Origin of the sequence: Neorhizobium galegae bv. orientalis str. HAMBI 540 (assembly GCF_000731315.1) — a bacterium.
GTDB lineage: Bacteria > Pseudomonadota > Alphaproteobacteria > Rhizobiales > Rhizobiaceae > Neorhizobium > Neorhizobium galegae.
The window spans coordinates 1540846-1771531 of record NZ_HG938354.1; the positions used below are offsets into that span (position 1 = coordinate 1540846).

Sequence of the window (230686 nt, forward strand, 5' to 3'; positions counted from 1 at the left end):
AGACCTGAAGATGACCGTACCATTTGTTGACGCCCGTCATGGCTATGGCTTTTTCCGACATGCTGGTCCCGTTCATGGCCAGTTCCCCTTTATTTGATGTCAGGCTTTCGGTGCGACTTCGAAAATGGCGTCGACTTCTACGGAAGATCCGCGCGGCAATGAGCCCGCACCAATCGCGGTGCGAACGTGGCGCCCCTTGTCTCCAAAGATCTCCACGAGAAGGTCGGAAGCGCCGTCGATGACGGCTGGATGGCCTCCGAAATCCGCCGGCGCATTGACGAAACCACGCAATTGAGCGCAGGCAACGACCCGGCCAAGATCACCATCCAGCGCGGCATTCACTCTGGCAACGATGTTGAGCGCGCAAAGGCGAGCAGCCTTGTATCCGTCCTCGGGCGAAATGTCGTGACCAACCACGCCGACATAATGCTCGACACCGTCGATCCGCGGGATCTGGCCCGATACGAAGAGAAGGCTCCCGACGAGCCTATAAGGAATGTAATTTCCTGAAGCCGGGGCAATCGCAGGCAAAACGATACCGAGCTCCGAGAGACGTGCGACGACGACACCCATAGCAGTTTTCCGTTATTGTAAGACGCGCCGATGCGCGAACCACGTTCCCGGGACCGTTCATCAGAAGCCTAAGCGCCGATGTCGATCCACTTTTCTGGTGATGAAGATTGATGAAATAGTATCTCATGTCAAGAGAGAATCTAGAGGTACTATCTCTTAGGCTGGCGGCTTCCTGCACGCTACTTTTCGAAGCCTTTACAAGATATTAGCCAACTTAAGACGACCATTTCTCTGGTAGTGTCATTAAAATTTCGGCCCATTTTCCGCAAATTTTTTTGAGGCCAGACGCTGACTGGCGGCCAGGGGAACTCCTCTATGTGAAGTGTGCGCACACTAAGACAATAAATCAGCGATGGGTAGTAGCATCACCTCGGGATGAAGTGATAACTTGCGTCAACCCCCTGCAGTCATTCAGCAGGGCGCGACTTAGGCAAGGGGAAACAGGTTTTGGACACTTTAACGGGCCGAACAATAAGGGCACTTAAAGCTCACATCGGCAGCAACCAGTTCGGAAGCGGTACCAAGCTCGGATCGCTCGCGGAATTGTCCGAGCAGTTCGGCGTCAGCAGAACCGTCATTCGAGAAGCAGTGTCCGCCTTGCGGTCCGACGGCATTGTCGAGTCGCGACATGGTGTCGGGGTGTTCGTTCGCAACAGACCAAACCCCGATATCGAAGATGCCAGCTCGTTGGATGCAAACCTCGCGCTTGCTCCCCTGGCTCGTCTGCAAACGACATTCATGGATCTGCTGGAGCTCAGAATGGCTTTCGAGGTGCATGCTGCCGGGTTGGCGGCGGTTCGGCGATCCTGGGCTCAGGAATCCAATATCTGGAACGCCGCCCGCGGGTTCGAAGCCTCACTTGAAGACGAAGCTGCACTTGATCATCTCGACTTCGTCTTTCATCGTTCAATCGCAGAAGCGACGAACAATGGCGCTTTCATCGAGTTCTTCAGCCTTATGAGCCTGCAGATTCTCCCGCAACCGGCTTTCTCCAAGCAGCTCAATCCTGCGCTCATAACTCTAGACTATATCCAGAATACAGTGGCCGAACATCGTGCAATCTGCGAGGCAATTAGCTCAGGCAGTGCGGAACGGGCGCGCGAGGCGATGAGAATTCATCTTAGTCGTAGCCATCTACGGTATCGCGGTTTTTCGGACGACGCTGCCTCGCCCCTGAGCAATGTGGCGCCCAAAGACTAGCCCACCTCGCCGTACCATTGCTCTTGAAAGGATAGGAACCGGCGACCTACCGTTTACTCTCTCAAGCTGCAGAAAAAGCGATCCTTTGCTGCGAAACGTGCTTTTGTAGAGCCATATCTTCCTCGTGTCAGGGCAGCGTCGGGTAGGCGCAGCATATGCCGATCGACCCGACATCTGGTTGGATTCGACGGGCCATTGGCCTGTTTATTTGTCAGAAAAGATAACACGTTCAGCGCTCGAACCGCTCCAGCATCCTCTTCAGTTGTGCATTTTGCAGCTGAAGCTTGCGCCCCAGCTGGTCCCGCAGCAGCCTGATCTCCTCATCAAGGCGGATTGCATCGTCAGAAACGGCGGGAATGCCTGGAGAGGGTGGCGCAACGGCTTCACCCCTTGCCGCTGTCTTGCCCCGCCTGCTGCGCTTTCGCGTTGCAGCTTCGCCGGTCTGGGAGGGTTTCGGTGCATCGTGTGCGGCCGTACCGGCGTCATCGGACAAGACCGGATCAGCCGCGTCCGCGGGCCTGGCGCCTTCGATATCTGCCGTGCCGTGAACACCGCTTGCCGTTTCTTCGGAATGATCCGGGTCCGCTGACACCGCCTCCGATTGTTCGTAAGCGACCGGCTTTTCGTCGACCTTGGGATCGGCGGTGTTCAATCCGTTGTCGGCGACCGTTTCAGTCGGTTTGGCGATGGCCAATACGTCCGGCTTCACGTCATCGGTCGAGCCGAGTTCTTGGCCCTGCTGACGTCGCGGTGACACCAGCCGGGCAAGAAGTTTCCATGGAGACGCCATTTTATTCGACCTCGTATTCTACCCCGCATGCAGGCGGCGAGCAAAAGCGTTGGCGGCAGGACTAGCCGCCGCCAAGATGTTCGTCTCGATATAGCCTTGAGAATGCGGCCAGCGCTTGACCGACGGCTGCGATCAACCGAGGTTGAGCCGCTTTCGCAGATCGGCATTTTCAGCACGCAGCTTCTCGGCCAGCTGCTTGCGCAGTCTTTGGTTTTCCTCTTCCAGCTGCAGGAGATCCGCAAACTCGTCAACCGCCGCCACCGACGGTGCAGTCGCTGCCTGCACGGCCTTCGGAGCCCGTTTGACAGGCGCACGTTTGGCGATCGTCGCACCTTCGTCAGCCTTTGCCTTGCGTCCTCTCTTCGGCTTGACCGCTGCGGTATTCGAAGCCGCTGCCGGTTGCGCCGAAACTGCGGCTGAGGCCGTCTCAGGCACCGCCTTCCTGGCGCGAGGTTTGCGCTCCTTCTTCGGTACGTCAGGCGCCGCTACGGCCGCCGTGTCAGCATCAGTCATCGTATTGTTGTCGTCGGCCATTATGGTCTCCTGTAAAGCCGGTGCATTTGTCTGCTGCTCGATCGGCGGTGTCAACAACGCCACGGCCTGTTGTTCGCCGGGTAAAGACATTCCGGCGCTGCCAACCTTGGAAGTTTCCGGAAGGAATGGCATTGCCTCGTCCTGCAGATCCTGCGCAACGGACTTGAGATCCATGTCTCCCCAGATGGAATTCGGATTGGAATTGAGTTTTCGCCGACCCGATCTGTACTCGACGGCAAAGCTGCGCTGGACTTTTTTCACTTTGAGAGGCCTTGGGTGTCTGCGGTGATGTTTCGGCGACGTTTTCAGCATCGCAACAAACCCTGCAAATAACCCCTATCGCCCCGGCGGTCCAGACCCCTGGTGATACTCGGCCCGGGACGCAGTTTTAGAACAGGCTAGGTCAGCAGCAATCGATGCCCTCTCCATCGCAAACTTGACGACAGGCCGCGCCAGCGCCGAGGCGATCGACGGAGCCAAAGGTGACGATCATGGCGTGCCTCGTTATTTGGCCTGACCTTATGCGACCTGTACGAAGTGGCCTTCGCCAGCTTCTTTGTACGTGCGCTTCGGCGGCACGTAGTCGGCGGGCCGGAACGGGCTCTTGATCTCATCGTTGGAAATCCGGCGCGTCAGGCGGCGGGAGGGATCGGCGATCGGCACCGCCGCCATCAGGCGCTTCGTGTATTCGTGCTGCGGATTTTCGAAGACGGCCTGCCGCGAGCCGATCTCGACGATCTCGCCCAGATACATGACCGCAACCCGGTGGCTGATCCGCTCCACCACCGCCATGTCGTGGCTGATGAAGAGATAACCGAGCCCGTATTTTTCCTGCAGGTCGAGCATCAGGTTGATGACCTGCGCCTTGACCGACACATCCAGCGCGGACACGCTCTCGTCGGCGATAATCAGCTTCGGCTCGAGAGCAAGGGCGCGCGCGATGCAGACGCGCTGCCGCTGCCCGCCGGAGAATTCGTGCGGGAAGCGGCCGGCCATCGATGCTGAAAGGCCGACGCGTTCGAGCAGTTCGGCCACCCGTTCCTTCGCTTCAGCGGCATCGGCCAGTCCATGGGTGACGATCGGCTCGGCGATCGCATTGCCAATGCGGATACGTGGATTGAGGCTTTCGAACGGATCCTGGAAGATCATCTGCGCTTCCCGGCGGATGTCCGCCAGTTGGGATTTGCCGGCTCCCAGGACGTTTTTGCCGTCGATCTCGATCGCGCCGGACTTCGCATCCGTCAGCCGGATGATCGAACGACCCGTCGTGGACTTGCCGCAGCCGGATTCTCCGACGAGCGAAAGCGTTTCGCCCTGCCGCAACTGCAGTGAAACGCCTTCGACAGCGTGAATGCGGCCGACTGTCTTGCGCAGGAAGCCTTTCTTGATGTCGAACCGGGTCACCAGGTCGTTGACCTTCAGGATCGGCGAGGCATCGCGCCTCACCGTGTCCGCCGTGGGCCCGGGGGGCTGGATATCGCCTGTCGCCATATCGACCTGCGGGAAGCGCAGCGGCCGATCAAGCCCGGTCATGGAACCGAGCTGCGGCACGGCGGAGAGAAGCGCACGCGTATAAGGGTGCTTGGCGCCGGCGAAAATCTCGCGCGTCGTGCCGGTCTCGACAGCATCGCCGCGATACATGACCACGGTACGGTCGGAGATTTCCGCCACCACGCCCATGTCATGGGTAATGAAGAGGACGGACATGCCCTCCTCTTCCTGCAGGGCCTTGATGAGTTCGAGGATCTGCGCCTGGATGGTGACGTCCAGCGCCGTCGTCGGCTCGTCAGCGATCAGGAGTTTAGGATCGCAGGCGAGCGCGATGGCGATGACGACGCGCTGCCGCATGCCACCGGAGAAGTTCATGGGATACTCGTTGAGGCGCGACTTCGCCGACGGGATACGCACCTTCTCCAGGAGCCGGACGGCTTCTGCCTCGGCCTGCGCATTCGACATGCCGCGATGATGGACGAGGACTTCGGTGATCTGCTGACCGATTTTCAGCACCGGATTGAGGCTGGTCATCGGCTCCTGAAAGATCATGCCGATGCGGTTGCCGCGGATGGACTGCATTTCGTCGAGTGGCAGGTCGAGCAGGTTCCTGCCCTCGAAGTCGATGCGACCGGTGACGCGCGAGTTGCCGGGCGACAGAAGCCGCATGATCGACATGGCCGTGACACTCTTGCCGGAGCCGGATTCGCCGACCACGGCGACGGTCTCCTTCGCGCCGATGTCGAAGCTGACGTCGTGCACGACATTGCGCCATTCGCCGCCGATGCGGAACGATGTGTTGAGATTGGAAATCGAAAGGATCGGATGGGTCATGTCTCAGCCTTCCCGCCGGGGATTGAGAATGTCGCGCAGGCTGTCGCCGATCAGGTTGATGCCGACGATGAGCAGCAGAAGGACCAGGCCGGGGAAGAAGCTGATCCAGTAGTCGCCGGAGAACAGGTATTCGAACCCGTTCGAGATCAGCAGGCCGAGCGACGGCTCGGTCACCGGCAGGCCGATGCCGAGGAAGGAAAGCGTCGCCTCCAGCATGATCGCATAGGCGACGCGCATGGTCGCGACGACGATCAGCGGCGGCAGGCAGTTCGGCAGGATGTGCCTGAAGAGGATGCGCCGGTCGGGAAGTGCCATGGACCGGGCCGCGTCCACGTAGGCGCGCTTGCGCTCCACCAGCGCCGAGCCGCGGATCGTGCGGGCGTAATAGGCCCATTGGGTTACGATCAGCGCCAGGATGATCTTGTCGACCCCTTGCCCCAGGACGGCGAGGAAGATCAGCGCGATCAGGATCGCCGGGAAGCTGAGCTGGATGTCGACGACACGCATCAGGAACGAATCCAGCCGGCCACCGGTATAGGCGCTGACGAGACCTATGGAGGCGCCGATCACCAATGCGATCGCTGCACTCGATATGCCGACGAGGATACTGGTCCGCAGCCCGTAAAAGATGGCGCTCAGCAGATCGCGACCCTGGTCGTCGGTGCCGATCAGGTAGACCATCCCGTTCGTGCTCTGGGAACCCGGAGGCAGGCGCCCGTCGAGGATATCGAGCTGTGACAGATCATACGGGTTCTGCGGCGCGATCAGGGGCGCAAGCACCGCAGCCAGAATGAAGACCAGCACCAGAAAGATGCCGACAAGCGCCAGCTTGTCGTGCAGGAGGGCGACAACCATTTGACGGAACGGCGAGCGCGAGCGGCCTGTCTGATTGTTGGCGTTGCCGACATGAAGCGAATTTGCGGCGTTTGTATCCTGGCTCATCACGAATTCCCTTCAAGACGAACGCGCGGGTCGACGATCGAGTAGAGGATATCGACGAGGAGGTTGATGACGCTGAACATCACGACGGTGATCATTAGGTAGGCGAGGATCAGCGGGCGATCGAGAACGGCGATCGCGTCGATGATGAGCTTGCCCATGCCCGGCCAAGCGAAGATCGTTTCGGTGACGACCGCGAACGCGATCAGCGAACCGAGTTCGAGCCCGATGACCGTGATCAGCGGAATGAGTGTGTTCTTCAGCACATGCACGGTGACGATCCGGCTTTCCGGCAGGCCCTTGGCACGCGCGAAACGAACGAAATCGAGCTGCATTGTTTCGAGCACACCCGCCCGCGTGAGACGGATGATGAGGGAAATCTTGAACAGCGCCAGGTTCAGCGCCGGCAAAAGAAGATGAGACAGGCCATCCAGCGTGAAGAGGCTGATGGGAACGCCGAAAACCGGCACCGTCTCCCCTCGCCCGGATGCCGGCAGCCATCCCAGCTGGACGCTGAACAGCATGACCATCACCAGGCCGATCCAGAAGGTCGGCAGGCTGAAACCGAGGATCGAGAAGGTCATTACCGATTTGGAGATCAGGCTCTTCGGCTTCAGGCCTGCATAGACGCCGAGCGGAATTCCGAAAACGAGACCGAGGACGAGCGCCACCAGGGCAAGTTCGAGCGTTGCCGGCATGCGTTTGAGGATCAGCGTCAGCGCCGGCTGGTTGAAGACGAAGGAATTGCCGAGGTCGCCAGACAAGGCGCGGGTGAGGAACAACCAATATTGCTCCCACATAGGCTTATCGAGCCCGAAGGACTGGATGACCTGCAGGCGTTCGGTCGGCGTCGCCGTGGAGCTCAAGAGCACATCGACCGGATTGCCGACGAGATAAAGGCCCACGAAAACCAGAACCGACATCACCAATAGCGTCAGAACCGTCTGGATCGACCGGCTTAAGAGATAACCGCTCATAGATTTCAGCCTCCCGGCGTTTTGGGACCGGGCGCAGCGCTTCCGAAAAGCGAGATGCGCTCGATCAACAGATTGATGAACCCCGCCTCGTCCACGTCGGTCACCACGGTGGCGTTTGGGGTGCGGTCCATCTTTTGGTAGAAGTCGGCATAGGTATAACCCATCGTAAGCCCGGTGACCTGCGTGCCGACGGTTGCTTTGCGGCTGGTGAAAAAGTCCGGCCTGATCAGCCACGCGATCGTCGTCGCGTCGTGGATCGGCCCGCCCGGCCGTCCGAAGCGCGCTATGTCACTGCGGTCGAAGGTCGAGAAGAGATTGTAGAGCGCGCGCCCCGCGGCCCCGCCGCGAGCGCTAAAGCTCCTGACGTGTTCTGCAGTGAACAGCGCCTGGAAGGTCATGTCGAGCGGCATCACCACGATCGGGACGCCGGAACGATAGACGATCTCTGCCGCATGCGGGTCAGCAAGCACGTTGAATTCGGCCCAGGGCGTGCGATGGCCGAGCGCGGTGAAGGCACCACCCATGGACACGATCTGCCGGATGCCGCGCGCCACATCGGGGTGCTGGATGAGGGCAAGCGCAAGATTGGTCATCGGCCCCATGGCGCAGATGGTGATCGGCTCACCGGCCCTGGCCGCTTCGCGCGCCGACCTCACGATGAACCGCACCGCATGTTCTTCCGACGGCTCAATGCCGCTGCGTGCGACGAGGTCATCGCTGAACGCGCCGATCCTCGCATATTTGCCGAACACCTGCTCCCGGACCAGCGGACCGGCCGCGCCTGCATAGACGGGCACCTCGGTGCGGCCGGAGACGCCGACGATCTTGCAGGCGTTCACCACCGTATCCTGCAAGGGAACATTTCCCGCGACGATCGACAGGCCGAGCACGTCGAGTTCCGGCGATGCCAGCGCCATGAGGATTGCCGCCGCGTCATCCAGGCCAGGGTCCGCGTCGATGATGACCGGTTGGCGGCTCATGCGACGGCCTTTTCGGCGTAACGCGAAAGGCGATCGAGGAACAAGGCGATGATCCCCTCCGCATCCACCTTGGTCACGATATCCGCATTGGGTTCGAGGCCGCTCTTGCCGTACCAGTCGGCAATGGTCTGGCCCATGCAAAGCTCACTCTCGTGCTCGACGAACACCCGTGCGCGCTCGGTCGTAAAGAGATGCGGCGCCAGAAGGTAAGCGATCACCAGCGGATCATGGAGGGGCCCGCCGCGCGAGCCGTAGCGGCGCACGTCGTTACGGTCCCAGAAGGCCATGAGTTCGGCAAGCGTCTGTGAAATGCGGCCGCTGACATTCGAAAACTCTGCGACATGCTCCGGCTTCAGCATGACCTGATGCGTCGCATCGAGTGCCAGCGCGACGATCGGGATGCCGCTCGAAAACACGACATGCGCGGCATGCGGATCGGCCAGCACGTTGAATTCCGCAGTCATCGTCCGGTTGCCGGGCTCGCGATAGGCGCCGCCCATCATCACGATACGCTCGATGCCCTCGGCGACCTGCGGATTCATCCGCAGCGCCACAGCGAGATTGGTCATCGGACCGAGGCAACAGACGGTAGTCCGTTTTTTTTCCAGAGCTGCGGCGGTCAGGGTGTCGATCAGGAAATCGACTGCGGACTTGGGCTCGACCGTCTTCACCGGTTCCGGCAGCACCGTATTGCCCAGCCCGGTCTTGCCATGGAACTGGCCATAGATCGGCTCGCGCAACATCGGCCGGAAGCAGCCGGCATAGACCGGAATATCCGTCCTTCGGCCCAGTTCGCAGATCTGCAGGGCATTGCGCACCGTGCGTTCGAGCGGCTGGTTGCCGCAGACGGGCGTGATGCCGAGGATGTCGAGTTCCGGCGAAACGAAAGCCGTCAGAAGCGCGATCGTGTCGTCTATCCCCGGATCGCAATCCACGATGATCGGAATTGGAGTCATTTCGAATTTGCCCTTGAATTGTCGGTTGAATGCCGGCGCTCAGAGCGCGCCGACATCACGTAGAACCGCACCGATCTCGGCACGGGCCGCGTCTGCGAGCGGCGCCTGCGGCGCCATCGGCGCGCCGACCGGAAAGCCCTGAAGCTCGAGCGCCGTCTTGATGCAGGCGGCGATCGAATATTTCGCGAAGATCTCGTTGACGCGCCAAAGCAGACGCTGCAGTTCCATCGCCTTTGCCCAGTCCTCCGCCTTCGCCGCTTCGTAAAGGGCAATGCTCTGGCGCGGCACGATGCAGGCCGGGCCTGCCATCCAGCCGACCCCGCCGATCATCATCACGCAGACCGGGATATGCGCGGAGGCGGCGAACACCTCCATCCGGCCGCGGGTCCGCTCGATGATGGACAGCAGGCGCCCGGTATTGGTCGAGGCATCCTTGATGTAGCGGATGTTCTCGACATGGCTCAGACGCTCGATCACTGGCAGAGTGAGATCGGAACGCTGGAACTGCGGATTGGTGTAGAGGACGACCGGCCGGCCCTTCGCTGCCTTGGCGATAGCCGCGAAATAGGCTTCGACGCCCTCGTCGCTGACCGGGAAATAGGCCTCAAGAATAGCCAATATGCCGTCAGCTCCCGCCTCGACCATGTATTCCGTCTGAGCGACGGCATCGCTGGTCGACGTAGACGCCACGCCGGCGACAACGGGCACCCGGCCGCGATTGGCCGAGATTACCGTGTCGACGACGTGGCGCCGCTGCTCTTGGGAGAGATAGGCAAATTCACCGGTGCTGCCGAGCGGCGTCAATCCATGGACGCCGGCGTCGATCAGGTGATCCACGAGATCCGTCAGCACGCCTTCCATGACCGCGCCCGACTGGTCGATCGGCGAAACAAGGTAGGGGAAAACGCCGCTGAAAGACATGACGGATCACCGCTTTCCGGATCAGTTCGGCTTCACATAGTAGGGAAGCGTGTAGGCATCCGACCGGCCTTCATAGGAAAGGCCGTTCTTGAGTGCCCAGGTGTTGGCGAGGTAAAAGACCGGGATGACACCGAGATCGGTCATGGCGATCTCGGTCGCCTTCTTCAGGAGCGCCTCACGCTTGGCATCGTCGAGCGTACCACGGGCTTCGCTCAGCGCCTTGTCGAACTCCGGATTGGAGTAGCGACCGCGATTGCCCTGCCCTGCCTTCTCACCATAGGTCTCGAGGATGGGGCCGAGCACGCCGGAGGCTTCGCCGGTTTCGACAGCGGCACCGCCCATGATGAAGCTGAACTCCAGATTGGAAGCGCGGGTGAAGTAGACGCTGCCCGGCAGCGTCACGACCTCCGTCTTGATGCCGATGCGGCTGAAGAACTGGCCAATCGCCTGCGCCACCTTGGAGTCGTTCGGATAACGGTCGTTCGATGCGTGGAAGGTCAACGAGAAACCGTCCGGATAACCGGCCTTGGCCAGCAGTTCCTTGGCCTTGTTCGGGTCGTAGGCATCGACCTTGATCGCCGGGTCATAGCCGAAATAACCTTCCGGAACGACCTGCCCGGCCGGAACGCCCTGGCCGTCCATGATGCGGTCGACGAGCGCCTCACGGTTGATCGAGAGAGAAAGCGCACGACGTACTTCCGGCTTCAGCAGCGGGTTCTTGCCGTCCGGACCCTTGGCGAAGGGCGATTCCTCGCGGCCCTGGTCCATGTGAAGATACATGATGCGGTTGCCCGCAACGTTGACGACCTTCAGCTTGTCGGACGCCTGGAGCTTGCGCGTGTCGGCAGTCGGAATGCTCTCGATCATATCGACATCGCCGGAAAGCATGGCGGCGACACGGGCGCTGCTGTTCTTGAACACCCGGAACGTCACCTTGTCCCACGCCGCCTTCTCGCCCCAGTAGCCGTCGTTGCGGGCGACGACAACATTGTCGTCCGGCGTCCAGGAGACGAATTTGAACGGACCGGTGCCGATGACGCCCTTGCCCGAGTTCATGTCTTCGGTGGTCGTCTTTTCCATTTCGGCCGGCAGGATGGCGATGCGGCTGAGGTTGTTCAGAAGGAGCGGCGTCGGGCCGTCCGTCTTGATACGGACCGTCAGCGGATCGACGGCAGTGATCTCGGTAATCGCCTTCACATAGGCGGCAAACGAACTCGGGCTGTTCTTCGAAGCGAGCGGCACGCGCTTGATGCTGGCGACGACATCGTCCGCCGTGAAGTCGCTGCCGTCGTGGAACTTGACGTTCGGCCGTAGCTTGAATTCCCAGGTCGTATCGTCGATCGTCGTCCAGGACGCGGCGAGTGCCGGCTGGATCTGCTGCTTGGCGTCCTGATTGACGAGGCCGTCGAAGAGGTTGCGCGCCATGGCGCTGTTCGGGCCGACGACATAGAACTGCGGATCCATGGACGTGGTCGAGGCGGCCAGACCAACGGTCAGGTCCTTCGCATGGGCTGCGAACGGTACGGCAAAGACTGACGCTGCCAATGCGGCTGCGATCGTAAGGAATTTCATGATGGAGCTCCTCCGGTGTTTCCGAAATCCGCGCTCTCCCAGCGGAATAGAGATGGCATTAAAGCCTCGGGCCAGAAAAGAAAAATTGCATTTGGTGTTCCGTTCATGTCCTAATGTTATGGGAGAGCCAAGCGCATGCGATTGAAGCCACGACAGGTCGAAGCCTTCAGAAGCGTGATGATGACGGGCGGCATTACCGCCGCCGCCGAGGCGATGAGCGTCACGCAGCCTGCCGTCAGCCGCCTCATCCGCGACCTGGAGGAAATCGTCGAGATCAGGCTGTTCGAACGGGTCGGGACCCGGTTGATGCCGACAGCCGAGGCGACGCAGCTCTTCCGGGAGGTCGAGCGGCTTTATCTCGGGCTCGACCAGATCGCTCAGGCCGCCGACGATATCCGCCGGCACAAGAACATCGTGCTGAGGATAGCCAGCGTCACCTCGCTGGTCCGGCCCTACCTGCATCAGGCGATCATCGATGTTGTCGGCAACCGTCTGGACATCCCACTGGTGATCGATGTCGAAAACAGCCGCCATATCTGGGATATGGTCGAGAAAAACCGTTACGATCTCGGCTTCGTCTTCGGCTCGCCGCGTATGGCCGACAAGAATGCCGTCCTGCTGCACGGTTCGCATGCTGTCGCCGCCATGGCGCCCGGCCACCGGCTGGCGTCTCGCAAGGTCATCACGCCCGCCGACCTTCTGGACGAGCGCGTCCTGATCCCGGGCCGCAATTCGCCGCTCAGGCTGGCGCTGGACCGCGCCTTTTCGAATGAAGACCATCAACCGATCAGCACGATGGAAACCTCGATGCTGAACTGCTGCTATTTCGCTGCATCGGGAATGGGTGTCGGCATCGTCGATCACACCAGCCTTCGGTCCGCCGGCGCCGACATCATCGCTATTCCCTTCGAGCCGAAGATCGAAGTCTCCTACTTCGCCATTCGTCCGTCAGGCGGGCAGCGCATTGCAGTGCTGGACGACATCGTAGGGCGGATGCAGGATATGATGTACGCTGTCAACAATACCAGATGAAGTATGCTTGGGCGGTCGATCGGTGGAAATCGGTGTTTTTGACAGGATATGAACCCGCTAGCGCTTTGCTGGGCAAACCAAGGGCTGTCCCCACTTGATCTAGCGGACGAACCATCTAGCGGACAAGCCGATCCGGGCAAACAAGGGCCTGCGCTGGTCCGCCAAGGCGCAGCCCCTCAACCCGACGCGCAGCGGGTGGCATTCGCAAGAAGAGCCCGCAAGCTGAGGGGCTGCGGCGACATTGCTCGAACTCTTCCACAGCGAGATTCGCGATGAACATAAACTTGAAGCAGCGGTCGCGCAGATCGAGCTTATTTGATGTGATGGAATGATCGTCAGGATCGGGGCACCTGCGTCGAAGCTGCCGCGTGATCGCCGGCCGGGACCGCGCCGCAGCGACTAGGCCGAACCGCTAGCGCGCTGTTAAGCATAAGCCCTCGGGAGCTCTCAGAGCTGGATCGGGCCTCGTCTACCAGCGATTGGCCTCGGCATATGGACGTGTGGTGTTTTGGGGCTGTACTGCTGCTGTCTCTTGCTCCTGATGTTTACAGGGCGAGAACCCCTGAGGCGCCCGGTAGTTTCTGGCTTGGACACCAGCGTCATCGAAATGGTTGATATCGCGGCGAAGACTGCTACGTTCCCCTTCTGTTTCGAGGTAGAAGGCTGGCGGATAACATCACGATCGCTGAAGCCGCCATGAACGACACGAGCTCGCCCACCATCCGCAAAATCGTGCATGTGGACATGGATGCCTTCTACGCATCGGTCGAGCAGCGCGATAACCCTGACCTGCGCGGCAAACCGATTGCCGTCGGTGGATCGGCAGCCCGCGGTGTGGTGGCGGCGGCGAGCTATGAGGCCCGCAAATTCGGTGTTCACTCGGCCATGCCGTCTGTCACCGCGAAGCGCAAATGTCCGGAGCTGATTTTCGTGCCGCCCCGCTTCGATGTCTACAAGGCCGTGTCGCAGCAAATCCGTGAGATCTTCGCAGAGTACACGCCTCTCATCGAGCCGCTTTCGCTCGACGAGGCCTATCTCGATGTCACCGAAAACCTGAAGGGCATGGAGCTCGCCACCGAGATCGCATCGGAAATCCGTGTCAGGATCAAGCAGGTGACCGGCCTCAACGCGTCGGCAGGAATTTCCTACAACAAATTCCTCGCCAAGATGGCGAGCGATCTGAACAAGCCCAACGGCCAGGCCGTCATCACCCCGAAGAATGGACCGGCATTCGTGGAAGCGCTCTCCGTCAAGAAATTTCATGGCGTCGGGCCGGCGACGGCCGAGAAGATGCACCGGCTCGGGATCGAGACGGGCGCAGACCTCAAGCAGAAGACGCTCGAATTCCTCGTCGACCACTTCGGCAAGTCGGGACCCTATTTCTACGGCATCGCCCGCGGATTCGACGAGCGCCAGGTCAGGCCCGACCGGGTGCGCAAATCCGTTGGCGCCGAAGATACGTTCTCGCAGGACCTCCACGCCTACGAGCCTGCCCGCGAAGGGCTTCAGCCGCTGATCGAAAAAGTGTGGGGTTACTGCGAGGCCAATGAAATCGGCGCAAAGACCGTGACACTGAAGGTCAAATATGCCGATTTCACTCAGATCACCCGCAGCAGAACGGTTGCGGCTCCTCTACCAACGATCGCCGAGCTGGAGAACGTAGTCGGCCGGCTGCTCGCGCCAATCTTCCCACCGCGAAAAGGGATCCGCCTGCTCGGCGTGTCGCTGTCTTCGCTGGAACGGCGAGCACCGATCGCGGAATCGCAGCTGTGGCTGGCGCTTTAGAATGCCAGCATTGTCTGAGCAGGAAGGGTTGAACGGCGGAGCGCCCGGCGGAAGCCTATGCGAGATGTCTGGTTCAGGAAGGAGCCCCTCGAGCCAGTTATGCGTTGATCGCGCGTCAGCATAGCGATCTGGCGGTCGTGAAATGGCGCAAGGGGAGCGCGTTGACCCATGGCAGCTCAACAACGTTACAGGATAGACTGCGCCGGCGCTTGGAAATAGTAAACAGTTGGATTTAGCGCGAATTCGCACAATTGACGACTGACAATCTGGCCCTAGCTCCATGCTTTCATCGCGGCAAGGATCCTATGTCAGCACTTATTTCCGTACTCCGCCAAGCCATCCAGCGCTCCAACGACACCACGGTCGAAGGGCGGCAACGTATCTATGCTTCCGCCCGCCGTGGAATAGAAAGGCTTCTTACACGCGCAGACATGCCTGCTGGGCATGGTTCTCTGCCAACCCAACTGCACAGGCTCGAAGACGCGATCAAGGAAATCGAAAGAGAATTCTCGGCGGATGACCGCGACCACACCAGCCTGGAGCTGGAGGGCAATCTGCCCGATCTTTCGACAGAGCGCCGGCAGCGGCGTAGCCGTGCTAAGAACAGCACGTAAGGATGGTGCGTTCGGATTTAGTTTGGTGCGCTCCAGCGGCTCTCCGCTATCGTTGCGCCAGCAACGTTCGCTTCCCGGCCGCCATGCTGGCAATGGCATTCCTGGCGTGGACCGTGCGCGACGAGATTCGATCGCGCGCAAGGCCGCGCTCGTCAGCGACCATTGCGCTGCCCGAGCGCAGCCAAAATAGCGCTCTCGGCAAGTGCTAATTCCTGATCCCTACAATACCGCCATTCGGAAAGCATGAATTTGTGAGCCAAGCCCCAAATATTATCTCACTTGAAGCTCGTACCGGCTTGTCCATCTTAGCGTCAACGTAAGCAGTCCTCCCCGGCAAGATGAGACTCATGCCGATGATTGCAATGGCAACCGGGCTCCACCTGCCAAGCCCTTCCTCAATCAAAAGCGAGCGTGGGAGCTGGTTGAGGAAGGCATAGATATCTTTCTATCGGATCGCGCCAGTCACGATGGGATCGAGTTTGTCGAGCTGGTCCCAAGCGAGCGACGCGCCAAACAGCAGCACCGCAATAATCGGGATAACCAAAAGCACAGCACCACCGGGAACACGCATGACAAAACCTCTCAGCGATTGAGCCCCAGACTCATGCTCCGGCTTCGTTACCGAGAGGTTAATTGCGTCTCGCTTTCGCACAGGAAAGCACACCAGCTGGACTTCTTCTTCGACCCGCACTCCCTTCCATGATTGCTTAGGAGAGTTAGCAAATCGCGGAAGCCATAACTTGCGAGTTACCGACACCATACCGATCCCCATTGAACGGACGGGACGGCCAGCGGCTCGGGAAAGGGCGAGTTAACGCAGGGATGAAGCCGCATCAGGAATGCCTACTAGAGCACCCATCCGAAACTGGCTTTATCTATAGAGCGATGAACAGGTCGCTCGCACGCCTGCGCGCGGAGAATCCGTGTTGCCGTCAGCGCGATAGGACTGATAGCGGTTTGTACACCACTGTGCATGGCTGCCCCCACCCGCGCGAGGCCGGCTCGCGATGGCACCGCCGATGATAGCGACAGCACCGAATGCTGCTAAGGGTACCAGAAACCATCGCTGCGGTGGTGGTAGCCCGTACGTCTGTCTCTGTATCCACGTTGGCCATTGGCAATATTCGCGACGATCATTGTATCCACGGCGGTCATCCCGCTATAGAGTGCACCCACAACTCTGCGAACACGGGAATAGGTATTTATGGCGACTGGTACAGTGAAGTTTTTCAACGACGACAAGGGTTTTGGTTTCATCACCCCCGAGAATGGCGGACAAGACGTTTTCGTCCATGTCTCCGCACTCGAGCGCGGCGGATCGCTCCGTGAAGGCGACAAGGTGAGCTTCGAACTGGGGCAAGATCGCAAAACCGGGAAATCAAAAGCAGAGAACGTCTCGGTTCTTTGACTAAGAAATCGGCTTCGCGAAATACAGGGCTCTGCCAGGAAGCGCTGTTCAGCTTGAGCTGGCAGTTTCGTCAACGAGCCAAGCTGATCCATGTGGTACATCGACGAGATCAGCGCGCCGGAATAGCAAGCCTGCTGAGATTGGATGTAGGGTGGACAAGCGAGCCGTTAGATTGACAGCGAGGTCCCGACGGGTAGGTCCCGGACAGGGCTACGCTGCCCCGCGAGATGTGATAAGGTTTCGGGAGCGACTGACTGGCTGCGGGGAGCGGAGCTCGCGGACGGTATAGCGGCCGGACGCGACGCCGATCGCAATCCGCCGTCCGCACTTCGCAACCAGGTCGATGAGATCGAAGCCATTCAACGTCCCTCCTGATAAACATGAGCGGGTGCAAGTTGACTTGGTGATTCCGGGACAAAGAATGTTGTTGTGTGCCGGCGAGCGCGAGCTGCGGCTGTAGAGATACTAAGAGGGAAGCTGATAATGGGATGGAAAACGCCGAAGGTCGAGTACGTCAACGGTTATAGGATTGTTGAGCTCGAGGGACCGACCTTCAAAGTTTATGACGGCGACCGCCAGCTCGGTGAGGATTTCCCCTACTCCGGCGAAGCGGCCGCTCACGCGAAGTCTCTTCCAACGCTGGATCCTCCGCGGCGATGAGTAGGACTTCCGAACGGTTTTCGGGCATTTCCTCTTCGGCGGTCTCGTGGAAATCGGACTCAAGGACACTTAGCTGAATATCACCTTTATTGGGACCATGGATTGATCACTTTCAATCCGTACATGACCCAGATGCAACTTTGCTTATTCATTCAATCGACGAGGCCTAAACAGGATCGCCGGCCCAGTCTTCGTGTCCATGGCGTATTCGGATCACGAAAATAGCTCCATTCTCTTCGATCCGGTACACAACGAGATGCGCTTTGAACGGATGGATCCTAACGGGCGGCGAAATCTCTTCTCGCTCACGCGCCATTCGCGGATTCGCAGCAATCAGGTCAAGCACCGCAAAAAGCTCGTCATAATACCGCCTAGCCTGTGCGGATCCGAACATGCGGACACTTTGCTCGGCGATTGCAATGATGTCCTCTTCCGCTTCGACAGAAAAGCTAAAACGCATTATTTGCTGCCGCGGGTGGTTTCCGCGCGCACGACAGCCGCGGCAAAGAGTTCGTCCTTTGAGCGGCCGCCAACACCACTTTTGAGACCGTCGTCGACAAAGCGCTGCATGGCAGCAATCTTATCACTGCGCGCTTGGTCTCTCCGAATCAGGTCGCGCACATAGTCACTGGCATTGGAATATCGCCCGGTCCTCGCTTGCGCCTCAACCCAATCTTTCATTGGGTCTGGTAAAGATACGTTCATAGTAGCCATTCGAGCCTCCATACTGCGCACAAGTTAGTTGAATTTGGCAAAGTTTGTCAAACTTGATAACTTGGGCACGGGGGCGTTGTTTGTATGTTTGTGGCCACCGGATCAGCTAGGGGAAGCCCCCTCGCGACGGATGGTTTTTGATTTCCGACGAGGTTTCGATCGGGCCTAATTTGGCCATCTGATCGAGCCGGCGAAGAGTAACGAAGAAAGGCTTCGAACCGGCATCATCCAAGCCCCTTGTCGCTTGAGCAATAACAATTATTTAACCTGCCGATCGGCACCGGGGCTCCAGTTCGGATTCACACGCGGGAAATAGTTCTAACGCCTCTTACTCAACAAAAACATCAAGCAAGGAGCACCTATGAGGGCTGACACGAGCCCGGCCGGGATCTGGTAGGGCGCTACGATGGTGCGGCCGACGAAATCTGCCGCCACCATTAGTCCGCCGCCGATCAGCGCAGCGCCGATCATCTGTGGAAGGGCGCGCGTCAAGCCGGCCTCCCGCGCAAGATGTGGCCCCATGAGTCCCACGAAGGATAGCGGCCCGACAGTCAGCGTTGCGGCCGCGGTCATAAGTCCGGCAAGCCCAAACAGCGCCAGCCTCGATCTGGCCAACGGTATACCGACCGCAGCCGAAGGGGCTGGTCCGAGCGGCAGGATATCGAGCCAACGGCGCGCTGCCAGAGCAACGGCAAGCAGTGCGGCTGCTATTGCTGCTTCCGCCGTGGCTACCGTGCCGTCGACCAGATAGGTCGAGCCGCTCATCCATCGCATGAGCAGGACTGCCCTTGGATCTCCCGTCGAACTCAAGACGCCGACAATTGCATCGATCATCGCACTGAGCGCGATGCCGGCCAACAAGACCCGTTCCGGGGCGAAGGTGGAGCGCCGCGAACTCAGAAGAATGACGGTGAGAACCGAGATGGCACCGCCGACCGCAAAGGCAAGCTGGCCGGAGAACCCCGGTGCGATAGCAAAAAGCGCGATAGCAACGCCGAAGGTAGCGCCGGCGCTGATCCCGAGAACTTCGGGGCTTGCCATCTCGTTGCCGGTCAATCTCTGGAGGATCGAACCCGCGACGGCAAGCATCGCGCCGGATGCGAGCGCCGCAAAGACCTTCGGGGCGCGGATCGCAAGGAGCTCATCGAGGAATTCGCCGGAAAGGACAGTCCAGCCGCCGCCAGGCCCACGTCCGACAAAAAGGCCGACAATCACGAGAACCAGAACACTTATGGCAGCAATGGCAACGGGGACTTTTGTGTTCCATGTGGGCGGGTGCCGCCGCGCCGCCGGCTGCTGCATCCTGTGCCGGATCTTCAATCGCGGCAGTAGCGCCAGGAGCAGCGGCGAACCGAAGATGGCAGTGACTGCACCAGTCGGCAGAAAATCGCCAAAGCCGCCCGCCGCGAGTTGGAGCACGGAGTCGGCAAGAAAGAGCAGTCCCGCGCCGATCAACGGAGACCAGAAGATCAACTGGACCGGCCGACGCGCTCCGGAAAGCCGCGCGAGCGTCGGTGCGACCAGTCCGACGAAGCCGATGACGCCGACGGCACTGGTGACGAAGGCGGCAAGCATCACCGCGCAGGCGACGACCACGATGCGAAGGCGAGCGAGCCTCACTCCGAGCGCGGCCGAACTGCTCTCTCCCAGATCGAGCAGCGACAGCGGCCTGATTACCAGGGCGCAGACGATGGCGACGGTGCTCACCTTCCAGATGAGCGACTGGGGAATGACCCAACTCTGCTGCGCCAACGAACCCGCGCCCCAAATGAACAGGCTCGCCAGGTAGCGCTGGTTCAGGTAGGTCAGGATCGCCGATAGGCCCCCGCACCAGAGGCTCAGAACCAAGCCCGAAAGGACAAGCGAATAGGGGGAGAAGCCGCGCCGCGCGCCAAAGCCGACGACGATCGCAGCGGCGGCACCGCTCCCGAGAAGAGCGACAATGTCGCGGCCGGCCCCAATAAGGCCGGGCATAAAAAGCGAGACCACAACCAGTGCGAGATTGGCTCCGGCTGACACGCCGAGCGTCGTCGGGTCGGCCAGCGGGTTTCGTAGGACCTGCTGGAACAAGGCACCGGACAATGCGAGCGCGGCACCGGCAAGTAACGCCGTGGCTAGCCGTGGCAAGGTCGAATAATAAAGCACCATGCGCTGGATGTCGTAGCCCTGCCCGGCCGATCCTGAGAGCACCGGTCCTACGAGAAGCCAGAATGCCATGCAACCGGCGCAGAGCAGGACGAGAAACACGAGCGCCGGCCCGAGATTTTCGCGGCGAATTGCCTTCATGCGTCTTGTTCCAGAACGTCGGTCACCAGGCCGGCGAAACGCATAGCCTCGTTGACCATGCCGAACATCAGCGCTGGCGGAACGACTGACAGGTGGCCCGGCCGGGAAAACGGGAGCACCTGCCACAATGGGCTGTCGACGAGCTTCGGCAACACGTCGGGCGGGACGGGGTCGAAGGCGATCAGCCGGGCGTCCGGATCGGTGATGACGGACAATTCTTCGATGCCAATCGTCTCGAAGCCCCAATAGTTCGATTGCCGCGTCCAGGCATTACGCACGCCAATACGCTCGAGCGCATTGTGAAACAGGCCAGGGGCCGAATAGACGCGAGCGTGCCGCGCATCCATAAAGCTCACCAGCGTGACGGAGGGAACGGTCCGGCCGGCAAGCCGTCGGCGGCACCTCTCGAAGAATGCGTCGGATCGCGCCAGGAATTGTTCCGCCTCGGCTTCATGACCGAGTTCGGCAGCCAGTCTGTGCGTCGCCGCGATCGCCGCCGGCAGGATCGGGCCAGTGTCGGGCGTGAAGATCTCAAGCCGCAAAATCTTCGCAATCGGCTGGAGCCTGGGCAAAAGCTCGTCGAGATAAGGCGTCGTCAGAATAATGTCCGGCTTCAGCTGAATCAGGACCTCGAAATCGACTTCATGAGAACTGCCGATATCGACGACCGATTGCGGCATCACGGGCTCGACCACCCATTTGTCCCAGTCGGCAAGGTCGGATATTCCGACTGGAGGCAATCCAAGCGACAGGAGCGTGGACGACAGCCCGTAGTCGAGGCTGACCACTCTTTGTCTGGCGACTTCGGCCCACAATGGCTTCGGCACCACGACGGCTGCGGCCGCGGCATAGTGCAGAAGTGAACGCCTTGAAATCTTCATCCCGGAACAGGCCTCAGCAGGCATAGGCAAGCGGATGCGAAAGGTGCGGAACGGAAATCACATCCATATCGATCCCGTAAATGGCGTGGAGCGTCTCAGGCACTACGATTTCGTTCGGCGTGCCGCTTGCAACGACCCGTCCGCCTTTCAGCGCATGGATCCGATCGCAGAAGCGGGCGGCCATGTTGATATCATGAAGAACGATCACGATGCTCCGGCCGCCTTCGCGGGCCAGCCGCTGCACGAGAGACAGCACTTCGATCTGGTGCGCGATATCCAGCGCCGCGGTCGGCTCGTCGAGCAGCAGGCACCGGGCGTCCTGAGCGATCAGCATGGCGATCCACGCACGCTGCCGCTCTCCACCGGACAATGTGCCTACAACACGATCGGCAAAGGTCTCGATATGCGTGGCGGCTATGGCGGCCTCGACTTTTGCCTTGTCGACATCGGAGAAACGGCCAAGCGCGCCGTGCCAGGGATAGCGCCCGCAACCGACGAGTTCGCGGATCGTCATGTCTGACCCTGTACCCAGATCCTGCGGCAAATAGGCAACCGACCGTGCAAAGTCACGGCCGTGATAATGCGCGAGGTTGCGGCCACCGTAAGCGACCGATCCGGCGGTCGGTGTGAGTTGCCGCGCCAGAATTTTCAAGAGACTGGATTTGCCGGAACCATTGTGGCCGACCAGGGCCACCACCTCACCTGCTGGAAAATCGAGACTGACGTCTGACAGGATCGTGTTCCCGTCGATGGAAAGACCGACCTTGTCAACAGCAAAAGCATCCGTCGTTTCGGGAGCGTCCTGAGCTAGCTGAGCCGAGACCACGTTACCTCCTAAGCCAATAATGAAATGTCGCGCCTGCGGCGCACGTGTCTGTCATGCATTTTTGTCCACCACTTCGAAAGCGATGCCCACTGCGCGATTGACGGCTGGTCCGAGGACGGACATGTGGGTCTGCCCTGCAAAAAGCTCGAACTGCGTCCGAATGCCGTCCTCGGGACGGTTCAGTCGCTCTGCCATCTCCTGCGCCAACGCGATGGTCTGCTCGGTTTTCCTCTTCTCCAGACGGGACGCCGCATCTTCGTTTCGGTACTGGAAAGGAGCAAGTTTATCTCCCTCGTACTCACCGGCCGACAGATGCAGGAAGGCCGCGTGACCCGCGACGCTCTGGCGGCGCACCTCATTGTTCAGGATTTCACTGCCTTCCCAATAGATGGTCGGACTGGCAGCAATCCAGTTGGCAAAAAGGGCTGGACGTTCGAAAAGGGCGTAGAGAGTGAAAAGACCTCCAAAGGAGTGCCCGAAGAGCGATCGTCGCGTCGCGTCGAGCCGTACCATTTCGGAAAGCCGCGGAAGCAGTTGTGTCTCGATCACGTCGATCAGTTCCCCCGTCCCGCCGATGCGGACGGCAGGGCCACCTTCAAAATAGGGCGGATAGGATTTGATCGGCGGAGGCCCCAGGTCCCACGCCCTGCGGAGTGCGTTATAGGGTTCGTCAGAGGGGTAGCCAATCGCCGCGATAACGCCCCAACCGACGTTGGTTCCGGTCGGGTAGGGCGCTTGCGTTACCAGGCTGGCGACGGCAAAGGGAAAGGTTGCATTCCCGTCGGTCAGGACCAGAAGCGGCCATCCCTCAGCCGGAGGTTCGCCGGTGGGAATATAGAGGAAGATGCGATAGGGCTCGCCGCCCGCCTTTGGCGCCAGGTCAAAACAAACAGTTCCGGGCAACGTGTAGGTTTTTTCAGTCATGCTCAACTCGCTGAGATTTTTTGCCATGACGCCAATAGACCCACCTGCTACCACTTATATTTCAGCGAGCCCAGAACCGTGCGCCCCTGGCCGAAGTAGCAATAACCATCGTTGCAAACCTGCTCCTCCAGATTGGCGAGGTTGGTCGCGCTGACAGACAGCGAAAGCCCCTTCAGGTCAGGCGACTTGACGCCGAAGTCGTAAGCAATCGAAGCATCGAAATAGACGACGCCGGCATTCCTGGCTGTGTTGTAATTGTCGGTGAAGGACTTGCTCGTGGCGCGGACGCCGCCACCGATGCTGAGACCGCCGATCGCCACATCCTCAGGCGCATCGTAATTGACCCAGAGCGAAGCGACATGCCGGGGTGTCGTCGTCGGTGTGTTGCCGACGATGCTGCGGTCGAGATGGCCGGTGATTTCGCCATGCGCGTAGGTATAGGCGGCAATCAGGCTGATGCCGTTGTCGAAAGCCTTGCGGCCTTCAATTTCAAAACCGGTGAACGTGTTCTCGCCGGAGTTCTGATAATAGAGCCCTCCCGGAAGGGCCGGATCGTATTGCGGCTTGCCGGTCTCAACAAGACGATAGACGGCAGAGCTGAGCGAGAAGTTTTCGCCATCCGGCTGATACTTGATGCCGGCTTCGATCTGACGGCCTACCGTTGGCTCCAGCACGGCCCCTGAGGCAGAGAGCTCGGTCGAGGGTACAAAGGAGGTTCCGTAGCTCACATAGGGAGCGATCCCATTGTCAAAGAGATAGAGAAGGCCGACCTGACCGGACAGAGCTCCGTCTTCCCTCTCGTCGCTTGTGCCACCGACCTTATCTGTGGTGGTCTGATCCAGCCAATCATAGCGCAAGCCGCCGACGAAGCGCCAGTTTCCGATCTCTGCCTGTTCCTGCGCATACAGTCCCGTCTGACGCAGGTTGTTGCCAGTGAAGCCGGTAAGCGCAGGCGTTGGTGCGCCACCGACGTTGCCAGGCGATGTGGACCCATAGCCGACGGCAAAATCCGAGTTTACGGCAGTGTAATCCAGCCCCGCGAGAATGGTATGTGATATGCTGCCGGTTTCGAACTTGGCTTGAAGCTGGTTGTCGATCTGGTAGGCACGCATCTTGTCCGTAACCGCTGCGGTCGACCAGGGATCGGCCGGAGCGCTGAACATTGTCATCCGGTTGAGATAACGTGCCTTGAGGTCGAGATCGCTCACGCGTGCGTTCTGCCGGAAGGTCAGGCCGTTGCCAAAGTCATGTTCGAGTTTGTAGCCCAGCTGATACTGCCGAATTTTCTGATAATCGTAATCCGGGTCGCTGACGAGATAGATCTGGCCGTCGTTTTTGAAGGTCCAGGCGCTCGCCGCGGTTTCGGTATCCTGAGCCAGGCCGTAGATGGTGATTTTGGTGCTGTCGGTCGGCTCCCAGGTAAAGGACGGCTGCAGCAGGTAACGGTCGTCCTGAATATCGTAGTTGGTCTCCCCTTCTCGTACGAGCCCTACGACACGGTAGAACATGTCGCTGCCTTCGCCGATCGGTCCGCCAACATCGAAGGCAGCCTGCTTGCGGCCAACCGTCCCGTATTGGAGTTCGACCTCGTGGTGCGCTTCCTGCAGCGGCAGTTTGGAAATCTTGTTGACGATACCGGCTGCGCTCGCCGCGCCGTACATAACAGACACTGGGCCCTTCAACACCTCCACACGGTCGAGCGTGTATATTTCGGTTGTGAATGTTCCGTAGGTCATCACCGGTTGGCGCAGGCCGTCGCGAAAATCACCGCTTGTCGTTGTCTCGACGCCACGGATGTAAATCTGATCGAAGCGCGGGTCATAACCGAAGCCACCGGTGCTCACGCCGGAACTGTACCGGGTTGCCTGGATTATATCGGTGACGGCACGCTGCTCCATCTCCTTGCGTGTGATCACGGAAACTGAGCGCGGCGTCTCGACGAGCGGTGTGTCGGTCTTCAGGGCGGAAACCGAACGCTCGGGAACGATAGTGTCGTTGTCCTCACTGATCGTCTGGGTGCCGGAGCCTCTTAAGATTATGGGTTCGAGCGTAGTCGCGTCACTAGCCGCATCCTGCGCAACTGCCCCAATAGGCATGATGGCTGCAGCCATGGCGCCAACGAGTACGGTGGAGCCGAGAAGATGGCGGCGGGCATAAAACCGATTGCAAAATAACGTCATTGCCCGATCCTTCTTGGCGGCAAACTGCGGTGGGTGATCCTGACAGATCACGGAGTGAGGGAGCAGCGAGAGAAGGTCGCTGGGCGAGATGGTTCGCCGAGCGCAGCTATAAAAGCCGAATCTTTGCTGATCAATAAAATATGAGTGCTATACTCATCTTATTGACAGGGGTCGCAGAATTGCAACGGACAATGGCCGACGCGAACCGGAAAGTGCTGGCCGTAACCTCTACATCCAAGAGCTCTACCAAAATCTCCCCTTGCACACCCGCCTTCGCCGGCGAATCTCCGCCGCTGGCGGAGAAATGCGCGAGGAGGGATCTAGCCGCTGTTGAAGGGATTGGAACCGTCGGTACTTGTACAAGAGGTCTGGACCGGCCTAACGTCAGCTTCAATCGCATGCAGACGAAGGGTGTCCTGTGAGTCCGTCCCGCAAATCGACAGCCCAGCAACAGCCGCGCTCCCTCGAGGCGCGCATCTACGCGATATATTCCACGCTGTCGCCCGCCGAAAAGCGGCTCGCCGACATCCTGCTGCAATACCAGATGGACCTGCCGAGCTATACGGCGGGCGAACTTGCGGAAAAGGCGCAGGTGTCGAAAGCAACTGCGGCACGGCTGATCCGCTCACTCGGTTATGCGACCTATCCCGATGCCAAGCGGCAGATCCGGGCCGACCAGCACTGGGGATCGCCCCGGGCAGGCCTGGAAGACCCGGATCGCGCGCCGTCCGGCAAGGTCACGCTTTCCAGCACGGTCCAGATGGACCTCGACAATATTCGAACCACCGCCGAAAGCCTGTCCGAAACTACGCTGAGCGAGGTAAGCCAGGCGATCGTCGGCGCCCGCCGCCTGTGGATCATGGGCCTTCGCAGCGGTTACGGCCTGGCGCTCCAGGCCGCCCATTATTTCACGCTGATGAAGAGCGACGTGCAGGTGATCCCCGCCGGCGGGGGGAGCTATTCGCATGAGATCGCCTCCATCGCCAAGGGCGACGTGCTGCTCGTCATCGCATTTCGCCGGCGCCCCAGGCTGCTGCCGACGATCATCAAGGAGGCGCGCGCCGCAGGAGCGATAACGGTGCTGATCACCGATCTCAGCGCTGCAGCAAGCGCCAAGGCCGCCAACCATGTGCTGCGATGCCGCTGCCAATCGCCGTCACCCTTCAATTCCTTCGTCGCCGCCGTCACCATCATCAATTATCTCGCCTGGAGCGTATCGACGACGATGGGCGAGGCAAGCCTTGCCCGGTTCGAAAAGATCGACAGATTGGTGAAACTGCTCGACGACGTATCGACCCCCCAGACCAGTATCGGCCGGTAGGCCGGTAAGGCGCGACTTTGGTCAGGAAAATTTTTCGAGCACGTGCAGACGCGTCGGCGACGCCCAGACACCGGATTTGGATGTAGTCAGGCCGCACCTGACGAGCGTCTCGGCAAGACCGACGGCCGCCGAGACGCCATCGACCACCGGAATGCCGTGCGAGCGCTGCAGGTCGAGCGCAAATTCCGCCATGCCGGCACAGCCGAGCGAAACGCCCTCGGCACCCATCGCAACTCCCTGGCGAATGAAGTCGGATATCCGCTCGAACGCGCCGCTTTGCGGATTTTCCAACTCGAGTACCGGAATGTCGGTCGCAAAAACCCGGCGGCAGCGGTGGCCGAAACCGTAGCGGTGGATATTGTCCTCGATGACCGGCGCCGAGCGGGAAAGCGTCGTCACCACGCAGAAACTGTGCGCCACAAGGCTGACGGCATGGAACGAAGCCTCGCCGATGCCGATCACCGGTTTTGTCGCAATCGCCCTTGCCGCATCCAGCCCGGTATCGTCGAAACATGCGATGATATGGGCGTCGGCGCCATCGCGTTCGGCAGCAACGATTTCCTTCAGCAGGCCGGGCACCGAAAGCGCCCCGTCAAAGGGACCTTCGATCGCTTCCGGGCCGTTTCCTGGCTGCCGGCCGACGATTTCCGTGTCGCGGCCGGCAACGGCGCGCGCCGCAGCCGTGATGCGCTGCGTCATCGACGCAGTCGTGTTGGGATTGATGACGGCAATACGCATCGTCTCGGATACTCCAGGGATCAACTTGGGGTCAGGCGGCCGTGAAGGCTGCCGTCGGGCGCGTGTCGATAAGATCGCGGTAGGCGATCGGCCCCTCTGTGAGATGACCGTCGGCAATACCCTGCTGCCAGCGGGCATAGGCGTTCGGATCGATCCGCGGCGTCGTCCACATGCCATTGGCCCGATAGATATCGGTTAGCCTCACGAGCAGGTCCGGCGAGAATTTCGGGAATGTCCTTGCCAGGAAATCGCGGTATTCCTCGGCGTCGTTTGCCAGTATCCACTCCATGCCGCGTCCGAGCGCCGTTGAGAACCGGGTCTGGGTGTCCAGCCGTGCATCATCGCTCTCGCCTTCGGCGTAGTAGACGCTCCACGGCACGTTACCGCCGGTGATGGGGAGTTCGGCAACGACATGGACGGCGGTCTTCGATGCAAGCGTGACGGCGGAGGGGTAGTCGATGACCAGATAATCGCCCATGCCACCGACGAAGAGATCGGACAGCATCTTGCCGTCGAGATCCTGGACGAAATTGACCGTCAGCGGATCGACACCGTTTTCGCGCAGCAAAAGCTTGGTGAACAGGCCGACGCTGGCGCCATTGCTGCCCTTCATGGAAATCGTCTTGCCGGGCACGGCCTGCCAATCGAAATCCCCGGGCTGTTCGCGGCCGAGGATGGCCAGGGGGGCGCGGGCCGCGATCTGCGCGAACGGCGTATAACGTTTGCCGCGGCCATGGAACATCGACGGGACCCAGATGCCACCAAGGGAGGCGTCGGCCTTGGCCGAGCCGATGTCGCTGAGCACCCGATCCCAGGGAGAGGGAACGCTTGCCGTGACGTCGAGCCCCTCGTCCTGAAAGAAGCCCTGCCAGACCGCGACATATTCGGGAAGGTAGTTGAGGCTGTGCCCGGTCGCCGAGACGTGGAAATTCTGCATGATGTTCACTCCTGGTCCGGGAAAATGCGATCGCCGTTGTCGATGTCGAACCACAGGACATCGTCCGCCTGATAATCCAGCGAACACAGTTCACCGATCTTGACCTTCGGGTTGCCCGAGACCCGGACGAAGACGAGGTCGTGTTCCAGCAATCGCTGGTCCTTGTTCTCCTCGCCGGTCATCAGGCGGCAACCGATCACCGTCTCCGCGCCGAGGCGCTCGACGACCGCAACCTGTGCAGGCAGGCGCCCTTCCGCGGCCGGGTGAAGGGTGAGCTTTTCGGGCCTGACCCCGAATGTCAGCTCCCGTCTCGGTGGGAGCGGCGCTGCGTGTTCGACCGCGAGCTTGCCCGAAAGCTGGAGCGCGTTGTTTCTGACCGAAGCCGGAATGAGGTTCATCGGGGGCGACCCCACGAAACGCGCGACAAAGGTGTTAGCGGGACGATCGTAAATCTCGTCCGGCGTATCGACCTGCTGGACGATGCCCTTGTTCATCACGATGATGCGCGTCGCCATGGTCATGGCCTCGACCTGGTCGTGCGTCACGTAGACGAATGTCTTGCCGACCTTGTGATGCAGAGCCGAGATTTCCGAGCGCATCTGCGTGCGCAGCTTGGCATCCAGGTTGGAAAGCGGCTCGTCGAGCAGGTAGAGAGCCGGGTTGCGCACGAGAGCGCGGGCAAGCGCAACGCGCTGCCTCTGCCCGCCCGAGAGGCTCGCCGGGCGTCTGTCGAGCAGAGGCTCGAGCTCGAGCTGACGGGCGATACTGAGGGTCCGCTCGGCGATATCCGCCCGCTTCATCAGCCTGTGGCGGGCGACGATGTTGACGATCGGCAGATGATACCACTTGCGAAACGCATCCATGATCAGCGGAAACGCGATATTCTCGCGAACCGTCATATGCGGATAGAGCGCATAGGTCTGGAAAACGAAGGCGACGCCGCGCTGTTTGGGCTCCCAATCGTTGGCGACGGACCCGTCGAACAGCAGGTCCCCGGAGGTAATGTCGCTGAGGCCCGCGATCATGCGCAGCAGCGTCGATTTTCCGCAGCCGGAGGGGCCGAGCAGGACCAGGAACTCACCATCGTGGATCTCTGCGCTGAAAGCATCGATGACGGTGTTGTCGCCGAATTTCTTGGAGATGTTCTCAAATGTCAAAGCGGGCATGGATTATCCCTTTACGGCGCCAGCCGTCAGACCGGCCACGATTTTGCGCTGGATAAGAAGAAAAAAGACGATGGCAGGAAGGCTGAACACGAGGGCTGCGCCAAGCACGGCCGACATCGGCGTTTCATACTGCCCAACGAAGGAGGCGAGCCCGACGCTTGCCGGCCACAAGGAATTGTCCATCAGGAAGGTCGAGGCGAACAGGAACTCGTTCCAGCCGGCAAAGAAGGCCACGACGGCCGCGGCCGCGATGCTCGGCATGATCAGCGGCAGAATGATCATGGTGAGCACGCTGAACCGCGGGCAATTGTCGATGATCGCGGACTCCTCGATCTCGTAGGGCACCGCGTCCATCGCGCCCTTCAGGACGAAACATGCGACAGGCAGCGAGAAACCGACATTGGCGAGGATCAGACCCGTCAGGCTGTTCAAGAGGCCGAAGGTGATGAACATCGCATAGAGCGGCACCAGGATCAGCGCTTCGGGAACGACCTGGGTCATGAACAGCAGAAAGCCGACCAGGCCGCGCCCATGGAACTTGAAACGGCTGAGCGCATAACCGGCAAGCGCGCCGAGGGTCAGGCTCAAAATGGTGCCGCCGGAGGCGATCAGCAGCGTGTTGAACAGCCAGCGGCCGATCGGAACCTTGCCGAGCTCCGTTGCCAGATCCGGCAGATGCTGCAGCTGCGGCCAGGCGACCTGGCCGGTTCCGTAGAGCTGGGAATTGACGTTGAGCGCGGTGGCCGCCATCCAGTAGACCGGGAAGCCGGCGAGAACGACCAGAACTCCGATCAGCGTATATCGCAGCGCCTTCATGGCGAGTTTTCGGGGTGTCATCATCGAGACATCCTCTTCATGCGGCGTTGTTCGACGGTGTAATGGACGGCTGCCACCATCAGCGCCAGTGCGAGGCCGACCGCGCCGTAAGCGCTGGCCATTCCCAGTTCATGGCCTTCGAACGCCGTCTGGCGGAGCTTGACGACGAGGGTGCTGGTCGAACCGAGCGGACCGCCCCCGGTCAGCAGGTAGATGATGTCGAAGCGGCGAATGGACCAGACGGCGACCAGAAGGGCTGCGAGCTGGATCGATGGACGGATATGCGGCAGCGTCACTGCTCGGAAGGTGCTGATCCCATCGGCGCCATCGATCCTGGCGGCTTCGCGCACCTCTTGCGGCACCGATTGGAGGGCTGCCAGCACAACCAGCATCACAAATGGAGCGACCTGCCAGACAGTAACGGCAAGAACCGAGCCGAGCGCATAGTCCGTGCTGGTCAGCCACGAGAAGCGGCCGATGCCGAGGAGCTCAGTGATGCGATTGAAGACGCCCGACCGTTCGTTATACATCCACAACCAGATCAGCGAGGCCGCCACACCGGGCACGGCCCAGCCGAACAGCAGGATTGCCCGGACGACTGCGCGCCCCTTGAAGGGACGATCGATGGCAAGTGCGGCCACAACGCCGAGAGCGACGCCGATAAGGACGGTCAGGACCGTATAAACCAAGGTTGCTTTCAGGGAGACATAGAAGGCTGGATCTTCGATCAGCCGTTCATAATTGCCGAGGCCGATGAACCGGCCTCGGTTGGGATTGACGATCCGGGTGTTGGTCAGGCTCATGTACATCTGCCGCGACAGCGGCCAGAACATGAAGACCACCAAATAGATCATGGGCGGAAGGATGAAGGCATAGGGCAACAATTTGACCAGGCCGTTCCTGTTTTTCAGGCCATTCGCACTCACATCAGTCTCCCTTCTTGATGCGAGGTTGTCAGAACTGCTTGTCGATGGCGGACTGAGCTTCGGCGAGCGCCGTCTTCGGATCGGCATTCGCAAGGATGACCTTTTCGACCGCCTGCATCACGAACCGCATGATTTGTGCCGTTTCGACTTCATATCCCTTGATCAGCGTGCTGCGGGAGGTTTCGGCGAGCTTGACGAAGGTCGGCGCCCAAGGGTTGGCCTTGGAGTAGGCGTCGCTGACAGGCACGTCGGTTGCAAGCGCATCCGGACCTGATGCGTCACGCAGAGCCTGCTGACCGACGGGACCGACCAGCCACTTGACGAAGGCGATCGCTTCTTTCTGGTGTTTGCCATGCGCGCTCACGCCAACGAAGATCTGCTGATGCGCGCCGGGGTTCTTGAACGGCATCGGAGCGGCATAAAGGTCGCCGGACTGAAGGGCACCACCGGAGGCGATATTGAGCGTGCCGCCGGAATTGTCGATCGAAAAGGCCGCATGCTTTTCCTTGAAGCGCGTGCGCTGCGTCGGAAAACTGTCGCCGGTGGGCATGATGCCGGCGTCGTAAGTCTTCTTGAAAGCCGTGATGGCGGCGACGGCTTCCGGCGTATTGATCGTCAGCTTGCCGTCTGCATCGACCCAGTTGACGCCGTAGCCATAGGCCCAGCTCTGGAAATCCATGAACCAGCCCGAAAAGTCGTTGATCTGGTGGCGGGCGGTAAAGCCGATGACGCCCGGAGTTGCCGCAGACGCTGCCTTGGCGGAGGCAATCAGCTCATCCACGGTCGTCGGCACCTTCGCATTGGCGGCATCGATCAGCGGCTTGTTGTAGATCAGGGCGTAGACGGCGCGCTGCCAGGCGACGCCCAGGCGCTTGCCGTCGATCACGCCGTTTTCATTGCTCTTGTTCAGCTTCGCGCCGTCGGCCGCAGCCGAGAGATCGACGAGAAAGCCCGCATCCGCAATCGCGTAGAACAGGCCTTCCTGCATCATCGCCACATCCGGCCCCTGGCCTGCGCCCATTTCGGTCGTCAGCTTGTCGGCGAATTCCGCAGACGGAATGGCTTCCTGCTCGAGCGTGACGTTCGGATTGGCTTCCTGGTATTTGCTGACCGCTGCCCAGAGGTTCTTGCCGCGCAACGCATCAAGCCATTGGGAATTGGCCAGTTTCAGCGTGACCTTCTCGCTCGATTGAGCATGAGTTTCGCCTGCACCGAGCCCGACGGTCAATGCAAGCGCCGCAAGGGCTACCGTAGCCAACAGCTTTCGGCGACGAATCCTATCAAACATGTCTGTTCTCCATCTGGGTTTCTTATTTGGCGGTTTCTTATTGGTAGTTTGGCATTCACAGATCAGGCAGTGCGTCAGGCGACCGCTTTCACACGATGCACTGCAAGCGGCGTATGGTGGCTGAGTTTTTCGCCCCCCGTATCGGTGACGAGATAGCAGTCGCCAACATTGCAGCCGGCGACCTCGGGCTCGAGCCATTGCGAGTGCAGGACGAAGGTCATGCCTTCTTCGAGCTTGTCGTGGTTGTTCGATTGGATGTTGTAGTTGTTGAACTTCACCATCGAGACCGAATGTCCGACATTGGGATTGTGGGGACCGAGCGTCGCCGGATAGACGTGCATCAGCTTGCGGCCCTGGCGCTCCCAATCTTCATCCACGACATGCTTTCGCGGGATCAGGCGCGGCTTGCCGTCGTCTTCGGACACCCAGTTGTATGGCATTGTCCGGCTGTCATGGGACGAAAGATAGCCGCGGGCGATGTAGGGTTCGAAGGAAGCGTTGGCGAGGTCGGAGATGATCGCGCCGGGCTTGATCAGCGCTGCCGCTTTCTGAACACCTTCGGTGCACATCTGCAGCACGTCTTCCTGCTTGTCGGTAATGTCGCCGACCGCGATCATGCGGGCGATCTGGGCCGTGTAGCCCTGATAGATCACCGCCGAAATGTAGAGATTGATGATGTCGCCGTTGCGCACCACGTGCCCGTAGGGCTTGCCGCAATGGGTGCCGTATTGGTTGATGCCGATCTGGTAGCCGTCTCCGCTTTCGCCGCCTCGCGCCATCTGGGCATAGGTGAAGGCGGCGTAGATTTCATAATCGGTCACGCCGGGTTTGGTGACATGGTATGCGGCCTCTATGCCGATACTGGCCAGTTGGGCGGCGGCCCGCACCACCGCCTGCTCACGCTTCGAACGCACCTTCTGCATGCGATCGATGATCGAGCTTGCCTGCACGAACGAACTTTTCGGGAGACGTTTGCCGAGGCTGTTCCAGTAACCGGCGGAGGTCGCATCGCCGATCAGGCCGATCTGCGACGACGCAAAACCCTCGCGTTCCAGGAAGGAACCGACGGCCTCGACGACCTTGTCGACGGTCCTGCCCGGGCGATTATAGGTTTCGCGGCCCCAGGTACCGACCTGCCAGATGTCTTCGACCAGGACCGCCTCGCCGGCCGGCGGCAGCAGGACGGAACTGCTGAAGATGGAAAACAGCGTCAGCGGCTTGTCTTCGTCGGTCGGGACCACCAGCACGCCCTCGCGTGCCCAGTCGCACATGTAGCGAAGGTACGAGTTGGAAACCCGGTAGGAGCCGATGGAATCGGCATGGACAAGCATGACGTCATGCCCCGCGACGGTCGCCTCGCGCCTGATGCGGCGCAGCCTGTCGACGAATTCGCTTTCCGGGAGCGGACCGACCGGCTCGAACTTGAAGCTGGGGCTGAAACCGTCCAACAGGCGCTCGAAACGCACATCACCGTGCTGAAAGGGGTGGTTAGGACGAGTTTGGGCGGTCATTGGGCGTCTCATTTAGCAGATACTGATGGGACTAGATTATATCTGAAAAATAATTTGCATAGTCCGGCGAATGTTCATTTGTCGAGCGATCCGCCGCCAAAATAGGCATTTGGAAGAATGTAGCAGAAAAGCGATCGAAATGACTCAAGTACGAAACTGGGGCGCGGATCATTTTCCGTTAGTGATTAACGAGATCAACGATTTTTCATCGCAGCGCCGGGGCAAAAAAAGCGACTCAGCTTATAAAAAATCGGCACCCGCAAATCACACGGATGCCTTCCGATTAATCACGGACGAGAGCACCTTCTGTTCAACGAGTATAGGAATCGTGAAAAAAAAGTTCCAACGATGGCGTGTGGCCGAATTAGGAGTAGCTCTCCGGCACTCGCGTCTGTTTCCCAGCACGGCAGGCCGGATTCGGATACACATCACCGGGGACGCCTGCTGCTGGATCGCGTGTGAGTGCGAGCCTTAAACCGGCTTGGCGTAGAGTCTCATGAGGCGGATTCTGCCGAATCTCGGTGAGACTGCAGAAAGACAATCCCGTTATTCAGATGGCGACCCCGTGGACGGATAGGAGCGGAGCTGGCAATCCGCTCAGATCGGAACTCGCAGGCATGCTGATCTGTTGCAATTGAAATCCACACCAATCTGCCGCAGCATATTCTATGGATTTAGCATATTGCAGGATAACAGTTTCGCTCTCACCTGGAAGAGAGGATGCGATTGCTCGTGGCAACTGAGAGGCTCCACTAGGTTCTTGGTCGAACAATGGAGCACGGAATGTCATCCACCAAACTCACCAAGTTATTTTTCGGACTTGCTCTTTCAATCTCTGCACTGACGTCGACGCAGGCGTCCGCGGATGCAACGCTGGACCGAATCAAAGGACGCGGCAAGCTGACCGTCGGCGTGATCCTGTCGGGCGCGCCCTTCGGCTATATCGACCCGAAGACGCAGGCGCAGAAGGGCTACAATCTCGACACTCGCTTCTTGCTTCTGGTTGCACATGAGACTTATGGACGAGGCACCCAAATCAGCCAGTTTGGCTGAACAGACGATTTCACATAATGCTTCGCCTTGATGAGGATCGAACCTTCGATGCGAGTTGCTTTTATCTCGTAGTATCAGCGCCTTAGGCTTTTCAGCATGCCGTAAGGCTCTGTTTTTGAAGCTCTTTCCGGGCACGACTAGACCACTGCAGAAGTGGAGAAACCTGCATGCTCGAGGCGCGGACTTTGACAACGAGGACTTAGCGTGCTTTTCTGTCCTTAGTCCTAGGACGGAGGACACCATTCGGAACACATGATGAAAAGCCAGGACATCGTCATACTGCTCAAGCTCATCAGCCTTCAGGAGCAGGAGCAGGAACAAGAGCAGGGGGCCGCACGCTTGCGCCTGGAGGCGCAGGGCGATGACCCCTACTCTGTCCGGAATTTGGAGGCATCTCTCGGCATAAGCAAGACCGAGGTCAATGAGTCTATCAAGAGAAGCGTATCCTCCGGCATTGCCAGCAAAGATCGCGAACTTGGCCGACCCAAACCGAGCCGCCGGAATCTGTTCAATTTCATCGTCCACGGCCTGAAATTCACATTTCCGGCAAAGCCCGGATCAATGCAGCGAGGCATTCCAACCGCCTTTGCGGCACCCATGCTCGAGGGCCTTTTGGTCAGCGCTGGCAACTACATTTACGTGTGGCCGCATGCGAGCGGCCGTGAAATGGGCCAGTCAGTCGATCCGTTGTTCAAAAGCGTGCCGGAAGCAGTCCAAAAAGACGAGCGCCTCTACGAATATCTGGCACTCTGCGACGCAATCCGTCTCGGAAACCAGCGCGAAGTGGGTTTGGCAAGTGAGCGCCTCTCAACACGGATACTCGGCAAATGACCACTGTCCGCGGCCAACTGCTCGAAATGTTAAAAGTCGTCGCAACAGCGCTTGAACAAGATTTGCGCGATCGCCTTGTCTTCGTCGGGGGCTGCACAACGGCGCTCTTCATCACAGACCCGGTGACCCTCGAAGATGTCAGGGCCACCGACGATATCGACCTTATTGTCGATCTTGCGGGGCTTGCTGAGTGGGGCCAGCTTTTGGAACAGCTGCGAGAAAGGGGGTTCAAAGAGTCCTCGGATGATGACGTCATCTGCCGAATGCGGCTCGGCCCGCTCAAAGTCGATTTCATGCCGGATGATGAAGCGATCCTCGGCTTTAGCAATCGCTGGTACGCAAAAGGGATCGAAACCGCTGAGGTTCACCAACTCACTGAAGGTCTGACCATCCGGCTCCTCACGCCGGCCCTCTTTATAGCGACGAAACTGGAAGCGTTCGCCGGCAGGGGTGGCGATGACCTCTATTCCAGCCGAGATGCCGAAGACATACTTCTCGTGGTCGATGGAAGAGAGGAGCTTGGCAAGGAGTTGGCGAATGCAGATCTCGACGTTAGAACATACATCGCTGAACAATTCCAAGGGCTACTCGAGCATCGCGACTTTGACGACTTCCTCGAGGGAAATTTGCGTGGGCAACCCGGCCGCGCAGCTATCGTGCGCGAGCGCTATGTTGCCATAAGCCTATGCGCAGACGGTGGCGCGGATGCGCATTAAAGCAACCTGGTATAGTCAGAAAGGCACAAAGACCTCTGACAATCGTGATCATGCAGGGCTTGGCATCAGTACAAGCGGCGTTATGAGCATCGTCGTCGACGGCTCTACCGCAGGCCCCGACAATGGCGAATATGCGGGCGCGATCGTACGGGAAATGGTCGACTGGTTCAGCTGCCTGAAGGAAGCGTTGGATCCCGATGCACTCATGAGACAGCTGCGCAGGATCCATACGGATTTGCAGGCCCGTTTCCCTCGGGGTTCGGCCAGTTTTATTATCGTGCATATAGCAGCTGAAGGCCGAACGGCCGTTGTCCATGCTGGCGACTGTCTTCTGGGCGAGATCACCCAAGGCGACAGAATTCAGTGGCAAACTCACCCTCACACGCTCGCCAATGTTTTCACCGAAGTTGCACTTGATGAATTATCGAAGATACCAGCTCGACATCTCCTCACCAAAAGCTTCCGGTCCCGCGAATATATAGCGCCTGAAATCATCGAAACGGACACCGTGCCCGGCGTCTATCTAATTTCCACGGACGGCTATTGGGCCGAACTCTCAGCAAGTGACCAACTTGCGGTGATCGACGGCCGCGAAGTAACCCTAGATGGAGAGCACGACGACTGGAGCCTGCTAAAGCTCGCCGTTACGGATATTGCCGACCAGCAATTTATCGTCGATGTTGGCGGCCTCTCCCCGAATTTTTACACGGCCCAAGCATTGCGCCTTTGAGCTGCTTAACTTCCCGTCGTTTGTCGGCCGGACGATACGCCTCTGCAAGCTCCTGATAACAAGCGAAACGCTGGCGCATCACTCCATTCATTCATACACGCAGCGCATCGATGACGGCGCGCAGGCCGGCCGACAGGTATTTGCGCGTCGGGTAATAGAGATAAAGCCAGTCCTCGGGCGCACTCCAGGATGCCAGGCATTCGACCAGGCTGCCGTTCTGGATATAGGGACGCGCCCGTTCCTCCCAGACGTAAGCCAGCCCCACGCCCGAAAGTGCTGCCTCGACCATCAGTTCATGGTCATCGAGCGACAGAGACCCGGTCGTCTCGAATTCGATGATCTTTCCGGCGCGACTGAACTCCCAGGCATAGGGCTTGCCGCTTGGATAGATATTGCGGATGCAGACATGTTGACGCAGATCATCCGGGGTTTTGGGGAGCGGATGACGCTCGAAATAGTTTGAAGAACCGACGACAGCAAACCGAAGCCGCGGCTTGATCTTCACAGCCGTCATGCCATCGCGCAGGCTTTCACCGAGACGAATACCAGCATCGAACCCCTCCTCAACAATGTCGACAAGCCGGTCGGTGGCGACGATTTCCAGCTGGAGACCGGGATTTTTTGCAATCAGCGGGCCAATGACCGACCGGAACACAAACGGCGCCACCGAATTGGGCGCGTTGATGCGCACCTTACCGAACGGCGTGTCACGAAACTGGTTGAGAGCATCGAGCGCCGATCCGATCTCGCCGAAAGCCGGCGATAGTTGCGACAAGAGCATCGCGCCGGCATCGGTCAGGGCCACGCTGCGGGTCGTCCGGTTGAGCAGGCGAATACCGACGCGCGCCTCGAGATTGCCAACGGCATGGCTTATCGCCGAGGCCGTCACCCCGCGCTCTTCGCCGGCCCGGCGAAAGTTGCGGTGACGGGCAACCGCATCGAAGGCGGCCAGTTCCGAGAGATCCGTGCTGCGCATTGTCAAATCTCACTCATCATTGAGAGGAAGATTATCTCTCTAATTCTTATCATCGAAAAGGTCCAGATTTCTCCTCGCAAACCGGCATTGGTGCCGGACCACACAGGAGACAAGACAATGGCCGACTTCATTCCTCCCGCCCACAACACTGCATCGCCCTTCGCTGACATGCGCGGTCATCACGTTGCCGTCCGCACGCCGGACCTCGAAACCGCCAAGCGCTGGTATGTCGAGAAGCTCGACTTTCGTGTCGTTGCCGAGTGGGACTATGCCGACGAACAACTCGCCTATCTGGCACCCGCTACTGACGACCATTTCTATGTGGAAATCCTTGGCGGCGGAGATCCGTCGCCAACAGACGTCCGTCCCTATACCGATCTTGGCGACAGTCTCAAATATGCCGGATGCCACCATTTCTGCCTGAATGTCGCAAGCGTCGATGCCACTGTCGAGGAACTGCGCGCACGCGGCGTCACCATCGTCACCGAGCCGTTCGAGCTTCTGGCAATCAGCCGCCGCCTCGCCTTCTTCTGCGACCCCTTCGGCAACCTGATCGAACTCGCCGAAGTCCTGCCGTGAGGCTTTCCCACCCGGTTGGCCATCCCGACATCGCGGTGGCCAGACGCCCCCTCCCTTATCTCATCGAAAATCAAGGAATATCCTCATGAAAATCTGGTTCATCACCGGCGCCTCGCGCGGCTTTGGCGCCCTCATCACTACGCGTGCTCTTGCACAGGGCGACGCCGTCGTCGCCACCGCCCGCAATCCAAAGGCGATCACCGAGCGGTTCGGCGAACACCCCAACCTGCTTCCGGTCGCCCTCGACGTGACCGACGACAGCCAGGCGACCACAGCGGTGAAAGCCGCGATCGATCGCTTCGGCCAGATCGATATCCTGCTCAACAATGCCGGCTTTGGACTGATGGGGGCTGTCGAGGAGGCGACGGCATCCGAAATAGAGGCTGTCTATCGCACCAATGTCTTCGGCCTCCTCAACGTAACCCGCGCGGTCCTGCCCTCGATGCGCCGAGCGCGTTCCGGCCGCATCCTGAATATCTCATCGATCGGCGGCTATCGCGGCGCCGCTGGCTTCGGTGTCTACTCCTCGACGAAATTCGCGGTCGAAGGGCTGAGCGAAGCTCTGCATGACGAACTGGCACCGCTTGGCATTCACGTCACGGTCATCGAGCCGGGCTATTTCCGCACAGATTTCCTCGATAACTCCTCCTTGTCGGTTAGCGGCGATATCATCGGCGATTACGCAGAGACTGTCGGCAAGGTGCGCACCGTAGCTACAAGTCTCAGCCATAACCAACCCGGCGATCCTCAAAAGCTGGCAGAGGTTCTGATCGCCTTCACTGACGCCCCCAATCCGCCAGTGCGCCTGCCGCTCGGTAGCGACACAGTCGCCGCGATCGAGAAAAAGCACGCACAAGACGCTGCCATCCTCTCCGAATGGCGCACCGTCTCGATGTCGACCGACTTCGCCGTTGGCTAATGACGACGCTCGTCTGGTTAAACTTCGTCCGATGGGAGGTCGCCTTCGGGGCCTCCCATCGCCTTGAAGGGATTGGACCCGATGGCCCCGCGAAGCAAATCGCTCCGGTTCGTTGAAAGATTAAGCATTGCAGCGAGTTAACCGCCCTATTGAATGGCCGGTTGGCCGAACCATCAGGCCCTCAATGCTTCGACGATGACTCTAAAGGCGGGCGAATTCTGCCGGCGGCTCGGATAATACAAATAGTAGCCTGGGAACAACGGCGTCCAATCATCGAGCACCTGGACAAGCTGCCCCGAAGCAATTTTATCCAACACGAGACTTTCCGGCACATAGGCGATGCCATACCCGCTGACGGCTGCGTCGATCATCGCATAGGACGTGTTGAAGGTGAGCTGACCATCGACCCGGACCCGAACTTCCGCACCATCTTTCTCGAATTCCCACACATAGAGGCCGCCGGCCCGGGCTTGCCGGTGGTTGATGCAGTCGTGACCAACAAGGTCACGGGGCGTTTCTGGAGCGGTTCGCTCCGCCAGATACTCTGGAGAGGCGATCGCGACCAAGCGCCAGTCAGGACCGATGCGAACGGCAATCATATCCTTGTCCAGGCTCTCGCCGAGGCGCACGCCGGCGTCGAACTTTTCTTCGACGATGTTTCGGAAGCCGTTATCGCTGTTCAGTTCCACCTTGATGTCTGGATACTGCTTGAGCACAGGGCGCAGTTTCGGCCACACGACGCTCTCCAGGGCATGATCCGACAAGGTGATGCGAACCGAGCCGGTCGGCTTGTCCCTGATTTCCATCAACTCGTCGATCTCGGTTTCGAGCTCTTCGATACGCGGCGCCAGCGAGCGGATCAGTCGCTCTCCGGCCTCTGTCGGGACAACACTCCGAGTGGTACGAGTTAAAAGCCGAATTCCCATCCGGGCTTCAAGCTTCTTGATCGTGTGGCTGATTGTCGATTGCGATGTCCCGAGCTTCGCTGCTGCCTTCGTAAAGCTTCGCTCTTCCGCAACCGCCAGAAACCAGAGCATGTCGTTGAGATCTTCGCGTTTCATCGCCGCCTCCTGCATCGTCCATTCATGTCACAGGCCGATAAGTCCAAGCGAATTGCAATGACTAATCATCGAACTGCACCCGGCATATATTGCCGCCATGACACAACAAGCTCTCACACGACCTGAATTTCTCGATGGCGAAGCCGAACCGAACGCGGTGGCGCCTGCCACTTCGGCGGTGCCCGTTGCTGCCTGGGGCGCGGTCATCTCGATGGCCTTGTGCGTTGCCGTGCTGATCGCATCGGAATTCATGCCGGTCAGCCTCTTGTCGCCAATAGCAATTGAACTGGGTGTCACCGAAGGTCGTGCCGGCCAAGCGATCTCGATCTCGGGGATCTTCGCCGTCCTGACCAGTCTGTTGGTAGCCGGTCTGACACGGCGGCTGGACCAGCGATTGGTTCTCGCGTCCTTTTCGCTGATCCTGGTGATCTCAGGAACGATCGTCACTTTTGCCCCGAACTATCTCGTGCTGATGATCGGCCGAGCCATGCTCGGGGTCGCCATCGGCGGCTTTTGGTCGATGTCGACGTCCATCGTCATGCGACTGGTTCCAGAACAGTCGGTCCCAAAGGGGCTGGCGATGCTGAACGCGGGCAACGCCATTGCCGCGACGATCTCCGCGCCGCTTGGAAGCCTGCTAGGCAACTATATCGGCTGGCGAGGCGCCTTCTTCGCGATCGTACCGCTCGCTCTTGTCGCGCTCGTCTGGCAGTGGATCAGCCTGCCCTCGTTGCCACCGCAGGGCAACGAGGGATCATCCAACGTCTTTCGTTTACTTCGGCGCCCGCAGGTCGCGACCGGCATGGCCTCGATCATGCTGCTGTTCATGGGCCAGTTCGCGCTGTTCACCTATCTGCGGCCATTTCTGGAGACGGTAACGGAAGTGTCGATATCGACCCTATCCCTTCTGCTGCTGTTGATGGGGCTTGCGGGTGTCGTAGGGACGTATCTCGTCAGCCATCTGGTGCAAAAGCGCCTGTTCAGCATTCTTGTCGCTATCCCACTGATCATGGGCGTGATTGCGCTGGGGCTGATCACGCTCGGTTCATCTGCCGCCTTCACCGCCATCCTTCTAATCGGCTGGGGTCTGTTCGGCACGGCCGCACCGGTTGGCTGGGGCACGTGGTTGAGCCGCACCATGCCTGACGACGCAGAAGCTGGTGGAGGGCTTCAGGTCGCAACCATCCAGCTCGCCATTACGCTTGGAGCTTCAACGGGCGGCGTCCTGTTCGACGCCGCCGGCTGGTGGACCACCTTCCTGTTCGCCGCATCCCTGTTGGCCGGCTCTTCCCTTCTCGCCGCGGCAGCATGGCGTTCGGCACACCGCTGAACATCGACAGCGTACCACCGGGATCATTTTCCATCGCATTACCGCTCAAGGAGACTTGCAGATGACCATCGCGACAAACCAAGACGACGCACAGACCTCGAACACCGGGATCGACCGCCGCCACTTGCTCAAGATGGCAGGCGCTGGCGTAGCGGCTCTCGGCGCCATGTCGATCTTCGACACCACTTTCGCAAAGGCCCAAGACCTCTCCAAGGGCGCATCCAACTTTTATACCAGTGATCGCGTGACTCTGCAGAAGGTCAGGTTCACGACACAATATCAGACCAATGTTGCGGGTAACCTATTTCTGCCCAAGGACATTGACCGGGCGGTGAAGAACCCGGCAATCATCGTCGGCCACCCCATGGGAGCGGTGAAGGAGCAAAGCGCAAACCTCTATGCCACCAAAATGGCCGAGCAGGGTTTTGTCGCGATGTCGATCGACCTTCCGTTCTGGGGCGAGAGCGAAGGACAGTCGCGCAACCTCGTATCTCCCGAAGCCTATGTCGAAGCGTTCAGCGCGGGCGTCGACTTCCTCGGTTCGCACTCGTTCGTCGACCGACGGAATATCGGCGCGATCGGGGTCTGCGGTAGCGGCAGCTTTGTTATCAGCGCCGCCAAGATCGATCCGCGCATCAAGGCGATTGCCACGGTCAGCATGTACAACATGGGCGCTGCTTTCCGCGATGCGCTCAACAAGTCGCAGACGGTCGAACAGCGCAAGCAGTTCATCGCCACCGCTGCCGAACAGCGTTGGGCGGAGGCCGGCGGCGCTGACATCCAGTACATCGGCGGCACCACGCTCGAACTGACAGCCGATACGGATCCGATACAGCGCGAGTTCTACGATTTCTACCGGACGTCTCGTGGGGAGTTCACGCCTGCCGGAGTGACCAGACAGACGACAACGAAGCCGACGCTGAGCAGCAGCGTCAAGTTCATGAACTTCTATCCGTTCAACGACATCGAGACGATCTCGCCCCGCCCGATGCTGTTCATCTCCGGCGACCAGGCCCATTCGAAGGAATTCAGCCAGGATGCCTACAACCGGGCTTCGGAGCCGAAGGAACTTGTCTGGATCAAGGGTGCTGGCCATGTCGATCTTTATGACCGCGTCGATCTCATCCCCTTCGGCAAGCTGAAGGGCTTCTTCGACCAGCACCTCGCCTGAAACCAGGAGCCAGGAGCCAGGAGCCAGGAAGTCAACTGAGGCTTCTTGGCTCCATCCCCACCTCGTCTCGGCTGATTTTTGTTCGACATTCCGTCGAGACGCGCGGGAAGACTCCAATCCCAAGTTTAGCAGTCTGTGTAGCGGCAAATTCAGATCAGCCGCTCTTATAGGCGGCGGACGGAGCAGACGGGCGTGATGCCCTTTCACGATCTACTTAAAGGGTAAAGCCCATGAAATTCTTTCGCTGGTCCGGCTTGGTGGTTGCGCCCCTCGCGGTTGTCCTGACAGGCTATTTCGTCGTTGAGACTGAGCTGTCGCCGACCTCAGCGCTTGCGGCATCCAACTCGGTGACGTTTCCGCCTCTCGAACAGCTCGAGCATTATACGACGGTCCGACGGGGGATCACCCGCGAGCATATGCTGACGAACCCTGCCGCTCTCTCGGCGCTCCGAGCCGGGCAACCTGTTCCGACCGGCACCCATATGGTTCTCGTCGATTATCAAAGCGACGTTCTGACGCGCTATCTCGTGGCACAGAAGATCGGAGCCGGCGCGGATCAATGGGAATACCAGTGGTTCTGGCCGGATCGGACCGTCAAGGCAGACGAAAATGTCGCCCGTTGCTACTCCTGCCATCGTTCGCGTCAGTCCGAGCAGTTCATGTTCACGCTGAGCGGCGCCATTTCCGATGATGATCCGCTTTGACCTCCAGGAGGTACTGGAATGCTTCGATTGGTGACCGATCGCCTCGTTCTTCCCGCAAGCATGGCGGCGCTGCTTATGCTGGCTCTCGCCTATTGGTGGCTCGACAATGGTCCGCATGAGATCTTTGGAACGGCCATGTTCGGGCTTTTTGGATGGCACCTGACCATGAACAGACGCTGGTTCTTGAAGCTCCGTAGCGGTCGTTACGATGTTCGTCGCTGGATGGTCGTGTTGATACATGCCTGGCTTGGGATCACCATGGCGGTACTGGTGGTGACCAGCGTGCTGATCTCACGCTCGGTACTGAGCTTCGCGAAGTTCACCAATAATGTGAGCGTCATAGAGCTTCACTGGTTCTCGGCCTATTGGGTCGCGATAATCGTTGCAATTCATGCCGGCACCCATTGGGCGCGCGTGATGACAGTGGCCGGAACCGTTTTCAGAGTCTCTCCGTCTCGGATCGGAACCGCTAGTTTACGGCTGATCGCTGTGCTGCTGCTGTGCTTTGGCGCCTGGAGCTTTGCGGCTCTCGGCGTCTCGACCAAGCTGATGTTCGGCTACAGTCTGGAATTCTGGGATTTCACCGGCTCGGTGGTGCCTTTTTTCGCGCATTGGACGGGTGTGATGGCAGGCGTGGTTGTGATTTCACACTACGCGATGCTCTGTCTGAGAGCAGTTAACAAGACTCGTATTCCGGCAACGAAGGGTGAGACATGAAACAGATCATGGGTGCGACTTTTCTCGCAGCTGTTCTAACGCTTAACCTTGGAGGATCCGCCTTGGCGCAGGACCGCATTGTGATTTCATCTGATTGGGGCAAGGTCACCGCCGAACTGGCTGACAACGCGGCCGCTCGAGCGCTTTCCGCGATGCTGCCGCTGACGATCGAGATGGACGATCATCTTCGTCAGGAAAAGACAGGCGACCTGCCCGCCGCCCTGCCAGCCGCTCCCCGTCAGCGAGACTTCTCCGCCGGTACACTCGGTCTTTGGAGTGCCGGTGATTTCGTCATCTACTACCGTGAGGGGCGTGTACCGCAGCCTGGCATCGTGATTTTGGGCCAGATCCAAGGCGACGTCTCGATCTTTGACCGACCCGGCAAACTCACCATCAAAGTCGAGAAAACTCGCTGAGCTGTTCGCAAAACATTCTGTTGTGGCACCGGGGAAACAGGCGTTCGATCGTCAGCCAAACGAAGGACCTGATCGTCGAGCAGAACCTTGCCGCTACGACGCTTTCTCTTTGCTTCAGCGCCAGCCCTTGCTGACAATAAGAAAATACCCGCGCGCGACCCCCGTCCGTCACGGGGAAAACTGCTTGCCGTATTGTTCGTCCGTCACCTGCTCGAGCCAATTCTCTGGCGGCGGCTCGATAAAGCCGCCGCCTCTCCTGCTCAGGCGATTTCAGGAAGACCGCCGATCAGCTTATCGAGGGTGATCGGATAGTGACGCACACGGACACCCGATGCGTTGTAGATAGCATTGGCAATGGCTGCGGCCACGCCGCAGAGACCGAGTTCGCCGACACCTTTTGCCTTCATAGGCGACGACATCGGGTCAGTTTCATCCATGAAGATCACTTTCTGATGCGGGATGTCCGCATGCACCGGCACCTCATAGCCTGCCAGGTCGTGATTGACGAAGAAGCCACGACGCGTATCGACCGCCAGTTCCTCGGACAGCGCCCCGCCCGCTCCCATTGTCATGGCACCGATCACCTGGCTGCGTGCGGTAATCGGATTGAGGATCCGACCTGCGGCGCAGACGGCAAGCATGCGGCGGATACGGCTTTCGCCAGTCGCGACATCGACACCGACCTCGACGAAGTGGGCGCCGAATGTCGATTGCTGATGCGTCTCGGTCAGATCGCCCCACGTCATCGTGTCTTCACCGACAAGCCCCTCCTCGCCTGCTGCCTGCGAAAGCGGAACGGAGCGGTTTCCGGAGCGCACTTCGCCGTTTTCGAACACGACATCAGCGGAGTTGAAGCCAAGCTTCGTCGCAATGGCGTCCCTCAACTTGACGCAGGCGGCATAGACGCCTGATGTCGAAGAGTTCGCCCCAAACTGCCCACCGGAACCAGCAGACACTGGGAAACGCGAATCCCCGAGATGCACCGCTACCTTATCGAGGGGTAGGCCCAACATTTCGGCCGCCGTCTGGGCGATGATCGTATAACTGCCGGTACCGATATCCGTCATATCCGTTTCGACCGTGACGACCCCCTCGCGATTCAGTCGCACACGCGCTCCAGACGGCAGGACGAGGTTGTTGCGGAATGCGGCAGCGACCCCGTGGCCAATCAACCAGTTTCCGTCGCGGCGAGCACCTGGCCGGCCTCGGCTGTTCCAACCGAAACGTTCGGCGCCGAGCTTCAGGCAGCCGACAAGGTCGCGGTGGGAGAAAGGACGCTCCGGCTTTTCGGGATCCACTTGCGTATCGTTGAGGATCCTGAACTGCACCGGATCCATGCCAAGCTTCTCGGCCATCTCGTCGATCGCGATCTCCAGCGCCATCAACCCTGGCGCTTCCCCGGGCGCACGCATCGCGTTGCCTTCGGGAAGATGCAGTGTCGCAAGCCGCATCGCCGTCATCCGGTTCGCCCCGGCATAAAGCAGACGGGTCTGCGCGACCGCGGTTTCGAGCTGGCCCCCGGGTTGATCACCCGACCAGCTTTCGTGCGCAATCGCCGTGATCTTTCCGTCACGCTCTGCCCCGATCCTGATCCGCTGGATCGTCGCCGGCCGGTGCGTGGTGTTGTTCATCATGAACGGACGCGGCAAAGCAACCTTGACCGGCCTTTTCGCCGCGCGGGCTCCCAAAACCGCCAAAACGGCGTCCGCTCGCAAGAAAAGCTTGCCGCCAAACCCGCCGCCGATAAACGGCGACATCAGGTGGATCTTTTCCTTGTCGATATCAAGCGTTGTGGCAAGGTCGCTTCGCCACCAGTCGATCATCTGGCTGGAGGTCCATACCGTCACCTCGTCACCATTCCATGCCGCGATCGATGCATGCGGCTCCATCATCGCGTGGGACTGGTCCGGCGTTGTATAAGTCTCGTCCAATCTGACCGCGGCGCTCGCAAAGGCGCCGTCGAAATTGCCGGCTGCGGTGTCAGGCTGCTGTGATTCAGCCGGCTTTTCGGCGGTTTTCATCGCCTCCTTCAGGTCAAAGGCACCAGCCTCCACGGCGTAGTCGACCTTGACCAATGCCGCTGCGGCACGGGCCTGTTCGAAAGTCTCGGCGACCACGACGGCGATCGCCTGATGGTAATGCTGCACCTCGTCACCGCCGAACAGCTTCGCGGTGTTGAATTTCCCCTTCTTGCGGTCGCCGACGCTGAGCGTGGTGACAACCGCGAGGACACCTGGCGCTTTTTGCGCGGCGGCGACGTCCATCGATCTGATGCGGCCCTTGGCAATCGATGCCCCTACCGGATAGCCGTAGGCGTAAGGAATGTTGGTGTCATGCCACTCGTAAGCGTATTTCGCTCGGCCCGTGGTCTTCAATTGACCATCTATACGGTGGATGGGCTGCCCGACCACTTTGAGCTGGTCGATCGGGTTAGTCGTTGCTGGTCTGTCGAACTTCATGGCTCAACTCCTCGCTTCTGCGATCACGGCCCCGAGCGTGCGCTCGACCAGATCTATCTTGAACCGGTTCTGCTCCGTCGGCCGCGCATCTGCCAGAAGCGCCGCGGAGGTCGCCTTGGCTCCCTTCGCAAGCTCGGCATCTGCCGCTTCAAGCCGCCATGGCTTGTGGGCCACCCCGCCCACCGCGACACGCCCGCTACCGTCGGGTTGAATAACCGCACCGATGGAAACAAGAGCAAAGGCATATGACGCACGGTCGCGAACTTTGCGGTAGATGTGACGCCCGCCGACCGGCGCCGGCAGAACGACGGCGATTATGAACTCACCTTGCTCCAGGACGGTTTCGAGATGCGGCGTGTCGCCCGGCAGGCGATGAAACTCCGCGATCGGAATCGCATGGCGGCGCCCGTCCGGTTTCACGGTTTCCACGACGGCATCGAGCGCGCGCATGGCGACCGTCATATCACTCGGATGTGTCGCGATACACGCATCGCTGACCCCGACGATTCCCAGCTGGCGGCTGAACCCACCGATAGCCGAACAGCCGCTGCCAGGCTGCCGCTTGTTGCATGGCTGGTTGGTGTCGTAGAAATACGGACAGCGGGTGCGTTGCAGGAGATTGCCCGCGGTCGTCGCCTTGTTTCGGAGCTGACCCGAGGCACCGGCTAGCAGAGCCCGAGAGAGCAGCCCGTAATCACGGCGAACGATATCATTTGCGGCAAGATCGGTGTTGCGCACCGAGGCCCCTATCCGCAGTCCGCCTTCGGGGGTTTTCTCGATTTTGTCGAGGCCAAGGCCATTGACGTCTATCAGATGCGTCGGCGCCTCGATCTCGAGCTTCATCAGGTCGAGCAGGTTGGTACCACCGGCAATGAACTTGGCGGTTGGGCTGGAAGCGGCCGCCCTGGCCGCCGCCTCGATCGATGAGGCGCGCTCATAGGTGAAGGCTCTCATGCTTTTGTCCCCGCGACTTCGGTGATGGCATCCACGATGTTGGAATAAGCGCCGCATCGACAGATGTTGCCGCTCATGCGCTCGCGAATCTCCGTTGCCGTAACCGAAGCCGGCGCGGTAAGGTCGGCAGTCACATGGCTCGGAATATTCGCCTTGATCTCCTCAAGGACTGCCACCGAGGAACAGATCTGCCCAGGCGTACAGTAACCGCACTGGAAACCATCGTGCTTCACGAAGGCCGCCTGCATCGGGTGGAGGCTGCCTGGTGCACCCAGTCCTTCGATGGTGATGATCTCATCTCCCTCGTGCATGACGGCAAGCGTCAGACAGGAATTGACGCGACGACCATCCACCATGACGGTGCAGGCGCCACATTGCCCGTGGTCGCAGCCCTTCTTCGTGCCGGTCAAGTGTAGATGTTCGCGCAAGGCGTCGAGCAAGGTCGTCCTGTTGTCGACGACTAATTCGCGCCTTTCGCCGTTGACAGCAAATGCCACAGAGGTGCTGAGGTTCATCGTACTCCCCGAAGATTGCGCTGCCGCTGCGAGCGGGACGGCGCTGGTCGCCGCGACAGTTGCGGCAGACGAGATAAGTAAGTTTCGGCGGGAAATTTCAAGTTGGGTTAGGTTTTGCATAGCCAGCTCCAGTTCCACAAATGGACGTGAGGCGCTACGACCGGCAGCGCAATCTGAAGCTAGTGCGGCGAAAACAAGTGATTAGTACCTAATTCTCGCATGGACTTATCGATCCTGAACATAAATCATTATCGGACTTCGTCGATATCGGGCAGTCAGTTCTCCAGGAAAGTCGAAGAACTCGAGAAGCATGGCTGCTCAGGGCGATGGAACAGATGCTCAATGCGATTGAACAGGAGCAACTGTTTGCGGCAAGCGAGCTACTGGAACGTCTGGCTGTGCATCAAGACCTACGATCGCTCCGCCATGGGCCCGCTCAGTTCGGATAGCCTTCGTTATGAAGCTCCGTTCCGCTTCGGAAGCAGTGGTAAATCAACCAGTGCCGCCCTGAGGCGGTCCTGTCGGATTTGCAACAGCTCAACTGCTCCCACCGATGCCGGCCCTCCTAAACCGAGAAAGCCGGCATCGGGCGTCACTGTGCGGGATTCTTGACCGCTTCGTAGGTCTTGAACTCGTTGTTATAGAGTTCTCCGCTCACGCGTTCGACCGTGCGCATATAGATGTTCTGGATGATATCTCCGGAGTGTTTGTCGATCTGGATCGGTCCACGAGGGCTCTGTATCTTTGTTCCCTTAGCCGCCGCCATGAACACATCGCCAGTTGCGTCACCCTTCGTCTTGTCGAGAGTCTTATAGATCAGATCGAGGGCGTCCCAAGCGCTAACGGCTACGATATTGGGACGCATTCCAGTGTTGAGCTTCTTGAATTGCTCAACAAAGGCCTTGTTCTCAGGCGAGTCATGATTGGCGGAATATGGCCCCCCGGTAATCATGCCAAGGGCCGGATCACCCATGTTGTTCAGCAGATCGTCGTCCGCAACATCGGACATCGCGATGATCCGGATCCCACTTTTGTCAAGGCCCCGTTCCACGAACTGTTTCATGAAAGTAGCACCGACGCCGGAAGGGACGAACACGAACAGAGCTTCCGGTTTCTTGTCGGCGACGCGCTGCAGGAAAGGTGCGAAGTCGGGATTGGCAAGAGGTACTCGCACTTTCTCCATGACCTCGCCACCCTTCTGCTGAAGCGTCTTGGCAAACCACTCTTCTGCATCGATCCCTGGTCCGTAGTCCGATACGACACTGATGAATTTCTTAGCGCCATTTTCGGGTGCCCATTCGCCGATTACGCTCGCGATCTGGGGGATCGTTTGGGAAGTCCGCAGGATGTAAGGCGACGCTTTCATGATGGACGAGGTAGCGGCCACCATGATGACCTGCGGAATCTTGGCGCGCCTTGAGAGGGTTGCGACGGACATTGCGTTCGGCGTTGTTCCAAAGCCCGCCAATATAGAGACCTGATCAGTCGTCACCATCTCCTGCGCAATTCTTAGCGAGGTGTCGGCGACACCACCGTCGTCTCGAAGAACAATCTCGACTTTCTTTCCACCCGCCGTATTGCCGCGGGCGGCAACGAAGGCCTTGAGGGCAGCGTTGATCTGCTTGCCCGTCGTCTGAAACGGACCTGTCATCGGGGCGATCACCCCGACCTTCACCGTCTCCTGTGCATGGCCTGTCGCCAGACCTATGATGAGGGCAGCGGCTGTTGCCGCACCCCGTAGTACCTGTTTTCCGAACATCGACTTCCTCCCTTGTCGTGGACTGCAACCAAATGCAGACGAGCCGCTTTGCACGGCCCGTCAATTCTTATTTTTGTGCACGGTATTCCTTCCGCGCTGCCGCATGGATCGGCCAGGGATGTACCTCAGCGCCCACCTCCATCTGGACGTGCCGCTCGACATGCGGCTTCTGGGTTCCACCATTGGCTTCACCCCAGAGGATCGACAGCTTCATACCCTGCGTCGCAAGATCCGGGCGAACCATTGCCAGCGAAATCCATGCACGTTCGTTTGCGGAGTAGACCGGATAGGTGGAAAGGCCGACCATTTGGCCATCCAGCAGAACCTGGTCATAGGGATGGGCGGCATAATGGCCAGCTGGCAATTCCATCAGTTTCGGGCCTGGGAAATCGGCCATCATACCTGCAAAGATCTTGAGCACGTCATCGTGATCCCAGACCAGCGTTACCTTCTTGCGGTGCCTGGCGCCGGCCATCCTTTCGAGCGCCTCGCGCCCGATGAACTCGTGATCGAACTTCACAATGCGGTCGTAGTCGAGGTCCCAGGGCGTAAGATAGAAATCGTCGACATTCTCCGGCTGGAAGCTGCCACCGACGGAGCAGGTTGCCTCAAAGCTGTTGCCCGAAAGCCATTCGCGATAAGCGCGCGTTGTTTCCCCGGAATAGATCGCGGGCAGCGGCGATGGGATCCAGCCTGATTCCATTGCCGCGCAGGAATAGGCGCGCGCGCCGGCACGCAGCATCCCGTATTTCGCGCCGACATCCAAAAGCCTGTCATAGACCTTTTTACCGTCTTCGTAAGGACCCCAAAGTTCCAGACCCTTTGCTCCGCCCATGCCGTGGCTGAGCGTGCGCGCCCTGCATCCGGCGACGGTGATCTCCCCCATGTTGAAGAATTTGGTGACGAGCGGTCCGCCTTCATTGACTTCGTTGAGAATGTCGAGAGCAAGCGGACCCTGAACCTCGTAGCGATAGAGCTTGCGAGGCTTGGCCGAGTTCTCCAGAGAGCGAATGTCCATCTCGGTGGTGATGTCGAAATCACCGATCTCGGCCTGGTAGGCCATCCAGTTCGTCAACGGCGGGCGCCCCACGTAAAGCGCTTCGTCGTCCTCAAGACCGAAAATGATGCCGTCACCGATGACGTAACCGTCCGGGCTGCAGCAGACAAGCTGCTTGGCTTTGTCGCGACCAAAGCCCTCGAAGCTGTTGACACCCACATAGGACAGGAACTTCACAGTATCCTTGCCCCGAATGTAGAGGTCGGTCATGTGGTAGGACTGGTTCAGAAGAACAGCGCTATTACGCCAGGACCGAACCTCTTCCATCCAGTTGGTATATTGTGGCGAGATGGGAAACACGTAAGCGCCCACCTGCGAATTTTGCAGCATATGTGATGCGTTGCCAATGCGATCAATCTTGTCTTGAAGCGTTTTGTCCGACACGGCCGGCAGTCCTCCTATATCCTCCTGCCGACCAATAGCAGCTTGAATTGCTCCCAGCTTATGCGGATCATGGATATCTCAAGCCATTTCAGTTATATCCCGTGCATGGAGAACCTGATCCGCATCAGTTTGAAGCAAGCCCGAACGGTTGATGCTGTCGCCAAAGCGCGGGGCCTTGATGCGGCGGCGCCTGTCCTCAATATGACTCAGCCCGTGATTTCCCGAACTCTGGCAGCCGCTGAAGCGCTGCTCGGTGTCACCCTGTTCCAGCGGGGTTGGGGTGGGACGGAGCCAACGGCGTGGGGGGATGCAATCCTGCCCCGATGCAGCGCAGCCGTACATCTTATCGCAAAGGCAGAGGACGATCTTGAGGCGCTCGGCGGGGTGCGTCCGAACCTACTCGCCTTTTTGCGTTGGCATCACCTTGATGCACTCGCTGCTGTCAGCCTCCGCGGAAGCGCTTCGGCGGCGTCCGGCCAGCTGGGTATGACGCAGCCTGCAGTCAGTCGCGCGATTTCGGCCGTCGCACATTACACGAACCAGCCGTTGTTTCGGCGGCGCCGGAACGGTTTGGAAGCAACGCCGGTTGCCGGCAGGCTATCTTTATTACGTGATGAATTGCTGAGAGAGTTAGCGTCCACGGACGGCTTTGGGCTACATGCCGAGAGGGGTCTGTTCGGGAGGCTTGCCGTCGGGCTGCTTCCGTTTTCGGGGCAGGATCTGGTCGCGAAAACCCTTGGAATTCTGACAGGATCCAATCCTGAGCTGCGTCTCATGGCCGTCCCAGGAAGCTACGCCATGCTGGCGCAAGCGCTGCTGCGGGGCGAGATCGACTGCATGATGGGGATACTTCGAGCCCCTCCCCCCTTTCCGGGACTGCGTGAAATCTTCCTCTATGAAGAGAGTTTTACGCTGGTTGCGCACAAGAACCATCCATGCCACCGCTATGCGACCTCCATGATCGATTTGACCAACGAAAACTGGATCGTTGCCCCACACGGCACGCCTGTCCGAACCTATTTCGAGAACTTATTCCGTACGCTGGGCGCAACGCCACCGGCTCAAACCTGCGAGGTTCTTTCATTTTCTGACGCCGAGAAGGTCATTCTTCATAGCAATTCCATCGGCATGCTGAGCTATAGCAATCGCCATCTTGCTGATCTGCCAAATGATCTGAAGAAAGTCGACGTCGATCTTCCGCATGGCAGGGTGCCGATTGGCCTGACTGTCCGGGAGATCGGCGATGTCGGGGCAATTTTAAGCCGATTTGAGCAGATATTGAGGTCAATGCTCGACGGATGAGGCTACGCCAAGATATAATCAATCTGGATTCGAAATTCCGAAATTCGCATAAGTCGGCTGGACTCGCATGTGCTACTCCGTCCGAGGAGAGCATCGAATCTCCAGGCGGAGCGGTCTTGGCACTTTTAAATTTGTTCAGGAGCAAGCAGGAAGAGAAGTCCGTGGAGCCGGCCCGCTTCAGGGACCTTATCAACGGCTATTCCATCGAAGTCATGCCGCGCACGGCGGCGAAGATCGAAGATTTCAAGACACTGCTGCCGAAGGGCACGCGGGTCTATATTGCCCATATCGACGGGACGCCGATCGAGGACATGGTGCAGACCGCAAGGCGCCTGCACGAAGACGGCTTCCCCGTCATGCCGCATTTTCCCTCCCGCATCATTGCAAGCCATGCGATCCTGGAGGACTGGATCAAGCGCTATAGAAACGAGGCGGGTGTGGAACAGGCGCTGCTGCTCGGCGGCGGCGTATCGACCCCCGCTGGCGATTTCGACAGTTCCATCCAGCTGATCGAGACCGGCCTGTTCGACCGCTACGGCTTTAGGCGGCTGCACGTCGCCGGCCACCCGGAAGGCAATAAGGACATCGACAAGGATGGCGGTCACAGGATCGTCGACGAGGCGTTGAAGTTCAAACAGGCCTATTCCGAGCGCACCGATGCGGAGATGGCGATCGCCACCCAGTTCGCCTTCGATGCCAAGCCGGTGATCGCCTGGGCCGAGCGGATTGCCGCCGCCGGCGTCAAGCTGCCGATCCACCTTGGCATTGCCGGCCCCACCAAACTGCAGACGCTTATCAAGTTTGCGATCGCATGCGGCGTCGGCCCCTCGCTCGGCGTGCTGCAGAAGCGCGCAATGGATCTCAGCAAGCTCCTGGTTCCCTACGAGCCGACCGAAGTGCTGGCTGACATCGCCAACTACAAGACCGCCCATCCGGAAAGTCTGCTTCAGCAGATCCATGTCTTCCCGCTCGGCGGCATCCGCGCCAGCGCGGAATGGATGAACGAACAGCTGACCGGCGAGCGCAGCATCGCCCCCTGATTATGCCGCCTGGCCTCGCCGCCTACCCCCCACCGGAAGAGATCGCGCGGCCCGACCCAATCCGAGATCCATCACCTAATGAGCAGACAAATGAACAACTACGTCCTGACCGTTTCCTGCAAGACGACGCGCGGCATTGTCGCGGCGATTTCCGGCTTTCTGGCGGAAAAGGGTTGCAACATCATCGACAGTTCGCAGTTCGATGACCTCGACACGGGCAAGTTCTTCATGCGCGTCAGCTTCCTCTCCGAAGAAGGCGCCGAGCGTCCGGCGCTGCTCGAAGGCTTCAAGCCGATCGCCGGCCGGTTCGAGATGGAATGGGAGATCTTCGATACTGATGAGCGGATGAAGGTTCTCCTGATGGTCTCCCGTTTCGGCCACTGCCTGAACGACCTCCTCTACCGCTGGAAGATCGGCGCGCTGCCGATCGATATTGTCGGTGTCGTCTCCAACCATTTCGACTACCAGAAACAGGTCGTCAACAACGACATCCCCTTCCACCACATCAAGGTGACGAAGGAAAACAAGCCGCAGGCCGAAGCCCAGCTTCTCGATCTGGTCGAACAGAGCGGCACGGAACTCATCGTGCTGGCCCGCTACATGCAGGTCCTGTCCGACAGTCTGTGCCGGAAGATGTCCGGCAAGATCATCAATATCCACCACTCCTTCCTGCCGAGCTTCAAGGGCGCCAACCCTTACAAGCAGGCCTATACCCGCGGCGTAAAACTGATCGGCGCGACGGCCCATTACGTCACCGCCGATCTCGACGAAGGCCCGATCCTCGAGCAGGACACGGTGCGCATCACCCATGCGCAGTCGGCCGACGACTATGTTTCGCTCGGCCGTGACGTTGAAAGCCAGGTCCTGGCGCGCGCCATCCACGCCCATATCCATCACCGTACTTTCATCAACGGCAATCGTACCGTCGTCTTCCCGCCGAGCCCCGGTTCCTACGCTTCGGAGCGTATGGGCTGATAGTGGCAGCCGTGATCGAGGGGAAAGAAGCGCAAACGTACCTATGTCAATTCAAAGGGCAATGTGGCGAAACAGTGCAGCTTCAACGCGATCCAGCACGCCCTTCCCGAGTCAACAAGCCACAAGGTGCTTAAAAAACTGGTGGCCCGGAAAAGGATGTCGATGGCCTGCATGTCGTCAACGCCGGCAAGATCGCGACGGCTGGCTCGTCCACCGGCCTCGTTTTCCTGCTCTCCAGGAGGTCCATGCTGCGGGTCAAGTGAATAAATGGCGAGGATCTCTCGGCCTCAATGCGGGCGTCATCGGCCGCTTCAACCTTTTCGGCAAGCCGAGGAGCCGGCAGCAGCATTGCCGGCAATGCGACCGTCACCATGGCGCATTCGAAGACCAAGGACCTCGCCGCGGTCACCGCAACGCTGAGTCGGTGAGATCGAGGAGCCCCCCACGCCTTGAGCCAATCTGAACCCTCGACCCCTAAAGCTCACTTCTCAAGCGGCTGAAAAAGTAGCCCTGCTGCATAGGTGCCATCATTGATGGATTCACGATCAGCCGGCCGGTGACTTTTTCGGCCGGCCTGCAACCGTCTCGACAGAATAGGCAGAGGTAGCCGCTGGTACCTGCCTCTCATTCGAATGTGCGGACCAAGCTTGTCGCGCATGCGCCGTAGGCTCGACAGGAACAATCTTGCCGACGTAGCGCTCCGGTATGGCACCGGTCTCCAGCAGCTGTCGGTCTGCGAAACGGGTTGCCAACAGCTGGACGCCCGTAAATTTTCCCGGGACCGTCCCCACGGGTACGGTCAAACCCGGTAGCCCGATCGTCGGGCTACCCATGTAGGGTGCGTCAACTCTGTAGAACCATTCCATGTCCGGATTGTCGGAGACATCCAGATCACCGACCATAGGCTTCACACAAATGACCGCGGTCAGAAGGAGCGGCCGGCGTTCGAAGAACAGCTGCCATTTTCTCAGCAGACGGGAACGTGGTCAGGAAGGTCGTCTGCGACGATGATTTGTTGCGGGAATTGGTGATGCCTGTAGCCGATGGGCGAATTCTCATCCCACCATATCCATGTCCCACTGCCATTGAGCCAATATGATTCGCGACCTCTTGTGGGCCGGTTGACTTACCAACCAGAAGGACTACTTTTTTAGTAATCGCAACATATCCGCGCGCGAGGATGGCGGTGGATGATGGAGCGATTGGGCAACCTTGAGGAGGATGAGGTTTGCCATGACCCATCGTGTTATTCTGTTGATCGGCGCGTCCATCGTCGCCGTTTCGTCGTTTGATGCCGCAGCTCAGGAAGGTGATGCGACGGCCGGCGCCACCGTTTTCAAGAAATGCGCGACCTGTCATATCGTCGATTCCGATACGAACAAGGTCGGCCCGTCACTGAACAAGCTGTTTGGCCGAAAGGCCGGAACGCATCCCAATTTCGCCTATTCGACCGGGATGAAAGAGGCCGGAGACGGCGGCCTCGTCTGGGACGAGGCGACGCTGCGTGACTATCTGCACAATCCAAAAGCGAAGGTGAAGGGCACCAAGATGGCCTTCGTCGGCCTGAAGGACGAGCAGGAGATCACCAATCTCATCGCCTATCTCAAGCAATATTCCCAGTAACAGGCCGAGAGACCACCGGCTGGACATGCCTAAATTGCAGTAATTGCCCATCTTTTCCATTCGTGCGATAATAACCCGGTATTTTTGCGGAATGCGGTTTCACGGTCGACCTGCTCAGGGAGGGGCGGAAATGGCTGTTGTGCTGATTCTCGTTTTGATTGTTGTCGGCTCCGTGCTGTTCCATGTGCTGAGCCCGTGGTGGTGGACGCCGATCGCCTCCAACTGGACCTATATCGACAGCACGCTCGTCATCACCTTCTGGATCACCGGCATCGTCTTCGTGGCTGTGGTTTTGTTCATGGCCTATTGCGTCTTTCGCTTCCGGCACAAGCCAGGCAATCAGGCTGCCTACGAGCCTGAAAACCGCAGGCTGGAATGGCTGCTGGCATCGGGAACGGCAGTCGGCGTCGCGGCGATGCTGGCGCCCGGCCTGGTGGTGTGGAACCAGTTCATCACGGTGCCCGACGATGCCGTGCCGGTCGAGGTCGTCAGCCAGCAGTGGCTGTGGAACTTCCGCCTGCCGGGCGCGGACGGAAAGCTCGGCCGCGCCGAGACGCGCGACGTCAGCGCCGACAATCCGCTCGGCCTGAACAAGAACGACGCAAGCGGCCTCGACGACGTGATCATCGAGGGCGGCGAGCTGCATCTGCCGGTCGGCAAGCCGGTGCGCATATTGCTGCGCTCGGTCGATGTTCTCCACGATTTCTACGTGCCGGAATTCCGCGCCAAGATGGACATGATCCCCGGCATGATCACCTATTTCTGGTTCACGCCGACGCGCACGGGAAGCTTCGAGATCCTCTGCGCCGAACTCTGCGGCGTCGGCCACCCGCAAATGCGCGGCACCGTCGTCGTCGACGAGGATGCGGACTACCAGACCTGGCTCGGGCAGCAGCAGACATTCACCCAGCTTACGGCGTCATCGGGAGAGCCGCCGCGGCCGGCAAACTGACCCGGCGGAGCGGTCGGAAGCCGCTTCGGAAGGAAAGGGAAGAGAGATCATGGTCGAGATTCCATCCGGAAGTGCAGGCGCCATCCCCTCCGCCGAAGTCGAGGATGTCGAGCTTTATCATCCGAGCAGCTGGTGGACGAAATATGTGTTCAGCCAGGATGCCAAGATCATCGCCGTGCAATATTCGATGACTGCCATCTCGATCGGCCTTGTCGCGCTGGTGCTCTCCTGGCTGATGCGGCTGCAGCTTGCCTTTCCCGGCTATTTCGCCTTCATCGATGCCGATCACTATTATCAGTTCATCACCATGCACGGCATGATCATGGTGATCTATCTCCTGACAGCGCTCTTCCTCGGCGGCTTCGGCAATTACCTCATTCCGCTGATGGTCGGCGCCCGCGACATGGTGTTTCCCTACGCCAACATGCTGAGCTACTGGATCTACCTGCTCGCGGTGCTGATCCTCGTCGCAGGCTTTTTCGCCCCCGGCGGCCCGACAGGAGCCGGCTGGACGCTTTATCCGCCGCAATCGGTTCTTTCCGGCACCCCCGGCGGCAAGGACTGGGGCATCCTCCTCATGCTCTCGTCGCTGATCGTCTTCATCATCGGCTTCACCATGGGCGGGCTGAACTATGTGGTGACGGTGCTGCAGGGGCGCGCGCGCGGCATGACACTGATGCGCATGCCGCTCACCGTCTGGGGCATCTTCACCGCCACCGTGATGGCGCTGCTTGCCTTTCCTGCACTCTTTGTCGCCTGCGTCATGATGCTGTTCGACCGCGTGCTCGGCACCAGCTTCTTCATGCCCGCCATCGTCGAGATGGGCACGCAACTGCAGCACGGCGGCGGCAGCCCGATCCTGTTCCAGCACCTGTTCTGGTTCTTCGGCCATCCGGAGGTGTATATCGTTGCGCTACCGGCCTTCGGCATCGTTTCGGACCTGATCAGCACGCATGCGCGCAAGAACATCTTCGGCTATCGCATGATGGTCTGGGCGATCGTCATCATCGGCGCTCTCAGCTTCGTCGTCTGGGCGCACCACATGTATGTCAGCGGCATGAACCCGGCCTTCGGCTTCTTCTTCGCCACCACGACGCTGATCATCGCCGTGCCGACGGCGATCAAGGTCTATAACTGGGTGCTGACGCTCTGGCGCGGCGACATCCACCTGACGCTGCCGATGCTCTTTGCGCTGGCCTTCATCGTCACCTTCGTCAATGGCGGGCTGACCGGCCTCTTCCTCGGCAATGTCGTCGTCGACGTGCCGCTGTCGGACACGATGTTCGTTGTCGCGCATTTCCACATGGTCATGGGGGTGGCGCCGATCCTCGTCATCTTCGGGGCGATCTATCACTGGTATCCGAAGGTGACGGGACGCATGCTGAACGATGTGCTCGGCCATATCCACTTCTGGATCACCTTCCTCGGCGCCTATGCGATCTTCTTTCCGATGCATTACCTCGGCCTGCTCGGTGTGCCGCGCCGCTACTTCGAGATGGGAGAGACAGCCTTCGTTCCGCCTTCGGCCCATACGCTGAACATCTTCATCACCGTCATGGCGCTGATCGTCGGGGCCGGACAGATGGTCTTTCTGTTCAATCTCGTCTGGAGCCTTTTCCGGGGGAGAGAGGCCGGCGGCAATCCATGGCGGGCGACGACGCTCGAATGGCAGACGCCGCAGACCCCGCCCGCCCATGGCAACTGGGGCAAGGACCTGCCCGTCGTCTACCGCTGGGCCTATGACTACAGCGTGCCGGGAGCGGCCGAGGATTTCATTCCGCAGAATGTTCCGGCAAGCGATGGCGTCACTCGGGAGGTTCCCGCATGAACGTCATCCTGATCTTCCTTGCCGCGATTGCCGCCATCATCATCTGGTGGCTTTCCGGGCAGCGGCTGACCTCGAAGCCCTGGCTGGAAACCGGTTCGGTGCAACTGCCGGATCATATCGGCGCAGAGCGGCTACAGCCGCCAGCGGTGAAGATCGGCCTCTTCGTGTTTCTCGGCGTCGTCGGCGCCGTCTTCAGCCTTGCCGTCAGCGCCTATTTCATGCGCATGGCGTCGGCCGACTGGTGGGGCATGCCGGTTCCGCGCCTCCTCTGGGTGAACACCGCAGCACTCGCATTGAGCAGCGCGGCGCTGCAATGGGCGAGACGAGAAGCGGGACACGGCCGCATGGAAAGCCTGCGGCCGGCGCTTACCGCCGCATTTGCCCTTGCCCTCTTCTTTCTCGTTGGACAGGTCCAGGCATGGCGGGAACTGGTGTCAGCCGGCTACGTACTGGCCGACAATCCCGCCAACAGCTTCTTCTACATGCTGACCGGCCTGCACGGGCTGCATATCCTCGGTGGGCTCGCCGTGCTCGCGCACACGACGGTCAGGGCATTTTCAACCGACGTTGCGCCGGAGAGACTGCGCCTCAGCGTCGATCTCTCCGCCATCTATTCGCATTTCATGCTCGCCGTCTGGCTGTTGCTCTTCGCGCTGTTTGCCGGGTGGGCAAATGATTTCGTCGATCTCTGCCGCACATTGCTGACCTAGGGGCCGAACCAGGAGATTCGCAGATGGCACAGACTATCGGGACACATGGCGAGCCGGACCTCAGGCCGGCGGGCCTGCGCGGTGTCGCCGCCGATTTCGCGTCGGATCAGCGCGCCTTCAAGACCGCCTCCTGGGGCAAGGCGATGATGTGGATCTTTCTCTTGAGCGACACCTTCGTCTTCGGCTGTTTCCTGATCGCCTATATGACCGCCCGCATGTCGACGCCCGTCGCATGGCCCAATCCGAGCGAGGTCTTCGCGCTGCATATCGGGGGCCAGGACGTGCCGCTGATCCTGATTGCGATCATGACCTTCGTGCTGATCTCGAGCAGCGGCACCATGGCAATGGCAGTCAATTTCGGCTATCGCCGCGACCGCCGCACGACCGCGATCCTGATGCTGCTGACGGCGCTTCTCGGCGCATGCTTCGTCGGCATGCAGGCCTTCGAGTGGACGAAGCTGATCACCGAAGGCGTGCGCCCCTGGGAAAACCCCTGGGGGGCGGCACAGTTCGGATCGACCTTCTTCATGATCACCGGCTTTCACGGCACCCATGTCACGATCGGCGTCATCTTTCTCCTCATCGTCGCCCGCAAGGTCTGGCGGGGCGATTTCGACCAGGAACGGCGCGGCTTCTTCACCAGCCGGAGAGGTCGCTACGAGGCTGTCGAGATCATGGGCCTCTACTGGCACTTCGTCGATCTGGTCTGGGTTTTCATCTTCGCATTCTTCTATCTGTGGTGAGGTCGTCATGAACGAGACAGCGGCGCATGCACACATCCAATCGGGAGAACGGCTCCAAACCGGGCAGCAGCATCCGATCCGGCTCTACCTCCTCGTCTGGGGCATGCTCTTCGTGCTCAGCGCCTTTTCCTACATGGTCGATTATCTCGGCATTCAGAGCTATCTCAGATGGACGCTGATCCTGCTGTTCATGATGCTGAAGGCCGGGCTGATCGTTGCCGTCTTCATGCACATGGCCTGGGAACGGCTGGCGCTCGTTTACGCCATCCTGCTGCCGCCGCTGCTGGTGCTGGTTTTCGTCGCGCTGATGGTATCGGAAGCGGACTATACGATCTTCACCCGCCTCGCCTTCTTCGGCACTGGTCCCTGACGGGCAGTGCCGAAGCCGGTTTTCCGACTTACCGACCGCTGCTGCTCCCCAAGCCGGATTCCGGTTCAACGACCTTGCGATACAGATGCCAGGTCGCGTGGCCAAGCACGGGGATCACGATTGCCAGACCGGCAAAGAACATCGCAAAACCGACGACCAGAAGCACCGCCACGATGAGACCCCAGAGGATGAATTCCATGGGATTGACCGCGAAGGCTTTCATCGAGGTATAGACCGCTGTCGCCGCACCGGTGTCACGATCAAGAAGCAGCGGAAATGCAACGACTGTGGTGCAAAGCACGGCCAGAGCGAAGAGGAAGCCGACGGCATTGCCGTAGAGGATCAGTTGCCAACCCCTGCTCGTCGCGAACACCTCGTTGACGAAAATCATCAGCGATTCCGGCCGTCCCGGCCCGAACAGGCTGACATAGAGCGACTGCGCCGTCAGAAGCCACAGGATAAAAATCACCGCCAGCATAAGACCGATGGCAAGGATTGCCGGGACCGCCGGGGAATGCCTGATTTCGAGCGCATGCTGCCAGGAGGTGTCAAGGCCAAGCTCCCGCCGGCGACTGATTTCATAAAGCCCCAGCGCCGCTATCGGACCGATCAGGGCAAAGCCTGACATGAGCGGAAACAGCAGCGGCAGCGCATTGGCACCGGATGTCCAATACGCGAGGACCACGCCGGCCATAGGGTAGATCAGGCAGAGAAAGACGTAGTGCGACGGCTTGGTCCAGAAATCATCCAACCCCTGACGCAGCGAGGTGAAGACATCTGCTACATTGATGCGCCGCACGGTGGGATAGGCCACCTTCCTGGCGCCTCCCCCGATCACGTGAAAATGTGCCATAACAATTCCTCTCCATTCTTGTCACAGACAACAACGACCACAACGGATACCCGCGTGAGGAACGGCGCCTTAGGACTGAACCTGCACGCGTGAAGATTATACGCCCCCGGTTGACACTTGACCAGCGGCGCACCCTACGGCGCAGAATTGCTGCGCATCTACGCGTCGTCACATAAACCATATGTCAGTGAGTGGGGCATGGAATTGTCACGTTATCGAGCAGCGATCGAACTATGCCGCTGCTGTCTGAGATCGGGCAACGCGCCCGTCACGACTTTCCAATGCGCCATGGCGCGGATGCGATGAATGTCAGTGGCGAGAGACGAGCGTCTGTGCAGTGGCATGACGAAGAGATTACGAGGCGCCAAGAAAATCAAGATGGAACGCCGCAGACCTCCGGCACCGGAGGAGATCGAATTCGCTGCGCGCGACTGGAACGGTGCCTGCGATGCCTTTCATCGGCATGCAGCCAATCGCTCGAAGGAAATCCAGCGGGTCATGCGCGTCCATCGCGATCCGTTTGAACCGATCATGTGCATTCTCGAATGCAGACAGCCCCCTCGCCGAATATCGCAAGATCACCGACGAAATCCTGAAGCGCATACCAGATGAGGACCGCTATCCCGGCCGGCGGCCGAAGTCGTTCGCTCATTCCTATTGCTACGCCTTGGTCTGCATCTCGGGCTCCGACAAAAGAATCTTCGCCAATTGCGCGTCTGCCCACGCGGGCATTTTCCAACGTCAGAATGCCGGCTGGAGGACATGAAATGCGGTGAGCTGCGCTGGAGCGATTGCGAGCGCGGATGGGAGGTGCTCATCCCGTCAGTCGTGTTCAAGAATTCCGGCTCATCGTTTTTCGGCCAGAAGCCATTCAGGTTGATCCTTCCAGACCTGTTCAATCTCTATAAATATCTCGAGGCCGATATCGACAAACACCGCGGCGTGTTGCTCGGCGGTGCCAAGGATCCCAGTGCGCTGTTCGTCAAGACGGTGAAATCGACCAGCATCGATGCGGCTTACGACTCGACGAAATTCTACGAGGCTTGGCGGACTGTGATCCAACGATACGGGATCTACAATCTCTATACCGGCCGTGGCGTCATCAAAGGCTTGCTGCCGCATGGGCCACATAACCTGAGGGATATTCTCGCAACCCACATTCTTAAGCAGACCGGCTCCTATGAACAGGGCGAGCTACGCCATCCAGCATACGCCGGATGTCGTGCAACAGCACTACGGTCGCTTCCTACCGCAGGATAAAGCGGCATTGGCGGCTAAAATGCTCAACCAAGTCTGGGAGGCTGCATAACCAGTCGCATCGACTGTTGATCTCTGGCTTAGATGAGGATGTTGGAAATGGGAGCGTCGGCAATGCGACGATGCCGATCAAACGGTATCAACTCCCTTTCCCTTTCACCTGACATCAGTTGTTACCATATTACATAATATGGTAACAACCCTGAGGTTACTCATGAAGTCGATTGATCTCGTGTACCAGACCATGCTTGCAGAATTGGGGCAGCGTGCAATGGATGCAGCATGGACCGCCGATTTTCCATCCGAGGGGCGTTTCGTCAAGGCAGCCGTAAAGGGCAATCGGTACTGGTATTTTGATATATCGGACGAAGCCGGCGGCAAGAAACGTCGCTACGTCGGTCCGGTCGATGATCCTGAGATCTCTCAGCGAGTTGAAACATTCAAACGCGAAAAGGATGATTATCGCGCTCGCAGGCGCATGGTCTTATCTCTTACCCGCGAAGGCGGCATGATTGCATCAGATCCAATGTCAGGCGCCATTGTCGAAGCGTTGGCAGCGGGGGGACTATTCCGGCTTCGCGGCGTCTTGATCGGCACCGTGGCGTTCCAAACATATGCCGGCATCCTCGGTGTTCGACTTCCTGCTGCGGCGCTTTTGACAGGGGATGCGGACATTGCCCAGGACTATGCGATCTCCCGCGAGGTGGAAGACACCTTACCCCCCATATTGGAGTTACTGCAGGCCGTGGATGAAACCTTCCGGCCAGTGCCCCATCGATCAGGCGCAGCAGCTTCTTCGGCATTTCAAAACGCCAAAGGATATAGGGTCGAATTCCTGAGATCTAATAGAGGAAGCGACGACTATATCGATCAACCCGCTCGCATGCCTGCCCTCGGCGGTGCAAGCGCCGATCCACTCCGCTTCCTGGACTTCCTCATCCGCGATCCAACAAGAACGATGCTTCTGCACAAGGGCGGCATCGTCGTGACTGTTCCCGATCCGTCACGGTATGCTGTCCATAAGCTCATCGTCGCATCTCGACGTCGCAACGACGGCCAAAGCGCCGTAAAGCGCGACAAAGATATTCGACAGTCCTCGCTCCTGTTTGAAGCGCTCGATCAGACACGACGGCATGCAGATCTCGCCCTTGCCTACACCGAGGCATGGGAGCGGGGTCCAGCTTGGCAGGATGGCATTCGCTTCGGGGCGGCCATGCTCAATGAAGCCGAAAAGGAGAGGCTCCGAGATTCGCTTCGACTGGGAGCACAGCAAATCGGTGAGACTGTCACCATGCCATTCTCATGAAACAATAGAAAGAGTTGGGTGGGCAAACTGACCAAGCCGCACTCGAACGTACCTCGCGTCATCTGGATCGAGAATGTCCTTATAGGTTGCAGCCCGCGGCGATATGGTTCCGCATAGGTCTGCATGTTGGAGGGGCAGTTCTCAGTGGCAATCGACACCTGGCGTGGTCGAAAGACTTCTTCATGTTTCGCAGGCTTGTCAAAAGCCCGAGGGAGAACCTCCGGGGGCAATGGGGGCGAAGCAAGGTTTCCTGCGGATTGGAGGGTCCTTACCGACGCTCCGGTCCTTCCCCGTCAGTACCATCCTTCAAAACATCACCTTGTCGCGCATGGCCGGATGGCGCGCTTATCCGGTGATGCCCATCTCGCGAAGCCTGCCCTGCGGCATGAATTTGCACAGGGTCGGTGGAGGGAAACCACCTCCTGGACCGGCACTGGCCTGCCGGTCTGACCTCCTGGAGGTACCCCTCAGGCCCCCCGAGAGCTGCACCGTCCTTATCCCCTGTCACGGAACGCACTCTCGGGGTCGAAACGACGACAGCCAGCATCGATGAACGGCATCGGCCGATCGGGATATGGCTTGTTCAAATTTGACGGTGCCGACCTGTTGCCGCCATCGGAACCGTCAAAGCCAGCCCTTGCCTTGTGTGGACAGGGGCCGACAACGAGTTTGCTCCAAGAAAAACGCCGTCTACCGCAACAATGCCGGCGTCGTGGCAACATACCGCCCTCGTCAGGGATCGCGTTGCGCGTCGGTAATCCGCTCGCGGGCACGCACCAGATGGTAGCGCATATAGAGCGCCGCGTGCTCCCCGTTTCTCGCCCGGATCGCTTCGACGATCTGCTGGTGCTCGCGCAGCACGGCGATCCGTCGCTCGTCCGAGCCCAGTTTCGTCAGGTTGAGCGCCACGCCCATAGAGCCGCTGATCTCTCCGCGCAGGTGCTCGAAGAGCGATACGAACAGGTCGTTGCCGCTCGCGACGGCGACCTCGCGATGAAAATTGAAATCCGCCTCGCTGGGAGACTGGCCGTTCATGATTTTTTCGCGCAACAGCTCGTTGGCTTCGTCGAGATTGTGAAGGTTCTGGCTGGAGCGGCGCTCCGCCGCCAGCGACGCTGCCGCAGCCTCCAGCGCGAAACGAACCTCGAAGGACTTCAGATAACCCGCGACATTGGACGGCAGTACGAAGCGGGTGATGGCCGAGGGCGGCACGGCGCGCACGAATGTGCCGGAACCGCGCCGCGAATAGACAAGGCCATCAGCCTGCAACCGGATCAAGGCCTGGCGAACCACCGGGCGCGATACGGAAAAAGCAGAGCAGATATCGTTCTCCGCCGGCAGCCGATCGCCTTCCTTGAAGGCGCCATTCAGAATCTGCTCGAGGATCTGGCCGTATAGTTTGTCCGCCAGCCTCTCCTTGCGCGGCGGCGTCAATTGCAGTTCCGCCATTCAACGTCTCCCCTTAGCTCCCAAAACTCTCGTCCCGGCGGCCCTCCCGGCGCGCGATATGACAGTACCGACCATAGCTCGAGCCCGCATATCCATCGATAGGCACAATTTCAAAGATGTCATCAAAAATTACTTCTTTTGCGGCTTTTTTTACAAAATTTGAAATGAGAGTTGACAACTTAGGTGACCGTGTTAGCGTATTCGAAATTGTCGAAGTGCATTCGGCGTCTCAGGGAGGAGATATTCAGATGCAGCACGCGGCGCGAATCGACCATCATTGCTGGCGCGGGAAACGCAGCTGAGGTCGCAAAGCCAAACTTCAACGTCATTTCTGTCGCACCCCGGGCCGTAAGCCACGAAGCTTCGGCAATGGGGAGTTTTTGCCCGCTTCAGGCATCGGTGACAGTACATTTCTTCAAGCCCGGCACGCCAGCGCGTCGGCTGGCTCATTCATGCCTTTTTCGACAGAGGAATATTGCGACCATGCGCATTACCGGCCTTCGAAGCTTTATGAGCCACGACGACAAGCGCCCCCGTGTGATCGTGGCAATCGACACGGACGAGGGCATCACCGGCTGGGGCGAGTGCTACAATCACGGTCCCGACAAGGCATTGCCGCATATCCTCGAATATTTCTACGAACAGATCAAAGGCGAGGACCCGCGACGGATCGAATTCCTGATGCTGAAGATGCAGCAGCAGGCGCGCTTTCCGGGCGGCGCGATGCATCTGGCGGCGTTCTCGGCGATAGACCATTGCCTCTGGGATATTTCCGCCAAGGCGGTGGATCTGCCGGTCTATCAACTGATCGGTGGCGCGGTCCGCGACAAGGTGCGTGTCTATCTCGGCGTGCATAATTACAAGGATGCCGAGGGCTTCCTCGACGTGATCGCCGGTCATAACGAGAAATACGGCCTCGCGGCATTCAAGATGCATCCCTATCGTGTGGATTTTCACAAGGAGCGCTGGGGCGAGGTGATCCGAACGGGTGCGGAATTCTTCCGCACCATCCGTGAGCGGGCGCCATCCCATTACGACTTCGCTTTCGATGCACATGCCAAGATCTTCGATCCCTGGCAGGCAATCCAGCTCGGCAATGCTCTGGCCCCTTACGATCCGATGTTCTTCGAGGAGCCTATCCGACCGGAGCACATCCCTGCCTGGGCAGAGATGAAGGCGAAGCTTAACTGCCCGCTGGCGACCGGCGAAAGCCTCTATAACCGCTACGAATTCCTGAACCTTCTCTCGGCCCGCGGCTGCGATATCGTCCAGCCCGATATCTGCGTCGTCGGCGGGCTTCTCGAGATGCGCAAGATCGCGGTGATTGCGGAAGCGCATTATGTGCCGATCGCACCGCATAACCCGATGGGACCGCTGGCGACCGCCGTCAACCTGCATTTCTCCGCAGCGACCCCTAACTTCAAGATCCTCGAATACCGGCTGCCGCTCGACGCGCCCTACGTCAAGGACCCCTACCTTCCGGAGGACGGATACCTGCAACTGCGTCCGGACCGTCCCGGCTGGGGTGTCGAGATCGACGAACAGGTGCTGGCAAAGGATGGCTACGTGCATTGGGAACGCAAGCTGCCGGTCAAGCCGGACGGCGCGTTCGGTTATCCGTGAGACGGAAGACGGCAAGCAGAACGAACTGAAGAGCTCGAAGATTTCAATTGGGAGGTTGAACATGATGAAACATCTTATGGCGGCGACATTTTTGGTCGCTGCAGCGCTGACGGTCCCGCAGGGCGCAGCGCTCGCCGCATCGCCGCCGAACATGCTGGTGATCGGCACGAACCTGACCGGCATCCGTACTCTGGACCCGGCAGACAACAACGCCCGCACGGTTTCGGAGCTGATTTCCAATATCTACGACAACCTCGTCCAGCTGCCGCAGAACGACCTGCAGAAGCTGCAGCCGATGCTCGCGACCAAGTGGAGCGCCTCGGCCGACGGCAAGCTGATCACCATCACGCTGCGCAGCGACGCCACGTTCCAGAGTGGCAATCCGGTGACCGCCGAAGATGCCGCCTGGTCGATCCAGCGCGTCATCAAGCGTGGCCAGGTCGGCTCGACCGATATCGCGCTCTGGGGCTTTACAGCCGACAATGTCGAAAAGCTGGTGCGCGCCAAGGATGCGCAGACGCTGGAAATCGAGCTGCCGATCCAGGTCAGCATCGATCTCGTGCTTTATTCGCTCGCCAGCTCCTCGCTTGGCATCGTCGATAAGAAGACCGCCATGTCGCATGAGGCGAACGGCGATTTCGGCGCCGCCTGGCTTGCCGCCAACTCGGCCGGCAGCGGTCCTTTCACGCTTTCGCAATGGCGTCCGAACGACATCGCCGTCTTCGAAGCCAACAAGAAATACTGGGGCGGTGTCCCGGCCATGGCCCGCGTCATCACCCGGCATATCCCCGAATCCGGCAACCTGCGCCTTCAGCTGCAGGCCGGCGACGTGGATGTCGGCCAGTATCTCGCAAGCGGCGACCTGGATGCGCTGGCGAACGACAAGAAGATGGTGATCGACAATGTTCCGGGTCTCGGCTTCTATTATATCGCGCTGAACCAGAAAGACCCCGATCTGCAGAAGCCTCTGGTCCGCGAAGCATTCCAGCATGCTTTCGACTGGAAGGCGATCTCCGGCAATATCATGCGCTATACCGGCTTCCCGTGGCAGTCCGTCGTGCCGAAGGGCATGATCGGCGCACCGGCCGATAATACATCCCGTTACGACTACGACCCGGCCAAGGCCAAGGCCTTGCTGGCGCAGGCCGGTTATCCGAATGGCCTCAAGAAGGTGCTGAACCCGTCGGGTGCCGCAACATTGCCGTTCACCGAAGCCCTGCAGGCAAGCGCCCGTGCGGCCGGCTTCGACCTTAACCTCGTGCCCGGCGAATACACACCAGCCTTCCGCGAGCGCAAATACGAAATCCTGCTCGGCAATTCCGGTGCCCGCCTGCCCGATCCGTTCGCGGTCGCCACCCAATATGCCTACAACCCGGATAATCGCGACGAGGCTCGTCTCGGCAGCTATTACCTGTGGCGCACCGCCATGCAGGTTCCGGAGCTGAACACCCTTGTCGATCAGTCGATGAAGGAACGCGATACGACCAAGCGCACGGAAATATTCAAGAAGATTGATGAGATCTACAAGGGCATGAACCCGCCGCTGATCGTCTTCTTCCAGCGCACCGACCCCTATGTTATTCGCGCCAATGTCAAGGGTTATCAGGGACATACGACCTGGTCGACCCGTTGGCACGACGTGACGAAAACCAAGGAGTAGGATTGACGTGGCCAGCGTGGACATGACGACACGAGACAACTCGCCCGTACCGACCACGACTGGTCCCGCCACCAATGGCCCGGTCGATGACATGCCGGATGATGGCATCAAGCTTGCCGTCCGTCACTTCATCGGTCGCGTCGTCGCTGTGGTGACGACGCTGCTGGGGCTGCTCTTCCTGACCTTCTCGATGGGACGCCTGCTGCCGGCCGATCCGGTTCTGGCGATCACCGGACCCGAGGTCAGCAAGGAAGTCTACGACCGAGTTTTCAAGCAACTCGGGCTCGACCAGCCCGTCTACATCCAGTTCCTCAGCTATGTGAAAAGAGTGCTGACCGGCGATCTCGGCGTCTCCGCGATCACCGGCCAGCCCATCGTCACCGACCTGCTGTCGATCTTTCCGGCGACGATCGAACTGACCCTGGTGGCGATGATCGTCGGCACTATCGTTGGCGTGCCACTCGGCATCACGGCTGCGGTTCATCGCGGCAAGCCGATCGACCATGTCGCCCGTATCGTCGGTCTTGCAGGCCATTCGATCCCGACCTTCTGGATGGGTCTGATGGCGCTCTTCATCTTCTATGCCAAGCTGCAATGGGTCGGCGCATCGGGGCGCGTCGATGTCTATTACGAAGGTATCGTCACGCCGGTGACCGGCTTTCTGCTGCTCGATTCCGCCATGGAAGGCAATTGGGACGTCTTCCAGAATGCGCTCGGCCACATCATCCTGCCCGGCTCGATCCTCGGTTATTATTCCGTCGCCTATATCAGCCGCATGTCGCGCAGCTTCATGCTGGAGCAGCTCGGCCAGGAATACATCATCACGGCGCGCGCCAAGGGGCTGGCCTCCCGCCAGGTGATCTGGCGCCATGCCTTCCGCAACATCCGCGTCCAGCTCCTGACCATCATAGCGCTGACGCTCGGCGGCCTGCTTGAAGGCGCGGTGCTGATCGAGACCGTCTTTGCCTGGCCGGGGCTCGGCCAGTATCTCACCCGCGGCCTGCAGATGAACGACATGAATGTTGTCATGGGTGCGGTTCTCACCATCGGGATCGTCTTCCTGATCATCAACATCACGTCGGATGTGCTCTACCGCATCCTCGACCCGAGAACACGGTGATAGATATGGCGATACCCATTTCCCCATCTCGCCCCACGCCTCCCGGCATTCGCGGCTGGCTTCTCGCCCCTGAACCCAAGGGTACGCTGCATGCGTCTCTGCAGCAATTCTACCAGGGCTGGCTGAAATTCCGTGAACATCCGCTCGGCGTCGTTGGCCTAGTGGTTATCCTGATCCTCATCATAACCGCCGCCGCTGCCCCGCTTCTGACGCAATACGATCCGATCGCCCAGAACATGGCGATCCGCCTGTCGCCCCCCTCCTGGGACCACATTCTCGGAACCGACAATTTCGGTCGCGACGTCTTCGCCCGCATCATTTACGGCGCACGCACGACGCTCGACATCATCATCCTCGTGACGATCATCGTCGCACCGATCGGGCTCTTGATCGGCACCTGCTCCGGTTATTTCGGCGGCATTGTCGATGAGGTGCTGATGCGCATCACGGATATCTTCCTCTCCTTCCCCGGTCTCGTATTGGCGCTCGGCTTTGCGGCAGCTCTCGGTCCCGGCATCACCAATGCGATCATCGCGATCTCGCTGACTGCCTGGCCGCCGATCGCCCGCCTCGCCCGCGCCGAAACGCTGAGCCTCAGGCAAATGGACTATATCGCCGCGGTGCGGCTGCAAGGCGCATCCTCGGCCGCCGTCATCATGCGCCATATTCTGCCGATGTGCGTACCCTCGGTCATCGTCCGCGTGACGCTCAACATGGCCGGCATCATCCTGACCGCCGCCGGCCTCGGCTTCCTCGGCCTTGGCGCCCAGCCGCCATGGCCGGAATGGGGCGCGATGGCCGCCACCGGCCGCGAGTTCATGCTCGACAGCCCCTGGGTTATCGCCGCACCCGGCATTGCAATCGCAGTCGTCAGCCTTGCTTTCAACCTCGTCGGCGATGCCCTGCGCGACGTACTCGACCCCAGAGGTGGCGAATGACCGAACCGCTCATCGATGTCAGAAATATGGAAATCTCCTTCGCCCACGGCTTCGTGAAAGCTGTGCGCGGCGTGAGCTTCCAACTCGGCCGCGAAAAGCTCGGCATCGTCGGCGAATCCGGCTCCGGCAAATCGACCGTCGGCCGGGCCATCATGCGGCTCCTGCCGCCGACCGCAAAGGTCACCGCCGACCGGATGACGTTCAAAGGCACCGATATTCTGGCCGCCAGTGAAAAGCAGATGATGGATATCCGCGGCAAGCAGATCGGCCTCATCCTGCAGGACCCGAAATATTCGCTAAACCCGGTCATGCGCGTCGGCGAGCAGATCGCCGAGACCTATCGGCTGCATTATCCGAAAGCCGGCAAGAAGGCCGCTGAGAAGAAGGTGCTGGAAATGCTGGAAGCGGTAAAGATCCGCGATCCGCAGCGCGTCTTCCGGCTCTATCCGCACGAAGTCTCAGGCGGCATGGGTCAGCGCATCATGATCGCCATGATGCTGATCGCCGAGCCGGAAGTACTGATCGCCGACGAACCCACGTCGGCGCTCGACGTGACCGTGCGCCTCGACGTTCTGGCGCTGCTCGACGAACTGATCGCCCGGCGCAACCTCGGCCTGATCTTCATCAGCCACGATTTGAACCTGATCCGTAAATTCTGCGACCGGGTGCTGATCATGTATGCGGGACGCGTCGTCGAAGTGCTGAAGGCGTCCGAACTCGATAATGCCCAGCACCCCTATACCCAAGGGCTGCTCGCCTCGCTGCCGTCCATCGAAAACCCGCCGGCACGCCTGCCGACGCTGACGCGCGATCCGTCCTGGCTGACGCAACCCACGATCGGAGTGCCGTCATGATCGACGTCGAAAACCTCACCGTGCGGTTTGGCCCGCGCACGCCGCTCGTTGTGAAGGGCATCAGCTTCACCGTCGAACGCGGGAAATCCTTCGGCCTCGTCGGCGAATCCGGCTGCGGCAAATCCACCGTGCTCCGCGCGATTTCCGGCCTCAACCGCAATTACGGCGGACGGATTTCGCTGGATGGCAAGCCGCTGGAGCCGGAACGGAGCAAAGCCTTCTTCCGCGACGTCCAGATGGTCTTCCAGGACCCCTACGGCTCGCTGCATCCGCGCAAGACAGTTCGCTCGCAGTTGATCGAACCACTGCGCAATCAGAACCTGCCGATCAAGGAAAACGCTGTTTCCGACGTGCTGAAAGCAGTCGGTCTCGATCCCGGCCTGGGCTATCGGTTCCCGCATCAGCTTTCCGGCGGCCAGCGGCAGCGCGTCGCGATCGCCCGCGCATTGATCCTCGACCCGCCTGTTCTGTTGCTCGACGAGCCGACCTCGGCGCTCGACGTTTCCGTGCAGGCGGAAATCCTCAATCTGCTCGCCGACCTGCAGAAGGAACGCGGGTTGACCTACCTGCTGGTGAGCCACGACATGGCCGTCATTGCGCATCTCTGCAGCCGCGTCGCGATCATGAACGGCGGCGAGGTCGTCGAGGAAACCGGCATCGAGCAGATCCGCTCGGGCCATGTCCAGCACCCATATTCCCAACGGCTTCTTTCCGCCAGCCGCGCTTACGGCAAGCAGGAAATGCGCCCGGTCGAGGTCATGAACTCGGCCTGATTCCAACGGGCGTCCAGCGCCGGGGCGCTGGGCAAGACCGTTCCTCGACGATTTTTCCACTCACCCCTGAACCGGGAGCCTGAAGCCATGCCCAATTTTTCCGTGACACCCGAAATGCTTGCGAAATCGGTGCTCTCCGTGCCGCCCCTGGCACGCAAGGCCGACTACACGCTCGACCGCGAAGGCAACCGCCAGATTCTGGCGCATCTGGCGCAAGGCGGCGTGACGACAGCGCTTTATGGCGGCAACGCCAACCTCTACAACATCTCCGTCCGCGAATTCGCGGAGATGGTCGACATGCTGAAGGAGATCGCCCCCTCCGGCACCTGGCTTATCCCTTCGGTCGGTCCGGACTACGGCAAGTCGCTGGACCAGATCGCAATTCTCAAGGACCACGACCTGCCGACTGCGATGGTCCTGCCCCTGAATTTTCCGGTGACTTCGGCCGGCGTCGCAACCGGCCTTCGCCGCATCGCCGACGCCTACGGGCGGCCGATCATCGCCTATGTGAAATCGCTCGACTACATTTCGGCGGCCGATCTCGCGGCCGTCGTTACGGATGGAGCGATCTGCACGATCAAATACGCGGTCGTCCGGCAGAACCCGAAGGAAGATATCTACCTCTCCGAGCTCGTCCAGAAGGTCGATCGCAAGATCATCATCTCCGGCATCGGCGAGCGGCCGGCGATCAGCCACCTGATGGATTTCGGTCTGCAGGGCTTCACTTCCGGCTCCGTCTGCGTCGCACCCGCCATGTCCACCGGTATCCTGAAAGCACTGAAGGCCGGCAATGTCGCCGAGGCGGAACGGCTGCGGGCCTTCTTCATGGGGCTGGAAGACCTGCGCGACGGCGTATCGCCGCTCCGCGTCCTGCATGAAGCGGTCGCGACCGCCGGCATTGCGGATACCGGCCCGATACTGCCGTTCCTGGAGAATATCACCGATGCCAAGGTGCTCTCCGCCATAACGGCAGCCTCGCAGAAACTGCTGGCGGCGGATCGGGCATATCAATCCGGTCAGGTCGAGAAGCAGGTTGAGCGGGCCTAGGAAGTGCATCCCTGCCGAATGGGCATCAGCGTCGTTGCGGAAGGCGTCGAGACGCGTCAACAAGCAGACCTTCTTAAGAAGCGGGGATGTCGGCTAGGCTAGGGATTTCTATATTCAAAAGCCGTGCCGGCGCACATTATGTCTCCGGCGGCGGGTGTTTTCCCGGACCCGGATCGATGAAGGCCGAACATTCGTGATCCGACTCCAGCATTGCCATGAACGATGTCGCGACGATTGTTTCTCCGCAGGCAGCGCACCCCAGAATATAGGAGCCGCCGTGAACGACCGCTTCTGTTGCCTCCAATCCGCAAGACGTGCAGGACAACATATTACTCATGGTCAAATTCAACCCGCGCTCGCTGCTTCTGATGACGAGCTCACGATGCAGCGGCCAGGATAGTGGCGATGGCGAGCAGTAAGGGACACAGCCACCTGAAGTGACGAACCACAAGCAACTTGCGCGCCGAGTCCCGTGACCAGGACAGATAGCCAAAGCCCAGGGACGTCATCCACAGCCCGGCGCAAAACATGATGAATTCGTCGATATAGGTTGCGATCATCGCGGTTGCTCTGGCTTTGAAAGGCAGCGTTGGAGCCTGTAGTATATTCATTTGCTGTCATCAGATAAAGCAGCGTGGCGGAGACGGAAGAAAAAAGTGCCGAACATTCAACGCTTCCACGCGATGCGGTCACCATATTCGCCGTCGACCTCCAAGTCGGTGGCCGATCAGGTCCCGGGACAGCTGAAGGCTTGGGACCGTGCAGGAGAACCATCCTGCAACACCTGGGACGTTCCATTTACGAGCAGGTCACCCAACTCGGTTTGCTTCAAAGAGGCCGGAGGTGGCTGCGATCAACGCGGCGGCGAAGCCCAAAGCCGCGGCTTGCTAGCTGACTTCTGGCGGGTGATCGTGGAAGATCCAGAGTACTATCCGCGTTATAGGACCAGCGCTCGCTTAAGATCGTCATGCTCAAAGGCGCTGCCCATGCGATTGATTTCGCTGCCTCGCGCTCCGACTGCCTTGGCAGTATCACGCCAGGTTGCGGTCACCCCCGCGACCTCTTTGATGATAACGCGCGCCTGGCTCAGCGTGAGCGCAAAATATTCGGATGCAGCTTCCAGAAGATCAAGCGAGCAGGTGCCTTCATCAAGGTCGATGTTGGTGGTCAACACCCGCGCCTTGAGGTCGGTCGGAACGGGATTGAGATCGTAGGCCGGCGACAATGTCCACCCGGCCTTGCCCAGCCAAAAGGAATCCGTGATTGCGCAAATGATCATCGACATTGGAGATCAGCACGTTGAAGACCACGCGCCGATAGAGAGCATGGGCGTCCTTCTTCCGTTGTGCGCCGTGCTCCGCGAGAGCATCGACAATTTCGGGATAGCTGCCGCGATCGCCATCCCTGGCGCCCATTATCGCTGGGTTTCGGAAAAGCCGAGGTTTCCACAGAAGCGAATGAAGGCCGAAGGCTGCACGCCGCCCCTTCCGCCCTCTCGGCAACCGTGACACCGCAATCCTGTGCTTGTTGTTCCGCGACGTCGTCGGCGCATTGCCGCAACCGCTTCGGCAGGCTTTCAGAAACGTCGACCAGCAGCTCTTGGAATTTCCAAGCCACCTATAGAAGACCGGAGCTTGGGGGTGGAGACGGAGCGCTTCCACAACACCCCCGACGCGGCTTTTCGGCGGAAGGCCGCGTCAAGATCGTCTTGCGTTGGAGCCACGTGAGCATGCATGATGGACGAAGTTCACCGCATCGGGGGATGAAGCATCGCTTCGGCGACGGATCATGCGCGTAGATATCCAAATGACCTGCACGAACAGTGTGGGATATTGTTTGCTCGCGTCGGCGCTTCAAAAACCCGGCTTAAATCGAAAGAAATTCTATTGAAAGCCAAGATAGGCTTGAAAGATGTGGCTCTGGATGCCGGTGTTTCGCTCAGTACCGCGTCCCATGTTCTCAACGGAACCGCGCCGATATCCATGGAAGTTCGGGAGCGGGTCCTTAATTCCGCGCAAAGGCTGGGATATCTGGAAAAGCGTCGAAGCCGGGCGACGATCGCCACGCTTCGCACGATCCTCCTGGCGATCACCAGCGATGCGGCGCCTCACAGCGATGTCAATCTCGTCAGCTGGACGATGCTCAACAGCCTGCGCCAGGAATGCGAGCGCCTCAGCATCCGTATCGTCCCTTTCGTCAGCGCCGGCAGCCGGATCGACGGCAGCGAGGTGCGCCGGCTGGCGCAGGCCGAAAATGTCGACGGCATCGTTATCCTCAACGACGACCGGCCGGAACTGATTCGCGCCATTGCCGCCGGGCGGACGCCGCTCGTCATCCTGAACGGCGAGGATCCTTCGATGCTGGTCGATACGGTCACCGGTGAAAACCGCTTCGGCGCCCGCCAGGGAACAGAGCACCTGCTTTCGCTCGGCCATCGCCGCATCCTGCACCTGACCTGGAAGGGCAGGACCACGATCCGCCGCCGGTATGACGGCTACGCCGATGCGCATCTTGCGGCCGGCCTTGCCGTATCGCCGGAGATGATCGTCGAGGCGGAGGGATATGAGCCTCACCAGGGCGAGCAGGCGATCCGCCAATTGCTGTCCGAAGATAGCAGCCTGCGCGGCGCAACCGCGATCTTCTGCGCCGCCGACAACCTGGCGCTCGGCTGCCTGAGGGCGCTGGCGGCATTCGACATGCGCGTGCCGGAAGAAATGTCCGTGCTCGGCTTCGACGATATCGTCCCCGGGGAGTTCAGCACGCCGCCGCTCTCGACCGTCCAGTTGCCGACCGACCGGCTGGGGGCGGCCGCAATCAGCCTTCTGGAACAGCGGCTGGTCGCCAACGACCCGCTGCGGCCGGCCTACCGGCTGGAGCTCGGCTGCAAGCTGGTGCTGCGGGGCAGCGTCGCGCCGCCCCGCAGGTGAACCTCACTTCATTCCGGTGCCGGCAATGCCGGTCGTGATGTATTTCTGCAGGAACAAGAAAACGACCGTGACCGGCGCCAGGCTCAGGAAGGTCATGGCGAGGATGTAGTTCCACTGCACGGAAAACTCGCCTTGGAAGGCGTTGAGCCCGACCTGCAGGGTGAAGTTTTCGCGGCTGCTCAAGACGATCAGCGGCCAGAGGAAGTCGTTCCACCGCCACAGGACGGAAAAGATCGCCAGCACCGCAAGCGCCGGCGCCGTCAGTGGCAGGACGATGCGCCAGAAGATCCGGAACTCGCTTGCCGCGTCGACGCGGGCCGCCTCGATGAGTTCGTCGGGAATGGTAAGCATGTACTGGCGCAGCAAGAAAACGCCGGTCGGCGAGGCAACGGTCGGAATGATGATGCCCCAGAGACTGTCCACCAGGCCGACGCCGACGACGACCAGATAGGCCGGCACCATGACCACCGTCAGGGGGATCATCAGCGTCGAGATGATCAGCACGAAGATCGCCTTCTCGCCCCGGAACCGGTATTTCGACAGCGCGAAAGCCGCAAGCGCGTTGACGACGAGCGTCAACAGTGTTGCGACGAAGGTGACGAAGACCGAATTCTTCAGAAAGGTGAGGAAGTCGAACCTGGTGAGCGGATCGGTATAGTTCTCGGTCGCGATCGTAAGCCGCTGGACCGGTGAAATGTTTTTGACGTCGACGCTCACCGGCGGTCCGGGATTGCTCGGATCGACCATCTGGGCTTTCAGCCCGATGCGCCGGACCATCGCCATCTCGCGCCGCTGACCGTCGACATCAACGGTCCAGAGGCTGAGCGGGGCGTCGAAGCCCGGTACGGTCTGCTGAACCGCCGCACGCGGCAGCAGCGTCGGCGGAAAGCGGGTGATCTCGGCGGCCGGCTTGAACGAGGATAGGCCCGCCCAGACCACCGGAATGAGCACGGCAAGCGTGCCCAGGATCAGCCAGGCCCAGGAAAGAATATCGGTGACGCCGATCCGCCCCGGCCGGCGAGTGCGGGTCAGGAAGGCGATGGGTGAGAGGCCTTGCGTCATGGTCAGGACTCCATCTTGCGGCCAAGCCGCAATTGTATGAGCGTCAGGGCCAGCAACACGAGGCCCATCAGCACCGAGGCCGCCGAGGCGAGGCCGAAAAGGCGCAGGTCGCTGCCGAAGGCCATCTGGTAGATGTACTGCACGATGAAGCTGTTTGCGGTGCCGGGCCCGCCGCCATTGGTCAGCACCCAGGCTTCGTCGAAGATCTGGACCGAGCGGATCATCAGGAGGATCAGCACGACGAGCAGGTTCGGCCCGAGAAGCGGAAGCGTGATCCGCAAAAGCGTGCGCCGGGGCGAGGCTGCGTCGATCGAGGCGGCTTCATAGAGATCCTTCGGAATGGCCTGCAGGCCGGCGAGAAGGATCAGCGTATAAAAGCCCATGTGAAACCAGACGGAAACCACCACCACGAAGAAGCGCGACCAGCCGACGTCCAGCAGGAAGATTTCCGGCGGGACGCCGAGCATTTGCAGGAAGGCGTTGAGCAGGCCGTTGCGGTCCAGGAACCACTTCCAGATCAGGCCGATGACGACCGGCGACAGCAGGACGGGATAAAAGAACATGGCCCGGAAGAAACCGCGCGCGGCGATCGCCCGGTTGAGGATGAGAGCCGTCACCAATGCCACGAGCAGGGTTGCGGCAACGTTGAAGCCGACGAACCAGAGCGTGTTCCAGACCGCCGTCCAGAACAGGGATTCGCGGCAGCTCCCCGGACGAAGGTAGTCCTCGCACTGCAGGAGCTGACGGAAATTGTCGAAGCCGACGAAAGGCCGCTCCGACACGAAAAGGCCGGTGCCGCCGGTAAAGGCGTAACCAACCGCAATGGCGATGGGCAGGAAGGTGAAGATGCCGAAAAGGATGAGGTTCGGCGCGAGGAACAGATAGGGCATCCGCTTCCTGCCCATCAGCCGCTCAAACCCGTTGATCGGCGCCTCGACGATGCCCATGACGAGGTCGAGGGCACGGCCGCCGAGATCGGTCGCCTTAGGCGTGCTCATGGACATCACTCCGTTGGCGAACGGATTGCGGCAGAGCCAGGCCGCTATCGGGATCGAAGACGTGCACCCGGCCGGATAGCGGCATGATCCGCAGAAGGTCGCCGGACCGCGGCGCGAAATGGCCGGTCTGGTGGACGATGATTGGCTCTTCCCGCCCCTCGAGCGTTCCGTAGACATAGGTCTCCGTCCCAAGGCTTTCGTGATACTGGACGACGAACGGCAGTCCTTCGCCGCCGACCGAAAAATGCGCGGGTCGTATGCCGACAAGCACGGCCTGGCCTATCTTCGCCGCGGTGGGGTCGATCGACGCGGTGAGCGGAGCGCCGTAGCCGGCGTCGATCGTCACCCCGGCTTCGCCGGCCGCCGTCACCTGGCCCTTCAGCATGTTCATCCGCGGCGAGCCCAGGAAGCCCGCCACGAAGAGGTTCCTCGGATTGTCGAAGAGTTCGAGCGGCGTTCCAACCTGCTCGATTCGGCCGCCGTTGAGTACGACGATCTCGTCGGCCATGGTCATCGCCTCGACCTGGTCGTGGGTAACGTAGATCATCGTTGTTCTCAGCTGGCGATGCAGCCGGGTGATTTCCGCCCTTGTCTGCACGCGCAGCGCCGCGTCGAGGTTCGAAAGCGGCTCGTCGAAGAGGAAGATGTCCGGGTTGCGCACGATGGCGCGGCCGATCGCGACCCGCTGGCGCTGGCCGCCGGAAAGTTGCCGTGGCTTGCGATCCAGATAGGGCTCGATCGCCAGCATGCGCGCCGCCTCCCCGATCCGTGTCTCGATTTCACTGCGCTTGAATTTCAGGTTTTCGAGCCCGAAGGCGAGATTCTTGCGCACGCTCATATGGGGATAGAGCGCATAGGACTGGAAGACCATGGCGATCTTCCGCTCCGCCGGCGAAAGCTGGACGACGTCGCGCCCGCCGATCTCGATGCCGCCGGCGCTGATGTCCTCCAGCCCCGCGATGATCCTCAGAAGAGTCGACTTGCCGCATCCTGACGGCCCGACGAACACGACGAACTTGCCGTTGTCGATCGTCAGGTCGATGCCGTGCAGAACGGTCAGCGCGCCGAACGCCTTGGTGACATTCGTAAGTTTCAGATTTCCCATTCCCTGCTCCCGTCAGGTTCAGTCACTTTATGGACGACGCTTTCGACGTTCCAGCCTTCCGGTATCGGTTGCGGTCTCTCGAAATGCGCCTCCTCGATCGAAATTCCCTCCGTGCCGGCGGTAAAAAGCGCCGGCATGCCACCCGGATAGTCGACAAGGCCGACCACCCGTCCGTCCGCGCCCTTCGTCCATGCGTTGGCACGGCCGGCAGCGTCCGCGCTCAGAGCGATATCCGCGTTGGTCGGCCTCAGATCATAACGAAGTCCGGTGCCGAGCGGGCCTTTCCGCTGCCGCAGTCGTAGCCGCGAAAGCCTGACGCCCTCGATTCCTGCGGCGGACGTCGAGACGAGCGCGATCGCCCCGTCCATTTGGCCGCGCAGGTCCTCGACAACGAGATTTCGAACGGCACCGGCCCGGCGGGTGGGGATGCGATCCACCACCGTCACCGTCAGCGCTTCGCCCGATCCCCAGAAGCCATCGAGCGTCTCGTGGCAATCGACCTCAATCCGGGAGAAGCGGATGTCGGTCATATGCCCGCCGTCGCGCGAAAACAGGCCCAGTCCCCGGTTTGAATCGTGAACCCGGCAGTCCTCGAAGACGACATTGGTGAAATCGCCGTAGGATTCCGTGCCAATCTTGAGCGCGCAGCTGTTGCTTTCGACCAGGCAGCGGCGCACGAGCACGTTTTCGCATTCCCCGATCGCTTGGCCGTCCGGTCCGGCGCTGGTCTTCAGGCAGATGCCGTCATCCGCCGTCGATATGTCGCAGTCCTCCACAACCACATGCCGGCAGGCGTCGAGCACGAGGCCGTCGGTATTCGGCATGCGCCGGTTGTTCGATACCTTTACGCAACTGACATAGACATCGTCGCAATTGACCAGGTGCAGCGTCCACATCGGCGAATCGACGATTTCCAATCGCTCGATCCGGACGCCGCGGCAGGATTCGAAGACCACCACGCGCGGGCGGTATTCCGCCGGAACAAGGGTGCCCATCGCCTCATCGTTGCCGGCGATGAAATATTCGCCACCCGCCTCGATCCGTCCTGGGCCGGTCAAGGCAATGTCTGTCGCGTTTCTTGCGACGATCATGGCGCGGTTCGACTTCTCGGCGATAACCGAAACCGATGTCTCTTCGTAAGCTCCATAGACGGCGGCCGGGCGCAGGATCGCGCCTTTTGCCAGATGAAGCTCGACGCCGGATTGCAGCCTCAGGCCGCGCGTATTGTGGATGCCTTCGGCAAGTTCCACGCAGCCGCCACCTCGGGCTGCCACCTGGTCGATTGCCGCCTGAATACGCGCCGTCTCGTCCTCCTGCGCGGGTTCGACAAGAAGGGACGGGAGCCTGTTCATGCGCCCTCCTCGCCCTCGAGCAGGACTTCCGTCAAAAGCAGCATCGTCAGCGCCTGCCCATAAGGGGTCGGTAGGTTGGGGATCCGACGATAGAAATCCAGATCGTGCCCCATCGGCGTGCCATCCGAAACGCCCTGGACGACGCCCTCGTCATCGACCTGTGAGAGCACGGCCGCGAGCGCGCGTTCCGCATGCACCCGGTTGGAGGCATCCAGGATGCCCGCATCGATGCCGCGCAGGATGCCATAGGCGATCCCGGCCGTCGCCGATGTTTCAAGCGGAGATGTCGGATCGTCGAGTAGCGTATGGAACATGCCGTCCGGGCGCTGCAGTCGCTTCAGCGAGCGCACCTGGCTTGCAAGCACGTTCGACAGGAAACGCTTGTCCTTTTCCTGGAGATCGGGAACGAGTTCGAACAGTTCGGGAATGGCAACCGTGATCCAGGCGTTGCCGCGCGCCCAGAAGGCCCTGGCGAAATTGTGCCGGCCGTTGAAGGTCCAGCCGTGATACCAGAGCCCGGTGACCGGATCGGACAGATAGCGGGCATGCACCATGAACTGGTAGACGGCCTCGTCGATCCAGTCGCGACGCCCGCAGGCGACGCCCGCGCGTGCCAGAAACAGTGCGGCCATGAACAGCGTATCATCCCAGAGCTCGCCGTCGTTCAGCCGTTCCTTGACGACGTGCTGAAAGCCACCGTCCTCGGTCTTCGGAAGCTGGTGGACGAGCCAGTCCGCCCAGTCCTCGACAAGCGTGCGGAAATCCGGCCGGTCGACATGATCGATGAGGATGGCGAGTGGCAGCATGGGTGCCGTGCTGTTGATCTGCCGTGGCGGCAGGCCCCGGTCGATTTGCCGGCCGTACCAGGCGACGAGATCGTCGACGGCGTTCCGGTCGCCGGCGGCGAGCGCACGACGCAGGAAGCCGTAGAGGCCGACGCCGACTTCCCAGTCCCATTCGTCGAACTGGATACCGCCGTCCGCATCCGCCCCGGCAAGGCCTTCCTTGATGCCCTTGAGGCGGCTGAACGCAACCGCGACCTGATCGATCGTTTCCTGCAGGGCCGGTTTGTTGAGGGTCATCGAATCCATCGGTCGGAATGTCCTTTATGTATAGAATGGATGGGCGTCGTCGCCCGCGGTCGTGCTGTCATAGGTCAGGATCGGCACGGGCTGATCGTGGATGAAGGGTTGCGGCTGTCCGCCGACGGTGAATTCGCCGGCATAGGAGAGCGCCAGCGTCTCGCGGTCCGGCGGTGAAAGGCTCAGCACCTTGCTGTCGATGTCGAACGAGACGGAGGTGGCGCGGATACGTTCGACGAAACGACGGAAAGCGGCTTCGTCGCCGGCGCCCACGACGGCCGCCCAGCCGGTGAGCGCACCCTCGGAGCGCCCCTCGCGCCCGGCGGTCGCTCCGTCGGTCACGAGTTCAAGTCCGTTCGTGGCGTAGAGTGCCGCAAAGCCCCGGCCCGAGCGGGCCAGGAGCCAGTTCCCGTCCAGAACGACCTCGTCGAGGCCGTCGCGACCAAGATAGGCATGGGTCCAGGCATGGCGCGTGCCTTCGGTATCGGCGATCAGCAGGGCCACGTCGCGATATTGGATGACGCGCGGCAGAACGCCGTTGCCGGCCCAATAGGACGGGCGTTGCGTGCCCCAGGGGTCGTCTTCGCCGGGATGGTTGACCCAGAGCCTCGCCATCGGGTGGCCGGCAAGCCGAATATCGAGCACATGCTGCTGGTGGCCCCGCCTGCCCGTCTTGTGATCGATCACGGTCGAGAGCTGCGAGGCTTCCGTCTTGAAGAGCACGAGCTTGCCGCTTTCAAGCCCCTGCGCATAACGCGCTTCTATCGAACGTGCGGGCGCCAACTGGGCAAGCTCCGGCAGGTCGGCCGGCGGCGTGTAGGAGCCGGCGCAGAACATCGGCAGGGACGCGACGCCGCCGTTCAGCCAGCCGCTGCCGAATGCCACGCGGGCGAATGGCGCCAGTTCCGTGAGAGGCCCGGCCCTCAGTTCCTTGTCGTAGGCGCGCCCCTGCGACCCGGCGGGAACGCCCGCCAGCGTGTGCAGCGCGATCATCCGGAAGATGAGATCCAGCTGATGGCGGGCGCGCGGGGCGATATCGTCCCCGCCCCAGCGTTCGAGGGCCAGCAGACCGATGAAATCCACCGGATAATAGGCTGCGGAATTCCATTCGGCGAGGCCATGCGCCTCGACGCTGTCGAACCAGCGGCGAAGCCGGCCTTCCGCCAGCTGCGCCTGCTCGCGACCCGTCCTGCCGGAGGCGGAGAATACGGTATCCGGCATCAACCTGCCGGCGATCAGCTGGCTGGTGTGGAAGCACAGGACATGGTTCTCGCTCCAGAACCACATGACGTCGTTGCCGGGCTCGTCCACCCAGTAGCGGTAGCCGGCGACGGAGGCGCGGATGTTTGCCGCCGTCTCCGGTGCCAGGACATGCTCGTATTCGCCGAGGAGCCAGAGGAGCGGCACCATCACGAAATCCGAGCAATCCTCCCGTCGGTCGATGACCTCGAGCGTCGCAGAGATGATCCTGTCCATCGCCTCCCGGTCGATCTCGCCGGTTGCAGCCATGGCAAGCACGCGGCCGATCCGCTCGGCGCCGAAGCGGGCGCTGAAGGCCAGCGCCTCTTGCTTGCGCTCGGCAAGCGTGGTCGCGGCTTGCGGCAGGACGAGGCCGCTCATGAAGGCCGCGTCGATATGGCGGACAACAGCTGCGGCACCGGAACCCATCTTCAGCCTGATGCCGTGATATCCGTCCGGCAGACCTTTGATTGCGGGAGCGACAAGCCGTGTCTCGCCGGCACCCAGTATCAGGTCCACCTTCGCCAATACGGCCCGGTCATGACCATGGCTGTAGACCTCGATGCCGACGGGCAGATCGGCCCCTGGCGGGGTGTCGAAGAGAATTTCCAGCGGGCGGTCGACGAAAACGTCGGCGGCGGGCCGGATGGCACGCGCGAGGAGCTCGAGCCGCCGGACCTCTTGCCGGTCCAGTGCGGTGGGCAGGGTGATGTCCAGCGGCTGGGTATCGGCCAGTTCCAGCTCGAAGAACCAGATCGTGTCCCGCTCCGCCAGGTCTTCGGTCAGCACAAGGACGTCATTGTCACCAGCGTTCAGCCTCAGGACGATCCCGGTCTCGCTCTCGACGTTGCGCCGAAAAGGCTCGAACCGCACCTGTTCCTCGCCATTCACCCAGATCCGCACACCGCCGCAGGTTCTGAGCCGCATCGGGACCTGGCGGGCAGCCTCGGCGCGGAAACTGCCGCGCAGCCAGCGGCCGACATGGGTGGGCACGTGCCAGAAGCCGGTGAACTCGACGCGGCGGTTCGGCCCGGGCAGGTTAAGGGAGGCCGGCTCCCAGTCGTGCTCGGCACGGATTTCCCGTCCGATCATCTGCACCTGGAAGGCCTTCCTGCAAGGCAGGTCGCCGACATCGACGAAGCCGTTGATGAAGCGGTAATTGACGCGATCTTCCGCGGGCGCCGGCTCACCTGGAAAATACACCTGGCGCAAATCCGAGACGACCCATGCGGTGAAGGTTTCGCCGGGGGCGACATGATAGCTGGCACCGCCCGAACGACCTGCGGCTGCAGGTGAGTGCTCCATGACTGCCTCCCTCAGGTCATGAAAATAATTTCATAAATTGAAACTTGCCGCTTCAGCTTTGTGAGCAGTTTCGAATTTAGGGCGACAAGACAGCTTGACGTTTGGATTGTCAAGCTTCAAAAAGGATAAATTCGAAGGAAAATCCGAAAGGAAACCTTCCGAATTGTGAAAATATTTTCATTGGGAGGATGAAAAAATGCTGAGACTTCTATCAGGGATAAGTGCGTTCGTATTCTCGGCCTTCGCTCTTTCGGGCGCGGCCATGGCGGATGCCAAGACCATTACTTTCCTGTTCACCGACGACGACCAGGGGTATGTCGAGCGCATGGCCGCCTTGAGCAAGGAGTTCGAGGCGTCACATCCCGACGTCAAAGTCAATTTCGTGTCTTCCGGCTATGATGCGGTGGTGAAGCAACTGCCGGTCCAGCTGGCGGCGGGCAAGGGGCCGGACCTCGCCAAGATCACCGATTGGCAGCTCGCGCCCTATTATCTCGACATGCGCTCCTACATGAAGGACCCGGACGCCTTCGCCAAGCTCCACGGGGACAGCCTCAACCAACTCCGCCTGCCCAATATCAACGATCCGAAGTCGATCAACGGCTACGTCGCGTCCCAGACGCTGAACCTGCCGTTCGTCAACAAGACCCTGTTCGAGCAGGCCGGCGAACCACTGCCCGGCCCGAAGGCGACGCTCAAGGAGATCGTGGAAGCCTCCGCCCGCGTCGCAAAGGCGACGGGCGCACAGATCCCCTTCACCATGGATCGGTCGGGCCACCGTTTTTCCGGTGGTGCCTATTCCTACGGTTCGGTCTATGTGAAGGACGGCAAGTTCAATTTCCCGGATGCAGGCGCCCGCAAATATATCGCCGACCTTTATTCCTGGACCCAGAACGGCAGTTTCCCGAAGGAAATGTGGGGGGCGGCCGGCGGCTCGCAGTACAAGAACATGGGCGACGAATTCGTCAACGGCAATGTCGTCACCTATCTCGCCGGCAACTGGATGGTGAACCCCTTCCAGAAGAAGATCGGCAACGCCTTCCAGTGGACGGCCATCAATGCACCCTGCGGCGACGCGGGTTGCTATGCGATGCCGGGCGCGACCGCGATCGTCGGCTTCAAGCGCACCGAACATCCCGAAGCGGTAGCACAGTTCATCGAGTTTCTCGGCTCCGAGAAGGTGCAGCGCGAAATCGCCGAGAGCTATGTCATCCTGACGGGAGCGGACATCAAGAACCCGCAATACAAGATCTCCAGCGACGACGCCAAGACATCGATGGCGGTGTTTCTGGACAACAAAAAGAACGTTCCGCAGGCCGCGCGCGATTTCGAACGCATGAAGGGCGGGACGGCGATCTACCAGCAGATCGTCCAGCGCATGAGCCAGCTCATCGTTGGCGAATTGAGCCTGGAGGAAACCTACAAGAACCTCGAGGCCGACGCAGGCAAGATCAACGAGGCGCTGGCGGTAAAGTGACGATCCGGCATGCCGGGTGGCCACGCAACCCGGCATGCCTTCCCAAAGACCTTAGGTAAGAAGTACTTCGATCCGGTGCTCGGCTGCCTGTCTCTCAGACTGACGGTTAAAGGCCCGCTTGCGTATCAATATCCAAGCGCCACGCAAGCGCTCAGCCGCGCCAGCCGCCCTCAGGCTGGGCTCACCCAGCGGCGGCGCCGACGGTGGTCATTCCGACCACCAGCAAAGCCATGATGATCAGCAGCCAACGCGCCTGATAGACGCTCTCTTCCATCTGAACCTCCTTTTGAAACCGCCGTGAACGCCGCGATTGCGGCCCAAGTTCCGCGTTCGCGACCTTTTCCTCGTCGCACCGGACCTTGGTCGATGGCGCCAATGGTCCAAGGTCCAAGCCCGAATGGGACTGAAGCCCCAAGGCGGGAACATGCGCCGTCGGAAGCCAGTTTTCTCCACAGCTTCGGAAACGCGGTCGCGGTCGGAAGCATGTGGAAACTCAAGGAGATAAAAACATGAACATGATCACACGCGCGGCCTTTGCCGCGGCCCTTCTCGCGGGCACAACCCTGTCCGCATTCGCCCAGACCAGCAGCACCGTCGGAACCGGAGGAACGAGCGCCGGCGGCGGAACGTCCAGCAGCACGGTTGGCACCGGCGGCAGTTCTGCCGGAGGAACGAATTGTGCGCCGGGCACCACCAACTGCAACTCTGGTTCCGCCTCGACCCTGGGCACCGGCGGGTCTTCCGCAGGCGGCGGCCAGTCCAGCAGTTCGGTTGGCACCGGCGGTTCGGCGGCCGGCTCCGGCGCCGGCTCGGCGTCGACACTCGGCACCGGTGGTACGTCCGCAGGCGATGGCCAGTCCAGCAGCTCGGTCGGCACCGGCGGATCTGCGGCCGGGTCGGGTAGCGGTTCGGGTTCCGCTTCGACGCTCGGCACCGGCGGTACGTCGGCCAAGGATGGCACGTCGACCGGCTCCGTCGGAACCGGCGGCAGTTCGGCAGGCGCAGCCGGCCTGGAACACGGACAGGGCAAGAAGGCATGTCCTCCGGGCCAGGCCAAAAAAGACGGCGCTTCCTGCTAGTCCCATCCATCGGGCGAAGGCGGATTCCGCCTTCGCCCTATCAATAGGAGAGCCGAAATGACCTCGGCATCAATCGTATATAAGGGAACATTCGCGCTGCCGCTGATCCTGACGACCTTTATCGCGATCTCGGCCTTTGCCACCGAAACCATCAAGCTTGACGACGGCACCACCTGCACCGTCATCGAAAGCACGGGCTCAACCGGCAATGGGACATCGACATCGGTCACCGCCGGCGGCGGCAGCGTTTCGTCCTCGACGACAATCGACGGCAAGACAACGACGATGAATTCGGGCGGTGGCTCGGCTTCGTCCAGCGCCGGTTCGTCCGTCACAACCGGTACGGCCGGCAATCAGGCTTTTTCGACGGCAAGCGTCACCAGACCCGATGGAACCGTTATCACCCGTCGGTCGGACGGCACCTGCGACGTCACCAAACCTCAGAAATGAAGGAGATAGACATGTCGAAGAAACTCTCACTGGCGTGCCTGGCACTGATCGCCTCGGTCGCCACCACACCGGTGCTTGCACAGGACTGCAACTCTGCCGGCACGGTCGGCTCCGGCGGCAGCGCCGCTGCAGGCGGCACTTCGGCAAGTACGCTCGGCACTGCGGGAGCCTGTCGGACCGACAGCGGCACGACATCCTCAATCGGCTCCGGTGGCAGCGCGGCGACGGCAGACGGCAAAGCCCGAAGCCAGACCAAGATCAACGAGAACCCGAACCAGTTGAAGGCGCAGTCGAAGGCGCAGGCCATGGACCAGGGCACCTTCAGCAAATCACAGACGAAGACTCGGGTTAAGGGTGATGAGCTACAAAGCAAGACGCACAGCATGTCCCACGTCCCGGGGCAGAAGCCGGTCAAAAGCACCACTGACAGCAATGTTGTTTTGCCGCAGCAGTGACTTGGAAATCGACGGAGCGGCTCCCACGAAACAGCGGGAGCCGGCGCCACAGGCGGCAAGCGGATGATCCCCGCATGTTTGGTCCGCCGCTCACCGATTGGAACCGAATGGCGGCTTGAAGCTTTGAACCGCGCAGACTTCGGAGGATGAAGATGGACGAAGATACTTTTGCGCAGCTCAGTGCAATGAGCCAGAACCTGCAGAAACGCGCCCTCGCGCTGTCCCACCAGGGGAAGGAGGCGGATCTTGCGATGCTGATGTCGGCGCAGGCCTTGACGATGGAAGCGGTCAAATCCCTGGGAGAGGCCTTGAACAGGATCAACGGCCCGCTCGGGCTTGGCGCAGCCGGAGACTAGCGGCGCGTTTTCTCTCATTCGTGCGCGCCGCCTTTTCCAGCCGCGTGGCCAAGCCAGATCGGAACTTTCAGTGCAGGGGCTGGTTCGGGCGTGCAGGAGGAGATTGAGATGCACCGCAAACCCGACCACCAGCACGAACTGGTCTTCTACATTGGGCTCAACGCGGCCCTCGCCTGTTTGATCGCAGCCAGCATCTTGCTTGCGGCAGCGATCTGAACTTCGGTTTGCTCCAAGAAGCCGTCGACCGAGGTCGAACGGGGTGGTGCTGTAGCGTTATCCCTTCTCGTTGTGCGGCAGCAGGCGAAGGAACTATATACCGACGCCCCTGTTGGAGCCTCCATGAACGACACGTCCAGAAAAGCCGGCAACAACATGATGAAATTCGTCGCCACGATCCTTGTTGCGGCGCTTGTCATAGGTGCTGTCTATTTCTTTCTCCTGACCCCCGGCCAGCCGACAGGTCCGCAAACACAGCCGTCTCCACACACCATCGATCAGACGAAGTGACGAACCATGAAACAAGGCGAGGTCGCCGCCTGATTGGGCCTTGCGCCTTCATTTTAGATATTCATCAGGAGCCGACCGTTCAAATTGCTCCGTTCCGGCTTTGAGATCGATAACCACCCAACCAGCAAAGCCATCGCATATTCTTGTCATATGATAATTGTGACCAAAATTCGCATCAGAACGAGACGCCGAGGAAACCCGAAAATGCCCGACCGAATTCCGGGAAATGCGCGTGTGCCCGCCACGGTCCATTGCTGGTCAGAAGACGTCCCAAGCCAGACCTTCGTCTCGTTGGAAAAGGCCCTGGCATATTGCAAGAAGAATATCGGCGAGCTCCCGGCCATCGAGGTCTTCGTGCATTGCGGGCAGATCCCCGAACCGATCATCAGCGGTGACGAACTGGCGGCACTGATAAAGGCAAAACGGCGCAACCTGATCTGACGACGCCTGTTCAGCTGCGGCCAATATCTGCAACGCTGGCCGACGATGCGCCTTTGGCCGGATATAGCTTGCGACATCAAAGGTGACTGCGCTTATCTTGTTATAGCAGGCAAGAACGGCTATTCGCCATGGCAGACTTGAACCAGGACCTGCCATGCTCATGCTAAAATCCACCTTGACCGCGCTGCTGATCGCTGCAGCATCCAGTTTGACCGTTTCTTCGGCATTCGCATCGACGAAATACCCGCTGACCCTCGAAAACTGCGGCGTGCAGGTCAGTTTTCAGAAGGCTCCCGAGCGGGCGGTCGGGCTTGGTCAGAACAGCGCAGAGATCCTGCTGCTGCTCGGTCTTCAGGACAAGATGGCCGGTACTGCCTTCTGGCCGAGCAAGGTGTTGCCGCAGCTTGCCGAGGCCAATGCGAAGGTCAAGCTTCTCAGCGTCGAATTCCCGACTTTCGAATCGATCCTGGCGGAGAACCCGGATTTCGTAGCGGCTGCTTTGCCAAGCCTGCTCGGCCCAACCAGCAAGGTCGCCAAGCGTGAGGACTTCGACAAGGTCGGTGTCCCGACCTATCTCTCGCCCAGCACCTGCCTCAGCACCAAGGAGGTCAAGGACCAGTACGGCAGCCGCGCGCAACTGTGGAACATGGATCTGCTCTACAAGGAGATCGACGAGCTTTCGCAGATTTTCGATGTCTCTGAGCGCGGCCAAGCGCTGATCGCGGACTTCAAGAAGCGTGAAGCGGCATTGCGTGCGAGCGTGGCAAAGGATGGCAAGCAGCTTTCCTATGTCTTCTGGTTCTCAAGCCAGTCCCCCTCATCCGACGCCTATCTGGGAGGCAAGAACGGCGCATCGGGCTTCATCGCCGACCTTCTCGGGGGTAAGAACGCCGTCACCGCCGAAGCCGAATGGCCGACGCTCGGCTGGGAAAGCATCATCGCCGCCAATCCGGACGTGATCGTCGTCGCCAACCTGGACCGTAACCGCTGGGAACTCGACAAGCCGGAAGCCAAGATCAAGTTCCTGACCACCGACCCCGCCGTCAGCCAGATCACCGCCGTCAAGAACAAGGCAATGGTGGTGATGGACGGTCAGGCCATGAACCCGACCGTGCGGACGATCTATGGCGCCGAACAGGTGGCCGAACAGCTGAAGGCCCTCGGTCTTCTGAAGTGATTGTGAGGCGCAACCCCCTTCGACAATTTTCCGTCTTCGCGGCCGTGCTGGTGGCGTCGCTTGCGGCCATCGGTCTTGCCGTCGGCATAAGCGTCGGGATCGGCGATCTGCCGATCCCGCTCGCAACGACCTTTTCTGCCGTCACCAATCGGCTGGGATGGACGGCGGTGGGGCTCAACCGTATCCACGAGACCGTCATCTGGGATTACCGCCTCAGCCGGGCGCTGGTCGCGGCCTTCTGCGGCGCGGGCCTTGCGCTGTCGGGAGCGATCATGCAATCGCTGCTGCGCAACCCGCTGGCCGAACCCTATGTGCTCGGTATCTCCGCTGGCGCGTCTACCGGCGCGGTCGCGATCGTCATCCTCGGTGTCGGCGCAGGCACGGTTTCACTGTCGGCCGGGGCCTTTGCAGGTGCCTTCGCCGCCTTCTTCTTCGTCGCACTGCTTTCGAATGGAACCCGCGGCGGCGCGGATCGCACCATTCTTGCCGGCGTGGCCGCGTCGCAGCTCTTCAATGCCTCGACCTCCTACATCGTCACGACATCGGGTAACGCCCAGCAGGCGCGCGACGTGATGTTCTGGTTGCTTGGCAGTTTCGGCGGCGTGCGCTGGCCGGAATTGACGCTAGTCTCGATCGTGGTCGGCATCGCGCTTGTGGCCTGCCTGCTTTACGCCCGCGTGCTGGATGCGTTCGCCTTCGGCGACGAAGCGGCGGCGTCGCTCGGCGTCAATGTCGGACGGGCACGCATCGTGCTTTTCGCGCTGACGGCGATGATGACCGCGACGATCGTCAGCATGGTCGGCTCGATCGGCTTCGTCGGCCTTGTCGTACCGCATGTGGCGCGCTTCCTAGTCGGGCCGCTGCATGTCCGATTGCTGCCGGCCTGCGCCGTTGTCGGTGCCGTTTTCATGGTGGTGGCCGACATTGCGTCACGCACGCTCATCCCGCAGCAGGTCCTGCCGATCGGCGTCGTCACCGCGCTGGTCGGCGTTCCCTTCTTCTCGATCATCCTCTACCGGTTCCAACGCGCATCATGAGCTTCAAGACCGAGAACCTCACCTGGAAAATTGGCAGGAAGACCGTGCTCGACGGCGTTTCCTTCGCGGCACAGCCGGGTAAGACGCTCGGCTTGCTCGGACCGAACGGCTCGGGAAAGACCTCGCTGCTGCGTCTGCTCGCGGGGTTGAAACCGCCGCATTCAGGTTCCATCCTGCTCGAGGGCAAGGATCTCAAAACGATCGGGCGGCGTTCGATTGCAAAGCGGGTCGCCTTCGTCGAACAGCATGCCACCACCAATGCCAATCTGAAGGTCGTCGATGTGGTCAAGCTCGGGCGGTTTCCGCACCGGTCGATATTTTCGGGCTGGACGCTCGCCGACGACGAAGCGGTCGAGACCGCGCTTGCGCGCGCCGGGATGGCGCACAAGCGCAACGATCGCTGGCAATCGCTTTCGGGCGGCGAGAAGCAACGGACCCATATCGCCAGGGCGCTGGCGCAATCGCCGAAGGAACTCATCCTCGACGAACCGACCAACCATCTGGATATCCAGCATCAGATCGGCCTGATGCGGCTGGTTTCCGGCCTGCCGATGACGAGCATCATCGCGCTTCACGATCTCAATCATGCAGCGATGTTCTGCGACCAACTGATCATCATGCAGAGTGGCAGGATCGTCGCGTGCGGGGCGCCGGAAGAGGTGATGACCGAAACTTTGCTCAGGGAGGTATTTTCCGTCGAGGCGCGGGTCGAGGCTTCACCGCATCATTCACGGCCGCATATTCATTACCTCGTCTGATCATTTCCCTTGCGGCGAAAGCGTAACGATCGCGAAAGCGCATGCGCCGCCCCCGTCCGTCATGATCCGGGTGCTTGGCAGATTTTCAAGAATTCCAGAGACGGATTTGCCAGGTCGACGCGTTTAAGCGGTATGGAAGCCAAGGATTGCCTCGACAGGGTTGTCATGAACGTTGTTCATCCTTCGATCGGATAGTGGGATAAATTCTCGCGTGCTGATCGACCGTAAAGAATCGGACTCATGATAGACGACCCTGATGCAGACCTGGTCGAAGGCATAGCTTCGGGCGACCCCAAGGCGATGCGCAAGATGGTGGCGGCAAAACTGCCGAGAATATTGCTGGTCGCGACGCGCATGCTGGGCGACAAGGGCGAGGCGGAAGATGTCGCTCAGGAAACTTTTCTACGCATATGGAAACATGCAGGCGGCTGGCGACAGGGAAGAGCGAAGTTTGACACCTGGGCTCATCGGGTAGTGCTCAACTTATGCTACGACCGACTTCGCCGCCGAAGGGATATCCTCGTCGCGGAGGCTCCGGAGACGGTTGACCAGGGCCCGTTGCCCGACGCCGGATTGTTGTCCGACGACAGGGATGGCGAAGCGGTGCAGCGCGCACTGCAAAGCCTGGCGCCACGCCAGCGGGAAGCGATCATTCTGGTGTATTACCAGGACATGTCCAATCGCGATGCGGCGGACGTGATGCAAATCAAGGTCGATGCGCTCGAGAGCTTGCTGGCAAGGGGACGCCGAACATTACGGGCGATCTTGAACGGAGAAATAACATGATCGAGAAAAAAGCACCTTCGATCGATCGGGAGGCCTTTCGGGCCCTGATCGATGCCTATGGATCGAGCCCCCACCGTTGGCCCGACGCCGTGAGGGATGCGGCGGTCTCTTTCATGGAAACAGAGGAAGGCCGCGTGCTGATGACGAGTGCCGATCAACTCGACGCCGTCTTGTCCCGTCTGCCGCCGCCCTCGCCTTCAACCGGCCTGGCGGCCAGCATTCTCACCGACGGCGAAACACGGCTCGCCAGAAGAACGAGATTGCGTCGCTGGGCGATCAGCGCCGGATTGATCGGGGTCGGGCTTGCCGGCGGCCTGACAGGCGCCGTCGCGGTTGTCGCCGTCACACCCCCGCCGGCTCTTTCCTTAAACGGCACGATGACCGCGTTCGGCGAATTGCAGTCCGACAGTGAGTGGATGCAGGAGGCACCATGACCGACATCCATTTCAGAAGGCTGGTGATTTCGCTGCTTGCGCTCAACACGTTCCTCATCTGTGCCCTTGCAGGGGCCGGGCTTGTCTATCTCAGGACAGACCCGCCAGCCGCCGTTACCCGAATGCCGCTCGCCGGCGAGCAACTCTCCAAGGATGATCGGGAGGCCTTTCAACGCGCCATGAACGATGCCCGCCGCACGGTACGCCAGACGTCACTGGAAGCGCGCCAGGCCCGCATAGAGGCTGCCGCGCTGATGGGTGAACCGGAACTCGACGCAAAGGCTCTGGCAAGTGCGCTGGACCGCGCGCGCCGGGCGGAGATTGCCGTGCGCGCCGCCACCGAAGACCGGGCCGTGGAATTTGCGCAGGGACTGCCTCTCGAAGCCCGCCGGCGGCTGGCCGAGGGGCTGTTGGCGCGCGAGGCTCCGCGTCCAGCCACGAAATGACCACATTTGGAAAGCGACGGATTTGCCGCCTGCCGCCGTTAAAGAGCCGATGACGAAACGGAGTTCGTATCGGTTATGGCCAATTCCAAAGACATTGACGCCGCCCTGACACTCTGGCGCTTTGGCCTCGGCGCGCGCGAAGGCGATCTGCAGGCGATCAGGGACGACCCTCGCGATCTTCTGCGGCAGGAGGTGGTCGAATGTTACACGCCGACGCCGGTCGGGCCGGCACTGCGTTCCAGCGCCGATCTGCTGATGTCCCTGATCGAGTACAACAAGGAAGTTCAGGCCGAACGCGACCGTCCTGCGCCGGCGCCAATGCCCGGCCCGCAGCCGGTCGCGACGGCCGCCGGCAACGCCATGGAGGCAACCCGCCCCACCGGCGGCATGATGGATCCGGGGGCGATGGCTGCTCCATCCCCGTCGTCGCAACCGGATAAGAAGGCAACATCGGCTTCGAAACGCCCGTATCTTCCCCAGCAGATCCTCATTGCCGAGGCTGACGCCAGGTTCAACGGTACGATACACCAGCCTTTGATCGGCTTCGGCGAACGGCTCGCGATGTTTTGGGCAAACCATTTCGCAATCGCCACCGGCAAGGGCGGCGACGTGCATATCATGGCCGGAGCCTTCGAACGCGAAGCGATACGCCCGCATGTTTTCGGCCGCTTCGAAGACATGCTGCTTGCAGTCGAGAGCCATCCGGCCATGCTGTATTTCCTCGACAATCATCAATCGATCGGCCCGAATTCGCAGGCCAACAAGAACGGAAAACGCGGGCTCAACGAAAACCTCGCCCGCGAGATCATGGAGTTGCACACGCTGGGGGTAAATGGCGGCTACGATCAGACCGACGTGACATCGCTTGCGCGGATCATCACCGGCTGGACGATCTACCGCGACGAAAAACGTCCCGGCCCGATGGGCAGTTTCGTCTTCAATACCTCAGCGCACGAACCGGGCGACCATTCGGTGATGGGAATGACCTATGCCGAGGACGGGGTCGAACAGGGGCGTTCTGTACTTCGCGACCTCGCCCGCCATCCAGCCACTGCCAAACACATCGCCTTCAAGCTCGTTCGACATTTCGTGGCGGACGAGCCACCGGCCGGTATCGTCCGCAAAGTTGCTGCGGCTTACACGAAGACACATGGCGACCTTTCTGCCGTCTACAAGGCGCTGATCGACAGCGAGGAAGCCTGGAACCCTCAATTGTCCAAGATGCGACCGCCGCTCGACTATGTGGTGGCGATGATCCGGGCAACAGGTCTCAGGCCAAAACCCGAGCAGATCATGTCCACCCTCAACGCGCTCGGCCAGCCCTTCTGGAACCCCTCCGGCCCGAACGGTTTCTCCGATGTCACCGATGGCTGGGCTTCGTCTGAGGGTCTTGCCACCCGGATCGACGCCGCCAGCATTTTCGCCCATCAGGCGAGCGGGACCACGGATCCGAGAGAGTTCGTCAAGGATCGGCTGGGACCGCTCCTTTCTGCTGAAACGCTGCAGGCGGTAGCCCGGGCCGAAACCAAGGCGCAGGGCCTGTCGATCGCATTCCTTTCCCCCGAATTTCAGAGGCGTTGATCATGTTGTGCGAACATATTTCCCCGACCCGCCGTGCCGTTCTGGGCGCTTCCGGCGCGCTCTTCGCCTGGGCCTTCATGCCCCGCTTCGCCCACGCCGCCGGAGGGCGGGACCCACGGTTCGTGACGATCATCCTGCGCGGTGCGCTGGATGGCCTGACGGCGGTTCCACCAATCGGCGATCCGGACTATGAAGCGTTGAGGCAACAGAGCGCCATGCGGATCGATGGCGCCAATCCGGCACTGCCGCTTGACGGCTTCTTCGCCCTGCATCCCTCGATGCGCAACTTTCAGCGTCTCTTCCGTGCCGGGCAGGCCGCCGTCGTGCATGCCAGTGCAACCGCTTATAGGGACCGCTCGCATTTCGACGGGCAGGACGTCCTGGAGTCCGGCTTTCCGTCGCCGGGCCATGTCGAAACCGGCTGGCTCAATAGATTGCTCGAAGGATTGCCGGCGGGCGAAAGGGTGGCGCCAGGCGCCGCCGAACGCGTGCGGGGGCTCTCGGTCGGAACGACTGCGGCACTCCTCATTCGCGGCAAGGCGCCGGTGCTCGGTTGGGCGCCTTCCATCCTGAAACCGGCCGATGGCGATCTCGCTCCCCGCCTGGCCGATCTCTACGGGCAGAAGGATCCGGTTCTCGCGCGCCTTCTACAGGAAGGGATCGACACCGGGAAAATCGCTTCCGGCATCGACATCAAGGCGCGTGGAGGTCCGGGAGACCCGAACGGCATGGAACAGATGGCGAGAGGCGCCGCGCGGCTGATCGCCCATCCTGAAGGCCCCCGCGTCGCGGCTCTGGCTTTCGAGGGATGGGATACCCACGCTCAGGAAACCGACCGGTTGGCAAAGTTGCTGACTGGCCTGGACAACGCCCTTGCCGCGTTCGAGCAGGAGCTCGGCCCGGTCTGGAAGGATACCGCGATCCTGGTCGCGACGGAATTCGGCCGGACGGCCCGCGTCAACGGAACCGAGGGCACCGACCACGGCACGGGCACGACAGCCTTTCTTGCCGGCGGAGCGATCCGCGGCGGCCGGGTCATCACCGACTGGCCCGGATTGAAGGAAGCGCAGTTGCGCGACGGCCGCGACCTTGCGCCAACCACCGACATCAGGGCGATTATCAAGGGTGTCGCAACCGATCTGCTCGGCGCGAACGCCAACCATCTCCGCGACGTGGTTTTCCCCGGCTCGGAAAGTGTTCAGGCAGTAAAGGGCCTGATCGTGTGAAGGCATCTGCATAACTTGGTCCCCCAAATGACACTATGCCGACATCCTGGTGAGTTCGGAGCTTTGGGCCGTCTCTGTACCAAGGGCGCCTGGAACAAACCAAGCCGGTGATTGTTGTTGGCCATCCGCAATGGGAGGTCACGACATGAAACTTCTGGTCCTAACGGCCGCAGCCGTTCTTTCGCTGTCGGCTAACCTCACGTTAGCGCAGGAGACGCCCAACGCGTCTCCTGGCGCACCACCGCCGGCCGAGGCGGACCGCTCCCCGAAGGCGCCGCCGGCTGTTACTCGAGAACTTGACGCAGACAGGGATGGAAACGAATGGCGGATGGCTCCCACGGCAGACCGTTCGCCGCCACGGGACCGCGGAGCACGGTTCCGCATCGAGAACGGCCGAACCACGATCGACCTGCGTTGTGCCGACGGCGAACCGACGAAGGATTGCGCGGATCTTCTCCTGCAGGTGCTGGACCGGCTGCAGCGAGGAAACTCCGCGTACGATTCCGACTCTCGCGACTACGGCCGGGACCGCTCACGTGATCGCTGAAGCCGGCTAAGATAGCGGATCTCCTCCAGGGCGTTCAGCTTAAGGCGGCGCGGAAGCGACCACAGAGAAGCTGAAGCGCAGATGAATACCGACTTCAGCAACGGTTCAACGAACTTGCCGCAATCTGTCATCGTGTGCACTCTGGAGGAAACCGATGCGCAGGATTATCTTGGCGGCCAGTCTGGCTGCAGCTTGTCTGTTCGGAGGCGCGGCAAACGCCATGCCGATTGGGGACATTGTCGTCCCGGCGAAGCCAATTGCCGAAAAGGTCGATTGGGCTTGCGGTCGTGGTTACCACATGAACCCATGGGGAGATTGCCGTCCCAACCGCTGGCGCCCACCGCCGCGCTATAGCCATCGGTGGGACCGTCGGGATCGATGGGACGACCGAGGACCGCCGCGCTGGGAAGGGCGAGGTCACTGGCGCGATCGCCGGGATTGGCGTTGAAATGAGAAAGGCCCTTCTGTTCTGCAGAGGGGCTTTTTTCTTGGTCACGCTGGCTGCGAAGACCGGGTTACCTCTCCAGGACCCTACGGCGCGCGCAACGTTCCTCCTCCCCCGCGACAAGTCGAGATTGGCCGCCTTGATTGAATTTTAGCTACTCCTAACGAACATTTTCGAGTTCGGAACGTTGGGTAGCTAGGAGGAAACGGCCATGAAAAAGGACAGCAATCGACAGGTCAGGATCCCTGGGCCGCGCGATCACGACGTCGCTGAACACTGCCGGAAGAATGGGATGAGGCCGGAAGACGAGAGGAAGATGCTAAGGCTGCTGGGAAAGCACGCGCCTGTGCATGAGATCCATTCGAACTCTCCGCCGCGACCGCCGCGGTTCCGTTAACGAGCGGCAATAGCGTTTCCGACGGCTACAGCCCCAGTCCCGCCGGGCGCGTCCGATGCACCCCCTTTGGAACGAAAGCGAGTTTTTCGGCGATGCCCAATAGATCTGCAGCAACGTGCAGAGTTGAAAGCCACATCTCGGTACCCTGCAGGCTTCCTGCCTGGCCGTCGGCGAAGGCAAAACCTCGTTTTGGCTGCCACCGGTCCGGCGAATGCAGGATGATGTCTTCGGCTATGGTTTCCGCATGGCGGCGCATGAAATCCGTCTGCTTGAGGCACAGCCAAAGCGGATGGACCGTGTCGAGCAGATTGCAGGCCGTATAGGTTGGGCCGGAAAAACCACCATTGTTTCGATAATGCAAAATGACGGAACTGATCGCAGCTTCGGGAAAAGGAACAGGGATGCCGAACTGGGCATGGGCTCCACGGGTGAGGCGATAAAAGCCGTTTACCGGTTGCAGCAGTCCCTGTTCTGCGGTCGGGTTCCCCCATAGCCCGGTCGAACGATCGGCATGGGTCGTCAGCCAGCCAAAGAGGAGTTCTCTCCCCCTGCCGCTCCTGAAATACCGCGCGTTGAAATAGAGCGCAGTGGCGATCGCATCCACCCGGTCGCCGCACCACCATGCCCGGGTGCTCCAGGGCAAGGCCTCCAGCCAGTCGCAAAGCGCGACGGCGTCCATTTCGACGCCGGAGATCGGGTGAGACGGATGGGCACCGAGTATCTCCAGCGCATAACCGACCGCCAGCACGTTATAGAGAGCCGGGGAATCGTCGCGGATGTTCTTCGCAGGATCAGGGGACCGAAACGGATCGGGGAAAAAGCCGGTCGCGGGGTCCTGCAGCGCCTGCAGACGATCGATGATCGCCTTCGCCTCATTCCCGCAAGGCTGTTCTCCAAAACCGGCGGCGATCTCGATTGCATCGCATTCATGCCTGACGCTCATGCGCGCCATGCCGTCGGCATCCGCCGACAGATAACCGTCGGGCGTCAGATGCCGTTCCCGCACATCCCGCCACTCGGCTTCCGCCACCTTGCTGATCCGCAGCAGCGCTTGCTCCACCTCCGACCGGCGCGACTTTCCAGCGGCTGCCGTTTCCCCGCGACGGCGCACGACTTTGGCCGGCACTCCCGCTGCGATCGCCAGATCTGGAATGTCCTTGGTTACAACGGCCCCTGCCGCGATAACGGCACCCATCCCGATCGTCACGCCGTCCAGAATGACCGCATTGGCACCGATCCACACATCATCGCCGATCGTGATGCCGAGTGTCTCGTGAGGCTGATCGTTGATCGGTATGTTCGGATCGTCGAAGCCGTGATTGAAGCCGACGATCGACACCAGCGACGCAATACGCACGCCGTTTCCGCACCGGACCTTTCCGGAGATGCATGCGTAGGGGTTGACCGAACAATTGGAGCCGATTTCCACGTCTCCACGCACGAGCGCGTGCCCGGCAATCCAGGAACGATCGCCGAGGATCAGAGACGATGTGAAAATGCGGGCGTCGCTTGCGATGTAAGCGCTGTCTGCGATCTGCGCCCCGGCGGACCGCGTCAGTTTTTCCTTCAGCCGCTTTTGGAGATCGCCTTGGATATCCGCGGGCCTGCGCTCCCAGGTGAGGAATTGCAGCCTGGCTTGCCGATCCATCTCGGATTCGGAAACGTCTTGATGTGTCCGCATTTCGTCACTCGTTTGCACGCCGGCGTCCATGCTCGAAAAAATGCCGACAGGTCGGAATTCAATGGGCCGATGTCATCATACCAATTTTCGACATTCGCCGAATTGACGAAATACAGCAGACGAATTTAAGCGTCCAGCTTTTGTTTCGACCTCCGCCGGCGCTTCTCAATGCCTCTCAAGCCAGATGGAATTCAATCTCGCATTGATATGAGGCTGAATTTGTCATACACGTGTGATGAATACGGCGCAAACGCGTCGCGTCGTTGCAGCGGGGATTGAGCGTGACAACCCAGATCAAGGATCGGAACAAGGGACCGGGGTCGCTGGTGTCACGGGTCGGGGAAAGTCTTCGGACCGCAATTGCCAGCGGTCAATATTCGCCCGGCGACAAACTCCCGAGCGAAGTCGAACTGACGGAAACCCACGGCGTAAGCCGTACGGTGGTCCGGGAAGCGGTCGCGGCTCTGCGATCGGACGGGCTTGTCGAAGTGCGCCAAGGCGCGGGAATTTACGTGCTCAGCCAGGAGATCCCCGCCCCTTTCGGCCGAAAAATCGACCGGGCGCGCGTATCGTCCGATCTGGAGGTGCTCGAGGTGCGGGCTCCGCTGGAGATAGAAGCGGCCGGCCTGGCGGCGATGCGCCGGTCGCCGGCGCAGGAAGAGGCAATTTTCGATTGTCATCGGTATATTCTGCAATGCATCGAGCAGAACGAATCCATCCGTGAGGCGGATCTTGCGCTGCATTTCGCCATCGCCGACGCCACGAACAACCCGCTGTTCCGGCAGCATCTGGAATTTCACGGCACCGCGGCTATTCCGCAATCGCGGGCGACGCCCGGCGAACGATCCGGCGAACAGACCGCCTACCGCCGCATGATCCATACGGAACATGAAGCGATCGTCGTGGCGATCTCGGATCGCAACGAGGAGGCGGCGCGCAACGCCATGCGCGACCACCTGAGAGGAAGCCAGATCCGCTACCGGGATGTGCTGAGGGATTTCAAAGCGTTTTCAAGCTGATGCTGCAGCAGGTCGGCCGCATGGCCGGCCCGGCTTTCGGCCCTAATCCGCCTCGCGTCCCCAGACTTCGATCTGGGTCAGCGCCGGAAAGGGCGAGGGGTCGTCGGCCTTGATCAGGCTGTGCAATCTGATCCATTCCACGGTCTGCTCCCTCACCGGGAAACACTGAGCCACACCCGATTTGATCAGCGAGAAACATGCGGTCTCGGCGTTGGAAAAGGTGACGCTGGCTTTTTCCCACCAGGCGTCATGCGGAAAGTCCGCTCGCAGATAGAGGACGATTTCGTCGATTTTCACCGGCCGGCCGAAATCGAGCGTCAGCGTGGCGTCGGGATCGCGATTGATCCCCCAGCTCGTGTAGGGCCAGAAGCCATGATCGTCGTTCGCCTTTTCGCCGTCGATGGCGTTGCGCGCGGCGAAGACCGCCTCCCCGCGCGTCTCCACATTCGCCCTGGCATGCGGAAAGATGGAGGCGTTGGCGTGATCATCCCATGGATTGAACGCCAGGTTGCGGCGTGCCCCGATTTCGTCCGGCCGCGCCTTGCGCACGCATAATCTATGGATCTTGCCGTCGAAGGCCCGCGGAGAATAGGGAACGCGCTTGGAACCAAAGGGGACCCCGAGCGCATAGGTCGGCCCCTTCATATAGACGATCGCGGGCGTCATCGCGTCGTCGAGCGCGAGCACGAGATACCCCGGCGCGGACGCTTCGACGACGACCTGATCGCCTTCGTTGTAGCTGTCGCGATAAACGAGATATGCTTCTTCCGTGCCCGTTGCCCTGGCGCGAACCTCGCCCGCCACATCTACGACTTTCAGTGTCAGTTCCATGCTCGTCCTCCTCAGACGATCCGCAGTTTCAGGCAGGTCCCGGCAAAGGGGATGCGCAGTCGATAAATTCTTGGGGGCCAGGAGATGCGCAGGCGGGCATCGTCGATATCGATCGCGTCGACCTCGATCTCGCCGGCTCCCTCGAGGTCGATGTGGCCGAGACCGTCGAAACGAACGGTGCCGTCGATGCTCGGCTCGACGCAGGTCATCAGCGAAAGCACCGCCGGCAGGCCGCCCTCGTGGATATCCACGACCTCGATCTCCTGCCCGCGCCGAAGCGTGACGGTTCGCCGATAGGATCGCACGTGTGCCTCGACCGGATAGGCGGGCGCCATGTCCAGCGATATCTGCCCCCATTTTTCGGTGAATTCCGTGTGAACATCGCGGGCCGCGAAATCCGCGCCATGTGCTTGGCCGACACCACCGAAAGTCGGCAGGTTGTGAAAGCCGGACTGCATGGTCCAGATATCGTACCGCTCGGACGAGAAGGTTTTGGCGGTGTAGGTTTCGACCCCGACGTCGATCAGGAACGGCTTGCCGTCCTTATAGACCGTCAGGCTGCCGACGTCGTTGTGGTTGTGGCTTTCCCCGTTATTGCCGCCTTTGACGGCGAGCGCAAAATGGTCGTCGCGGGCAACGAACAGGCCAATGCCCGGATAGAACACATCGCCTGCCGGCTCCGGCTCTCCGCCGGTTGCCGGCGTTACCAGCAGCTCCTGAACGCGGTACCAGAGGTTCCACTCCTCCGGCAGATGTTTGTGATCCGACGACAGCCGATCGCGGGCGGCGAATGCCGCCAAGACATCAGACCCGACGGCCCTGCCGAACAAATATTCGCGCGCCGTGCAGGGTTCTATGACCGCGGCGGAATCGGAAAAATTGAAATAATTGCGGCCGGCGACATGCATGTTGACGATATATTCCGCCATGTTGCGGATTTTTGGAGCCTTCCAGAGCGACGTCATCGAAGCCGGCGCCACCGTGTCGAGGATGGCCATCGCTCCGGCCATGCAGAGCGCCGCATGGCGATAATAGACCACGCCCTCCTCGCAGGCCCCGTCCTCCGCGTAATCCTTGATGAAGGCATCCAGGCTGGAAAGGGCCTTCCCGACGATCTGCCGCCGCAGGTCCTGTTCCGTATTCAGGGCAAAGGCCGAAAGCAGGACGTTCTGCGTTATCCAGGCCGTCCAGTTGTTCATTCGTTCGGCGCCGTTGCCCATCCACCAGAAAGGCCGGTCGAGATAGGGCGACAATATGCGCACCCGGACCTCCCGCTCGATCCGGGCGACGATCTGCGGGCTGACCTCGTCGAGCCGATCTTTCATAAGAGCCGCCACGGTTGCCAGCAGGGCACCCGTCTCCGCAGCAAACAGATCGATAACCGGCTGCTCTGCATCCGGCAGTGAAAACCGCTGCCCACCTCGTTCGTAGGCGTTGTGAGCCGGAAGCTGCCAGCCGCTTTCCTCACAGATCAGGAAGACACCGTCGATGATCGCATCGATGAAACGCCCCCTGGCCTCGAGCAGCTCGGCGAGAACCAGGTCGTTCAACATCCGCCGCCGCGAAAAATACAGCGCTTCAAAGCGCGAGCGGTTGCCGTTCAGCGAATATTCGCGATAGTCAGAAGCCTTGATGACCGACCACGGCCGGCCGAGCGCCGTCTCCGCATCCCGGATGACTGCGGAACGCATATCATCTGATACGGCATCCCAAGCGGCCCGTTCGCCGATCGGCGCGCCGGGCATGAAGTCCGCCAAAACCGGCGGCAACGACCCGGCGATCTCGCTGAACATCAACTTTCCTCCATGCGACCGATAAACGACCTCTTTCGCCACCTATCATACGTATTTTAAGATGACTACAGAATTCATATGATTTATCCATAAATTTGTTTGACCAATGGGAGAGATGTGCTATCCCCTCGGTAGGGAGGCGGCACGCTCGTGACACGATGGCGAGCCGTGGATAGCCCTTGGGCGTCGATCGGAGCATCCTGGTTCGAGGAGGGATAAAAGTGTCCATATCGAATTCGACCATCGCCGCAGGTGATGCGCCGGCAGCGTCCCGGCGGTCGAGCAAGGTGTTGTCGCGCCGCCGGCGCAAGATCCAGAGCGCGCTGGTCGCCTACTCCTTCATCGCCCCGAATTTCCTCGGTTTTGCCGTCTTCACGCTCGGGCCGATCCTGTTCGCCTTCGTGCTGGCATTCATGCATTGGGACGGCTCGAATGCGATCACCTTCGCCGGCCTCGACAATTTCTGGCGGCTGTTCGAAGACAAGGTCTTCATTGCCGCATTCTGGAACACGATCATCTATACGGTCGTGTCGGTTCCCGCGACGCTCGCCTGCGCGCTCGGCCTGGCGATCCTGCTGAACCAGAAGATCTTCGGGCGCGACTTCTTCCGCACGGCGATGTTCTTTCCCTACGTCGCTTCGCTCGTGGCCGTCGCCGTGGTCTGGAACATGATCTTCAACCCAGAAATGGGGCCGGTGAACATGATCCTCTATACGCTTGGCCTGGACCCCAAGGACATGCCGGGATGGGCAGCCGACCGGCATTGGGCGATGGTGACGGTCATCCTCTTCGGCGTCTGGAAGAGCATGGGTTATTACATGGTCATCTATCTCGCCGGGCTGCAGGGCATCAATTCCGAGCTTTACGAGGCGGCCGATCTCGATGGCGCCAGTTCGTGGCAGAAATTTCTCTATGTCACCGTGCCGCAGCTCGGGCCGACGACCTTCTTCGTCACGGTCATGCTGACCATCCAGTCGTTCAAGGTCTTCGATCAGATCTACATGATCACCCAGGGCGGGCCTGGCACCTCGACGCTGGTCCTCGTTTATCACATCTACAACGAAGCCTTCATTTCCTGGGACCTCGGTTACTCCAGCATGATTGCGCTCGTTCTTTTCTTTCTCGTACTGGCGGTCACGGTCGTCCAGTTCCGCCGACAGAGGGAGGATTGATCCGTGAAGATTGCCGGTCGCAAGGTCACCGCCAAGAGCATTGCAGTCTATGCGACGGTCATCGTCATCACCGCCGTGATGCTGATGCCTTTCGCCTGGATGCTATCGGCCTCGCTGAAGCTCAGCCGCGACGTCTTCGTATTCCCGATCGAGTGGATTCCGTCGCAACCGCAGTGGCAGAACTACGTGGACATCTGGACGAAGATCCCGCTCGGGCTGTTCATCTACAACACATCGAAGCTGACGATCATCGTCACCCTGCTTCAGTTGCTGACGTCGAGTTTTGCGGCCTATGCCTTTGCAAAGCTCGATTTCCCCTACAAGAATACCCTGTTCCTCGGCTATATCGCGACGATCGCCATGCCCTGGCAGGTCTACATGGTGCCGCAGTTCCTGCTGATGCGCGAATTCGGCTTGAACAACACCCATCTGGCGCTGATCTGCCTGCAGGCTTTCACCGCCTTCGGTGTATTCCTCATGCGGCAGTTCTATATGTCGATCCCGACGGAGCTTTGCGAAGCGGCGCGCATCGACGGCATGAACGAATATCAGATCTGGGCGCGCATCATGCTGCCGCTGTCGAAGCCCGCACTTTCGACGCTGACCATCTTCACTTTCGTCACCACCTGGAACGACTTCCTCGGTCCAATGATCTACCTGACCAAGACGGAGCTGAAGACGATCCAGATCGGCCTGCGCATGTTCATTTCGCAATATTCCGCCGAATACGGGCTGATCATGGCGGCATCGGTCGTCGCCCTCATTCCCGTTTTGATCGTCTTCCTGTCGCTGCAGCGCTTCTTCGTCGAAGGCGTCGCCTCGTCGGGCCTCAAGGGTTAATGTCATGAATGCCGTTACGCCGACCGCTCCCCAACCGATCACCGATGCCGAGGTCAAGGCGGCGCTCGATCTCGCCGTCGCCCAGATCCGGCGCAATCTGCCGGCCTTCACCTACGCGTGCCAGAACCATTCCAGCGTCGGCAATTTTTATCCCGCCGTCGAGAATACCCAATGGACTGCTGGTTTCTGGCCGGGAGAAATCTGGCTGGCGTTCGAGCATACCGGTGACAAGGTTTTTCAGCATGCGGCGCAGATCCAGGTGCAGAGCTTTCTGCATAGGATCGAGAACCGCATCGAGACCGACCACCACGACATGGGCTTTCTCTATTCGCCCTCCTGCATCGCGGCATGGAAGCTGGTAGGCGATGAGGACGGGCGCAAGGCGGCCATCCTGGCCGCAGACCAGCTCATCGAGCGCTTCCAGCCGATCGGCCAGTTCATCCAGGCCTGGGGCCGCAAGGGTGTTGCGGAGGAATATCGCTACATCATCGACTGCCTGCTGAACCTGCCTTTGCTCTATTGGGCAAGCCGCGAGACGGGCGATGCGAAATACCACGACATCGCGCTCCTCCATGCCCGCACGACGTTGGCAAATTCGGTCAGGCCGGACAATTCCACCTACCATACGTTCTACATGGATCCGGTTACCGGTGCGCCCGTGCGCGGTGCGACCAAGCAGGGCTACAAGGACGACAGCTTCTGGGCACGTGGGCAGGCCTGGGGCATTGCCGGCATGGCGCTTTCCTATCGCTACGAGCCGATCGACGAATATCGCAAAACATTCGACCGGCTTCTCGATTTCTATCTGAAGAAGCTGCCGGCCGACTTGGTGCCTTACTGGGACCTGGTATTTTCCGAGAAAGATGGCGAGCCGCGCGATAGTTCGTCGGCCTCGATCGTCGCCTGCGGACTGCTCGAAATGGCCGACCTTGTCGAGGCCGATGTCGCCGCGCGTTATCGCGAGCTGGCGCGGCGCATGATGAAAAGCCTTTCCGAGCACCACGCGGTCAAGGATCCGGCCATGTCCAACGGCCTTGTCCTCAACGGGACCTATTCGAAAAAATCGCCCTACAATACCTGCCGCGGCGAAGGCGTCGACGAGTGCGTCTCCTGGGGCGACTATTATTACATGGAAGCCCTGACGCGCCTCTCGCGCGCCTGGTCTTCCTATTGGTGAGAGAATCCGATGGCCAGCATTTCACTGAAAAAACTGAACAAGTCCTATGGCGCCCTCACCGTTGTCCATGACATCGATCTGGAGATCGCCGACAAGGAATTCATCATTCTCGTCGGGCCTTCGGGCTGCGGCAAATCGACGACGCTCCGGATGATCGCCGGGTTGGAGGAGATCTCCGGTGGCGAGCTTCAGATCGGCGGCGACCTGATGAACGATGTGCCGTCGAAGGACCGCGACATCGCCATGGTCTTCCAGAACTATGCGCTTTATCCGCATATGACCGTCTACAAGAATATGGCTTTCGGCCTGCAGCTTCGGAAAGTGTCCCGGGATTTCATCGACAGCCAGGTTCAGGACGCCGCAAAAATCCTCGACATCACGCACCTTCTCAACCGCAAGCCGAAGGCGCTGTCCGGCGGCCAGCGCCAGCGCGTCGCGCTCGGGCGTGCCATGGTGCGCAATCCGGCAGTCTTCCTGCTGGACGAACCGCTGTCCAATCTCGACGCCAAGCTTCGCGGCACCATGCGCGCCGAGATCACCAAGCTGCACAAGCGTCTGCATGCCACCTTCATCTACGTCACCCACGACCAGATCGAGGCGATGACCATGGCGGATCGCATCGTGGTGATGAAGGACGGGCATATCCAGCAGGTCGACACGCCACAGAACCTCTATGATCGGCCGGTCAACATGTTCGTCGCCGGCTTCATCGGCGCGCCGCAGATGAACATGATGCCATCCGTGATCGAGCGGCGTGGCGAGAGATATTTTGCCTTGTTCGACGGGCGGGAACTGCCATTGCCGGCCCATTTCGACAAAAGCCGCATCGCCCCTTACGAGGGCCGCGAGCTGGTCATCGGCATCCGGCCTGAGAATTTCCACGAATTGCCGCCGGCCGATATCGCGCCGGAAAACCTGGCGCCCTTCAGCGCCGTCATGGAACTCGCCGAACCGATGGGCTCGGAAATCCATCTCAATATCGTCGCCGGCGGGCGCAGCTTGATCGCGCGCGTGTCGCCACGATTCAAGGGCGCGATCGGCGACGAGGTCAAGCTGGTCGTCGACACGACCAATATGCAGTTGTTCGACAGGCAAACGGAGCGCTCGATCCTTTATTAGGCGAGCGGGAGGAAACGGCCATGCAGTGGCTGCGCAACATGTGGACGAAGGAAGGACCGGGCATTCCAAAGAATGCGCCGAAGAAGACCGGTCTCGCCCTTTTCGCCGATACGTTCGCGCGCGAGTGGTGGGAGATGGTCAAATTGAACATCCTGTTCATTCTGGCCGCACTCTTCGTCGTCACCATCCCCGCTGCAATCGTTGCGACCGCCCGCATTTCGGTCGCCTTCATCGAAGATCGCAACACCTATCTCCTGCGGGATTTCGCCGAAGCGTTTTTCCGATATTTCTGGCGTGCGACCGCGTGGGGCCTGGCCTTCACCCTTGCGATCGGCCTCGGCATCTATGCGATCGTCACCTATGCCGCGACCGCGAGAGACAATCTCGTCCTGGCCCTGCCGCTGACAATCGCGCTGATCGCAACGGTTTTTATCGTCGCGGTGGCCTGCCACCTCGTCGTGCTGATGGTGATGCGTGATCTTTCGGCGCCAGTGCTGCTGCGGCTGGCAGCCGTCGCGTCGGTCGTCCGTCCGCTGCCGGCGCTCGGCGCGCTTGCATTCGTGGCTGCGCTCTGGCTCGCCCATATCGTCTTTTATCCGGTGTCTGTCTTCATGCCGGCCACCCTCAACTTTTCACTCGGAATGTTCGCCGTCACATTCGGCGTCCATCGGGCAGCGGTCATGGTTCTAGCCCTGCCAATGGCAATACAGGCGCATCGCGAACCGCATGCTGGTGACGCTAAACATATCTAATCCAGAGACACTTCAGGGAAGGAGAACGGAAATGTATTTGGGGAAATTCGGGAGATCGGTGAGGTTCGCGATGGCGGGTCTCGCCATGGCAACGTCGGTCGCAGGATCGGCATACGCCCAGTCGGGCAATTCCGTGACGCTCAAATGGGCGCTGTGGGATTGGGACAAGGTGGCTTATTACAAGCCGCTCATAGAGGCATACCAGGCCAAACATCCGAACGTTAAGTTCGAGTCCGTGGACCTCGGTTCGCAGGACTACCAGCAGATGATCGCCACGCAGCTCGCGGGCGGCTCCAAGGATATCGACATCGTCACCGTCAAGGACGTTCCGAACTACACGAACCTCGTTCGTGCCGGCTCGATCTCGGACCTCTCGGGCTTCATGACGGAACAGAAGATCGACCCCGCGTCGTTCGGCGGCCTCGTCGACGAACTCAAGATCGACGGCAAGATCTACGCCCTGCCGTTCCGCTCGGATTTCTGGGTCGTCTATTACAACAAGGACATTTTCGACAAAGCCGGGGTTACCTACCCGACCAACGACATGACCTGGGCGCAGTTCGACCAGATCGCCACAAAGCTCGCTGGCGGCATGGGCGCGAACAAGACCTACGGCGCCCTCTTCCACACATGGCGCTCAACGGTTCAGCTTCCGGGTATCCTTGACGGCAAAAAGACGCTCGCGGGGCCGGATTACGCTTTCCTGAAGCCATGGTATGAGCGTGCGCTTGCCCTGCAGAAGGCCGGCGTCGTTCCGTCCTATGCGTCGCTGAAGACCTCCAACACCCACTACTCGGCGCTGTTCTTCAACAGCACGATCGGCATGCTGCCGATGGGTACCTGGTTCGTCGGCACCCAGATCGCCAAGGTCGCCTCCGGCGAGTCGAAGAGCAAGAACTGGGGGATCGTGAAGTTCCCGCATCCGGATGGCGTTGCAGCAGGCACGACCGCGGCGCAGATTTCCGGTCTCGCGGTCAACACCAACTCCGCTCACAAGGCTGAGGTACTCGACTTCATCAAGTTCGTCACTGGCCCGGAAGGTGCGGCCATCATCGCCGGCACCGGCACGATCCCGACCGTCCGTACGCCGGAAGTCACCGCCAAGATCGCATCCCTGCCCGGCTTCCCCCAGGATCAGGCGAGCAAGGACGCACTGCAGTCCGGCAAGTCCTTCTTGGAGATGGCCGTCAATCCGAATGCCGCGAAGATCGAGGTTGTTCTCAACCGCGCGCATGACTCGATCATGACCGACAACATCTCCATCGACGACGGCCTGAAGGAAATGACCGACGGCGTGAAGGCGATCAAGTAACAGCCCGACCCGCGGAGGCCAGTCCTCCGCGGGTCTCTCTTTCGATAAAAAATGGTTTGCCCGTGATCTACGACCCAGTCCGAGCCAATCCCCTTTGCGGGAACCCTCTTCTTTCCCGAGACGATCTCGGCAGAGCGGTGCTGGATCTGTTCAGACCGCTTCTCCCCTATTTTTCGCAAGGCGGCGCGCGGGTCCGCCTGAGCGCGACCGGGGTGCATTTCGACCGTGCCGCGGCCGACCTTGAAGGTTTTGCCCGACCGCTGTGGGGGATCGTACCGCTCGCAGCCGGAGGCCATGATTTCCCGCATTGGGACCTCTACCGCCGCGGGCTTACAAACGGCACCGATCCCTCTCATCCGGAATATTGGGGCGACATTTCCGATCGCGACCAGCGTCAGGTGGAACTGGCGGCAGTGGGTTTTGCGCTTGCCATGGTTCCCGAACACATCTGGGATCCGCTTGGCGAAGCAGAGAAGAAAACCGTCGCAGCCTATCTCCTGTCGGCCCGCGACAAGGAATTTATCGACAACAACTGGAAATTCTTCCGGGTTCTTATCGATCTCGGCCTGACACGCGTCGGCATAGGCTTCGACCGATCCATGACGAAGAAGTATCTCGACGAGACGGAAGCCTTTCGGCTGGGCGAAGGCTGGTATCGCGACGGGCCGGTCAAGCGCGTCGACCACTATATCCCCTTCGCCCTGCATTTTTATGCACTAATCTATTCGGTGCTCGCGAAGGCCGACACCCCGCGCGGCGATGCCTATCGCGAGCGTGCCCGTATATTTGCGCAGGATATCCGCCACTGGTTCGGCCCGGATGGTGCCGCGCTCGCCTTCGGGCGCAGCCAGACATACCGGTTTGCCGCCGGCGGCTTCTGGGGCGCATTGGCGTTTGCAGGCGTCGAGGCCCTGCCATGGGCCGAGATCAAAGGCTACTACATGCGCCATATCCGCTGGTGGTCGAAGCTTCCGATCGCCGACCGGGACGGGGTGCTGTCGATCGGCTACGGTTATCCCAATCTCCTGATGAGCGAGAGCTACAATTCGGCCGGCTCGCCCTATTGGGCGCTGAAATTCTTTCTGCCCCTGGCTCTGCCCGCCGACCATCCGTTCTGGCTGGCAGAGGAAGCGCCCGCACCCTCCTTTGCGGACCCGGTTCCGCTCAAGGAACCCGGCATGGTTGCCATGCATACGCCCGGCAACGTCGTCGTCCTCGCCTCCGGGCAGCAGCACGACAGGATGCGCGGCGCCCACGAGAAATACTCGAAGTTCGCCTATTCCACTCGCTACGCCTTCAACATCGAGGCCAACGACCGGCATTTCGCGGCGGCAAGTTTTGACGGCATGCTGGGCCTCTCCGACGACGGCGTGCATTTCCGCATGCGCGAGACGCTCGAGCAGGCGCTGATCGCCGGTGACAGGCTCTACTCCCGCTGGAAACCCTGGAGCGATGTCACAGTGGAGACATGGCTGGTGCCAGCCAACCCCTGGCATATCCGTATCCACCGCATTGTCACGCCCCGTGCTCTGCAAACGACGGAGGGGGGCTTTGCCATCGAACAGGCGGATTTCCAGGCGGATATCGCCAGCCGAGGCGAAGGTTTCGCCGTTTGGCACGGCCGAACCGACACCAGCGCAATCGTCGACATCTCGCCTGCCTTCAGGCGGGACGGCCATGCCATGAGCCCGATCGCCAATACCAATCTCATTCACGCCAAGACGCTTCTTCCCCAGCTCCGTGGACAGGTCGAGCCAGGGACGACGCTGCTTGCCGCAGCGGTCATCGCGCTCCCCAATGCCGAGATGGACCCGACCTTTCTGCAGTCTGTCCCAGTTTGCCCGGATGTGGCGGAACTGGAACGACTGTTCCGTGCGGAAGGAGACGTGGTCCCCGCCTTCAACCTCGCCGGCGCCAAGTGACCGGGTAAGCCACGGTGCTGTGATCCCTGCTTCTGAGCTAAACAGCCGTATGCCTTTTCTCAGGTGTCTAAAAATCTGTCGGCCACGCCAAGCCATCTTGCGCCAATCGACCGCGAGGCTAGTGTTGGGTACAAACGACAGTGGAATTCGATGGCAGCCAAGACCACACTCAACGCGAAGAACCTGGAAGCACTCGGCGCGCCGCGCCTGGCCGAATTGCTCATCGAGATCAGCACCGGCAGCGCGGCAAACAAACGACGGCTTCGCATGGAGCTTGCCGGCAACCACAGCAGCGCCGAGGTCGCCCGCGAAGTGCGCAAGCGGCTCGCAAGCATCGGCCGTTCCCGAACCTTCATAAACTGGCGCAAGGTGAAGGGGCTCAAGACGGACCTAGAAACGCAGCGGAAGACGATCGTCGATGTCGTTGCCCGCGACGATCCGAAGGAGGCCTTGGAGCTTATCTGGCAATTCCTGGCGCTTGCCGATCCGGTGTTTGAGAGATCCGACGACGGCAGCGGCTCGATCATCGAGAGCTTTCACGACGCGTGCGCGGATGCCGGCGCGATCGCGAAGTCTTCAGGCGTCGAGAAGGACGCCCTTGCCGACAAGATCTTCGCAGCAGTGCTCAACAACGGCTATGGCCAGTATGACCCGCTGATTGCCGTTACGGCGCCTGCGCTCGGCAGAGACGGTCTTGAACGACTCAAGGTCCTGTTGGGGCAGTGGTCGAAGGAGCCTGAGGACAAGATCGCCGAGAGTGATCGCCGCGTCATCGGCTGGAGCAGCAATGGGCCGATCTACGAAGACCAGGTCTACGGAAATCATCAGGAACTGCTGGTACGTATCGCCTTGCAGGAAATCGCCGATGCCCAGGGCGACGTCGATGCGTATATCGCCCAGCAGCCGGAAAAGACCCGCAGGTCGCCCTTGGTGGCAACGGACATCGCCCGCCGGCTGCTTTCCGCGGGACGAGCCGCCGAAGCGCTCGAAACGCTGGACGCCATCGATGAACGAGGCCATGCCGACACTCCGGTCGAATGGCAGCTTGCCCGCACCGAGGTGCTCGAAGCCCTGGGACGCGCGGACGAAGCCCAGACGGATCGATGGAAGTGGTTCGAGCAGTCTCTGAACGACGCACACCTGCGCGCGTTTATCCGCCGGCTGCCGGACTTCGACGACATGGAGGCCGAGGAAAAGGCGTTCGCTTATGCGCAGGCTTTTCCGGAGTTCCATCGAGCCCTTACTTTTTTCCTGCGCTGGCCAGCGGTTGGCGAGGCAGCCAGGCTCGTGTTGAAGCGCAAGACGGAACTCGATGGCGATCTCTATGAGCTGATGACGGCGGCAGCGGACGCCCTGGCGCAGAAACACCCGCTTGCAGCAACGATCGTCCTGCGCTCGATGATCGACTTCACGCTCGATAAAGCGCGGTCGAGCCGCAATCGCTATGCGGCGCAGCATCTTGCGACATGTGCATCGCTTGCCCCGCATGTCGACGATTTCGGCAGCGTCGAAACCCACGGCGCATATGTCGCGGGACTGAAGGGCCGGCACGGTAAAAAGCACGGTTTCTGGAGTTTGATAACCTAAGTCACCGGGAGGCGGCCGCCATCAGCGGCGTTGACCGTCGTCCAATCGGTATGCGCCGCGCTGGTTCCCTTTGAGGGGGTCCCTGATTTTCCTCCTTTCAACCTGTTGAAAAAGGAATAACCCTCGGGCCAGCGGCCGAAACCGCTTGCTATGTTGATATGTCCCGCAAACCCGATCGTTGCCAGATCGCTGCCCCAGCCACGGACATGGCGTTCGAGATCCGGCATGCTCATATAGGGATCGTTCAGACTGCCTATGACGAGGCTTGGAAAGGGAAGCCGGGCGAGTGGTTCATGCCCGAACTCGATCATGCAGGGATGAAGCCGCAAAGTCACCTCCAGGGAGCACGGCGCGACGAGCAAGGCACCGCGTATCTTGTCCGCATTGCCGCGCCCGGCATAGCTCGCCGCCAGCAGGCATCCGAGGCTATGCGCAACGAGGAAGGCGCCTTCCACCACCGAAAGCGCCCTATCCAGCTCCGCCTGCCAATCCTCGATGACGGGACAGTTCCAATCCTCCTGCTCGACAGTCGACGCACTGGAGTGCTCCGTTGCCCAATGGCGCTGCCAGTGTCCTTCGGGCGAGCCGTTGAGACCGGGCAAGATCAGGGTCGGGAACATGCGAACCTCCAGGACTTATTGCAACCGCGCCGAAGTCAATTTCAGAACACCCTTCCTTCCTTGAGATGCGTCGTCGTACCGTTGAGCAGATAGTCTCCGACCACCCTCGACTTATGCAGCAGCGGATTGTGGTTGAGGACGGTGCGGATATTGCGCCAGTGGCGGTCGAAATTGTTGTTGCGGGATGTCGCCGAGCCGCCACCGAGTTCGAACATGCGCTCGGCGCTGCGGGGGCCGAGCTGGCCGAGCACGAGCTGCGTGCGTGCCGTTGCCAGCGCGCTTGCGACCAGAGCGTCCTCGATCCCTGCTTCGTCGCCTTTGCCGAAGGCAGCCACGGTCCGATCGAGAGCCACGGCGGCGGCCGCGACGGCCGTATCGATCGCGAAGGAGTTGGCGGCTATCTCGCCGATCACCTGCTGTACGAACGGATCCTGGTTTGCTGTTTCCGCCACGCTGTGTGCCGCCGAACGCGCCTGCCGGCGCACATAGGCAAGCCCGTCCGTCAGCACGTTGCGAACCGCTCCAGCCGCACTTGCTGCCAGATGCAATTGACGCAGCGTCGAACAATGCCGGCCGACAAGATTGTCGAGGCCCCGCATCGCGAACTCGTGCGGGAATACCTCGACATTTTCCAGAAGAACGCCGCCACTCGCCGTCAGGCGCTGGCCCATGCCGTCCCAGTCGTCGAGGATCTTGATACCCCCGCGATCGACCGGCAAGAGAACACCGACCGTCTGCCCTTCTTCATCCAAAGCGCTGAAGGAGGCGAAATCTGCAAAGGCTGTCCCCGTCGCATACCATTTGCGGCCATTGAGGCGATAAGTGTCGCCTTGGCGCACGATCGTCGTCGTCACCTGCCCCGGTCGTGCGGTTCCCTGCTCCGTATGGGCACCGCCGAACAGTTTTCCAGCGAGGATCAGCTCGACCGCACCGGCATCCCGCTCCCGTGGTTCGCTGAGAATGACGTTCTCGACATAGTTGAAATGCGAGCGCAGAGCATGCGCCACGTTGGAATCCGCAGCACCGATCGCCGCGATCATTTCGATATAGTCGGCGATAGACCCACCCGGCCCCCCGAGTGCGGCCGGGATGCGCAACGTGCCGAGGCCCAGTTCGCGAAACAGCCTGAAGGCTTCGAAGGGCAATTCGCGGTCGAGATCACGCTGCGCGGCGCCCCTGGCGATTTCGGCGGCGAAAGCGGGGATGCGTGCGAGAAGCTCCTCGCGCGTCGGGCTTCTGGTGGTCTGCAATTTGGCGATGTTCAAGCGATTGTCTCCGAAAACGCAGAAAAAAGGCAGGGGCCGGGACGAAGCCCGGCCGCCTCGATGATCGATTATCCCTCGAAATAGATGTCGGCGCCGTTGCTCCAGAGATCCTCGACACCGATCTTGAGGTTCTTCACCCGCTTGTCGTAGACGGTGATCACCGAAGGCGTGACGATGTCGAGTGTCGGCAGATCCTGCACGACGAGCTTCTGGAAATCGCTGAAGAGTTGCAGCCGCTTCTTCGGATCGACCTCGACGGCGGCCGTCTCGAGCAGGCGGTCGACCTCGGGGTTGAAATATTTCGAGCCGTTGGTGAAGGGCACGCCGGGCTTGAAATTCTTCGACCAGTAGAGCCGCTGGACACCGACCGTCGGATCGTAAAGGTTGCTCATACCTTCGATGGCGATGTCGAAATCGCGATCGGTGAAGACCCGCTTCACGAAGGTCGCGAAGTCCTGGCTGCGAAGCTCGACCTTGATGCCGACCTTGCCGAGCGCCTGGGCGAAATATTCAGCCGTCTGCTTGGGAGGACCAGATGGCTGGGTTGGATCGATGAAGAGCTTGAAGCGGAACCCGTCGGCGCCGCGCTTATAACCGGCTTCATCCAGGAGCTGGTTCGCCTTTGCCGGATTGAACTCGTATTTCGGCAGATCGGGATTGTAGAATTTCGCGAGGTCCGGGCTCACCGGCCCGTCGAGCCGCGTCGCGTAACCGAGATAGACCGTGTTGACGATGAAATCCTTGTCCACCGCATGGGCGATGGCGTGACGCACTTTGATGTCGGCGAGATATTTGTTTTCCAGGTTGAACTCGGCGCGGGCAATGCTCGGCGAATAGGCAGCCGGCGTGGTGTCGACGACCAGGTTTGGATTGGCCTTCAGGCGGTCGATATCCGTCAGCGGCAGATTGGCGGTCGAGACTTGCACTTCACCGGTTTCGATCGCCGCCACAGCAGCGGCCGGATCGATGATGAAGCGGAAGATGATCTGGTCGAGATAAGGCTTCGGCGAGCCCCAATAATCTTCGTTGCGAACGAAGAGCGCGTGGCTGCCGCGCACCCACTCGACGAATTTGTAGGGTCCCGTGCCAACCGGCGCAACATTGTGCGGGTTTTCGGCTACCTTCGTGCCTTCGTAGAGATGCTTGGGCACGATCGGCGCTTCGAAGCTGGCGAAGGCGCTCAGGAGATAGGGCGCCGGCTTCGAAAGAAGGAGCTCGACTTCATGGGAGTTGAGCACGTTGGCTTTCTGGACAGAGGCGAAGGTCGCCCGACCGCGCGGATGGTTTTCCTTCAGCGCCAGAATGGAGAAGGCCACGTCCTCGGCGGTGAAATCCTTGCCGTCGTGCCACCGCACACCCTGCCTAAGCTTGAACCAGTAGCGCAGGCCATCCTCGCTGACTTTCCATTCGGTTGCCAGAAGCGGCTGCGGATTGAAACTGCGGTCATAGGTCAAGAGGCTCTCGGTCGCCTTGCCGCTGATGTAATAGGCGGCACCGGCGCTATGGGCGATGAGCACCAGAACCGGAGGCTCGGTGCCGATATTGATCGAAACGCTGCCGCCGCGTGGCGTCTCGTCCTGTGCCTGGGACATATGCGGAACGGCGGCCGCGGCCGCGAGCGCCACAGTGGAAAGCAGGAAGGCGCGGCGTGTCGGCGTCAGCGCACGAGCATTTTTGATTGTCATGAAATATCCCCCAAAGCAGCCATTCATCGAGACAAACGACCTGGATTTCGTCCAACACCCGATCGAGCGTGGTTGCTTTGAGAATATAAAATCTACTAACTTTATCGAGATACTCGATTTCTAAAGCGACAAGTATGAATGAAAAAAGGCGGAGGTTTTCCTCGCCTTTTGGAGAATTTTTCGCGCGAGCCCGACAAAACACCAGCCCTCGCCGCAAATTTATCCTCAGCACGAATGCCGCCCCTCCAAACAGGGACGGACGTTCCGGCATGAACGAGCCTGATGCCCGACACACGAAGGAAATCCCACGGAACGCCCGTCGATTGGAAATCCTTCCCAAGATAGCTTCGCAAAACGCAATCGACAAAGTCTATCAACGAAATAGACTAAAGCGAGCCGACCAAGCCGCTCGAACTCTGGTTCAGCCGCTGCTTGGTCACCAAACTGGATCGCGTTCAGGAGCTTATTGATGCAACCCGAATTCATCGGCCATACGTCCAACCGGGAAGGGTCCGACATCGTCCCCGCCTCCGGCCCGGTCATCGACAAGGCCTATATCCGCAACCACGTTCAGGCTGCGGAAGCCGCCGGCATCGACCGGCTGCTGATTGGCCAGTTCGCGCAATGGCCGGACAACAACCAGATCGCGTCCTACGTCTTCAGTCAGACGGAACGCATCGGCGCGCTCCTTGCCCACCGACCCGGCCTGATGGCGCCGACGCTCGGCGCCCGCCAACTCGCCACCCTCGACCAGTTTTCCGAAGGCCGTGTCTGGGTCCATATCATCACCGGCGGATCGGATGCCGACCAGGCCCGCGACGGCGATTTCGAGGACCACGATACCCGTTACGCCCGCACCGACGAATATCTGACTGTGCTGAAGAAGGTCTGGGAAAGCGACCAGCCCTTCGACCACGAAGGCCGCTTCTATAAGTTCAAGGGCGCCTTCAGCCAGGTGAAGCCATACCAGAAGCCGCGCATCCCGATCTCCTTCGGCGGTTCCTCCGATGCCGCGATTGCGGTCGCCGGCAAGCATGCCGATATCTACGCTCTCTGGGGCGAACCGCTGGACGGCGCGCGCGAGACGATCGCCAAGGTGCGTGCCGCAGCCGTTGCCAACGGCCGCATGGCGAGCGACATCCGCTTCACGCTCGCCTTGCGGACCGTTGTTGCCGAGACGGAGGACGCGGCCTGGGAAAAAGCCGCCGATATCCTGCAAAAGGTGAAATCGCAAGTCGCCCGCGTGGCCGGCGGCAATGGTGAAAAGCTGCCCTCGAATGTCGGTTCGGTGCGTCTGCGCGAAGCCGCCAAACGCGGCAAGGTGCTCGACAAGCGGCTTTGGACCGAGGTTGCAGAAGCAAGCGGCGCCGGCGGCAATTCCACCGCACTGGTCGGGACGCCCGAACAGGTGGCCGATGCGATCCTCGATTATTACGACGCCGGCGTCTCGAACTTTCTCGTGCGCGGCTTCTATCCGACAGAAGACACCGTCACTTACGGGCGCGATGTGGTGCCGCTCGTGAAAGCCGCGATTGCCGAACGCGAAGCCAGGAAGGTAGCTGCAGAATGACCACGCCGCTCGATATCGTCGATATTCATACGCATCTCTGGCCGCCGGCCTGGGGACCTGGCGGCCAATATGCCAAACCTACCAGCGGCTTTACTCCCGATCTCTATCGCAAGATCACCACGCCGCAGGCGCTGGTGGATGAGTTTCAAGTGGCTGGAGTATCGCTCGCGATTGTCACTGCAACGATCGAGAGCCTGTTCGGTGCCGAGGGCCCCGTCGATCCTGCCGCAGTTCGCGAGGCAAATAACTGGCTCGCCACCGTATCCCACTACGACCGGACGCTCGCCGGCTTTGCCGTCACCGATGCGTTCAGCGGCGAAGAGGGTGCGCGCGAGGCCGAACGCGCAATCGGCGAACTCGGCCTGTCGGGCCTGGTGATCGATTCCTCGCGCGACGGCAAATTCCTGGCCGATCCGTCCGTCAGGCCCACCCTCGAAGTTGCCGCACGCTACAAGGTGCCCGTCTTCGTACACCCGGTCGCCCATCCAAATTCGCAGGTGCTGATTGCAGGCGCCGGTACGCTCGGCAATTCCCTTGGCCGCGGCCTGATGAATGGCGTCGCCTTCCTGTCGGTCATTCAATCGTCGCTGCTCGATGACCTGCCGGACCTTCACCTGATCTTCGCCACCCTCGGCCTTGGCGCGATCGTTCAGGCGGCGCGCGGCGGCATTTATGGTCGTGCGGAAAGAGCGGCAGGCAAGCGCCCGAACATCTATTTCGACACGATGGGGCACGACCCGGCCATCATCCGCACGCTGACCGGTTTCTTTGGCGCAGAAAGAGTGCTGGCGGGCACGGACTGGCCGATCCTGGCGGCACTCGACAGAAAGAGCCTGGTCGCCAGCCTCGCCGAGGCAGGTCTGAGCGAGGCGGAAGCACGTCTCGTGGCCGGCGGCAATGCCAGGCGCCTGCTCGGGTTTCGAGAGGCGCAAGCCCAAGCGGCCGAATAGACCTTGGCCGACGACAAAGCCCCGGACCGAAATCCGGGGCTTTTTTAAAGAATTCCATCTGCCAGCTGGGCTCAGTTCCCGATCATGCAACGCGCTGGGGACGGGCGAGCGGAACGACTTCGCCGGATGCGGCGGCCAAGCGGGGTACGCGACCTTCGACCGGATGACCCGGATCCGTGAAGCCCGGGGTGGACGGATGGCCGGTCGCGACCAGCCGGTCGACAAGCGCTTCATCCTCCGCATCGAGCTTCACGTCGAGCGCGCGGATATAGGCGTCCCACTGCTCCTCGGTGCGTGGGCCGGCGATCGCCGAGGTGATCAGCTTGTTGTTGAGCACCCAGGCCAATGCGAAATCGGCAGGAGAAATGCCCTTGGCCTGCGCATGCGCCGCGATCTGCTTGGCGATGCCGATCGATTCCTCCCGGAACTCGACGTCATGCATGCGTTTGTCGCCGCGGCCTGCACGGGTATCGGCGGCCGGGGCTTCTCCGACATTATATTTGCCGGTGAGAACACCGCGCGCCAGCGGGCTGTAGGAAACGACCCCAAGACCATATGCGGCAGCCGCCGGCAATTGCTCGGCTTCAGCGGTCCGGTTGACGATGTTGTAGAGCGGCTGGCTGGCGATCGGCCGGTCGATGCCGAGCTGGTCGGCAAGATGCGCGACCTCCGCGATACGCCAGCCGCGGAAGTTCGACACGCCGAAATAGCGCAGCTTGCCGGCTTTGATCAGATCGGCGATCGCCCGAACCGGCTCGTCCAGGGGTGCGTCGAAGACGGCACGGTGAAAGTAGAGGATGTCGATATAGTCGGTATCGAGATTGCGCAGCGAATTCTCGACCGTCTGGTAGACCCACTTGCGGGAATAACCGCCGAGGTTCGGACCCTTGTTGTGGGAGTTGACGAACTTGGTCGCCACCACCCAGCTGTCGCGGTTCTTCTTGATGCCGCGCCCGACCACCTGCTCCGACTTGCCGTCATGATAGACGTCGGCGGTATCGATGAAGTTGATACCCTGTTCATGCGCCTTGTCGATGATGCGGAAAGCGACGTCGTCCGGCGTCTGATTGCCGAACATCATGGCTCCCAGCGTCAGCGGCGATACCTTCAGGGCACTGCGCCCCAGATAGCGATAGTCAACCATTCAAAAACTCCCTTATTGTCAGTTGATGCGGTCCGCGAAATGACACGCGACCTGATGGCCGGGCGCGATGGCGCGGAATTCGGGTTCGTCGGCGCGACAGAGATCTGTCGCGAGCGGGCAACGGGTGTGGAACCGACAGCCCAAAGGAATGTCGCTGGGGCTTGGCAGGTCGCCGCCGAGAGGGGCCGCCTGGCGTGGCCGCGATGGATCCGGCACTGCCTCCATCAGCGCCCGCGTATAGGGATGCCGGGGATCAGACCAGAGTGTCGCGTTATCGGCGCTCTCCACGATCCGCCCGAGATACATGACCATAACCCGATCCGCGAAATAGCGCACCACCGAAAGGTCATGGCTGATGAAGAGATAGGAAAGGCCGAATTCTTTCTTCATCTCGACGAGCAGGTTGAGGATCTGCGCCTGGATGGAGAGATCGAGCGCCGAGACCGGTTCGTCGCAGACGATCAGTTCGGGATTGAGCAACAGCGCCCGGGCGATGCCGATGCGCTGACGCTGGCCGCCGGAAAATTCATGAGGATAACGATTGATGGATTCCGCGGGCAACCCGACCTTGGCAACGATATTGGCGATGATCTGCCGCCGTTCGGCGCGATCCCCGACCCTGTGGACGACAAGCGGCGCTTCGAGGATTTCACCGATGGTCTGGCGCGGATTGAGAGAGGCATACGGATCCTGGAAAATCATCTGGATCGATCTGCGAACCCGCTGCAGGCTTCGCTGGTCGAGCACGGTGATATCCTCGCCCTTGAACTCGATGCGGCCTGCCGTCGGGTCGACCAGTCTGAGCACCGTCTTGCCGAGCGTGGACTTGCCGCAACCGCTCTCGCCGACGAGCCCGACAGTTTCGCCGCGCTCGACGACAAGATCGATACCGTCGACGGCGCGCAACAGGCCGTCCCGGCTCTTGTAATGGGTCTTGAGGTCAGAGACTGAAAGCAGCGGCATGGGGCACGGCCTTGATGGATGTCGTAAAAGGGCAGGCAACCAGCCGATCTGCGGCCGGAACGATCAGCTGGGGCACGTGATGGCCGCAGCTGGCGCGCGCCTGATTGCATCGTGGCCGGAACGGACAGCCCGCTTCGCCGACCGCTGAGACGATCGAGCCGGGAATTTCGGTGAGCGCACCGTCGCGATAATGAAAATCGTGCTTCAATCGAGGCGAGGCGGCGAGCAGGCCGCGCGTATAGGGATGCAGCGGATCGTTGAAAAGATCGCCCGGCAGCGCCTGCTCCACCTTGCGACCGGCATACATGACGACCACCTTGTCGGCCCATTGCGCTACCACGCCGAGGTCGTGGGTGATCAGCACGACGGCCATCCGCAGCTCTCGCCTCAACGTGTCGAGCAGGTCGAGAACCTGGGCCTGGATGGTCACGTCGAGCGCCGTGGTCGGTTCGTCGGCGATCAGGAGTTTCGGTTTGCAGGCAACCGCGATCGCGATCATCACACGCTGGCGCATGCCGCCGGAGAGTTGGTGCGGATAATCGTCGACACGCTTTTCGGGCGCCGGAATGCGCACCAGCCTCAAGAGCTCGATCGCCCGTGCGCGCGCCGCCTTGCCCGACAGTTTTTCGTGCACCTTCAGCACCTCGCCGATCTGCCGGCCGATGGTCATGACCGGATTGAGGCTGGTCATAGGCTCCTGGAAGATCATGGCGATCTCACGGCCACGCAGATGCCGCATCTGGCGTGCATCGAGCTTGGTGAGGTCGCGCCCGCCGAACGTAATGCGGCCATTGGCGATCTTTGCGGCGCGTGGAAGAAGCTGCATCAGCGCCAATGCCGTCAGCGATTTGCCAGAGCCGGATTCGCCGACGATCGCCAGCGTCTCCCCCTGTTCGATTTCGAATGACAGATTGCGGACCGGTTCTGCACGGGGAAAGCGGATGGTCAGATTGTCGACTTGAAGCAGTGGGGCCATGGTCTCAACGATCCTGCGAGAAACGGGGATTGAGTGCGTCGTTCAAGCCGTCGCCGATGAGATTGAGGGCGAGGACGGTGAACACGATTGCCAGCCCCGGCAGCGCGGTCAGATACCATGCGGTGCGGACGAGCTCGCGACCGGTACCGATCATGGAACCCCAGCTCACCACGTTCGGATCGCCAAGTCCCATGAAGGAAAGCGCCGATTCCATGAGAATTGCCGTCGCCACCATGACCGACGAGGTGACGATGATCGGCGGCAGCGCGTTTGGCAGGATCTCCCGGAAGATGATGCGGGCATGGCCGTAGCCGAGGCTGCGGGCCGCCATGACGAAATCCTTCTCGCGGATGGCGCGGAACTCGGCGCGGGTCAACCGGGCGACCGTCGGCCACGAGATGACGGCAATCGCAAGTGTCACCGTCGTCGCCGAGGGCTGCGCGATCGCCACCAGCACGACCAGCAGCACGAAGCTCGGCAGCGTCTGGAAGATTTCGACAAGCCTAACCAGCAGATCGTCAATCCAGCCGCCGAAATAACCCGCCGTCGAGCCAACCAGGACGCCGAACGTCAGCCCCAGCGCCGTTGCCATGAGCCCGACGAACAGTGAAATGCGCGAGCCATGCAGGATACCGGCAAGCACGTCGCGGCCGAGCGAATCCGTGCCGAGGGGATAGGCGGAGTTCTGCCCCGGCCACAGGAACGGGCGACCCACCATGGACAAGGGATCGTCCGGATAGAGGATCGGCGCTGCGAGAGCGACGAGGATGACGAAAACAAGGAAACCCGTGCCGAACAGCGCGTTCGGGTTCGACAGAAAGACCTTCAGCGCCCGCCGTCCGTTGGTCACCGCGACCGCCGCGCTCTGCTGCGAGCGGGCATCGGGTGCTTTCATGTTGGACCACGCCGGCCCGTTCACCGCAGCACCCGCGGCAGCCGCTTCCGGCTCGGCAGTCGCCTCGCGTCCGGCCGCAAGGCTGCGGAAGTTTCCGACATCGGTCGTGGACATCAGCGGGCTCCAATACGGGGGTCGAGCCAGGCGTGGATAATATCCACGGCGGCATTGGCGATGATGACGAGAAGCGAAGACAAAAGCAGGATACCGAGCAGCACCGTGAAGTCGCGGCCCATAACCGCCTCGAAGGCGAGCCGGCCGAGTCCCGGCCAGCTATAAACCGTCTCGACGACCACCGCGCCGCCAAGCATGCCGCCGATATGCATCCCGGCCATGGTGGTGATCGGGATCAGCGCATTGCGCAAGATATGCCGAGCGGTGACGCCGAAAGGCGTCAGCCCCTTGGCATAGGCGGTGCGCACGAAATCCTGGTTCTTGACCTCCAGCATCGAGGCGCGCGTCAGGCGGGCATAGATCGCCACGTAGAACAGCGCGAGCGACGTCGCCGGCAGCACCATGTAGCGCGCCTTGTCGAGAATTGCCGGCAGACCGGTCAGCCGCGATCCGATCGTCCCGGCGCCGCCGCTCGGCAACCAGCCGAGCTTCACGGAGAAGAAAACGATCAGCATCAGGCCGATCCAGAAGCTCGGGATCGAATAGAAAAGCAGCGAAAAGATCGACAGCAAGCGGTCCGGAATACGGCCGGCGAAGGTTGCCATCAGCGAACCGAGGACGACGCCGAGCAAGATGGCGATGGTCAGCGCGAGCGCCATCAAGGTCAGCGTGCCCGGCAGGCGCTGGGCGATCAGGTCGGCGACCGGCATGCCGTAGCGCGGCGAAAACCCAAGGCTGAAATGCGCGAGATTGTTGAGATAATGCCCGAGCTGCACGAGGACGGGATTGTCGAGGCCGAAGCGCGAGCGCAGTGCCGCCATGCTTTCCGCGGTCGCCGAGCCCGCCTCGCCGGCCATCACGTCGGCCGCGTCACCGGGCGCCAGCTGCAGCAGAAAGAAATTCAGGATGACGATCCCAAGCACGGTCGGGATCGCCTGCAGCAGCGTGCGTCGCAGTGTTCGTCCAATTCTCAGCAGCGCCGGCATCGTGCTCCGCCTCTCAGGTTCAAGGTAGCTGCACAGAGCAGCTCAAAGCTTCCAGAAACACCGATTTTGGTATCCGGTAATTTTGATAGTTGACTAATTCTATAGGCTTTGTCAAATCTGTTTGCGCAAAATAAAACCTGAGATCAATCATTTTTAGAAACTAAGTTTTAGATGATACTCATTTTTGGCTGATAAACGCAATTATCTCCCACTTTTCGCGAGCGAGAGGCAAGAACGCACTCGTTTGCGGCGATTGGAAGAAAAAGGCTTCCGCAGGCCTGAAGACGCGGACGAGGCATAGGAGGATACGATGACCATTCGCAACGCCATTTCTCAAATCTGGTACACGCGCTGCCCGGTGCCCACTCCGGTGGGTCTCGCGACCCAGCTCGGTCTGCTGGACGAAACTTTCGCCAGGGAGGGAATCACCCTCAACTCGATCATCGACAGCAAGGACCGGAACATCCGGTCCAGCCATTTCAATCATCACCTCGACTATTCCTTCCGTCACGGCGGCAATGTCCCGCCGATCCGAGCTCGCTCGGAGGGCAATCCGACGCGCCTCGTCGGCATTACCTGGACAGACGAGTTCCAGGCGATCATTACCCTGCCCGGCACCGGAATCAGAGCGACGAGGGATCTCGTCGGCCGCCGTTTCGGCATCGCCCGTCGCCCGCCCGGCATCGTCGATTTCATGGCCGCCACTGCGCTGAAAGGCCTGGTCTCCGCACTCTCGCTGGAGGGCCTGACCCACAAGGACGTGGAGATCGTCGATATTGCGCTTCCCGACTCGGTGCTCGACAATCGCGACGGGCCGCAGCTTTACGGCCTGCGCAACCGGCAGGCCTACGGGCCGGAAATCGCCGCCCTGCTTCGCGGCGAGGTGGATGCGATCTACGTGAAAGGCACGCCCGGCATCAGTGTCGCCAATCTCTTCGCAACCCACACGGTCGCCGAATTCGGCTTCCACCCCGACCCGAAAATCCGCATCAATTCCGGCTCGCCGCGCATCCTCACCGTTGATGAGCGGTTTGCCGAGGATCGGCCGGATCTCGTGGCGAAGCTCATCGAAACCTTAAAGCGCGCCAGCGCCTGGGCGGAAAGCCATCCAGACGACGTCCGCCGCTTCGTTGCCCGCGAGGTGGGCGCGTCGGAAGAGGTCGTCGCCTCCGCCAACGGACCGGACCTCCACAAGCATCTCGGTATCGGGCTCGAGCCTGACCTGGTGGAAGCGATCGGCCACTACAAGGATTTTCTGCACGAATGGGGCTTCCTCGCCTCCAATTTCGATATCGACGCCTGGGTCGATCATCGTCCCTGGGCACTGCTCGACACCCGTGCTGTCGCCTGATCGGAGAACTTCATGACCGCTTCGATCGATTTCGCACCGCTGATTGCCAAAGCCGAGGAACTGGGGAAACGCTTCGCGCTTACCGCGCGGCATTATGACGAGACGGGCGAATTTCCTTTCGCCAATTTCGATGCCCTTCACGAAGCCGGCCTTCTTGGCCTCGTGACAGCGGTCGAACATGGCGGCCTCGGCGGAGGGCTGACCGAAGCGCTTGCGGTCGTTTCCGCCATCGCCCGCGGCGAGCCTTCCACCGCGCTGGTGCTGTCCATGCATTATAACCAGCACTATTCGATCCGCGCGTCGGGCAAGTGGCCGAAGCATCTGGTCGAGCGGGTCACGAAGGCCAATCGTGAAGGCGTCGCGTTGATCAACGCCGCGCAGGTGGAGCCGCGCGTCGGCTCGCCTTCGCATGGCACGCCGCCGGAAACCGTGGCCCGCAGGATCGGCAATGAATGGCGGATCACTGGCCACAAGACCTATGCGACCGGCATTCCACTTCTGCGCTGGATCTCCGTGCTCGCCATTACCGACGAGCCGGAGCCGCGCCTCGGTTCATTCCTGGTGCCCACCAGCGCCGATGGCATCCGCGTGGAAAAGACCTGGAACGCCACCGGCATGCGCGCCACCAACAGCGACGACCTGATCCTCGACGATGTCGCGATCCCGCTGGAGGACGTACTCGACATCGCGCCGGCCAGTGAGGGCATCAAACGCGACGAACGCCTGGGCGCCTGGTATTTCAGCCTCGTCCCGGCGATCTATGACGGCGCCGCCCGAGGCGCCCGCGACTGGCTGATCGAATTCACCACATCAAGGGCGCCGGCAAGCCTTGGCGCTCCCCTCTCGACAGTACCCCGAATTCAGGACGGCCTCGGCCAGATCGAGGTCTGGCTGACGGTGAACCGCCGCCTGCTCCGCTCGATCGCCGAGGATTTCGATGCAGGGCGGCCGTTCGGTGCGGATGCGGCTGCGGTCAAGCATACCGTCATGGAAAACGCCGTCGCCGTCACCACGCTGGCACTGGAACTCGGCGGCAATCCCGGCATCAGCCGCGACAACCCACTCGAACGACATCACCGGGATGCACTGTCCGGCAAGGCACATGCGCCCCAGAACAACCTTATCCGCACCATGCTCGCCAGGGCCGCGCTCGGCCGGCATGCCTCTTCACCCGCGGCCGTGCTCGAACCGGTGCCCGTGCGCCCTCACCCGCAACCCCGCCTCGCCGTCGTCGGCCGCGGTTAGGAGCCATCATGCCTTCTCTCTCCTCCGTCTGGTACACGCGCTGCCCGGCGCCGACGCCCCTCTCCATCGCCCACCAGCTCGGCTGGATCGACCGACAGTTCGAATCCTCCGCGGTCGTGGTCCGCTCGATCCGCGACAGCAAGGACCCCGTCGTTCGCCAGAGCCATTTCACCCATGCGCTCGACTACTCTTTCCGGCAGGGAGGCAACATCCCGCCAATCTGGGCGCGCTCCGGCGGACGCGAGACCCGCGTCATCGGCATCACCAGCACCGACGAGTTCCAGGCGATCATCGCGCTCCCCTCATCCGGCATAAAGACCGGCGCCGAGTTGAAGGGCCGTCGCCTCGGCGTGCCGCGCAAGCCGGGCGAGAAAATCGTCGATTTCCAGCGCGCCACGGCGCTGAAAGGGATCGTTTCCGCACTTTCACTCGATAACCTGACGCACGATGACGTCGAACTCGTCTATCTCGACAGCACCGAGGCCAACCTGATCGAGCGGGGCAACGCCGCCTTTCTCGGCCTGAAGCGCCGTTACCCTTATGGCGACGAGCTCCTGGCCCTTGCCCGCGGCGATATCGACGCCTTTTTCGTCAAGGGTGCGGAAGGCGTCGTGCTCGCCAACCAGATCGGCGCGGTCGTCGTCTCGGAATTCGGCTTCCATCCGGACGCAAAGATCCGCATCAACAATGGCACGCCGCGGCCCCTGACGGTCGATGCGCGCTTCCTCGACGAGCATTTCGACCTCGTTACCGACCTGGTCCAAACCATCGGCAGGGTGGCGGCGTGGGCTGAAGCCAATCCCGACAATGCCGTACGCCTGATCGCCAATGAGATCGGCGTTGGCGAAGATGCGATCTGGGCGGCAAATGGCTCCCATGTGCACAAGCATTTGACGCTCTCGCTGGACGCAGACCAGATCGCCGCCTTCGACCATTTCAAGAGTTTCCTGCTCGAATGGGGCTTCATTCCCGCCGATTTCAATGTTTCGGCCTGGATCGACAGCAGGCCATTGGAAGCTGCAAGCCGGAGGGCCGCCGCATGAGCCGGATCCTCGTCACCGGCGCGACCGGCAGGCTGGGCCAGCTTATCGTCGAACGGCTCGTTGCGCAGAACCGGCCGGTCCGGATCCTCACCCGCCGGCCGGAAACGGCACGCAACCTGTTCGGCACCACCGTCCAGATCGCCGCCGGCGAATTTGCCGACCGCTACTCGCTCGATGCCGCCATCCGGGGCGTCGGGCGGCTTCTCCTCCTGTCACCGATCAGTGAAAGGCTGGCAGCGGACCAGATTGCCGTCGCCAACGCCGCCGAGGCCGCGGGCGTGCAGCGCATCGTCAAGATTTCCGGTTCGGACTGGACGATCGATCCGCCCGGCGTCTCGATTTCCGGTGACGCCCACGCAGCCGTCGAGCAACACCTCCGCCGCCTGCCGATCGACTCGATATTCCTTCGTCCGAATGCCTGGATGCAGGTGTCGCTTGCCAACACAATCAAGCACGTCCTGGTCGGCAATCCCGTCACCGCTGCGAACCTTGATGCCGGCGTCGGGTACATCGATGCCCGTGACATAGCCGATGTCGCCGTCCATCTTCTTCTCGCCGACCGTATCGCCGACGCCGCCACGCTCAACCTGACCGGTCCTGACGTGAAGACGCCGCGGCAGATCGCAAGCCTCATCGCGACAGCGCTTGGGCGACGGGTCGCGGCGATCGAGAAGCGGCCTGCCATCGGCCCTTCGGATACCGATTTTGAACATCGGGCCGTTGCACAATTCGCCACCCTCATCGCCGCCGGCCGCGCGGCCGTTACGACGGATATCGTCGCCTCGATCCTGGGGCGGCCACCGCGGAGCGTCGAAGCCTTCGTGTCAGATTATCTCGCCGCCGAAGCGGCCCTGGTTGGATAGAACCCATGAGTATTCCCTTCGTCGACATCGCCATTATCGGCGGCGGCCCTGGAGGCCTCGCGCTGGCCCAGGGCCTCAAGAAAAACGGCATCGACACCGCCGTCTTCGAGCGCGATCCGGTCCGCGCCGACTATGTGCAGGGTTTTCGCATGCGCATCCGCCAGCGTGGCATCGATGCGCTTCAGGCCAACCTGCCGCCGCATCTCTACGAAACCTTTCTCGATACGCTCGGCCTTGCGCCAACGGAAAATCTCGTACTCGACGAGCAGTTTAACCGGCTGGACGACACGGGCCGTGGCAGCGCAGAGCCGGAAGACACGCATATCGAAAAATCCGTAAGCCGCATCACGCTGCGACAGATCCTGCTTTCCGGCCTCGACGACATCTTTCAGACCGGCAAACGTTTTGAACGATACGCGCTTCAGCCGGATGGCACGGTGATCGCTCATTTTGCCGACGGCTCGGCAGTGCGCGCCAACCTGCTTGTCGGTGCTGACGGGACAGGATCGCCGGTGCGACGCCAGCTCCTGCCTGATCTCACCAGCATCGACACCGGCGTGCGCCGGTTGGCCGGCAAGATCACGCTCAAGGACGCCGAGCGCCATGGCATCTCGCCGTTGCTCACCGACTTCAACACCCATATCCGCCCGCGCGGCGGCCACACGCTGATGATCACCAGCCACCGGGTCGATCCGGCTGCCTACGCGCGTCATGGCCTGATTGGCACCGAGGACCCAAGCCATCGGGGTATTCCCGGGTTTCACTTCAATAACACCACCAGCTATGCCTGGTGGAACACGGCCTACGACACCGGCGAGCTCGGACCGGACGAAGCCTTGGAAAAGCTGGATGGCGCTGCATTGCTCGAGGCGCTTCTCGCGCGTGTCGCGCATTGGGACGAGCGCATCCTGAAGCTTATCCGGCATACCGATCCCTCGACGGTCGCATTCCTCAAGGTGAAAAGTTCGACGCCCGGCGCGATTTGGCAGACGGGACCGGTCACCCTGCTTGGCGACGCCATCCACGCCATGACCTATTTTCGCGCCCTGGGCGGCAATACCGCGCTCTACGATACCGGCCTTCTCGTGCCTCAGATCGTCGCCGCCCGCCGCCACGGCAAACCCCAGGCGGCTGCCGTCCACGATTATGAAAATGCCATGCGCGAACACGGCTACGAGGCCGTGCGCTCCTCTCTTTCGGCAATGTTGCGCAATGTCGGTGCCGGCCGGCCGCTTTCGGCCGTGGCCGCTCCCCAATAGCTTCAAGGAAATAATCTCATGTCCATCGTCGTCTTCGGCGCCTCCGGAAACATCGGCAGCAATATCCGCAAGGAGGCGTTATCCCGCGGACATCGCGTCACAGCCGTTACCCGTTCGGCGGATCTCGATCCCGCCGAACGCCTGACAGTCCTTAAAGCCGACATCGCCGATGCCGGCGATGTCGCAAAGATCGCCGCCGGCCACGATGCAGTGATCAGCGCCTATAGTCCCGGCCTGCGCCACCACTCCGCCGATGACGCGGCCGAACTCATCAGCAACGCGCATGAGGCGTTGTTTGCGGGGGTCAAACAAGCAGGCGTCCGCCGCCTTATCATCGTCGGCGGCGTCGGCAGTCTGGAGGCGAGTCCGGGTGTCGATGTGGTCGACAGCGATTTCTACCCGGCCGAACACAAGGCTCATACGCTGCGCAATCGCGAGATTCTGAGGAGCCTCAGGCGCGGTGACCACGATCTCGACTGGACCTATGTCTCGCCGCCGCTTTCGATCAAGGCTGGCGAACGCGCCGGCAAATTCCGACTGGGCGAAGACCGTCTGCTGCGCGATGAAGCCGGCGAAAGCCGCATCTCGGAGGCCGACTTCGCTATCGCCATCCTCGACGAACTCGACAGGGGCCAGTTCGTCCGCCGGCGCTTCACTGCCGCCTACTGACGGCCCGCCCAACCAGGATACCCAGACCCATGGCCAACACCCAGCGCAAGCTCAACCTCAATGTCGGCATCAACACGACCGGTTATCTCGGCAATGCCTGGAAATACCGGACGGGCAACCGGCACGAGATCACCGATCCCGACTATTACCGGCGCCTGACGGAGCTTGCTCACAAAGGCCTGTTCGACGCGGTGTTCTTCTCCGACCATCCGGCGCTGATGACCGATCCGAATGGCCGCCCCTTCCACACGATCGATCCGCTGATTCTCTGCACTGCGCTTGCCGCCCAGGTGCCGGATATCGGTTTCGTGGCGACCATGTCCTCGACCTACAATTCGCCCTATAATCTCGCACGCCGCACCCAGTCGACGGACATCATCTCGGGCGGCAGACTGATCATCAATATCGTCTCTTCCTTCAATCCGAACGTCGCCGCCAATTTTGGTTCGGAGCCGCTGCCGCCGCGCAACCAACGTTATGCCAAGGCCTCCGAATTCCTCGATGTCGCAAAGAAGCTCTGGGCCAGCTGGGACCCCTCCCGCGAAGGCGACGTGCCGGACGACCGTTTCTGGGATGCGACCAGCGCCCATACGATCGATCACCAGGGCAGCTATTTTACCGTCAAGGGCCCGCTCAACGTTCCGCGCGGGCCGCAAGGCCACCCGGTCATCGCCCAGGCAGGCGCGTCTGAAGGCGGCATCGACCTTGCCGCGCGCCATGGAGAGATCATCTACTGCAACATCCTCTCGCGTCCCGCCGGCCAAGCCTTCGGCAAGAAGGTCAGGGACCGCGCCATTTCATTTGGCCGAGATCCCTTGGGCATTCGCATCGTGCCCGGCCTCGTCGTCATTCTCGGCGAGACCCGCGAGGAAGCGCTACGCAAACACGAACTCTTCAGCGGCGCCGGCTCGGAAGACGGCCTGATCGCCCGCTTCGTCAAGGAGAACGGCATTGATCCTGACGGTTTCGATGCGGATGCGGTTCTGGATGCGGAGCGTTTCATCCCCGATCCAAACCGCCTGCAGGCGGTTGGCATGGGGCTTGGGCTTGTCGATCTGCTCACCCACGAGAAGCTGACGGCGAGAGAGGCCGTGCGACGTTCGGAAGGGCACCACCGCCTCCTGCTCGGCACGCCCGAGGAGGTGGCCGACGGGATCATCGATCTCTGGGCGGACGGAACCGTCGACGGCTATACGCTGCAGCCACCCCGCGCGCCGGACGATATCGAGGAATTTGTCGATAAGGTGGTACCGATCCTGCAGGATCGCGGCGTCTATCGTACCCGGTACGAGGAAAAAACCGTCCGCGAGCGGTACGGCCTGCCCTTTCCCGAAGCAGGCGCCGACATCGGCAGGAGCGCCGCCATTTCATGGCTGCGCTGAGCTCCAGTATGATGTGTTGAACCGCCTCTCGCTCGGCTTTGGTTAGGCATTGGTCGAGATAGCGGTTTTAAAATGAGGATTCATCTCGCGCTCCAGCACGGTTCGCACGGCTGTTCTTTCGAGCATCTGGTTTTTGTGCCGGGTGAAATGCCCAAGCGTCTCCATCGGCAAGCCGTTGCTCGTGCCCCAGCCATAAAAGACGAGCGCATAGGGGTCCGCGACCGTATATTGTTCGCCCATGATCCAATGGTGATCGGCAATCAACCTGTCGATTTCTACCATGCTCTCCCAGTATCTCGCCGCAGCCTTCGTCCGAATAGCGTCGTGAACCTCTTCCTCATCCGCGAACTGATAGGGCCGGAATTTGGCTTTCTGAGATATATGGGGCGTGTTCGAAAACCACGCCATCTGCGCGATACATTGCATCTGCTCGACAACATCTGTCGGAAACATGCGGAGTTCGGGATTGATGAGGCCGATATAGGCCAATATCGCGGAGTTTTCCGTGATCACCTGCCCATCCGGCGTCACAAGGGATGGAACTTTCCCCCGGGGATTGATCGCCAGGTAATACGGAGCGAGATGCTGTTGTTTCCGCAGCAACGTCTCGATCGGTCGAAATGGCCGGCCGGTCTCCTCGAGAGCGATATGGGGAGCAAGCGAACAGGCTCCCGGACTATAGAAAAGAACCGTTTCACCCTTCAGAGCCGAGAGCCCGCCTGAAAGCAGCTCAACATTCTCCATATCCCGTTCCTCCCTATTGTTTTCCAAGCCGCCGATCAGATACCTAAGCTCTCAAAGCGGCGGTCATGATCCGTTCCCGTGTCATCGGCATGTCGTGGATGCGCATGCCCAACGCATGAGCGACGGCATTGCCAATGGCCGCGGCGGTCGGCCCACCGGCGCATTCGCCTACTCCAAGCGCCTCATGCTGGTCCGCTCCGATAAGCTCAACGCGAATTTCCGGTATGTCCGAAAACCGAATGACAGGATAGCTATGCCAATCGACGGTCGAGATCCCTTGCGGACCGAAGCCCACCTCTTCGATCAGGGTCCAGCTGATGGCCTGAACGATATTGCCTTCGACCTGGTTGACGACGCCGTCGGGATTGATGACCAGCCCCGCATCCACGGCGCACCAGATATCGGTCACGCGCACCGCCTCGTCGACCTCGACGGCTGCGACGACCGCGGCATAGGCCGACGCGTTCTTATAGCGGGCGAGACCGATACCCAAGCCCTTCCCGGCACCGCCAGCGTCACGTGATGACCAGCCGGCCATCGCCGCGGCCCTTTCAAGGGTTCTGCGGGCACGCGGGTCGGAAAGGGTGGAAAGGCGGTATCTCACCGGATCCTCGCCGGCCCGGGCGGCAAGTTCGTCGATCAGAGCTTCGATGGCAAAGACATTCAAAGTCGCCCCGAGCCCGCGCAACGACGAGGTGCGCACCGGCACGTCGTGGATCAGGTGGTAGCTGATCCGCTTGGCCGCCATGTCGTAGAGCGGAATTCCGTTACGCACCGCACCTCCTCCCCGCTCGAGCGGAATGTCGAAGGGCTTGCGTTCGGGCGGTGGCTCCTTCATCGCCTCGGCGGCCAGCAGATAGGCGCCCCCAACCCCGGGGCGCTGGCCGTGGGTGGCGCTCCATATCTCGGTCGTCCAATCGGCGGGGCGCCCGGCGGCGTCGAGTGCCGCGTGAACGGTCACGATCATTGCGGAGGAGAGCGGTTCGTAGCCAAATTCCTCTTCCCGCCGCCACATCAGCCGGATCGGTTTGCCTGGAAGTGCCAATGCCACAAGAGCGGCATCCAACGCGGCATCATCGGCGCCGTTATGGCCATAACAACCAGCGCCTTGCACGTGGTGGCATGCGACATTTTCGAGGGGCAGGCCCACTGTTTTTGCAATGTTTTCCCGCAACGGATGCATGCCCTGGCCGTGCGACCAGACGGTCAGCATGCCGTCGCGGTAAACTGCGACGGCGCAGGACGGGGCTAAGGAGCCGTGAGACAGAAAGGGGCGGGAAAAGGTGGCCGACACGCGATCGGGTATGGAGCCAGCAAGAGGATCGCCGATCAGCCGGTCAATAGAAGGCTGTGCGGCCACCCATTCGGCCTTGGCCTGTTCGGGATGAAGCGCTCGAGCATTGGTCCAGACGGAATATTCCGCCGCAGCGACGGCCGCAGCGCGAACGGCGGTCTCGTCGATCCCCACAAACGCCAGGAAGTTATCGATGCGGATGACGTTGATATCGGCGGCGGCCTTGCGCCGCACGGCCGCCTCGTCGAGCAGGGCCAGCGCAGCACCGCGGCCAGGCTGGCGCAGGGTGCGGGCATGCAGCATGCCGGGCAGCGTCATGTCCTGGATGAAGCCCGATCCGGTCAGCTTTGCAGGAAGATCGAGCCGCGAAACGGAAGTGCCGACGAGACGGTAAGCATCCGCAGGCTTCGGCGAAACCATGCCTGTCGCCTCGGCAGAAAGATCGAGCTCGCCCGCGATCGCCCAATAGTCGATCCCGCTCGGAATACCGTTTCTGAAAAAGACACCTTCGACGATGGTGAGTTCATCCGGCGAGGCGTTCAGACGCAGGGCAGCATGCATCAAGGCAAGCGCGCGGACTTCCGCTGCGACGAGGCGAATTGCAGCGCCAGAATGCTCGATCGACCAGCTGGAGGCGGTATAACCTTCCCCCGGCCCCTCCACGCTGTTGCCGGACATCATGCTGATCTGGCCGATGCCCAAATCCAGTTCCTCCGCGGCGATCTGGGCAAGCGCGGTCAGAACCCCCTGCCCGAGCTCGACCTTGCCGGTGCCGATCCGTACCGTGCGGTCGCCGAGGAAGCGAAGCCAGCGGTCCAGACGCGGGTTGTCCTTCAGACTGTGGACAAGCCCCGCCATCAAACCACCTCATGGCGCAATGCGGCGGCTGCCTTGAGCACAGCGCGCAGGATGCGGGGATGCGATCCGCAGCGACAGAGGTTTGCATCGAGCGCCGCAGCGACTTCAGCGCGCGTGGGGTCCGGATTGCGATCCAGAAAGGCTTTCGCTGCAATGAGAATGCCCGACAGGCAATATCCGCACTGTCCTGCCTGCTCTTCGAGAAAAGCCTGCTGAAGCGGATGCAGCGCTTCGGCCGAGCCCAAACCTTCCACGGTGGTGATGCTGCGACCGCCAAGCGTACCGACCTCGCGACTGCAAGAATATTCTGCAGAACCATCGATCAGCACCATGCACGCCCCGCATTGCTCAAGCCCGCAGCCATATCGGCTGCCCTTCAGCCCCAGATGATTACGCAGCACGTCCAGTAGAGGCATAGTGGGAGGAACATCCAGGTCGTATTCCCGACCGTTGACGGTCAGAGTAAAAGGCTTGCTCATGCAATGCAGTCTCTTCTTTGCCTGCCTAACGAGATGTCCGGTAGCTGAGGATCGTAGCGGCGGGACCGCCCGGCCTGCTCTCTAAAAAATGCCGGGCGTTGAACTTCAGCACCCGGCAATCGCTTTGCCGCCCGCCTTCAGATCGAAATCAGCTCGGCTGGACGAGGCCCGCCTTGACCAAGGGTTTGAGGGATTCAATCTCGCGCTCGATCGAACCGCGCATTTCGTCTGGCGTATTGACCACGGCCGTTAGACCAAGCGACGCCAGCTTGGCTTTTGCGGCGGGCGTGTCGCTCCACTCCTTGATGGCCTTATGGATGGCACTGACGATCTCGGGAGACATTCCCTTCGGGCCGACCGCGCCGAACCAAAGGGTTTGATTATAGTCCTTGAGCCCCTGTTCCGCGACCGTCTTTACATTTGGCAATTCGCCGATGCGCTGTGCTGACGTCACGGCAACGCCGTGGATTTTCCCGTCCTTGATATGCGGCAGGTAATTGGACGGCGCGTCGAGAGCGAAATCGATATGCCCGCCGAGCAGATCGGCGAGCAGGGGCGGCGAGCCCTTGTAGGGGATGTGGTTTATTTCAATGCCGGTCTGCAGGCTGATGATGGCAGCACAGATATGACCTTTCGTTCCGGCGCCCGGGTTTCCGATATTTATCTTTCCGGGATTGGCTTTCGCGTAGGCGATCAATTCCTGAAGCGATTTCGCCGGCGCCTTGGCGCTTGCGGTCAGCAGTGCCGGGCTTTCTGCAACCACGGTGATGGGCGTGAAGTCGACCTGAGGATCATAGGCGAGATTGGTCTGCACCACCTTGTTGGCCGCGATCGGTGCACTGCCGCTGATGAGGATCGTGTAGCCGTCCGGCGCCGAGCGGGCGAGCTTTCCGCCTGCGAGTGCACCGGCCGCGCCGGCCAGGTTTTCGATAACGAACTGCTGGCCGAATTTCGTCGTCAGCAGGTCTGCCACGAGGCGGGCGATAATGTCGCTCGTGCCGCCCGGAGGGTAAGCCGAGATCACCACCACCGACTTGCTTGGCCAGTTGGCGGCAATTGCTATTCTGCCTGAAGCCAGCGCGACAGCTGATCCTCCGAGCACGATGAATTCTCGTCTGTTCATTCTGTTCCTCCTCCCACTCGTTGAATCGAGTTCCTTGGCTAAAGCCCTACCCTGTCTGCTGTTCAGGGCGAACTGCTGACTATCGCCGTTCCGCCCTTTGGAACGGCCGGCATGGTCTACCTGCGCCGGCCGTCATTCATGGCCGGCAAGCCAGCGTTCTTCGCCGGCGTGGAAAGCGCTGAGCTCGTCGGGCCGATCATCCCCCAAAAGGTCAGGACTGACCGTCACACCCCGCTTGTGCTGGATATAGGTGAGGAACTTGTAGGACGGCCGCATCGTCGCCAGAAGCGACCAGTCGACAGGCAGCACATCCGACGGATTGACCGGTTTCATGATGTCCCTCTCGAAAAGCACCTCGAAACTCATCAGCTTCCACGTCCCCGTTTCCCGGACCGCCCGAGAAAAAAAGCGGCAGAAGACGTGAACGTCGACTTCGATGTCGTCGGGACGAGCGCGGTTGAAAATCATCGCCGGACTTTCAACGGTTGCTCGATCACCGTTGACCTGCGCGAAAGCTGGAAACACCCAGTGCTTGCTGTTGCCGGTCGCGCCCATCCATTTGCGGGTCGCCTCCACATAGGCCTCTCCGCCGCGGGCATCATACCAGCTTGTGCGAATGTAAGCGTCCTTGTGGAAACATGCGCTCATGGTGTCGAAACGACGTTGGTCACGGGCAAATCGCTCGCGGCGCACAAGGTCGAATAGTTCTTCACGATCAAGAAGAGCTCGAAGGCGCTTGTCATCGTCCAGCTGCATATTAACCCCCTGAAGGTGGATCCATTGGTTCGGTCAGTGTCAGGCGCTCGCGGCAGAAGTCAGCCGGACGCTTCATTTGTTGCCGTCAGTCGGCCTCCTGCAGCCCCTCCTCGCGCACCTTGCGGAAGCGCGGCGATACAATCGACAGGAGGAGCAGGAAGGCAACGATCAGCGTGCCGAGACTGAGCGGGCTCGTGAAAAAGACCGTCGGGTCGCCATGGGAGATCAGGAGCGCCCGTCGCAGATATTCTTCGGCCATCGGGCCGAGGATCATGGCGAGAATGAGAGGCGCAGGTTCTGCCCCGACTTTCTTGAAGAAGTATCCGAGCACGCCGAACAGAGCCATCATGTAAACATCGAAAACGTTGTTGTTGATGCTGTAGACGCCGATCGCGATGAAGACGCAAATCACCGGGAACAGGAAATGATAGGGCACCGAGATCAGCTTCGCCCACATGCCGACAAGCGGAAGATTGAGAAACAGCAGCATGAGGTTACCGAGCCACATGGAGACGACAAGGCCCCAGAACAGGGCTGGCTGTTGCGTCAGGATTTCAGGCCCCGGCTGGACACCCTGAACCACCAGTGCACCGATCATCAGCGCCATGGTCGCGGTTCCGGGAAGGCCGAGCGTCAGCATCGGGATGAAACAGGTTTGCGCCGCGGCATTGTTGGCGGCCTCGGGTGCCGCGACGCCTTCGATCGCTCCCTTGCCGAATTGCTCGGGATGCCGGGAAATCTTCTTCTCCAGCGCATAGGCTGAAAACGAGGCGAGCAATACCCCTGCACCCGGCAACACGCCGACCAATACACCGATGCCGGTGCCGCGCAGGATCGGCGCGGACATTCGGCGCCAATCGTCGGCAGTCGGAAACAGGCTGCTGACCGTCGCCACGCTGGCGACCCGGTTCCGCTCGTTCTCCAGATTTGCAAGAACATCGCCCAGACCGAATATGCCGGTGGCGACGACGACGAAATCCAGCCCGTCCAGGAGGTTGGCGGAATCGAATGTATAGCGTGCGGCGCCGGAATTGACGTCGGTTCCGATCATGCCGAGAAGAACGCCGAACAACGCCATGCCGAAGGCCGTGAGCAGGGAACCACTTGTCAGCACCATCGACGTGATAAGGCCGAGCACGATCAGCGAGAAGTATTCCGCAGGCCCGAACGTCAAGGCGAAACTCGCCAGAAGTGGTGCCGATATCGCGATGAAGAGCGTGCCGACCGTACCGGCGAAGAAGCTGCCGATCGCTGCCGCCGCCAATGCCCGTCCAGCCTTTCCCTGCTTGGCCATTTCATGGCCATCCAGCGTCGTGACGACGGACGAAGCCTCGCCGGGAATGTTCATCAGAATGGCCGTGGTCGAGCCGCCATACTGGGAACCATAAAAGATGCCCGCCAGCATGATCAGCGCCGTGTCGATCGGCAGTCCGAACGTGAAAGGCAGCAGCATCGAAATGGTGGCGATAGGACCGAGGCCAGGCAATACACCGACGGCCGTGCCGAGAAACACGCCGAAAAAACAGTAAAGGAAGTTCTCCGGCGTGGTCGCCGTCGAAAATCCAAGCAGAAGTCCGTTGAATATATCCATGTCAAACTCCTGCGATGTCTATAGGCCAAGGCCCTGCAGCCAGTTTCCGACAATCGGAACAGGCAGGCCGAGCAGTTCCACAAAAAGGACCGAACAGAGCGCGGCAAAAGCAGCCGCCCCTGCGAAGGCTCTCCAGTCGAGCCGGAATTTTTCGCTCGTCGTGGCGCTGACGACCGTCAGCAGGAAGACGGCGATCGGCAGACCGAGCGGTTCGACGACCAGGCCAAAAATCAGGATCGCGAGGGAAACCACGACGATCGGCTTCCAGCCGATTTCCGGTATCGCAACGAGGGTCAGCCGCGATCGGAACAGAACCAGAATGCCTGTGAGAACGAGCAGGCTCGATATGATAACAGGAAAATAACCCGGCCCCATCCGACTGGATGTCCCGAACGGATAGCTTGCAGCCATCACTGCCGACCCGACACCGATGGTGGTAAAAAACAGTCCCAGTAAAACGTCTTGGCTAAGCTTCATCCGAGCTCCTCACCCCAGAAGAAGTGACACGCTATCGTCAGATACCGATGCATGGTCCATCTCTCGAGAATGGACCATGATCATCAACGCACTATCGAAACGTGCTCACATGGTTGATCAATACAAAGCTGGTGAAGGCTGGCAACGCGGCAATGACGATGTTTCACCAGACGAAGACGGTCGAAGCGGCGTGTCACAGAATAGCGCGCGGCGTTTCGGGCAACTTGCATGCTTGCTTTATAGATGGCGCCCCTCGTCGACAGGAACGATGATGCCGGTCGAGCTGGTGAGATGGACGATACAGGCGATAACCGCGCGCGCAACGTCATCCGGGGTGGTGATCCTCGCCAGAGGCAGCCTTTCCGCAACCTTCTGCAGCTGGTCTCGGGAACGATTGGGAACGAAATCCGTGTCCACGCCGGCAGGTGAAACGGAAAAGACGCGAATCTTGGGCGCCAGAACCTTGGCAAGCGCGATGGTGAGCGCATCAAGCCCGCCCTTGGCGGCCAGATATGCGAGGCTGCTCCCCACCCCCGTCCGCGCTGCAATGGAAGAGATGTTGACGATCGTCGCGCTGTCGACCTGTTCCAACAAGGGCCGAAATGCGCGGATCATGGCAAATGGGCCTCTCAGATTTACCGTCAACGCTCGATCGAAGATGTCATCCGTCAACGCGTCGAAATCGTTTGCCGCAACGGGCGTGGTGGCGCCTCCGCAGTTGACCAGGGCATCGAGGCCGCCGAATTTCTCTCCGACGGCGGAGGCTGCCTCGGTGACCGAGGCCGGATCGTCGATCGCGATACGAATTGCAACGTGACCGCTGCCCTGGAGGCCGTTCACGACCTCCTCCGCCATCTCGCGTCGGCTGTTGTAGCCGACGATGACGGTGCTGCCCATGCCGGCGAGACGTGCCGCCGTCGCCCGACCGATCCCGCTGTTTCCACCGGTGACGAGCGCGACTTTCGGAATTTTTAGTTCCGGGATTTCGATGGCAGTCATTTCCCCTCCCGGCAAGACCTCTTCGATTCCTGCCCATTATCGAAAGCTTGATGAAAATGCGGATCCGTCCAGCCATCCCCGCTGGTCGAACCCGATCAAGCAGGGACGTCGGCAATCTGCCCGGTCGACGCCCCCACGAAAAGCCCCGTCGTCCACAAGCGGCCGGTGCCGGGATCGCGATCCATAACGGTTTCGCCGGCGCCAGCCAGTTAGTCGCAATAGTCCTTCAGCGCCGCGCTGGCCGCCGATCGGATGAAGCCATGGTCGCTCGACACCAACATCGCGCTCGCGCCGAGCTCCCTGGCAAAGGCAAGATCTGCCTTGCCATTCGGCAATAGCATCAGGGGAACGCCGGCCTCCCGGGCGGCCGCGGCCACCGTGGTGGTGATTTTGGCCACCTTGGCGCCGGCATCGGGATCGTCGCCGAATGATGCGGTAAGATCCCCACGTCCCACGAACAATGCGTCGATGCCATCAACCCTGGCAATATCGCCTGCATGTTCGACTGCTTCGGCATCCTCGATCATCGCAATGCATGTCACCTGTCGATCCTGCATCGCCATATGCTGCACACCGCCGACCACGCCCCAACCGCTGGCGCGCGTGAGCCCCGCAAACCCGCGGCTGCCGCCTCTATACCGGCAGGCTCTGGCAATCGCCTGAGCCTTCTCAACCGTCGTCACATGCGGGACCATGATGCCGGAGGCACCGCAATCCAGTGCGGAGAGGATATTCGCGTCGCTGAAGTCGCCGACGCGCACGATCGGCGCGATATTCGATGCCCTCGCCGCAAAGATCATCATATCCGTAATGGCGCGATCAAGCGGCGCATGTTCCTGATCGATGACCACGAAGTCGTAGCCAACCGCCCCCAGGATCTCGACCACCTGGGTGGTCGGAAGCTTGAGGAACGTGCCGAGCATCCGATCTCGCGCCAGCAAACGATCGCGGAAGGAACTGAAGTGAGGATGTTGGTTGGTCATTGAGCCTGCCTTTTCGATAGCTGCTGCCTATACGCTGCGGACGCAACTACGAAGCCAATAGCCGTACCGTTTCTCGCTGCGGAACGCCGCCTGCGGCGGCCTGTACGTTTCTAGGCGCGAAACGGCCGCCGATAAGAATTGTGATCGGCGGCTTCCGGTGCGAGCGAATACGCGAACCCTCATGGTCGATAGACGACCGCACTTAGCAAGGAAGGCGACGCTTGGCCGATCCCACAATCATCACCTGTGCCGTTACCGGCAACATAACGAGCCCTTCGCAGACGCCCTATCTGCCGATCACGCCGGAACAAATCGCCAATGCCTGCCTGGAGGCGACCCGCGCGGGCGCGGCCATTGTCCATATCCACGTCAGGCATCCCGACGGCGGGCCGAGCATGGAGCTTTCCCACTACCGGGAGGTCGTCGAGCGCCTTCGGGCTGCCGACGATGACGTCATCATCAACCTCACCACAGGTCCTGGCGGTCGCTTCATCCCGAGCGAAGACGACCCGAAGACTGCCGCGCCGGGGACGACCCTGCTGCGGCCGGAACTTCGCGTCGAACATATCGCCGCATTGCGGCCGGAGATCTGCAGCCTCGACTTCAACACGATGTATTCCGGGACATCGGTGGTCATCAACACGCCGCGCAATCTGGCGATCATGGCCGATATCATTCAAAATGCCGGCGTCGTCCCCGAACTTGAAGTGTTCGATACGGGAGACATACAGCTCGCCAATCATTTCCTGCAGGAGGGGCGGCTCGATGGCCCGGCGCTTTTCCAGATCGTGCTCGGCGTCCGTTACGGCGCCATCGCGACACCGGAAACCCTTCTCTATATGAAATCGCTTCTCCCGACGGGATCGCATTGGGCCGCTTTCGGCGTAGGGCGCTTCGAGTTCCCGATGCTGGCGCAGGCCTGGCTGGCGGGTGGACATGTCCGCGTCGGCCTGGAGGACAACATCTATCTCGAAAAAGGCGTGCTGGCCGAGAGCAACACGGTCCTCGTCCAGAAGGCCGTGCGAATCGTGAAGGAGCTCGGAGGCACGATCGCCACGGTCGGTGAGACGCGCGAGATCCTGAAGCTGAAAAAACAGCTTCCAACGGCGATCTGAAACCCATCCAAAGCAAGGGAGATAAAGATGTACGTCCAAAGCGACCCGCGGTCGAGCCTGCAGGGCAGTGCCGCGCATAAGGATGCCGTGGCTCATACCAGCTATTTCGGCTCTCAGGCCGGCCTTTTCTATCGGGAAGACCCACAGGTCAGCGATGCCAACGGCGACACCTGGATCAGCCGCGGGCAGAACTTCGTCGTCGTCTATAGCAACGGTAAGGAAGGCGGCACCTTCTCAAGAGAGACCCAGCCTGACGAATATGCGTTGATCATCCCGGACAGGGAGACCTCGGTCGAGATCACCACGGCGCAAGGAAGCACAATCGTTCCGGGTTATTCCGTGGCCTTTGTGCCGCCGGGGGCAAGCTCGATCCGACTGCTGACCTCCGGCACGATCGTCCGGTTATTCACTCCGAAGTCGGAGGACCTGGCAAAGGCGGCATCCAACGCCGATGCCTTTAACGGGCCGCACCCCAACGTGGTACCGTTCGAAGCCTGGCCCGAACCGCCCGGCGGCCTCAAGTTGAAGTGGTATACCCTGGACGTGCCCGAAGATCCCTCCCGATTCGGGCGGATCTATCGCTGCACGACCTTCATGATCAACTATCTCACCCCGCGGATCGGCCCCCGCGAGCGCGACAAGGTCTCGCCACATCATCACGATGACTTCGAACAATGCTCGCTGGCGCTCAGCGGCAGCTTTACCCATCATCTGCGTTGGCCGTGGGCGACCAACATGAATATCTGGCGTGAAGACGAACATCTCTACTGCGAGTCGCCTTCGATCTGCGTCATCCCGCCACCCGCCATCCATACGACGACGGCGGAATCTGCCGGCGTCAATCAGCTGGTGGATATCTTTGCACCGCCGCGCGCCGATTTCTCGGCAAAACCGGGCTGGGTTCTGAACGAAGAGGATTATCCGCTGCCAAAGAGCTGAAGATTGACCGGCGGCGGCATCCACTGCCGCCCGACCAATCTCGGGAGCATCATGATCCGGGGCGGGGCACAGGAACGGTCTCGGCAAGCGCCGGATCGACCGCCAGCACAACCTTGCCGATCTGCCGGTTTTCGTCGAGGATGGTATGGGCGGCCTGAACCTGCGTGAACGGGACGATCTCGTGAATACGGGTCACGATAAGCCCGCTCTCGAGCAACGGCCAGACCTGATCGACCAATTCCCTGGCGATTTGCCCCTTGTAGGAAGCAGGCCTTGGCCGCAGCGTCGAACCGGTGATCGTCAGCCTTCGACGAACAAGCGCACGAATGTCCACTTCCGCGGTCGGCCCCTGATGGCTCGCGATGAAAACCAGACGACCGTCATTTCTCAGCAGGTTCAACTGGCGTTGCGTGTCAGGTCCGGCCTGACCATCGAGGATCACATCGACCCCCTCGCCGCCTGTCAGCGCACGGATTTCCTCGTCCCACCGGCCGCGGTAATCCAATGCCGCCCGCGCACCAAGAGCGCTGCAGACGGCTCGTTTCTCGTCGCTGCCAGCCGTGGCGAAAAGCGTGGCATTGCGCAGGTGTCGAGCAATCTGGATGCCAGCCATTCCCACTCCGCTCGTCCCGCCGTGGACCAGCAGCGTCTCCCCGTTTCCGAGCCGGGCAAGCCATATCAAGTTGTTCCAGGCGGTAAAGAAGACCTCCGGCAGCGAAGCCGCATCGACAAAGCTGAAACCACGCGGAATCGGCATGCACTGGACCGCCGGAGCGACGCAGTATTGCGCATAGCCTCCGCCGTTGACCAGTGCGCAGACCGCATCTCCAATCTGGAGCGCGTCAACGCCGTCGCCCACGTCTTCGACCATGCCGGCGACATCAAGGCCGATGATCGGGGAGGCTTCCGGCGGGGCTGGATAAAGCCCTCGCCGCTGCTGCACGTCGGGACGATTAACCCCGGCGGCGAAGACCCGTATCAAAACCTCTCCCGACCTTGGCCGCGGACGCGGCTGTTCGGCGATCTGAAGAACTTCCGGCCCGCCGGTCTTTTCGATCAGGACAACCTGCATGGTTTCGACCACAGTTCCGGCGCTCAGCCGGTCAATCCGAGCAGGCGGGCGGGATTGTCTGCGACCATGGTCCGCACCTCCGCCTCGCTGAAGCCGAGCGCCAGGCAAAGCTTGATGGCCTGACGCATGCCTTCCACCGGCGTCGGATTGTCCACCTGCCCGAGATCGGACCCGATCGAGGAATGTTCGACACCGGCCGCAAGGATATGCTCCTTGAGCTCCTCGGGCGTGTAGGTGTTGAAGCGGGAATCCACATAAAGCCCGGCGGACTGCTCGATCAGTGCGCCGAGCTTGGCCAAGTCGCGGACGTCTTCATACGTGAAATGCAGGCCGTACATGGGATGGTTGACGAGCAACCGCTTGACGCCACGTGAGCGCGCCTCGTCGAAGAGCTTCCAGATTTCCCATACATGCAGATGGCCCGACGAGAGGATCACATCGAATTCGGCGATGAGGTCCAGAATCTGCTTCACCTCGTCGAGGATTTTTCCATAGGGGTCGACAACGGTAAGCGCCGGAGAGGGCCGGAGCTCGACATTGGTTGCCAGCCGCGTCTTGCGATGCGCGCTGCGGATATGGTTGCCCGCCTGCGCCGTTGGCATCCAGATCAGCTTGGCACCCATCTTCAACTGGGCGTCGACGACGAACGGGTTTAGCCCTCCCGTCGAATTGTTGAGAACCAGGCCGCTGAACATCGACAGCCCGCGGTCTCCGAACAAACGCTCCATCATCGGAATGACGGGCGCCACCGAATAATGGTGATCCTTGAACAACACGGCGCGCATCCCGGCCGCCGCCGCTTCGTCGGCTGCCTCCATGTGGTCGAGCTTTCGCGGCATGGTCGACGGGCCGGAATGGACGTGAAGGTCGATGGCGCCCTTCAACAGACCATTGGCCACGTCATCGTCTATGCCAGCGATAAGCTGCCGGACTTGTTCCCTATTGCGGTTTGCATCGTCTGCCGAAGCCATGGTCTTCCCCTGTAATCAACTAGGCTCTGGTAAAGCGTGACCCCGGGAAACGACAACTTGTCTTGGCGGTCGTTCCGCGTTACGAAACGGTCGCCAAGATGCTACGGGAGGAGGATCCATGGGCATTCGAGCTGTCGAACGCGCGATGACCGTTCTGCAGGAACTCAACCTGCAGCCAATCAACACGATCGCGCAACTGCACGCCCGGACGAAACTTCCCAAGCCAACTCTCGTTCGCATCCTGCGCACTCTTGAAGATGCGGGATATGTCGAGAACGATCCCCGGCAGGGCGGCTATCATGTCAGCGCGCTAGTAACCTCCTTAAGTTCCGGTTTTCACAAGGATCCTCTGGTCGTGGAAGCCGGGCGCGCATGGGCGATCGCAATGACCCGGCAGCACAAGTGGCCGGTGGCGATTGCGTTGCCGGACTATGACAGGATGGTGGTACGTTTCAGCACCGTGCCGGACAGTTTCATTTCGCCGTTCCACAGCACGGTCAACAAACGGTTGAACCTTCTCACCCGCGGCCTCGGCCTTGCCTATCTGGCTTTTCTGGACAAGGAAGAATTCGAACTGATCATCGGTGTCCTGAAGCGCTCGGACGATCCGGAGAACGCCCTTAGCCATCATCCCGACGAGCTGAAGAGGCTCGTGGGAAGGGTGCATGAAAATGGATATGCCGTCAGGTCATCGCTGGTGGAGCCGAAAAACTCCAACACGATTGCCGTACCCATCATCGGTCAAGGCGATCGGGTGCTGGCGAGCATCGGTTTGACCTACTTCAAATCGGCATTCAAGTCGGAGCAGGAAGCTTGCGAGCGGTATGCCCCCATCCTGAAATCCGCGGCAAAAGCAATCTCGGAGGACCTGGATCGCCTTTCGAACCAACTTGCAGTCTGATTGCTTCGATCTTTCGCTCCGCTCTTAAACGCGGCATCGCAATCAGCCGCCCCGAACCGATCCGCGCCAAACCAGTTCGGCGTGCATCTTCTGAGAATTGCCAAGTTCCGCGGGCAGGCGGTCAAGCCAGGCTACGGCTTCGGTCGCTATTCGATCGATCGGCTGGGCGAAAGTGGTGAGGTTGTAGGAAGACCAGGACGACTGCTCGATGTCGTCGAAGCCGATGACGCAGACATCCGAGGGGATGGCGATGTTGAACTGGTGACGGGCCGCATCCATCAGCCCGCAGGCCAGCAGATCGTTGACGCAGAAGATCGCATCCGGCCGCTTTTCGCGGGTGAGAAGCCGCTGCGCCAGCATCGCGCCGCTCTGGTAGGTCGTCGGGCCGAAACGCTCCACCGTAACCTCGAACCATGTTCGCGGCCGGCGGCGCAGAACCCCTCCTCGCGCGCCATCAGGCTTGGCGTCATCGCCTCTGAATTGGCAAAGGCGAAACTGCGACAACCGGCCCGCAACAGCGCGATGAAGGCGCGTCGCGCCGCCTGCCGGTCATTGAGGTTGATCATCAGCGCGCCCTCCCGATCCTCGTCACGGTTGATGAGCACGAGGCGCTGGCCGCTCTTCAGGCAGAGGTCGGTGATCGATTTGTCGGGCATCCCGGAAAGAATGATTGAGGCATCGGCGCGATAACTGATCGCCTGCCGCAATGCCTGATCGACGCTGTCGTCCGAACGGTCGGTATTGATCAGCATGGCGATCTTCGACGTAACCTGAAGCTGCTGGGTCAGCGCGCGGACGAGCCTGGCACGATAGGGCGTGTCCATTTCCGACACGATCAGACAGACGATGCCGCTTTCATTACGCATCAGTCCGCGCGCGAGGTGGTTGACGTGATAACCAAGTTCTTCGGCGGCCTCTGTGACGCGGCGGCGCGTCTCGTCCGACACGCTGGCGCCGGGCGTAAAGGTGCGCGACACAGCGGACCGGGACACACCTGCCCGATCGGCGACCTCCTTGGCGCTGACGAAAATCTTGCGGCTCATCGCCACCCCTCCCTTGCCCATCTCATGCCTATTTTTGCAAACGAGTGCAACAAATATATGATGGGGCCAGCCAATGCCGCTGGAATTCTTCAGCGATAGGTTATTGACAAGCGATGCAAGTACGTGGAACCATTGCACACGCTTGCAAAGCGGGTGATGTGGAGGCGTCACCAAATCTGGGAGGATTAATCATGCGCCTTGCTCTTATGGCTGCGACTGCGCTCGCGGCTGGTCTTATGACGAATGCCACGGCATCCCGTGCGGCCGAAGAACTCAATCTCATCTGCTCCGCTGATGTCGTCATCTGCGAAATGATGCAGCAGATGTTCCAGAAGGAAACCGGCATCCAGGTGAACATGGTCCGCCTGTCGTCCGGCGAAACCTATGCCAAGATACGCGCCGAAGCGCGCAACCCGAAAACCGATATCTGGTGGGCCGGCACCGGTGATCCGCATCTGCAGGCCGCCGCCGAGGGGCTGACCCAGGAGTATAAGTCGCCGCTGCTCGGAGAGCTCAACGACTGGGCGAAAAAGCAGGCCGAGGCCTCGGGCTTCCGCACTGTCGGCGTTTACGCCGGCGCACTCGGCTGGGGCTACAATACCGACCGCTTCAAGCAGAAGAACTACAAGGAGCCGAAATGCTGGGCCGACCTGCTGGATCCTTCCTTCAAGGGTGAGATCCAGATGGCAAACCCGAATTCATCCGGCACCGCCTATACCGCACTGGCAACGCTCGTACAGATCATGGGCGAGGACAAGGCATACGACTACCTGAAGAAGCTTAACGCCAACATCTCGCAATACACCAAGTCCGGCTCGGCTCCGGTCAAGGCCGCGGGCCGCGGCGAAACCGCGATCGGTATCGTCTTCATGCACGATGCCGTGGCAGTTGCCGTGGAAGGTTTCCCGGTAAAATCGGTCGCGCCATGCGAAGGCACCGGCTACGAAATCGGCTCCATGTCGATCGTCAAGGGCGCCCGTAATCTGGAGAACGCCAAGAAATGGTACGACTGGGCGCTGAAGGCCGATGTGCAGTCGCATATGAAGGAAGCCAAGTCATTCCAGCTGCCGTCGAATTCCAAGGCAGAAGTGCCGAAGGAATCGCCGAAATTCTCCGACATCAAGCTGATCGACTATGACTTCGCCAAATACGGCGATCCGAACACCCGCAAGACGCTCCTGGAGCGCTGGGATAAGGAAATCGGCGCGAACGCCAACTGACGTCAATCGTTGCGCCGCGCCAGGGCTCGTCCCGGTGCGGCGGACCTGTTCTCCTGTTAAGCAAGGTCACTGCCGGCCATGGACAATCGCAACCGCAGACTGGACATCGTGCTGGCCCTCGGCATTGCGGCTACGATTGTCCTGCCGTGGTACCGGATCGAGAAGGGGTTCTTTTCCTTCTCGTGGCTGCCTGACTTTCCGCGCACGGATGCGGTCGCGCCGGGCATTCTGCAGATGACCACGCACGGCCGTTGGTGGCTGCTGGCCGTGCTTTTCGCCCTCGCCGTGGCGCTCGTCGCACGTTTCGTTGCCGATCCCATGAGGCGCGGCGCAATTCTCGCCTGGGCCGGCGGATTCGGCGTGTTGTTCCTTGCCTTGCAGGGGCTTGCGATCGGTGCCACCGGATGGACCTGGACCATCAGCGAGACGTTGTTCGGCCAGATTGCCGATGGCCAGTCCTCAATGGGCGCCGGTGCGGTTCTTGCTTCGATTTCCTTCGTGCTGATCTTCTCCTTCGGCCTTGCCGAACGCGGCGCCATGCGTGGCGATGCATTCGTCGTTTCGACCATTTCCATGCTTGTCTTCCTCGTCGCCGTCTTCGTCTTCTACCCGATCGGCAGCATGTTCATCGGCGCCTTCCAGGATTTCGACGGTTCGGCGAACTTCGACGGCTTCAGCCGCAATATCGCGGACTCGTCGATCTGGAGCCTCGATTGCCTGATCGGCGGGGCACGCTGCGGGATTGCCTGGCGCACGCTGTTTCTGGCGATCCTGACCGCAGCCGGCTCGACCACCCTTGGGCTCGCTTTTGCGCTGGTCGCGACGCGCACCCGCTTTCCGTTCAAGAAGGGTTTGCGGCTCCTGACCGTATTGCCGATCATCACGCCGCCCTTCGTGATCGGCCTCGCACTCACCCTGCTCTTCGGGCGCGCCGGCGTGGTCACCCAGGAGCTTTCGTCGCTCTTCGGCGTCGAACCGAGCCGCTGGCTCTATGGGCTCACCGGCATCTGGATCGCCCAGGTCCTCTCCTTCACGCCGATCTCCTTCCTGGTGCTGATCGGCGTCGTCGAGGGTGTCAGCCCGTCGATGGAGGAAGCCTCGCAGACCCTGCGTGCCAACCGCTGGCGCACCTTCTGGCGGGTCTCGCTGCCGCTGATGAAGCCCGGCCTCGCCAATGCGTTCCTGATCGGTTTCATCGAAAGCATGGCCGATTTTGGCAATCCGCTGGTGCTCGGCGGCAGCCACGGCGTGCTTTCGACCGAAATCTTTTTCGCTGTCGTCGGCTCGCAGAACGATCCGTCCCGCGCCGCCGTGCTTGCCATGATCCTGCTCTGCTTCACGCTGTCGGCTTTCCTTGCCCAACGTGTCTGGCTTTCCGGCAAGAATTTCGCGACCGTCACCGGCAAGGGCGATAGCGGCTCGCACATTGCGCTACCCCGCGGCCTTTCCATCGGCGTCCATGCGATCGTCATTCCGTGGATGATCTTCACGCTGGTCGTCTACGGCATGATCATCTTCGGCGGCTTCGTGAAGACATGGGGCCTCGACAACACGCTGACGCTCGCCCACTACACCAAGGCCTTCTCCGTCACCATGCGCGACGGATCGATCGCCTGGACGGGCGTCGCCTGGAATTCGTTCTGGACGACGATGGAAATCGCTCTCATCTCGGCTCCGCTCACCGCCGCCGTCGGACTTGCGACTGCCTACGTCATCGTCCGGCAGAAATTCGCCGGCCGTGAATTGTTCGAATTCGCGCTGATGATGAGTTTTGCCATTCCCGGCACGGTTATCGGCATCAGCTACATCATGGCGTTCAACCTGCCGCCGCTCGAAATGACCGGCACGGCGCTGGTTCTCGTGGCCTGCTTCGTGTTCCGCAACATGCCGGTCGGCGTGCGCGGCGGCATCGCTGCCATGAGCCAGCTGGACAAGAGCCTGGACGAAGCCTCGATGACGCTGGGCGCCAACAGCTTTCGTACCATTCGCAAGGTCATCCTGCCGCTCTTGCGGCCAGCGATCACCGCGGCACTGGTTTATTCTTTCGTGCGCGCCATCACCTCGATCAGCGCCGTCGTCTTCCTCGTCAGCGCCCAATACAACATGGCGACATCCTACATCGTCGGCCTGGTCGAGAACGGCGAATATGGCGTGGCGATCGCCTATTCCTCAATGCTGATCGTGGTGATGATCGGCGTCATTGCCGGCTTCCAGCTGATCGTCGGCGAACGGCGGCTGAGGCGCGAAAACCGCGTCGCCGGCATTGCCAGCCAAACAATCCCCGCCTTTTCCGAGGAGAAAGCCGCATGATCCACAGCCCTGGTTCGGTCGTCTTCCAGAATGTCCGCAAGACATTCGGCGCTTTTACCGCCATCCACGACCTGTCGCTGACCGTCGAGCCCGGCACGCTGGTGACGCTGCTCGGACCTTCCGGCTGCGGCAAGACGACGACGTTGCGCATCCTGGCGGGCCTCGAACATCCGACTTCCGGCCGCATCCTGATCGGCGGCAAGGACGTGACCATGTTGCCGGCCAACGAGCGCGACGTCTCCATGGTCTTCCAGTCCTATGCCCTTTTCCCGCATATGACCTCGCTCGACAACGTCGCCTACGGGCTGGAATCCTCCGGGTTGAGCAAGAAGGACGCGCGCCAGAAGGCCGAGCACGGGCTCGAGCTCGTCGGCCTTGCCGGCATGGGTCGCCGCCTGCCGGCCGAGCTTTCCGGCGGTCAGCAGCAGCGCGTCGCCGTTGCCCGCGCGCTGGTGCTCGAACCGCAGGTGCTATTGCTCGACGAGCCGCTGTCCAATCTCGACGCTCGCCTTCGCCGGCGCGTCCGCACGGAAATCCGCGAGCTGCAGCAGCGGCTGCAGTTCACCGCCGTCTACGTGACCCACGATCAGGACGAGGCGCTGGCCGTCTCCGACAAGATCATCGTCATGAAAGACGGAGAAATTGCCCAGGCCGGCAGCCCGCGTGAACTTTATGAAGCGCCGGCTTCGACCTTCATCGCCGACTTCATTGGCGAGGCGAATGTCGTGCCGTGCGAGATCATCGACATTTCGGGCGCGCACGCGACGGTCAGCATCGAGGGCTTGCGGCATGTCGTGCCGGCGCGCGGCGCCAAGACAGGTCGCGGCAAGCTCGCCGTGCGACCGAGCGCGATCACCGTGGAGCCCGCCGAGAGCGCTGCCTTTTCCGGGCGAATCAGCCATGCGGCCTATCTCGGTGATCATATCGAATACGAGGCGGAAACGAGTGGCGGGACGTTGTTCATCGTCGACCCGTCGGTCGACCGTCCCCTTGCCCCCGGGACTCAAGTCGCGATCGGCTTGAAGAACCGGGGCATCGCCATCATCGCGGAATGACGACAAGGATATTGTCATGAATATACATGAACGGGAAATCAGGGACCGACACGCGTTGGCCGAAGAGATCGCATTGGCGGCCGGTAAAGTCGCCTTCGACTATTTCAGCAAGCGCGAGACCCTGGTCATCGAAACCAAGGGCGACCCCCAGGATGTCGTCTCGATCGCCGACCGGGAAGTCGAAAACCTCATTCGCGATCGCGTTTCCCACGGCTTCGCCGAGGACGGATTTCTGGGGGAGGAATATGGTCTGGTCGGGGGAAGCTCCGGTTATACCTGGGTGGTCGATCCGATCGACGGCACAAGCCCCTTCGTCAGCGGCATGCCGAACTGGTGTGTCTCGATCGCCGTGGTTCACGACAAGGTGCCGGTGGTGGGCGTGATCTATGTACCCTGTCATGACGAACTCTATTCCGCCTCGTCCGGGCAGGGCGCCACGCTCAATGGCAAGCCGCTGTCGCTCGATCCGAAAAAGACCATCCGCAACGCGCTGACAGGGATCGGCGCCAACCATCACGTCACCCCCGCTTCGGTTGGTAAGATCGTCTCCGATCTGCTTGGAGCCGGCGGTAACTTTGTGCGGCTCGGCTCCGGCGCGCTGATGCTCGCCTATGTCGCCGCCGGTCGTCTCGTCGGTTATTACGAGCCCTACATGCACGCCTGGGACTGCTTCGGCGGCTACTGCATCGTCAAGGAAGCGGGCGGCTGGCACCTGCCGTTTCCGGCCGAAGGCGAACGGCTGACCAGGGGCGCTCCGGTTCTTGCAGCCGGTCCCGGCGCAATCGAAGACCTGCAACGGATCGCCGGCATCGGGGCGGGAGACATTGCCGCCGCGTAGTCGCACATTCGTGACCAGCGCCGATAACGAGGTCCTCGAACCGAATTGCGATTTGAGTGCCTTCAGCCGCTCGGCCCGGTCGCTGCGAAAGCAACGCTCGGTAAGCCGGGGTTCCAACCGATCACCAGCTTCGCAAGATCGGCTTCCTTTCATCCAAAATCGTGTTGTCGGTCTTCGCGGTGCCGACGGCGGCGGCTACCTATAGGCGAATAAGCGGGAAAACATCTATTCCGCGAATCGATGAATTGTCCTAACCAAGGCGGGATTTTTTGAAGAGGCACTATAACAAGCAGATTGCCTCACCGATGCGACACTAGAGATCAGTCCAATCAACCGTCGATCTACATAGTTGAAAGCCGTTATGCCCGCGCTCATTTTGCCGAACCGCCCACTCTCAATCGCCCGCGACGTTATCTCGACACCTGGAGCTTACTTCTGGTCGACCCCCATCATTCTTGCACTGGCGGTTTTCCTGCTCCTCTGGCAAGCGCCGGGGGTCCTGCGCGATTTCCAGATCAGCCGGAACCCGCTGGTGATGGAAGACGGGGATGTGCAAAACGGGCGATGCACGACCCGCAAGGCCATCTTCACCGATTGCGAGGCGCGGCTCGTCTATAGTTACAACGGACGAAACTACAGCTCCGATGTGGAGATCATGTTCGTAGACTTTCATGTGGGAGACTACGAGACCGATCTTGTGATCTCCACCGATCACCCGGAACTGGCGACCATGAGCCTTGGCCTGGACAAGCTCTGGAATCGGATCATCACCCTTGGCCTGTTCACCGCTCTGCTCGGCGGCATGAGCCTGGGAATGCTGTTCCTGGCTCTGCGGATCTGGCGTGTCAAACGGCAGCTGCGGCGGCCAGCGCTCCTGAAGCCGGTGCCGGTCGAAATCACCGCTTTCGATCGGAAGCGAAACATCCTCAATATCACGTACAACGACAAGCTCGCTGGCGATAAGACGGGGCGCTCGGTCTACACACGGATGAGGGACGGCGAAGAGCCGCTGATCGTGGGTGAAGCGAATGGAAAGGCCGTTGGGCTGGCTGTCAGGCACGGCAATACCGCCTTGCCAGTACTTCTGGATGATCGCCTGCAACGCATCGGACTGACTGGAGACGAGCGTGACGCTGCACTTGCCCCATTCGTGCAGTTTAACGGCGACCAGAACGGGCCGGTATTGCTCGATGAGGTCAAAAAGACGATTTCGATCGGCAAGCGGCTGCAGATGTTTTTCGGCACCCTGCTCGTGATCGTGGTCGGCGTGTTCGGTTTCTGGCTTTGGTATGTAACGAGTTCGAGCACGCAGTTTCAAAGCCCGGGGATGGATATCAACAACCTGATGCCGGCGCCGCTGAACGAATGGGGCTGCGGCCAGCTGAAGAAACGGTTCGGCCATGATCGAGCGCCGTTTGGCTGCGTCGCAAGCGATTATACAAGCTGGAAATAGCAGCTTGGCCGGCGATCGTCTGCTCAAGCTATATCTTTCGCAGGCCTAAACCTGGCAATGGCTGCCGGTTATTCCAGCCTGCTGCCCAAGTTGCGCATTCGTCTCAATTCCATCCGCCACCATACGGAGCCGACTGGATTGCCGCATGAAAGTCCGGACTTATGTAGCAAATGCCACTAGATTCCAGCCGTTAACATCGATGCCGAAATTTGCGTCTCCGCACAGCCCATTTCTAAAAATCGGAAGTCTGCGCCGTCCCTGTACAAATGTTGCCGCGCCTTTAAGTCTGAAAAGTTTTTATAACTGCCTCATTAATTTTGAAAAGTTTTCGTTCTCTCAATTTTGCCGTTGTTAAAGTTGGTGAAAGGTCTTATCCACCAACTTCGTTAAGTTGCGAAAGTTTTCATTTTCCAGCCATTAATCTATGAAAGTTTTCAAAATCGCTCAGTACGTGTGTGTAAGGAGAAGAAGTTGGCAGAGTTCCCAGACTTCTTACTATCGACAACGGAAAATTCCCTACGGGTGTCGCGCGCGGTTGCCGCCAACAAGCTACGGCCACTAGGCAATCGGCTCCATACGACGCACCTCAGGGGCGATCCGTCCGATTTGATCCGGCAGAACGTGTGGAAGATCGCGGCGCTTTATTTCCCTGGAGGCTTGGTCGCCGATCGCACAGCTTTTGAGATGAAACCGGCGCAAGACGGCAGGGTGTTTCTCGTCGCCGACACCAAGCGCAGTGTCGAGCTGCCAGGGATAAGCTTCCATGCGAGGGCCGGAACCGTAAGAATCGAAGGAGATTTTCCGATGAGGGACGGCCTGTACTGCTCGTCGCGCGCAAGAGCGTTCATCGAAAACATGCGTCCGTCTCGTGCCCGCTCTGGCGTCGCGCGGACCGCGTCCCGTCTCGAGATCGAGGAGCAGCTCACAAAGTACCTTCGAAGCAACGGCGAGGATGGGCTGAACCATCTTCGAGATCAGATCAGGGACGCGGGGAAATTGCTCGGCTTGTCGGATGACGCTGCAGAACTCGACGGCATGATCGGCACTCTCCTCGGCACCCGTGATGTGGTTCTGACCGCGCCCTCGGCTATCGCGTTCGCCTCAGGCACGCCGTTCGACACGAACCGCGTCAAACTCTTCGAGGCCCTTCATGACGGCCTTCGCGGCATGGGGCCACAACTTCCTCGGACATCGCGGATCGCGGCATCCGAGGTCGTCAACTTCGCATTTTTCGAGGCTTATTTCTCGAACTTCATCGAGGGAACCGAATTCGAGGTCGACGAGGCCGAGGACATCATTTTCAATGGTAAAATCCCCGATGAGCGTCCCGCCGACGCTCATGACATTCTCGGCACATTCGCCGTTGTCTCTGATCCCAAGGACATGGGACGAGTCCCGACGGACTTCGAAGAGTTCAGGGCGTTGTTGAAGCGTCGGCATGCCAAAATAATGGAGGGCAGGCCGGGAAAGCGTCCAGGCGAATTCAAAACCGTAGGCAACAAGGCCGGCTCAACGACGTTTGTCCGCCCGGAGGAGGTGGCCGGCACCCTCCAGCGCGGGTTTCAAATCTATCAACGGTTAGACACGCCTCTCGACCGGGCGATCTTCATGATGTTCCTCGTCGCCGAGGTGCATCCGTTCGCAGACGGGAATGGACGCTTAGCCCGAGTTATGATGAACGCCGAACTCTCTGGGCCGGGCGAAACGAGGATCATCATCCCCACGGTCTTCAGATCGAACTACCTCGAGAGCCTTCATCTGATGAGCAACCACGGCGTACCAGACGCTCTGATCAGGACTCTCGACTTCGCGCAGCGCTACGCGCATGCGATCGAGTGGTCGTCGCTTCCACGAGCGATCTCTGTGCTCCGCAAAACCAATGCCTTCGTTCTTCCAGAAGTCGGCGATAGGGAAGGATATCGCCTCAGGCTACCGCGAGCCGTGGACTTCGAGGATGACGACGACAATGACGGCGGCGATGGTACCGGCGGCGCAATGGCGGGAGGACCGAGAAGGCGGTAGGCCACAGCTGCATCATGGCAACGGCTGGAGCCAGTCAATTGACTTTTTGGCCGGCGGAACATGACCGCCGCCGCTCATCGTGAGCCTGCGCGGTGGTTTGTGGCATTTGCCACATAAGTCCATGAAAGTCCGAGCTCTGCGGAAAACGGGCTGACCCCGAAGAGCCGCTAAGCTCGGAAGCTTCAATCAACGTTCGTGGCGCATGCGTGGCCGTCGAAGTCGCTATTTCATCGCCTCGAGCAAGGCTGCAATATAACCGTAGCAAAAAGCAAAGGCCACGCCCGTGGGATCGCGGCCACTTATCGTGGGAACGTGATCCGGCATGATCATGTAGCGATAGCCGACCTCTTTATAAACTTTGAGAGAGCGCACCATGTCCATGTCACCCTCGTCCGGAAAGGTCTCCATGAAAGACAGCTTTCCGCCCGCGATGTTACGGAAGTGGACATTGAAGATCTTGCCGCGTGTCCCGAACCAACGAATAATATCGTCGATTTCTTGTCCGGGATTGTCCAGCATTTCGCCGATCGAGCCCTGGCAAAAATTGAGACCGTGATAGGGGCTCTCGCGCATCAGCACGAACTTTTTCAAACCCTCGACGGTGCCGAGCACGCGAGTAACGCCCTTGTAGCCGGGCGGGGTGTAAGGGTCATGCGGATGGCAGGCAAGCCGCACCTTGTTGCTCTCTGCGACAGGCACCACACGTTCCAGAAAATAGTCGATCCGCTCCCAGTTTTCGTCCTCGGACAGCACACCCGCCAGGCCTGGTTCGGCCTGCTGGTCGGCCTTGTCCCATCGAAATGCTTCGTTGAGTGACCCGCCTCGCCCCGGTTCCATCTGGGTGCGTGGGATGCCGATCAGGTTGAGATTGTATTTCACCGAGGGGATGCCGGCCTTCGCCGTTTCCTCGATCAACCTGCACACCGCGTCGATTTGCCGGTCGCGATCGGGGCCCTTGAGGAGGATATCCGGATAGGACGCCTTCTCGATGGGCTGCGAGGGAAGTGGAAGCTGGATCATGTCGAGGATCAGCCCGAAGCTTTCGATCTTGTCGCGATGACGCTCGAGATCTTCCAGCTTCCAGCTCGAAGGCGCGCCGGGCGGGTCAGCGCAGATGTGTTTCAACCCCAATTGAGCGAAAACACGGTAGTCGTCATCATCTCTCGCGCCAACTTGTGTGCCAACATACATTTTAACATCCTCCCGAGCCTCTCACATATCATACGACCTATTATGATTTTTATCGACTGTCGAGCATCTTCGTGCGGTCCGGCGTTCAGACGGGCGGACGGACATATCACGGGGGCAACTCCAACGGCCGGCAGATAGTCTTTGAGGTTCTCCGCGAAAGATCGCGTGATCACGCGCATTATCAAGCGGTTATCCGCGGCTAGCTTGCCCTGCAGATCTTCGGGGAGGCTTGCCGAAGGTCCAGAAGTCAGCCTGATGGGCTATTTCGGCAATGCTTGCCATCCCCCATAAAGTCCGCTAAGTCATCATACAACGCTTAAAACAAGCGGCGATGCCCTTGGTCAACTCTGGGAGGAGTTACAATGAAATATCTTTGCACTCGATTGCTCGTCGGCGCCGCTTTCGCTGTCATGTCGTTCGGCACGCCGGCAGCCTTTGCCGAGACACCAGCCAACCAGCTTGTTATTGCGACTTCGCTTGCCCAGGTTCTGTCGCTGGATCCGCATCAGGCAACGGAAGCCAAAGCCAACGAGATCATGGCAAACCTCTACGATCGCCTGGTTTCCACCGACGGTTCTGGAAAGATTTCTCCGCAACTCGCCGAAAAGTGGGAGATTGACGACAAGGGCATCACGTTCCATCTGCGCAAGGCGGAATTCGCCTCGGGCAACCCGGTCACCTCCGCGGACGTTGTCTACTCGATCACCCGCCTCCTGAAGCTCGACCAGGCCGCGGCTGCCAATCTCAAGCGCGTCGGCTACAACGGCGGCAATGTCGAAAAGCTGGTAACGGCGCCAGACGAAAAGACCGTGCGCATTGACCTTTCCGGCGAGGTCACCTCCGAGCTTCTGCTCTATCGCCTGGCAATGGTCATCGCAAGCGTTGTCGACAGCAAGGAACTGAAGAGCCATGTCGTCAATGACGACTGGGGCAATGCGTGGTTGCGCACCAATTCGGCGGGTTCGGGTCCTTTCACGCTGAACAAGTGGACGCCGAATGAGATTGTCATCCTCGATGCGAGCAAGAACTACGTCGCAGGGCCGCCCAAGATGCGCCGCGTCATTGTTCGCCATGTGCCTGAGAGCCAGGTCGAGCGACTGATGCTCGAGCGTGGCGATATCGACATCGCAAGCGCGCTGACCGCAACCGACCTTGCAACCTTCACCGGCAAGCAGGGTTATGAAATCCAGCGCGTCCCGACAGGAGGCTTTTATGTCCTGTCGATGAACGCCAGCAAGGAGCCGCTTTCCAACCCGAAGGTCCGCGAAGCGATTGCCTACGGCATCGACTACAAGGGCATGGAAAAGGCCATCATGGGGCCGTACGGCCGCGCACGCACGGTTCCCGTTCCGGAAAACTTCGAATTTGCCATTCCGAGCCCGGATTGGAAGCTGGACGTGGCAAAGGCAAAGGCGCTATTGGCCGAAGCCGGATACAAGGACGGCTTCACGGTGAACCTGAAGACGATTGCCCAGACGCCGCGCATCGATCTTGCGACCGCGATCCAGGCGTCGCTCGGCCAGATCGGCGTGAAGGTCAATATCATGCAGGGCAATGGTGCGGATATCATCGCCGCGCACCGAGCGCGAGATTTCGATCTCCTGATCCCGCAGACGGGTGCCTATATGCCGAATGTCCTGGGCGCGATGGAGCAATTCTCGAGCAACCCGGATAATTCGCTGAAGGCCAACAATGCCGGCAACTTCGTATGGCGCTCCGGCTGGGACATTCCCGAACTGACGGCCATCACCGCCAAGGCTGCGCTGGAACCGGATGCGAAGAAGCGCGGCGCGCTTTACGTTCAGATGCAGGAAATGTTCGTTGCCCAGAAGCCTGCTGTTCTGCCGCTCTTCGAACGATATGAGCCGATCGTTCTGACGAGCCGTGTGCAGGGTTATGTCGGGCATCCGAGCCAGACGACACGTCTCGAAGGTGTCACGAAGACCGATAAGTAACTTAGCGTCAGATCAGGCAGCCGATCATGAAGGAACTTTCGTTAGCCGAGCTGGGACGACGACTTCTCCATCTGATCGTCAGCCTGTTCATCCTGTTGTGCGTCACCTTCGTGATCGGTCGCGTCATGCCGACCGATCCGGTCGGGGCCATTGTCGGCGAACTCGCCGATCCGAAAGCCTACGAGGCCATGCGCGTCAGGCTTGGCCTCGATCTGCCGCTCTACCAGCAATTCTTCGTCTATGTCTGGGGACTGCTGCACGGCGATATGGGCACAGCCATCCTGACCGGCAACGCGGTCACCAAGGACCTGTCCCAGGCATTCCCGGCGACGCTGGAACTTGCAACGCTCGCGGTGTTGATTTCCACTCTGATCGGCGTTCCTCTCGGCCTGGCGGCCGGTCTTTTCAGGGATAGCGCGATCGACAAGTTTGCGCGTGTCTTTGCACTGGTCGGGCATTCGATCCCGGTCTTCTGGTTCGGAATCGTGGGGTTGGTTATCTTCTATGCCGGCCTCAATCTGGTCGGCGGCCCCGGCCGTGTCGATGTCTTCTATGAAGGCCTGATCGAACCGACCACAGGACTGATGCTCGTCGATAGCCTGCTCGAAGGCGAGACGGACATATTCTGGAACGCCCTGTCGCATATCATCCTGCCGGCCTGCATCCTTGCCTATATGGCCATGGCCTATATCACGCGCATGACCCGGGCATTCACGCTGGAGCAGCTCAACCAGGACTATGTCATCGCCGCACGCGCCAAGGGCGTCGGCCCGGTCCGCACCGTCATCAGCCACGTCCTGCCCAATATCGCCGTTCAATTGATCACGGTCCTCGCGATCTCTTACGGCAACCTGTTGGAAGGCGCCGTGGTCACCGAGATCGTGTTTTCATGGCCAGGTATCGGTCAGTACATGACCAACGCCCTCATGATCGGCGACATGAACGCAATTCTCGCGGCGACCATCATTGTTGGTTTCATCTTCATGCTCCTGAATTTCATTGCAGACATCGCCTACGCGCTTCTTGATCCGCGTACCCGGGAGGCCGCACGATGAGCAATATCGTTCAGGACGACGCCATCATTCAGCCGCCGGCAATCGGCACCAGGATATGGAACTCCACCTCCCGTATCCTGCGCAAACTCGCCGACGAACCACTTGGCATGGTGGGCTTCATCATCCTCGCCATCCTGGTTGTGGTCGCAATCTTTGCGCCGTGGATCGCACCTTACGATCCCGCGGCCCAGACATTGGGCGACGCGCTTCAGCCTCCGAGCCTCGCGCATCTGGCCGGCACAGATGAATTCGGACGCGATATCTTCAGCCGTCTTGTCTACGGCACGCGCATCACCATCCAGACCGTCCTGTCCGTCTCGGTGATTGTCGGCCCGATCGGCCTCGTGATCGGCGTCGTCGCGGGCTTTTTCGGCGGACGCACCGATGCTATCCTGATGCGGGCCACGGATATCGTCCTGTCGTTTCCGTCACTGATCCTGGCGCTTGCCTTCGCCGCGGCTCTCGGGGCAGGCTTGGGAACCGCGATCGTTGCCATTTCGCTGACGGCCTGGCCGCCGATAGCCCGACTTGCACGCGCGGAAGCACTCGTCGTGCGAAATGCGGATTACGTGGCCGCCGCTAGGCTTTATGGCGCTTCGCCAATGCGCATCCTGTTTCTCTATATCGCTCCGATGTGTATTCCCTCGGTGATCGTGCGGCTGACGCTCAACATGGCAGGCATCATCCTGACGGCCGCATCCCTCGGCTTCCTCGGTCTCGGCGCGCAGCCGCCACTGCCGGAATGGGGTGCGATGATTTCCAGCGGGCGAAAATTCATGCTCGACTATTGGTGGGTCGCGGTGATGCCCGGCGTCGCCATCCTGTTGACGAGCCTTGCCTTCAACATCGCCGGCGACACGCTTCGCGATCTATTGGACCCGCGCCATGCCAGATCTTGATGAAACGCCTGTCCTGTCCGTTCGTGGCCTGAACGTCCGCTTCGGCCGAAACTCCATTCCGGCGGTCTCCAATGTCAGCTTTGACGTGGGGCGGGAGCGCATCGGCATCGTTGGCGAATCCGGCTCGGGCAAATCGACCACCGGCCGCGCCATCATGCGGCTCTTGCCGCAGCGTGCCGGCGTGACCGCCGAGCGAATGGATTTCCTCGGCAGCCCGTTGCTGGAAAAGACCGAACGACAGATGGGACGCCTTCGCGGCAAAGACATCGCCCTGATCATGCAGGACCCGCGCTATTCGCTGAACCCTGTCCTGACCATCGGAAAACAGGTCGCCGAGGCTGCAAAGCTGCATCTTGGCGTCGGTGGCAAGGCTGCCGTTGCGCACGCCCGCGACATGCTGGCGAGGGTGCGCATCAACGATCCGGATCGCGTCCTGTCTCTTTACCCGCACCAGATATCCGGCGGCATGGGCCAGCGCGTGATGATTGCGATGATGCTTCTGGCGCGCCCCAAGCTCGTGATCGCAGATGAGCCGACGTCTGCGCTCGATGTCAGCGTACGCAAGGACGTTCTGACGCTGCTCGATGAACTGGTACGGGAGAACAACTCCGGCCTGATCCTCATCAGCCACGACATCCGCATGGTCGCTGCTTTTTGCGAGCGCATTCTGGTCATGTATTCCGGCCGCGTCGTCGAAACGCTGAGCAAGCTCGAAGATGCAGCGCATCCCTACACTCGGGGCCTGATCGCTGCGATGCCTGATCCCAAACATCCCGTCAGGCGCCTGAAAGTCCTCGATCGCAAATCGATCGAAGTGGAGATCAATCCATGATCAAGGTCGAAAACCTCGATGTCGTCTATGGCTCCAAGGATAAAAGCAATCATGTCGTACGCGGTGTCAGTTTCGCCGTGAGCCGCGGTGAAGCGCTCGGCATCGTCGGCGAATCCGGTTGCGGCAAATCGACGGTGCTGCGCTCGCTGGCGGGCCTTGAGGGAGGATGGACAGGATCGATATCGTTTGACGGCAAGCGGGTCGGCAAGGTCCGCACGCGCGACGAGTTGAAGCTTGCCCAGATGGTGTTTCAGGACCCTTATGGCTCCCTGCATCCGCGGCACCGCATCGGGACAGCGCTCGCCGAACCCATCCGGTCAATGGGCGCCGGCGACGGTTGGGCAAGGGTTGCGGAAGCGCTGCAACAGGTTGGCTTGCCGGTGCATTTCGCCAGCCGTTTCCCGCATGAACTTTCCGGCGGCCAGCGTCAGCGCGTGGCGATTGCGCGTGCGCTGATCCTGTCGCCGCCGATCCTGCTTCTCGACGAACCGACCTCGGCGCTCGATGTCTCGATCCAGGCGGAAGTGCTCAATCTGCTGGCAGACCAGCGGGAGGAACGCAATCTGACGTTCATTCTCGTCAGTCACGATCTCTCCGTGATCTCCCATATGTGCGATCGGGTGCTCGTCATGCAGAATGGCGTGTTCGTCGACGAACTCACCAAGGCGGATCTGCAGGCGGGCGTGACCCACGCGAGCTATTCCCACGAGTTGTTCGACGCAAGCTTCTTGTAGCACCTTGCATTCCGAACCGACGACGTCTCGGGCGTGGCGAGAGACGCTTGCTGTCTATCTGGATCAGGGTGCGAGTTCTGTTTCAGGAGAGGTGTCCGCCTGCCCGCGATATTGTCGCGGCGAGCACCCGACAACTCGCTTGAATGCCTTGCTGAAGGCGCTCTCGGACTGGTAGCCGAGCGCCGGCGCAACAACGGAGATGGGATCATTCCCCTTTTCGAGCCGGTCGCAGGCAAGAAGCATGCGCCATCGCGACAGATAGTCGATCGGCGTCTCTCCGACAGTTGCCCTGAAGCGTTCCGCAAATACCGAGCGTGACATGCCAGCTGTCTCGCCAAGCTCCGTCAACGTCCAATGTCTTGCAGGGTCAGCGTGAATGGCCCGAATTGCACTGCTCAGACGCTTGTCCGACAAGGCAAAGAACCATCCCGTGCCCTGATGACCATTCGCGAGATGCATGCGAAGCGCCTGGAGCAGCATCATATGGGCAAGATGTTGCGCCATGAGGTAGCCGCCAGGCTGGTTTAAACGAACTTCCTGCATCATGCGTTCGATCGACCAGCGCAAGGCGTCCCGCTCCGCTTCCTGGCTGAGGTGCACGATGGGCGGCAACATTTCCAGCAGCAGTTCGGCGTGATGACCACCGACCGCAAAGCGGGATCCCGCCAGGGAAAAGCCACCCCCTCCATTGAGGGTCACCATTCCGCCGGCACGGGCTGGCGGAAAGATCGTGGAGGCATCGATCGGGGGTAGATTGAGGTCGCTTGCAAGCCGGAACGGCAATCCGCGCGGAAGCACAAAGCAGTCACCCTGCTCGAGGCGTACCGCGTCCCGGACGCCATCCACGGCCAACCAGCACCCGCCCGATTGGATCACATAACATTTGATCTGGCGCTGCTGGTCGCCGAACCGCACCGACCAATCCCCGCCGGCGTCGAAGCCGGACGAAATGGTGCTGCTGGGCTTTAGCAGGGTAAGAAGCTCGGACAGAGGATCCATACGTTTTCCGGACGATCTCGACGATAATCGAGACCATGGAGCATGGATCGTCTGCGAGCAACGCCTTATTTGTTTCGGCGAGCTTCGGCGTTGGTCCTGGACGAGGAACGACATCGACCCGCGAGAACATAAGGAGCATGCCATGATTGTAGTCACGACCCCTACGGGCGATATCGGCCATCAACTCGTTGAGAAACTGCTTGAGAGCGGCGCCTCCGTGCGCGTCATCGTCCGCGATCCGTCCAGGCTATCCGATTCCATTCGCAACCGGGTTGAGATCGTTTCGGGTTCCCATGCCGATGCCAATGTCGTGAACCAGGCGTTCGAAGGCGCCGATGCCGTCTTTTGGCTGGTGCCTGCCGACTCGAAGGCAGACAGCGTCACGGCTGCCTATGTCGACTTTAGTAAGCCGGCTGCCCAAGCATTGAAGGCCTGCGGTGTCAAACGCGTCGTCAGCGTCAGTGCGCTTGGTCGAACCACCCCGCTCGCCAACCAGGCCGGTTATGTCACGGCCTCGCTTGCGATGGACGACTTGATCGCGGCCACTGGCGTGAATTTTAGGGCACTGACCATGCCGTCGTTCATGGACAACACCCTCATGCAGGCTGCGGTGATCAAGGCTCAAGGAACCTTCTTTTCGCCGATCGATGGCGACCTGAAATTGCCGAGCTGCGCTACCCGCGACATCGCGGCCGTCGCAACGCGACTGCTGCTCGACGAGAGTTGGACAGGTCAAGAAGAAGTCGCGGTCCTCGGTCCAGAGAACATCTCCTTCAATGACATGGCGGACATCATGTCCGATGTGCTCGGCAGGCCGATACGGTTCCAGCAGATTCCGCTCGACGCCTATAAAGCCCGGTTCTTGCAGTTCGGGTATTCCGAAGCAATGGCCCACGGAATGACAGACATGGCAGACGCGAAGAACCGCGGCCTCGACCTCGGCGTCGAGCGAAGTGCTGACAACACCACGCCCACAAGCTTCCGCCAATGGTGCGAAACGACGCTTCGCCCGGCGATCCTCGATTGAAAGCCGGGCGGGGAATTTAAGCACACGGCAATGTGCAGATGACAGACAACGCGCTCCTTTCCGGAGGCACAAGCGGCATCGGCGGAGGTCTCGCCGAAGCCTTTCACTGATCCCAGACCGTCGGGCGGGGAAATTCTCGTCGGGCGGGCCGCGTCAGGTCAAAGTGCCAGTTCACGCCGCATCGTTTCCAACCGTTCCATGGCAATGACGCCTTCGGCGATCGTCGGGGCGGGCGTCGAAGCTCCCCTTAAGGCCGGGACGACGTCGGCCAGCAATGCGTGATATCCTTTCGGGTCCTCGTTGGCGGCCGCCGTAAAATTCGGCTTCCAGGTCAGCGTGTCGCAATCCTCCTTCAGCGTCGCGCCGAGGTCGTCGATCTTGAAGGGCGGGTTGCGATGCCAGCGGATCTCGATCACGTCGTCCACCTCGATGCGCTGATGGTCGCCCATCAGCTCGATCCGCTCGACCGGAGTGCCCCGCGACTGGACCGTACCCATGGCGATATTGCCGATCGCCCCACACTCGAATTCGAAAGCCACATGGAAAAGCAGCCGTCCCGGCGTCTTTTCGACCTTGCGGGTGGAGATCGAACGAACCGGTGAAACCAGGAAGGACACAAGGTCCATGTAGTGGACGCAATGATGCAGGAAGAAGCCGGTGTAATCGACGTTGCCGACGAAATAGCCGGGGGCCGTCATGTAGTAGCCGGTCAGGCCCAGCACGTCTCCGAAGCGGCCGGATTTCACGATGTTCGCCGCCATGCGGTTGCCGATCGAATATCGCTTCATGAACCCGACGAGCAGCGGCTTCTTTGCCTTTTCGGAAGCGGCCAGAAGCTCGCGCGCACCGGCGGCAGAGCCCGATGGCGGTTTTTCCATGAAAACCGACAGGCCCCGTTCGAGCGCCGCCTTGCCGAAGGCAAGATGCTGATCCGGCCCGACAGCCATTCCGACCGCGTCGATCCCCGGGGTCGTAAGCAGCGCCTGCGCGTCCGTCGTCAGATTGGCGACGCCGAATTGCCGGCCGGCGTCCTTCAGACGGTTGCCGTCGATATCGCACATCGCCACGAGCTCGATATCATGGCGCACGAGCTGCGGAAGCAGCATCTGGGTTGCGTGGATACCACAACCGATCCAACCGATTTTCAAGGTCATCGACGATATTCCGTAAGCAGGAGATGGGATTTCATGAATGCGCTGGAGGCTGCGAGGCGATTGCTTTCGTCCTCGTGCGGCGGGCGCCACTGGGCGAATGGCACGCCGAAACGGTCGTCGCTGCGCCGGAACGGCTCGAGCGATACCGGTCCCTTGTAGCCGACCTCGTGAAGCGCGCGGCAGACCTCGACCCAGTTGGTCATTCCGGTTCCCGGGAACCCGCGGTGATTTTCATTGGCCTGGAAATGCACAAGACGCTCACCAGCAAGGAGGATCGCCTCGGCGATCGAGCTTTCTTCCATGTGCATGTGGAAGGTATCGAGCATCAGTTTGACGGCCGGGTTGTCGACCGCGTCCAGCAGTTCCATCGCCTGCTGCGTCGTGCACAGCACATCGCTTTCGAAACGGTTCAGCGGTTCGGCGGCCAATAGCACGCCGGCCTTGCCCGCATAGTCGCCAGCCTCCTTCAGACCCCTGACGCAGCGTTCCTTGCGAGCCAGCCGCTCTGTCTCGTCGACCGGCTGCGGCGGGCGTCCGGCGAAAACCAGCGGATTTCCGGTCAGCGGGCCCCCGACGATCTTCGCACCCAGGCCAGCGGCGCAATCGACTGTGTATTTCAGGTAGTCGATACCGGCGCGATGGGCCTCGGCATCCGCCGATGCGAGATTGCGCTGCAGGTTGACGCGGGCGGCGAGCACCACGCCGAGGCCGGCGTCATCGAGCGCCTTTTTTGTTTCCTCGATGGCGAGTTCGCCGACCTCCGGAACCAGAAGCTCCACGAAATCAAAACCGTGCTCACGCATCTTTTCAAACAGCGGGAAATGCTCGGCCGTAAAAGGCCTCGCATATTGCATGGAAATCAACCCGATGGGGTTCATTGTCACTTCCTTTTCAAATTCCTCAATAATTCCGTTGTTCTTTCTGGCGAATGTTTTGCTGCCCTCATCCCTGTGACGAGCGTCAGGAATAAGGGCGGAGCTCTTTCAGCCGGCCATTTCTCACCCTTTCACCGCACCCTGGGTCAGGCCGCCGACGAGGCGGCGCTGGACGAGAAGGAACAGGATGGTTGCAGGCATGGCGCCGACCACGGCGCCGGCCGCCAGCAGGCCCCATTCGATCTGGTACTCGCCGATCAGCGTCTGGATCGCGACCGTGACCGGCCTTACGTTTCGCCCGCCAAGCGTCAGGGCATAGAGATATTCGTTCCAGGCGGTGATGAAGATGTAGATGCCGGTGGAGATGATGCCCGGCATGGTCAGCGGCAGGACTATCTTGCGCAACGCCGTCAGCCGCGAGCATCCATCCGTCATCGCTGCTTCATCGAGGCTCTTCGGGATGGCGCCGATATAGCTCGTCAGCATCCACACCGCGAACGGGATCGCCACCGTCGCGTTGGCAAGGATCAGACCGAAATGGGTGTCGAGAATGTTGAAGCGGCGCATCAGCACGAAGAGCGGCAGGATGAGCAGCACGATCGGGAACATGTTGATCAGCAGGAACTGCAGCATCAACAGCTTGCGGCCGGGGAAGCGAAACCGGGAGAAAGCGTAGGCAGCCGTAACCGAGACGATCAGGCCGACGACGACCGTACCGCTGGCGATGATCAGGCTGTCGAGCATGTTCTTGAGGAAGGACGTCTGCTCGACCAGCCGCACATAGTTGTCGAGGCTCCAGCCACGCGGCGAGAGCGATACACCGGTGGCAGAAAGCACGGCGGTCGGCGTCAGCGACGTCAGGATCATCCAGGCGAACGGCGCCATGGCGAAGAGGACGATCACCAGGACGGGCAGGTCCGTGGTGAGGATCCGGCGAAACGTGCTCTGCTGTCTCATCGTTCCACCTCGCGCATGGTGCGGGCGAGATAGAGAGCCACGAACGCACCCAGAAGAATGGTGAAGGTGACGGCGATCGACGTGCCGTATCCGAAATCGAGATTCTGGCGGGCCTTGACGAAGGCGTAGAGCGGCAGCGTGTGCGTCGCATAACCCGGACCGCCGCCGGTCATGACGAAGATGACGTCCATGGAATTGGCGACCCAGATCACCCGGAGCAGCCCGGCCGTTGCCAGCACCGGCGCGATCCCCGGCAAGGTGATATGCACGAATTGCCGCCACGTAGAAGCGCCATCGATCGACGCCGCCTCATACTGGCTGCGTGGAATGCCCTGCAGGCCGGCAAGGATCATCACCGCGAAAAAGGGAAAACCCTGCCAGGTCAACGTCGCGATGATCGCGTAGATCGCGACATTCGGATCGGCCAGCCACGGCACCGCCGAGCGAACGATCGAAAGGTAGATGAGGATGTCGTTGAGCACACCGGTATTCGGGTCATAGATCCAGCGCCACATCAGGGCGATCACGACGCTCGGCAATGCCCAGGGAATGATGATGAGGGCGCGCGCAAGACCGCGCCAGGGAAATTCGCGGTTGAGAAGCAGGGCTGCCATAAGCCCCAGCCCCATCTGCAGCGGCACGGTCAGGCCGATCCAGATGATCGTGTTCCAGAGCGCCGTCCAGAAAACCGGATCGTTGAACAGCTTCACGTAGTTTCCGAAACCGACGAACCTGCTGGCGTTCGGCCGAAACAGGATGAGATCGTAGAAGCTCGTGAACACCGCCTGCACCATCGGCATGAAGACGATGACGACGGTTACCACGACGGCGGGGGCAAGCAGCAGATAGGGCAGCCGCCGCTCGGAACGCCATATGGGCGTTGCGCGGCGCTGCGTGGGGGAAGAGATCGATAGGGACATGCTTATCCTGCCTGTGGATCACGGCGGAGAAGGAGGTCCCGGCACATCACTGCCGGGACCGGAGAGAGATTTTACTGAGCAAACAGCGTCTGCAGCTGTTCCATCATTTTCTTCGCCGTGATCTGGCCGGTCAGCGCCTGCTGCATGTTCGTCTGCCAGGCCGTGTTGACGAATTCCGAGACCGCCGAGGTCTGCGGCAGCACCTTTGCGAATGGCAAGGACTGGACGGTCGCTTCGACGAAACGGCGTTCATGGAGTTTCCAGTCGGCGGAACCGCTCTTCGTCACCGTCAGCTGACCCGTCGCGCTGTTGAAGGCGACGTTGTTCTGGCCCTCGGCCAGGAAGGAAATCCACTTCCAGGCCGCATCCTTCACCGAGGACGAAGAGAAGATCGCGAGCGACTCGTCGCCGTAGGAAGTCCACTGGCCACTGCCGCATTTCGGAACCGGCACGGCGGAGACCTTGTCGCCGAGAGCGGCTACGAGATCCTTGGACGAACCGATATGGTGGATGGTCATCGCCGTCTTGCCGGATTTGAAGGCAGCGACGATTTCCTGGAAACCGTCATTCGGCGCGGACGGCGGAATGACCTTGTCCTTTTGGAAGAGATCCACCAGCCACTGGTTTGCGGCGATCGCCTCCGGCTTGGTCAGGCCGCCCGGCTTCAGCTCGGCGCCCTGGGAGAGCACGAAGGCACCCCACTGGTCCCAGCCGCCCTTGCCGCCGCGCAAGCCGAAACCATAGGTCTGCGGCGCATTGGTGAGCTTGATGGCCGCGTTGCGGAATTCTTCACAGGTCTTCGGCGGCTGCAGGCCGGCTGCCTGGAAGAGGTCGGTTCGATAATAGAGGTAAAGGACGACGTATTGGATCGGCAGATAATACTGCTTGCCGTCGGGGCCCTTGTTCAGCTCGAGCAGGTTGTCCAGAAGGTCTGCTTTGCCTTTCCAGCTGTCGATCTGCTTGCCGATCGGTTCCAGCGCGCCCATTTCGGCGAGCCGCGGCTGGGCGAAAAGCTTCACCATGGCCGCATCGGGCGCGTTGCCGCCGACCAGCGCAGTGTAGAGGTTATCGTAATAGCTGTTCCACGGCACGTTCTCGGCTTCGATCTTGATGCCGGGATTGGCTGTCTCGAATTTCTTGACCAGATCCGACATCGGGTTCGCCGGATTGTCGAAATGGTACCAGAAGCGGACGGTTTCCGCCTTGGCCTGGCTGAAAGCGGCCGAAGCCGCAAGAGCGGCCCCGAGCGCGAGTGTCTTCAGAAATTTCATAGTCTCCTCCTCCTGATTGTTTACGTCATGGACGTCTTGTTAGTCGCCTTGCTGCATTGCCCGCGACCGCCAGAGCCTCCCTTGCGGCCGAAAGTTCGTTGGTGTTCTGCAGGAAACCGTGGATGACGCCCGGCACGATGTGCAACTCGTCATCACGGCCAAGAGCCTTGAGACGTTGGCCCAGGCCCAAGGTGTCGGAAAAAAGCGGATCCACGGCCGCCGCCATCAGATAAAGCGGCGGCAGCGCGGCCAGGGCCGCATCGGAAGCCACGAGAGGACAGGCGAGCGGATCCTGCTCGATCGCGCGCTCGCCGGCATAGAACGACCAGTAGCGCTGCATCTTGCCGCGCGTCAGCCCCGGGCCTTCGGAGAAGCGGACATAGGAAGGCGACGTGAAGCTCCGTGCGTAACAGCCGTAGAAGAGCAGCGCTGCATCCGGCAATGCGCGGCCTTCGGCTTGCTCATGCAGCATCGCCGCAAGAGCAAGGTTCGCGCCCGCGGAGTCGCCCGAAATCAGCAACGGGCCGCGGCGAATACCGGCATCGGCCGTCACCTCGAAAAGGTTGCGCAGGGTGGCAACAACATCCCTGAGGCCCGCCGGATAGGGGCTTTCCGGCGCCAGCCGATAATCAGGCATGACGACCGGCAGGCCGCTTTCGAGTGCCAGAACCCGGGCGCAACGCTCGTGGGTTTCGGGCGAACAGAAGGCAAAACCGCCGCCGTGTACGAAAAGAATGGCACCAGCCCCGCCGCCGGAAGGCACGAGCACCTTGAGGCGGCAACGTGCCGAACCAAGGCTCGGGTCTTCCGCCACCATGACCTCGGTCACACTTTCCATCGGCGGCAGATTGACATTGCAGCGGACATTGGCGGCAAGCGATTGCGCCCGACCTTGCGCAGGCGGCAGCATTGTAGGATCCGGTAACGGGCCCAGCTCGGCAAGAACCCGCTCCATGAGCGCTGCCATCTCGTCCGACAAGACATCCGACAGCTCGATATCGTCGCTCATTGGATTACCTCCGGGAAGACTTCCGGCCCGAAGTCGACGATGGTCGCGATATGATGATGCATGGCGGCGGTGGCGCGCCTCACGTCGCCGCCCTCGATCGCATCGATGATGCTGCGATGGCGCAACGCCGTCGCCTCGAGATCCCGCGCCATCGGGCTGCGGGAAATCTTGAAGCGGTGATTGTGGACGAGGCAGCGATGCAGGATCGGATCAAGCGCCGGCAGGTTGGCGTCCTCGAAAATTCGGCGATGGAAGTCGCGGTCGAACGAAGCGAGTTCCAGTTCATCTCCCGCTCCGGCCGCGACAAGCATCTTCTCAAGGAGGCCATTGAGCTCCTTGACCAGCGTCCGGCTCGGCGCACGCATCACACGCGCCATGCCGCTGCCTTCGATCTGCTGGCGCAGCCTGAACATTTCGATCGCCTCGTCCTCGGTGCATTCCGAGACCTGCGTGCCTCGATGCCCCTGGCGGCGAACAAGCCCCTCCTCCTGGAGCTGAAGCAGCGCTTCACGCACCGTTCCCTGGCTGCACTGGAAATGCGCCGCCAGCTCCAGCTCGGTCAGCCCGGTTCCGGGCGCCAGCGTTCCGAGCATGATGTCGCGCTTCAAGGCGTTGAAGGCGGCGCCTGCCTTGGGGGGTTTGGTCGATGTCGGTCGAGACGAAAAATACGCCATGTAGTTCGATCCAGCCGGTTGCGCATTTCTAAACATATCATTATTGATATTGATATCGATAATTGGCGTCAAGCGCGAAAGTCGTGTGGAGGAGGAAAAACGTGGCCGGCATTGCATTGAAGAAAATCCAGAAATCCTATGGTGCTCTGCGGGTCATCCACGACATCGACATCGAAATAGAAAGCGGCGAATTCCTGGTCCTCGTCGGTCCTTCCGGCTGCGGAAAATCGACCCTGCTGCGCATGATTGCCGGGCTGGAGGAGATCTCCGGCGGTGAACTCGATATCGGAGGCCGGACTGTGAACCTGCTACCGCCGGCCGAGCGTAACATTGCCATGGTGTTTCAGGACTACGCGCTCTATCCCCATATGAGCGTGCGGGAAAACATGTCTTTCGGCCTGAAGATGCGCGGCGGCGAGCAGCCTGATATCGACAATCGCGTCAATCAGGCGGCGGACATCCTGAAGATCCAGGACTACCTCGACCGGCGCCCTGCACAACTATCTGGCGGACAACGCCAGCGCGTCGCAATGGGACGCGCGATCGTCCGCGAGCCTGCGGCTTTTCTCTTCGATGAGCCTCTTTCCAACCTCGACGCCGCCCTGCGCGTGGAGATGCGCCTCGAAATTGCAAAGCTCCATCGCCGCATGAAGGCGACCACCGTTTACGTGACCCATGACCAGGTGGAGGCCATGACGCTTGCGGACCGGATCGTGGTGATGAACGGGGGCGTGGTCGAGCAGGTCGGCAAGCCGCTCGATCTCTATCACAAGCCGTCGAGCCTGTTCGTTGCCCGCTTCATCGGCAGTCCGACCATGAACACCATCCCCGCCAAGCTCTCCAGATCGGGAGGCGAGGCTCGAGTGCTTGGAAGAACCGTTAAGCTGGACGGACTTGAATTGCCATGCCATGGCGCCGAGGACATCGTCCTCGGGATAAGGCCGGAAGACCTGACGCAATGTCCGGCCGAGCAGGCCTGGTTCAGCGGCGAATTGATGGTGGCCGAGAAGCTCGGCAGCCAGACCTATGGCTATATTGAGGTCGGGCACACGAGGATGCTGGCCGTAGAGTTTCCTCGCGACCAGGAAATGAGTGTGGGCGATGTCATGCATGTCCGAGGCAGCACCACCTCTGCGCTGCATCTTTTCGACGCCGGAAGTGGTAAGCGCCTGAGCATGTAAGCCGGAATGATCCTTGATCCAGGATGTATTCGAGAATGGTCGAAGCCGGATTCAGGACCGGCCCGACAGGCCGGCCCCTTTTTGCGTCGAAGAGATCGCTTCAGGATCGTGCTGCCGGAACCGCCGTTTCGGGACGGTCCTTGTCCAGCAGCTTCGAGAACATGCCCTTTCGAGCGTCCTTCGACTTGATGCCTCGACGTTTTTTGATCTGAACCGTGAACGGCTTTGTCGGAAACTTCATCGAGACGTTCTCAAGCCACCTGACGCTCGGCCTTGATCTGAAGAGGCGCCGGTTGAAAGGAGCTGTCTCCAATCGCAATCCTGCGCGGTTTCATGGCCTCCGGCACTTCGCGCTTCAGCGCGATCGAGAGAAGGCCGTTCGTCAACGAGGCGTTCTCGACCCTGACGTGGTCGGCAAGCTCGAAGCGGCGTTCGAATAGCCGTCCGGCAATACCGCGGTGCAAGTATTCGCCGTCCTTCTCCTCGGCTTTCTGCCCCTTTACCACGAGAACGTTGCGCTCCTGGGTGATGTCAAGGTCGCCCTCGGCAAAACCCGCGACGGCCATCTGGATGCGATAGTCGTCTTCTCCGGTTTTGACGATGTCGTAGGGCGGCCAAGTATCGATAGCCTGCAGGCGCTGCGCATTGTTCAGGAGATTGAAGATGCGGTCGAAGCCGATGCTGGACCGGTAGAGTGGTGCGAAATCAAGTTCGTTTCTCATAGCCATATCCTTTAAAGCAACATGGAATGGAGACGCGTCGGAAACCTGCGCCTCCGGTTCGATCGGCCCCTTTTAGGCTGCCGACGAAAATGATCTGGTTTTGAGCGATTTTCGATTCAAGAGGGAATCCGAAAAAAATAACAGGCCTGCCACGAAAAACCAAAGCCTCTTGATCGCCGATTTTGTGGAGTGCGTCCTCAGAAAGGCAGGCCCACATAGTTCTCCGCAAGCGCCGTCGAGGCTGCACGCGAATGCGTCAGATAATCCAGCTCGGCTTCCTGGATCCTCTGGTCGAATTCGCTCGTATCGGGGAAACGATGCATCATTGTCGTCATCCACCAGGAGAAGCGCACCGCCTTCCAGACGCGGGCCAATGCCCTTTCGGAATAAGCGTCGATACCGGCATCGGAATGGTCCAAATAGTGTTCCCGCAGCCCGTCGAAGAGGTAATGCACGTCGCTTGCAGCAAGGTTCAGCCCCTTGGCTCCTGTCGGCGGCACGATATGGGCTGCGTCGCCAACGAGGAACAGGTGGCCGAACCGCATCGGTTCGGCAACGAACGAACGCAGCGGTGCGATCGACTTCTCGAAGGACGGCGCGGTGATCAGCGCTTCCGCATGATGCGCCGGCAGGCGGCGGCGAAGTTCGTCCCAAAACCGGTCATCGCTCCAGTCCTCGATCTTCTCGTCGAGCGCGCACTGGAGATAGTAGCGGCTGCGGGTCGCCGAGCGCATCGAACAGAGCGCGAAACCCCGTGGATGGTTGGCATAGATCAGTTCATGGTTGACCGGCGCGACCTCTGCCAGGATGCCCAGCCAGCCGAACGGATAGATCTTCTCGAAAACGCGGATTGCGCTTTTCGGCACGGCGTTGCGGCTGGGGCCATGAGAACCATCGCAGCCGGCGATGAAATCGCAGTCCATGCGATGCGTGCTGCCGTCTTTTTCGTAGGTGACGAAGGGTAAGCGAGTGTCAAAATCATGGGGCGTGACTTTGGCGGCTTCGTAGATCGTCCGGGCTCCGCTTGCCTCGCGACGTTCCATCAGGTCGCGGGTCACTTCAGTCTGGCCGTAGACCATGACGCGCTTGCCGCCAGTCAGTCCGTAGAGATCGATCCGGTGGTCGCGCCCGTCGAAGGCGAGCGAAAAACCTTCGTGCGGCAGACCTTCGGCGCGCAGCCGGGCACCGGCCCCGGCCTGGTCGATCAACCCGACCGTGCCTTCCTCCAACACGCCGGCGCGAACGCGGCCGAGGATGTACTCCTTGCCGACACGATCGAGAATGATGTTGTCGACACCCGCTTCCGTCAGAAGCTGGCCGAGCAAGAGACCCGACGGTCCGGAGCCGATAATGGCGACCTGCGTTCTCATGCGTCTCCTCCCGAATGTTTTTGTTTTGGCAAATTGTGCTCGGCTTCCGCATTGGCGGCAATGGACATTCAAGCCAAAAAATTGGACAAAACGAACATTACGGCCGGAGGCATCCGATGAACAGGCACATACCGACCTATCAGCTATACGGAGAGGATCCGGGCAAGCGGCATGATTTTTGGCTGCATTGCGAAACCATCAAGGCGAGAAGCAGCCGCCACCAATGGGAAATCCGCCTGCATCGGCATGAGTCATTCTTTCAGATACTGTACATCGAGGCGGGATCGGGCGACGCGACCTTCGACACCGAGACGCATGTCATCCGCCCGCCGTCGATCATCACTGTTCCCCCTGCCCTCAACCATGGCTTCCGGTTCTCCCGCGATATCGAGGGGTTGGTCGTCACGATCCTGAGTTCTCATCTGGACCATCCGCCGGGGGAGCGCAGCCGCTTCGGCGAATGGCTCGCCACACCGCACCTCACCCCGCTCGACCCGTCGAACGCCGATGCTGCCTACGTGATGCAAACGGTGAAACGAATTGGCGAGGAATTCGACCATCGCAACAGCGGGCGCAATGAGCTTGTGGCCACCTATGTGAAGCTCGCGCTGAGGCTGACAGCGCGCATCTCTCGCGCCGATGACATCAACCAGCTCCCGGCGAACGAAGGCGAACGGCGGATGGAGATGCTGGGCGGCCTGATCCGGCAGCACTTCCGTTCGCATAAGCCGATGTCCTTTTACGCGGACGAACTCGGCATCTCGCTGACCCATCTCAACCGCATCGTCCGGTCGATGGCGGGCTGTACGGCGCACGATCTGGTCGCCGCCAAGCTGATCGAAGAGTCGAAGCGTGAGCTCGTCTTCTCGCTCGCATCCGTAAAGGAAGTCGGTCATCGTCTCGGCTTTGCCGATCCCGCCTATTTCTCGCGTTTTTTCCTGAAGCAGACGGGCGAAACGCCGCGCGCCTGGCGCCTGCGAGAAATCCAGTCGCTGGACAAGGCGTCGTTCTGAAGACAACGAGTTGCGGCGTGGAGGTTCATCGTCGTCCCCGTGACGTGCCGGTGTTTTGGCCTATCAGCGAGCAGGCGCTGGAGTGTCCGAGCAAGAAAATCGGGTGTCGCATCGGGTCGCCGGTTCTCGTGTCGATGGTCGACATGTTGGGATGATATTTCACTATCCGGCGCATTCTTAAATTAAATAGTCTATTTCTTTTATAGAAAATATCCCACCCTTCCGTGCATCGACGTTCGCGTCCTGCAACCGATGAGGGGAAGATCAACGATGACATTGGTAAAAACTGTGAGAACGGCGCTGCTCGGCCTGCTTGCCTTCGGCACCATGAGCGGGGTGGTCGCGGCCCAGACGAACGCGCCCCTTCTTCCGAAGGTGCCGCCCGGAACGGTCTTGACGATCGGCGATCCGGTGACGCAGAAGGCGCTGGAAGTCTCCGGATTAATCAAGGAACTGTCGTTCGAAGTCAAATGGGCCAATATCAGCGGCGGCCCGCAGACCTCGGAAGCATTCCGCGCCAAGGCGCTCGACGTCGGGTCGGTGGCCGAAATCCCTTCGATCTTCGCCAACTGGAACAATCTGCCGGTTCGCAACATCGCCTATCGCGAACGCCGCGACCCGATTGCCAATCCCATCTATCGTTTCGGGGTGGCGCCCGGCGCTGGCATCAAGACGCTGGCCGATTTCCGCGGCAAGCGCATCGCCTTCAGCCCCGGCCAGGCCCAGGGAGCACTCGTTCTGCGCGCCCTCCATGCCGCGGGCCTCAAGAAAAGCGACGTCACCCTGGTCGAACTGCCGAGCACCGGCGATGTCTATCCGAAGGCGCTGGCCAGCAAGCAGGTCGATGTCGCGCCGCTCGGGGGCGTCTATATAAGGCGCTATATCGCCCAGTACGGCGGCGATGGAGCGACGCTCGTCGAACACGGACTGCGCGATGATCCGGGCCATCTCTATGCACCGCAATGGGTGCTGGACGATCCGGCAAAGGCGGCGGCTCTTGCCGAATATGTCGGACTTTGGGCACGCGCCACCGAGTGGGTGAACAAGAACCCGGAGATCTGGATCAAGGAATATTATGTCGGCCAGCAGGGTCTGAGCCAGGATGACGGCGAATATCTGGTCAAGCTGACCGGGGAGCAGGTTGTTTCAGGAGATTGGAGCGAGGTGAAAAAGCGCCACCAGGAGACGATCAACCTGCTGGCGGCGGAGCTCGGCTACAAGCCGTTCGACGTGGAAAAGATCTTCGACAACCGCTTTGAGAAAACCGCTTCCGCCGCCTTGGCGAAGAGCCAGTAATCCCCCTGCATCGTTCAAAAGGAGATCCGAAACATGGCAACCATTTGGGATGCGGATGAGGTGAAATCATCCCGGCCGTCCAGCCGTGAAAGCGCGCATACCGTTCCGGCCGTGGCAAGGCCCCGCACGTCCCGGAGCCGCCGGAGACTGGGGCCGGGACCGGCGATACCATTCGGGCTTCAAATCGGGCCGGCATTGCTGGTGCTGCTATGGGTGGCCGGCTCGGCTCTCGGATGGATCGATCCGCGCATACTCTCTGCGCCCTGGACGGTGGTCGAGGCTTTTGGAAGGCTGATCGAACAGGGCCGGCTGCAGGACAATTTCGTGACGTCGGCGACACGCGCCCTGCTTGGGCTCAGCATCGGCCTCGTCATCGGCACGATCCTTGCCGTCACCGCCGGTCTTTCCCGGATTGGCGAAGCACTGATCGACGGCCCCGTCCAGATCAAGCGCGCCATCCCGACGCTGGCTCTGATCCCGCTGCTGATCCTGTGGTTCGGCATCGGCGAAGGCATGAAGGTCACGACGATCGCCCTTGCCGTTATCATACCCATCTACATTCACACCCATAATGCGCTACGCGGTATCGACAGCCGCTACGTCGAACTGGCCGAAACCCTGCGCATGAGCCAGAAGGATTTCATCTTCCAGGTGGTGCTGCCCGGCGCATTGCCCGGATTTCTGCTGGGCCTGCGGTTTGCCGTCACTCTCTGCTGGGTTTCGCTTGTCGTGGTCGAGCAGATCAACGCCACCAGCGGGCTCGGCTACATGATCGACCTCGCCCGCAACTATGGGCAAACCGATGTCATCCTCGTCGGCCTGGTCGTCTACGTGATGCTCGGCCTCGTCTCGGACGGTCTCGTCCGCCTGCTCGAACGGAGGGTCCTCTCATGGCGCCGCACTCTAGCCAACTGAAGTCTGCATCCAGAGCCGTGCATGTCCGCAACCTCATGCGCCGGTTCGCCACCAAGACGATCCTGGATCGCGTCGATCTCGATATCGCAGAAGGGGAATTCGTTGCCCTGCTCGGCAGGAGCGGCTCCGGCAAAAGCACCTTCCTCAAGGCGCTTGCCGGCCTCGATCACGACGTCCAGGGAACCGGCACGCTTGAAACTCCGGAAAACCTTTCGGTGGTTTTCCAGGATGCACGTCTTCTGCCCTGGCGCACCGTGATCCAGAACGTCACCCTCGGCCTGCCGGGCCCAGCCGGGCAGGAAGCAGGCAGAAAGGCCTTGGCCGAGGTAGGGCTCGAGGGGCGCGAAGCAGCCTGGCCAAACCAGCTTTCGGGCGGCGAGCAGCAGAGGGTCGCGCTTGCACGCTCGCTGGTCCGCCAGCCGTCCCTGCTTCTGGCCGACGAGCCGTTCGGTGCTCTCGACGCACTGACCCGGCTGAAGATGCACGACCTGCTGCGGGAATTGTGCGCAAGACATCGGCCGGCCGTGTTGCTCGTCACCCATGACGTCGACGAGGCAATCTCGCTCGCCGACCGGATACTGGTTCTCGACGAGGGTCATCTGATCGAGGACCTGCGGATCGATCTGCCGACGCCTCGCGATCATGGCGATCCGCGCTTTGCAAAGATCCGCACCCAGCTTTTAAGCCGCCTCGGGGTGGAAACTCCCGGACGGCGAGCCGCCTGAAATCCAACGGAACTTGTCATCATGACCAGCAAGGGTCAGCTCAATCTCAACGCCTCGAACGGGGGACACGTCAATGAGTAAACAGAAGAGACAAATGCGGCTAGGAGCCTTCATCATGGCGACGGGCCATCATGTGGCAGCCTGGCGCCATCCGACTTCGCAGGCTGACGCGGGACTGAATATCGATCACTACCGCGAACTGGCGCAGACGGCGGAACGGGGCAAGTTCGATCTGGTCTTCGTAGCCGACAGCCCGGCCGGCTGGGAGCGCGCCAAGGACCCGGAGGCGCTTCGGCGTTCCTCGCAGGGTGCCCATTTCGAACCGGTGACCCTGTGGGCCGCGCTGTCGCAGACCACGAGCCATATCGGCTTCGTCGCCACCGCATCCACCACCTACGAGGATCCTTATCTTCTCGCCCGCAAATTCGCCTCGCTCGACTATATCTCCAATGGCCGGGCGGCCTGGAATGTGGTGACGACGGGCGCGGACGTTTCCAAGAACTTCTCCATCCCGGGCCATCCCGCCCATGCCGACCGCTACGCCCGCGCCGAGGAATTCGTCGATCTGGTGAAAGGGCTGTGGGATAGCTACGAGGACGATGCCTTTATCCGCGACAAGGAAAGCGGCGTCTATCTCGACCCGGACAAGGTGCATCTCGTCGACCACAAGGGCCAGTTCTTCTCGGTCACCGGTCCACTCAATGTCGGCCGTCCCGTGCAGGGCTATCCGGTGATCGTCCAGGCCGGCGCATCGGAACCCGGCCGCGAGCTGGCCGCCCGGACCGCCGAGATGATCTTCACTGCCAACCAGACGATCGAGGACGCCCAGGAATTCTATTCCGACGTCAAGGGGCGGCTTGCCCGCTATGGACGCAGCCAGGACGACCTGTTGATCAGTCCCGGCATATTCCCCGTTCTCGGCGGCACCGAAAGGCAAGCCCAGGAGAACTACGACTATATCCAGTCGCTCGTTCATCCGTCGATCGCCTGGAACATCCTCGCCCGCCACTACAAGGGCGTCGACCTTTCCGGTTATTCGCTGGACGACCCCGCTCCACCCCTGCCGCAGGATACGGAACTCAACAAGAGCCGGCTTAAGCTGGTCACCGATCTGGTATCGCGAAACAATCTGACGCTGCGCCAGTTCTATCTGGCCGTCGCGACCGCCCGCGGCCATCGCACGGTGATCGGCACGCCGGAACAGATTGCCGACGCGATGCAGGAATGGTTCGAGAATGGCGCTGCCGACGCCTTCAATATCATGCCACCGATCCTGCCCGCCGGATTGACGGACTTTGTCGACCAGGTCGTGCCGATCCTGCGCAAACGCGGCCTTTTCCGGCATGAATACGAAGGAACGACCCTGCGCGAGAACCTCGGTCTCAAGCGCCCGCAGAACGGCTTCGTGCTTCGCTCACAGCTTGAGCCGGAGGCGCGGGCAGCCGTATAGCTCCCGCGTCACATTAAATCTCCTGGCCGCGAGGAGGGCGACACCGCCAATACTTCTCGGCCAGGGCCTTTCGTTGGTCTCTTCCCGGGCAGACTCGCTCAGGCGCTTAATGCTCGTTTGCGGTTATTGACGAAGCCGATCACTTCCGATTGAGGCATTGCCTTGCCGAAGATATAGCCCTGCCCGATATCGCAGCCCTGGCCAAGGAAATAGGCGAGCTGGGCGTTCTCCTCGATCCCTTCGACAGTGGTTTTGAGGTTGAGACTGCGACCTAAGCCAAGCACCGCGTCAATGATTTTGGCGTTCTTGTCGTTATGGGTAAAGCTCGACACAAAGCTCTTGTCGATCTTGATCTTGTCGAACTTGAAGCGCGCCAACTGCGCCAGGCTTGAATATCCGGTTCCAAAATCATCGAGCGCCACCTGGATGCCGGCGGCGTGGAATTGCTCGATCGTCGCGGCGGCAAGGTCCGGGTCGTCGATCAGAGCGTTTTCGGTGATCTCGATTTCCAGCCTGGACGACTGTAGGCCAGTCTGCTGCAGGATGTGGAGAACACGGCTTGCGAGCAGCCTGTCTTCCATCTGGACAGGCGAGACATTGAAGGAGAGCGACAATGCTCCCGGCCAAAGCTGCGCATCGCGGCAGGCTTTCGACAGAAGCTGCTCGAAGAGCGTGGTAATGAGGCCGGTCTCTTCGGCCACGGCAATGAAGTGTTGCGGCGAGACGAATACGCCGTCCTTGTTCCACCGGGCAAGCGCTTCGAAACCGCAGAGTTCACCTGTCCTGAGATTGATCAGCGGCTGGTAGAAGGGTTCGATCTTGCTCTCGTCGATGGCCCGGCGAAGGTCGCCTTCGAGTTTGGCACGCTCAGAGACCTTTTCCTGCATTTCAGGCTGGAACAGGGAATATTGATTGTGACCCCGGCTCTTCGCCTCGTACAGCGCGACGTCCGACCGATGGCAGACTTCCTCAAGCGAGTTGCCGTGGTCCGGCAGGCGCGCATAACCGACGCTGGCACCGACTTGCGTCAACAGGGTGCCGATGCGGACCGGCCGGGAAACAGAGTGGATGAGCAGCTGCGCGAAGAGCTCCTCCTTTTCCGGCAAGAGATTGCGAGCCACGGCGACGAACTCGTCGCCGCCAAAGCGGAAGACACATTCGTATTCAGCCAATGCGCAGACGCGCCGCGACACTTCCTTCAGCAGGACGTCGCCCCCCTGATGGCCGAGAAGGTCATTGACCTTCTTGAAGCCATCGAGATCTATCGAAAACACCGTTGCGGTCTGCCGCTCGATATCCTCACCTGTCTCCTGCAGCCTTTCATCGGGGTGCGAAAGGACGAACCTGTCGAACGCATAGCGGTTGGGATGCTTCGTCAGATGATCGTGCGTGGCGATATGGTCAGCCTCATCGAATGCCTTCCGGCGATTCATCATTTCACTGCGCATATCGAGAATGCGCAGCACCGAATAGGCAAAGCTCGCAAGCCCTGCGACGATGAGTACGATGATGATGAGATGGGCTTTTCCCGCACTGATCGACTGAACCAGCCCCAGCAGCAGGTCGTCATAGGCTATACAGCCGATGAGCAAGACCATCGCGACTGCCGTCACTTGCGCCAGCTGCCTGCCGGCTTTGCTTTCCAGAAAATCCTTCATCTACCCCTCCAACTCCGTGATCCTAGGAGAAATAATTAAAGGATTTGTTATTCCCGGTTGTGCTTCCTTCTAGTTTAGCGAGAAGAATGATAGATTCGGCGCCGGCAAAAGTATGCCGCCGAACGCACCTTGCTCGGCCGAACGAAAAACTCCACCCGCATGGTCTGTCAATCTGCGGTCTGGCGGCGTCAATTGATGTCCTTCTTGAATATTGCTCCTTTAAGAGCCTCTGACAGTTCGGCAAGCTGGTAGGGTTTGCGTAGGATCTTGATGCCTTGCGCGTCTGCCGCCTGTTTGGCGACTTCGGAATATCCACTCGTCAACAGGATCGGCAGGTCCGTGCGGCGAGCTCGAATTTCCTTGGCCAATTCCACGCCGTTCATTCCTCCAGGCATCATGATATCGGAAAATACCAGGTCGACCCGCCGCCCGTTCGCAAGCGCGCCGAGAGCAGCAGCGGCCGTCGCGGCACGGACGACCTGAAATCCGAGATCATCCAGCATTTCACTGACAAGAGCCGCGACTTCGTCGTCGTCTTCAACCAGCAGGATGCTGCCCGCCGAAGCCGGGCGTCGCCGCGCGACGTGCAGATCGACCAGATTGTGCTGATCCGGTCCAGGCTGCTTCGAAGAACGCGGCAACAAGAGGATTATTTTCGTTCCCCGGCCGATTTCGCTTTCGATCTTTATCTTCCCGCCCGACTCCTGGACGAAACCGTGCACCTGCGCAAGGCCAAGGCCGGATCCCTTGCCAATGTCCTTGGTGGTAAAGAAGGGCTCGAACACGCGCGCCTGCACCTCTCGGGTCATTCCGGAGCCGTTGTCGCTGACGGAAAGGCGGACGAAGTCCTTGGCGGGGCCGGCTTGATCCGAGACAGGAACGTTTTCCGCGCGGATTTCGATCGTGCCCCCTTTGGGCATCGCGTCGCGGGCGTTGACTGCAAGATTGAGAACAACAAGTTCCAGCTCGCTTGCATCAACCTCGACGGGCCACAGATCGGGTGAGAACTCGAGGGTGACATGGACATCGCCCCTCAGACTGCGGTCGAGCAGTTCGCGCATCCCCCCGATCTGGCGGGCGAGATCGACTGTCTGCGGCCGGAGTTCCTGCCGGCGGGAAAAAGCCAGAAGCTGCCGTGTCAGGCCCGATCCGCGTTCGGCGGCTTGGCGCATCCCGTCCATCAAGCGTTTTCGCCTGGCCGGGTCCGTCTGGCGGTCGAGCATTTCCAGTCCTCCGGAAATCACCATCAGCAGATTGTTGAAGTCGTGAGCGACGCCCCCAGTCAATTGGCCGATCGCTTCGATCTTCTGGGCTTGCCGAAGCTTCTCCTCCACATGCGCCCGCACCGTCATCTGGTCGCGCAGGGCCTCGTTTGCTGCTTTGAGTTCCTGGGTGCGCACGATGACCTGCTTCTCCAGTTCCTGGGCGGCCTGCTCGCGCTCTTCCAGCAGCGTACGCAATTCCAACTGTCGGGCTCGCGCGCGAAGCGCCGATTGGATCGTGCTGACAAGGGTCAGGGCCTGGATTGGGCGTTCCAGAAGGGACACATTGCGCAAAGAGTCGATCAGTTTCTGCCGCCATGCCTCGATGCCGGTCTGCTCCTGGCGGCTGGTCAGCAGGATAAAAGGAAGATCCGACCATGGCGGCTGGTCGGCAACCCATTTGAAGAGCAAACTCGCATCTTTTCCGAACAGGGCCTCTTCGGCAATAAATGCGGCTGCAGCGCCGGTCTGCAGTGCTCCCGTGAGGTTTTGAAGATCGTTACAGGCCTTTGCCGCGATGCCGCTTCGATTGAGCAAGCCGACTGAGGCGGCCGCATCTCTGCCGACCGGAGCAAAGACAATAACGGGTTCTGGTTGGTCTTCACCTGGCGCCATCATTTCCGTCTGCTGAACTCGTTACAGGAGCGGCTGAAAAATACGGCGAGCCGGCCAGCACGCCGGTGAACTCGAGCGTCGGCGGCCCGAGTTTGATGCCATTGTCGGACAGCCTGAACTCGCGCACGCTGTGCTCGTGCCTGCCGCTTCGCTTTTTCACGACGGATATCGCTCGGCGCACGGTGCCCTGCACTTCGAAATACCGCAGCATGATGACGGAATCGCTGAGATAGCTCAGGTCGAGCGGAGCCTCGAGCGGCCCCACGAGCCCATGCTGTGCGAGGACAAGGATGGTCAGTACGCCACGCTGGCCAAGGTAGGTCAGCAGTTCGTGCATCTGCAGGACCAGAAAACGCTCGTCCGGCATCGCATTCATGTAGCCGTTCAAACTGTCGATGACGACGACGCGCGCGCCGTCGACCTCCACGCTTTTCTGGACGTTGGCGGTAAACTCCCCTGGAGATAGTTCAGCAGGATCGATCTGCTGCAACCGGATCAACCCGCTGTCCAGGTGGGTTTGGAGATCGAAGCCCAAATTCCTGGCCCGCGCCTGCAGCGTTCCACGCCCCTCGTCGAAAGCATAAATGACGGCGTGCTCGCCGCGGTTCGCTGCCGCCAAAGCGTAGGTCAGGGCAAGGGATGACTTTCCCACCCCAGCGGCTCCCAGGAACAGCGCGTTCGTACCCCGCTCGAGCCCGCCGCCCAGCATGTCGTCGATTTCCTTGTTCCCGCTGGAGGTGAACTCGTCGTCGAAGGACTGATGATGCTCCGCGGCGATGAGGCGCGGAAAAATGTGCAGGCCGCCCTTCTCGATCGTAAAATCATGATAGCCGCCGCGGAACTTGATGCCACGCATCTTAACGACCCGCATGCGTCGGCGTTCGGCGCCAAAGTCGATGGCAACCTGCTCTAGCAGCACGACCCCATGCGAAATCGAATGGAGTTGCAGGTCGTTCTGTTGAGACGAGAGATCATCAAGAAGAATGACCGTGCACTGTCGGCTGGTGAAGAAGTGCTTCAGCGCCAGGACCTGGCGCCGGTAACGCAGGGGACTGTGAGCAAGGAGGCGCAATTCGGAAAGGCTGTCAATGACCACGCGCTTTGGATTGAGCTCGGAGACGCGATCGAGAATGAGCTTGGTCGTCTCGTTGAGCTCCATTTCCGCCGGATGAAAGACCGTCAGCTCGCGGTCGGGATCGAGCGTGGTTTCCGGAGGGACGAGTTCAAAAACCTCCAGCCCCTTGAGCGACCAGCCGTGGCGGGAGGCGACAAGCTGCAGCTCCCGTTCTGTTTCGGAAAGGGTAATGTAGAGCACCCGCTCTCCCTGGCGGACCCCCTCCAGCAGGAATTGCAGGGCTATCGTCGTCTTGCCCGTCCCAGGCCGGCCCTCGTACAGGTAAAGCCGGTTTTCATCGAGGCCGCCATCGAGGATGGTGTCGAGACCGGCCACGCCGCTCGAGATACGCGGAGGGTCGACAAACTCCGCCTCTTCGAACCGTTCTGTCATGTTCAACCTTTGCAGTGGAACCCCTTGAACAAGATCATATAGATTGCGGCGGACAAGCCTCAAGAGGGCCACCGACGGTATGCCGGACGGCTTTCGAAAGGCTCGCCCGCCCCACAAAGCATCAGGCGGAATGTTGTTCCCAGTACCAGGCCACATACATCATCTTTTTGTCGTGCCTGCGGCTTTTCAGGAAGGCGCGGATGGAGCGCACGTCCTCTTTTTCGCAGGCGACCCAGACGAAGGTACCGTCCTCGATGGAGGCGACCGCTTTCCTGACTTCCTCCGCAAGAATACCTTTCGCTCCGGCAGGATAACTCCGCCGATGCAGCCAGCGGACATCCAATGAACCCGCTGACGGAAGCGGCTGTTCTTCCGCTTCATCCAGCACTTCGATGATAGCCTGCATCCGGGTACCCGGCGCCACCTCGGCCGCAATTCGGGCGATGGCGGGAAGAGCACTTTCGTCGCCGACCAGAAGAATGGACTGTGCCGCCGGAAGGCTTCCTCCTCCCGGCCCGAGCAGCGCTACTTTTTCTCCGGGCTGTACGTCGCGGGCGAAGTCGGCTCCTGGTGTCGCGACAGGGGAGGATGGATGCTGCAGGAAGTCGACCCACAATTCCCGGCGTTCGATATCGACGGCGCGGATCGTGTAAATGCGAACCAGAAGTTCGTCTTCTCCCTCGGGCCAGGCGACGCGCCCATCTTGGCGGATTCCCGGCCAGACCGGCGGCCTGCCCTTCGGGGGAACTAGAAGGCGGACGTGCATGTCGCCACCGACGAATGGTGCGATATCGGCGCAGGCAAACTTCACCCGCCGCATGTGAGGGCTGACATCCTCCGCCGAGACGACCGTCACCTCGTGGATATTCGGCAGCACCGCGAGGAGCGAATGCTCGGACCAGGTCAATTCAAACGGGTCCTCCCCTGCAAAGTAGAACAGGTGCTCCGCAATCATCGTCCGATTTAATTGCAAAGCCGCTTCCGACTCGCAGGCCAGTTCGATCAGGAGCTTGCTGTCTGCCAGTCGAATGCTCGTCGTGCTGTCCTTGCTCTTCAGCAGGGCGTGGTCCTTGCTCCGCTGCACGTCGGCATGCTCGATGAAGTGCTCGCAGATTTCGTCGAGCATGCGCTCGGCATCTTTTGGTAGCGCAACGCCGGACAATTTGAGGGGCTGAACTGCATTCATGACCGATTCTCCTTTAGATCTTGCCCCTCCGCCATCCGATGACGACCGATCGGCAGCATGATCGGCCGGCCCGATGTCGGATCGGTAATGACGCGGCTCTCGAGGCCAAAGACCTGCCGCACGTTCTTTTCCGTCAATACGTCCTCGGGCATGCCTGCGACATGCACCCGCCCCTCGGCTATCGCGACGAGGTAGTCCGCATAGCGCGCCGCGAGATTGAGATCGTGCAGGACCATTACGACGGTGGTTCCCCGCGCGTGGTTGAGATCGGTCAGCAGATCGAGAACTTCGACCTGGTGATTGATGTCGAGAAAGGTCGTCGGTTCGTCGAGCAGCAGAACCTCCGTCTGCTGCGCCAGCGCCATGGCGATCCAGACGCGTTGGCGCTGCCCACCCGAAAGCTCGTCCACCGGCCGTTCGGCGAGCTCGACGGTTCTGGTCACCGTCAGCGCACTCTCGACGGCTTCGTCGTCCTTGCGCGTCCAGCGTGAAAACAGGCTTTGATGCGGATGCCGCCCGCGGCTGACGAGATCGGCGACGGTAATGCCCTCCGGGGCGATCGGCGACTGCGGAAGTAGCCCCAATGTCCGGGCCAATTCCCGGGACGGGACACGGTGGATCGATTTTCCGTCCAGCAACACATGCCCCTGGCTGGGCGAGATGAGCCGGGACATGGTGCGCAAGAGCGTGGACTTGCCGCAGGCATTGGCGCCGACGACAGCAGTAATCTTGCCGGGCGGCACCGTAAGATCCAACGCATGCAGGATCTCGGCGTCGTTATAACCGGCCGAAAGCCGGCTGGCGGTCAGAGAATGTACGGTCATAGCGAGCCTCCCATCCGGTTGGCGCGCACGATCTGATAGATCAGATAGGGCGCGCCAAGTGCTCCGGTCACCACGCCCACCGGATAACGGCCTGGCAGGAGGAACTGACCGACATAATCGCCGCCCAGGACAAGTATCGCTCCGATCAGCGCCGCCGGTATCAGCAACGATCCGTTACGTCCGACGACGCGGGCGGCGATCGGTCCGGACAGGAAGGCCACAAAGGCGATCGGCCCCGTCACCGCCGTCGCGGATGCGATCACCCCGACTGCCGCTACAATGACCAGCATGCGGGCCCTTGCCACCTTGACCCCCAGGGCAGCAGCCATGTCGTCGCCCAGGCGAAGGGCTTCCAGGTCGCGCCCCCGGCTGAGCAGCAGCCCGCCAAATGTGGCCAGCACTAGGAGAAGCGGAAGCGCCTGGCCGAGCTGCGCACCGTTGACGCTGCCGGTCAGCCAGCGCATTGCTTCCTGCAGGTTCCAGGCTGGCGCGCTGGAGAGGATATAAGCGACGACGCTTTCCAGCATGGCGGAGACGCCAATCCCGACGAGGATCAGCCGGGTCCCCGCAACCCCGTTGCGGAATGACAGTGCATAGATCAGCAGCGCCACGCCCAGGCCCGCAAGGACGGCCAGGACCGAGACGATCGCCCCGCTCAATGACAGGACAACGATGGCAAACACGGCTGCAGCACTTGCGCCCGAAGTGATGCCAATGATGTCCGGGCTGGCCAGCGGATTGCGCAGCATGAGCTGGAACGTGACCCCGCCCAGTCCAAAGGCTAGCCCCGCGAGAACGGAAAGGACCGAGCGCGGCAGCCGCAGCTTTCCGACGGTAAAGGCAGCGCCTGCGACATCATCGCCGAGCAAGACGCGCATGACGTCCCCAGGCGGCGTGAAGGACTGGCCGAGCGACAAGGTGACCGCAAAGAGGATGACCATGATAGCCAGCAGAATGGCTGTCACGAGAACATGCCGGCGCGTGCGCCGGCGGCGATTTTCCACGATGAGATCGATGGTTGGAGAAAGTGTCGTCACAGTTCCCGGACCTGCTGGCGCCTGACAATCCAGATGAAGAATGGGGCCCCGACGAGAGCCGTGATAATTCCAACGTCGATTTCGGCAGGCCTGGTGGCGATACGCCCGACGACATCCGCCGCCAGCAGCAGGCAAGCGCCGCCAAGCGCGGAAAACGGCAGCAGCCACCGGTGATCGACCCCGACCAGCAGACGGCAGGCATGCGGTACGACCAGTCCCAGAAAGCCGATTGGCCCGCAGACTGCCGTTGTCGCCCCACAGAGGAGAATGGCGCCGAATGAGGCGACGGCGCGGGCCAGCGCGACGCGCTCGCCGAGCCCAGCCGCGACATCATCGCCCAAAGCCAGTGAATTCAGCTTTCGCGCCGACAGAAGGCTGACCACGAAACCGACGGCAAGAAACGGCAGCACCGGAACAATGCGCTCGAAGGTCGCGCCGCCCACGCCGCCGATCTGCCAGGAGCGGATGCCGCCTGCAATATCCGCTCGCGGCAACACCATGGCAATCACCATGGAGGAAAAGGCAACCGACGTTGCTGCTCCGGCAAGCGCCAGCTTCAACGGGGTTGCCCCGCCACGCCCGAGCGATCCTATCGTGTAAACGAAAACCGCCGAACACCCGGCTCCGAGGATCGCAGCCCAGACATAACCCTGCGCGGAGGACATATCGAACAAGACGACGCCGGTCACGACAGCCAGCGATGCCCCCATATTGACGCCGAGAATGCCCGGATCGGCGAGCGGATTGCGGGTCACGCCCTGCATGATCGCCCCGGCAAGCCCGAGCGCGGCTCCGGCAAGCACGGCAAGCACCGTCCTCGGGATACGCACGCTCACCGCTGCCTGGCCGATGCTGTCGATCCGTCCCGCAAGCGCAGCGACGATATCGCTCAAGGCCACCTCACGGGTGCCGACCGTGACGGAGAGTGCACAGAGGGCGGAAAGGGTCACGGCCAATCCGGCCAGCCAGAGGCCGCGGGTCCGGTTCGAACGCCGAGAGACGACCGACCGAGAGAACGGTCGCATGCTGCCGGCCGTCATTTGGATTTTCTGGCCGCGTCCGACAGCAGATCCACATAGTCCTTCAAGACCCATGAGATCGAAAGCGGTGTCGGATTTGCCGCCGTGCCGACCGGGTTACGACCGAGCATGACGAGAGCGCCCTTGTCCACGGCCGGCATTCTGGACATCAAGGGGTTCGCCGCCAGCGCATCGAGCAATTTCTGGTTTCCATAGGTGACGACGATATCGACGTCGTCAAAGACATCGATACGCTCGGCGCTGACAGAGCCTGCGAATTTCCCGGACTTCGAAGCCTCGACGACGCTTCTGGGAGACTTCAGGCCAAGATCCGCGAAGAACCTTACCCGGCTATCGTTCGTCGTATAGAAGTTGACGGTGCTCAAATCTGTCGCATCCAGATGGGTAATGAACATCGCCGATTTACCCCGGAGCTCAGGATGCCCGCCAACCACCTTGGCGATGTCGGCTTCGATCCTGGCGATCAATGCCTCGCCTTCGGGAGCCATGCCCATGCCTGCGCTGTTCAAGCGGATCATGTCACGCCAGTCGGTCGACCAGGGCGCTTCGGGATAGGCGACGACCGGGGCGATCTGGCTCAAAGTATCGTAATCCGATTGGCTCAGGCCGGAATAAGACGCCAGGATCACATCGGGCCTTGTGGCGGCGACAGCCTCGAAATCGATGCCGTCCCCTTCATCGAAAAGCACCGGTTTGGCGGCATGGAGCGCTGCCAGCCTTTCGGCTACCCAGGGCAATATCCCATCGCCGTCATCGTCGCCGAAATTGGCCCTGGCGAAACCGACGGGCACGATACCGAGCGCCAGGGGCACTTCATGGTTTGCCCAGGCGACGGTTGCAATTCTTTCAGGCTTCTTGGCGATGATCGTCGTGCCAAACGCGTGCTTGATGGTGACGGGATAGGTCGTTCCTTCGGCAGCCCGGGCGCCTGCCCCGGCGCTGCCGAACGCAACAATCCAGATGCCTATCGCCGCCATTTTCACGGCCGAAAGCAGTAACCGCAGCATCGTCAAACTCCGCAGACCTTAAGTGGACTTTCACTTTCAGGTTAAGAGAGCCACGTCAACCGCCCTCCAGGCCTGCACCGACAAGAGCACTGAGATTCCCGTGGGATCCTACAAAGCCTGGAGAATTTACAATACTGGACAATCATGCTCAAGTTAGTAGCGGTCCGGGGGCGTACCAGACCAGGATGTCGTTCGGGATGGTTCCCCCAGACCTGGCATCAGTCTCGGCGATCTCTCGCCTAATCAACTTCTGGAACGTGAATATGGACAACGAAAGAACAAGCGCTCGCTCGAGACCGGCCCTTATCCGCTACCGGAATGCGGCCCTTCTGGCATGTACGGCGCTTGTCGCCCTCACGCCGACCATAGTGCTTGGCCAGGAAAATTCGAGCGCCGATACGACACTCGCACCGATCGTCATCCAGGGCAGCGGCGCCGGCCTCGATACCGACAACGATTCGAAGTCGATTGTTGCGACGAAGACGACCGGCGTCGGCAAGATGCCGGCAGATATTCTGGATACACCCGCCTCCGTCTCCGTCATCACGTCCAAGGAAGTCCGGGAGCGCGGCGCCGACAGCATTGAGCAGGTCGTGCAATATACCGCGGGTGTGGTCACGGACTATTACGGTTCGGACGATCGCTACGATTATTTCAAGATCCGCGGTTTCACGCCCTTTACGTATCGCGACGGGCTGGTCGTCGGCAGAACCTGGAGCGGGATCCGGGAAGAACCCTTTGCCTTCGAGCGCATCGAGGTACTGAAGGGCGCCAACTCCACGGGCTTCGGGGTTTCCGATCCCGGCGGTTCGGTGAATTATGTCACCAAGCGGCCGAAGAGCGAACGTTTCGGCGAGATTTATGGCACCGGCGGTTCCTTCGGCCACAGGGAGACCGGTTTCGACTTCGGCGACAACGTCACCGAGGATGACACCCTCTCATACCGCCTGACCGGTAAGTTGCAGCGTTCGGACGCCGAATACGACTACTCGCAGGATGACGAAAACTTCATCATGGGCGGCCTGACCTGGCGCCCCACGGCTGCGACGAGCCTCTCATTCGTCTTTGATCATCTCGACAAAGACGGCACACCCAGCAGCGGGGGCCATCCGAGGGGGACGGATCTCGACAGGGATCGCTTCTTCGGCGAGCCGGACTACAACTACGATACGACGAACAGGAACACCTACAGTGTCATGCTCGACCACGATTTCGGGAATGGCCTCACCTTCAACGCCAACGCGCGCTACAGCAAGTCGGATACCGGATTTGGTTACGCCTATATCTACGATGCGCTGGGTGCTAACGATCCCACGGGCATGGTTGACCGAAATTACTTCGGCAGCGACAAGTCATCCGAACAATTCATCGTCGATGCGCATCTGCTCTACGAGACGAATTTTAACGACGTGGAAAGCCGTACGCTGCTCGGCGTCGAATATAACAAGTTCGAGTCGAAAAATGACAGCTTCTACACCGCTGCACCGGCCATAAACTGGCAAAATCCGGTCTATTCGGGCGGACCCGGATCGCTGTCGCCTTTTAATAGCGTGGCAAACGACCAAAAGGCCAAGGCGGTCTATCTGCAACAGGATCTGACCTTTTTCGACAAGCTGACGGCGAGCATCGGCCTGCGCAACGATTGGCTTGATCTTAGAGAAACAGACCGGCGTACGGGCACCTCGGCGTCTGGCGACTTCAGCGAATTCACCAAGCGCTTCGGCCTAAGCTATAAGCTCACCGAGGAACTTGCGGCCTATGTCAGCTATGCCGAATCCGTCGCGCCTCCGAGCGCAGGTACCGAGCCTACGCTTGGCACGCAGTATGAAGCCGGCATCAAATATCGCCCGGATGCCTTCCCCGCCCTGTTCACCGCTTCCATCTACGACCTGACGATGGAGAACATCACGACCTACGAAGCTCCGACGTACCTGCCAGCGACGGTTGACAAGATCCGCCATCGCGGTATCGATCTCGAGGCCAAGGCGGAGGTGACCGCCAACATCAACCTCATAGCATCCTATTCCTATATCGACTCAAAGATCGTCGAGAACGGCGGCTCCTACGATGGCAAGCGCTTCGCGCAGGTTCCGGAGCACCTGGCTTCGATCTGGGGCACTTATACGATAGAAGGCAACGGAAGCCGCGGCGATATGACCTTCGGGCTGGGGGCTCGTTATACGGGTTCGTATTACTTCGACAACGCAAATAGCCGAAAATCAGACGGCGCCATCGTCTTCGATGCCGCCTTTACCTATAAGATCCAGGAGAACACGACGCTCCAGGTCAATGCCAGCAATCTGTTTGACGAGAAGCATATCGCCAACGATGACGACGGCGCCTATTATTACAATCCCGGTCGCGCAATCTATGCGACGCTGCGCCAGACGTGGTGATACTCCGCTCCTAGGGCAAAAAGTCCCGCGGCAAAGTCGCGAGACGTCTTGAGGCGCTAGACCGGGAGGGAGTTGGTCAGGCAGCCTGAACCTTGCGGCCGGTGCGGGCCCAGGCCGGCAGCCAGTCGCCGTGAGCGGCAAGCAGCTCGTCTGTCATCGCCCAGATCTGGTCGAGATCGAGTTCCGCCGCTGTATGCGGGTCCATCATTGCAGCGTGATAGATGTGCTCGCGGTTCTCGGTCATCAGTGCTTGAACCGTCAACTCCTGGACGTTGATGTTGGTGCGGATCAGGGCCGTCAGCTGCGGCGGCAGGTCGCCGATGAAGGTCGGCTGGATACCCGACGCGTCGACCAGGCAGGGAGCCTCGGCTGCGCAATTGTCGGGCAGCGAGGTGATGCAGCCATTGTTGCGCACGTTGCCGTAAATGACGGAGGGTTCGCCCGTCCAGACCGAATTGATGATCGACGAGGCATATTCCTTCGACTGCGCGACCTCGATCTTGTCGGCTGAACGATAGGCCTCCGCCTGCCCCTTCCAGCGCGCGATCTGCTCGATGCAGCGCTTCGGATATTCGTCGAGAGGGATGCCGAATTTCTCGATCAGGTCCTCGCGGCCTTCCTTGATGAAGTAAGGCGTGTACTCGGCGAAATGCTCCGAGCTCTCGGTGACGAAATAGCCGAGGCGGGTCAGCATCTCGTAGCGCACCTTGTTGGGGCAGCGCGGGTTCCAGCCGGGCTTGGGCGCGCGGCCCTCGCGGTAGGCGCGGACCAGATCCGGATAGAGGTTCTTGTAGGATCCATCCGCCTGGCGATGCTCGAACTCCAGATAGAAGGCCATGTGGTTGATGCCGGCCGAGCGGTAGCGGATTTCCTCATAGGGAATGTCGAGGTCATGCGCCAATTCCATTGCCGTGCCCTGCACCGAGTGGCAGAGGCCGACCTGCTTGATCGCGGGATATTTCTCCGAAATCGCCCAGATGTTGATCGCCATCGGGTTGACGTATTGCAGCATGATCGCCTCGGGGCAAACGGCGAGCATGTCCTCGCAGATCTTCCACAGATGCGGCACGGTGCGCAGGCCGCGCATGATGCCGCCGATGCCGAGCGTGTCGGCGATCGTCTGACGCAGGCCGAACTTCTTGGGGATCTCGAAGTCGGTCACCGTGCAGGGTTCGTAACCCCCGATCTGGAAGGCGACAACGACGAAGTCCGCACCCGTCAGCGCCTTGCGCTGGTCGGAATAGGTCTCGGCTTTCGCCTTGGCGCCCAGTGTTGAAATCAGCTTGTTGACGACGATCGCGCTTTCTTCGAGACGCTGCGGATTGATGTCCATCAGGGCGAAGGTGGCGCCCGACAACGCCGGGCGCTGCAGGACGTCGCCGATGATGTTCTTCATGAAAACGGTCGAGCCTGCTCCGATAAATGCGATCCTGGGATTTCGTGCCATTATAACCTCCGGCATTCGGCAGTCATTATGCTACCTCGAAAGCGGCCTTGACGAGCCGTTCGGTGTAGGCGGTCTTGGGGTGGGATAGAACTTCGTCGACGGGACCCTCTTCGATGATCTTGCCGTGCTGCATGACAATGACCCGGTGGCAGAGGGCACGCACGACCTTCAGATCGTGCGAGATGAAAAGGTAGCTGAGGCCCCGCTCGTCCTGCAGCTTGCGCAAGAGTTCGATGATCTGCGCCTGAACCGAGAGATCGAGAGCCGAGGTGGGTTCGTCGAGCAGGATGAATTCGGGCTCGAGCGCGATGGCTCGGGCAATGGCGATACGCTGCCGCTGGCCGCCCGAAAACTCGTGCGGGAAGCGCGACAGGATGTTGCCCGGCATGCCAGCTGCGATGAGCGCCTCGCGCACGCGGTCGAGACGTTCGGCCTTCGTCGCACCGAGCTTGTTGACGACAAGCCCTTCCTCGATGATTTGGCCGATCGTCATGCGCGGATTGAGCGACGAGAACGGATCCTGGAAGACCACCTGCATGCGCGAGCGCAACGGTCGCATTTCGACGCGCGAACGGCCGTGGATCGGCTGCCGGTCGAAATAGATCTCGCCGCTGTCGGTGTCGTTCAGCCGCAGAAGCGCCTGTCCGAACGTTGTCTTGCCCGAACCGGACTCGCCGACAAGTCCCAGCGTTTCATGGCGGCGAAGCGTCAGATCGAGGCTGTCGACCGCGACAAGCTCCCTCAGCTCCGGCTTGAAGAAGGTGCCGTGGCGCAGCATGAAAGAGACGCGCACGCCCTTGGCGTCGAGAATGACGTCGGAGCCCTCCGGCAGCGGATTGGCCTGGCCGCGGGGCTCGGAGGCGAGAAGGTGCTTGGTATAGGTATGCTGCGGATTGGCGAAGAGCTTTTCGGTCGTGTTGTGCTCGCACATCTCGCCATGCTGCATGACATAGACATAATCGGAGAACTGCCGCACGACGGTCAGGTCGTGGGTGATCAGGATCACCGCCATCCGCAATTCCTTCTGGAGATTGCGGATGAGGTTGAGGATCTGCGCCTGTACGGTAACGTCGAGCGCCGTCGTCGGCTCGTCGGCGATCAGCACGTCTGGATTGTTCGACAGCGCCATGGCGATCATCACGCGCTGGCGCTGCCCCCCGGAGAGCTGATGCGGATATTGCCGCAGGCGGGCTTCCGGGTCCGGAATCTGCACATGCCTCAGCAATTCAAGTGCACGGGCCTCTGCCTGTTTCCGGCTCATCCGGCGATGCACGCGAATGGCCTCGATGATCTGGCTGCCGATCGTGTAGATCGGGTTCAGCGAGCTCATCGGCTCCTGGAAGATCATCGAGATACGATCGCCGCGCAGCTTGCGGCGCTCACGTTCGGAGAATTTCAGGATATTGGCGCCGTCATAGGCGACCGTCGATTGCGGCGACACCACGGCGCGTTTCGACAGCAGCCCCATGACGGTGCGTGCGGTTACCGACTTGCCCGATCCGGATTCGCCGACGATGGCGATCGTCTCGCCGCGGTAGAGCTGGAAGGAGATGTCCTTCACGGCCTCCACCGTGCCGTGCTCGACCTTGAAGTTCACGGCGACGTTGCGGGCATCGATGATCGGCTCTTCCGTGCGCCCGGTATGGTCGAGGCGGATGGGCGGGGCGAAGCTGTTGACGAGTGCGAGAGCCATCTGGACCACCTCAATAAGGATCGACTGCGTCGCGCAGCCCGTCGCCGAGCGCATTGAACGCAAAAACCGTGATGAGCACGAACCCGACCGGCGCCAGGATCCAGGGATAGGTGCCGATCACGGAGTAGTTTGCCGTGTCCTGTAGCATCAGTCCCCAGGAGATCAGCGGCGGCTTCACCGCGAAACCGAGGAAGCCGAGGAAGGATTCGAGCAGCACGACGCTCGGGATATGCAGCGTGACGGCGACGATCACGTGGCTCATGACGTTCGGAAAGATGTGCTGGAAGATGATCCGCCGGTCGGTCGCGCCGACGGCCATGGCCGCCCGAACATAGTCGATGCGGGCGAGCGCCAGCGTCTTGCCGCGTACCTCGCGCGACATCTGCGCCCAGCCGAGCGCCGACATCACGACGATGACGAAGCCGAGGAAAACGTTGGTCGGCGCCGTCACTGGGATGAGCGAGGTCAGCGCCAGATAGAGCGGCAGCTGCGGAAAGGCGAGGACGATTTCGACGAAGCGTTGTACCCAGGTATCGAACGAACCGCCGAAATAGCCGGATACCATGCCGACCGTGGTGCCAATCACCGTGACGATGAAGACGACGGTGAGCGCGATCGTCAGCGAAATCCGCGAGCCGATGATGGCGCGCGACAGCACGTCGCGGCCGAACTTGTCGGTGCCGAGGAAATGCACCGGCTGGCCGGTGGTGGAACCGAAGAAATGGCGGTTCGTCGGGATCAGTCCGAACAGCCTGTACTCTGCGCCTGCCACGAAGAAGCCGAGACGGTTAGGGTTGTCGTAGTCGGGGCCGACGACCGGCTGAAACGTCACGGGATCGAGCTCTGCGGACTCGGTCTGTCCATAGACGCGCGGCTGGAAGACGATGTTGCCGTCCTTGTCGTGGAAGCTCATTATCTGCGGCGGGGCAAAGCCCACATCCGTCGCCTTCGGATCCATCGGCGCGAAGAACTCCGCGAAGATCGCCATGATGAGCAGCAATCCGACGAGGATGAGGCCGATCATTCCGGTCCAGGAGCGCCGCAGCCGGCGCCAGACCAGCGCCATGTAGCTTTCATTGCCGTGCGGCCCGTTCTTGGCCGTCTGTTCGAGGGACATCTGCTCGTGGGGCAATCGCGGGGAGGAGTCGAAGGCGAGCATATCAGGCTCCTCCATAGGCACGGACGCGCGGGTCGAGCATCGCCAGCAGCATGTCGGCGATGATGTTGCCGACAATGAGTGTGGCGGAAAGCACCATCATGAAGGTCGCCGTCACATAGACGTCGCCGACGGCCATTGATCCGACGATCGCCGGCCCGACGGTCGGCAGCGAAAAGATGATCGCCGTCTCGATCTCGCCGGTCAGCATGTAGGGAAGCACGACGCCCTGATACATGACGAGCGGGTGCAGGGCATTGGGTACAGCATGGCGCATGACGACCGCACCGCCCGAAAGCCCCTTGGCCCTTGCCGTCTCGACATACTGGGCGTTCAGCGTATCGAGCAGGTTGCCGCGCATGACGCGCATGTTGTAGGCGAGCCCGCCGAAGGTGGCGATCGCGACGACCGGCCAGACGTGTTTGACAAGGTCGGCGAATTTCGCCCAGGACCACGGCGCGCCGCCATATTGCGGCGAGAAGAAGCTGCCGATTTCGGAAACGTTGAGCTGGAAGACGAGCAGGTAGACGATGATCAGCGCCATCAGGAAGCGCGGCACCGTCATGCCGAGAAATGAGATGCCGGAGAGCAGGCTGTCGATCCAGGAATATTGCCGGGTTGCCGCCCAGATGCCGAAGCCGATGCCGAGCACCGACGCAAGGATGTGGCAGACCAGCGCCAGGAGCAGCGTGCGCGGCAGGCGTTCGCCGACGACGTCTGCCACCGGCTTGTTGTAGAACATGCTGTAGCCGAAATCGCCCTTTGTAACGATGCCCTTGATCCAGTTGAAGTACTGGATGACCATCGGCTGATCGAGGCCATGGGCGATGCGGTAGGCCCGAGCCTGTTCGTCGGCCTGTGCAAAGGACGCGCCGCTCTGGTTGATCAGCTGCGAGCGGATGTAGTCGGCATAGTCACCGGGCGGCGCCTGGATGATCGCGAAGGTCACGATGCTCAGAATGATCAGGACGGGGATTGCGGACGCTATGCGCACGAGCAGGAATCGTAACATCGGACGGTTCGCTTCTCCTTGCCGCCAGTCGCCCCTGTCGGTGCGGCCGGCTTGTTGATCTTGCCCGGCCGCGCTTCACGCGCGGCCGGAATCCTCGGTTGGGAGGGGAGCTCTTAGTTGATCGGGCCCTTTTCGCCCGGCTTGCCGGGCAGCCTTTCGGGAAACAGCTCATATTTGCCCTGCTTGTCGGCAGCGACCCACAGGCGCTCACGGATGACGGAGTCCTCAGCCCAGTTGAACATGAAGATCGGGGTTCCTTCTGGCACGTTCGAGAAGCGCTTGTTGATGATCAGCGCACCCGGATATTCCGTCAGTCCGACCGTATCGACATTCTCGGTTGCTATCTTCTGGTATTGCTTCATCAGGTCGACGCGCTGGTTGTTGTCCTGGCTGGTCTGGAACTTGGCGACGATAGCGACCAGCTTTTCTTCGTAGGGCATCAGGTCGAGTTTGCCGTCCTTGCCGGCGCGGTGGTGCCAGCTCGTGCGCGGACCGACAGGTGCAAGCTGCTCGGTATTTTGAACCACGGAGGCAAGTTCCGGCATGTTGCGCTGGATCAGCCAGTCGAAACGGCCGCTATAATGAGCGTCGTCGCGTTTCGGACCATCGAGCGCATTGAGGATGACCTTGACCCCGAGCTTTTCCATCTGGCCGATGACGCCTTCCGCGAGGCTCTTGTCGGTCGCGTAGCCGTTGTTGACCAGAAGGACGATCTCGACGTCCTTGCCGCCGACGGTTCCGGCGGGGAAGTTCACGAAACCGTCGCCGTCGGTATCCTTGAGGCCCGCCTTCGCCAGCAGCGCCTTGGCGCCATTCAGATCGAAGGGGTAATAGACCACCGAGTTGCGGTCGTAGAAGCTGGTGCCCGAGGACAGGCCACCCGGATAGATCGCGGTGAACGGACCCTTGACCAGCGAATCGCCGATCGCCTTGCGGTCGAGACCCATGGTGATCGCCTTGCGGAAATCCTCGTTGCGGTTCAGTTCGCGAACGGCCTGGCCGCGCGCGTCTGGCTCGCCCCAGCCGTTGCCGGACAGGTTCATGCGCATGTTGTAGCCAATCAGGCGCGGGCCGAAGGCAAGACGTGCCGGGGCGGTCTTCTCGGCGGCCCGCTTCAGCGATGCCACGAAATTTTCCGGCTGCTCGAGGTTGGAAATGTCGCCGGATCCGGCAACGGCCTGCACGTCGCGGTCGGCCCAGGTCGACAGCTTGTAATGCAGTTCGTTCAGATAAGGGAGTTGATTGCCCTTCTCGTCGACCTTCCAGTAATACGGATTGCGGCGCATCACGATTATGTCGTCCGGACGGTATTCGACCGGCACCCAGCCGCCCATCACCGGCATGTTCATGAATTCCGGCGGGAACGCATTCTTGAACTGATCGTAGGTATTTTTCGAATATTTCGGATGCTGCGGCTTCAGGATATGCGAGGGGCCAGGGCAGAAGCCCGGATAGGCCATCGTGTAGAGATATTGTTTGGGGAAAGCCTCCTTGAAGGTCCATTCGACGGTATAGTCATCGATCTTCTGAAGTGTTGTCCCCTGGCCGAACGCTTCAGGCGATGCGCCGCCGCCGAGCGGGGAGACATTCGGGTCGATGACCTCGTCTTCCCAGTAAAACATGATATCGTCGGCATTGAAGGGAACGCCGTCGGACCATTTCGCGCCTTCGACCAGATGCATGGTGAGCTTATGGCCGTCCTTGGACCAGTCCCAGCTCTTGGCAAGGTTCGGCAGCGGCTCGGTATCCTTGGCTTCCACCTGGAAGAGCGGCGCAGTGCGCGTCAGGCACTCGGACAGACCAATATCGATGCCGCCCCAGCCCTGGGTCTGGCCGGCACCATAGTTCCAGCCTTCAGGCCGACCGCCGATGACATGCCGCAGGGTATCGCCGTAGACGCCGGGGCCATCCACCATGTTCTCCGTCTTGAAGACAAGCGGCACCTTGGGCAGGCGGTCCTTAACGGGCGGCAGCTTGCCGCTGTCGACGAAGTTCTTCGTCACCCAATCGGGCTCGTGATAGGTGGGCAGTGCCTTGAACTCTTCAATGGAATCCCTGGACACGTATTTAATCTTGCCTTCCGCCGGGAACTGCGCCGGAACGGGCGGAGCACTGGGCTCGGAGGCATAGGCGCTCAAAGCCGAGACCGAGACGCTCAGCGCCAGTCCGGCAAGACTGCCAAGGTTGCGGAAATTTGTCATCGTTTCTCCCTCTTGTTGCGGAGCACTTTGCAAATACCCCGGTTCTCCTCAAACGATCCGGATGCGGGCTTGCGGCGACAGGCTCCCTCCCGGAGCCCCATCGCCACCCGTCCTCCCGAACTCTCAGACAGCCTGCTTGAGCGCCGCCTTTTCGGCGCGCAACTCGTCGATCGAACGGACATTGCGGCGTGCCGCCCCGGCCCAGTCGCGGGTCTTCACCGTCGATTTGGCCAGCCGCTCTTTGGCCGCAGGAATGGCATCGGCATATTGCGGCAACCAACTGGCCTGGGCGACGACCATCTCATCGACCATCTGCCAGACTTCCTCCGGAGTTGAGATGGCGCCGACCAAGGGGTCGTGCAGGACCGCCAGCTTCAGGAGGTCGATATCGCCGCTGATGGCTGCGTGCACCGACATGCGCTGCACGTTGATGGAGGCGATGCACGTCGCTGCGCAGGCTTCCGGGATCGTGATGCCGGAGACCATATTGATACCGAAGCGATCGACGAAACCGGGCGACTCGACAATCGCATCGGCCGGCAGGTTGGTGATGACGCCGTTGTTCTTGACGTTGAAGTGGCCGCGATAGACGCGGTTGGTTTCAAGCGCTTCGAGAATATGGCTCGCATGCTCGTTCGAGCGCTTGGATGGATCGATCGGTTTTTCGGCCGAGGCGAGGAACTGCGGGAATTCCGTTTCAAACCAGTTGCGCGTTTCCGTCGAGTGCCTGAGGTAACCGCCGGTCTCGCCATGGATCCAGTCGGACATGTCGATCCACCTGGTGATCTCTTCCGGCCGCTTGCGATACCAGGGCAGGTATTCGGACAGGTGGCCGTTGCTCTCCGTCGAATACACGCCGAAGCGCTTCAGGACGTCGATGCGCAGCTTTTCCTGCTGCGAGAAAACCGGGTGCGCCTCGAAGGCGGCGACGAGTTCGTCCTTGCCGATCTTTCGGCCGTTGAGGCGTAGATCGATGAACCATGTCTGATGGTTGATGCCCGAGCAGATATAGTCGAGTTCGGAGCGCGACTTGGCGCCGAGAACGTCAGCGATCTGTTCTGCCCCATGCTGGACGCCATGGCAGAGGCCGACGGTATCGACCTTCCCGTATTCGATCGCAGCCCAGGTGTTCATCGCCATCGGGTTCGCGTAGTTCAGGAATTTCGCACCCGGTTCGGCGACCTCGCGGATGTCCTTGCAGAAATCGAGGATCACGGGGATGTTGCGCTGGCCGTAGAGAATGCCGCCGGCGCAGATCGTATCCCCGACGCACTGGTCGATACCGTATTTCAGCGGGATGCGGATGTCGTCGGCATAAGCTTCCAGGCCGCCGACGCGAACGCAGCTGATGATGTAGCGGGCACCCGTCAGCGCCTCGCGACGGTTGGTGGTTGCCGTCACCCTGGTCGGCAGCCGGTTGGATTCGACGACCTTGTCGAGGATCGCCTTGATCATCTGGAGGTTATGCTCGTTCATGTCCGTGAGCGCGAATTCGATATCTCTGAATTCCGGAACGCACAGGATGTCGGTGAACAGCTTTTTCGTGAAGCCGACGCTGCCCGCGCCAATGATAGCGATTTTGAAGCTCATGATCCTAACCTCGATGCGATGAAAATGCCGGCGCTGGGGATGAGAAGAAGAATAGCCGCCGGGCTTGCGCCCTGCGCCAAAAAAGGCCAGAAATCCGGCTTATTCCCCTCCCCGCCGTTCCTCGATGCTGGCGGTGTTCTCTCTCTCGGGAGCGGATTATGCGCAAATTCGGCGGGGCCGCCAGAGAAGGATTATGCTTTCATGGGTAATTCTATGCTGCGGGATTTAATCGAGCGGGGGCCGGTCATGCGGACCGTGTCGTTGCCGCGGGGCCGGCAGACTTTGCACACGATGCCGACCAGCACCGGCTACGAAATCCGCACGGATGCAACCTACGATTGGGATGGACGCAAACGCGGTCAGACGCCATTCACTGTGCTCCAGCATACGATCGGCGGCGCTGGCAACCTCAGATACGACAACCGTGAGCTGCGGGTGAAGGAAGGCGAAACCCTGTTGGTTCTCGTCCCGCATAACCATCGCTATTGGCTGGAGGATGGCGGCCGATGGGAGTTCTTCTGGATCTCGATGAATGGCGACGAAGCGCTTCGCATTCACCGCTCCGTCCTCGCGGTAACCGGCCCGATCCTCAAGCTGCAGCCGCGCACCATCGAGCATCTGGCCGATTGCAGCCTGCGTCTCATCAATGGCGCGGAGACCCCAGGCCGTGCATCGGCCATCGCCTACGAAGCGGCGATGGCGCTCTATGACGACGTCTTCGGTTCGCATCCGATCTTCAGCGAGGAATACCGGACGATGCAGCATGTCATCGGCCACATCGTGATCAATCTCGAGCATCCGCTGCCGGTCGAGGAGCTAGCCAAGGTCGCGGGCCTCAGCCGAGCGCATTTCTCACGCATCTTCGCCGCCAGCGAAGGCGTTCCGCCGGCCGAATTCGTCCTGCAAAAGCGCCTGGAGCGCGCCATCAAGCTCTTGACCAAGACCGACGGCATGCCGGTAAAGGAGGTGGCAATCCGCTCGGGCTTCCGGGACGCAAACTACTTCTCCAAGGTCTTCCGCCGTGTCTACGGCACCAATCCCACCGAATTCCGCACGACCGGCATGTATGCGAGCGTCGGCAGGGGCGCTGACACCGCACTGCGGCGGTGACCCTCGACCTATCTTTCCGCCTCTTAGGAGAGCTTCGGATACCAGGCCGGCCCGAGTGCCTTGATCCATCCGGACGCCCACGACGTGCCGGCATCTCGAAACGGCCTTGACGGGAAACCACCTGTTTTACAGTCCTGTGACAGAAATGAAAGAAAGCTGGAAAACTCTGTAACCGGCCTGACACGATAGCGCTCTAAGGAACCGTAAACGCCTTCGCACCTGCGGAAGGTACTTGCGAGACCGGAGACTGCCGTGAAGATCATCCAGATTACCGATACCCATTTCAGCCCGGAAAAGCCGCATTTCAACGGCAATTGGGCGCCGCTGCTGAACTGGATCGAGGATACCCGGGCCGATCTCATCATCCATACCGGGGATCTGACCGTCGATGGCGCCGATAAGCCGGGTGACATCACTTTCTGCCTGGACCTGATGCGGCAGACTTCGATCCCGATGCTGATCCTGCCGGGCAATCACGATGTCGGCCACCTGCCGGGCTCCGAGCAGCCGGTCAATGCCGAGCGCCTCAAGCGCTGGCGGGACCTCGTCGGAGAGGACCGCTGGTTCGAGGACACCAACGGCTGGCGTTTCATCGGCCTCAACTCACTCCTGCTCGGTCATGAGGACGACGAGGAGGAAGCCCAGTTCGAATGGCTGCGCGAAACCCTCGAAGAGCGTCGCGGCCGTCGCATCGCGCTGTTTGCCCACAAGCCGCTGTTCGTCGACGAGCCGCACGAGGGCGACACGGGCTATTGGAGCGTGCGCCCGGCCCAGCGCAAACGCCTCTACGACCTGATCGCCGCCCATGACGTGGCGCTCTTTGCGAGCGGCCACCTGCACTGGGCCTGGCAGGGCCGGTTCGAGAACACCGCCCTCACCTGGGGTCCGTCGGCCGCCTTCATCCTCGACAAACTGGTGCGCGAAATGCCGGGCGAGCGGCTGGTCGGCGCGGTCGTGCATGAATTCGGCGACGGCGTCGAGAGCGAGATCGTCGCCGTGCCCGGCATGACGGCCTATGTCCTCGACGAGGTCATCGAGGAAGTCTATCCGACCAGCGCCAAGCAAACGGAGAGCGCCGAATGACCGCCCTTTCGCTTCGCGGTATCGAAAAATCCTTCTCCGGCAACCCGATCCTCAAGGGCGTCAGCCTCGATGCCGGTCCGGGCGAATTCATCGCCCTTGTCGGCCCTTCCGGCTGCGGCAAGAGCACGCTCTTACGCATCCTCGCCGGCCTCGAAAGCGCTGACGCCGGCGAAATCATGCTCGGCGACCGCGACCTGTCGCCGGTACCGGCGGCAGACCGCAACATTGCCATGGTTTTCCAGTCCTACGCGCTTTATCCGCACCTGACGGCGGCGCAGAACATCGCCGTGCCGCTGGTCATGCGCAAGCTGACGCGGGCGCAGCGCCTGCCGCTGATCGGCCCGCTGATGCCCGGCCAGCGCAAGGCGGTCGCGGCGATCAAACGCGACGTGCGCGAGATGGCGGTGTCGCTGAAGATCGACCACCTGCTCGATCGCAAGCCCGGCCAGATGTCCGGCGGCCAGCGCCAGCGCGTCGCGCTTGGCCGCGCCATGGTGCGCCGCCCCTCCGTTTTCCTGATGGACGAACCGCTTTCCAACCTCGACGCCAACCTGCGCGTCCATGCTCGCGGCGAGATCGTCGAATTGCACCGCCGCGCCGGCGTGCCGACGCTCTACGTCACCCATGACCAGGCGGAAGCGCTTTCCATGGCAGATCGCGTCGCCGTGATGATCGGCGGTTCGCTGCTGCAGCTCGCCTCGCCGCAGGTGATCTACGACGATCCGGCCAATATCGAGGTGGCCCGTTTCATCGGCCAGCCGCGCATCAACCTTTTCCCGTCGCAGATCGGGGCCGATGGCACGATAGCGTTCGGCGATATCCGGGTCGGATTACACCGTGAGACGGTCGCAGCCGGCGCGCCGGTGACGATCGGCATTCGGCCGGAATTCATCCGCGTGTCCCGCAGCGGCCAGCAGGGCCTGCCGGCACGCATCGACCGCATCGAGTTCCTGGGCTCCGAGATCATCCTCTATTGCCGCCTGGATGCGATCGGCGAAACGGTTGTCGCCAAGCTTTCTCCGACTGAGGGCGCCGGTCTTGCCGCCGGCATGCCGGTGCGCCTCGAGTTCTCAGCCGATCGCCTCTTCGTCTTTGCCGAGAACGGCCGCCGCCTGCCCTCGACACCGGTCGATACCGCCACCATGCGGGAGACCGCCCATGGCTGACGCGATCGCTGCTGCACCCCCGATCGTCCGGAAACCCGCCCGTTCGGCCGCCGAGCGGCAGGAGGCACGCGCAGCACTCGTGCTGTCGCTGCCGGCTATGGTTCTCCTGTTCGTCTTCATCCTGCTGCCGGTCGCGGTGGTGATCCTGTTCGCCTTTACCGACTACGAACTCGGCTATGCGGGTTTCCGGTTCGTCGGCTTCGACAATTACACAGAGCTCTTCACCGACCGCACCTTCCGCCGCTCGCTGTGGAACACAGCGGTCTATACCGCGATCGTCGCACCGATCTCGATCTTCATGGCGCTCGGCCTCGCGATGCTGATCGAAAGCGAGAACATCGGCCGTTCCTTCTTTCGAACCGCCTATTTCCTGCCGGTCGCCTCGCTGCTCGTTGCGATGGCGACGGTCTGGCAATATCTGTTCCATCCGACGATCGGCCCGATCAACGCGCTTCTGGCGCTCGGCGGCCTGCCGCGTCCCAACTGGCTCGGCGCCTCGACATCCGTCCTCTACAGCCTGTCGATCATCGGCATCTGGCAATCGGTCGGCTTCAATCTCGTGCTGTTCCTGGCCGGGCTCACCGCAATCCCCCGCGAGCTCTATCACGCCGCACATGTGGACGGCGCCCGCTCCGCCTTCGACCGGTTCCGGCTGGTTACCTGGCCGATGCTCGGACCGACGACACTGTTCGTCACCACGATCAGCATCATCAATGCGGTCAAGGTCTTCGAGACGGTCAAGACGCTGACCGAGGGCGGGCCGAACAAGGCCTCCGAAGTGTTGCTTTTCACCATCTACCAGGAAGGGTTCGTCTACCTGAAGGTCGGTTACGCTTCGGCGATGACGGTCGTCTTCCTGATCATCCTGGTGGTGCTGATGTTCCTGCAATACCGCGTCCAGGACAAGCAGGTGCATTACTCATGAACGCTTCAGCCTTCACCCTCGCGCGTGCTGTCCGCCTGTCGATCCTGATCTTCGGGGCGGCGATCTTCCTCGCCCCCTACGTCTTCATGATTTCGACCGCCGGCAAGGCGCAGAGCGACATCTTCTCCTCGTCGCTGTCCCTCATCCCGCAGCACTGGTCCTACATCCAGAACTTCGCCAAGGCGCTGACGCGCGTCTCGATGACGCGGCTGCTTTTCAACGGCGTCGCCGTCTGTGCGCTGATCTTCGGTTTCCAGGTGATGATCGCCATCCCCTGCGCCTACGCCATGGCAAAGCTCAAATTCCGCGCGGCAAAGCTGATGATGGTGCTGGTCATGCTCGGCCTGCTGGTACCGATCCATGCCACCGCCCTGCCGCTCTACGTCGCCTTCGACCGCATGGCGGTGCTCAACAGCTATTTCGCGCTGGTCGCTCCCTTCACCATCTCCGTTTTCGGCATCTTCCTGTTCCTGCAGTTCTTCCGCGCGATACCGGACGACCTGATACATGCCGCCCGGCTCGACGGCATGTCGGAGCTCGGCATTATCGGCCGCGTGATCGTGCCGAATGCCTGGCCGGCGATCACCGCGTTCGCGATCTTCTCGGTCGTCGCGCACTGGAACGACCTCTACTGGCCGTTGATCGTCGTTTCCAACCAGGCCTATGCAACGCCGCCACTCGGCCTCCTCTATTTCCGCGCCGCCGAGGCCGGCGACGACTACGGCGCGCTGATGGCCGCCACGCTGATCATCACCACTCCCCTCGTTGCGGCTTTCCTTCTGGCACAGAAGCGCTTCGTCGAGGGCATCACCATGACCGGTCTCAAAGGCTGACCGGCATCAACCAGGAGACTATGCGATGAAGCATCTCACCAAGTTTTTCGCCGCCGCGGCGATTGCCATGACGGTGTCGCTTCCGGCCCATGCCGAAACGACATTGACCGTGCATTATCCGATGCCGGGCTTCTTCAAGGACGTGATGGACACGATCTCGAAAAAGTTCATGGAGGAAAATCCGGACATCAAGATCCAGTTCGCCAACCCGTCCGCGACCTATGAAGAAGGCATCCAGCTCATCATGCGCCAGGCCGGCACGGCGGAAATGCCGGACCTGACCTTCATCGGCCTCAACCGGCTGCGCATGGTTCAGGAGCGCGACCTGCCGGTCGATCTCGCTCCGTTCATCGCCAAGGAAGGCGATATGGGCAAGCTCGGCTTCTCCGACAACATCCTGAAGCTCGCCCAGGTCAAGGGCAAGCAGGTCGGCCTCGCCTTCGCGACGTCAAACCCGATCATGTACTACAATGCCGATCTGGTGAAGGCTGCCGGCGGCAATCCGGACGTTCCGCCGAAGACCTGGGACGAAGTCATCGCGCTCGGCGCCAAGATCAAGGCGCTCGGCAACGGCGTCGAAGGCATCGATTTCCGCTGGCAGGGTGACGACTGGATGTTCTCGGCACTTCTGTTCGGCGCCGGTGGCCAGATGCTGGGCGCCGACGAAAAGTCCGTCGCTTTCGCCGGGCCGGAAGGCCTGAGGGCTGTCGAAACGCTCGACCGCATGGTCAAGCAGGGCGGCCTGCCGGTGTTCACCGCCCAGGCCGGTGAGCAGGCGTTCTTCGCCGGCAAGGTCGGCATCGAGTTCAAGACGACCGGCGGGCTGCGCAATACGATCAAGAGCGTCGGCGACAAGTTCGACCTGCGCACCGCGCAGATCCCGCTGATCGATCCGGTCAAGGGCAAGCTGCCGACCGGCGGCAATGCCGTCGTCATCCTCGCCCGCAATGCCGAAAAGCAGCAGGCCGCCTGGAAGTTCGCCAAGTTCGCCGCCGGCCCCTACGGCGCATCGGTCGTCGTCCCGGGCACCGGCTATGTTCCGAACAACGAGCTCGCCGCCAAGTCGCCGGACTATCTCGGCAATTTCTACAAGGCGAACCCGCTCTTCGTCGCTGGCCTCAGCCAGATGGATCGCATGGTTCCCTGGTACGCCTTCCCGGGCACCAACGGCGTCAAGGTCACCCAGGCGATCGTCGAGAATCTGTCGCGTATCGTCGAACAGCAGGCCACCCCGAGGCAAGCGCTGGAAGATGCCGCTTCCGAAGTGAAGGGCTTGCTGCCGCGCAGCTAAGCTCCGCTCCGGGCTAACCGCACAACGAGCCGCCGCTTCCGATCGGAAGCGGCGGTTTTCCTTTTGTACGAAGCGTCATCAGATTGCCCGCACCGTACCGCCCCGGCGCAGCATATAAGCGACATCGAGATGCCGGGCGGGCGCCGCATTCTCGGCCATGTCCAGCAGCAGCGAGGCCGCCGCCGCCCCCATGCTCGCATCCGGCATCTCTACCGTCGTCAGCGGCGGGTCCATCAGCCGTCCGATGGCGATCCCATCGAACCCTGCGACGGAAATATCGCGTGGTACGGAAAGTCCTTCGCGCCGCAGCGCACTGATGACGCCGAGTGCGAGAAGATCGTTGGAGGCGATGATCGCCGTCGGCGGTGCGGTCGCAAGCGCCGCACTGAGATCGAGCTGGTCGTAACCGTTGAGGAAGGAAATCTCGACTGCTTCCAACGGTGCAATGCCATTCTTGATCATCGCATCGCGATAACCTTCATGCCGGCGACGCGCGCGGTCGGAAGCCGCGAAATTTCCGGAGACGAACAGGATGCGTCGATGGCCGAGACCGACCAGCATCTGCGTCAGTTCGCGGCCGGCTCCGCGATTGTCCACCGTCACGGCGGCAGGAAACAGTGAGGTCGGCATGTTGTTGAGAAGCACGGTCGGCGGCAGCGAGGATGTGAGGGCAACGCTTGTGGCGGGATCGCAGACGGTCAGGATCAGGCCGGTCGGCCGGTCGTTGAGAAGCGAGGCGACTGCGTCCGCCTCGCGTGCAGGGTCGTAGTTCGACTGGGCGATCAGCACGCCGTGGCCGGCAACCAGCATGCGGTTCTGGATGCTGGAAAGCGACGAGGCGAAGACGGGATTGGTGATGCTGGGGATCAGTACGCCGACGACCGGCCGTTGCCCGGGTCTGCCAGCCGCTGAATTTATCGGCCGGTAACCGAGCTCTGCCGCCGCGCGGCGGACCCTGCGGGCCATGCGGTCGCTGACATTGCCGTTGCGATTGAGCGCCCGGCTCGCGGTCGCCAGCGAACATCCCGCTCTTATCGCCACCTGCTGCAATGTCGTCATCAGAGAATGCCCTCTTCCACTTGCCCCACCTCAGGGCCCGCCGGCAGCAGGTTTCCTCCCGACATGTAAGAGTTTTATGTCAGCAACGAAGGATTTTCCCGCCGCTGCGGCGACCATTCGCGCAGAACTCGTAGAGCAGGATGCCGTTGATGGTAAGAAACGCAAAAAAATTACCCGTGGCGGGTCTCAAACGACATGGGCGAACTGGTCCAGGTGCCAATACTCCTGGTTATGCGTGCAATGCTGCCGTGAGCCAGGCAACGGCTCTGTCATTGGCAACCGTTCGTCGAGCCCTGAGTGGCAGCAGGATATTATATCGCCCGTCAGCCTTGTACGTCAGATCATTTAGCGCGACCAACGTTCCGGCATCAAGAAACGCCTGAACGAGCGCGCCCCAGCCAAGTGCTACCCCCTGGCCATTACACGCGGCGAATATCGTTTCGGTATAATGGCTAAATCTCAAGGACGGCTTGAGATCGAAGGATGCTCCGATCTGGTCAAGCCATTGAGCCCACGAAAACCACAACGGGTCGGAACTGTGAGTTTCGATATACTCGTCTGTCGAGGATAGCGGGCCTGATTGTCTGCGTTTGAGATAATCGGGCGAACATACGGGCGTTATGAAATCGTCTTTTGAAGCAATGACCGTCCCATCGTTAAACGGCGGTATTCCATAACGAATGGCAATGTTTATCTCACCGCTATCGAGATCGATTTTTTCATCCTGGGATACGACACGCACCTGGATCCCGGGGTTTTGGGAACGGAAGTCGGCCAGACGCGGAAGCAGCCAGAAAGACGAAAACGCGATCGTCGCGCCGATGGTGACGACATCCTGGCCGGACGTTTTGATCGCATCGACCGTCTCCGCAATATTGGAAAGGCTCTGCGCCAGCGACGCTCCCAGAATGCGACACGCAGGCGTAGGTTCGATCGCGCGATGTTTACGCACAAACATTGGCTGCCCCAATTCTTCCTCAAGCAAAGCAATCTGCCGGCTTACGGCCGCCTGTGTGACGCCGAGTTCGGTCGCTGCCGCGGTAAAGCTCTTTCTGCGCAAAACTGCTTCAAGCATGAGCAGCGCAGTCAAGGATGGCAGCCGTTTACGAAACTGCATTGTCCCGGCCTCAATCCATTACTTTTCATTATGCCAACGTAACAATTTATGCCGTTGAACGACTTGCATGGCAAGAGCACTCTTGTCTGAAAGCAGGCAAAGAGGTTTTTCAATGCTGAACAGACTTGCGTCCTCGATCTCGTCACTTTTGGACGCGCGTGCCGACGGGCATGCTCTTCCAGCGGGCCTGTATACCCGGTCAGACGTGTTCGAAGCCGATATGGACGTCTTCTTTCGTCGGCACTGGATCTGTGTCGGACTTGAATGCGACGTGCCCGAGCCCGGCGACGCTGCGGTTATCGACATCGGCAAAACCAGCCTCATCCTGCTGCGCGACGATGACGGCGAAATCCGCGTCGTGCACAACGTCTGTCGCCACAGGGGCTCGCGCCTCCTCAATCCCGGCAAGACGATCGTCTCGAAGCTGGTCTGTCCCTATCACACCTGGACATACGAGCTCAGCGGGGAGCTGAGTTATGCACCCCATATGGGCAAGAGCTTCGACAAAGAGTGTCACAGCCTGAAGCCCGTGAACTTCAAGTCGATCAGCGGCCTCATCTATGTTTGCCTTGCCGACAATCCGCCGAAGGACATTGCTCGGCTCGAGTTGGCGATGACCGAGCGCCTGGCACCCTACGATGTTCCTAACTCCAAAGTCGCATTTGAAACCGATGTGATCGAGCACGGCAACTGGAAGCTGACGATGGAGAACAATCGTGAGTGTTACCATTGCTCGGCAAACCACCCGGAACTTTGCGTCTCTTTCGTCGATCTGGATTTCGGTTTCGATCCCGAGACACTTAGCCCGGAGGACAGGGCGCAGGCCGGAGAGCATCTTGCTCTCTATGAAGAGCGCATCCTTCAATGGACAGCAGACGGCTACCCATCCGCCGCCATCGAACAACTCGTCGATTGCGAGACCAATTTCAGGACGCAGCGCCTTATCATTTCCGGTGCGGGCGAATCCCAGACCCCGGACGCCACGGCGGCATCATCCAAACTTTTAGGAACGATGACCCGCAAGGACCTCGGCGATATGCATCTCTGGGGCCATAACAGCTGGAACCACTTCATGGGTGACCATGCCATCGTGGCGATAGTCATTCCAATTTCGCCCGACAAGACTCTGGTGCGCACGAAGTGGCTCGTTCACAAGGACGCCGTCGAAGGCGTGCACTACGATCTTGAGAAGTTGACGAACGTCTGGGTGGCGACCACGGATCAGGACGCAGAACTCGTCGCGCGCTCCCACGCCGGCGTGGAAGACCCTGCCTATGTGCCCGGTCCCTATTCGCCATTCTCGGAGACGAATCTCGACAAGTTCGCCACCTGGTACATCGATCGGATGCGTGCGCATGGATATTAAGAGCGCTTTCGCATCTGTCGATCAGATCGAGAAAACTGAATTCTGGAACCGGGATTTGGACGAGGATCTGGTTTGCATCGACGTCCACCAGGAAACGCACGATGTTAAAACATTCACGTTCGCGTCTTCCCTTGGGAAAAGGTTCGCCTTCAAGGCCGGGCAGTATTTCCTGTTCGATCTCGAAATTGGCGCAGAGCCCGAAAGTCGCTGCTACAGCATATCCTCCTCGCCGCAGCGTACCAACGCGTTTTCAGTCACCGTGAAACGTGTGCCAGGGGGTAAGATTTCCAACTGGTTTCATGACAACGTCACAGCTGGCTCAACGATGAAGGGCAATGGACCGCTCGGACATTTCATCCGGTCCAATGCCAAGAAACTGCTGCTTCTGTCTGGTGGATCGGGGATCACGCCAGTCATGTCGATGATACGCGAACTGGCGGATACCTTTGAACCCATCGACGTCGTGTTCATGCATGCGGCGCGAAGCCCCAAAGACTTGATCTTTCGGGAGGAACTCGCCTGTCTGGCGAATAAAGGAAAGCAGCTCCGCCTGCATTTCCTACCTGAGATCACCGCCGGCGAAGCCCATTGGCCTGGCCTTACCGGGCGCATCTCGGCAGACTACATGAAGCTGGCCGTGCCTGACATTGCAGAGCGTGTCGTCATGTGCTGCGGCCCAGCGCCATTCATGGCTGCTGCCCGCGGGATTGCCGCAGAGCTCGGCGTTCCGTCGTCCAATTACATCGAGGAGAGCTTCGACGCTGCCGTCATCGACGACATCGACCTTCCGGTTGTCCAGGAAGCCGCCACGAGAATGTTCACGGTGGAGTTCGCCAAGCAAGTTCGTAAGATCGATGTCTCAGGCGAGCAGACCATCTTGTCCTGCGCGAAAAAAGCTGGCGTGAAACTGCCCTCTTCATGTTCCAACGGAGTGTGTGGCACCTGCAAATCAAAACTGGTGACCGGATCCGTCGACATGAACCACAATGGCGGGATCCGCCAGCGGGAGATCGATGCCGGGTTATTCCTGCCCTGCTGTTCGAAGCCACTCAGTGACCTCGTGGTCGACCGATAGGGCTTTAAACAATAGCGGGGATGACCGAAGAAACTATCGATCACCTTACATCAATGTTTCCGCTGGTCGGGCAAAAGTGCCCAGAATGCGAAGAGAGGCTCCTCGCCCGAGCGCATCGCGTGCCGGATTCCAGGTGGATTGTAGAAGGAGCCACCCATGCCGGGCGTGAACCAACCGGAATCGCCCTGCATGAATTCGCCATCCGAGAGGACAAGATAGATTTCCTCCGGTGCATGATCGTGGTCCGGATACCGCACGTTCGGCGCCATCAGGGTCGCGCCAAGCCACACGTCCGAACGGTCCTCCAGGCCGCCCGGCCCGACAATCATGGTATTGGCGTGGCTCATCGGGAAATTTGCACTGGCCGAATTGTCATAGGTCGAGCGACCGTTCCATTCGAGCTGCGCCTCCAACGCTGCGAAGCGCCGGAGCAAGATGTTCAACGAGGGTTGCTCCGCCTTTGCAGCCAAGACACCCTCCAAATACAGGCCGCAAACCGGAAGCCGCTTTGCGATATTCACCCGCTGCGGCAGCGATGTTTGCAGGTGCGCAAATATCTGCGTCAGTGACTGCCGGCCCCGTGAATCCTCGGCAAGCTGATCGAACGCGACGAACGCGGCATTCAGAAAATCCTGCAAGGCTTCGCTGCGAGCCATGGTTCAAATATCCTTGGCAAGCCGCAATGCGTCATAGATCGCTGCATGCGTGTTGCGAGCAGCGACCGCGTCGCCAATCCGAAAGAGCTGATAGGTGCCAGCGGGATTGCGCTCGGTCGTTTGCGGCGCGCCGGAAATTAGCTGGTCGTAGGAAACTTCACCGAGGTTCTTCGAGCCGGGCTTCATCTCGAAATAAAGGTCGTCCAATGGGATCGTACCGTGATTGATGACGATCTGGTCGATGGTCCGTTGCTTTTCAACGCCGCCGTAGTCGCTGCCGACATGGGCAATGATCTGGTTGCCGCTCTTTTCGGCCGATTGCAGCCGGTAGGTAACGGTGAAGGTGACGTCGAGTTTCTGCAGCGAGCGCATGTAGGGAACAAGGTTCATCGCCATGACCTCCGGCGCGAAGGAGCGGTCGGGCGTCATGATCTCGACCCTGGCCCCTGTCTTGGCGATGAATTCCGCGGCCTGCAAGCCGGCATGGTCGCCCGCGTCGTCGAAGATCAGCACATTGCTGCCCGGCTTGACGTCGCCCGAAATGATATCCCAGGAGGAAACGACAAGCTCATTTCCCTTCGACAGAACCTCGGTATGCGGTAGTCCACCTGTCGCGATGATAACCACATCGGGCTCTTCCGCCGCGATCACATCGGCATCCGCCCAGTTGTTGAAATGGAACGTGACACCAAGCTTCTCGCATTGGCTCATCCGCCAGTCGATGATGCTGATCATCTCACGGCGGCGTTCGCTCTGCGCGGTGAGGCGGATCTGCCCGCCGGGATTGTTGGCCGCCTCGAAGACCACGACCGCATGACCCCGCTCGGCGGCCACGCGCGCCGCTTCGAGGCCAGCCGGCCCGGCTCCGACAATGACCACCCTCTTGCGGGTGTCGGCTTTTGCAATGGTATGCGGCATGGTCTGTTCGCGACCGGTTGCGGCATTGTGGATGCAAAAAGCCATCCCGCCCTGGTAGATGCGGTCGAGACAGTAATTCGCGCCGACGCAAGGGCGTATGTCCTCCTCGCGCTTTTCGATAATCTTGCGAACGATGTGCGGATCCGTCATGTGGGCGCGCGTCATTCCGACCATGTCCACTTTGCCCGCGGCAATGGCGTGCCGTGCCGTCGCGACATCCGGGATTTTTGCCGCATGAAAGGTCGGAAATTGGGTTGCGGCGCGGATTTCACCGGCAAAATCGAGATGTGGCGAGTTCGCCATGCCCTGGATCGGAATGACGTCCGTCAGGCCGGCATCCGTGTCGATGTGACCTCGGATCACGTTCAGATAGTCGATCAGACCGCTGTCGCGCAGCCGTCGCGAGATCTCGATACCGTCAGCTTTTCCAGTACCTCCGGGGAGACATTCGTCGGCCGTGTAGCGAACGCCGAGGATGAAATCGTCTCCGACGCGCTCGCGCATCGCCTTGAAGACGTCGAAACAGAACCGCATGCGATTTTCGAGCGAGCCCCCATATGGCCCGTCCAGTTCATTGGTGAGCGGCGAATTGAACTGATCGATCAGGTGACCGTAAGCCTCCAGCTCGACTCCGTCCATGCCGCCCGCCTTCATACGCTCGGCTGCGTCCGCGAAGTCTCTGATGATGCGCTCGATGTCCCAATCCTCCATCTTCTTCGGGAAGGATCGGTGCGACGCTTCACGATGATGGGACGGCGCGACCACCGGCAGCCAATCGCCCTTGTCCCAACGGGTGCGCCGGCCGAGATGGGTCAGCTGGATCATGATAGCCGCGCCTTCTTCGTGCACGGCATCGGTCATTTCCCGGATCCAGGGAACGATCTCGTCCTTATAGGCGAGCAGGTTATTAAAGACCGGTGGACTGTCTTTCGACACCGCTGCCGATCCCGCCGTCATTGTCAGCGCAACGCCCCCTTTCGCCCGCTCCACGGTATAGGCTCGGTAACGTTCCTTCGGCATGCCGTCCTCAGGATAGGCGGGCTCATGCGATGTAACGATGATACGGTTGCGTAGGGTCAGATGCTTCAGTGTGTAGGGCTGAAGGAGGGGATCGTTCGACATGCGACGGGCTCCGGTTTATGGCCTTTGCGCATAAGGCTAAACAGGAATGTACAGCTGTGTCAATATTGAAAACATCGGCGTACCTGTAGTTGACATTGATGTACATTTCACTTGAAGTGCGGTTATGAATTTGTTAGGAAGTGCCTATGGAACAGGCGGTAAGTGACAGCGGCTGGCGTGGTTCTCAGGAGGGTTGGCTTGAAGCCGCCTATGAAGCGCTGCTTGAATCCGGCGTAGATTCAGTGAAGATCTTGCCGCTTGCCAAGAAACTGGGCCTATCGCGGACAAGCTTCTATTGGTTCTTCAAGGATCGGGAAGAACTGCTGAGCGCGCTCATATTGCGCTGGAGGGACAAGAACACAGGCAACCTCGTAAAGCAGTCCGAGGCATATGCGGAATCTCTTGCGGAAGCGATGCTGAACGTCTTCGATTGCTGGCTCAACAAAGATCTCTTCGACTCCCAATTCGAGTTTGCAATTCGCAGTTGGGCACTGCAATCTCCGGAAATTCAGGTTGAAGTGCAGCAGGCTGATCTAGCCCGAATAGACGCTTTGAGCCGTATGTTCGTGCGGTTCGGCTTTGACGAAGGGCCTGCGGACGTTCGCGCGAGAACAACTTATTTGGTCCAGATCGGCTACATCTCCATGCAGTCCACCGAGGATATCGGACTGCGTATGAAGCGCATTCCCGAATACATCGCAATCTACACCGGTCAGATCCCGCAACAGCGAGAACTCGATCGCTTCTACGCGCGGCACGGCTATAAACAAGGGTGAGAGCAAGGTGGAAGCTGGCAGGGGCTGGAGAATTGGCGTGATCGGCGGCAACGGCTGGCTGGGCAGCGCCCTTGCTGGCGCGGTGCTGGACGCCGGCTTCGTGAAGCCCCAGGACCTGTCGCTCTCTTATCGCAGCAAGCTGCCGGATCGTTTCGGCGAGGCTTTCTGGACATTGGACAATCAGGCCCTCGCCGACCGCTCGGATGTCGTCATTCTCTGCGTCCGCCCCGCTGACTGGCGTGACCTTAACGTCGATGTGAAAGGCAAGCTGCTGATTTCCGTCATGGCAGGCGTTCCGTTGGACTCGCTGAGCGACCATCATCAGACCGCCTGTGTCGTTCGTTCGTTGCCGAATGCAGCGGTCGAGATCCGCCGATCCTACACGCCGTGGATCGCGACCCCTAAGGTCAGTGAAGAAGAACGCACATTTGTCCGAGCCCTGTTCGAGACCTGCGGTGTTCAGGATGAAGTGCGCAGCGAAACCGATATGGACTATTTCACCGGCCTGTCCGGATCCGGCCCCGCCTTTCCGGCGCTTCTTGCCGACGCAATGATGCGAGATGCCCTCTCCCGGGGCATCCCCGTCGCGATGGCCCGGCGTGCCGTTAACACGCTTATCATCGGCGCGGGGCGTCTCATGGAAATGCATGAGACCTGTCCCACCGAAATCGTGCAGACCTTCCTCGATTACCGTGGCACCACGGCAGTCGCGATCGAGACAATGCGTGCTGCGGGTTTCGAAACAGCGATTGCTTGCGGACTGACGGCGGCATTCGAGAAATCGGTGAGTTTGGGAGACGCTTCCAAGCATTTGTGAATCGGGCATCCGCGGCGCCCCGCATTCCACGTCAAGCCGCTAAAAAAAGGGAACGGTACTATGAATAAGCTTTTGGCTTCGGGTTGCGTGCTAGTCGGAGTGTTCGCCGGCGCATCGGCGGCAAGTGCTGCCGGGTGCGGCCGCGTCACGATCGCGAGCATGAATTGGCAAAGCGCGGAGGTCATCTCCAATCTGGATAAGTTCATTTTAAACGAAGGTTACGGCTGCCAGGCGGAGATCACGGTTGGAGACACCGTGCCAACCATCACCTCCATGGCGGAAAAGGGCCAGCCTGATATCGCTCCGGAGGCCTGGATCGACCTGCTTCCCGACGTGGTCGCGAAAGGCACGCAGGAAGGTCGGATCGTAAAGGTTGGGTCTCCGCTGCCGGACGGTGGCAATCAGGGCTGGTGGATCCCGAAATATGTCTCGGACGCACATCCGGACATCAAGACCATTCCGGATTTGCTGAAGCATCCCGAACTCTTCCCGGGTGAGGAAGACCCAAGCAAAGGCGCAATCCTCAACGGTCCTCAGGGGTGGGGTGGCACCGTCGTGACAACCCAGCTGTTCAAGGCGTTCGGCGGGGAAAAGGCTAAGTTCACGCTGATCGACACCGGATCGGCAGCCGGTTTGGACGGCGCTATCGCAAAGGCATATGAGCGGAAGAAGAGTTTTGCCACTTACTACTGGGCGCCGACGGCACTCCTCGGCAAATACCCGATGGTGAAACTTGAGGCAGGCGTTAAAAACGACCCGGCTGAATGGAAGCGTTGCAACACAGTTGCCGATTGCCCGGATCCGAAGCCGAATTCTTGGCCGATCGATACGATCGTCACCCTGGTCGCCAAGCCCTTTTCGGAAAAAGCAGGACCCGAGGTGATGACCTATCTCGAAAAACGGTCCTGGAGCAACCAGACCATTGGCAAACTAATGGCATGGATGACGGACAATCAGGCAAGCGGTGAGGATGGCGCCAAGCATTTTCTGAAGGAAAATAAGGACATCTGGACCAAGTGGGTTTCAACGGACGCCGCCAAGAAGATCGAGGCAGCGCTCTAATAGGCCCTTGGGGCGATGTGCCAAACACATCGCCCCTTCCGCTTGCCGTCAAAAGAAGAAAAAGACCTCACACGGCTCTTTCCAGAGAAAGGGAACCGAATGGAATGGTTTTATAAATTTCCACATATGGATGACGACGCACTTCGCAACTTGAAGAAAGCGATCGACGAGGGATTTCGGGCTTTCACCCGCGCCTATGGCGATACGATCGAAAGCATGTTTTCGCCTCTGCAGAGCTTTCTGCTGGCGGCCGATCGCTTTATGACGCAGACCCCGTGGCCGATCATCACGGCGATCATCCTCATTATTGCGTGGTTTGCGAGCCGAAGTGTCAAAATCGTGCTGAGCTGTCTGATCACGCTCCTGCTGATCGGTTATTTCGACATGTGGACCGACACGATGCGTACGGTCGCGATGATCTTTGTCTGCACCGTCCTGTCGATTGCCGTCGGTCTGCCGATAGGCATCCTCATGGCGCGCTCGAATGGCGTCAAGCGAGTCGTCAACCCGATCCTCGACGTGATGCAGACCATGCCGAGTTTCGTTTATCTCATTCCGGTCGTCATGCTGCTGGGCATCGGCCGCGTCCCGGGGCTCATCGCCGTGGTGATCTACGCCATACCGCCAATGATCCGGCTGACCGATCTCGGTATCCGCCTCGTCGACAAGGATGTTCTGGAGGCTGCCGACGCCTTCGGCACCTCGGAGACCCAGAAGCTTTTCAAGGTGCAACTGCCGCTTGCCCTGCCTACGATCATGGCGGGGATCAACCAGACGATCATGATGGCACTGGCGATGGTGGTGGTCGCCTCGATGATCGGCGTCCAGGGGCTTGGCCAGCCGGTGCTGAAGGCAATCGCCAACCAGTATTTTACCCTCGGCGTGTTCAACGGCCTCGCAATCGTTGGAATCGCCATAATCTTCGATCGGGTCAGCCAAGCCTATGGCAAGCGGCTCCAGAAGCATCGGGAGATCGTTCATGGCTGAGCAAGGTTTGGGCGGCATCGCAATCCGCAATCTCTACAAAATCTTCGGCGCCAACCCCGCCGCCTATGTCCATGCCGTCCGCAACGGTCTAACGAAGACAGAGCTTAACGATGCACATGGCCATGTGCTCGGGCTGTGCGATATCAATCTGGACATCAAGTCAGGCTGTATTCAGGTCATCATGGGCCTGTCGGGATCGGGCAAATCCACGCTCATCCGCCATATCAACCGCCTCATCGATCCGACCGCGGGTGAAGTGCTGGTGGACGGGGTGGACGTCGTTAAGATGAACAAGGACGAACTGCGAAACTTTCGGCGTCATCAGACGGCAATGGTCTTTCAGAAGTTCGCCTTGCTGCCACACCGGAGCGTGGTCGACAACACCGTTTTCGGCCTTGAGGTTCAGGGCATCGGCCGCTCCAAAGCGATCGACGTCGCAATGAGATGGCTGGAGCGTGTTGGGCTGAAGGGGTTCGAGCATAAATACCCCAACCAACTGTCTGGAGGAATGCAGCAGCGCGTGGGACTTGCTCGCGCCCTATCGAACGATGCGCCTGTCCTGCTGATGGACGAAGCCTATTCCGCACTCGACCCGCTCATCCGCACGGACATGCAGTCCGTTCTTCTCGACATCCAGAGAGAGATCAAGAAAACGATCGTGTTCATCACACATGATCTCGATGAGGCTCTCCGGCTGGGAGACCAGATCGCAATCCTGCGCGACGGCGAGGTCATACAGCAAGGTACAAGCCAGGACATCGTCCTGAGGCCGGCGGATCAATATGTGGCCAATTTCGTCAAGGAAGTGAACCGCGGACGGGTCGTGCAGGTCGAAGCGATCATGGCTCCCTTACGTTCCCGGACCGGGGGGGAGCAGCCCACCATTCCAGCAAATGTCACGATCGAAGAAGCGATACGCACGCTGGTCTCTGCCCCTGACGGCGACGTGACCGTTGTCGATCCATCAGGCAAGCCGGTCGGAACCGTGAGTTTCCGACAACTGGCAGGGGCTATGGTCAATTCCCGTGACGTCGAGCACCGGTCTTTCGACGCGCCGGCGATCGTCGCTTAACCGAAGAGGTTGGGAGGCTGGTGTCAGTTAGCTTTACGGTGCCTGAAGATCAGCAGATCTGTCGCATCCGGCGCCAGGCGGCAGGCGTATCGCCGGCAATCTGCCTGAACGCCTTGGTCAAATGTGCCTGGTCGGTGAAACCCAGCTGGGCCGCGACCTCCGCGACGGCCAGATCGCTATCGACCAGCAGCTTCTTGGCTAGGTCGATGCGCCTGGCGAGCTGCCACTGCAGTGGCGTCTTGCCCGTTGTCTGCTTGAAGACATTGGAGAACCAGCTTTCGGACAGACCGACGGTCGCGGCCATCTCGGCAACGGTCAAGCGGCAATCGCTCGAGCCGTCGAAGCGCGACACCAGCTTGTTCATCTGCGCTTGAGTAAGCCTGCCATTGGCCTTTTCGGCTTCATGGTCGGGTATGTCGAGAAGGCCGGCGACGATGCTGCCCACCAGGCTTTCGGCATAGACGGCGTGCTTTGCCGGGCTCGATATCTCATCGACCAGCAGGCCCGCCAGCGTCTCTATGGCGCCGACGTCCTGAAGCTCCACCGGCCGGCGCACCGCGGCCAAGGCGGCGGAGGCCCCAACCGAGGGCGACAGGAACCGGAGCAACCGATCCCGGTGCATATGCAGGTTGAGGTGGGAAAATCGGTGCTTGGTTTCGCTGCTGGTCCACATGGGTACGCCGGCCGGGACATAGACGGCGCGGGTCATTGGACGGTAGTCCTGCGAGCCGTCCCGGTTCGACACGCGAATTCGAGACGACACGTCGTTGAAGAAAATCATGATGCGCGGGTCATCCGCCAGATAGTAGCCCGTGGCTCCCGATTGGCTTTCGGCTTCCCAGAAGACGCTCACCAATCCGTCGAAACGACGCCACTTGACCGGAGCGACAACCCTTATCCCCTCCGTATGCCAAGCCATGGAATGCCAATAACTCAACGCCGGGATCCTTCGCCATCTGCCATTACAAATATCATATCCACTGCCAAGGCATCGCAACCAGCTTGCTCAGGTGCCGCCTCATAACATGATAACTTTAGTCATCTATATAAAATCTCCGGGCGGATAGTAAAGGTCCGCATCGCAGAGCCCACGGACCCGCCACGGCGACACCTTGCTTCTTGACAAAGGATATTGCCGCAGTCTGATCCAGCACCTTGACCTCGTCACGATTATCTTATGGATGCCTTTCCCGGTATTCAGGCCATGCAGGAGAAATTTCGATGAACGTCCAACATCCACTTTTCGATCTGCGGGGACGCCATGCCGTCCTCACCGGTTCGAGCCGGGGCCTCGGCTTTGCCATGGCACGCGGACTCGCCTCCGCCGGAGCGCGGGTCACGCTGAACGGGCGCGATGAGGCGACGCTTTCGGCCGCAGTGGACCAATTGAAGACGGAGGGGTACGAGGCATCGGGGATGGTCGGCGACATCACCAAGGCCGACGAGACGGAGGCAGCGTTCGCCGGCGTCGGCGCGGTCGATGTCCTCGTCAACAATGCCGGCATTCAGATCCGTGCGCCCTTCCTCGAGCATAGCGCCGAAACCTGGCGGCGGATGTTCGACACCCACGTGATGGGTGCAGTGCTTCCCTCGCAAGCCGTGCTGCCTGGCATGATCGAACGCGGTGGCGGCAAGATCATCAACATCTGCTCGCTGATGAGCGAGGTCGGCCGCAGGACCGTCGTGCCCTACACGACAATGAAAGGCGCGCTGAAAATGCTGACCCGCGGCATGGCGACGGAGCTGGCCCATCACAACATCCAGGTCAACGGCATCGGTCCGGGCTATTTCGCGACCGAGATGAACCGCGCGCTGATGGACGATCCGGTATTCGACGCCTTCGTGACGAACCGCACGCCCGCCGCTCGCTGGGGCCGGCCGGAGGAGCTTTCCGGTGCAGCGATCTTTCTGGCCTCTCCGGCGTCGGATTTCGTCAACGGCCAGGTGCTCTATGTCGATGGCGGCATCCTGGCGGCTCTTTGAGCCGCTTCGCTTCCGCAGTGTCCGATGGGCGTTGAAGCCGCCAGGCGTTAGTTCTTTGCGGGCTGGTAGCCGAGCCCGGAAGAGGCGGTGAGCCCTGCCGTGCGCAGGAGATCGACATATTCGGATTTCCGGCTTTCATCGAAGCGGAACATCGGAAAGGAAATCGACAGCGCAGCAATCGGTTTTCCGAGGTAGTTGAAGATCGGCGCCGCCATGCATCGCACGCCCGCCTCGCTCTCTTCCACCTCTTCGGCAAACCCACGAGTGCGGGCCATCTGCAACTGGGCAAACAGTTCCTGCGGATCGGTGATGGTGCGCGGCGCGAGCTTCGTCAGCTCCATCTTGTTGATCCGCTCCCGGATCTCGTCGTCGTCGCGCCACGCAAGAAGCGCCTTGCCGAGCGAGGTGCTGTGCAGCGGATTACGCAGCCCGAGCGTCGATTTCATCGAGAGACTGTAGGCGGAATCATATTTGTGAATGTAGACGACCTTCTGGTCGCGGTCATCGAGAATACCGAGATTGACGGACTCGCCGGTTACCCGAGAGAGCTTTCCCATCGCCTGGTCCGCAACACGCAGCAGATCCGTCTGCTCGGTCAGCGAGCGAGCGCCCAGGCTGAAGAGTTTCAGCGTCAGGCCGTATTTTTCCGTTTCAGCATCCTGCTCCACGTAGCCAAGTTCCACCATCGTCTGCAGCAGGCGATGCGCTGTGGTCTTCGACGTCATGGCTCGTTGAGCGAGATCGGCAAGGCTCACCTTCTTTCCCTCGACCAAGGCCTCCATCACGGCAAAAACCTTGAGGACGGCGGCGACATTTTCGGTTCTTGGGTTCAACTCTGACATAGCGCGTTCTATTTTTTTCGAAATCTTATTCTGGAATTTGAGAAAACCTGTGTCAAGATACAGGTGAGCATGCGGAACAGGCGCAGAGTGCAACAGAAAAACACGGTTGAAAAGCCATGGAGAGTGTGATTTCTTAAAATCCGGAATATCGTTCCGAATATTTTTGGAGGACGTCCGGCATGCATCCGCTGCTGCGGCAAAAGCAACATCCTATCGAGCGCCACGATGTGTGCGGCCTCATCGATCGGCTGATCGACAACCTTGTCCATATCGAGGATCGCACCGGCGAATTCCTCCTGCGCCTCGACGACGGCCGGGTTATCGACACCAAGGGCTGGGCGGGCTGGGAATGGACCCATGGCGTCGCACTCTTTGGCCTTCTCAAATATTGGCAGCTGACCGGCAACCAGAAGGTGATGGATATCATCGTCGATTGGTTTGAAGCCCGGCTTGCTGAAGGGACCCCCACAAAGAACATCAACACCGTCGCACCGTTCCTGACGCTTGCCCATCTCTACGAGCTGACGGGAGATCCCCGTTGGCGGCCCTACCTGGAAACATGGGCCGAATGGGTGATGCATGAAATGCCGCGTACCCGCGAAGGCGGGCTGCAGCATATCGTCTATAACAGCGTTAATGATCAGCAGATGTGGGACGACACGCTGATGATGAGCGTGCTGCCGCTTGCCAAGATCGGCCTCGTGCTCAAGCGCCCGGAATTCGTGGAGGAGGCAAAATACCAATTCCTGGTGCACGCCCAATATCTTTGCGATACGCAAACCGGCCTCTGGTTCCACGGCTGGACGTTCGATGGCAATCATAATTTTGCCCGCGCTCGCTGGGCACGCGGCAATAGCTGGATCACCATCGCCATTCCGGAATTCATCGAGCTCCTGGACCTGGCTGAGAACGATCCCGTCCGCCGCCATCTCGTGTCCCTGCTCGGCCGGCAGGCGGCAGCGCTGAAACTCCACCAACATCCATCGGGTCTGTGGCACACGCTGATCGACGATACGTCGAGCTATCTTGAAGCCTCGGCGACCGCCGGCTTCGCCTATGGCCTGATGAAGGGCGTACGCAAGCGGTATCTGGGCATCGAATATCTGGAGACCGCCGAGAAAGCCATGAAAGGCGTGATCGATAACATTAGCCCCGAGGGAGAACTCCGGCAGGTTTCTTTCGGCACGGCGATGGGCGGCGATCTCGATTTCTACCGGCAGATCAAGCTGACATCCATGCCTTACGGGCAGGCGATGGCAATGCTCTGCCTGACTGAACTTTTGCGCAGCTTCGTGTAGCAAGCTGCGCCGAGAAGAATGGAGCGTGTCCGGCAGGAGGAGCCGGTACGCGACAAACCATGGAACAACCGCAACGCATCCGGCGCCGACGAGACGCTCCGGAGTTACAAGGAGGAGGACAAAATGACCAAACTGACAAGGCGAACTTTATTGGGCACGATAGGAGCGGCTGCCGCCGCTTCTGCGCTTCCGGCCATGCCGGCGCTTGCTGCCACGCGCACCATCCGCCACTATTGGTGGGGCAATCCGGAGCGCGACAAGCGCACCTTTGCCGTTATCGACGCCTTCCAGAAGAAAAACGCCGGCATCGCCGTCTCCGGCGAAACGATCGGCTGGGGCGACTACTGGACCAAGATGGCGACCCAGACCGCAGGCCGGAACATGGCCGACCTGGTGCAGATGGATTACCGGTTCCTGTTCGAATATGTCAATCGCGGGGCGCTGAAGCCTCTCGATGAATTCGCCGGCAAGAGCCTGATGATCGCCGACTTCGACAAAGGCCCCCTCGATGGCGGCAGGGTCGACGGAAAGCTTTATGCCCTCAACATCGGCTCGAACAGCCAGGTCATGGTCTACAATACGCGCGCCTTCCAGGAAGCGGGCATCGACGTAGACCTGATCAACTGGACCTGGGACGACTTCGCCAAGGCATGCGAAAAGATTACCGCCAAGTCCGGGGGCAAGATGAAAGGCTCGGACGACCTGTCCCTGATGATCGAAACCTTCGAATCCTGGGTTCGCCAGAACGGTCGGGAATTCTACAGCCCCGATGGCAAGGTCACGGCGACAGCCGGGGACGTTGCGAGCTGGTGGCAGATGTGGGCCGATCTGCGCAAGGCAGGGGTCGTTCGCGACAAGAACAAGACGGTCATTCTCGACCCGCCGATTGCCGAATCGGGCGTCGCCGTCGGCGATACCGCCATGTCGCACTACTGGTCCAACCAACTGGTCGGCATCCAGTCCGTGGCAAAAGACAAGATCGGCGCCGCCATGGTGCCCCACAAGGCGGGCGGCAAGCCCGGCCAGTTCATCAAGCCGTCGATGTTCCTGTCTCTCAGCCGGGACGCCAAGGACACGGAGGCCGCAATTGCCTATATGAATGCCTGGGTCAACGATCCCGAGATCACCGGCATTCTCGGTCTCGAGCGCGGCATTCCCTGTTCGCCAAAAATCCGTGCTGCGTTGACCCCGAAGCTCACCGAGGTCGAAAAACTCTCGGTCGACTATTTCGCAGCGATTCAGAGCAAGGTCGGCCCGCTGCCGCTGCCTGCCCCCAAGGGAGCCGGAGAGGTGCGAGACGCCTTCATGCGTGCCGGCACCGACGTCGTGCTTGGCAAGGTGGAAGTTGCGAAAGCCGCTGCCACCTTCATCGAAGACGCCCAGTCGATCGTCGAGCGCGCCCAGTAATCGGTGCGGGAATATCAAGGCCCCGGCAATTCCTGCCGCCGGGGCCTCTCTTCCGACAACAAGGTCGTTTCGATGAGACGTTTTTTTGCCCGCAATGCACCGGCCTATGTGTTTCTTCTCCCATGGCTGATCGGATTTTTTCTGCTCGCCCTGGGGCCGATTCTTGCGTCGCTTTATCTATCCTTCACCCGCTATGACATGGTGAGCGCACCCCGATGGATCGGCTGGGGCAATTACGAATACATGTTCACCCGGGATCGGCGCTTCTGGAAAGCGCTGCAGGTCACTTTTACCTATGTTGCGCTGGCTGTGCCCGCCCGCCTGATCATGGCCCTCGGTGTCGCCATGCTGCTCGACAAGGGCTTGCGGACGATCGGCCTGTACCGAGCCATCTTCTACCTGCCGTCCCTGCTCGGCTCTTCGATTGCAATCGCGATATTGTGGCGTCAGCTTTTCGCGGCCGACGGGGTCGTCAATCAGGTTCTGGCAATGGTGGGAATCCAGGGCGCCTCCTGGATCACCGATCCCGACACTTCGCTCTTCACGATTGTCGTGCTCGCCATGTGGCAGTTCGGCTCGCCGATGCTGATCTTTCTGGCTGGCCTTCGCGGCATTCCGCGGGATCTGTACGAGGCGGCGGAAATCGACGGCACGCCGCGTTGGCGGCAATTCACCCGCATCACCTTGCCGCTCCTTGCTCCGGTGATCTTCTTCAATCTGGTGCTGCAGACCATCGATTCCTTCAAGACCTTTTCCAGCGCCTTCATCATCTCCAACGGCACCGGCGCCCCGGCGGACAGCCTCCTGTTTTACACGGTCTACCTGTTCAACGAGGCCTTCAAATTCTTCCGCATGGGTTATGCATCGGCGCTTGCCTGGTTCCTGTTGGTCATCATAGCGACCTTCACCGCGATCGCATTCTTCACTTCCAAATATTGGGTGCACTATGAAAACGAGCGCGACTGATCTGGAAATCGCCATCCAGATGGATGAGGCCGCGCGCGTCGCTCATGAGCTTCGGCTGAAGCGGGACAAACGCGATCGCAACGGCCGGATCCTGAAGCACATCTTCCTGATCATCGTGTCATGCGTGATGCTCTATCCGCTGTTCTGGCTGCTCGCTTCCTCGTTGAAGCCGGAAAACGAGATTTTCGGCAGCCTGACGCTTTGGCCTTCCGAATTTCGGTTCGAGAACTACACGAAAGGCTGGTACGCGCTGCCGATATCCTTCACGGTCTTCTACGTGAACTCGGCGATCGTCACGAGCCTGTCGGTGATCGGCAATCTGGTCTCCTGCTCGTTCGCGGCCTATGCCTTTGCACGGCTGAACTTCACCGGGCGTAGCTTCTTCTTCGCGCTGATGATGATGACCCTGATGATCCCCTATCACGTGGTTCTCATCCCCCAATATGTTCAGTTCCTGAACCTCGGCTGGGTCGACACCTATCTGCCCCTCGTGGTGCCGCGCTTCCTCGCCTCCGATGCCTTTTTCATCTTTCTGATGGTGCAGTTCTTTCGGCAACTGCCCCGCGAGCTGGACGAAGCTGCGATGATCGACGGCTGTTCGCCCTTCAAGATCTATTGGGCAATCATATTGCCGCTTTCGTTGCCGGCCATGGGCACGGCGGCGATCTTTTCGCTGATCTGGGTTTGGGAGGATTTCCTCGCCCCGCTCATCTACCTCAACGACATCAAGAGCTACACCGTGCCGCTGGCGCTTCGCCTCTTCCTCGATCAGGAAGGGCAGTCCGCCTATGGCCAGATGTTTGCGATGTCGGTCCTTTCGCTGGTCCCGGTCGTCATCTTCTTCGTCCTGTTCCAGAGACTCATCGTGCGCGGCATCGCCACCTCCGGAATGAAATAGGGAACAAGACGCATGGCAGGATTGACGCTTCGAAACGTCGGCAAGCGCTATGGGGCGCTGTCCATCATCCAGGGGCTGAATCTGGACATCCACGACGGCGAGTTTCTTGTTCTCGTCGGTCCATCGGGCTGCGGAAAGTCGACGCTCCTGCGCATGATCGCAGGCCTCGAAGACATCAGCGAAGGAACGATCTCGATCGGCGGAAAGGTCGTCAACGACTTGCCCGCCTCCAAGCGCGAGCTTTCCATGGTCTTTCAAAGCTACGCTCTCTATCCTCATATGAGCGTGCGAAAGAACCTGGCTTTCGGCCTTCAGAACTTCAAGGTATCGCGCGCCGAGGTGGAGCGGCGGGTGGCGGACGCCGCGCGCATCCTGCAGATCGAGCAGCTTATGGACCGCAAGCCGCGCCAGCTTTCGGGCGGCCAGAAGCAACGCGTCGCCATCGGCAGGTCGATCGTGCGCGAGCCGCAGCTTTTCCTGTTCGACGAGCCGCTTTCCAATCTGGACGCGGAACTGCGCGTGCAGATGCGCGCGGAACTGGCCTCGCTTTACGCCCGCCTCGGCACCACCATGATCTACGTGACCCATGACCAGGTTGAAGCGATGACCATGGCAAGCCGGATCGTGGTCCTGCGCGGTGGCAAGATCGAACAGCTCGGTACGCCGCAGGAACTCTATACACGGCCGCAGAACCTCTTCGTAGCGGGCTTCATCGGCTCTCCGAAGATCAACATGCTACAGGCAAGAGCAACCCGCGGGTCCGGAAAGACCACTGTGTCGGTGGCCGGCATGCCCGACTTTTCGATTGCCGAGCTTCCGACCGAGGATCCGGCGCTGACGTTATGCGTGCGGCCTTCGTCTTTGGGTGTCGGCAATGGCGACGTCACGGGCGAAGGCACGATCCGGCTGGTGGAATATCTTGGTAGCGAGACCTTGCTGCATATCGCGCTGTCTTCAGGCCAGGTGCTGCTGGCCAGCGACAACGGACGGACGCCCTACCGGATGGGCGATCCGGTCACCATCGGATTCGACCTCTCCGAACTCCACTATTTCGATGGCGCAGGCAAGCGCATCGAACCCATCCAGAAAGAAAGCCAAGCACAGTGAAGATCGCCATTGTTGGATGCGGCTCCCGGCATCAGATGTTCCGCAATTCCGTAGTTGAAGATTATGCCGATAAACATGAGATCGTTGCCCTTTGCGACAGCAATGCGCATCGCCTTGGCGAAGCGGCGCAGGCGGCCTCAAAGCCCGGGACGAACGGCGTCGCGACTTACCTTGCCGCCGATTTCGACCGCCTGATCGCCGAACAGAGGCCGGATACGGTCGTCGTCGCAACGCCGGATTTCCTGCATGCCGACTACATCGTTCGTG

The 230686-nt window shown here is 60.5% G+C and carries 209 protein-coding genes and 6 pseudogenes (2 of these 215 running past the window's edge); 115 read left to right on the forward strand and 100 right to left on the reverse strand.

Annotated features, from left to right (window positions below; translation table 11 throughout):
* Nucleotides 1-61, reverse strand: the beginning of a protein-coding gene (locus RG540_RS29820) for an amino acid ABC transporter ATP-binding protein (RefSeq protein ID WP_040125767.1). It extends 680 nt beyond the left edge of the window; 61 of the gene's 741 nt are visible here — the first part of the coding sequence; it begins with the start codon at nt 59-61; its stop codon lies off the left edge, out of view.
* Between the two features lie 38 nt (nt 62-99).
* Nucleotides 100-573, reverse strand: a complete 474-nt coding sequence (locus RG540_RS29825) for a RidA family protein (protein WP_041365943.1) — start codon at nt 571-573, stop codon at nt 100-102.
* 447 nt (nt 574-1020) lie between these two features.
* Here RG540_RS29825 and RG540_RS29830 point away from each other — a divergent pair, with 447 nt between their 5' ends.
* Nucleotides 1021-1773, forward strand: a complete 753-nt coding sequence (locus tag RG540_RS29830; protein WP_041365945.1) for a FadR/GntR family transcriptional regulator — start codon at nt 1021-1023, stop codon at nt 1771-1773.
* 229 nt (nt 1774-2002) lie between these two features.
* Here RG540_RS29830 and RG540_RS29835 read toward each other — a convergent pair whose 3' ends face one another.
* The 9 genes from RG540_RS29835 to RG540_RS29875 all read right to left on the reverse strand — a co-directional run bounded on the left by RG540_RS29835 (nt 2003) and on the right by RG540_RS29875 (nt 11767).
* Nucleotides 2003-2563, reverse strand: a complete 561-nt coding sequence (locus RG540_RS29835; protein ID WP_041365947.1) for a hypothetical protein — start codon at nt 2561-2563, stop codon at nt 2003-2005.
* A gap of 132 nt (nt 2564-2695) precedes the next feature.
* Nucleotides 2696-3358, reverse strand: coding sequence for a transcriptional regulator (locus tag RG540_RS29840; RefSeq protein ID WP_041365949.1), 663 nt, complete (start codon nt 3356-3358; stop codon nt 2696-2698).
* A gap of 258 nt (nt 3359-3616) precedes the next feature.
* Nucleotides 3617-5422, reverse strand: a complete 1806-nt coding sequence (locus RG540_RS29845; protein ID WP_041365951.1) for an ABC transporter ATP-binding protein — start codon at nt 5420-5422, stop codon at nt 3617-3619.
* Between the two features lie 3 nt (nt 5423-5425).
* The gene (locus tag RG540_RS29850) at nt 5426-6364 is read right to left on the reverse strand and encodes an ABC transporter permease (RefSeq protein WP_041365953.1); all 939 of its coding nucleotides are present in this window, start codon (nt 6362-6364) and stop codon (nt 5426-5428) included.
* The gene (locus RG540_RS29855) at nt 6364-7338 is read right to left on the reverse strand and encodes an ABC transporter permease (RefSeq protein ID WP_041365955.1); all 975 of its coding nucleotides are present in this window, start codon (nt 7336-7338) and stop codon (nt 6364-6366) included. Before RG540_RS29855 ends, RG540_RS29850 begins: the two co-directional genes overlap by 1 nt.
* Nucleotides 7339-7343: 5 nt before the next feature.
* Nucleotides 7344-8318, reverse strand: coding sequence for a nucleoside hydrolase (locus RG540_RS29860; protein WP_041365957.1), 975 nt, complete (start codon nt 8316-8318; stop codon nt 7344-7346).
* Entirely contained in the window at nt 8315-9274 is a 960-nt protein-coding gene (locus tag RG540_RS29865; protein ID WP_041365960.1) for a nucleoside hydrolase, read from the reverse strand. The genes RG540_RS29860 and RG540_RS29865 overlap by 4 nt, the downstream gene beginning before the upstream one ends.
* 39 nt (nt 9275-9313) lie before the next feature.
* The gene (locus tag RG540_RS29870) at nt 9314-10195 is read right to left on the reverse strand and encodes a dihydrodipicolinate synthase family protein (RefSeq protein ID WP_041365961.1); all 882 of its coding nucleotides are present in this window, start codon (nt 10193-10195) and stop codon (nt 9314-9316) included.
* A 21-nt stretch (nt 10196-10216) separates the two neighbouring features.
* The gene (locus RG540_RS29875) at nt 10217-11767 is read right to left on the reverse strand and encodes an ABC transporter substrate-binding protein (RefSeq protein WP_041365963.1); all 1551 of its coding nucleotides are present in this window, start codon (nt 11765-11767) and stop codon (nt 10217-10219) included.
* 135 nt (nt 11768-11902) lie between these two features.
* Between RG540_RS29875 and RG540_RS29880 the strand changes: the two genes are divergently transcribed.
* The 3 genes from RG540_RS29880 to RG540_RS29890 all read left to right on the forward strand — a co-directional run bounded on the left by RG540_RS29880 (nt 11903) and on the right by RG540_RS29890 (nt 15198).
* On the forward strand, nt 11903-12799 hold the full coding sequence (locus RG540_RS29880) for a LysR family transcriptional regulator (RefSeq protein ID WP_041365965.1): 897 nt from the start codon (nt 11903-11905) through the stop codon (nt 12797-12799).
* A 696-nt stretch (nt 12800-13495) separates the two neighbouring features.
* Entirely contained in the window at nt 13496-14584 is a 1089-nt protein-coding gene (gene dinB, locus RG540_RS29885) for a DNA polymerase IV (RefSeq protein WP_041365967.1), read from the forward strand.
* Between the two features lie 305 nt (nt 14585-14889).
* A complete protein-coding gene (locus RG540_RS29890; RefSeq protein WP_041365969.1) occupies nt 14890-15198 on the forward strand; it encodes a hypothetical protein in 309 nt (102 codons plus the stop codon).
* Nucleotides 15199-15643: 445 nt separating this feature from the next.
* Here the strand turns inward: RG540_RS29890 and RG540_RS33520 are convergent, their stop codons facing one another.
* Nucleotides 15644-15769: a hypothetical protein gene (locus RG540_RS33520; protein ID WP_255761646.1), complete on the reverse strand. Its 126-nt coding sequence runs from the start codon at nt 15767-15769 to the stop codon at nt 15644-15646.
* A 633-nt stretch (nt 15770-16402) separates the two neighbouring features.
* Between RG540_RS33520 and RG540_RS29900 the strand changes: the two genes are divergently transcribed.
* Nucleotides 16403-16606 (forward strand): cold-shock protein, encoded by a 204-nt coding sequence (locus tag RG540_RS29900; protein ID WP_040125337.1) that lies wholly within the window; start codon nt 16403-16405, stop codon nt 16604-16606.
* 826 nt (nt 16607-17432) lie between these two features.
* Here the strand turns inward: RG540_RS29900 and RG540_RS29905 are convergent.
* From RG540_RS29905 to RG540_RS29935, 7 genes are all read right to left on the reverse strand, one after another.
* Nucleotides 17433-17726: a type II toxin-antitoxin system RelE/ParE family toxin gene (locus tag RG540_RS29905; protein ID WP_041365974.1), complete on the reverse strand. Its 294-nt coding sequence runs from the start codon at nt 17724-17726 to the stop codon at nt 17433-17435.
* Nucleotides 17726-17980, reverse strand: coding sequence for a type II toxin-antitoxin system ParD family antitoxin (locus RG540_RS29910; RefSeq protein WP_041365976.1), 255 nt, complete (start codon nt 17978-17980; stop codon nt 17726-17728). Before RG540_RS29910 ends, RG540_RS29905 begins: the two co-directional genes overlap by 1 nt.
* Nucleotides 17981-18298: 318 nt before the next feature.
* The gene (gene fhuB, locus RG540_RS29915) at nt 18299-20266 is read right to left on the reverse strand and encodes a Fe(3+)-hydroxamate ABC transporter permease FhuB (RefSeq protein WP_041365978.1); all 1968 of its coding nucleotides are present in this window, start codon (nt 20264-20266) and stop codon (nt 18299-18301) included.
* Nucleotides 20263-21147, reverse strand: coding sequence for an iron-siderophore ABC transporter substrate-binding protein (locus RG540_RS29920; RefSeq protein ID WP_041365980.1), 885 nt, complete (start codon nt 21145-21147; stop codon nt 20263-20265). The genes fhuB and RG540_RS29920 overlap by 4 nt, the downstream gene beginning before the upstream one ends.
* Before the next feature lie 13 nt (nt 21148-21160).
* Entirely contained in the window at nt 21161-21973 is an 813-nt protein-coding gene (locus RG540_RS29925; RefSeq protein ID WP_041365982.1) for an ABC transporter ATP-binding protein, read from the reverse strand.
* Nucleotides 21974-22024: 51 nt separating this feature from the next.
* Nucleotides 22025-22924, reverse strand: coding sequence for an alpha/beta hydrolase (locus RG540_RS29930; protein WP_407668951.1), 900 nt, complete (start codon nt 22922-22924; stop codon nt 22025-22027).
* Between the two features lie 20 nt (nt 22925-22944).
* Nucleotides 22945-25008, reverse strand: coding sequence for a TonB-dependent siderophore receptor (locus RG540_RS29935; RefSeq protein ID WP_157884714.1), 2064 nt, complete (start codon nt 25006-25008; stop codon nt 22945-22947).
* Between the two features lie 487 nt (nt 25009-25495).
* Here RG540_RS29935 and RG540_RS29940 point away from each other — a divergent pair, with 487 nt between their 5' ends.
* Nucleotides 25496-26398 (forward strand): MurR/RpiR family transcriptional regulator, encoded by a 903-nt coding sequence (locus RG540_RS29940; RefSeq protein WP_041365986.1) that lies wholly within the window; start codon nt 25496-25498, stop codon nt 26396-26398.
* 21 nt (nt 26399-26419) lie between these two features.
* Here RG540_RS29940 and RG540_RS29945 read toward each other — a convergent pair whose 3' ends face one another.
* The 7 genes from RG540_RS29945 to RG540_RS29975 form a co-directional block, all read right to left on the reverse strand.
* Nucleotides 26420-27136: an aspartate/glutamate racemase family protein gene (locus RG540_RS29945; protein ID WP_041365988.1), complete on the reverse strand. Its 717-nt coding sequence runs from the start codon at nt 27134-27136 to the stop codon at nt 26420-26422.
* 31 nt (nt 27137-27167) lie between these two features.
* Nucleotides 27168-28073, reverse strand: coding sequence for an ABC transporter substrate-binding protein (locus RG540_RS29950; protein ID WP_041365990.1), 906 nt, complete (start codon nt 28071-28073; stop codon nt 27168-27170).
* A gap of 5 nt (nt 28074-28078) precedes the next feature.
* Entirely contained in the window at nt 28079-29239 is a 1161-nt protein-coding gene (locus RG540_RS29955; RefSeq protein ID WP_041365992.1) for an ABC transporter ATP-binding protein, read from the reverse strand.
* Between the two features lie 3 nt (nt 29240-29242).
* The gene (locus tag RG540_RS29960; protein ID WP_065814459.1) at nt 29243-30079 is read right to left on the reverse strand and encodes a carbohydrate ABC transporter permease; all 837 of its coding nucleotides are present in this window, start codon (nt 30077-30079) and stop codon (nt 29243-29245) included.
* Nucleotides 30076-30981, reverse strand: a complete 906-nt coding sequence (locus RG540_RS29965) for a carbohydrate ABC transporter permease (RefSeq protein WP_046601990.1) — start codon at nt 30979-30981, stop codon at nt 30076-30078. The genes RG540_RS29960 and RG540_RS29965 overlap by 4 nt, the downstream gene beginning before the upstream one ends.
* 28 nt (nt 30982-31009) lie before the next feature.
* The gene (locus tag RG540_RS29970) at nt 31010-32269 is read right to left on the reverse strand and encodes an ABC transporter substrate-binding protein (protein WP_041365994.1); all 1260 of its coding nucleotides are present in this window, start codon (nt 32267-32269) and stop codon (nt 31010-31012) included.
* A 74-nt stretch (nt 32270-32343) separates the two neighbouring features.
* Complete coding sequence (locus RG540_RS29975) at nt 32344-33780, reverse strand: M24 family metallopeptidase (RefSeq protein ID WP_046601991.1); 1437 nt, start codon at nt 33778-33780, stop codon at nt 32344-32346.
* A 783-nt stretch (nt 33781-34563) separates the two neighbouring features.
* Between RG540_RS29975 and RG540_RS29980 the strand changes: the two are divergent.
* The 4 genes and pseudogenes from RG540_RS29980 to RG540_RS29995 form a co-directional block, all read left to right on the forward strand.
* A pseudogene (locus tag RG540_RS29980) lies at nt 34564-34764 on the forward strand (transporter substrate-binding domain-containing protein); the annotation flags it as partial.
* A gap of 324 nt (nt 34765-35088) precedes the next feature.
* Nucleotides 35089-35664: a hypothetical protein gene (locus tag RG540_RS29985; protein WP_041366606.1), complete on the forward strand. Its 576-nt coding sequence runs from the start codon at nt 35089-35091 to the stop codon at nt 35662-35664.
* Nucleotides 35661-36380 (forward strand): nucleotidyl transferase AbiEii/AbiGii toxin family protein, encoded by a 720-nt coding sequence (locus RG540_RS29990; RefSeq protein WP_041366001.1) that lies wholly within the window; start codon nt 35661-35663, stop codon nt 36378-36380. The genes RG540_RS29985 and RG540_RS29990 overlap by 4 nt, the downstream gene beginning before the upstream one ends.
* On the forward strand, nt 36370-37110 hold the full coding sequence (locus tag RG540_RS29995) for a hypothetical protein (protein WP_041366004.1): 741 nt from the start codon (nt 36370-36372) through the stop codon (nt 37108-37110). The genes RG540_RS29990 and RG540_RS29995 overlap by 11 nt, the downstream gene beginning before the upstream one ends.
* Before the next feature lie 91 nt (nt 37111-37201).
* Here RG540_RS29995 and RG540_RS30000 read toward each other — a convergent pair whose 3' ends face one another.
* Nucleotides 37202-38086: a LysR family transcriptional regulator gene (locus tag RG540_RS30000; protein WP_041366006.1), complete on the reverse strand. Its 885-nt coding sequence runs from the start codon at nt 38084-38086 to the stop codon at nt 37202-37204.
* 117 nt (nt 38087-38203) lie between these two features.
* Here RG540_RS30000 and RG540_RS30005 point away from each other — a divergent pair, with 117 nt between their 5' ends.
* Together RG540_RS30005 and RG540_RS30010 are read left to right on the forward strand one after the other, a co-directional pair.
* A complete protein-coding gene (locus RG540_RS30005) occupies nt 38204-38665 on the forward strand; it encodes a VOC family protein (protein ID WP_041366007.1) in 462 nt (153 codons plus the stop codon).
* 85 nt (nt 38666-38750) lie between these two features.
* Nucleotides 38751-39584 carry an oxidoreductase gene (locus RG540_RS30010; protein WP_041366009.1) on the forward strand — a complete coding sequence of 278 codons (834 nt, stop codon included), beginning with the start codon at nt 38751-38753 and terminating at the stop codon, nt 39582-39584.
* Between the two features lie 173 nt (nt 39585-39757).
* Here RG540_RS30010 and RG540_RS30015 read toward each other — a convergent pair whose 3' ends face one another.
* A complete protein-coding gene (locus RG540_RS30015; RefSeq protein ID WP_041366607.1) occupies nt 39758-40645 on the reverse strand; it encodes a LysR family transcriptional regulator in 888 nt (295 codons plus the stop codon).
* A gap of 97 nt (nt 40646-40742) precedes the next feature.
* On the opposite strand from RG540_RS30015, the gene RG540_RS30020 reads away from it, so the two are divergent.
* From RG540_RS30020 to RG540_RS30040, 5 genes are all read left to right on the forward strand, one after another.
* Entirely contained in the window at nt 40743-41975 is a 1233-nt protein-coding gene (locus tag RG540_RS30020) for an MFS transporter (protein ID WP_080725144.1), read from the forward strand.
* A gap of 133 nt (nt 41976-42108) precedes the next feature.
* Complete coding sequence (locus RG540_RS30025; protein ID WP_155414853.1) at nt 42109-43146, forward strand: alpha/beta hydrolase; 1038 nt, start codon at nt 42109-42111, stop codon at nt 43144-43146.
* Nucleotides 43147-43376: 230 nt separating this feature from the next.
* A complete protein-coding gene (locus RG540_RS30030) occupies nt 43377-43850 on the forward strand; it encodes a cytochrome P460 family protein (protein ID WP_041366011.1) in 474 nt (157 codons plus the stop codon).
* 18 nt (nt 43851-43868) lie between these two features.
* The gene (locus tag RG540_RS30035; RefSeq protein ID WP_046601993.1) at nt 43869-44567 is read left to right on the forward strand and encodes a hypothetical protein; all 699 of its coding nucleotides are present in this window, start codon (nt 43869-43871) and stop codon (nt 44565-44567) included.
* Nucleotides 44564-44983 (forward strand): cyclophilin-like fold protein, encoded by a 420-nt coding sequence (locus RG540_RS30040; RefSeq protein WP_244446734.1) that lies wholly within the window; start codon nt 44564-44566, stop codon nt 44981-44983. The genes RG540_RS30035 and RG540_RS30040 overlap by 4 nt, the downstream gene beginning before the upstream one ends.
* 260 nt (nt 44984-45243) lie before the next feature.
* Here RG540_RS30040 and paoC read toward each other — a convergent pair whose 3' ends face one another.
* The 5 genes from paoC to RG540_RS30065 all read right to left on the reverse strand — a co-directional run bounded on the left by paoC (nt 45244) and on the right by RG540_RS30065 (nt 52057).
* Complete coding sequence (paoC, locus tag RG540_RS30045) at nt 45244-47442, reverse strand: aldehyde oxidoreductase molybdenum-binding subunit PaoC (protein ID WP_041366013.1); 2199 nt, start codon at nt 47440-47442, stop codon at nt 45244-45246.
* Nucleotides 47443-47445: 3 nt separating this feature from the next.
* On the reverse strand, nt 47446-48396 hold the full coding sequence (locus RG540_RS30050) for an FAD binding domain-containing protein (RefSeq protein WP_041366015.1): 951 nt from the start codon (nt 48394-48396) through the stop codon (nt 47446-47448).
* On the reverse strand, nt 48393-49031 hold the full coding sequence (paoA, locus tag RG540_RS30055; protein ID WP_407668952.1) for an aldehyde dehydrogenase iron-sulfur subunit PaoA: 639 nt from the start codon (nt 49029-49031) through the stop codon (nt 48393-48395). The genes RG540_RS30050 and paoA overlap by 4 nt, the downstream gene beginning before the upstream one ends.
* A 472-nt stretch (nt 49032-49503) precedes the next feature.
* The gene (locus tag RG540_RS30060; RefSeq protein ID WP_041366017.1) at nt 49504-50670 is read right to left on the reverse strand and encodes an ABC transporter substrate-binding protein; all 1167 of its coding nucleotides are present in this window, start codon (nt 50668-50670) and stop codon (nt 49504-49506) included.
* Nucleotides 50671-50737: 67 nt separating this feature from the next.
* Nucleotides 50738-52057, reverse strand: coding sequence for an aminomethyltransferase family protein (locus RG540_RS30065; protein ID WP_046601995.1), 1320 nt, complete (start codon nt 52055-52057; stop codon nt 50738-50740).
* A 123-nt stretch (nt 52058-52180) separates the two neighbouring features.
* Here RG540_RS30065 and RG540_RS30070 point away from each other — a divergent pair, with 123 nt between their 5' ends.
* The 10 genes from RG540_RS30070 to RG540_RS30115 all read left to right on the forward strand — a co-directional run bounded on the left by RG540_RS30070 (nt 52181) and on the right by RG540_RS30115 (nt 61654).
* Complete coding sequence (locus tag RG540_RS30070; protein ID WP_162182833.1) at nt 52181-53413, forward strand: LysR family transcriptional regulator; 1233 nt, start codon at nt 52181-52183, stop codon at nt 53411-53413.
* A 116-nt stretch (nt 53414-53529) separates the two neighbouring features.
* Complete coding sequence (locus RG540_RS30075; protein WP_041366023.1) at nt 53530-54453, forward strand: methylenetetrahydrofolate reductase; 924 nt, start codon at nt 53530-53532, stop codon at nt 54451-54453.
* A gap of 90 nt (nt 54454-54543) precedes the next feature.
* A complete protein-coding gene (gene purU / locus RG540_RS30080) occupies nt 54544-55428 on the forward strand; it encodes a formyltetrahydrofolate deformylase (RefSeq protein WP_038547091.1) in 885 nt (294 codons plus the stop codon).
* Between the two features lie 290 nt (nt 55429-55718).
* Nucleotides 55719-55856 carry a hypothetical protein gene (locus RG540_RS33715; protein ID WP_155414581.1) on the forward strand — a complete coding sequence of 46 codons (138 nt, stop codon included), beginning with the start codon at nt 55719-55721 and terminating at the stop codon, nt 55854-55856.
* Nucleotides 55857-56661: 805 nt separating this feature from the next.
* Entirely contained in the window at nt 56662-57051 is a 390-nt protein-coding gene (locus RG540_RS30090; protein WP_041366027.1) for a c-type cytochrome, read from the forward strand.
* Nucleotides 57052-57181: 130 nt separating this feature from the next.
* Nucleotides 57182-58003 carry a cytochrome c oxidase subunit II gene (locus RG540_RS30095; protein WP_041366029.1) on the forward strand — a complete coding sequence of 274 codons (822 nt, stop codon included), beginning with the start codon at nt 57182-57184 and terminating at the stop codon, nt 58001-58003.
* A gap of 49 nt (nt 58004-58052) precedes the next feature.
* The gene (ctaD, locus tag RG540_RS30100) at nt 58053-59831 is read left to right on the forward strand and encodes a cytochrome c oxidase subunit I (RefSeq protein WP_041366031.1); all 1779 of its coding nucleotides are present in this window, start codon (nt 58053-58055) and stop codon (nt 59829-59831) included.
* Nucleotides 59828-60541 carry a cytochrome c oxidase subunit 3 gene (locus RG540_RS30105; protein ID WP_041366033.1) on the forward strand — a complete coding sequence of 238 codons (714 nt, stop codon included), beginning with the start codon at nt 59828-59830 and terminating at the stop codon, nt 60539-60541. Before ctaD ends, RG540_RS30105 begins: the two co-directional genes overlap by 4 nt.
* A gap of 23 nt (nt 60542-60564) precedes the next feature.
* The gene (locus RG540_RS30110; protein WP_041366035.1) at nt 60565-61284 is read left to right on the forward strand and encodes a heme-copper oxidase subunit III family protein; all 720 of its coding nucleotides are present in this window, start codon (nt 60565-60567) and stop codon (nt 61282-61284) included.
* Nucleotides 61285-61291: 7 nt separating this feature from the next.
* The gene (locus RG540_RS30115; protein ID WP_041366037.1) at nt 61292-61654 is read left to right on the forward strand and encodes a cytochrome C oxidase subunit IV family protein; all 363 of its coding nucleotides are present in this window, start codon (nt 61292-61294) and stop codon (nt 61652-61654) included.
* A gap of 28 nt (nt 61655-61682) precedes the next feature.
* On the opposite strand, the gene RG540_RS30120 is transcribed toward RG540_RS30115, so the two are convergent.
* Nucleotides 61683-62507 (reverse strand): DUF2189 domain-containing protein, encoded by an 825-nt coding sequence (locus tag RG540_RS30120; RefSeq protein ID WP_041366039.1) that lies wholly within the window; start codon nt 62505-62507, stop codon nt 61683-61685.
* A gap of 405 nt (nt 62508-62912) precedes the next feature.
* Here RG540_RS30120 and RG540_RS30125 point away from each other — a divergent pair.
* Both RG540_RS30125 and RG540_RS30130 read left to right on the forward strand, forming a co-directional pair.
* Nucleotides 62913-63816: pseudogene (locus tag RG540_RS30125) on the forward strand (hypothetical protein); the annotation flags it as partial.
* Nucleotides 63817-63978: 162 nt separating this feature from the next.
* Nucleotides 63979-65070, forward strand: a complete 1092-nt coding sequence (locus RG540_RS30130) for a nucleotidyltransferase family protein (protein WP_041366041.1) — start codon at nt 63979-63981, stop codon at nt 65068-65070.
* A 732-nt stretch (nt 65071-65802) separates the two neighbouring features.
* On the opposite strand, the gene RG540_RS30135 is transcribed toward RG540_RS30130, so the two are convergent.
* Nucleotides 65803-66519 (reverse strand): FadR/GntR family transcriptional regulator, encoded by a 717-nt coding sequence (locus tag RG540_RS30135; RefSeq protein WP_040124163.1) that lies wholly within the window; start codon nt 66517-66519, stop codon nt 65803-65805.
* A 483-nt stretch (nt 66520-67002) separates the two neighbouring features.
* On the opposite strand from RG540_RS30135, the gene RG540_RS30140 reads away from it, so the two are divergent.
* The 7 genes from RG540_RS30140 (at nt 67003) to RG540_RS30170 (ending at nt 74534) form a co-directional block, all read left to right on the forward strand.
* Complete coding sequence (locus tag RG540_RS30140) at nt 67003-68142, forward strand: mandelate racemase/muconate lactonizing enzyme family protein (protein WP_041366043.1); 1140 nt, start codon at nt 67003-67005, stop codon at nt 68140-68142.
* Between the two features lie 76 nt (nt 68143-68218).
* Complete coding sequence (locus RG540_RS30145; protein ID WP_244446791.1) at nt 68219-69802, forward strand: ABC transporter substrate-binding protein; 1584 nt, start codon at nt 68219-68221, stop codon at nt 69800-69802.
* A 7-nt stretch (nt 69803-69809) separates the two neighbouring features.
* Nucleotides 69810-70922: an ABC transporter permease gene (locus RG540_RS30150; RefSeq protein WP_041366047.1), complete on the forward strand. Its 1113-nt coding sequence runs from the start codon at nt 69810-69812 to the stop codon at nt 70920-70922.
* Between the two features lie 5 nt (nt 70923-70927).
* Nucleotides 70928-71860 carry an ABC transporter permease gene (locus RG540_RS30155; RefSeq protein ID WP_046599183.1) on the forward strand — a complete coding sequence of 311 codons (933 nt, stop codon included), beginning with the start codon at nt 70928-70930 and terminating at the stop codon, nt 71858-71860.
* Nucleotides 71857-72714, forward strand: a complete 858-nt coding sequence (locus tag RG540_RS30160; RefSeq protein WP_041366049.1) for an ABC transporter ATP-binding protein — start codon at nt 71857-71859, stop codon at nt 72712-72714. Before RG540_RS30155 ends, RG540_RS30160 begins: the two co-directional genes overlap by 4 nt.
* A complete protein-coding gene (locus RG540_RS30165; RefSeq protein WP_041366051.1) occupies nt 72711-73487 on the forward strand; it encodes an ABC transporter ATP-binding protein in 777 nt (258 codons plus the stop codon). Before RG540_RS30160 ends, RG540_RS30165 begins: the two co-directional genes overlap by 4 nt.
* Nucleotides 73488-73574: 87 nt before the next feature.
* Nucleotides 73575-74534, forward strand: coding sequence for a dihydrodipicolinate synthase family protein (locus RG540_RS30170; protein WP_041366053.1), 960 nt, complete (start codon nt 73575-73577; stop codon nt 74532-74534).
* 139 nt (nt 74535-74673) lie between these two features.
* On the opposite strand, the pseudogene RG540_RS33410 reads toward RG540_RS30170, so the two are convergent.
* The 3 genes and pseudogenes from RG540_RS33410 to RG540_RS30185 all read right to left on the reverse strand — a co-directional run.
* Nucleotides 74674-74871, reverse strand: a pseudogene (locus tag RG540_RS33410) (hypothetical protein); the annotation flags it as partial.
* A 40-nt stretch (nt 74872-74911) separates the two neighbouring features.
* On the reverse strand, nt 74912-75094 hold the full coding sequence (locus tag RG540_RS30180) for a hypothetical protein (RefSeq protein WP_041366620.1): 183 nt from the start codon (nt 75092-75094) through the stop codon (nt 74912-74914).
* A gap of 377 nt (nt 75095-75471) precedes the next feature.
* Nucleotides 75472-75955: pseudogene (locus tag RG540_RS30185) on the reverse strand (HipA domain-containing protein); the annotation flags it as partial.
* A gap of 465 nt (nt 75956-76420) precedes the next feature.
* On the opposite strand from RG540_RS30185, the gene RG540_RS30190 reads away from it, so the two are divergent.
* The gene (locus RG540_RS30190; protein ID WP_041366055.1) at nt 76421-77461 is read left to right on the forward strand and encodes a LacI family DNA-binding transcriptional regulator; all 1041 of its coding nucleotides are present in this window, start codon (nt 76421-76423) and stop codon (nt 77459-77461) included.
* A 3-nt stretch (nt 77462-77464) separates the two neighbouring features.
* Here RG540_RS30190 and RG540_RS30195 read toward each other — a convergent pair whose 3' ends face one another.
* From RG540_RS30195 to RG540_RS30220, 6 genes are read right to left on the reverse strand one after another with little or no spacing between them, the layout of a single operon-like run.
* Complete coding sequence (locus RG540_RS30195) at nt 77465-78523, reverse strand: carbohydrate ABC transporter permease (RefSeq protein WP_041366057.1); 1059 nt, start codon at nt 78521-78523, stop codon at nt 77465-77467.
* Between the two features lie 2 nt (nt 78524-78525).
* Nucleotides 78526-79521 (reverse strand): carbohydrate ABC transporter permease, encoded by a 996-nt coding sequence (locus tag RG540_RS30200; RefSeq protein WP_041366059.1) that lies wholly within the window; start codon nt 79519-79521, stop codon nt 78526-78528.
* Nucleotides 79508-80626 carry an ABC transporter ATP-binding protein gene (locus RG540_RS30205; RefSeq protein WP_041366062.1) on the reverse strand — a complete coding sequence of 373 codons (1119 nt, stop codon included), beginning with the start codon at nt 80624-80626 and terminating at the stop codon, nt 79508-79510. Before RG540_RS30205 ends, RG540_RS30200 begins: the two co-directional genes overlap by 14 nt.
* Nucleotides 80614-81978 (reverse strand): polygalacturonase PglB, encoded by a 1365-nt coding sequence (pglB, locus tag RG540_RS30210; protein ID WP_041366064.1) that lies wholly within the window; start codon nt 81976-81978, stop codon nt 80614-80616. Before pglB ends, RG540_RS30205 begins: the two co-directional genes overlap by 13 nt.
* Nucleotides 81975-83069 (reverse strand): beta-galactosidase BglB, encoded by a 1095-nt coding sequence (bglB, locus tag RG540_RS30215; protein ID WP_041366066.1) that lies wholly within the window; start codon nt 83067-83069, stop codon nt 81975-81977. The genes pglB and bglB (RG540_RS30215) overlap by 4 nt, the downstream gene beginning before the upstream one ends.
* 15 nt (nt 83070-83084) lie before the next feature.
* Entirely contained in the window at nt 83085-85604 is a 2520-nt protein-coding gene (locus RG540_RS30220) for a hypothetical protein (RefSeq protein WP_041366068.1), read from the reverse strand.
* 196 nt (nt 85605-85800) lie between these two features.
* Here RG540_RS30220 and RG540_RS30225 point away from each other — a divergent pair, with 196 nt between their 5' ends.
* From RG540_RS30225 to RG540_RS33565, 18 genes are all read left to right on the forward strand, one after another.
* Nucleotides 85801-87078 carry an ABC transporter substrate-binding protein gene (locus tag RG540_RS30225; protein ID WP_041366070.1) on the forward strand — a complete coding sequence of 426 codons (1278 nt, stop codon included), beginning with the start codon at nt 85801-85803 and terminating at the stop codon, nt 87076-87078.
* A gap of 509 nt (nt 87079-87587) precedes the next feature.
* The gene (locus tag RG540_RS30230; RefSeq protein WP_041366072.1) at nt 87588-88157 is read left to right on the forward strand and encodes a hypothetical protein; all 570 of its coding nucleotides are present in this window, start codon (nt 87588-87590) and stop codon (nt 88155-88157) included.
* 57 nt (nt 88158-88214) lie between these two features.
* Complete coding sequence (locus RG540_RS30235) at nt 88215-88607, forward strand: hypothetical protein (RefSeq protein ID WP_051900641.1); 393 nt, start codon at nt 88215-88217, stop codon at nt 88605-88607.
* 11 nt (nt 88608-88618) lie between these two features.
* Nucleotides 88619-89062 (forward strand): hypothetical protein, encoded by a 444-nt coding sequence (locus RG540_RS30240; protein WP_155414582.1) that lies wholly within the window; start codon nt 88619-88621, stop codon nt 89060-89062.
* A 152-nt stretch (nt 89063-89214) separates the two neighbouring features.
* Nucleotides 89215-89418 carry a hypothetical protein gene (locus RG540_RS30245; protein ID WP_041366074.1) on the forward strand — a complete coding sequence of 68 codons (204 nt, stop codon included), beginning with the start codon at nt 89215-89217 and terminating at the stop codon, nt 89416-89418.
* Nucleotides 89419-89757: 339 nt separating this feature from the next.
* Nucleotides 89758-89925 (forward strand): hypothetical protein, encoded by a 168-nt coding sequence (locus RG540_RS32725; RefSeq protein WP_155414583.1) that lies wholly within the window; start codon nt 89758-89760, stop codon nt 89923-89925.
* Between the two features lie 204 nt (nt 89926-90129).
* On the forward strand, nt 90130-90366 hold the full coding sequence (locus tag RG540_RS30250) for a hypothetical protein (RefSeq protein WP_041366075.1): 237 nt from the start codon (nt 90130-90132) through the stop codon (nt 90364-90366).
* A 154-nt stretch (nt 90367-90520) separates the two neighbouring features.
* On the forward strand, nt 90521-91543 hold the full coding sequence (locus tag RG540_RS30255) for an ABC transporter substrate-binding protein (RefSeq protein ID WP_041366076.1): 1023 nt from the start codon (nt 90521-90523) through the stop codon (nt 91541-91543).
* A gap of 2 nt (nt 91544-91545) precedes the next feature.
* On the forward strand, nt 91546-92580 hold the full coding sequence (locus RG540_RS30260) for a FecCD family ABC transporter permease (RefSeq protein ID WP_244446735.1): 1035 nt from the start codon (nt 91546-91548) through the stop codon (nt 92578-92580).
* The gene (locus RG540_RS30265; protein ID WP_041366078.1) at nt 92577-93338 is read left to right on the forward strand and encodes an ABC transporter ATP-binding protein; all 762 of its coding nucleotides are present in this window, start codon (nt 92577-92579) and stop codon (nt 93336-93338) included. Before RG540_RS30260 ends, RG540_RS30265 begins: the two co-directional genes overlap by 4 nt.
* Before the next feature lie 240 nt (nt 93339-93578).
* Nucleotides 93579-94124, forward strand: a complete 546-nt coding sequence (locus tag RG540_RS30270; RefSeq protein WP_041366079.1) for an RNA polymerase sigma factor — start codon at nt 93579-93581, stop codon at nt 94122-94124.
* Entirely contained in the window at nt 94121-94558 is a 438-nt protein-coding gene (locus RG540_RS30275) for a hypothetical protein (RefSeq protein ID WP_041366080.1), read from the forward strand. Before RG540_RS30270 ends, RG540_RS30275 begins: the two co-directional genes overlap by 4 nt.
* Nucleotides 94555-95004: a periplasmic heavy metal sensor gene (locus RG540_RS30280; RefSeq protein WP_041366081.1), complete on the forward strand. Its 450-nt coding sequence runs from the start codon at nt 94555-94557 to the stop codon at nt 95002-95004. The genes RG540_RS30275 and RG540_RS30280 overlap by 4 nt, the downstream gene beginning before the upstream one ends.
* Nucleotides 95005-95079: 75 nt before the next feature.
* The gene (locus RG540_RS30285) at nt 95080-96585 is read left to right on the forward strand and encodes a DUF1800 domain-containing protein (RefSeq protein ID WP_041366082.1); all 1506 of its coding nucleotides are present in this window, start codon (nt 95080-95082) and stop codon (nt 96583-96585) included.
* Nucleotides 96586-96587: 2 nt separating this feature from the next.
* On the forward strand, nt 96588-97811 hold the full coding sequence (locus RG540_RS30290) for a DUF1501 domain-containing protein (RefSeq protein ID WP_041366083.1): 1224 nt from the start codon (nt 96588-96590) through the stop codon (nt 97809-97811).
* A 145-nt stretch (nt 97812-97956) separates the two neighbouring features.
* Nucleotides 97957-98358: a hypothetical protein gene (locus RG540_RS32730; protein ID WP_155414584.1), complete on the forward strand. Its 402-nt coding sequence runs from the start codon at nt 97957-97959 to the stop codon at nt 98356-98358.
* Nucleotides 98359-98578: 220 nt separating this feature from the next.
* Entirely contained in the window at nt 98579-98806 is a 228-nt protein-coding gene (locus RG540_RS33720) for a GCG_CRPN prefix-to-repeats domain-containing protein (protein WP_407668989.1), read from the forward strand.
* A gap of 208 nt (nt 98807-99014) precedes the next feature.
* Nucleotides 99015-99200 (forward strand): hypothetical protein, encoded by a 186-nt coding sequence (locus RG540_RS33565; protein ID WP_041366084.1) that lies wholly within the window; start codon nt 99015-99017, stop codon nt 99198-99200.
* Nucleotides 99201-99225: 25 nt separating this feature from the next.
* Here RG540_RS33565 and RG540_RS30305 read toward each other — a convergent pair whose 3' ends face one another.
* Nucleotides 99226-100881: an acyltransferase gene (locus tag RG540_RS30305; RefSeq protein WP_046599378.1), complete on the reverse strand. Its 1656-nt coding sequence runs from the start codon at nt 100879-100881 to the stop codon at nt 99226-99228.
* A gap of 281 nt (nt 100882-101162) precedes the next feature.
* Here RG540_RS30305 and RG540_RS30310 point away from each other — a divergent pair, with 281 nt between their 5' ends.
* Complete coding sequence (locus RG540_RS30310; protein ID WP_080725174.1) at nt 101163-101900, forward strand: FadR/GntR family transcriptional regulator; 738 nt, start codon at nt 101163-101165, stop codon at nt 101898-101900.
* 42 nt (nt 101901-101942) lie between these two features.
* On the opposite strand, the gene RG540_RS30315 is transcribed toward RG540_RS30310, so the two are convergent.
* Together RG540_RS30315 and RG540_RS30320 are read right to left on the reverse strand one after the other, a co-directional pair.
* Nucleotides 101943-102731, reverse strand: a complete 789-nt coding sequence (locus RG540_RS30315) for a discoidin domain-containing protein (RefSeq protein WP_041366087.1) — start codon at nt 102729-102731, stop codon at nt 101943-101945.
* A gap of 11 nt (nt 102732-102742) precedes the next feature.
* Nucleotides 102743-104524 carry a heparinase II/III domain-containing protein gene (locus tag RG540_RS30320; protein WP_041366088.1) on the reverse strand — a complete coding sequence of 594 codons (1782 nt, stop codon included), beginning with the start codon at nt 104522-104524 and terminating at the stop codon, nt 102743-102745.
* Between the two features lie 221 nt (nt 104525-104745).
* On the opposite strand from RG540_RS30320, the gene RG540_RS30325 reads away from it, so the two are divergent.
* From RG540_RS30325 to RG540_RS30360, 8 genes are all read left to right on the forward strand, one after another.
* Entirely contained in the window at nt 104746-105696 is a 951-nt protein-coding gene (locus tag RG540_RS30325) for a carbohydrate ABC transporter permease (RefSeq protein ID WP_041366089.1), read from the forward strand.
* A gap of 3 nt (nt 105697-105699) precedes the next feature.
* The gene (locus RG540_RS30330; protein WP_040125532.1) at nt 105700-106536 is read left to right on the forward strand and encodes a carbohydrate ABC transporter permease; all 837 of its coding nucleotides are present in this window, start codon (nt 105700-105702) and stop codon (nt 106534-106536) included.
* Between the two features lie 4 nt (nt 106537-106540).
* Nucleotides 106541-107713, forward strand: coding sequence for a glycoside hydrolase family 88 protein (locus RG540_RS30335; RefSeq protein ID WP_041366090.1), 1173 nt, complete (start codon nt 106541-106543; stop codon nt 107711-107713).
* A gap of 9 nt (nt 107714-107722) precedes the next feature.
* Nucleotides 107723-108832, forward strand: coding sequence for an ABC transporter ATP-binding protein (locus RG540_RS30340; protein ID WP_041366091.1), 1110 nt, complete (start codon nt 107723-107725; stop codon nt 108830-108832).
* Between the two features lie 20 nt (nt 108833-108852).
* Entirely contained in the window at nt 108853-109584 is a 732-nt protein-coding gene (locus tag RG540_RS30345; RefSeq protein ID WP_041366092.1) for a DUF624 domain-containing protein, read from the forward strand.
* A 31-nt stretch (nt 109585-109615) separates the two neighbouring features.
* Nucleotides 109616-110896, forward strand: a complete 1281-nt coding sequence (locus RG540_RS30350) for an ABC transporter substrate-binding protein (protein ID WP_041366093.1) — start codon at nt 109616-109618, stop codon at nt 110894-110896.
* 62 nt (nt 110897-110958) lie between these two features.
* Nucleotides 110959-112818 (forward strand): DUF2264 domain-containing protein, encoded by a 1860-nt coding sequence (locus RG540_RS30355; RefSeq protein ID WP_041366624.1) that lies wholly within the window; start codon nt 110959-110961, stop codon nt 112816-112818.
* 150 nt (nt 112819-112968) lie between these two features.
* Nucleotides 112969-114405 carry a DUF6880 family protein gene (locus RG540_RS30360; RefSeq protein WP_041366094.1) on the forward strand — a complete coding sequence of 479 codons (1437 nt, stop codon included), beginning with the start codon at nt 112969-112971 and terminating at the stop codon, nt 114403-114405.
* Here RG540_RS30360 and RG540_RS30365 read toward each other — a convergent pair.
* From RG540_RS30365 to RG540_RS30375, 3 genes are all read right to left on the reverse strand, one after another.
* The gene (locus RG540_RS30365; RefSeq protein ID WP_046599188.1) at nt 114402-115025 is read right to left on the reverse strand and encodes an RBBP9/YdeN family alpha/beta hydrolase; all 624 of its coding nucleotides are present in this window, start codon (nt 115023-115025) and stop codon (nt 114402-114404) included. The two genes, RG540_RS30360 and RG540_RS30365, sit on opposite strands and share 4 nt — an antisense overlap.
* A 41-nt stretch (nt 115026-115066) precedes the next feature.
* Nucleotides 115067-116290 carry an acyl-CoA dehydrogenase family protein gene (locus tag RG540_RS30370; protein ID WP_041366095.1) on the reverse strand — a complete coding sequence of 408 codons (1224 nt, stop codon included), beginning with the start codon at nt 116288-116290 and terminating at the stop codon, nt 115067-115069.
* A gap of 68 nt (nt 116291-116358) precedes the next feature.
* A complete protein-coding gene (locus RG540_RS30375) occupies nt 116359-117975 on the reverse strand; it encodes an ABC transporter substrate-binding protein (protein WP_041366096.1) in 1617 nt (538 codons plus the stop codon).
* A 469-nt stretch (nt 117976-118444) separates the two neighbouring features.
* Here RG540_RS30375 and RG540_RS30380 point away from each other — a divergent pair, with 469 nt between their 5' ends.
* Together RG540_RS30380 and RG540_RS30385 are read left to right on the forward strand one after the other, a co-directional pair.
* The gene (locus RG540_RS30380; RefSeq protein WP_041366097.1) at nt 118445-119545 is read left to right on the forward strand and encodes an LLM class flavin-dependent oxidoreductase; all 1101 of its coding nucleotides are present in this window, start codon (nt 118445-118447) and stop codon (nt 119543-119545) included.
* On the forward strand, nt 119542-120495 hold the full coding sequence (locus RG540_RS30385) for an amidohydrolase family protein (RefSeq protein ID WP_041366098.1): 954 nt from the start codon (nt 119542-119544) through the stop codon (nt 120493-120495). Before RG540_RS30380 ends, RG540_RS30385 begins: the two co-directional genes overlap by 4 nt.
* Before the next feature lie 82 nt (nt 120496-120577).
* Here the strand turns inward: RG540_RS30385 and RG540_RS30390 are convergent, their stop codons facing one another.
* From RG540_RS30390 to RG540_RS30410, 5 genes are read right to left on the reverse strand one after another with little or no spacing between them, the layout of a single operon-like run.
* The gene (locus tag RG540_RS30390) at nt 120578-121639 is read right to left on the reverse strand and encodes an aldo/keto reductase (RefSeq protein ID WP_041366099.1); all 1062 of its coding nucleotides are present in this window, start codon (nt 121637-121639) and stop codon (nt 120578-120580) included.
* 18 nt (nt 121640-121657) lie between these two features.
* Complete coding sequence (locus RG540_RS30395) at nt 121658-122602, reverse strand: ABC transporter ATP-binding protein (RefSeq protein ID WP_041366100.1); 945 nt, start codon at nt 122600-122602, stop codon at nt 121658-121660.
* Complete coding sequence (locus RG540_RS30400; RefSeq protein ID WP_041366101.1) at nt 122580-123578, reverse strand: ABC transporter ATP-binding protein; 999 nt, start codon at nt 123576-123578, stop codon at nt 122580-122582. The genes RG540_RS30395 and RG540_RS30400 overlap by 23 nt, the downstream gene beginning before the upstream one ends.
* 4 nt (nt 123579-123582) lie before the next feature.
* Nucleotides 123583-124587: an ABC transporter permease gene (locus RG540_RS30405; protein WP_041366102.1), complete on the reverse strand. Its 1005-nt coding sequence runs from the start codon at nt 124585-124587 to the stop codon at nt 123583-123585.
* Nucleotides 124587-125573, reverse strand: coding sequence for an ABC transporter permease (locus RG540_RS30410; protein ID WP_041366103.1), 987 nt, complete (start codon nt 125571-125573; stop codon nt 124587-124589). Before RG540_RS30410 ends, RG540_RS30405 begins: the two co-directional genes overlap by 1 nt.
* A gap of 310 nt (nt 125574-125883) precedes the next feature.
* Here RG540_RS30410 and RG540_RS30415 point away from each other — a divergent pair, with 310 nt between their 5' ends.
* The 7 genes from RG540_RS30415 to RG540_RS30445 are packed head-to-tail and all read left to right on the forward strand — an operon-like array spanning nt 125884 to nt 133385.
* Nucleotides 125884-126924 carry an ABC transporter substrate-binding protein gene (locus RG540_RS30415; RefSeq protein ID WP_041366104.1) on the forward strand — a complete coding sequence of 347 codons (1041 nt, stop codon included), beginning with the start codon at nt 125884-125886 and terminating at the stop codon, nt 126922-126924.
* Nucleotides 126925-126936: 12 nt separating this feature from the next.
* On the forward strand, nt 126937-128169 hold the full coding sequence (locus tag RG540_RS30420; RefSeq protein ID WP_041366105.1) for an acyl-CoA dehydrogenase family protein: 1233 nt from the start codon (nt 126937-126939) through the stop codon (nt 128167-128169).
* A gap of 8 nt (nt 128170-128177) precedes the next feature.
* A complete protein-coding gene (locus tag RG540_RS30425; RefSeq protein ID WP_041366106.1) occupies nt 128178-129212 on the forward strand; it encodes an ABC transporter substrate-binding protein in 1035 nt (344 codons plus the stop codon).
* Complete coding sequence (locus RG540_RS30430) at nt 129209-130075, forward strand: NmrA family NAD(P)-binding protein (protein ID WP_041366107.1); 867 nt, start codon at nt 129209-129211, stop codon at nt 130073-130075. Before RG540_RS30425 ends, RG540_RS30430 begins: the two co-directional genes overlap by 4 nt.
* A gap of 5 nt (nt 130076-130080) precedes the next feature.
* The gene (locus RG540_RS30435; RefSeq protein WP_041366108.1) at nt 130081-131334 is read left to right on the forward strand and encodes an FAD-dependent oxidoreductase; all 1254 of its coding nucleotides are present in this window, start codon (nt 130081-130083) and stop codon (nt 131332-131334) included.
* Between the two features lie 18 nt (nt 131335-131352).
* Nucleotides 131353-132003, forward strand: coding sequence for an NAD(P)-dependent oxidoreductase (locus RG540_RS30440; RefSeq protein WP_041366109.1), 651 nt, complete (start codon nt 131353-131355; stop codon nt 132001-132003).
* A 29-nt stretch (nt 132004-132032) separates the two neighbouring features.
* On the forward strand, nt 132033-133385 hold the full coding sequence (locus RG540_RS30445; protein ID WP_046599195.1) for an NtaA/DmoA family FMN-dependent monooxygenase: 1353 nt from the start codon (nt 132033-132035) through the stop codon (nt 133383-133385).
* A 42-nt stretch (nt 133386-133427) separates the two neighbouring features.
* Here RG540_RS30445 and RG540_RS30450 read toward each other — a convergent pair whose 3' ends face one another.
* The 10 genes and pseudogenes from RG540_RS30450 to RG540_RS30490 form a co-directional block, all read right to left on the reverse strand.
* A complete protein-coding gene (locus RG540_RS30450) occupies nt 133428-133898 on the reverse strand; it encodes a glutathione S-transferase family protein (protein ID WP_244446736.1) in 471 nt (156 codons plus the stop codon).
* Between the two features lie 24 nt (nt 133899-133922).
* Nucleotides 133923-134129, reverse strand: a pseudogene (locus RG540_RS33725) (hypothetical protein); the annotation flags it as partial.
* Between the two features lie 43 nt (nt 134130-134172).
* Nucleotides 134173-136281 carry a molybdopterin cofactor-binding domain-containing protein gene (locus RG540_RS30455; protein ID WP_051909918.1) on the reverse strand — a complete coding sequence of 703 codons (2109 nt, stop codon included), beginning with the start codon at nt 136279-136281 and terminating at the stop codon, nt 134173-134175.
* Entirely contained in the window at nt 136281-136760 is a 480-nt protein-coding gene (locus tag RG540_RS30460) for a (2Fe-2S)-binding protein (RefSeq protein WP_041366110.1), read from the reverse strand. The genes RG540_RS30455 and RG540_RS30460 overlap by 1 nt, the downstream gene beginning before the upstream one ends.
* 148 nt (nt 136761-136908) lie before the next feature.
* The gene (locus tag RG540_RS30465) at nt 136909-137883 is read right to left on the reverse strand and encodes a Bug family tripartite tricarboxylate transporter substrate binding protein (RefSeq protein ID WP_046599196.1); all 975 of its coding nucleotides are present in this window, start codon (nt 137881-137883) and stop codon (nt 136909-136911) included.
* A 132-nt stretch (nt 137884-138015) separates the two neighbouring features.
* On the reverse strand, nt 138016-138639 hold the full coding sequence (locus RG540_RS30470) for a nuclear transport factor 2 family protein (protein ID WP_041366111.1): 624 nt from the start codon (nt 138637-138639) through the stop codon (nt 138016-138018).
* A gap of 85 nt (nt 138640-138724) precedes the next feature.
* Nucleotides 138725-140230, reverse strand: a complete 1506-nt coding sequence (locus tag RG540_RS30475) for a tripartite tricarboxylate transporter permease (protein ID WP_041366112.1) — start codon at nt 140228-140230, stop codon at nt 138725-138727.
* Between the two features lie 18 nt (nt 140231-140248).
* Complete coding sequence (locus RG540_RS30480; RefSeq protein WP_080725147.1) at nt 140249-140707, reverse strand: tripartite tricarboxylate transporter TctB family protein; 459 nt, start codon at nt 140705-140707, stop codon at nt 140249-140251.
* Nucleotides 140708-140944: 237 nt separating this feature from the next.
* Nucleotides 140945-141706 (reverse strand): SDR family NAD(P)-dependent oxidoreductase, encoded by a 762-nt coding sequence (locus RG540_RS30485; protein WP_051909920.1) that lies wholly within the window; start codon nt 141704-141706, stop codon nt 140945-140947.
* Nucleotides 141707-141915: 209 nt separating this feature from the next.
* Nucleotides 141916-142629 (reverse strand): HpcH/HpaI aldolase family protein, encoded by a 714-nt coding sequence (locus RG540_RS30490; protein ID WP_244446737.1) that lies wholly within the window; start codon nt 142627-142629, stop codon nt 141916-141918.
* 281 nt (nt 142630-142910) lie between these two features.
* On the opposite strand from RG540_RS30490, the gene RG540_RS30495 reads away from it, so the two are divergent.
* Both RG540_RS30495 and RG540_RS30500 read left to right on the forward strand, forming a co-directional pair.
* On the forward strand, nt 142911-143804 hold the full coding sequence (locus RG540_RS30495; protein ID WP_041366115.1) for a BKACE family enzyme: 894 nt from the start codon (nt 142911-142913) through the stop codon (nt 143802-143804).
* A 27-nt stretch (nt 143805-143831) separates the two neighbouring features.
* Complete coding sequence (locus RG540_RS30500; RefSeq protein WP_041366116.1) at nt 143832-144743, forward strand: cupin domain-containing protein; 912 nt, start codon at nt 143832-143834, stop codon at nt 144741-144743.
* Between the two features lie 49 nt (nt 144744-144792).
* Here RG540_RS30500 and RG540_RS30505 read toward each other — a convergent pair whose 3' ends face one another.
* Together RG540_RS30505 and RG540_RS30510 are read right to left on the reverse strand one after the other, a co-directional pair.
* A complete protein-coding gene (locus RG540_RS30505; protein ID WP_041366117.1) occupies nt 144793-145815 on the reverse strand; it encodes an NAD(P)H-quinone oxidoreductase in 1023 nt (340 codons plus the stop codon).
* A 23-nt stretch (nt 145816-145838) separates the two neighbouring features.
* The gene (locus RG540_RS30510; protein ID WP_080725148.1) at nt 145839-146786 is read right to left on the reverse strand and encodes a DUF6282 family protein; all 948 of its coding nucleotides are present in this window, start codon (nt 146784-146786) and stop codon (nt 145839-145841) included.
* Between the two features lie 118 nt (nt 146787-146904).
* On the opposite strand from RG540_RS30510, the gene RG540_RS30515 reads away from it, so the two are divergent.
* Complete coding sequence (locus tag RG540_RS30515; RefSeq protein ID WP_040125559.1) at nt 146905-147687, forward strand: helix-turn-helix domain-containing protein; 783 nt, start codon at nt 146905-146907, stop codon at nt 147685-147687.
* A 42-nt stretch (nt 147688-147729) separates the two neighbouring features.
* Here RG540_RS30515 and RG540_RS30520 read toward each other — a convergent pair.
* Nucleotides 147730-148730, reverse strand: a pseudogene (locus tag RG540_RS30520) (LacI family DNA-binding transcriptional regulator).
* A gap of 191 nt (nt 148731-148921) precedes the next feature.
* Here RG540_RS30520 and RG540_RS30525 point away from each other — a divergent pair.
* The 6 genes from RG540_RS30525 to RG540_RS30550 all read left to right on the forward strand — a co-directional run bounded on the left by RG540_RS30525 (nt 148922) and on the right by RG540_RS30550 (nt 157628).
* Nucleotides 148922-149950, forward strand: coding sequence for an ABC transporter substrate-binding protein (locus RG540_RS30525; protein WP_041366118.1), 1029 nt, complete (start codon nt 148922-148924; stop codon nt 149948-149950).
* A gap of 78 nt (nt 149951-150028) precedes the next feature.
* Nucleotides 150029-152260 (forward strand): ABC transporter permease, encoded by a 2232-nt coding sequence (locus tag RG540_RS30530; protein ID WP_041366119.1) that lies wholly within the window; start codon nt 150029-150031, stop codon nt 152258-152260.
* Nucleotides 152257-153315, forward strand: a complete 1059-nt coding sequence (locus RG540_RS30535) for an ABC transporter ATP-binding protein (RefSeq protein ID WP_041366120.1) — start codon at nt 152257-152259, stop codon at nt 153313-153315. The genes RG540_RS30530 and RG540_RS30535 overlap by 4 nt, the downstream gene beginning before the upstream one ends.
* Nucleotides 153316-153331: 16 nt before the next feature.
* On the forward strand, nt 153332-154153 hold the full coding sequence (locus RG540_RS30540) for an inositol monophosphatase family protein (RefSeq protein ID WP_041366121.1): 822 nt from the start codon (nt 153332-153334) through the stop codon (nt 154151-154153).
* Nucleotides 154154-154514: 361 nt separating this feature from the next.
* Complete coding sequence (locus RG540_RS30545) at nt 154515-155606, forward strand: hypothetical protein (protein WP_041366122.1); 1092 nt, start codon at nt 154515-154517, stop codon at nt 155604-155606.
* Nucleotides 155607-156077: 471 nt separating this feature from the next.
* On the forward strand, nt 156078-157628 hold the full coding sequence (locus RG540_RS30550) for a Fic family protein (RefSeq protein ID WP_065814460.1): 1551 nt from the start codon (nt 156078-156080) through the stop codon (nt 157626-157628).
* 222 nt (nt 157629-157850) lie between these two features.
* Here the strand turns inward: RG540_RS30550 and RG540_RS30555 are convergent, their stop codons facing one another.
* Nucleotides 157851-158819, reverse strand: coding sequence for a mannonate dehydratase (locus RG540_RS30555; protein ID WP_041366123.1), 969 nt, complete (start codon nt 158817-158819; stop codon nt 157851-157853).
* Between the two features lie 410 nt (nt 158820-159229).
* On the opposite strand from RG540_RS30555, the gene RG540_RS30560 reads away from it, so the two are divergent.
* Genes RG540_RS30560 through RG540_RS30580 form a run of 5 tightly spaced genes read left to right on the forward strand, consistent with a single transcriptional unit; the run spans nt 159230 to nt 164294 of the window.
* A complete protein-coding gene (locus RG540_RS30560) occupies nt 159230-160774 on the forward strand; it encodes an ABC transporter substrate-binding protein (RefSeq protein WP_407668990.1) in 1545 nt (514 codons plus the stop codon).
* Nucleotides 160775-160800: 26 nt separating this feature from the next.
* Nucleotides 160801-161829 (forward strand): ABC transporter permease, encoded by a 1029-nt coding sequence (locus tag RG540_RS30565; RefSeq protein WP_041366125.1) that lies wholly within the window; start codon nt 160801-160803, stop codon nt 161827-161829.
* Nucleotides 161826-162728, forward strand: a complete 903-nt coding sequence (locus RG540_RS30570) for an ABC transporter permease (protein ID WP_041366126.1) — start codon at nt 161826-161828, stop codon at nt 162726-162728. The genes RG540_RS30565 and RG540_RS30570 overlap by 4 nt, the downstream gene beginning before the upstream one ends.
* A complete protein-coding gene (locus RG540_RS30575; RefSeq protein WP_041366127.1) occupies nt 162715-163560 on the forward strand; it encodes an ABC transporter ATP-binding protein in 846 nt (281 codons plus the stop codon). The genes RG540_RS30570 and RG540_RS30575 overlap by 14 nt, the downstream gene beginning before the upstream one ends.
* Nucleotides 163557-164294 (forward strand): ABC transporter ATP-binding protein, encoded by a 738-nt coding sequence (locus tag RG540_RS30580; RefSeq protein WP_041366128.1) that lies wholly within the window; start codon nt 163557-163559, stop codon nt 164292-164294. The genes RG540_RS30575 and RG540_RS30580 overlap by 4 nt, the downstream gene beginning before the upstream one ends.
* 63 nt (nt 164295-164357) lie before the next feature.
* On the opposite strand, the gene RG540_RS30585 is transcribed toward RG540_RS30580, so the two are convergent.
* Complete coding sequence (locus RG540_RS30585) at nt 164358-165293, reverse strand: AraC family transcriptional regulator (protein WP_041366129.1); 936 nt, start codon at nt 165291-165293, stop codon at nt 164358-164360.
* A 142-nt stretch (nt 165294-165435) separates the two neighbouring features.
* Here RG540_RS30585 and RG540_RS30590 point away from each other — a divergent pair, with 142 nt between their 5' ends.
* Entirely contained in the window at nt 165436-166320 is an 885-nt protein-coding gene (locus RG540_RS30590) for an NmrA family NAD(P)-binding protein (protein WP_041366130.1), read from the forward strand.
* A 158-nt stretch (nt 166321-166478) separates the two neighbouring features.
* On the opposite strand, the gene RG540_RS30595 is transcribed toward RG540_RS30590, so the two are convergent.
* The 7 genes from RG540_RS30595 to RG540_RS30625 form a co-directional block, all read right to left on the reverse strand.
* Nucleotides 166479-167474 carry a Gfo/Idh/MocA family protein gene (locus RG540_RS30595; protein ID WP_041366131.1) on the reverse strand — a complete coding sequence of 332 codons (996 nt, stop codon included), beginning with the start codon at nt 167472-167474 and terminating at the stop codon, nt 166479-166481.
* Nucleotides 167471-168352: a sugar phosphate isomerase/epimerase family protein gene (locus tag RG540_RS30600; RefSeq protein WP_041366132.1), complete on the reverse strand. Its 882-nt coding sequence runs from the start codon at nt 168350-168352 to the stop codon at nt 167471-167473. The genes RG540_RS30595 and RG540_RS30600 overlap by 4 nt, the downstream gene beginning before the upstream one ends.
* Before the next feature lie 120 nt (nt 168353-168472).
* Nucleotides 168473-169306, reverse strand: coding sequence for a carbohydrate ABC transporter permease (locus RG540_RS30605; RefSeq protein ID WP_041366133.1), 834 nt, complete (start codon nt 169304-169306; stop codon nt 168473-168475).
* Nucleotides 169303-170226 carry a carbohydrate ABC transporter permease gene (locus RG540_RS30610; protein ID WP_051909922.1) on the reverse strand — a complete coding sequence of 308 codons (924 nt, stop codon included), beginning with the start codon at nt 170224-170226 and terminating at the stop codon, nt 169303-169305. The genes RG540_RS30605 and RG540_RS30610 overlap by 4 nt, the downstream gene beginning before the upstream one ends.
* Before the next feature lie 71 nt (nt 170227-170297).
* Complete coding sequence (locus RG540_RS30615; RefSeq protein ID WP_041366134.1) at nt 170298-171497, reverse strand: ABC transporter substrate-binding protein; 1200 nt, start codon at nt 171495-171497, stop codon at nt 170298-170300.
* A gap of 25 nt (nt 171498-171522) precedes the next feature.
* Nucleotides 171523-172506: an alpha/beta hydrolase gene (locus tag RG540_RS30620; RefSeq protein ID WP_041366135.1), complete on the reverse strand. Its 984-nt coding sequence runs from the start codon at nt 172504-172506 to the stop codon at nt 171523-171525.
* Complete coding sequence (locus tag RG540_RS30625) at nt 172503-173180, reverse strand: GntR family transcriptional regulator (RefSeq protein WP_041366136.1); 678 nt, start codon at nt 173178-173180, stop codon at nt 172503-172505. The genes RG540_RS30620 and RG540_RS30625 overlap by 4 nt, the downstream gene beginning before the upstream one ends.
* 101 nt (nt 173181-173281) lie before the next feature.
* Between RG540_RS30625 and RG540_RS30630 the strand changes: the two genes are divergently transcribed.
* A complete protein-coding gene (locus RG540_RS30630; RefSeq protein ID WP_041366137.1) occupies nt 173282-174361 on the forward strand; it encodes an ABC transporter ATP-binding protein in 1080 nt (359 codons plus the stop codon).
* A gap of 100 nt (nt 174362-174461) precedes the next feature.
* On the opposite strand, the gene RG540_RS32960 is transcribed toward RG540_RS30630, so the two are convergent.
* From RG540_RS32960 to pobA, 3 genes are all read right to left on the reverse strand, one after another.
* Nucleotides 174462-174602: a hypothetical protein gene (locus RG540_RS32960; protein WP_167551701.1), complete on the reverse strand. Its 141-nt coding sequence runs from the start codon at nt 174600-174602 to the stop codon at nt 174462-174464.
* Nucleotides 174603-174612: 10 nt separating this feature from the next.
* The gene (locus tag RG540_RS30635; protein ID WP_041366138.1) at nt 174613-175083 is read right to left on the reverse strand and encodes an Hsp20 family protein; all 471 of its coding nucleotides are present in this window, start codon (nt 175081-175083) and stop codon (nt 174613-174615) included.
* Nucleotides 175084-175280: 197 nt separating this feature from the next.
* Nucleotides 175281-176453, reverse strand: a complete 1173-nt coding sequence (pobA, locus tag RG540_RS30640; RefSeq protein ID WP_041366139.1) for a 4-hydroxybenzoate 3-monooxygenase — start codon at nt 176451-176453, stop codon at nt 175281-175283.
* A 116-nt stretch (nt 176454-176569) separates the two neighbouring features.
* Between pobA and RG540_RS30645 the strand changes: the two genes are divergently transcribed.
* The 5 genes from RG540_RS30645 to RG540_RS30665 all read left to right on the forward strand — a co-directional run bounded on the left by RG540_RS30645 (nt 176570) and on the right by RG540_RS30665 (nt 181852).
* Nucleotides 176570-177466 carry a helix-turn-helix domain-containing protein gene (locus RG540_RS30645; protein WP_041366140.1) on the forward strand — a complete coding sequence of 299 codons (897 nt, stop codon included), beginning with the start codon at nt 176570-176572 and terminating at the stop codon, nt 177464-177466.
* 270 nt (nt 177467-177736) lie between these two features.
* Nucleotides 177737-178762 (forward strand): ABC transporter substrate-binding protein, encoded by a 1026-nt coding sequence (locus tag RG540_RS30650; protein WP_041366141.1) that lies wholly within the window; start codon nt 177737-177739, stop codon nt 178760-178762.
* Nucleotides 178763-178795: 33 nt separating this feature from the next.
* Nucleotides 178796-179677 (forward strand): ABC transporter permease, encoded by an 882-nt coding sequence (locus RG540_RS30655; protein ID WP_041366142.1) that lies wholly within the window; start codon nt 178796-178798, stop codon nt 179675-179677.
* Nucleotides 179653-180402: an ABC transporter ATP-binding protein gene (locus tag RG540_RS30660; RefSeq protein WP_041366143.1), complete on the forward strand. Its 750-nt coding sequence runs from the start codon at nt 179653-179655 to the stop codon at nt 180400-180402. The genes RG540_RS30655 and RG540_RS30660 overlap by 25 nt, the downstream gene beginning before the upstream one ends.
* A 73-nt stretch (nt 180403-180475) precedes the next feature.
* Complete coding sequence (locus RG540_RS30665) at nt 180476-181852, forward strand: LLM class flavin-dependent oxidoreductase (protein ID WP_041366144.1); 1377 nt, start codon at nt 180476-180478, stop codon at nt 181850-181852.
* A gap of 98 nt (nt 181853-181950) precedes the next feature.
* Here RG540_RS30665 and RG540_RS30670 read toward each other — a convergent pair whose 3' ends face one another.
* From RG540_RS30670 to RG540_RS30705, 8 genes are all read right to left on the reverse strand, one after another.
* Nucleotides 181951-183510, reverse strand: coding sequence for a putative bifunctional diguanylate cyclase/phosphodiesterase (locus RG540_RS30670; protein WP_041366145.1), 1560 nt, complete (start codon nt 183508-183510; stop codon nt 181951-181953).
* Nucleotides 183511-183698: 188 nt separating this feature from the next.
* Nucleotides 183699-185390, reverse strand: a complete 1692-nt coding sequence (locus RG540_RS30675; protein ID WP_407668953.1) for an ATP-binding protein — start codon at nt 185388-185390, stop codon at nt 183699-183701.
* Nucleotides 185374-186894, reverse strand: coding sequence for an ATPase domain-containing protein (locus tag RG540_RS30680; protein ID WP_051909923.1), 1521 nt, complete (start codon nt 186892-186894; stop codon nt 185374-185376). The genes RG540_RS30675 and RG540_RS30680 overlap by 17 nt, the downstream gene beginning before the upstream one ends.
* Nucleotides 186895-187015: 121 nt before the next feature.
* A complete protein-coding gene (locus RG540_RS30685; protein ID WP_041366147.1) occupies nt 187016-188080 on the reverse strand; it encodes a DUF2218 domain-containing protein in 1065 nt (354 codons plus the stop codon).
* Nucleotides 188077-188904, reverse strand: a complete 828-nt coding sequence (locus RG540_RS30690; RefSeq protein WP_041366148.1) for an ABC transporter ATP-binding protein — start codon at nt 188902-188904, stop codon at nt 188077-188079. Before RG540_RS30690 ends, RG540_RS30685 begins: the two co-directional genes overlap by 4 nt.
* On the reverse strand, nt 188901-189941 hold the full coding sequence (locus RG540_RS30695; RefSeq protein WP_041366149.1) for a FecCD family ABC transporter permease: 1041 nt from the start codon (nt 189939-189941) through the stop codon (nt 188901-188903). Before RG540_RS30695 ends, RG540_RS30690 begins: the two co-directional genes overlap by 4 nt.
* The gene (locus RG540_RS30700) at nt 189938-190981 is read right to left on the reverse strand and encodes a FecCD family ABC transporter permease (RefSeq protein ID WP_041366150.1); all 1044 of its coding nucleotides are present in this window, start codon (nt 190979-190981) and stop codon (nt 189938-189940) included. Before RG540_RS30700 ends, RG540_RS30695 begins: the two co-directional genes overlap by 4 nt.
* A complete protein-coding gene (locus tag RG540_RS30705; protein WP_157884729.1) occupies nt 190978-191958 on the reverse strand; it encodes an iron-siderophore ABC transporter substrate-binding protein in 981 nt (326 codons plus the stop codon). Before RG540_RS30705 ends, RG540_RS30700 begins: the two co-directional genes overlap by 4 nt.
* 293 nt (nt 191959-192251) lie before the next feature.
* Between RG540_RS30705 and RG540_RS30710 the strand changes: the two genes are divergently transcribed.
* A complete protein-coding gene (locus RG540_RS30710) occupies nt 192252-194384 on the forward strand; it encodes a TonB-dependent siderophore receptor (RefSeq protein ID WP_041366152.1) in 2133 nt (710 codons plus the stop codon).
* A gap of 76 nt (nt 194385-194460) precedes the next feature.
* On the opposite strand, the gene melA (RG540_RS30715) is transcribed toward RG540_RS30710, so the two are convergent.
* The 6 genes from melA (RG540_RS30715) to melA (RG540_RS30740) all read right to left on the reverse strand — a co-directional run bounded on the left by melA (RG540_RS30715) (nt 194461) and on the right by melA (RG540_RS30740) (nt 203483).
* Nucleotides 194461-195831 carry an alpha-glucosidase/alpha-galactosidase gene (gene melA, locus RG540_RS30715; protein WP_041366153.1) on the reverse strand — a complete coding sequence of 457 codons (1371 nt, stop codon included), beginning with the start codon at nt 195829-195831 and terminating at the stop codon, nt 194461-194463.
* A 25-nt stretch (nt 195832-195856) separates the two neighbouring features.
* On the reverse strand, nt 195857-197524 hold the full coding sequence (locus RG540_RS30720) for an ABC transporter ATP-binding protein (protein ID WP_041366154.1): 1668 nt from the start codon (nt 197522-197524) through the stop codon (nt 195857-195859).
* Between the two features lie 10 nt (nt 197525-197534).
* Nucleotides 197535-198683, reverse strand: coding sequence for an ABC transporter permease (locus RG540_RS30725; RefSeq protein ID WP_041366155.1), 1149 nt, complete (start codon nt 198681-198683; stop codon nt 197535-197537).
* A 1-nt stretch (nt 198684) separates the two neighbouring features.
* Entirely contained in the window at nt 198685-199692 is a 1008-nt protein-coding gene (locus tag RG540_RS30730; protein ID WP_041366156.1) for an ABC transporter permease, read from the reverse strand.
* A 113-nt stretch (nt 199693-199805) separates the two neighbouring features.
* Nucleotides 199806-201893, reverse strand: coding sequence for an ABC transporter substrate-binding protein (locus RG540_RS30735; RefSeq protein WP_041366157.1), 2088 nt, complete (start codon nt 201891-201893; stop codon nt 199806-199808).
* 123 nt (nt 201894-202016) lie between these two features.
* Nucleotides 202017-203483 (reverse strand): alpha-glucosidase/alpha-galactosidase, encoded by a 1467-nt coding sequence (melA, locus tag RG540_RS30740; protein WP_041366158.1) that lies wholly within the window; start codon nt 203481-203483, stop codon nt 202017-202019.
* 201 nt (nt 203484-203684) lie between these two features.
* On the opposite strand from melA (RG540_RS30740), the gene RG540_RS30745 reads away from it, so the two are divergent.
* The 6 genes from RG540_RS30745 to RG540_RS30770 all read left to right on the forward strand — a co-directional run bounded on the left by RG540_RS30745 (nt 203685) and on the right by RG540_RS30770 (nt 209891).
* Nucleotides 203685-204593 carry an AraC family transcriptional regulator gene (locus RG540_RS30745; protein WP_041366159.1) on the forward strand — a complete coding sequence of 303 codons (909 nt, stop codon included), beginning with the start codon at nt 203685-203687 and terminating at the stop codon, nt 204591-204593.
* Nucleotides 204594-204845: 252 nt separating this feature from the next.
* Complete coding sequence (locus RG540_RS30750; protein WP_041366160.1) at nt 204846-205676, forward strand: metallophosphoesterase family protein; 831 nt, start codon at nt 204846-204848, stop codon at nt 205674-205676.
* Entirely contained in the window at nt 205673-206842 is a 1170-nt protein-coding gene (locus RG540_RS30755; protein WP_041366161.1) for an ABC transporter ATP-binding protein, read from the forward strand. Before RG540_RS30750 ends, RG540_RS30755 begins: the two co-directional genes overlap by 4 nt.
* Nucleotides 206835-207767 carry a carbohydrate ABC transporter permease gene (locus RG540_RS30760; protein ID WP_041366162.1) on the forward strand — a complete coding sequence of 311 codons (933 nt, stop codon included), beginning with the start codon at nt 206835-206837 and terminating at the stop codon, nt 207765-207767. The genes RG540_RS30755 and RG540_RS30760 overlap by 8 nt, the downstream gene beginning before the upstream one ends.
* Nucleotides 207764-208600, forward strand: a complete 837-nt coding sequence (locus RG540_RS30765; RefSeq protein WP_041366163.1) for a carbohydrate ABC transporter permease — start codon at nt 207764-207766, stop codon at nt 208598-208600. The genes RG540_RS30760 and RG540_RS30765 overlap by 4 nt, the downstream gene beginning before the upstream one ends.
* A gap of 25 nt (nt 208601-208625) precedes the next feature.
* Nucleotides 208626-209891 carry an ABC transporter substrate-binding protein gene (locus RG540_RS30770; protein ID WP_041366164.1) on the forward strand — a complete coding sequence of 422 codons (1266 nt, stop codon included), beginning with the start codon at nt 208626-208628 and terminating at the stop codon, nt 209889-209891.
* A gap of 78 nt (nt 209892-209969) precedes the next feature.
* Here the strand turns inward: RG540_RS30770 and RG540_RS30775 are convergent, their stop codons facing one another.
* Together RG540_RS30775 and RG540_RS30780 are read right to left on the reverse strand one after the other, a co-directional pair.
* Entirely contained in the window at nt 209970-210950 is a 981-nt protein-coding gene (locus RG540_RS30775; protein ID WP_041366165.1) for a substrate-binding domain-containing protein, read from the reverse strand.
* Between the two features lie 229 nt (nt 210951-211179).
* Nucleotides 211180-212067 (reverse strand): LysR substrate-binding domain-containing protein, encoded by an 888-nt coding sequence (locus RG540_RS30780; RefSeq protein ID WP_041366166.1) that lies wholly within the window; start codon nt 212065-212067, stop codon nt 211180-211182.
* Nucleotides 212068-212179: 112 nt separating this feature from the next.
* Between RG540_RS30780 and RG540_RS30785 the strand changes: the two genes are divergently transcribed.
* The gene (locus tag RG540_RS30785) at nt 212180-213433 is read left to right on the forward strand and encodes an aromatic ring-hydroxylating oxygenase subunit alpha (protein WP_041366167.1); all 1254 of its coding nucleotides are present in this window, start codon (nt 212180-212182) and stop codon (nt 213431-213433) included.
* Nucleotides 213429-214508 (forward strand): FAD-binding oxidoreductase, encoded by a 1080-nt coding sequence (locus RG540_RS30790; RefSeq protein WP_407668992.1) that lies wholly within the window; start codon nt 213429-213431, stop codon nt 214506-214508. The genes RG540_RS30785 and RG540_RS30790 overlap by 5 nt, the downstream gene beginning before the upstream one ends.
* Before the next feature lie 50 nt (nt 214509-214558).
* Here the strand turns inward: RG540_RS30790 and RG540_RS30795 are convergent, their stop codons facing one another.
* Entirely contained in the window at nt 214559-215164 is a 606-nt protein-coding gene (locus tag RG540_RS30795) for a dimethylsulfoniopropionate lyase (protein ID WP_041366169.1), read from the reverse strand.
* Between the two features lie 3 nt (nt 215165-215167).
* Complete coding sequence (locus RG540_RS30800; RefSeq protein ID WP_041366170.1) at nt 215168-217204, reverse strand: NADH:flavin oxidoreductase; 2037 nt, start codon at nt 217202-217204, stop codon at nt 215168-215170.
* A 146-nt stretch (nt 217205-217350) separates the two neighbouring features.
* Between RG540_RS30800 and RG540_RS30805 the strand changes: the two genes are divergently transcribed.
* The 5 genes from RG540_RS30805 to RG540_RS30825 all read left to right on the forward strand — a co-directional run bounded on the left by RG540_RS30805 (nt 217351) and on the right by RG540_RS30825 (nt 221918).
* Nucleotides 217351-217980, forward strand: coding sequence for a TetR/AcrR family transcriptional regulator (locus tag RG540_RS30805; RefSeq protein WP_041366171.1), 630 nt, complete (start codon nt 217351-217353; stop codon nt 217978-217980).
* A 37-nt stretch (nt 217981-218017) separates the two neighbouring features.
* The gene (locus RG540_RS30810) at nt 218018-218797 is read left to right on the forward strand and encodes a pyrroline-5-carboxylate reductase family protein (RefSeq protein WP_080725150.1); all 780 of its coding nucleotides are present in this window, start codon (nt 218018-218020) and stop codon (nt 218795-218797) included.
* Between the two features lie 60 nt (nt 218798-218857).
* Entirely contained in the window at nt 218858-219859 is a 1002-nt protein-coding gene (locus RG540_RS30815; RefSeq protein ID WP_041366173.1) for an ABC transporter substrate-binding protein, read from the forward strand.
* 99 nt (nt 219860-219958) lie between these two features.
* Entirely contained in the window at nt 219959-220846 is an 888-nt protein-coding gene (locus RG540_RS30820; protein ID WP_041366174.1) for an ABC transporter permease, read from the forward strand.
* Nucleotides 220839-221918 carry a quaternary amine ABC transporter ATP-binding protein gene (locus tag RG540_RS30825; RefSeq protein ID WP_041366175.1) on the forward strand — a complete coding sequence of 360 codons (1080 nt, stop codon included), beginning with the start codon at nt 220839-220841 and terminating at the stop codon, nt 221916-221918. Before RG540_RS30820 ends, RG540_RS30825 begins: the two co-directional genes overlap by 8 nt.
* Before the next feature lie 49 nt (nt 221919-221967).
* On the opposite strand, the gene RG540_RS30830 is transcribed toward RG540_RS30825, so the two are convergent.
* Nucleotides 221968-222855: a helix-turn-helix domain-containing protein gene (locus tag RG540_RS30830; RefSeq protein ID WP_174479309.1), complete on the reverse strand. Its 888-nt coding sequence runs from the start codon at nt 222853-222855 to the stop codon at nt 221968-221970.
* A gap of 284 nt (nt 222856-223139) precedes the next feature.
* Between RG540_RS30830 and RG540_RS30835 the strand changes: the two genes are divergently transcribed.
* Entirely contained in the window at nt 223140-223901 is a 762-nt protein-coding gene (locus tag RG540_RS30835; RefSeq protein ID WP_041366177.1) for an SDR family NAD(P)-dependent oxidoreductase, read from the forward strand.
* Nucleotides 223902-223948: 47 nt separating this feature from the next.
* On the opposite strand, the gene kdgR is transcribed toward RG540_RS30835, so the two are convergent.
* Nucleotides 223949-224743 (reverse strand): DNA-binding transcriptional regulator KdgR, encoded by a 795-nt coding sequence (gene kdgR / locus RG540_RS30840; RefSeq protein WP_041366178.1) that lies wholly within the window; start codon nt 224741-224743, stop codon nt 223949-223951.
* A 179-nt stretch (nt 224744-224922) separates the two neighbouring features.
* Here kdgR and bglB (RG540_RS30845) point away from each other — a divergent pair, with 179 nt between their 5' ends.
* From bglB (RG540_RS30845) to RG540_RS30870, 6 genes are all read left to right on the forward strand, one after another.
* Nucleotides 224923-226041: a beta-galactosidase BglB gene (bglB, locus tag RG540_RS30845; protein ID WP_041366179.1), complete on the forward strand. Its 1119-nt coding sequence runs from the start codon at nt 224923-224925 to the stop codon at nt 226039-226041.
* A 123-nt stretch (nt 226042-226164) separates the two neighbouring features.
* Nucleotides 226165-227448: an ABC transporter substrate-binding protein gene (locus tag RG540_RS30850; RefSeq protein WP_041366644.1), complete on the forward strand. Its 1284-nt coding sequence runs from the start codon at nt 226165-226167 to the stop codon at nt 227446-227448.
* A gap of 72 nt (nt 227449-227520) precedes the next feature.
* A complete protein-coding gene (locus RG540_RS30855) occupies nt 227521-228414 on the forward strand; it encodes a carbohydrate ABC transporter permease (RefSeq protein ID WP_041366645.1) in 894 nt (297 codons plus the stop codon).
* Between the two features lie 19 nt (nt 228415-228433).
* A complete protein-coding gene (locus tag RG540_RS30860; RefSeq protein ID WP_407668993.1) occupies nt 228434-229312 on the forward strand; it encodes a carbohydrate ABC transporter permease in 879 nt (292 codons plus the stop codon).
* 12 nt (nt 229313-229324) lie between these two features.
* Complete coding sequence (locus RG540_RS30865) at nt 229325-230419, forward strand: ABC transporter ATP-binding protein (protein ID WP_041366181.1); 1095 nt, start codon at nt 229325-229327, stop codon at nt 230417-230419.
* Nucleotides 230416-230686 carry the 5' portion of a Gfo/Idh/MocA family protein gene (locus RG540_RS30870; protein ID WP_041366182.1) on the forward strand. Its footprint extends 1025 nt past the window's final position, so only the first 271 of its 1296 coding nucleotides appear in the window; it begins with the start codon at nt 230416-230418; its stop codon lies off the right edge, out of view. The genes RG540_RS30865 and RG540_RS30870 overlap by 4 nt, the downstream gene beginning before the upstream one ends.

Excerpts from the sequence above, each read along its gene's own strand:
- RG540_RS29825 (WP_041365943.1), bottom strand. The coding sequence starts at position 573 with ATGGGTGTCGTCGTCGCACGTCTCTCGGAGCTCGGTATCGTTTTGCCT.
- RG540_RS29835 (WP_041365947.1), bottom strand. The coding sequence starts at position 2,563 with ATGGCGTCTCCATGGAAACTTCTTGCCCGGCTGGTGTCACCGCGACGT.
- RG540_RS29845 (WP_041365951.1), bottom strand. The coding sequence starts at position 5,422 with ATGACCCATCCGATCCTTTCGATTTCCAATCTCAACACATCGTTCCGC.
- RG540_RS29850 (WP_041365953.1), bottom strand. The coding sequence starts at position 6,364 with ATGAGCCAGGATACAAACGCCGCAAATTCGCTTCATGTCGGCAACGCC.
- RG540_RS29855 (WP_041365955.1), bottom strand. The coding sequence starts at position 7,338 with ATGAGCGGTTATCTCTTAAGCCGGTCGATCCAGACGGTTCTGACGCTA.
- RG540_RS29860 (WP_041365957.1), bottom strand. The coding sequence starts at position 8,318 with ATGAGCCGCCAACCGGTCATCATCGACGCGGACCCTGGCCTGGATGAC.
- RG540_RS29865 (WP_041365960.1), bottom strand. The coding sequence starts at position 9,274 with ATGACTCCAATTCCGATCATCGTGGATTGCGATCCGGGGATAGACGAC.
- RG540_RS29870 (WP_041365961.1), bottom strand. The coding sequence starts at position 10,195 with ATGTCTTTCAGCGGCGTTTTCCCCTACCTTGTTTCGCCGATCGACCAG.
- RG540_RS29875 (WP_041365963.1), bottom strand. The coding sequence starts at position 11,767 with ATGAAATTCCTTACGATCGCAGCCGCATTGGCAGCGTCAGTCTTTGCC.
- RG540_RS29880 (WP_041365965.1), top strand. The coding sequence starts at position 11,903 with ATGCGATTGAAGCCACGACAGGTCGAAGCCTTCAGAAGCGTGATGATG.
- dinB (WP_041365967.1), top strand. The coding sequence starts at position 13,496 with ATGAACGACACGAGCTCGCCCACCATCCGCAAAATCGTGCATGTGGAC.
- RG540_RS29890 (WP_041365969.1), top strand. The coding sequence starts at position 14,890 with ATGTCAGCACTTATTTCCGTACTCCGCCAAGCCATCCAGCGCTCCAAC.
- RG540_RS33520 (WP_255761646.1), bottom strand. The coding sequence starts at position 15,769 with ATGCGTGTTCCCGGTGGTGCTGTGCTTTTGGTTATCCCGATTATTGCG.
- RG540_RS29900 (WP_040125337.1), top strand. The coding sequence starts at position 16,403 with ATGGCGACTGGTACAGTGAAGTTTTTCAACGACGACAAGGGTTTTGGT.
- RG540_RS29905 (WP_041365974.1), bottom strand. The coding sequence starts at position 17,726 with ATGCGTTTTAGCTTTTCTGTCGAAGCGGAAGAGGACATCATTGCAATC.
- RG540_RS29910 (WP_041365976.1), bottom strand. The coding sequence starts at position 17,980 with ATGGCTACTATGAACGTATCTTTACCAGACCCAATGAAAGATTGGGTT.
- fhuB (WP_041365978.1), bottom strand. The coding sequence starts at position 20,266 with ATGAAGGCAATTCGCCGCGAAAATCTCGGGCCGGCGCTCGTGTTTCTC.
- RG540_RS29920 (WP_041365980.1), bottom strand. The coding sequence starts at position 21,147 with ATGAAGATTTCAAGGCGTTCACTTCTGCACTATGCCGCGGCCGCAGCC.
- RG540_RS29930 (WP_407668951.1), bottom strand. The coding sequence starts at position 22,924 with ATGGCAAAAAATCTCAGCGAGTTGAGCATGACTGAAAAAACCTACACG.
- RG540_RS29935 (WP_157884714.1), bottom strand. The coding sequence starts at position 25,008 with ATGGCTGCAGCCATCATGCCTATTGGGGCAGTTGCGCAGGATGCGGCT.
- RG540_RS29945 (WP_041365988.1), bottom strand. The coding sequence starts at position 27,136 with ATGCGTATTGCCGTCATCAATCCCAACACGACTGCGTCGATGACGCAG.
- RG540_RS29950 (WP_041365990.1), bottom strand. The coding sequence starts at position 28,073 with ATGCAGAATTTCCACGTCTCGGCGACCGGGCACAGCCTCAACTACCTT.
- RG540_RS29955 (WP_041365992.1), bottom strand. The coding sequence starts at position 29,239 with ATGCCCGCTTTGACATTTGAGAACATCTCCAAGAAATTCGGCGACAAC.
- RG540_RS29960 (WP_065814459.1), bottom strand. The coding sequence starts at position 30,079 with ATGATGACACCCCGAAAACTCGCCATGAAGGCGCTGCGATATACGCTG.
- RG540_RS29970 (WP_041365994.1), bottom strand. The coding sequence starts at position 32,269 with ATGTTTGATAGGATTCGTCGCCGAAAGCTGTTGGCTACGGTAGCCCTT.
- RG540_RS29975 (WP_046601991.1), bottom strand. The coding sequence starts at position 33,780 with ATGACCGCCCAAACTCGTCCTAACCACCCCTTTCAGCACGGTGATGTG.
- RG540_RS29985 (WP_041366606.1), top strand. The coding sequence starts at position 35,089 with ATGAAAAGCCAGGACATCGTCATACTGCTCAAGCTCATCAGCCTTCAG.
- RG540_RS29990 (WP_041366001.1), top strand. The coding sequence starts at position 35,661 with ATGACCACTGTCCGCGGCCAACTGCTCGAAATGTTAAAAGTCGTCGCA.
- RG540_RS29995 (WP_041366004.1), top strand. The coding sequence starts at position 36,370 with ATGCGCATTAAAGCAACCTGGTATAGTCAGAAAGGCACAAAGACCTCT.
- RG540_RS30000 (WP_041366006.1), bottom strand. The coding sequence starts at position 38,086 with ATGCGCAGCACGGATCTCTCGGAACTGGCCGCCTTCGATGCGGTTGCC.
- RG540_RS30005 (WP_041366007.1), top strand. The coding sequence starts at position 38,204 with ATGGCCGACTTCATTCCTCCCGCCCACAACACTGCATCGCCCTTCGCT.
- RG540_RS30010 (WP_041366009.1), top strand. The coding sequence starts at position 38,751 with ATGAAAATCTGGTTCATCACCGGCGCCTCGCGCGGCTTTGGCGCCCTC.
- RG540_RS30015 (WP_041366607.1), bottom strand. The coding sequence starts at position 40,645 with ATGAAACGCGAAGATCTCAACGACATGCTCTGGTTTCTGGCGGTTGCG.
- RG540_RS30020 (WP_080725144.1), top strand. The coding sequence starts at position 40,743 with ATGACACAACAAGCTCTCACACGACCTGAATTTCTCGATGGCGAAGCC.
- RG540_RS30025 (WP_155414853.1), top strand. The coding sequence starts at position 42,109 with ATGGCAGGCGCTGGCGTAGCGGCTCTCGGCGCCATGTCGATCTTCGAC.
- RG540_RS30030 (WP_041366011.1), top strand. The coding sequence starts at position 43,377 with ATGAAATTCTTTCGCTGGTCCGGCTTGGTGGTTGCGCCCCTCGCGGTT.
- RG540_RS30035 (WP_046601993.1), top strand. The coding sequence starts at position 43,869 with ATGCTTCGATTGGTGACCGATCGCCTCGTTCTTCCCGCAAGCATGGCG.
- RG540_RS30040 (WP_244446734.1), top strand. The coding sequence starts at position 44,564 with ATGAAACAGATCATGGGTGCGACTTTTCTCGCAGCTGTTCTAACGCTT.
- paoC (WP_041366013.1), bottom strand. The coding sequence starts at position 47,442 with ATGAAGTTCGACAGACCAGCAACGACTAACCCGATCGACCAGCTCAAA.
- RG540_RS30050 (WP_041366015.1), bottom strand. The coding sequence starts at position 48,396 with ATGAGAGCCTTCACCTATGAGCGCGCCTCATCGATCGAGGCGGCGGCC.
- paoA (WP_407668952.1), bottom strand. The coding sequence starts at position 49,031 with ATGCAAAACCTAACCCAACTTGAAATTTCCCGCCGAAACTTACTTATC.
- RG540_RS30060 (WP_041366017.1), bottom strand. The coding sequence starts at position 50,670 with ATGTTCGGAAAACAGGTACTACGGGGTGCGGCAACAGCCGCTGCCCTC.
- RG540_RS30065 (WP_046601995.1), bottom strand. The coding sequence starts at position 52,057 with ATGCTGCAAAATTCGCAGGTGGGCGCTTACGTGTTTCCCATCTCGCCA.
- RG540_RS30070 (WP_162182833.1), top strand. The coding sequence starts at position 52,181 with ATGGATATCTCAAGCCATTTCAGTTATATCCCGTGCATGGAGAACCTG.
- purU (WP_038547091.1), top strand. The coding sequence starts at position 54,544 with ATGAACAACTACGTCCTGACCGTTTCCTGCAAGACGACGCGCGGCATT.
- RG540_RS33715 (WP_155414581.1), top strand. The coding sequence starts at position 55,719 with ATGCGGGCGTCATCGGCCGCTTCAACCTTTTCGGCAAGCCGAGGAGCC.
- RG540_RS30090 (WP_041366027.1), top strand. The coding sequence starts at position 56,662 with ATGACCCATCGTGTTATTCTGTTGATCGGCGCGTCCATCGTCGCCGTT.
- RG540_RS30095 (WP_041366029.1), top strand. The coding sequence starts at position 57,182 with ATGGCTGTTGTGCTGATTCTCGTTTTGATTGTTGTCGGCTCCGTGCTG.
- ctaD (WP_041366031.1), top strand. The coding sequence starts at position 58,053 with ATGGTCGAGATTCCATCCGGAAGTGCAGGCGCCATCCCCTCCGCCGAA.
- RG540_RS30105 (WP_041366033.1), top strand. The coding sequence starts at position 59,828 with ATGAACGTCATCCTGATCTTCCTTGCCGCGATTGCCGCCATCATCATC.
- RG540_RS30110 (WP_041366035.1), top strand. The coding sequence starts at position 60,565 with ATGGCACAGACTATCGGGACACATGGCGAGCCGGACCTCAGGCCGGCG.
- RG540_RS30115 (WP_041366037.1), top strand. The coding sequence starts at position 61,292 with ATGAACGAGACAGCGGCGCATGCACACATCCAATCGGGAGAACGGCTC.
- RG540_RS30120 (WP_041366039.1), bottom strand. The coding sequence starts at position 62,507 with ATGGCACATTTTCACGTGATCGGGGGAGGCGCCAGGAAGGTGGCCTAT.
- RG540_RS30130 (WP_041366041.1), top strand. The coding sequence starts at position 63,979 with ATGAAGTCGATTGATCTCGTGTACCAGACCATGCTTGCAGAATTGGGG.
- RG540_RS30135 (WP_040124163.1), bottom strand. The coding sequence starts at position 66,519 with ATGGCGGAACTGCAATTGACGCCGCCGCGCAAGGAGAGGCTGGCGGAC.
- RG540_RS30140 (WP_041366043.1), top strand. The coding sequence starts at position 67,003 with ATGCGCATTACCGGCCTTCGAAGCTTTATGAGCCACGACGACAAGCGC.
- RG540_RS30145 (WP_244446791.1), top strand. The coding sequence starts at position 68,219 with ATGGCGGCGACATTTTTGGTCGCTGCAGCGCTGACGGTCCCGCAGGGC.
- RG540_RS30155 (WP_046599183.1), top strand. The coding sequence starts at position 70,928 with ATGGCGATACCCATTTCCCCATCTCGCCCCACGCCTCCCGGCATTCGC.
- RG540_RS30160 (WP_041366049.1), top strand. The coding sequence starts at position 71,857 with ATGACCGAACCGCTCATCGATGTCAGAAATATGGAAATCTCCTTCGCC.
- RG540_RS30165 (WP_041366051.1), top strand. The coding sequence starts at position 72,711 with ATGATCGACGTCGAAAACCTCACCGTGCGGTTTGGCCCGCGCACGCCG.
- RG540_RS30170 (WP_041366053.1), top strand. The coding sequence starts at position 73,575 with ATGCCCAATTTTTCCGTGACACCCGAAATGCTTGCGAAATCGGTGCTC.
- RG540_RS30180 (WP_041366620.1), bottom strand. The coding sequence starts at position 75,094 with ATGATCGCAACCTATATCGACGAATTCATCATGTTTTGCGCCGGGCTG.
- RG540_RS30195 (WP_041366057.1), bottom strand. The coding sequence starts at position 78,523 with ATGACGCAAGGCCTCTCACCCATCGCCTTCCTGACCCGCACTCGCCGG.
- RG540_RS30200 (WP_041366059.1), bottom strand. The coding sequence starts at position 79,521 with ATGAGCACGCCTAAGGCGACCGATCTCGGCGGCCGTGCCCTCGACCTC.
- RG540_RS30205 (WP_041366062.1), bottom strand. The coding sequence starts at position 80,626 with ATGGGAAATCTGAAACTTACGAATGTCACCAAGGCGTTCGGCGCGCTG.
- pglB (WP_041366064.1), bottom strand. The coding sequence starts at position 81,978 with ATGAACAGGCTCCCGTCCCTTCTTGTCGAACCCGCGCAGGAGGACGAG.
- bglB (WP_041366066.1), bottom strand. The coding sequence starts at position 83,069 with ATGGATTCGATGACCCTCAACAAACCGGCCCTGCAGGAAACGATCGAT.
- RG540_RS30220 (WP_041366068.1), bottom strand. The coding sequence starts at position 85,604 with ATGGAGCACTCACCTGCAGCCGCAGGTCGTTCGGGCGGTGCCAGCTAT.
- RG540_RS30225 (WP_041366070.1), top strand. The coding sequence starts at position 85,801 with ATGCTGAGACTTCTATCAGGGATAAGTGCGTTCGTATTCTCGGCCTTC.
- RG540_RS30230 (WP_041366072.1), top strand. The coding sequence starts at position 87,588 with ATGAACATGATCACACGCGCGGCCTTTGCCGCGGCCCTTCTCGCGGGC.
- RG540_RS30235 (WP_051900641.1), top strand. The coding sequence starts at position 88,215 with ATGACCTCGGCATCAATCGTATATAAGGGAACATTCGCGCTGCCGCTG.
- RG540_RS30240 (WP_155414582.1), top strand. The coding sequence starts at position 88,619 with ATGTCGAAGAAACTCTCACTGGCGTGCCTGGCACTGATCGCCTCGGTC.
- RG540_RS30245 (WP_041366074.1), top strand. The coding sequence starts at position 89,215 with ATGGACGAAGATACTTTTGCGCAGCTCAGTGCAATGAGCCAGAACCTG.
- RG540_RS32725 (WP_155414583.1), top strand. The coding sequence starts at position 89,758 with ATGAACGACACGTCCAGAAAAGCCGGCAACAACATGATGAAATTCGTC.
- RG540_RS30250 (WP_041366075.1), top strand. The coding sequence starts at position 90,130 with ATGCCCGACCGAATTCCGGGAAATGCGCGTGTGCCCGCCACGGTCCAT.
- RG540_RS30255 (WP_041366076.1), top strand. The coding sequence starts at position 90,521 with ATGCTCATGCTAAAATCCACCTTGACCGCGCTGCTGATCGCTGCAGCA.
- RG540_RS30265 (WP_041366078.1), top strand. The coding sequence starts at position 92,577 with ATGAGCTTCAAGACCGAGAACCTCACCTGGAAAATTGGCAGGAAGACC.
- RG540_RS30270 (WP_041366079.1), top strand. The coding sequence starts at position 93,579 with ATGATAGACGACCCTGATGCAGACCTGGTCGAAGGCATAGCTTCGGGC.
- RG540_RS30275 (WP_041366080.1), top strand. The coding sequence starts at position 94,121 with ATGATCGAGAAAAAAGCACCTTCGATCGATCGGGAGGCCTTTCGGGCC.
- RG540_RS30280 (WP_041366081.1), top strand. The coding sequence starts at position 94,555 with ATGACCGACATCCATTTCAGAAGGCTGGTGATTTCGCTGCTTGCGCTC.
- RG540_RS30285 (WP_041366082.1), top strand. The coding sequence starts at position 95,080 with ATGGCCAATTCCAAAGACATTGACGCCGCCCTGACACTCTGGCGCTTT.
- RG540_RS30290 (WP_041366083.1), top strand. The coding sequence starts at position 96,588 with ATGTTGTGCGAACATATTTCCCCGACCCGCCGTGCCGTTCTGGGCGCT.
- RG540_RS32730 (WP_155414584.1), top strand. The coding sequence starts at position 97,957 with ATGAAACTTCTGGTCCTAACGGCCGCAGCCGTTCTTTCGCTGTCGGCT.
- RG540_RS33720 (WP_407668989.1), top strand. The coding sequence starts at position 98,579 with ATGCCGATTGGGGACATTGTCGTCCCGGCGAAGCCAATTGCCGAAAAG.
- RG540_RS33565 (WP_041366084.1), top strand. The coding sequence starts at position 99,015 with ATGAAAAAGGACAGCAATCGACAGGTCAGGATCCCTGGGCCGCGCGAT.
- RG540_RS30305 (WP_046599378.1), bottom strand. The coding sequence starts at position 100,881 with ATGCGGACACATCAAGACGTTTCCGAATCCGAGATGGATCGGCAAGCC.
- RG540_RS30315 (WP_041366087.1), bottom strand. The coding sequence starts at position 102,731 with ATGGAACTGACACTGAAAGTCGTAGATGTGGCGGGCGAGGTTCGCGCC.
- RG540_RS30320 (WP_041366088.1), bottom strand. The coding sequence starts at position 104,524 with ATGTTCAGCGAGATCGCCGGGTCGTTGCCGCCGGTTTTGGCGGACTTC.
- RG540_RS30335 (WP_041366090.1), top strand. The coding sequence starts at position 106,541 with ATGAATGCCGTTACGCCGACCGCTCCCCAACCGATCACCGATGCCGAG.
- RG540_RS30340 (WP_041366091.1), top strand. The coding sequence starts at position 107,723 with ATGGCCAGCATTTCACTGAAAAAACTGAACAAGTCCTATGGCGCCCTC.
- RG540_RS30345 (WP_041366092.1), top strand. The coding sequence starts at position 108,853 with ATGCAGTGGCTGCGCAACATGTGGACGAAGGAAGGACCGGGCATTCCA.
- RG540_RS30350 (WP_041366093.1), top strand. The coding sequence starts at position 109,616 with ATGTATTTGGGGAAATTCGGGAGATCGGTGAGGTTCGCGATGGCGGGT.
- RG540_RS30360 (WP_041366094.1), top strand. The coding sequence starts at position 112,969 with ATGGCAGCCAAGACCACACTCAACGCGAAGAACCTGGAAGCACTCGGC.
- RG540_RS30365 (WP_046599188.1), bottom strand. The coding sequence starts at position 115,025 with ATGTTCCCGACCCTGATCTTGCCCGGTCTCAACGGCTCGCCCGAAGGA.
- RG540_RS30375 (WP_041366096.1), bottom strand. The coding sequence starts at position 117,975 with ATGACAATCAAAAATGCTCGTGCGCTGACGCCGACACGCCGCGCCTTC.
- RG540_RS30380 (WP_041366097.1), top strand. The coding sequence starts at position 118,445 with ATGCAACCCGAATTCATCGGCCATACGTCCAACCGGGAAGGGTCCGAC.
- RG540_RS30385 (WP_041366098.1), top strand. The coding sequence starts at position 119,542 with ATGACCACGCCGCTCGATATCGTCGATATTCATACGCATCTCTGGCCG.
- RG540_RS30390 (WP_041366099.1), bottom strand. The coding sequence starts at position 121,639 with ATGGTTGACTATCGCTATCTGGGGCGCAGTGCCCTGAAGGTATCGCCG.
- RG540_RS30395 (WP_041366100.1), bottom strand. The coding sequence starts at position 122,602 with ATGCCGCTGCTTTCAGTCTCTGACCTCAAGACCCATTACAAGAGCCGG.
- RG540_RS30400 (WP_041366101.1), bottom strand. The coding sequence starts at position 123,578 with ATGGCCCCACTGCTTCAAGTCGACAATCTGACCATCCGCTTTCCCCGT.
- RG540_RS30405 (WP_041366102.1), bottom strand. The coding sequence starts at position 124,587 with ATGTCCACGACCGATGTCGGAAACTTCCGCAGCCTTGCGGCCGGACGC.
- RG540_RS30410 (WP_041366103.1), bottom strand. The coding sequence starts at position 125,573 with ATGCCGGCGCTGCTGAGAATTGGACGAACACTGCGACGCACGCTGCTG.
- RG540_RS30415 (WP_041366104.1), top strand. The coding sequence starts at position 125,884 with ATGACCATTCGCAACGCCATTTCTCAAATCTGGTACACGCGCTGCCCG.
- RG540_RS30420 (WP_041366105.1), top strand. The coding sequence starts at position 126,937 with ATGACCGCTTCGATCGATTTCGCACCGCTGATTGCCAAAGCCGAGGAA.
- RG540_RS30425 (WP_041366106.1), top strand. The coding sequence starts at position 128,178 with ATGCCTTCTCTCTCCTCCGTCTGGTACACGCGCTGCCCGGCGCCGACG.
- RG540_RS30430 (WP_041366107.1), top strand. The coding sequence starts at position 129,209 with ATGAGCCGGATCCTCGTCACCGGCGCGACCGGCAGGCTGGGCCAGCTT.
- RG540_RS30435 (WP_041366108.1), top strand. The coding sequence starts at position 130,081 with ATGAGTATTCCCTTCGTCGACATCGCCATTATCGGCGGCGGCCCTGGA.
- RG540_RS30440 (WP_041366109.1), top strand. The coding sequence starts at position 131,353 with ATGTCCATCGTCGTCTTCGGCGCCTCCGGAAACATCGGCAGCAATATC.
- RG540_RS30445 (WP_046599195.1), top strand. The coding sequence starts at position 132,033 with ATGGCCAACACCCAGCGCAAGCTCAACCTCAATGTCGGCATCAACACG.
- RG540_RS30455 (WP_051909918.1), bottom strand. The coding sequence starts at position 136,281 with ATGGCGGGGCTTGTCCACAGTCTGAAGGACAACCCGCGTCTGGACCGC.
- RG540_RS30460 (WP_041366110.1), bottom strand. The coding sequence starts at position 136,760 with ATGAGCAAGCCTTTTACTCTGACCGTCAACGGTCGGGAATACGACCTG.
- RG540_RS30465 (WP_046599196.1), bottom strand. The coding sequence starts at position 137,883 with ATGAACAGACGAGAATTCATCGTGCTCGGAGGATCAGCTGTCGCGCTG.
- RG540_RS30470 (WP_041366111.1), bottom strand. The coding sequence starts at position 138,639 with ATGCAGCTGGACGATGACAAGCGCCTTCGAGCTCTTCTTGATCGTGAA.
- RG540_RS30475 (WP_041366112.1), bottom strand. The coding sequence starts at position 140,230 with ATGGATATATTCAACGGACTTCTGCTTGGATTTTCGACGGCGACCACG.
- RG540_RS30480 (WP_080725147.1), bottom strand. The coding sequence starts at position 140,707 with ATGAAGCTTAGCCAAGACGTTTTACTGGGACTGTTTTTTACCACCATC.
- RG540_RS30485 (WP_051909920.1), bottom strand. The coding sequence starts at position 141,706 with ATGACTGCCATCGAAATCCCGGAACTAAAAATTCCGAAAGTCGCGCTC.
- RG540_RS30490 (WP_244446737.1), bottom strand. The coding sequence starts at position 142,629 with ATGCTCGGCACGTTCCTCAAGCTTCCGACCACCCAGGTGGTCGAGATC.
- RG540_RS30500 (WP_041366116.1), top strand. The coding sequence starts at position 143,832 with ATGTACGTCCAAAGCGACCCGCGGTCGAGCCTGCAGGGCAGTGCCGCG.
- RG540_RS30505 (WP_041366117.1), bottom strand. The coding sequence starts at position 145,815 with ATGCAGGTTGTCCTGATCGAAAAGACCGGCGGGCCGGAAGTTCTTCAG.
- RG540_RS30510 (WP_080725148.1), bottom strand. The coding sequence starts at position 146,786 with ATGGCTTCGGCAGACGATGCAAACCGCAATAGGGAACAAGTCCGGCAG.
- RG540_RS30515 (WP_040125559.1), top strand. The coding sequence starts at position 146,905 with ATGGGCATTCGAGCTGTCGAACGCGCGATGACCGTTCTGCAGGAACTC.
- RG540_RS30525 (WP_041366118.1), top strand. The coding sequence starts at position 148,922 with ATGCGCCTTGCTCTTATGGCTGCGACTGCGCTCGCGGCTGGTCTTATG.
- RG540_RS30530 (WP_041366119.1), top strand. The coding sequence starts at position 150,029 with ATGGACAATCGCAACCGCAGACTGGACATCGTGCTGGCCCTCGGCATT.
- RG540_RS30535 (WP_041366120.1), top strand. The coding sequence starts at position 152,257 with ATGATCCACAGCCCTGGTTCGGTCGTCTTCCAGAATGTCCGCAAGACA.
- RG540_RS30540 (WP_041366121.1), top strand. The coding sequence starts at position 153,332 with ATGAATATACATGAACGGGAAATCAGGGACCGACACGCGTTGGCCGAA.
- RG540_RS30545 (WP_041366122.1), top strand. The coding sequence starts at position 154,515 with ATGCCCGCGCTCATTTTGCCGAACCGCCCACTCTCAATCGCCCGCGAC.
- RG540_RS30555 (WP_041366123.1), bottom strand. The coding sequence starts at position 158,819 with ATGTATGTTGGCACACAAGTTGGCGCGAGAGATGATGACGACTACCGT.
- RG540_RS30560 (WP_407668990.1), top strand. The coding sequence starts at position 159,230 with ATGTCGTTCGGCACGCCGGCAGCCTTTGCCGAGACACCAGCCAACCAG.
- RG540_RS30565 (WP_041366125.1), top strand. The coding sequence starts at position 160,801 with ATGAAGGAACTTTCGTTAGCCGAGCTGGGACGACGACTTCTCCATCTG.
- RG540_RS30570 (WP_041366126.1), top strand. The coding sequence starts at position 161,826 with ATGAGCAATATCGTTCAGGACGACGCCATCATTCAGCCGCCGGCAATC.
- RG540_RS30575 (WP_041366127.1), top strand. The coding sequence starts at position 162,715 with ATGCCAGATCTTGATGAAACGCCTGTCCTGTCCGTTCGTGGCCTGAAC.
- RG540_RS30580 (WP_041366128.1), top strand. The coding sequence starts at position 163,557 with ATGATCAAGGTCGAAAACCTCGATGTCGTCTATGGCTCCAAGGATAAA.
- RG540_RS30585 (WP_041366129.1), bottom strand. The coding sequence starts at position 165,293 with ATGGATCCTCTGTCCGAGCTTCTTACCCTGCTAAAGCCCAGCAGCACC.
- RG540_RS30590 (WP_041366130.1), top strand. The coding sequence starts at position 165,436 with ATGATTGTAGTCACGACCCCTACGGGCGATATCGGCCATCAACTCGTT.
- RG540_RS30595 (WP_041366131.1), bottom strand. The coding sequence starts at position 167,474 with ATGACCTTGAAAATCGGTTGGATCGGTTGTGGTATCCACGCAACCCAG.
- RG540_RS30600 (WP_041366132.1), bottom strand. The coding sequence starts at position 168,352 with ATGAACCCCATCGGGTTGATTTCCATGCAATATGCGAGGCCTTTTACG.
- RG540_RS30605 (WP_041366133.1), bottom strand. The coding sequence starts at position 169,306 with ATGAGACAGCAGAGCACGTTTCGCCGGATCCTCACCACGGACCTGCCC.
- RG540_RS30610 (WP_051909922.1), bottom strand. The coding sequence starts at position 170,226 with ATGTCCCTATCGATCTCTTCCCCCACGCAGCGCCGCGCAACGCCCATA.
- RG540_RS30615 (WP_041366134.1), bottom strand. The coding sequence starts at position 171,497 with ATGAAATTTCTGAAGACACTCGCGCTCGGGGCCGCTCTTGCGGCTTCG.
- RG540_RS30620 (WP_041366135.1), bottom strand. The coding sequence starts at position 172,506 with ATGAGCGACGATATCGAGCTGTCGGATGTCTTGTCGGACGAGATGGCA.
- RG540_RS30625 (WP_041366136.1), bottom strand. The coding sequence starts at position 173,180 with ATGGCGTATTTTTCGTCTCGACCGACATCGACCAAACCCCCCAAGGCA.
- RG540_RS32960 (WP_167551701.1), bottom strand. The coding sequence starts at position 174,602 with ATGAAGTTTCCGACAAAGCCGTTCACGGTTCAGATCAAAAAACGTCGA.
- RG540_RS30635 (WP_041366138.1), bottom strand. The coding sequence starts at position 175,083 with ATGAGAAACGAACTTGATTTCGCACCACTCTACCGGTCCAGCATCGGC.
- pobA (WP_041366139.1), bottom strand. The coding sequence starts at position 176,453 with ATGAGAACGCAGGTCGCCATTATCGGCTCCGGACCGTCGGGTCTCTTG.
- RG540_RS30645 (WP_041366140.1), top strand. The coding sequence starts at position 176,570 with ATGAACAGGCACATACCGACCTATCAGCTATACGGAGAGGATCCGGGC.
- RG540_RS30650 (WP_041366141.1), top strand. The coding sequence starts at position 177,737 with ATGACATTGGTAAAAACTGTGAGAACGGCGCTGCTCGGCCTGCTTGCC.
- RG540_RS30655 (WP_041366142.1), top strand. The coding sequence starts at position 178,796 with ATGGCAACCATTTGGGATGCGGATGAGGTGAAATCATCCCGGCCGTCC.
- RG540_RS30660 (WP_041366143.1), top strand. The coding sequence starts at position 179,653 with ATGGCGCCGCACTCTAGCCAACTGAAGTCTGCATCCAGAGCCGTGCAT.
- RG540_RS30665 (WP_041366144.1), top strand. The coding sequence starts at position 180,476 with ATGAGTAAACAGAAGAGACAAATGCGGCTAGGAGCCTTCATCATGGCG.
- RG540_RS30670 (WP_041366145.1), bottom strand. The coding sequence starts at position 183,510 with ATGAAGGATTTTCTGGAAAGCAAAGCCGGCAGGCAGCTGGCGCAAGTG.
- RG540_RS30675 (WP_407668953.1), bottom strand. The coding sequence starts at position 185,390 with ATGATGGCGCCAGGTGAAGACCAACCAGAACCCGTTATTGTCTTTGCT.
- RG540_RS30680 (WP_051909923.1), bottom strand. The coding sequence starts at position 186,894 with ATGACAGAACGGTTCGAAGAGGCGGAGTTTGTCGACCCTCCGCGTATC.
- RG540_RS30685 (WP_041366147.1), bottom strand. The coding sequence starts at position 188,080 with ATGAATGCAGTTCAGCCCCTCAAATTGTCCGGCGTTGCGCTACCAAAA.
- RG540_RS30690 (WP_041366148.1), bottom strand. The coding sequence starts at position 188,904 with ATGACCGTACATTCTCTGACCGCCAGCCGGCTTTCGGCCGGTTATAAC.
- RG540_RS30700 (WP_041366150.1), bottom strand. The coding sequence starts at position 190,981 with ATGACGGCCGGCAGCATGCGACCGTTCTCTCGGTCGGTCGTCTCTCGG.
- RG540_RS30705 (WP_157884729.1), bottom strand. The coding sequence starts at position 191,958 with ATGGCGGCGATAGGCATCTGGATTGTTGCGTTCGGCAGCGCCGGGGCA.
- RG540_RS30710 (WP_041366152.1), top strand. The coding sequence starts at position 192,252 with ATGGACAACGAAAGAACAAGCGCTCGCTCGAGACCGGCCCTTATCCGC.
- melA (WP_041366153.1), bottom strand. The coding sequence starts at position 195,831 with ATGGCACGAAATCCCAGGATCGCATTTATCGGAGCAGGCTCGACCGTT.
- RG540_RS30720 (WP_041366154.1), bottom strand. The coding sequence starts at position 197,524 with ATGGCTCTCGCACTCGTCAACAGCTTCGCCCCGCCCATCCGCCTCGAC.
- RG540_RS30725 (WP_041366155.1), bottom strand. The coding sequence starts at position 198,683 with ATGCTCGCCTTCGACTCCTCCCCGCGATTGCCCCACGAGCAGATGTCC.
- RG540_RS30730 (WP_041366156.1), bottom strand. The coding sequence starts at position 199,692 with ATGTTACGATTCCTGCTCGTGCGCATAGCGTCCGCAATCCCCGTCCTG.
- RG540_RS30735 (WP_041366157.1), bottom strand. The coding sequence starts at position 201,893 with ATGACAAATTTCCGCAACCTTGGCAGTCTTGCCGGACTGGCGCTGAGC.
- melA (WP_041366158.1), bottom strand. The coding sequence starts at position 203,483 with ATGAGCTTCAAAATCGCTATCATTGGCGCGGGCAGCGTCGGCTTCACG.
- RG540_RS30745 (WP_041366159.1), top strand. The coding sequence starts at position 203,685 with ATGGGTAATTCTATGCTGCGGGATTTAATCGAGCGGGGGCCGGTCATG.
- RG540_RS30755 (WP_041366161.1), top strand. The coding sequence starts at position 205,673 with ATGACCGCCCTTTCGCTTCGCGGTATCGAAAAATCCTTCTCCGGCAAC.
- RG540_RS30760 (WP_041366162.1), top strand. The coding sequence starts at position 206,835 with ATGGCTGACGCGATCGCTGCTGCACCCCCGATCGTCCGGAAACCCGCC.
- RG540_RS30765 (WP_041366163.1), top strand. The coding sequence starts at position 207,764 with ATGAACGCTTCAGCCTTCACCCTCGCGCGTGCTGTCCGCCTGTCGATC.
- RG540_RS30770 (WP_041366164.1), top strand. The coding sequence starts at position 208,626 with ATGAAGCATCTCACCAAGTTTTTCGCCGCCGCGGCGATTGCCATGACG.
- RG540_RS30775 (WP_041366165.1), bottom strand. The coding sequence starts at position 210,950 with ATGACGACATTGCAGCAGGTGGCGATAAGAGCGGGATGTTCGCTGGCG.
- RG540_RS30780 (WP_041366166.1), bottom strand. The coding sequence starts at position 212,067 with ATGCAGTTTCGTAAACGGCTGCCATCCTTGACTGCGCTGCTCATGCTT.
- RG540_RS30785 (WP_041366167.1), top strand. The coding sequence starts at position 212,180 with ATGCTGAACAGACTTGCGTCCTCGATCTCGTCACTTTTGGACGCGCGT.
- RG540_RS30795 (WP_041366169.1), bottom strand. The coding sequence starts at position 215,164 with ATGGCTCGCAGCGAAGCCTTGCAGGATTTTCTGAATGCCGCGTTCGTC.
- RG540_RS30800 (WP_041366170.1), bottom strand. The coding sequence starts at position 217,204 with ATGTCGAACGATCCCCTCCTTCAGCCCTACACACTGAAGCATCTGACC.
- RG540_RS30805 (WP_041366171.1), top strand. The coding sequence starts at position 217,351 with ATGGAACAGGCGGTAAGTGACAGCGGCTGGCGTGGTTCTCAGGAGGGT.
- RG540_RS30815 (WP_041366173.1), top strand. The coding sequence starts at position 218,858 with ATGAATAAGCTTTTGGCTTCGGGTTGCGTGCTAGTCGGAGTGTTCGCC.
- RG540_RS30820 (WP_041366174.1), top strand. The coding sequence starts at position 219,959 with ATGGAATGGTTTTATAAATTTCCACATATGGATGACGACGCACTTCGC.
- RG540_RS30825 (WP_041366175.1), top strand. The coding sequence starts at position 220,839 with ATGGCTGAGCAAGGTTTGGGCGGCATCGCAATCCGCAATCTCTACAAA.
- RG540_RS30835 (WP_041366177.1), top strand. The coding sequence starts at position 223,140 with ATGAACGTCCAACATCCACTTTTCGATCTGCGGGGACGCCATGCCGTC.
- kdgR (WP_041366178.1), bottom strand. The coding sequence starts at position 224,743 with ATGTCAGAGTTGAACCCAAGAACCGAAAATGTCGCCGCCGTCCTCAAG.
- bglB (WP_041366179.1), top strand. The coding sequence starts at position 224,923 with ATGCATCCGCTGCTGCGGCAAAAGCAACATCCTATCGAGCGCCACGAT.
- RG540_RS30850 (WP_041366644.1), top strand. The coding sequence starts at position 226,165 with ATGACCAAACTGACAAGGCGAACTTTATTGGGCACGATAGGAGCGGCT.
- RG540_RS30855 (WP_041366645.1), top strand. The coding sequence starts at position 227,521 with ATGAGACGTTTTTTTGCCCGCAATGCACCGGCCTATGTGTTTCTTCTC.
- RG540_RS30860 (WP_407668993.1), top strand. The coding sequence starts at position 228,434 with ATGGATGAGGCCGCGCGCGTCGCTCATGAGCTTCGGCTGAAGCGGGAC.
- RG540_RS30865 (WP_041366181.1), top strand. The coding sequence starts at position 229,325 with ATGGCAGGATTGACGCTTCGAAACGTCGGCAAGCGCTATGGGGCGCTG.